Raw genomic sequence first — 230,686 nt, forward strand, 5'->3', positions numbered from 1 at the left:
AAAAAAATAAAATCCAAACATCTGTTGTTGGTTTTATTAAAGTATACGTGTCATTCTTTATTACTTAATTTGTAAATGCAGCGCGAACAAATATCTGTTTTTGATATGTTTAAGGTGGGTATTGGGCCGTCAAGCTCGCATACCCTTGGGCCCTGGCGTGCTGCACAGAAATTTGTGCAATTGTTGGAAAGCAAAAGCACACTTTCATTAGTCGACGGTATAAAAATATTGCTCTACGGCTCACTGGCAAAAACGGGTAAGGGCCACGGAACAGACATTGCCGTTTTACTCGGCCTGTGCGGTTTTGACCCGGTAACTTTCCCGGTTGATAAGATTGAAGAGGAGATCAACCAAATTGGCTCCGAACATACGCTCGTACTTGGCGGGAAAAGACAAATATCTTTTAATGTTGAAACAGACCTTTTGTTTCTTTATAACGAAAGCCTTCCCTTTCATCCTAACGCGGTAACTTTTCAGGCCTTGTTATCAGATGGTAAAGCTATTTCGCAAACTTATTATTCAATAGGTGGTGGGTTTGTGGTTACGGAAGGCGGGGAGGGAAACGCCAAACCGGAAGTGGATCTGCCCTTCCCGATAGATACGGCTGCCAACCTGCTTCACTGGTGTATTAAAACCGGACTGAAAATATCAGACGTAGTGATGGAAAACGAGCTGGCCTGGCGCAGCGAGAAGGAAACCCGCGATGGCGTGCTGGCAATTTTTAATGCTATGGCGGAGTGTATGTACCGTGGATGCCATACAGGCGGCTACTTGCCCGGGGGCCTTAATGTTGCCCGCCGCGCTGCCGAACTGAATAAACGCCTGATAGGTAACAAGACTTACGGCAATTATAAGGAATGGGTAAGCGCCATCAGAAAAACCGGCAATAGCTTTCATAGTATACTGGATTGGGTAAGTTGTTTTGCCCTGGCGGTTAACGAAGAAAACGCTTCTTTCGGTCGTGTAGTTACCGCGCCAACCAACGGGGCGGCGGGGGTGGTTCCGGCTGTGCTGCAATATTATATCGTTTTTTGTGATGGCTTTAATGATGATAATATTATAAAGTTTTTGCTTACCGCTTCAGAAATAGGCAGCATCTTCAAAAAAGGAGCCACTATATCAGCTGCTATGGGCGGTTGCCAGGCCGAAATAGGTGTATCGTCAGCAATGGCCGCGGCCGCGCTTACAGAGCGTTTAGGCGGATCGCAGCGGCAGGTATTAATGGCTGCCGAGATAGCCATGGAGCATCATTTAGGCATGACCTGCGACCCCATAGGCGGCTTGGTGCAGGTGCCCTGCATAGAGCGTAACACCATGGGCGCCATAAAGGCCATTACGGCATCGCAGCTGGCTTTGCAAAGCAACCCCGATAAGGCCAAAGTAAGTTTAGATGCCGTTGTTAAAACCATGTGGCAAACCGCGCAGGACATGAATGTTAAGTACAAAGAAACTTCTGATGGTGGCCTCGCCGTCAATATTCCGCTAAGCTTGCCCGAGTGTTAGGGGAACATGTTTTTATTTCTCTAAAGTTAATTCCTAAAAGTTTTAAGCGTCTATCTTCCGCTTTTTGCGCTTAAAAATGAACAAGATGGTTTGAAACTAATTGCTTTTAAAGTAAGTATAATTTCTGCTTACTAACTAAAAGTATTATGAGAAAACTGACATCCTTAATGATGGCTGTTGCAATAGCAGGTAGTATTGTATCATGCCGAAAAAGTACTCAGATCCCCCCAAATCCTCCGGAAACTGTAAATAAGGCAGCGCCTGATGGATTTAATTTTTCAAGTTCAAAAAATGTAACGGTTAATATCACGTTGCGTGATAACAACGACGGGCCACTTAAAGGCGTGGTGCTAAGCGTTTATGCAACGGATAATACCAGTGCTGATGCCGCTATTTTTAGAGGTGTTAGCGACGCTACGGGTAAAATTACCGCAACTATTAATGTTCCGGCATATTATACCAGGTTAATTGTTGATCCTGCCTATGTTGGCTTAATTCGCAATGTAACGGTCAGCTTGAATAACAATGCGGCTACGGCAGTTATAGGCGGCAAGGCTGGCTACAGCGGCGATGTAGTGCCCGATGCTATAAATGATGCACCTGTAGCACCTGCGTCAAATGGAGGCAGGCAGGTTAACGGCTTGCTGGGGATAGATTATGTTTACCCAACCGGTTACACAAGCGCTAACGCGTTTACCACACCAACCAACCAGGGTAAACCGGCTTACCTGGAAACTACGGCAGATGTAATAGACGCGTCTTTGCTCTCCTACGTTAATGCTTCGCTGCCAGAAAGCCAGACTGTTCCTAATCTTCACCCTGAATATTTAAGCAATAGTGCCACCAGGGTTATTAATATAACCGCCAGAGCCGATGTATGGATAACGTTTGTATCAGAAGGGGCCGGTTTTCAAAACACCTTAGGCTTTTATACTTACAAAACCGGATCGCCGCCAAGTTCTACCGGCGGAGGTACACTTTTGGGAGGTATTGATAAAATAACTTACATATTTCCTAACGCATCTGCCAACGGATCAGGCGGTGGTTTAAAATCGGGTGATAAAGTTAAAATAGGAACATTTGATGCAGGCACCACAATTGGCTTTGTTTTGATGCAGAACGCGTGGACAGGCAGTGGTGTAAATACACTTAGCACTAAATTTTTCACCCAGGACGAATTTAACCCTGAAAACACAGCGGCATTACGTAAGCATACTGTTATGCTGTACGATGATGTGCATAAATTGTACCTGTTAGGCTTTGAAGACCAAAACCGGCAAAACGGAGGATCAGATAATGATTTTAACGATCTGGTATTCTACGCTACATCAAACCCTATAACAGCCATTTCTAACTCGGGCGTTGCTGTAATTGATAATGGCGGCGACAGCGATGGCGATGGGGTTTTGGATGAATTGGATGCATTCCCTAACGATGGAACTAAGGCGTATATCAGCTATTATCCATCGGCAAGTAAAATGGCAACCCTGGCCTTTGAGGATAACTGGCCAAGCAAAGGCGATTATGACCTGAACGACCTTGTAGTTAATTATCGTTACGCGTTTACAAGCAACGCATCTAACCAGGTTGTTGAGTTAAAAGGAGAATATAAAGTAGCGGCAACAGGTGCATCGTTTAAAAATGGATTTGGGGTGCAATTGCCTGTGGCAGCGTCCGCCGTTACCGGGGTAACAGGGCAACTACAGTCAACCGCGCCTTACATTACTTTTGCTGCAAATGGGGTAGAAGCCGGGCAAAGCAAGGCGGTTATCATTCCGTTTGATAACCCGGACCTGCTGATCAAAAATCCCGACAATTCTTTCTTTGTAAACACACGTACAGATAAGGATAAGGTTACCAATGGCGGCACGGCCACTGTTGTTGTTAAGTTTGGAACACCGGTAGCCTCGTCAACCTTAACCGCTACAGCGTTTAACCCCTTCCTGATAAGTAATATGCGGCGCGGGTATGAAGCGCACTTGCCTGGATACGCACCAACAGACAAGGCAACAGCCAGCCTGTTAGGGCAAGGCGACGATAACTCTGTTGCGGCCCAGGGCAGGTACTACCAAACCAAAGAGAATTTGCCATGGGGCATTAGCTTTAGCGAGGGCTTTAGTTACCCTATAGAGGGTGCTAATATAAGTGCTACCTACCTGCATTTTAATGATTGGGCTGCATCTGGAGGTACAAGTTATACCGACTGGTACACCAGTACAGCTGCAGGATACCGCAATACCGGAAACATTTACAGTAAATAATTAGATAGTAGATAGATGAGGTTTTAAGCCGCCCTTGCAAAAGGGTGGCTTTTTTTATTGCGATAAGGCAGACCTTACCAGTGGTTCTAATCTTTCCATCCAAAGGCTATACATTTTAGCAGAGGGGTGCAAGCCATCGCCTGCAATCAGATCCGCATCTTGATTTGCTTTTCGGGATATATCAGTTATATCAAGATAGCTTACACCAGCTGCCAGCGTTATTTGCTTATTGATAGCGTTAAATTGGTCTATCTGAGCAGCAATCTGCGCTTTGTCAGATGATGCAGCATAAGGCGTAACGCTATAGTCGGGTATAGAGAGTACAAAAACCCGCTTGGGCTTATTGTCCGCAAATGATATAGCGGTATTGAGCAGTTTAGTGAAATTGTTGCTGTAAGTAGTAGCACTTACGCCCTGATATTGGTCATTTACACCTATAAGTAGGGTTACGACGTCAAATTTCTTATCAAGTACGCCACTGCCATCTATCGCATATATAAGGTTAGTTGTTGTCCAGCCCGTTGCGGCAATTATTGTCGGATCGCCTGTTTGTTCCCTGCCAAGCAAGCGTGTTAGCTGGTAAGGGAAAGATTGGTCAAGTGGTATAGATTGCCCCACAGTATACGAATCTCCCAGAGCCAGGTATTTAGCGGTAGGGTTTATATATAACCCATTAGGATCAATTGGATCGTCGAATTCACTTTTTTTAGCACATCCGCTTAAGGCTATAACTAATAATAGAAAAGAAAAAATTGTTTTCATAGCACCTCCCATATATTAAGTATACGAAAAGCATGCCACATTGGATGTTCGGCTACCTAAGGCTTTATTTCTTAAATAGCCGCAAGTCAAACTCAAATGCATCAATACTTTTTATGCGCACATTTTTAAAGTCGGGATGGCGGGGGTTGATAAGGTAGTTATGGTCGCCTGCGACTGTTGCCGATGGTACCTGCACCATTAAATGCTTGTTGCTTTTAATAAAGTTGTCGCCAATTAATTGAGTAATTTTTGTAAAAGGATTTGTGTGCCAGTTGGCAGGCAGATCCGCAATTTCTACCCGGGGGATGCTTGCTTTATCAGGTATCTCAATTACGGCCAGGTAATAATCAGTAGGTATAATGCCCATTGGCACGTGCACCGCTATTTCAACCACAGCTAATGCCCGCGATGCTGCCGTGTATAAAACCGGGATACCTTTGCTGTTCCAGCGCCCGCCGGTTTTCTCGGCCCCGTAACCCGATAGGTCATTAATATACGCTTGCTTGCTAAGCCGGTAAACAATCATGCAAATACGCCATGTTCAATACGCCCCAGTTCATCATAAATTAGGGTTATGCCGAAAGAGGTATCCAGCATATCTTTTGGCTTTACGCCACCTAAAGCTATGCTTTTGGTATCCATCCAGGTATAAAAATTATCGGCTACGCCAAAAACATCAATGCCTTTTTTATAGAGCAATTCAATTTGTAATATTTTTTCAGAGTAGATGGGATCAAAGGATTTTTTTTCCTTTTTATAACGCTGAATTGTGCGTTCAGAAAGATGCAGATACGATGACCACTCCTCAAAACCGAAATTGATTTGAGTAGAAAGCCTGGTAAAATAAGGATAGGGTACGCCCTCTCTAACCATATTGGCCAGATCAAAGGCGTCGTCATCGCCAATTGGATATTTTTTTACTTTGCTCATATCTTTTGACATCTGTCATCAAATTTACGACACTTGTCTAAAATAAGCAAGTATTATCAAAAAAAGTTTTATTAAACTTAAATTAGGCCAGCTGCATCTTAAATAGTTGAGCAATATGTTGCTGCAGCACTTGTTGCACCTCTTTCAGGTCAACCTGGCGGCCCAGTTCCTGCTGCATTGATGTTACCGCTTTGTCGTCTATTCCGCAGGGTACTATATTTTTAAAATAATCAAGCTGGCTGTTAACATTAAGCGCTAAACCGTGCATAGTTACCCAGCGGCTGCAACGCACTCCCATGGCACATATTTTACGGGCACGTTGGTTATCCGCATCAAACCACACGCCGGTGTAGCCGGGGTAACGGCCGGCAGTTAAACCATAATCTGCCAAAGTAAGTATTATGGCTTCTTCCAGCGTACGCAGATATAAATGTATGTCTGTAAAAAAATTATCCAGGTCCAATATAGGGTAACACACCAATTGCCCGGGTCCGTGGTAGGTTATGTCACCACCCCGGTTTATGGGGTAAAAGCTGGCATGCTTTTCTTCAAGGCCACTTTCATCAAGCAGCAGGTTTTCGGGTTTACCACTTTTACCCAAAGTATAAACATGCGGATGCTCGCAAAAAATAAGGTAGTTAGGCGTTATATCTAGGGTAGGGTCGCTGTCAGTTTTAGGTTCACGGTTGCGGATAGCAGTTTTTATGGCAATGGTATCAGCAAATGTAGCTTCCTGTTTATCCCAGGCCGCTTTGTAATCCATTAATCCCCAATCCTGCACTTCAACTTTTTTGTTCTGCATCACTCATCCCTTTACATATCCTATCATGTAGTCTTCGTATTGCAGATAGCCTACCGTATAATTAATATTAACGTTGCCTTTTTGCAACAGCGCTTCTACAAGCCCTTTGTCGGCCAACTTAAAAGGCTGTAATGAAATATCGTCGGCAAATGATACTTCTTTTTGTCCGTAGCATTTGTAAACAGCTTCTTTAGCGCACCAGCAAACATATAACTGTTCAATTTTATGTTTGTCATCAATAAAACCAAGCTCGGCGGGGCGCATAAATTTATGAGCAATGCGCTCCACTTTTTGCTTTATCTGTTCAACGTCAATACCAACAGGGCTTTTCCTGCTTATCATTACAGCAGCATAGTCAAAAGAGTGACTTAAAGATATATGATAGGGGAGCGTATAAAGATAGGGTTTGCCATGCTCATCTATCCGGCAATCAATATATTCTTCTGTGTTCAGCATCTTGCGCAGCAGAACGCGGGTACCCAGCCAGTGCAGGTGTCGCTTACCGCTACTTATACCCTCTACAAATGCCTTCTCTTCGTCGTTAAGCTGTAGTTGCTGATATAGTTCATCAGCTTGTTCTTCAATTTTCCAGAGTGCAAACTCAGTATCATCATCAATCCGTTGGCGGTATGCTATGGCCATAAAGTAAAATTGCAAAAAGCATGGCAAACTTATGTTAATTAATTCTAATTTTAACCCGCAATCATCCTTACCCCAATGATTTTATCAGACAAGCGCATTCTCGAAGAAATTGACAACGGAAACATTGTAATTGAACCTTTTAAACGGGAGTGCCTCGGTTCAAACTCCTACGATGTGCATTTAGGTAAGCATATGGCTACCTACCGTAACCGCGCGCTTGATGCCCGGTTACATAATGAGATAGACGCTTTTGAGATACCTAAAGAGGGCTTTGTTTTGCAGCCCAACACGCTTTATTTAGCGGTGACTGTTGAGTATACAGAGACCCATAAGCATATTCCGTTTTTAGAAGGAAAATCAAGCACAGGGCGTTTGGGTATTGATATACATGCTACGGCAGGTAAAGGCGATGTAGGCTTTTGCAATACATGGACACTTGAAATATCCTGCATGCAGCCGGTGCGTATTTATCCGGGCATGCCGATAGGGCAACTTATCTACTTTGTAGTGGATGGCGACGTTGAAACAAGTTACAGTCAGAAAATAAACGCCAAATACGTAAACCCTTCTACCCGGCCTGTTGAGAGCATGATGTGGAAGAATACGTTTTAATGCGGTTTTTTGGGGCTTTTTGAGTAAATTTGCTTCCTGCATGCCCACTCAAACACAAGAAGAAACCTTTACGCTGGAAGAACTGCTGGCCGGATTAAAAGAAATGCATCGTTTAATATTATGGAACGATGATTTTAACACCTTTGATCATGTAATACACTGCATGATGAAATACCTTGATTATACCGAAAGCCAGGCCGGCAAAATAGCATGGAAGGTACACAACGAGGGAAAATGCGCGGTGTTAGAAGGCTCTTTTACAGAAATGGAGATCTATAGAAAAATTTTACAGCAAGAAGGACTTACGGTTTCAGTGGATTAACCGGTACAACATACAGACATTATAAAAGAAGAGGCCGCATTAGCTATAATGCGGCCTCTTCTTTTATAATTTAATTTCCCTTTCTTATCTGCCGGAAGTTTTAGGTTTCTTCACACTAAAATGTGGTTTGCCTGCCGGATTAATTTCCGGAGCGCCAACCAGATCCATCGCGCAGCGGAAACCTACTTCGGCGCTGGCATCACCCTGGTCCATAAAACGGCGGGTAGCCGGGTTTAACCAGTAGGCCATATCATTCCACGAGCCGCCTTTGTATACTTTAGAGCGGTCATTAACCAAGGTGGTTACACCATATAAGCTGGCATTAACAGTATCTCTGAAACCGCGGGCATCCGCATTATAAGGCTTGCCTGCCAGTGGGTCTTTATTTACAAATGGAACTCCCTGCCCTTGTGTTGCAGCAGCAGGCCTGCCGGTAGCAGCAGCTACGTTAGCCAGGCTATCAGCACGTTGCGATGCTACAAGTTCTGCATAGCTCATTTTTTTCTGCGACTTTGCAGGGTCCTTTATAGGGCGGCCATATTTATCTTTGGCATATTGGCCGGTACTGGCGTTGGCCAGGCGTTTGTCGCTAAACTGGTTTCCTCTAAAAGGGTTAAATGCGTCAACATCTTCAAATGACATTTGGCGGTAGGTATCTTCAACCCACTCGTTAACATTACCTGCCATGTTGTATAAACCGAAATCATTGGGTTGATATGACCTTACAGGCGCAGTAATAAACGCTTTATCATTCAAATATCCGCCAACACCGGCGTTGTCGCCGTTGCCACGTTTAAAGTTGGCTAAAATTAAGCCACGGGTTGCTTTATCAGGCGAGCGTACGCCTAACCCATTCCATGGATAAACTTTACCGTCGTTTATATTTTCAAATTGTGTATTACCGTTAAGCGAAACAGCCGCGTACTCCCATTCTGCTTCGGTAGGCAGGCGGTAAGCGGGTTTTAAAATCCCATCTTCTACACGTACAGGCCTAACTTGTTTCTGATTGCTTCCTAATGGAGCATTTGGATCAGCTACAGGGTTTAAATTGGCAGGCATGCGTTTACCATCAACACCAACTCCCCTAACCTGGTTGTTAAGGTACAGGTCTGTATTAAACGTTGTTTTTTGCGCGTCGGGGTTATTAGCTAAAAGCTGGCGGTTCTTTTTGTCGCGTGGGTTCAATAAAATTCCGCGTTCCTGTAAAATAAACTCGTTAGTGCGGTCGGTACGCCATTGGCAATATTCCTGCGCTTGCTCCCACGTAACACCAACAACCGGATAATCCTGAAATGCCGGGTGACGCAGATAGTTGTTTACATAAGGCTCATTGTATGATAACTGCCTGCGCCAAACCAAAGTATCTGGCAGCGCATTATAGTAAAGTTCGTGGTCGCCGGGAAAAGAAGTTCTGATCCATGAAAGATAGTCCAACCAATCCTGGTTAGAAACTTCGGCCTCATCCATATAAAACGCGGGTATAGTTACCCTTCTGCGCACATTGTTATATTCAAATGTAATGTCCTGATCTGCGCTGCCGCCTAACACAAATGTACCACCTTCAATAGCAACAAGGCCAGGGCCCGGAGCAGGGTGGGTTTGGCGGAATCTTTGATATCCGAATTTTTTGTCGTTATAAGGAATACCCGTTTTATCAGATCGTTGTTTACTACAGCTGCTTGCTAACATTGCTAAACCCAACAGCGCTAAAGCAGTACGAGTAAAAGGTAATTTCATATTTTTACGAAGTATATATTACAGGGGAATAACTAATAATCTATATAAGGGGTAAATTTAATTATTTTAAAGTAAAAAACTAATCAAAAATTTTGCAACCCCTTATTACGTTTTTATATGTAATGGCTTTAACGCTATTTGCCCGCAAGATGTTGCAAATGTGCTATCAGAATAAAAAAAATCTTGTAGCTGATAGCATTTAATTCCATTATATTTATCCGTTAATTTAAATCTGTAGCGAATGAAGTTTTTTATAGGGGCGGTAGCCGTTTTATACATGCTGGCAATGTTGCCGGCAAGTGTAAGCGCTCAAACCAATACCGATGGCAGCGGTTTCGGCGCACTTCCAACCGCGGTACCTTTTTTAAATATTGCCCCTGACTCCCGCTCGGGCGCTATGGGCGAGGCAGGTGTAGCTATATCACCCGACGCCAATTCAAATTTTTGGAACCCCTCTAAACTGGCATTTATTGAAAATGATTTTGGTGTTGCCGCGTCATACAGCCCCTGGTTAAGGCGCCTGGTGCCCGATGTAAGTTTATCATACCTTAGTTTTGCACATAAGCTGGATGCAAGGAATGTTATAGGTGCTTCTGTACGATATTTTAACTTAGGCGCTATACAGTTAGTGGACAATAATCAGCTTAATCAGGGAACCTATCGCCCTAATGAATATTCAATTGATGCTTCTCTGGCGCGTAAGTTTGGCGATAATTTTTCGTTGGGTTTAACCATGCGTTTCATCCATTCAGATCTTTCAAATGCATCTTTCTCTACTGGAGCTACGCAGGGAATAAAGCCGGCTAACGCATTTGCTGCCGATGTATCTTTATTTTATAAAAAACCAATGGAACAGTTTGGTACAGATGGTATCTTCTCATTCGGTGCCAATATCTCTAACATAGGTACAAAGGTCAAATATTCAGAAGGCGGCCCGTCGTACTTTTTGCCTACCAACTTAAAATTAGGCGTTGCAGATACCTGGAACATTGACGATTACAGCCAGTTAACCGCAACGGTTGATTTTAACAAACTGCTTGTGCCAACACCCCCGCTGCGCGATGCTAATGGCTTTATTGTAGCCGGCCGCGATGATAATGTGTCGGTTTCGTCGGGTATCTTCGGCTCGTTTAGCGATGCGCCGGGTGGTTTTAAAGAGGAGTTGCGGGAAGTAAGCATATCATCAGGCCTGGAGTACTGGTACAATCAGCAATTTGCGTTAAGAGCCGGTTATTTTTATGAAAACCCGCAAAAAGGCGGCAGGCAGTACGCCACATTAGGTGTGGGCCTTAAGTATGATATTTACAGATTTGATTTTTCTTACCTGGCGGCCAACCAAAAAAACAGTCCGTTAGCCAATACGCTTAGAATATCGCTTGGAATTAGCTTTGGCAATAAGAAATAAATAGAATGGGGAAGATTCGTGTTGGATTTGGGTTTGATGTACACCAGCTAAAAGAAGAGCATCCTTTTATTTTAGGAGGCGTTAAATTAGAACACCACTCCGGTGCCTACGGACACTCAGATGCTGATGTGTTGCTGCATGCCATTTGCGATGCATTGCTGGGCGCGGCAAACCTGCGCGATATAGGCTTTCATTTCTCTAACACAGATAATCGCTGGAAGGGCATAAGCAGCTTGATACTGCTGCAGCACGTGCTTGAACTTTTAAAAGAAAAAGGCTGGGGTATAGGTAATATTGATGCCATGGTGTGTTTAGAGGCCCCCAAGATCAATCCGCATATTCCGCAAATGAAGAAGAATATTGCCTCAGCCGCAGGTATTGACGAAGATGATATCTCTATAAAAGCCACTACTAATGAAAGTATGGGTTTTATTGGCAGGCAAGAGGGTGTTGTGGCTTATGCTACCTGCCTGATAGAGCGAGTTTAGTTTCGTGATATCGTATGCGGATTATAAATCCCGACTTAAATGGCCCAATCTTTAATCTTCAACAACCCATCTTCTATAACCAATCTTCCCGCAACTACTCACCAGCCTTAACATTCCCTGTCCGTTTCAAATCGCCCCAGGCATTTAGTTCGCCTTTTAGCGCTTTACGGATGGCTTTGAATAGGATGTAGTACATTAACTGCCGCCATATAAAGCGTTGCGGAATAATATAGATCAGTTTACGGTAATCTTCCTTCTCCATCCTGAAAGCTATTATTGAAACAATAAAGTCTATCAAAACAAACAAGCCGTAATACGTTAATATTTTTTCGGGCTTATCGCCTAATAAGCCAAATATCATCATCAGGTCGGCAAGCGGAGAGAATAGCGGCAATATTATCTGGAAGATGAGAATGTTAGGCATCCCTACCATTCCGAACGATTTGAACTTTTTGTTGAATAACGCTTTTCGGTTTTTCCAGAAACTTTGTATCACGCCAAAACTCCATCTAAAGCGCTGTTTCAGCAAACCTTCCAATGTTTCGGGGGCTTCGGTATAGGCAACAGCCTCCGCGGCATTGCGTACTATATAGCCACATTTTAAAATCCGCATGGTAAGGTCGCAATCTTCAGCCAGCGTGTCTGACGTAAATCCGCCTGCTTCCTCTATGGCCGATTTTCTGAACGCGCCAATTGCACCCGGAATAACGGTAATGCTATTGATCAGATCAAAAGCGCGGCGGTCCATATTCTGCGCCGTTATATACTCAATAGCCTGCCATTTGGTTATAATGTTGTTCTCGTTACCCACCTTAACGGTTCCGGCTACGGCACCTATCTCATCATCGGTAAAATAGGTCATTAAATGATGCACGGCATCGTTTTTCAACTGCGTATCTGCATCAATACAAACCGTGAAATCATACCTGGCATGACTTATGCCAAAGTTTAATGCTGATGCCTTGCCACCATTAGGTTTGGTTAATATGGTAACCAACGGATGATTGCCATAAGCTTCATTAACTACCTTATAGGTATTGTCTGTTGATCCGTCATCAATAAAAATAATCTCAAAAACGGGATAATCAGTATTGAGCAGGCTATTTAAGCTTTTAACAGCGGTAACCTCTTCGTTGTAGGCAGGTACTATAATGCTAACAGGCACCTGTTCGGCATTGCTTTTTCTTTTGTGGCTCTTATTTTCAGCGTGTTGCCTCACCGCTAATATCCCAATCAGGGCAATGCGCCCAATAGCCAGGAATATGGCCGAAAGAAAAATATAAAACAAGAACCAGTTGCCAAAGAATAGTCCAAAAACAACCGCGTCGTAAAACCAGCCAATAATGCCGCTGTCGGCATCATCATGTATCGGCGGCATCAGTTCTTTTTTGGTTTTACCTAAAATGTCGGCAATGGTAGTAAATTCATACCCTTTTGATTTATAAAAACGAATGATCTCAGGCAGCGCCTGCACGGTAGCCTCGCGTGTGTCTCCGCCTGCGTCGTGCAGTAATATCATCGATCCCTTATCAAAGTCTTGCTTTGTACGGTCAATTATTTGTTGCGCTGTAACGCCTACTTCCCAATCGCGTGGGTCAATTGATTCGCCTATGGTTATATAATTTTGTTTGCGGCTTTCGGCAACCGGGATAACCTCATCCAACGTTTGTGGCTCGGCATCCGCATTAAATGGCGGGCGAAAAAGTATAGTGCTGTGACCGGTTACAGATTCAATTAATTTGCGGGTGGCGTTTAACTCCAGTATAACCCTGTCTAAACTAACTTTTGAAATATCCGGATGAAGGTAGGTGTGGTTGCCTATCTCATACCCCTCGTTATAAATGCGCTTAAAAAGGGGCATGTTTTTTTCAACCATGGCACCTACCACAAAAAACGAAGCGGGCACATTCTCCCTTTTCAAAATTTCTAAAATACGCGGAGTAAAGTCCGGGTCGGGGCCGTCATCAAATGTTAAAACTACTTTACCGGGCTTATAGCCATACTTTTTAATTACGTATTTGGTGGGTAATTTTATGTAAGCCTGGTCGGTAAAGGCATAATTCACCGTATCCATCTTAAGGTTTATTTTGCCTCTGGATGGGGTGGTTATAATTTCAAGCACCTCGCCGTTGCCGGTATAATCTATTTTATTATTGAGGGCTACATTATCTAACTGGCTAATATCAAAGCCGGTTTTTTTCAATGATGCCAATGCCAGATTCTTCTGAAAAAACTTCCACAAACGCGGGTCTTCTGCACCTAAGCGCCATAACGCAATGCCGGCGGTGCCCCAATCATCGGCCATGCGCATAATATTGAAATTAGCTGCAGCATCAACAAAATACACGGTATGTTGAAGGCTGTCCTGGCCGGTATAGGTATAGTGCAGATTAGCCGATAGGCGATCATAAATAACCTTGCTTTGGTACTGCTGTGCAATGCTCACTGCTGCCTGGTAGCCAATGGATGTGCCGAAACTGTTTTTAGGCCAGTCAACACCTCCTCCGGCAATGGTTAGTATTACCTTCTCGCTCGGCACTATCTCGCAAACCCGGTCTAACTGCTCTTCTACCCAGTGCTGATGTGATATATCGCCGGCATTACTCTCTTCGGTATGCTGATCTATCGCCATAACGAAAATATAATCATTAAAGCGCTGTAAATGCCTCAGATCATAGCGGTCATCATCCGGAATTACATTGTGTGTAACCAAAAAACCCAGGGGGTGAAGGGTGTTATAAAGATCTTCCTGAAAAGTGCGGTATGCACCATTGTTCCTGTCGGGCAGGTTATTAATATCAAGGTTTACACCGCGCAGGCTGTATTTTTTAAGCTGTTTTACAAGGCTGTTGATGAAAACTTTGCGTAGCGCCGCGTTTGATGTAATGCGAACAACATCCTTTACGTCAAAATCGCCGCGTACGTTGTCGTAATTAACGTAGTTGGATATAGAAACAACGATGGGCTTTTTGTATTTTTTGTTAATATGCAATAAGCCGGTATCAATACGCGCCTCTATGGTATCAGCGTCGGGTTTTATAAAAAATCCCTCAGACACCACCATATCTAACTGACTGATGTTTTCTTTTAAGGAGTTATAAGCCTGTGTTTCCCACTCGCGGTAAAATGCCGCGTTTATACGTTCTTTATTATTAGCGTGCTTAAGCTGACTGCGGCGTTTGGCTTCCAGCATTTCAAGCCGCCGCTTGTCTATTTTATAATCTTTATAACGGACTGATTTTTTTAGCGCCTCCAGGTCTTCGTCGCTGATGCGTTTGGGGGCAGGGTTAAGATTGGGGAGTTCTGGATAGCTTTGCGAGGTAACGGTTATGGCCGCAGCAATGGCTCCAATAACCAATACAACCAATATTACACGGCTTATCCATTTAAAACGATTCCATCTCTCGGGTGTGTCAGCCTGAAAAATTTGTTTATGCCGCATTAAGTTAAAGGATCAGATTAAAAAGATTAAATAAAAACCAACAGACAACCGAAGGATCTCACTTATTTTCAGGCTCAACGCCCGAAAAATCAACACCGCACTTGCAGTTGCCGCCACAGCTTTTTTTAGTGAAAACGTTTTTATATACCATTCTGCCAATGTAAAACAGGGCTCCGGCAAACAAAACAATTACTAATATGGTTTGAATATTCATTGCTGCAAAAATACTTAATAATTATATACGTGCTTGAATAATATACGAATGAAGCAGTGATATGTTGTATTGGAGGTTAATTTTACTTTGTGCTGAAGTTAAGTAACTTACTAAAAGCACCAAAAGCTTTTTAATACAGTAAATTAACCTTACCTTTGCGCCAAATTTTAAAGGCATTTCATGCAAAATATAAGAAACATTGCGATCATCGCACACGTTGACCACGGCAAAACTACTTTGGTTGATAAAATTCTGCACAGCTGTGCAATTTTCCGCGAAGGCCAGGAAACTGGTGAGCTTATACTTGACAATAATGATTTGGAGCGTGAGCGTGGTATCACCATTGTTTCAAAAAACGTATCTGTAGTATACAAGGGGACTAAAATTAACATTATTGATACTCCTGGTCACGCCGATTTTGGTGGTGAGGTTGAGCGTGTATTGAAAATGGCTGATGGCGTATTATTACTTTGCGACGCTTTTGAAGGTGCTATGCCGCAAACCCGTTTTGTAACTCAAAAGGCTTTGGCTTTAGGCTTAAAACCAATTGTGGTTGTAAATAAGGTTGATAAAGAGAACTGCCGCCCTGAAGAGGTTTATGAGCAAATTTTTGAATTATTCTTCAACCTTGATGCTACTGAAGATCAACTGGATTTCCCGGTAATTTACGGTTCATCAAAACAAGGTTGGATGAGCACAGATTACAAAAAACCAACCGAAGATATTTTCCCGTTGATGGATGCTATTATAGCAAACATCCAACCGCCGCCAATTAGCGAAGGTACTTTGCAAATGCAGATCACGTCTTTAGACTATTCTTCATTCGTAGGTCGTATCGCTATCGGTCGTGTAGCTCGTGGTGTTATCAAAGAGAACATGCCGGTATCATTGGTAAAACGCGATGGTACTATCCAAAAATCAAGGATAAAAGAACTATATACTTTTGAAGGCTTAGGTAAAGTTAAAGCTACCGAAGTTAGCGCGGGCGATATTTGTGCCGTTGTAGGTATTGATGGTTTTGATATTGGTGATACCATTGCCGATTTTGAAAAACCGGAGCAATTGGAAGTTATCCATATTGATGAGCCTACCATGAACATGTTGTTCACCATCAACACTTCGCCTTTCTTTGGTAAAGAGGGCAAGTTTGTAACATCACGTCACCTGCGCGACAGGTTGTACAAAGAGATGGAGAAAAACCTGGCGTTGAAAGTTGTAGAAACCGAGTCGCCTGATTCATACCTGGTATACGGTCGTGGTATTCTTCACTTATCCGTATTGATAGAGACCATGCGTCGCGAAGGATACGAGTTACAGGTAGGCCAGCCACAGGTTATTGTTAAAGAAATTAACGGTGTTAAATGTGAGCCGGTAGAGGTTTTAACTGTTGATGTACCGGGCGATGTTGCGGGTAAAGTAATTGAGTTGGTAACCCAACGCAAAGGCGACCTGTTAATAATGGAGCCTAAAGGCGACTTACAACACCTTGAGTTTGAAATACCTGCACGTGGTATCATCGGCTTGCGTAATAACGTATTAACCGCTACAGGTGGCGAGGCTATTATGGCTCACCGCTTTAAAGCATACGAGCCTTGGAAAGGCCAGATTCCGGGTCGTTCAAACGGTGTATTGGTATCAATGGATACCGGTAAAACAACCGCTTTCGCTATAGATAAATTACAAGATCGCGGTCGTTTTCACGTTGATCCGGGAGTTGATATTTACGAAGGGCAAGTATTAGGCGAGCATATACGCGATAACGATTTGGTTATTAACTTAACCAAAGGCAAGCAGTTAACCAACATGCGCGCATCTGGTAGCGATACCAACGTACGTATAGCACCTGCTATCAAATTTTCGTTAGAAGAATCAATGGAGTATATACAGGCCGATGAGTACATTGAGGTAACACCTCAAAGCATCCGCATGCGTAAAATATTCCTTAACGAGAACGAACGGAAAATAAACGCTAAGAAATTCCAGTCGTAACGTAAAAAAAAGAAAGATTGGTTATTGAAGATTCAAGATTGGTTGCATAGTGACATGCACAACTCTTTAATCTCTAATCTTCAATCTTATTGAAAAAATGATAAAAAGAAGCTCCTAACCGGGGCTTTTTTTATTTTATTTAAAATAAAACGCTGTATATTAGCACTGTTGATTAATACCCCTAATGTTAAAAAGGAATATTTTTTTTCTTTTAGTGCTGCTGTGTATTTGTTTTAGCGCCTGTAAAAAGGAGTTAAAGGCAGTTGCCGATACAGATATTTGCCTGCGCAACTCTACGTTATACTACCAGAAAAAATGGGCCGCCATTTATACCCGTATTGAAAATCAGGAAGCCGGCGCAAAAAAAACAACCATTATTCCCGCCTATGGTTATTTCAGCATTAACTTTAATGCTACCTATAAACTTTTTGGCGATACCGAGCCAACGGAGGGAAAGTGGATGGTTGATGATAACTGTAATTTTGTACTTAAGCCTTTAAAAGGTGTTCAACATAATTACCAGGTAAAAAAATTAACAGCCGATTCGTTGATTATTACGGAGCGCGTAGGTGCCATAACTACTACATTGCATTTTGCAACAGCCAGTTGCCCTAATATGAACAATTTGGAATACAGGTGGAATAATATTGAAACGCGCACAGTTGATTACGACGCTTCGGGAGTTAGCAACAGGCAGGTAACTTATCCATCAGGTTATATAAAATTTAATACTGACGCAGGTTACGAATTATTAAGCAACACAAGTACATTTAAAGGCACCTGGGGTATAGCACAGCCCGATTGCAACCTGGTATTAGATAAAGGAAAACGCTGGGAAAAATCATACATAGTAGAAAAATTAACGGCCGATTCGCTTAAGCTATGGTATAAAGATACCGTTGCAAAAACTAACTATCTGATAGTTTATAAAAAGCACTTTTAGCAGCACTTATTTTACAGTAGGTTAAGGTTAATGTTTTTATATTTACGTCAATAAAAACTAAGCTTATCATGAAAAAAATATTACTGGCTGTTGTTGTATTATATTTCGCTGCAGCATCCTCTTGTAAAAAAACCAGTCCGGTAGTTCAGCCCACTACAGATAGCTTAAAAGTGGGATTGATAGCATACTATCAGTTTAATAACAGTGGTGTTGATTCTTCAGGCAGAAAAAATGATGTATCATATTACGCGAACGTAACTGCAACTACTGACAGATTTGGGAAAGCAAACTCTGCCTTTTCATTTAATGGCACTTCAAGTTATTTGGTTGTTCCTGACAAACCCGAGTTGAGGTTAAACAACACCGATTTTAGTTTAAATGCCTGGGTAAACTTAAAAGAATACAGACCTTCTTTTGGTAATAATGTATTGAGCAAACACGTTACAGGAAATGATAATGGTTGGGCTTGGGGTGTTGCCGGGTTGGGGAGTATAACCACAGTAGGAATAGTAACCTTTGGTCCAGGTGGTAGCAGCGTTACAGAAAGGGGGACTAAAGCCGTTGGACTTAATCAGTGGCATATGATTACCAGCACTTATAAAGTTTTGACAAAAGAGTTTACCATTTATATAGATGGAGAATTGGATATTGTGATCAAGAATAATTTCCCCTCGCCAAATCCGGATATAAACGCGAACCTGTATATAGGTCGCGACGATCCATCAGCATCTTTCGATGGATATTTTGTTAATGGATCATTAGACGATATAAGAATTTACAACAGGCTATTAACTCCTGCTCAGGTTAAAACATTGTTTACCCATAAAAATTAATTGTTGATCTGTCATAATAGAATAAAGAAGTAAATTAGCCGGATGAAAGGTAACGATCGCCTGCAACCCTCTTTATTTCACCCGCGTTATGTGCATCTTACGCATTTACGTGATGCTACTTTAAAAACTATCCATCAACTAACGGCAGACAAAAAAGATCTGTTACTTGTTGATTTTGGTTGTGGCGATATGCCTTACCGTTCGGTTATTGAACCCCATGTGGGCAAATATTTAGGAGTAGATCTGGAGATGAACCCCAAAGCAGAGCATCACATTGATTTTGATAGCAAAACAACCCTGCCTGATAATTATGTCGACATTGTATTGTCTAACCAGGTATTGGAACATGTTGATTCACCTTCTGGTTACTTAATGGAAGCGCTGCGCATATTAAAACCGGGCGGCTCCATTATATTAACCACGCACGGTTATTGGTATTATCACCCAACCCCAAACGATTACTGGCGTTGGACGAGTGCCGGCTTACGTAAAACGGTTGAAGATTCAGGGTTTTCAGTGAAATCTTTTCATGGCATAATGGGCCTTGCGGCAAGCGGTTTGCAATTGTTGCAGGATGCTATCATCAACAAGTTGCCAAAGTTTTTGGTACCACCTTTTGCTTTTGTTATGCAGCTTAAAATAAGGCTGTTCAATAAAATGAACTCGCAGAAGCAACGCGATAGGGATGCTTCCTTATACGTAGTGATAGCTCAAAAGCCATCCGTTTAATGGAAGATCTTAACTTATGCATCATAAAGCCTAATAAGGACGCGTTTTCTGAAACCTTTATACAAGCACATATAGACAGGCTGCCGGGCAGCAAGAAAGTGCTTTACGGAGGCGCCTTCCCGGTTTATGATCATGAAGATAAGTTTTTGGTTAGATCTGTTTTTGGCTTAATAAGCTACCTGATACAAAAACGCTTATTTAAAAATCAGCAAATTGGTGTTAGAACGAAGGCACTAAGCAAATATTTAAGGCGCCAAAAGATTGATGTAGTACTTGCAGAGTATGGCATGGTTGGCGCGATGGTAACTGAGGCCTGCGAGTTAGCCAACGTGCCTTTGGTAGTTCATTTTCACGGGGCAGATGCGCATCATCAGGGAACGGTTAACAAGTACAAAGATTTGTACAGTAGCATGTTTAAATATGCAAGTACCGTAGTTGCCGTATCAGCAGAAATGGCGAAGACGTTAAAGGAGCTTGGTGCTCCGCCCGAAAAAGTGGTGCTGAACCCGTACGGGGTTGATACCTCGCTTTTTTCAATAGCGGATGTTAATGCATCTAAAGTTGATTTTTTATCAGTTGGGCGTTTTGTAGCGAAAAAGTCGCCTTTATCGGTAGTTGAAGCGTTTTTTATACTTTCAAAGAAGGTAACAGATGCCCGTTTGTGGATGGTGGGCGACGGTCCGCTGCTTTTACAAACAAAGGAATTGGCCGCGCAATTAAATCTATTAGACAGAATAACCTTTACCAGTGTGCTTTCAAAAAATGAGATACAAGCTTTAATGCAGCGTATGCGTTGCTTTGTTCAGCACTCCGTTACTGCTGCCGATGGCGATAAAGAAGGGACACCTAACACCATATTAGAAGCAGGAGCCTCGGGCCTTGCTATTGTTAGCACGCAACACGCCGGAATAAATGAAGCGGTAATAAATGGCGAAACGGGCTACCTGGTACCCGAGCATGACGTAAAAGGCATGGCGCAATTTATGACTAAAATTGCAGAAAATGTGCAGCTTGCCGCCGCCCTTGGCGCTAAAGAGGCCATGCACATTCGCAAAAATTATGAAATGAACGACAGGATAAATACATTAGCGGCCCTGCTTAGGCAGGCCATAAAAGAAAATAAGTACAATGTTGAGACAACTGGTTAGAAACACATTAAAGAAATTTGGGTATGATCTGGTAAAGCCAGATGAGCGGTTGATAAAGAACGGTCTGCCTGCCGATTTTGATAACGAGACTGTTGCAACTTACCAAAAGGTAAAAACCTATACCATGACTACACCCGAGCGGATAGCATCATTGTGTAACGCGGTAAATTACCTGGTTAAAAATAATATTGAAGGTGATTTTGTAGAGTGTGGCGTATGGCGCGGCGGCAGTACAATGGCGGCTATTGACACGCTGATGAAAGCGGGCGATACCAGCCGCAACGTGTATCTATACGATACTTTTGAAGGAATGTCTGAACCGACAGAGCACGACAAAGAACTAAGCGGAACCGCGGCTGATGTTTTGTTAGACAACAGCGTTAGAGAGGATGCTACCTCCGTTTGGTGCTACTCCGCTTTAGACGAAGTGCAGAAAAACGTGGGTACGCTTAAATATCCCACAGAAAAAGTACACTATGTAAAAGGCAAAGTGGAAGACACTATACCGCAAACCCTGCCCGGCAAGATAGCATTGTTGCGCCTGGATACCGACTGGTACGAAAGTACCAAACATGAATTGGAGCATCTTTACGCGTTACTGGTACCGGGCGGCGTTATAATTATAGATGATTATGGACATTGGGAGGGCGCTCGCAAAGCAGTTGACGAATATATTGCAAAACACAAATTACCGTTATTGCTAAACCGGATAGACTACACCGGGCGCATTGGTATAAAATATTAGTTTTACCTACATGGGTATAGTAAAAGCGCAGGCGTATAAAAATACCATTGTATCCTACGCGGGTATGGTGATAGCGTATGTTAATACGGTTTTGCTCTTCCCTTCTGTTTTTCAAAAATCAAGCAGCGAGTACGGGTTTTATAATCTGATCATCAGTGTGTCGGTACTGTACTCGTTGGTGGCTTCTATGGGTATTCCCAGCATCCTGGCTAAGTATTTTCCGTTTTATCGTACTGATGATAAGCTACATACCGGTTTTATGCACTGGTCGGCCATACTTTCTATAGGTGGCTTTTTAGCTGCTACCTGTTTATATGTGCTATTCAGGCCGCTTATCGTGTCGGCTTATATAGATGAATCGCCTCTGTTTATTGAGTATTATTATTGGTTGATACCACTCTCCCTGTTTGTGGTAGCATTCAATTACCTGGAAATGACGGGCCGTATTATTTACCAAACCATCTACTCAAATGTATTACAAAACGTGGTGCTGCGCTTGCTTACGTCGGCTTTTTTGGTGATGATAATTTTCAGGCTGATCAATTTTCAACAGTTTATATTGTTGTATATAGCAGCTAACGGAGTCATTTCGTTACTGTTGCTTATCAGCATAGCTGCAAGCGGCAAGTTTAGCTATAAAGCTACTGATTACCGTTTTAAAGGCATTAAACAGCGCGAAGTGATTCGTTTTGGTTTGTTCACGCTTTTATCAAGCGCGGTTTACGTATCGTTACAAAAGATAGATGTGCTTATGCTAACCTCAATGGCCGGCGAGGCGGAACAGGGCATTTACAGCTGGTATTTTAATATCGCCATCATTATTACTGTACCTGCGCAGGCACTCAGCCGTACTACTTATGCCATAGTAGCCGACTCGTGGAAATCAAATAATCTCACCAACATAGCCGAAGTTTATTACAAAACATCCATTGTTCAAATGGCTATAGGCGCGTTATTGTTTATCGGTGTTATTGTAAACCGAGAAAATTTATATGCATTGGTACGTAACCCGGAGTTTACTGACCCAAAGTATTTTAGTCTGTTTATTGTAATAGGTTTAGGCTTTATGGTTGATATAACAGGCGGCTTAAATACTTATATCATTTCAACATCGCATAAATACAGGTTGGTTACCCTGATGGTAGCTGTAGCCAGCGCCATTTGCATAGGTTTAAACTATTTGCTTATACCAACGTATGGGGGTATGGGTGCCGCGCTGGCTTATCTAATTAGCATGGGCGCGCTTAATTTTATAACCTGGTTTTATATTAAATACCGTTTTAAAATGCAGCCTTTTGGCTATAAGCACTTGTGGGTGATTATGATCTCCGCGATAAGTTTGGCCGCGGGTTATTATTTATGGCGAATGCCAAATCTTTTTCTGGATATTGCGGTACGCAGCGGCGTTACTGCAGCCTGTTATGGTTTGCTTACCTATTTGTTCAAAATATCGCCGGATATTAACGAAAAAGTAGACAAGACCTTAGCTTTGATAAAAAAGTAAACCCGGTACATGCAGTCCCTTGCCCCCATAGCGCTTTTTGTTTATAACCGGCCCGATCATACCCGCCGCACCATATCCTACCTGCAAAAAAATTTACTGGCAGATGAGTCCCGGCTTTTTATTTTCTCGGACGGTGCTAAAACCGCGGCCGATGAGGACATGGTTCGCGAAGTGCGCGACATGGCAGCACAGGTTACAGGTTTCAAATCTGTAAAACTCATCAGCAGGAAGCAAAACATGGGCCTGGCTAATTCCATTATTGATGGTGTTACGCAATTGGTTACCGAGTTCGGTAAGGTGATAGTTTTTGAGGATGATCTATTGTCTTCGCCCTATACTTTGCAGTATTTTAACGAGTCGCTTAAGCGATATAAAGAAGAAGAGAAAGTGATGCATATTGGGGCATATATGTTTCCTTTAAGTAATAAAGCCTTACCCGAAACTTTCTTTCATCGTATTGCTACCAGTTGGGGATGGGCCACCTGGGACAGGGCCTGGAAAAATTTTGAACCCGATATAGATCAACTGATAACACAATTTGACAGCCGGAAACGCTACCAGTTTTCTATTGAAGGCACCGGCAATTTCTGGAAACAGATGATGGAGTTTAAGGCGCGCAAAAATAACTCATGGGCCATACGCTGGTATGCCTCCATTTTTTTAAAAGGGGGTTTGGCGCTGCATCCCGCTCATTCGCTTATTCATAACATAGGGCATGATGGTACAGGCGTGCATTCTAACATTGAGCACATGTATGGCGTAAGCGTCGCTGATAAACCGGTTAAGCAATTTCCGAATGAAGTAAATGAAAACCTGAAGGCACATCTGGCCATCAGACATTTCCTAAAAAACCGTAAAGGAACTTTATTGCAACGCGGTTTGCGTTTAATGAAGCAGTGGAAGATAAAGCACGTTAAAAAATAGTAAAAAAAGGCAGCGGCCTGTGCGATTCCTTCCTTGGGGAAGGCGGAGGAAGGGGTTTAATGAACTTAATTCCTGGCGAAACCCCTACCCGCCACTACTCAGTCTGCCGCACCCTTCCCCAGGGAAGGAGTTTTTACGGCATACAATCTATGATAATCTTAATTTAGAGAGGACTCTCCGCCTTCACAACTATATAAGGCGACAACAATTTACTCTCTACCCTTATAACCTTACTGATCACTTTACCTGCGAACCACAACCCTTTAACAAAACCCTTGGTTAGCGCAGATTGATGCGCTTTGTTCTCCAACCAGATAGAGAAACCGCCGTGGTAATAGGCTTCTACATTTTTTAACCCTAAAGCCCGGCAATAATCGGCAAGCAGGGGTGGGTTCATGCTCTCGATATAGTGCTTATCGTAATTTTCACGGTCGAACTTGCGCTGCACCCAGCCATTCACCCCTGTAAAGTTAGGGAGCGTGATAAACAATGTTCCGCCGGGTTTCAAAAAAGAAAGATGCGTTTTGATGATACTTTTTGTATCGCTGAAATGCTCTATTAACCCAAATGAAAGCACCATATCATACTGCTCTACAGGAGTATAATTGAACAGGTCTGCTTCAATGATCTTTATATCGCTTTCGTCCAGACCATTCTTTTCAAGCAATTGCTTAACCAATCCTTCATGGATAAAATAATCCAGCAAAGTAGTTTCCATCTGCTGGTATTTTTTTAGGTAGATGGCATAATAACCCGGGAAGCCGCCCAACTCAATAGCGGTTTTAGCGTTTTTTTCTTTGATGATTTTGGCCAGTATATCGCCAAAAACATAGTCAGGTTTTATAGTAAAGATCAGGCCGATGCGTGATTCCCAGAATGATTTCCAGAATGAGCGGTCGGTTAAATTATTTTCCATTTATCAGATCAGCCCTTATTTAACAAAATGTAATGATTCTTTTTTCTCCAGTATTCTTGCGGGGTTGCCTACAACCGTGCAATCAGACGGCACACTTTTAGTAACTACAGACCCTGCGCCGATGATAACGTTATCACCTATCTCAATATCGCCGATGATAACAACGTTAGCGCCTACATCCACATTATTCCCTAAACGCGGGCAGCCGCTTAAACTGCCGTCGGCAAGCTTTTTATGGCCTATGGTGACGGAGTTACGCAACACGCAGTTATCACCTAAAACAACACCCTGGTTAACTACCAATGCATGGCCGTGGTATATTATTAAGCCTTTACCCGCTTTTAGTTTACGTGGTAGCTCAATTCCCCATAGCCAGTCGGCTACATAACGGTACCATAACAGGTAGGGGTAAAATATTACCTTGGCTATCATAGAACGGTTAATAAGCGAAGCCAGCCTGAATAAAAACAAAACCAGCTGCCCCTTAAAATTATTATGGTTGGCTTTGCGGTCCTGAAATAAGTAAGTAATGGCGTTCATTTAATTTGATTGTCATGCTGAACTTGTTTCAGCATCTCACACGTCGGCGACCAAATGTGGGATGCCGAAACAAGTTCGGCATGACTGTAATGTTATTTACTTACCAAAAGTAAAATTTTTCGCCGTAATATCAGCCTGGTCAAATAGCCTTAGCTTTTAGCTTTACGCTTAGTCTTTCAGCTTTTTGCTATACTTGTGCAAATGAAAGTTACCCTCATCAACACATCCGACGCCGGAGGCGGCGCGCCGGCCGCCTGCACGCGGTTGCTGCAAGCGTTGCGGTTGCAGGGTGTTGATGCAAGCTTATTGGTACAACATAAAAAAACCAACAACAGCGCCGTAACGGGTATTGTAAGAGATGCGGTAAGCAAGTTAAAGGCACAACTTACTTTTTTAGCCGAAAGAATTCCTTTTATACTGTTTCATGAAAGGGATAAAACCGTGCGTTTTGCGTTTTCTACTGCTAATGCCGGTACAAGTGTGGTGAACAATGCCTTAGTGAAAAATGCAGATATACTGCATCTGCACTGGACGAATTCGGGCTTTCTTTCTGTAGGCGATCTTAAAGAACTAATCGCCACCGGCAAACCCATTGTGTGGACACTGCATGATATGTGGACGTTTACCGGAGGCTGCCATTACTCAGGCACTTGCGAACGGTTTAAAAATGAGTGTGGAAATTGCCCTTTTTTGCGTGACGCAGGACAAAACGATTTATCGCATAAAGGCTGGTTGCGCAAAGCCGCCATGTATGCCGGTGCAAAAAACATAACTTTTGTGGCGTGTAGTAAGTGGCTGGCTGGGGTGGCGGGCACAAGTTCGCTTATTAATAAATTTCCTATTACAAATATTCCCAACCCGATAGATATTGATGTGTTTTCGCCCCGCGATATGCAAACCGAAAGGGAGAAACGCGGGATCAGGTCTGATGCAAAAATTATTCTTTTTGGCGCGGCTAATATTAACGATAAGCGCAAAGGAATACGCTACCTGGTAGAAGCTTTACAGCTTTTAAAACAAAGCAGCAAGAATACATCTAATGTTGAAGTAGTCATATTCGGTAAGAACAAACACTTTGATGTAACGCAGCTGCCGTTTACTGTACATCAGTTAAATATCATCACAGATGAAAATGAACTGGCCGGAGTTTATGGCATGGCAGATGTTTTTGTAACTACATCATTAGAAGACAATCTACCTAATATGGTAATGGAAGCCATGGCTTGCGGCACCCCGGTAGTTGCATTTAACACCGGCGGCGTACCCGAAATGTTAGATCACTTGCAAAATGGTTACCTGGCAGATCTGGCATCGGCGCAGGGTATTGCAGAAGGCATAACCCATATTCTTTATGAAGCGAAAACCGAAGAGTTATCCGCGAACGCGCGTCAAAAAGTGCTGAACAGTTATACTAATGAAAAAGTAGCCAAACAATATACCGAACTTTACCACGCTGTTTTAAACAATGAGTAACAAAGCCCAACCGGTACTTTCTGTTGTAACCGTTGTTTATAACAACGTGACCGACATTGAGCGCACTATGCTTTCGGTGTTAGATCAAACTTATGCGGCTATTGAATACATTGTTATTGATGGTGCATCAACCGATGGTACTTTACAGATAATTGAACTTTATAAGGGCAAACTGGCTAAACTCATCAGCGAAAAAGATAAAGGCATTTACGATGCCATGAACAAGGGCATAACTGCCGCTACAGGCGATTATATTATATTTATGAACTCTGGTGATGGGTTCTATTCAAATGATACGGTATCGCTTGTATTTGCCTCTGCAGATGATGCCGATATTTATTACGGTGAAACAGAAATGATGGATGCTGATGGTAATAGTCTTGGCCGCCGGCGGCATGCTGCGCCTGAAGCCTTTACCTGGAAGGACTTTAAATATGGCATGAGCATAAGTCACCAGGCTATTTATATTAAACGCGCGCTGGTTGAGCCGTATGACCCAAAATACGAGTTAAGCGCCGATATAGACTGGATATTGCGTGCCGCAAAAAAGGCTAAAAACATAGTGAACGTTAACACCTATGTGGCGCGGTATAAGGTAGGCGGCATGTCAAAACATAAACACAAGCAAAGCCTGCTGGAACGTTTTGATATTATGAAAAAATATTACGGGGTGCTGCCTACTGTGTTTAATCACGCTGTTATAGCGTTTAACCTGGGATGGTATTGGCTTAAAAACAGGCGCACTAACGACTAGTTAATTTTTTGGGGGGGGGCTCAGAGCCGCGTGACCCCTGTGAGCCCCTGTGAGCCCCCGTGAGCCCCCCCCTCAATATTAAAACCCGGCTCTTATCTTCGTTTGGGGCGTTTTACTGATTGCTGCGCGATAAAATACTATTTTGCCGCTGTTTGTGTCCGCAAAAAGCTCAATCCAGCCTCTGTGAGTCTGGCCGTTGATTATTAGTTCTAAGGGTAGATATCGATGGTCCTTGTCTTTCCATGAGCCTTCCCAATACGTTTGTGTGGCAGTGCTAACTTTTTGCATCAGGGTAAAGCCTAATACAGGATACCATTCATGATTGGGCAGGTCAGCGCGCGATATCTTATTGCCTTTTTGTAGATCAGGCGTAGTCTCGTTCGCCATATTAGTTGCGAGGTTGCAGGCTAAACCGTTGTAAACCATAAAAACGTCTGCGCTCTTGGTGTTTCCATCGTAGGCGCGCCGTTCCGTCATGAACAAGATATCAAATTTCCCGTTCTTGTCGAAATCAATGGATAGCGACTGGTCCATTGCTACGCTTTTGCCTGTCAGGTCAATATACGTCATCTCCGGATCAGTAAATGGCGGCTCGTCAGGTGCAGGGTTTACGGCGGATTTTTTGCAGCTTATAAATGCAAGTAAGCTTAATAATAGAAAGTACTTTTTTAACATGGTGTTTTAATCTTATTGCTAACTAAAAAAGTTAATCTGCAATAAGACGAAGGTGAACCATGCAGCGTTACAATAGGAGGAAGGTTTTTCTGTCAGATCAAAGTCGGATTTTTACTGTTGGCGTTGTGCTTTTAATATTATCAGGCCCGATACACCTGCAATAAGCGAAGCCAGCAAAATTCCATATTTGGCCTGATCTATCATTACCGCGTTATCAAAAGCAAGTGCAGATACGAATAATGACATGGTAAAGCCTATGCCGGCTAACAGCGCTACACCCGTTATATGCTTCCACGTAGCGCTCTGGGGTAAGGTGGTTAATCCGGTTTTTACCATTATCCATGTAAACAGTAGTACGCCAATAAATTTACCAAATACCAGGCCTGCTACAACGCCAATGCTCACGGGGTTGATAAGCAGTGAGAAAAAGTCGCCGCCAATAACAATACCTGCATTTGCCAACGCAAACAAAGGCATAATTATAAAAGCCACCCATGGATGAAGCGCGGTTTCAATTTTTTGCAGCGGCGTTTGAGCCGCAACACTTAAGGCTTTTATCTGCTCAATAGTTTCGTGCTGTTTGGGGGTAGTAAGCGAACTGCAATTAGGTATCTCCGCGTCGAATTCTACAGAGAGCGTGTTGAGACTGTCAGAATATTGTTTTTCGTTGATCTTGGTACGTGCCGGGATGGTAAACGCCACCAAAACACCCGCAATTGTTGGGTGCACACCTGATAACAGGAAGCAAACCCATACGCCAAACCCTATCAATAAGTAAAATGCTGAATTGCGTATACCAAGCATATTGCCAATGGCAAGAAGAGCTAAAAAGCCCATGCCGATAAACAACGGCAGCCAAACAATGCCTGAGCTGTAAAAGAATGCGATAACCAAAACCGCCCCCAGATCGTCGGCTACTGCGAGTGCAGAGAGAAATACTTTTATTGAGGCGGGAATATGTTTGCCTGCAACGGATAACAAGGCGAGTGCGAAAGCAATGTCTGTAGCCATAGGTATTCCCCAACCATGTTCGCCGGCAGTGCCGTAATTAAACGCGGTGTAAATAGCCGCCGGAACCAACATGCCCCCTAAGGCAGCTACCATCGGCAGGGCGGCCTTGCCCAGTGTGGATAATTCGCCGGCAATAAACTCGCGTTTCAGTTCCAGGCCAATCACAAAAAAGAAGATGGCCATTAAACCATCGTTTATCCATAAATGCAGCGGATGGCTTAATACCTTGTTATCAAAACCAAAGGAAAATTCAATATCCCATAAATGGTGATAACTTTCGCTAAAAGGTGAGTTGACCCAGATGAGCGCTATTATAACGGCCGCGAAAAGCACAATGCCGCTGGTATACTCTAAGTGAATAAAGCGGTTAACAGGATGGATCAACTTATCTATAGGCGACTTTCTCATCGGTTGCTAAAGATAAGCGTTTAAGCCCATACGGTAGCTAAAGCATAAATACTTTTAGTTCATAGTCGCCTATAGTATTCCAATCTTTCATGTGGTCTTTGAGCTTGTCATATAAAGCTTTTGGTGTAATGCTTGTGCCTTTTTTAGGCGGTGCAAGGGTTGCCGGGGGTATGGCTTGTTCGGTAACTTTGGTAGCGGTCCATACTACATTTTCGTGCGGGATAGCCAGCTTTAATATCATGCCGGGCAGGCCTGTAAATGATTCGGGGCCGCCGCTAAACCATATCTTGTCTGTATAAAAAGCTACCAGGTAAACCGAGTCGAGTATAATTCCATTGGCACGGCGGCAGGTAAATCCGGCAATCTCCTGTGTTTCCCCTGTTAATCGCCAGGTTATTTTGCGGGTACTGTCTTTCACTACAAACAGGTCACCGTAAATTTCTTTTTGTGCCACCAGGCTATTGGTGTTCATATCGGCATAAACCGTGTTTAATTGCATCCCCATAGGGTTATCATACAGGTTAACGTAGCTGGATGAAGATATGGGTACGGGGGTAAACAAACTTTTGTTGTCGCCAAATACCAGCTTGCTGTTAAACGTCATAAACTGCGGCACAGTTTTTTTATAGTCCTCTACTTCCAGAACGCGGTCTGGGTAAGGCGGGGTGCCCAATTCCTGTTTTGCTATAGCGTGCATATTCACCTTTTTTTCAAACTCTATAATGCCGCTGGTAACCATTCTGGCTCCCTGGGCTATAACCATATTGCTTATTAAAGTTATAAAGCCAATGATCGTTAAAATCTTTTTCATAGTATGATCAGTTTGCCGGGGTGTCATTCGTGCCAAATTTTGTAAAATCCCATGATAATGTTACCATAAAATACCTGCGTACGCCTGCGTAACTGGTTTGGTTAAAACCGGTTGCGGTTATGTCGCGGTAATTTTGGGTAATATTGAACAAGTTATTACCGGTTATAGCCAGCTTTAAGCTTTCATTTTTAAAAAATGCACGGTTAATATATGCGTTAACTAATGGCTGACTTACGGCTGGTGCATTTGGCACAGCGCCCTGATAGTAGTAATTCATATCAGCCCCTACCTGAAATTTGGCGGGCAAATAAAGTGAGAAATAAGCATACCCGTCAAAGCCGGCCGAGCTGTAGCTGTCTTGAGATTGCAGCGACTGGCTCACAAAATTGTAGCTTGGCCCGCCCGATATGGAGAAATAATACTTTTTAGCCTCGTCAGCGCCTATACGCACATTTGCACTATATCTGTTGTTTTTTGATTGATTGATAGCGCCGTTGCTGTAACTATAAGTGGTATTGGCGTTGGTTGAAAGATTAAAACCTGTATTAAACATCCCCATTTTGCGGTTCATGTTTGCGTATATTCTATAATTACCTGGCATTTTATCGGTTAGGTTTACATACTGAATAACAGATCTGCCAAATTTGTCAACGGTGATGTTTGATATAATGGGGTTGGCAATAAAGTTGTATGATGCATTTATATAGAACGATTTTCCTGTAATTTCCTGCGAAAAATTGTAGCCCGCGCTTATATTATGCCCGAATGACGGACCCAGGTTAGGATTACCCAGCGTAATGTTTGTTGGATCGGTGTTTATCCGGATGGGTTGTATTTGCTCAATAGTAGGTTGCGAGTTACTGCCGTTGTATTGGATAGATATGTATTGTGACGGCCCTAGTTTATGCTGAAACCGGGTTTGTGGCGACCAGTTAACAAAGCTTCGTTTATAAATGTTGCCGGTATATTGGTCTATCTGTTTAAAGTTAACGCCTGATGCGCGGGTACCAAAAGTAAGGGTGGTTTTGGTATCTGCACTTTTATAGCTGAATATGGCACCCAGCTGGTTCATTACCTGGTTAAACTTGTAACTGTTGCTGTATTCACTATCAAATGCGTCGTATTTACCGCTTATTGATCTGTTGAATGATGCGCGGTCAGACGAGCTATTGTTAAATCCTAAGCCATAGTTTAAACCTAAGGATAGTGTTTTTGACAGCGGCTCGTTATAGGTAACGTTACTGTTTAGCACAGAGCTTTCTATAGTTGTTGGTTTGTACTGGTCTATTTTACTATCAGTGGGTGCTTTATCCGGCGAAAAAATGAGAGAGTTAAACTGAAGTTTTGAGTTACTTTCATTATAGGTTTCGCTAACGTTCCATGAAAATACGCGGTTAGGCTTTTTAAACTTTTTTGAATATAAAAAGCTTGCGTTAAAGGCTTTTTGTGTGCCCGTTTCTGTTTGTGTCTGCGTTTCGCGGGTTAGCAACTTACCTGCCCCGTTTTCAATGATAGATAGGCCCGAGCTATTATTATCAATATCTTTGAAGGTGCCATCTACAGCGATTTTTAAGGATGTTGACGCATTTGGATTGCTTTGGAAAGTTAAATCGCCCCGCTGCCTGAAAGTGTGGCTATAACTGCTCCGGTCTGACGATTTATTCAATATTTTATCCGCAGGGTCAGTGATTTCAACAGAGGCCGGCAAATTTTGCTGCGTAAGTGTATTAGCGTTGTCTGTAAGCGCCAATACCCCTATTTTATAATTAGTGTTGATAGATTGCTTGCCATCGTTCAATTTGGTGTCAAAATGAACACCACCGGTTCTGGCAGATGGAAAACCGCGGCCATTGTAGTAAGAATTATCAATGTCGTCTCCGCTGCCAAAATAGGTACCCGTGCTACCGTCATCAAAAGTAACTGTGTTGGTTGATGCGGCACCCAGTTTCATGGCATCATCATCCCCCAAACCGTTAATGCCATTGTTAGCGGTTGTGCCATAAACAGAGAGTTTATAGTTGCCCTTAAATTTATTGGCCATGGCCTGGCCGTTGTAATAACCGCTATTACCAACACCGGCACTAACTTTACCAAACATGCCATTCTTTTTATCCTCCCTCAACTTTACATTTAGGGTTTTTACCTTAACGCCGTCGTCAATACCGGTGATACTGGCCTGGTCGCTTTTGCGGTCGTAAACCTGCATTTTGTCAACCATGTCTGCACGCAGGTTGCGCGTAACCAGTAAGGGGTCATCGCCGAAAAACTCTTCGCCGTCAACCAGAAATTTTTTTATCTGTTCGCCCATAAAGGTAACCTTGCCGTCTTTGTCCACTGTCATCCCGGGCACCTGTTTTAGCAGGTCTTCTACCTTGTCATTCGGTTGTATCACGTAGGCGCGTGCGTCAATAATGCTGGTATCGCCTTTTATTCTAAGTTCTATTGGCTTGCCCTTAATTTTAACTTCGTTTAATACACGCTCCCTTAGCAATAAATTTACGCTGCTAAAATTGTGTTCAGGGTTGGCAGCGTCTAACGTGAATTTTTCTGTATAGTCAGCATAGTCAGGATGGGTTATCCAAAGCGAAAAGTTGCCTGCAGGTAAACCTGTTATATTAAATGCGCCCTCGCCGTTGCTTCGGTCAAATTTTACTAAAATGGAATCTTTAGCATTGATAACGGTTACTGTAGCACGTATTTTTACTTTGTCAACCGTATCAACAACAACACCTTTTATGTTGTAGGGAGATTGAGCGGCGCAGGAAAAAACACATGCAAAAAACAGGACAATCGACGCAATTGCAATCTTCATTAATTTAGGTTTTATACAGGACTAATATAAAAACTAAAATTGTAGTAATTAATTTATTGTTGCCAAAAGTGCTTTTTTAGGTGCGAATACGTGTTTCAGCGAATCTCCAGCGCCCTGATTAATGATAGGAATAAAAATACAAAAAAGAACTGTATAGTATTAACTTTGATCAGGATCTGTAGTGAGTTCCTTTTTCTTCCTGCCGCTGCCTTTCAGCCTTTCGCCAATGTGCCGGGTAGGTATGTTGTCCCCTAATAATTTGCCCCAGGGTTTCAGTTCGTCTATGCGGTCGAAAATTATTTTTAGCACAGCTACAAAAGGGATAGACAAAAACATGCCCGAGATGCCCCACAGTTGATTACCCAGCAAAACAACAACGATTGACATTAAGGCGTTGATTTGAACTTTTGAGGATACAATGCGCGGTACCAATATGTTGTTATCAATAAATTGGATAACAATGTAGGCTATCACTACACCTAACTGCGTTGAATAACCATCTTTGGTAACGGTGGCCATCAGTACAGGCAGGGCTATGGCTATAATGCCGCCTAAATAAGGTATCAGGTTAAGTATAGCACCTATGCAGCCTATTAAAATGGCGTATTTAACACCCAGCAGCAACAGGGCCGCCGAGTTCATTACAGCTACAATTATCATCTCTATCAGCAAGCCTACTATGTAACTTTGTATGGCAACTTTGGTTTCGCTTAAAACTTCTGCCACCTTTGATGAGTTTTCTTCGGCAAAAACCTCGTATAAAAAATTAAGAATAAGCGTTTTGTATAACAGCAAAAAAAACACGTAAACCGGTAGCAAAAATATAATGCCCAAAGTGCCTATCAGCCCGCCCAGCGTTTTGCCAAGCATTGCCTGTCCGCCGCCCAAAGCGTCATTAAGCATTTGGTTCTGTTTGGCAACCGGGATGTTTAAAGTGGCCTGTACCCATTCTTTCAGATCATGCGTTATCACTGCAAATTTTTGCTTCAGCATAGGCAGCGAAGTACCAAACTGAACCATTTGCGACGACAGAAAATAAGCTACACCTGCTACTACTATTAAAGCCCCCAGCAAAGTTATACCTATTGACAAAGCTTTTGACATTTTATACCGCTGCAAACGATTGGCAACCGGGTTTAGCAATACCGCTATAAACGCCGCAAATGCAAGCGGTACTAAAATATCTGTTAGCGTTGCTAAAATATACACCAGCAACACCAACCCGAATAGCACCGCTGTGCTTTGGATGTAAAAAGGTTGATCTTTAATTTTTATAGCCATTTTTTTGAGAATCAGGGGTGAAGAACCAGGAGTTAAGAGCCAGGAGTTAAGACAACTTATCTTACTTCTTGTCTCTTGATTCTAATCTGAATATACACAAAAGGAAATTATATAAAATTTGTTTTGCAAGGCGCCAACCAAAGGTGCGCTATTTTTTAGGCCCGCGAAGCATGGCTGCATCAATCAAACCTTTACTGTTGAGTAGTTTGGCAATATAAGCTTCCCATTTTGCTTGCATGTATTTATCTTCTGAGTGATAAGTCTGCTCGTCGTATAGGTCCTGCATAACTTTCAGGGTGTGTAAATTGTCCTGGTTTATCCGGTCTATTGTGGTTTTAAATGTTGATGTATAGACGGCTTTGTTAAGCAACTGCAGGTACCGCCGGGCAAAAAGCTCGGCTATATTAAAATGAAGCTGCTCATGCCGAAGCAACTCAGGTGTTTGTTTTTCTTTTACAGACCATGATCTGGAAGTGTTAAGGTAGCTCCCGGTAGTGAATATAAAAATATACTTGTTGTTTTTTACCGTCCAGTTGTATTTAGAGAAGATCTCACAAAAGGTTGAGGCGTGGAATTTACTCGACGCGTCTGTTGGGCCCTTAAAGTCGCTCCATTTTAGCAGGCTATCTTTGTGCCAGAATAATTTGTGCTCATCCTGGGCAATCACTTTGGTGGTGAAGGCAACTGATAGCAGGAGCAGGGCAAAGCGGATAACTGGTGACATAAAGGATTTGCCCGAAAATAATTTAATAGCGGGGGTTTTGCAAATGATGGTTTTGAGCAACAAAAAAGCCCGCCTGATTTCTCAGGAAGGCTCTCATTAAAAACAACCGAAAAAGGTCTTTATTCAGGGAAATCTATTCCCTCAAACATTTTGTAATTATCAATATTGGTGGCCGGAGCGAAGAAACATACCACTTTCATTTCCACATCGCCGGTGTTCTTCAGCATATGTACTTTGCCCTGCTCAAACAAAATAGCCGAGCCTTCGCGCACCTCGCCAACTTCGCCTTCTATCATTACCTTGCCATTGCCTTTTACAATGTAGATCAGCTCCTCGCTTTGCGGATGCGAATGCGCGGGCCTTACCGCCTGACCAGGCAGAACGCGGATAACACAGCAAGACAAATGGTTGGCTTTAAGCGAATCTTCGCTGGCCAGCCAGCGCATAAATCTGCCCGGGTGCTCTATTTCGGGTACGTCGGCTTCGTTTATAATGGTCATATCAATTGCGTATTAAACTGTTTTTAAAGTGTTTAAAATGGTTTGGCTTAAAGCCGCGCCGTTCAGGTTGTAATGTGCTGCCAGCTCGGCATAAGTACCGGAGTGGATGTAGTGCAACCCGCCCAAGGTAGTTGTGTTTATGGCGATAAGCTGGCGGGTATTAATGCTGCTTTCCTGCTCAAACAATACTTTACGGAAATGCGACCACAGATAACCGTTATTCTGCTCCGCAATAAATACCGGCTTGCCAGAGCGGTAAAGCTCAACAATAGCTGAAGCGTCGATGGATGGCATGTCAACTACATTAACGGTTATGCCTTCTGCCTCCAGCTTTTGCGCTGCATCCAAAGCCTCATATACCCCGCGGCCAGAGCTAACTATAGTAGCCTCAGCATTGTCAGCATGCTTAACGTTGTACGCTTTGCCAAATTCAAAGGTAAAGTCGGCATCATAAATAGCGTTGGATGGCGCACGTAGTAAACGCAGGTAGATCATACCCTTATTGCCTTCCATTATCCATTTCAGAATACCTAATACCTGCTGCGGACAAGAAGCATTAATGATATTTAACTGTGCAACCTCGTTAAACAGCATCACATCATCATTACCCATGTGGGTAGCGCCGTTTGATTGTGTTTCCAGATCAGCAGCGGTTGCAACCATGGTGTAATCCAGCCCGTGTCCTTCTGATAGCCAGCCATCCGCCTCGGCAATAACCTCCAAACGTTCCTGGTGGCCAACTGCTATGCGGCGCATAACCTTCCAATCAAAGAAAGGGCAGAAAGTGCTTACCCAGGCGTTGCCGCCAAGTATAGCAAAGGCCTCGCCCAGCAGCATCATGTTAGATTCTGCTACACCGGCGTTCAGCGCGCGGTACTTGTCAACAAATCCAATTCCCGACTGTAATCCGCTGGTAGATGCGAGGTCAGAGTCAACAGAAAACACCCGCTCGTCCTGTGCGAAAGCTTTCATAGAAAGCTCTATCACTTTGTTGGCAGCGTAAGGTTTTCCTTTTTCCAATTTTGGCAATTGTGCCGCGTTGTATTTTATCTTTTTATCGCGTACGGGTGCCTTTTGGGTTTTAACAGGGGTATCTATATTTTCAATTTTATTGTGGCTAACCTTAAGCCCCATTTTTTGAGCATGTTTTAAAATGGTAAGTCTCACGTCAGCAAATTCTTCGTCGTTTAACTGATTAAAGAACTTAAAGAAATCCTGCTCGCGAGCCGCACGTTGGCTGGTCTGCAGTTGATCTTCCTGGTCTAAAATATCTGTGGCAATGGTAGCCTTGTGCGTATTCATATAGTCTGACAAGCCGCCATGACCTTTAGTTGTTTTGCAGATAATGACCGTAGGCCTGCCATCGCGTTCGCCATATTTAAACTCCTGTAAAGCAGTATAAACCGGCTGATATTTAGTAGCATCAACTTCAATTACTTTCCAGCCAAAGCTTGCAAAAGTGCCGCTTAAGCTGTTATGCGGAAAGTGCAGCGTGCTGGTTATATCCAGCTGCCCGCCGTTGTTGTCAACCAGTACACAAAGGTTATCCAGGCGTTTGGCTCCCGCGAACATTACGGTTTCCCAAACGGGGCCCTCCTGTAGCTCGCCATCTCCGGTTACGGTATAAACGTCAAACCGCGGCGAACGCTGGCCGGCAATGGCAAAGCCTTGTGCCACACCAACACCCTGCCCCATTGGGCCGGTAGCAACGTGTACGCCGGGCAGTACCGGACCGGGGTGTCCGTTCAGTATACTTTTAACGGAGCGCGAATTTTTTAATACCGCCTTGTCAAAATAACCCAGATCTGAATAGATCGATGCCAATGTAGCAACAGCATGGCCCTTGCTCAGCACAAACATATCCTGATCTGTAGCAGTAGGTTGCTCTACATTAACATCAATAATGCCGCCGTAAAACAGGCTAACCATAGGTATAGTTGCCGACGAAGCGCCACCAATGTGGATAGAGCTGTCAATAGCGTGCCTGCACTGGTACAGGTTTAGCAATCTTATATCAGAATCTTTAACCTGAAGCAGGTGGGTGATCCCTTTGTTTAGTAACGATTTTTTATCTTCTAAATAAATCAAAACAATACGTTTTAAATTTCAATAATCTGATTACATAATTGACCAGCCGCCGTCAACAAAATAGGCTGCGCCGGTTACAAACGATGCCTCGTCTGATGCCAGGAAATACATTACGTTGGCCACTTCTTCTGATGTTCCCATACGGCCGAAAACACTTTTTGATCCAAGGAAGGCTTCGGTGCCTGCAGGGTCAGGAGAATCATTTATAGAACCTCTCAGCAATGGAGTATCAATTGCGCCTGGCACCACGCAGTTAACGCGGATGTTCTTCTCAGCAAGGTCAAACGCCATGCTACGGGTTAGGGTATCAATAGCACCTTTTGATGAAGAATATGCAGCACGCTCACCCACGGTACGGTAACCTAATATTGAGCCGGTGTTTACAATGGCACCTTTGCCCTGTGCAAACATCATTGGGGCAAAAGCGTTGGTCATGTAATACATACCTTTCAGGTTGATGTCATATAAACGTGTCCAGTCGTCTTCGGTGCATTGTGTAATGCTGCCGCGAACTTCTAAGCCCGCGTTGTTGATCAACACATCGGCGCGGCCATATTGTTTTTTTGCAGCCTCGGCTGCTTTTTGTACTTCTTCTTTATTTGATATGTCGCAGTGGCAATAAATAGCATTAGTGCCTATAGCTTTTACCTTTTCAACCGCTATAGCGCCTTTTTCGTCATTGATGTCGCAGATAACGATATCATATCCCTTTCTGGCAAATTTTTCAGCAGCCGCAAGGCCCAATCCTGATGCTCCGCCGCTTACTATCATTACTTTGTTACTCATATTGGTTTAATTTAATTTGATCAAATACTAATAGATTACATTCCGTTTGGCTTGGTAGCTACCTTTATGGCTCCTTCTTTTCTGCCTTCAAATACATCCAGCGCTGTAGCAAAATCTTTAAGTGCAAAGCGATGCGTCATTAAAGGAGTAAGGTCTACACGGCCATTTACCAACAGATCAATAGCCTCCTGTGCAGTATTAGGGTTGGCGCGGTTGCCAATCAGTTCCACTTCGTCCAGTACTATCCTTTTTATAGGCAATGCCGGGTCAGCATGCGGAATACCGATCATTGATACTACACCACCTTTTGAAGCTGCCAAACAAGCCAAATGGATAGACTCGGCAGTACCTGCGCATTCCAACACAGCCGGAACACCCAGGCCATTGGTCAACGCTTTTATTTGCGCTAATACATCACCTTCTTTATAGCTGATAGGGATAGCACCCAGTTCTTCCGCTTTTTTCAAACGCTCGCCGCTGCCTACTGCTAATATTCTGCCGGCACCTAACGCTTTGGCGCAAAGTATAGCCATTAAGCCCTGCGGGCCGGTACCTAATATCAGTACATCATCACCCGGCTGTAAGCGCGAACGTTTAACGGTGTATAATGCAATACTCAACGGGTCAACACAAGCCGCATATTCCAGATCCATTGAATCAGGCACCTTGTAAATACTTTTTACTGACGTACGCATGTATTGGGCGTAAGCGCCCGGTGTATAGTGCCCGTATTGACGGTGACCGCGCTCTTCGTGCCCGTAGTTTAAGCAGTTGTTAAAACGGCCCTTCATACAGTTGGCGCAATAACCGCAACCGCAATGTGAAATACCACAAACACGATCGCCCTCTTTCCAGCCGAGGCTAAGCGCCTTAGGGCCTGATTGTACAATGGTGCCAGACCACTCATGGCCAGGTATAAACGGGTATCCTGTTGGCCAAAAGCCGGGGAAATCTCCGTTTATAATATGTGGGTCGGTACCGCAAATAAAAGTGGTATCCACCTTACAGATCACCTCATCGGCATCAGGCTGTGGTACAGGAACTGTTTGTATTTCGAAATCGCGAACGCCTTTTAATACAACAGCGTCCATCTGGTTAGGTAAACTCATAACTATTTGATATTACTTTCGGGAACTATAGCAACACCCCTGAACGGAGAGCCTGAGCCACCTTTAATTTTTAGCGGTAAACCAACAAACCAAAACTCGTGCGCAGGTATCATATCCACCTGGGCCAGGTTTTCGATATTTAAGATCTCTCTTTCGCGGCAAACAATGTGTGCAGGCTGTTCTTTAACAACCGCCACTTCGTTAAAGCTGTCAATACTCGGTGCGTCAGCGCCAATGCTTATGGCACCCAGATCGTTCAGGTACTCAATGGCGCTGCGGTCAACACCCGGATAATCGCGGATATAGCCAAAATTGTCGTTCCATTTTTTGTACCAGCCGGTGTAATACAACACTACGGATTGTGGCTTAATGGTAACACCGGTTTTTGCAATAGCTTCTTCAATATCAGCTTTGGTAATGTAGCTGCTTGGTTCTTTGTGCGAGAAATCAAACCAAACGCCGGGAGCCATAAACCATTCCAAAGGCAGTTCATTAACCGCGCGTGCATCAGGCTCATTCACCACGTGGTTGATCGCGTCAACGTGGGTGTTAGAGTGATCGCACATGGTAAAACCAACCACCTTATACGAGTAAGGCGGTTTGGTAAGGCCCATTTTCTGGGTTTCTTCGTGCGATAGGTGGTTCCATATCAGCGTACGCTGATGGCCGATAAATGTAGGGTCTGTAGTAGCAATAGTATGACTAAGGTCGGTTACAACACAGTCAATACCCATAAAGTTCATTTTTGTCTGCAACTTAAATGGCGGACAAAAGGCTTTCTTAAACATGTATAATTCCGGTTAATGTTTGTTAATAAATAATTATATGCCCCCTCTAAATCTCCCCCGGAAGGGGAGACTTTCCCTGCGCTCATATCCCATTATATATAGGAGACCTTTTAGTAAAAGTCTCCCCTTCCGGGGGAGATTTAGAGGGGGCTTTGTTTTAAAATTTCCTTGCCCACTCTTTTGGCCATCTTTCAATAACCACTTTTGTTTGGGTAAAGAACTCAATAGCATGGCGGCCCTGACCGTGCAGATCGCCAAAGAAACTTTCGTTCCAACCGCTAAAAGGGAACTGCGCCATTGGTGCAGCTACACCTATATTAATACCAATGTTACCTGCATTAGCCAGACTGCGGAATTTGCGTGCGTTGGCACCGCTGTTGGTAAACAAACAAGCCATGTTACCATAGTTATTACCATTGATAAAGTTTAAAGCATCGTCAACAGTATCTAATTGGATAAGGCTCATTACCGGGCCGAAAATCTCTGTTTTGATCACTTCGCCACCCAATGGCAAACCTTCCAGAATGGTTGGCAATACAAAGTTTCCTTTTTCAAAGCCTGTTATGCTGGCTTTACGGCCATCTAATAAAACTTTAGCGCCTTCGGCTTCGGCTTTACCAATGAGGTATTCAACACGAGATTTGCTTTCCGCGCTGATAACCGGGCCCATTTCGTTGGCTTCATCCAAACCATAGCCGGTTGTTCTTTTCTTAGCGGCTTCATATAAAGCCTCTTTAATATGACCGCTGTCTCCAACGGTAATAATGTTTGATGCCGCTAAACAACGTTGTCCGGCGCAACCGTAAACGCTGTCGGTAATTATCTGTACAGACATGTCAATATCTGCATCAGGTAAAACAACTACCGGGTTTTTGGCACCGCCCTGGGCTTGTACGCGCTTGCCGTTAGCGGCACCGCGACCATATACGTATTGCGCAATTTTTGATGAACCCACAAAGCTGATAGCTTTGACCAGTGGGTGATCCAAGAAAGCGTCAACAGTTTCTTTGCCGCCGTGTACCAGGCTGATAACTCCTTCCGGAAGACCGATCTGTTCTATCAGTTTAAACACCTTCATCATAGTTAACGGTACTTTCTCTGATGGTTTAAGAACGAAAGAGTTACCGCATGCAATAGCGTAAGGAAGGAACCAGAAAGGGATCATCCCCGGAAAGTTAAACGGAGCAATACAAGCACAAACACCTAAAGGCTGGCGTATCATAAACTCATCAACGCCACCGGCAATATTTTCTGAAAATTCACTCTGAATAAGCATCGGCGTACCGCAGGCAACCTCAACGTTCTCTATAGCGCGTTGTATCTCGCCGCGAGACTCGGCTAAAGATTTTCCGCACTCTAACGTAATGGTTCTGGCAATATCCTCTGCATTTTCTTCAAGCAATTGTTTTAGTTTATACAAAGGTTGCACTCTTCTCATCACCGGCACCTGGCTCCACTGCTTGTAGGCCTCGTGCGCGGCTTTTACCGCTGTATCAACGTCAGTTGCCGTACCAATTCCGTAAGGCACCTTTCCTAAAACTTCCTGTGTGGCAGGGTTTATAACATCGGTGGTGTTGGTTTCCTTACTGGTTACCCATTTGTTACTAATGTAATTGCTTAAAATTTCCATGTTTTGTTTTTAGATGATACATGGCCTGCTTAGCCGTGTAAGCAGAACCATGTATTTTTATTATTTAGTTTTTGATAGAATTTTAGATAGTTTTTCCGTCGAATTTGTAATTAAGTTTCGCCATAAAATCTCTTGAGATCTTAGCGGCCTCTAAAGGTGTATACGGTGGCTTAACCCTGTTATCATAATCCAGTTCAAACATTATCATACCTGCCATTTTTTTCTTTTTCTTCTCCAGCATATCTAAAATGGTTGCTAACTGCACCTTGCCTTCGCCAAGCGGAGAATAGCCCAGGTAACCATTATCGCCACCGGCAAAATCTTTCAGGTGAACGTGCTCAATCAGTTCCATAAAGTCTTTACAGATCTTTACCGGGTCGCCGCCACCTTTTTGGATCTGGCCCACATCAGGGCCAAATTTCATGTAGCGGGTATCCACATTTTCCATTATGAAGTAGATCTCCTCTTCTGTTTCAATAGGCGTACCTGTGTGCGGGTGCAACGCGGCAACCAAACCTTCTTCCTGTGCAACCTTACCATACATGTTCATCGAGTCTACAAGGTTCTTTTTATAGTTCTTGTAGTCGTAACCACGGCGGCTACCGCCGGCACAGTACTCAATTACCTTACCGCCGTTGGCTTTCAAAATTTTGCACCAGCGTCTCAATTTATCAGCCTCGGCCTGTGTTTTAGCAGGGTCAAGTACATCATGTGTACAAAAAGCTGATACAATTGGCACTTTGTATTGGGCAATTACCGCGGCAAGGCCGCCCGGTTTCTTTTCAAACTCTTCCATTACCTGGCCAAAGGTTTCAAAAGAATGATAACCTAATGATCCGATATCTTTCAATGATGCCTCCAGCACGTTGCCGCCGTATCCCCAAAGGATGAATGTTGAGCCTATCTCGAATTTGCGTTTTTTTGCTTCCGCAAATGCAAATCCGGGCGATGCAAGCGTCGCCGCACCGGCTATACCGGCTAATCGCATAAAGTCTCTGCGATTAAATGAATCTAAATTTTCCATGGTATTAAAATTTATTATACGCTACTTACCGAATGTTACTAACGCTGTGCCGCCTAACAATAACAAAGCGCCGCCAATTTTTGTATATGATATTGGATCGGCTTGTTCTGCAAACCATCCGTAGTGTGAAAAAACTAAACCCGATATTACCTGTGCAGATACCATTAATACGGTAGCGCGACCCGGCCCCAATATTGGGAAAGCATACGCTATACCAAATACAAGTGCCCCGCCCATTACACCAGCAGTAAGCAACCATTTTGGTACTTCGCCTAAGCGTGTAAATACAGCAGGTTCCCAATGCGTAAAGCCAATAATAATAGCGGTGCAGGCACCAATGGTCCAAAAAATAGCGTTGCCCATCTCCGCGTTTTTTAGAATAGAGCCTACCTTACCATTCATGGCAAGGTGCAGGGTTAGTACAAACCCGATAACAAGCATCAGAGCAATTAATGAAACTTTCATGTTCTCAAAATTTTAAATTAGGTTAATTGGTTTAATTGGTATTTATTGAAATTGGTTTTAAACTGGCACTCAAAATTGTCAATGCACACATCTTAACCACCTTACCCGCCCTTACAAACGTTTTGACTGTACTTTACAGCACAAGTTAAAATATAACGTAAAAAACTTTAAGCAATTGTTGGTTTACAGAACCCGCCGCAGTATGCCCACCATATTACGGCTGTTGTTCTATTTCAAATTTCACCTATTAAAGTAGAAATAATTTCCAACCAATTCGCAAAAAGTGATACTATAGTAACATATATTTGAAAAAAAGAATATCAATATTGTAGATTTTATATCTTTTGATGATGAAACCACACCTGCTGAAAGTTCCGCATAAACCAGAATCATCCTTTTCTATTTACCAGAACAAGGACAAAAACTTTTATAACCAATGGCATTTTCATCCGGAAATTGAGCTGATCTATATTCATAAAGGCAGAGGTACAAGGTTTATAGGTAATGATGTGCATCGCTTTGAACCTGACGAACTGTGCTTGTTTGGTGCTAACCTGGCCCACATGTGGCGATGCGACCCTGAATATTTTGTGGATGAATCAAAATTAAAGGCCGAAGTAACTGTAATTTATTTTCAGCATGATTTTTTAGGCGACAAGTTTTTTAATACGCCCGAACTAAAAAACATAGAGACGCTGCTTGAGAAAGCCAAACAGGGCATAAAAATAACAGGTAGCACAAAGGCGCAGGTTAAAACGCTGATAAATAAACTGACAGAAGCCAGTGGTTTAGAACGTATAATGACTTTGTTGAATATTCTGGAAAAAATAGCCACCAGCAAGGAACGCGAGTACATTAATACCATTTATCAGCCCGAAAAAATTGAATGGCAGGAAGCTGACAGGTTAAACAAGGTGTTCCAGTACATATCAGACAATTTTCAGAAAAAAATAACATTGGAAGAGATAGCATCGGTTGCCAACCTGAGCGCCAAGGCGTTTTGCCGCTATTTTAAATCAAAAACCCGTAAAACCCTGCAGGATTTTTTACTGGAAGTAAAGATAGCTCACGCTTGTAACCTGATATTAGAAAAAGACATGACTATTTACGAAGTATGTTATGACAGTGGGTTTAACAACTTATCCAACTTTAATCGCTACTTTAAAAAATTAATGAACAAAACCCCGCTCGAGTTTAAAAAAGAACATAACATGCTAAGGGAGGTGGGTTGATGAGAGCCACTTTATTTTAAAAAACGATAACCCCAAACAACTACACCTATAAGTTGTTATAGGTGTGCGCGTTGCTTGAACCATTTAATCAAATTGCAAACTTTCTGAACTGTATCCTTAATGTCTGAACATCATTCTAAAAATTCAGCGTTGCCTTTTCTGCGAAATGGTGGTGAAGCGGCAGAGCAGATAGCTACATTTAACTGGCATGCTAACGTATTGGGCGTGCCCCACACGTGGCCCCTGCAGTTGAAACAACAGACAGGCATCATGCTTAATACGCCGTCGCCGATGATGATTTGCTGGGGTAAGGACCTTATACAATTATACAACGACGCCTTCAGACCAATTTTAGGGCGGAACAAGCATCCGAAAGCCTTGGGCAGTCCCGTTTATGAAACCTATGCTGAAGCCTGGGATGTGCTTAAGCCTTTATTTGAAAAGGTGATGAACGGTGAGGCGGTGGCTTTTCAGGATTTTAAGCTAAAGTTAGACCGTAACGGTTACGAAGAGGACGTTTATTTCGATTTTTCCTACAGCCCCATAACCGACGAGGAAATGAATATCCATGGCGTGTTAGTGATATGTAATGAAACCACAAAAAAAGTTTTATCGCTGCAGGAAATCCACCAGACCAACAAAAAAATAACCAGTTCGAACGACGAACTGGTTACCAGCAATGAGCAGTTATCATCCAGTCAGAGCAATCTACGAAAGATAGTTTATGAGCTGGCAGAGAGCGAACATAGGGTACGCGCAATAGTTGAAAATGCACCTTTCCCTATAGGGGTATATATGGGTAGAGAGTTACGCATTGCCTTTGCCAACCAGGCTATTATTGATGTATTTGGCAAGGGTCAGAACGTAATAGGCCGGGAATACAGGGATCTTTTACCCGAACTGGCAGATCAGGCGATTTTTACCCAATTGGATAACGTATATACCAGCGGCAAGCCCTTTCACGCGCGTAATCAACAGGTAGACCTGGTGGTTGACGGGCAACCGCGAACCTATTATTTTAATTACAGTTTTACGGCTTTAACAGATCAGGAGGGAAAAATATACGGTGTAATGAATACGGCTGCTGATGTAACCGATGCGGTTTTAGCTAAACAGCAGGTAGAAGAGAGTTCTGACGAATTGGCCGCGCTTAACGAAGAACTTGCAGCATCTAACGAAGAATTGCAGGCAATTAATGACCAATTGGCCAACACCAATGATGAATTGAACGAGAGCAGGCAGCGGTTTGAAAAGGCCAATGAAGAACTTGCCGCAAGCGCGTCAAGGTTGCGTATGGCCATAGAGTCTACCAACCTGGGTACATGGGAGTATATCCCGCCAACCGGCGAATTATATTGGTCTAAGGAATTAAGGGATATTTATGGCATACCCGACGACGAGCCTGCTACTATTGAAACTTTTTCTGCCCACATTCATCCCGACGACTATGAGTGGGTACAAGAGCAGATAGCCGGCGCTATGCAACCTGACAGCGGAGGCAAATACGACCTGACGTATCGCATTATACGTTTTGATAACGAGCAAATGCGCTGGATAAAGGTTCAGGGAACGGTGTATTTTGATGAGACACAGGCTACGCGTTTCATAGGTACGGCATTTGACATTACCGAAATAAAGGAGGCCGAAGAGAAAACTGCTAAGCTGGCGGCAATTGTAGCGTCCTCAGATGACGCCATCGTGAGCAAAACCTTTGATAGCGTTATTACAAGCTGGAACACATCCGCCGAACGTATTTTTGGATTTACAGCCGAAGAAATGATAGGTGAAACAATTTATAAAATCATCCCACCCGATAGGTATGAAGAGGAGCCTATTATACTTGGCCGTTTAAAAGGCGGCGAAAGGGTGCAGCATTTTGAAACCAAGAGATTAACTAAAGATGGAAGGTTGATTGATGTTTCGGTAACCGTATCACCTGTGAAAGACGCGGAGGGAAACATTATCGGCTTGTCAAAAATAGCACGCGACATTACAGAAAGAAAGCTGGATGAAACCCGTAAAAATGATTTTATCGGGATGGTAAGCCATGAGTTGAAAACGCCGCTAACCTCGCTAAGCGCCATATTGCAGGTAGCAAAGGTTAAATTAAACGATACCGACGATACCTTCCTTTCGGGTGCTATGCAAAAAGCCAATCAGCAGGTAAGGCGCATGACCACGATGATCAATGGCTTTTTGAATATCTCACGGCTGGAATCCGGGAAAATATTGATAGAGAAGCAGCTGTTTGATTTACAGATGCTTATTCTGGATGTTGCCGACGAAATGAAGGTTGCCAACACCACCCATACAATTAACGTTGATGACTGCCGGGCGGTTGAAGTAAATGCAGATCAGGACAAGATCCAATCGGTAATATCCAACCTTATAAGTAACGCTATAAAGTACTCAGCAAACGGCACAAACATCAAAATAGCTTGCCAACGCGATGATAATGAAATTATTGTTAGCGTGCAGGATGAAGGCATAGGCATACACCCCGCTGATGCCGAGCGGATATTTGACCGTTATTACAGAGTGGAGAGCAACGATACCCGCCATATTTCGGGGTTTGGTATAGGGCTTTATCTGAGCGCCGAAATAATTGAGCGCCACGGGGGCCGGGTATGGCTGGAAAGCGAAGTAGGCAAGGGCTCTACCTTTTACTTCAGCTTGCCGTTATAAGGTACGTGTTTGTCTCGCGTGAAGGTGAGACAAAGTGGGACAAGTTGGGACAATATTTTGAATAAGTATTTGACTGTTAGTAGTTTGCAATTGTTGCGTGGGACAAAGTGAGACTACTTATTCGTCAGGAAAATTACGTTTAAATGTTGTTTAATCTGCTAATTTTCAATGTGTTGAGAAATGGCGATTTTTTGTCCCGCTTTTATGTAAATGTTATTCAGGATCACGCCCTCCGCAATTAGCAGCAAACATTGTGAGAAATGATGGGTTATTGGTATGGTACTAAGCATCTATAACCATGAAAAATCCTTTTAAAAAGAAAAGTAACACGCTGTTAATAGCAGGCATAGCCATTGGGGCCGCAGCAGCAAGTTTAGCCTATTTATTTTTAACCGAGAGCGGCACAGCAGTGCGGCAGCAATTAGCCGGGTATTTTGACCGGGATGTGGATGAGTCTGATGAGGATGAAGACCCGCAAGACTATCTGCACCACACGGCTAAAGCGCCAAAAACCGACCGTGAGGCACTGTTAAGGCACGAAGTGCTGCATAACAACGGTAACGCGCAATCCTGATAATATAATTGGTAGGGTAGGAGCATGAAAAGGATACTCTGGATCCTGGTATTCATTTGTATCATTGATTCCATGGGGTTTGGTATGATGATACCGTTAATATACTCCTATGGTAAACAGTTCGGTCTTACCAAAGCAAGTCTGGGCTGGCTTACTGCTACTTTCTCTATCGTGCAGTTTTTTGCTACGCCGCTGTTGGGTTCACTGTCAGATCGCGTTGGCAGAAAATGGTTGCTGGTTGGGTGCCTTATAGGTACGGCTATATCCTTTAGCTTATTCGGCCTGGCCGGGAGTTTACTGATGCTGTTTATTGCACGGGCACTTGACGGACTTACCGGCGGCGATATATCCGTTGCGCAAGCTATAGTAACAGACATTTCTTCAGAACAAAACCGGGCAAAATATTTTGGCATCCTGGGCTCGGCGTTTGGTATCGGAAGCGTAATAGGGCCGGGCGTGGGGGGCTTGTTAAGCAGTTTGGGGATGGCCGTTCCGTTTTTTGTTGCAGCAGCGCTTTCGCTTACAGGGGCGCTTTTAAGCATGATATTTTTAAAGGAGACAAACAGCGCTGCAAAAAAGCGTGTTAAAAAGAAGTCATTCGCGTTTAAATCACTAATTACGGTACTGAAGCAGCCTGTTATCGGCGCGGCAGTTTGTACCGGGTTTTTACTCACCACCGCGCAATTGGTTATGCTGATAGGTTTTCAGACCTTTTGTACCGACGCGCTTAAACTTACCCCCACACAGGTGGGTATTTTTTACGCGGGCTTTGGTGTAACCGGTATTCTTACGCAGCTTGCAGTTCCGTTTATCACCAGGTTAATACCCCGGCGTTCCATAATTTTGCTTATCTCGACAGTAATTTGTGTTGGGGCGATGGTCTTCACCGGCTTTGTAAACGCTGTAATACCGTTCGCCATAGGCATTGGTATTTATGGCTTGTTCAATGGTTTACGCAATCCAATGCTAAACGCCATTATAGCCGACGAAAGTAAAACCACTGAGCAGGGCGAAATAATGGGTATTAATCAGTCTTACACTTCGTTAGGCCAGGCTACCGGTCCAATTATAGCAGGATTGGCTTTGGGTATAACACAGTCGGCCGCGTTTTTTCTGGCAGCCATATTAATGTTGATAGCGGTGGGGGTAGGCATAAGGCTAAAAGTACAGGAAGCGGCAGCAAAATAATTAACAGATACAACGAGCAGGTTTAAAGATTTTGTAACACCGCGGAAAAATCAGCGTCTATTAACCAAATGCTGATCAGATCCTTTAAATGCCCGGTTGCCGTAATTGGCTTTTTACTACTCCGTATGGCTGCCTATGCTCAGTCTGCTGATACGCTTAAGACAGACACTGTCAAAACCCATAACAAAACTTTACAGGAAGTAAATATCATTGCCAAGCCTCCGCTTGTGCGCATGGAGCAGGGTAAAATGATAGTGGATGTTGCCGCCTCTGCCACCAATGTGGGCGCAACGGTTTTGGAGGTTTTAGAAAAATCGCCGGGCGTTACGGTAGACCGTAACGGCGGGATAGCCTTACAGGGTAAAACAGGCGTGCTGGTGCTGATAGATAATAAACCCACCTATCTTTCAGGGTCAGAGCTGAATAATTTATTAAGCAGCATGAACTCAGCACAGGTTGCCCAGATCGAGCTGATCACCAGTCCAACGGCGCGTTATGATGCCAGTGGGAACGCGGGTATAATCAACATCAAAACAAAAAAGACAAAAGAAAAAGGCTTTAACGGCAATTTTACTGTTGCCGGCGGGCATGGCGTTTATCCTAAAAACAACAACAGCCTGGTGCTTAACTACCGCACAGGCAAGGTAAACCTGTTTTTAAATTATAGCATGAACTATACCGAGTACCTTACAGATCTGTATGCATTACGAAAATACTTTGATGCGCAAAACAAAGTGGTTTCTCAACTGGATCAGCCGGGCTATTTTTCGGGGACGTTTTTAAACAACACGGTAAAAGCGGGGCTTGATTATAATCTATCGTCAAAAACTACTATAGGTGTGGTGCTGGGCGGCACAAAGGTTAAACGGCAGGGATTTAACAGATCTGTGGCCACCTGGTTAAGCCCGGCGGGTGTAACCGATTCGGCAATTTATACTGATAACAGCAGCGGCAGCCGTTTTAAAAATGGGTCTCTAAATTTAAATCTTCGTCATACCATTTCAGACCGTCAGGACGTGTCGGCAGATTTTGACTGGCTCGGCTATGATATTCAAAGCGATCAGGCTTTTGACAACCGGCGGTCGGGCGCGCAAGGTTACAGCCAGCAATCGCGCGGAAATATCCCTTCCACCATAAAAATTTTATCGGGGAAGGCAGACTATACGTACAGACTACCGAAGGATGCCACTTTGCAGGCGGGGTGGAAATCATCATCAACCCATACAGATAACCTGGCATTGTACCAGAATTTTAAGAACGGTAACTGGGTAGCCGATAATATTAAAAGCAATCACTTTTTATATAACGAGAGCATTCACGCGCTGTACGCGTCTATAGAAAAGAAATACAAAAAGATCAGCTTTCAGGCAGGGTTGCGTTATGAAAATACAGGATACAGCGGGCACCAGCTGGGCAACGCGGTACAAAAAGATTCCTCTTTTTCGCGTAATTACAACGGCTTGTTTCCAAGCGGATGTATTACCTACGCGGCTGATTCATTAAACAGTTTTACTATAAATGTAGGCAGGCGGATTGACAGGCCGAACTTTCAAAACCTTAATCCGTTTTATTTCATTATCAATAAATACACGTATCAAACAGGTAATCCCTTTTTGCTGCCACAATATACCTGGAACTTTGAGTTGAGCCACCAATACAAAAGCCTGTTAACCACTACTGTATCATACAGCAGCATTGACAATTATTTTTCGCAGTTGTTTTTAGCTGATAAGGAAAAAGGAATTTTATTGTATACCCAGGGCAACGTTGGCCATACTTACACCATTGGTGTTACCGAAACAGTTGTGGCATCGCCATTTAAGTGGTGGTCTGTTACGGCGCAGGCGGTTTATAACTACAAACAGTTGCGCGGCTTTAACGGCAATACCTATACAAGCGATATTAATCAACTAAGCATTAGCGCTAACAACCAGTTTACCATAGCAAAAATTTACACTGCCGAACTATCAGGCGCGTACACTACCCGTGCCCGTAATGATGTGCAGGAATTATTGTATCCTACCGGGCAGTTATCGGCCGGTATTGCGAGGCCGGTACTTAAAAAACGCGCCACGCTGCGCTTTACCGCACGCGATGTATTATATTCAAACATAATGCACGGGTTAACGCAGTTTCCTAACGCCGAGGAATATTTTAAAATGAAGCGCGACACGCGTGTAGTAACGTTGTCCTTTACCTACCGTTTTGGCAAGGCTTATAAAACTAACCGCCGCAGCGAAGGCAGCGCCGGGGATGAAGCGCAGCGGGTTGGGAATGGATAATGTACCGGCAATGTACCTGTTGACCAAATAGATTTTATTGCTATTTTTATAGTAGATATAAATTTAACGTTAGCTGCATTTTTAATGCCTATTAACCAACCTATTAATATAAACCTGGAGGCGTTAAGAGGATATGCAGCCATTTTTGTTGTTATAGGGCATTGGACACTTAACGGACAATATACCCCTATGCCTTTAGTGGTGTTCTCCCCTTCTCCTCATTTGTTTCTCCTGGTATTTTTTGTACTATCCGGATATGTAATTACCATTAGTAATAAGGGTATGGCTAACTATGCCCAGATAATTAATTATGTAAAGAAAAGACTGTTAAGGATATATCCCATCTATTTTTTAGCGCTGCTTGTCACGCTGATTATAGCCGGTTTTCACTACTCAGCTTCGGCTATTTTCTGGAACTTTGCAATGATGCAGGATCTGATCACTTCTCCGTTTGCTGAGAACGGGCCAACCTGGTCGCTGCATTTTGAGATGCTTTTTTACCTGTTATTTATACCGCTGATATTCTTCCGTTTAAATTTTATAGCGGTATTGGTGTTATCTATGCTGCTAGCGGTATGCAATTATTGTTTTCAATTACAGCTTTACCCACCCATTGTTTCTTTATACCTGTTAGGCTTTGCGTTTTGGATGGGTGGCGCTTGTATAGCTAAATATTTTACTGCAGAACAAGCAGAAGTTGACCACGCCAAACTGTTAAGCGCCCTTTTTTTTATATTGGCAACAGACCAAATGATAACCCGGTCGGGTTTGCCGGCTTTAAGAGATAGCGCCGGATTTTTGTTATTTAAACAACATTTGCCCGATACGCCACCGGGCATAGGGGGCATGGCCATTGTTTTGGGCTACCAGGACCTGGCGCTGCTACCGTATTGTCTGTATACCGTTTTGGTGTTTTCAGGGCGTAAGTTGAAGCATGAGGGTTGGTGGTTTACTTTGTTGTTGATGCCCTTGCTGTACAGCGTGTATGTGGCATTAACAGAACCCGCGCGTGAACACGCCATGGCGTTTGCTGCACCGGTAGGCTATCTGGGGTTAAGTTTAATATTCAGGTTCGTCAATTGGCCGGTTATTGAGGGGTTGGGCCGCGCGATGGTGCGTATAGGTGCCTGGCTGGGGAGTATATCTTATGGCATTTATATTATACATGCACCCTTGCTTTACCTGGTAGGGCGCATTAATATTGCAGGCAACCCTTTAATGGGATATTTAATAAAGTTGAGCTTGTTGTTTGCGTTAATAATTATGATGGCTTATTTGCTTGAAAAAGTCTTTCAGCTGCGGATCAGGAACCTCATCTCAGGCAAAATTAAGGCAAGCTAATTTAACCGCCAGCCTAAAACCATAAAGTATCCGCGCCGTTATTATAACAAAGCGTTATTAATGACCAACTATTTTTCCGGCACAAGTGGCCTGGTATTGCCCGTGCCTAATAAAACATATTACCCGCCGGAGTTTTCAGACAAAAGCAGGTTGAATTATTACGCGTCTTTGAATAATAGCATTGAGGTAAATTCCTCATTTTACAAAATACCGCTTGCCCGTACCGTAAACAAGTGGGCGCAGGAAGTTGGTGAAAATTTTAAGTTTACTTACAAGCTGTGGCGCGGAATAACCCACGAAAAGGGATTGATTTTTGATGTTGCGCGTGTTAATAGCTTTATGGCAGCTATTAATGCAGCAGGTAACAAAAAGGGTTGCCTACTTATCCAGTTGCCCCCGTCGGCAAAGGCAGGCCTCATGCCGCAATTGCAACATCTTGTTAACTGTGTTTTAGAGGCCGATGCCGACCGCGGCTGGCAGATAGCAATAGAAGTACGGCATGCGTCATGGTATACAGACCATCTGTTTGAGTTTGCCGAAAGCAATAAGATCAGTATTGTACTTCAGGATATTCCGGCCTCGGCTACGCCCTTGCATTATTACGATATAGCCGATACGGTTTACCTGCGCTTTCACGGACCGGGCGGGAAATATCGCGGCAGCTATCCTGACGATCTATTGTACGAATACGCCGGTTACATACGCGAATGGTTGGAAGAAGGTAAAACCGTTTATACCTATTTTAACAACACCATGGGCGATGCCGTGCGTAATCTGCAAACGTTAAATCTGATTGTTAACCAGGGTATTTAGCGCTTATTCTTTAGCCAGCGGCAAACTGAAATAAAAAGTAGACCCTTCGCCGGGTTCACTATCTACCCATATTTCTCCGTCATGGCGGTGGATGATCTCGGCGCTTAGGTACAAACCTATGCCAAAACCCGAAATGTGCCTTGTATTGCTGCTTTCCACACGGAAATAGCGTTCAAACACTTTTGCTTTGTCCTCGGTTGACAGGCCAATGCCTTCATCTTTAACACTTACGTGTACTTTGTCTCCTACCAGTTCGCACGTAATTTCTACTGATTTTCCTTTAGGCGAGTATTTAATAGCATTGCTGATGAGGTTGGTAACCACAGAGCCTATCTTGTCGGCGTCGGCATTAACCGTTACGCTATCGCATTGGTGTACCGTGATCTGGTGCGTAGAAACGGTTAGCGCTGTTTCTTTAACAACATCTTCAATCAGCCCGTGCAGATCAAACGCCTTCTTGTCTATTAACAGTTTTGCAGATTCAAGGCGCGATACATTCAGAAACCCGTTGATCATTTTGCTCATCCGCTTAACCTGTAAATTGGCTTTTTCCATTGCTCCGGCTAAAAACGGATCTTCGCTGTTTTTTAATTTGGAGTTGGCAACCTGCACTATAGCGGTAAGTGATGTTAGCGGGGTTTTTAGCTCATGGCTAACCATACCTATAAAATCGTTTTTGCGCTGGTCATCTTCTTTTTGCTCGGTTACATCATTGGTAATGCCGGCAAAATAAGTGTCTGAGCTATTAGTGACCTGCTGAAAAGTGCCAACGGAGCGCAGCCAGCGCTGTTTGCCATCATGAAAGCCTATTACCGGGAAGGTAAGATCGAATTTGGTGCCTTTTGTAAGTACTGCTTGTACCTTGTCATGTGCAATTTGCCGGTAATCTTCGCGTATCTGCCCTACAAGGTCTTCATAAGTAACGTTTTCATCACGCCCGAAACCATGCAACTCTTTTAAACGTGGTGAAGCATAAAATTCCAGTGTTTTGGTGTTCATGGAGTAAGTGCCCGAGTCGGAAGCTTCAATGGCTAAATGAAGTGCCGTCTCGCTTGTCTCCACTTTCTGCCGTGCTTCCAGCAATTGCTCATTTACCAGGGCCAGCTGGTTATTGGTGGCCGTTAGTTCTTCGTTAGATGCGGCCTGCTCCTCGTTAGTTGCGGCCATTTCTTCGTTGATGGCCTGTAATTCTTCTGAGCTTTTAGCCAGTTCCTCTTCTAATAATTTTCTTTCACTTACGTCGCGGGTAGTACCGGCAATGGCCTCCACTTCGCCATGCTCATTAAATACAGGTACCAGAATGTAATCATAAATGCGCCGGCCCAATGTAGCATGCGGAAAGGCAACCTCGCCGCGTAAAGGCCGTTTGGTAGCCACTATCTTGTCCGTTTCACGCTCGTGCATGGTAGCGTGCCATTCTTCGTAACCATGGTCTCTAAAGCCGTAACCAACTGCCGTATCCCAGGTTTTGCCCCACATGTTAAGCAGCGCTTTATTAACGTAGGTAAATTTATAATCCAGATCCCATACATACATCAGGTCGGGTGTTTCTGATGTAATGGTTTCGTAAATGCGCTTTTGCCGGTCGGCCTGTTCGCGGGCCTCACGCAATTGCTGCTGAACCGTCATCATGCCGGTCACATCAAATGCTATAGCCAATATTCCGTCAACGTGGTCGTTTTCATCCCGCCAGGGCTGATAGCTGAAGCTGAAGTAACGATCCTGTGTAGGCCCGCCTTCGTATTCAGCAATGGGCACCAGCAGTTCGTTCATTTCAAACGGCACGCCGGTTTTATAAACATTTACTATAATATCCTGCAAAGGTGTGCCCACAAGTTCGGGCATAGCCTCAAATATGGGGCGCCCCAATAAGGTACGCCCAGGCAGAAATTGCTGGTAAACCGGGTTAACCAACTCGTAAACAAGTTGAGGGCCGCGCAGGATGCAGATACCCGCGGGTGCCTGCATAAAGAAACTTTTAAACCTGTCTCGTTCGCGTCTAAAAGCCAGTTTTTCTGCAACTTCCTTTTCGCGTTCTGTAACCTGTTGTGTGTTTTCTAAAACCCAAACCGATACTTTGCTTACTTTACCCGCTTTATCTTTTACAGGCGAGTAAACAAAGGTTACAAAGATATTTTCTATATGGCCGTGTCGGGTAAGCGTTACCTCTACTTCATTTCCATAAAAAGGTTCGCCGGTTTTTATAACGTCGGCCATTGCCGGCTCGTGATAAGGCCTGGTTTCTGAGAATACCTCCCAATAGCGTTTGCCGAAAACTTCATCGTAGTGCTTTCCCGCAACCTGGAGGAATTTATCATTTACGATCTCCGTCACCAACGTGTCGGCGTTCAGTACACAAATGCCGATAGGCGCAGTTAGTATGGTTTTATGTAAGTCTTCTCCGTCGGCAAATACCATAGTAATATGACAGGTTTTAAAATCAACAACCAAAATAACTAAAAAACAATGTTTTTGTTTAAATTGAGCCTGCAGGTTGTCGGAATATTTACAACTTTAATGTTTGAGCAACGGCGATGCTTGAATCCGCTATTACATCTGCCAACAAAAAAACCCGCGATCGTGATTTTGCGGGTTCTTAAATATGGCCGGCGTGTAACCTACGCGTTCTTCAGCAAATAGCCTTTAAATCCTTCAAAATCCTTACCCAAGGCAACCGCTTGCTTACCTCTGGATTGTAAAGCCTTAACCTGCTCCGGAACTTCAACATGTGCCGCAACCTCGCCTTCGTAAACGTCAGGAAATTTGCATGGATGCGCAGTGGATAAAAATATGCCGGTTGCTTCATTATTAGCATCCTGCTGATAGTCTTTTAAGGCGCGCCAGGCAATTGCTGTATGCGGGCAGGCTACATATTTATAGCTATCGTAAATGCTTTGTATAGCGGTGCTGGTTTCCTCGTCGGTATAGCTGTAGCCTTTTATTAACGTTTTAAGCTTATCGGCATCATCTTTAAAAAGGTCGGCAATACGCACCCAGTTGCTGGGGTTGCCAACGTCCATCGCATTTGATAAGGTAGCTACCGAAGGTTTCGGCTCGTAAACGCCGGTTTTTAAATATTGCGGAACGGTATCATTAGCGTTGGTGGCCGCTATAAATCGCTCAACAGGTAAACCCATCTTCCAGGCTAATAAACCCGCCCCTAAGTTGCCAAAGTTGCCGCTTGGTACAGAGAATACCACCTTGCTTTTACCTTGTTTAAGCGCTTGTGCATAAGCGTTAAAGTAATAGAATGTCTGCGGTATTAAACGTGCAATGTTGATGGAGTTGGCTGATGTTAAGCGATATTTTTCATTTAGTTCAGCATCGGTAAACGCTTGTTTAACCAATGCCTGGCAATCATCAAAAGTACCGTCTATCTCCAACGCGCGAATGTTTTGGCCGTTGGTTGTTAACTGCAGTTCCTGTATGTCACTTACTTTTCCTTTAGGATAAAGTATGGTTACGCGCGTGTTGGGTACACCTAAAAAGCCTAAAGCTACAGCACCGCCGGTATCGCCTGATGTTGCCACCAAAACGTCCAGTTGTTTTTCGCCCGCTTTAAGGAAGTAGCTCATTATACGGCTCATAAAGCGCGCGCCAAAGTCTTTAAACGCTAATGATGGGCCATGGAAAAGCTCCAGCACATAAACTTTATCTTCCAGCTTTACAATTGGCGCGTAAAAGTTAATGGCATCGTAAATTATGGCTTTCAGATCGTCTGCCGGAATGTCATCACCTATCAGGTTATTAGCCACATGATAAGCAATTTCCGGTAGCGAATAACCATCCAGGTTATTTAAAAAGGTATCGCTTAAACGCGGAATAGACTCGGGCATGTAAAGCCCCTTATCCTGTGGCATGCTGTTAAACACTGCTTCTTTGAAGCTTACTCTTGATTCCGGGTTATTGGTACTGTATAATTTCATTTTTTTGATTTCGAATTTCGAATGTTCGATTTCGGATTTATTTTATTTTAATTTCGAATTTCGGATGTTCAATTTCGAATTTATTTTATTTTTTGTCATTGCGAGGTACGAAGCAATCGCGAACTTTTCTCCGTGCGATTGCTTCGTACCTCGCAATGACAGTTTTTTAACATTCACTCATTCACAACTCACTCAATCACTCATTATAAAACCCTTGGTCCGGCATCATTTATCGGCGATACATAGGCTTGCGAGCCAATTTTTATGCCGGTTAAATGCTTTTGTAATTTTTGAGTGATCTGCCTGGCTGTTTCTTCATCTTTTGTAAACGCGAACACTGAGGGCCCCGAGCCGGATATACCAAAGCTTACAGCACCGGTTTGCATAGCTATCTCGCGCATTTTGTAAAAATCAGGTATTAGCATAGAGCGTACCGGCTCAACCAATACATCGTGCATACTGCGCCCTATCAGGTCAATATCGCCCATAAATAAACCGCTTACCAAACCGGCAATATTGCCCCATTGGGTAACGGCATCCTTCATGTATATTTTATTGCGGATGATCTGCCTGGCCTCGCGGGTAGGTACATCAACATCAGGGAACACAATGGCGCAATACAAGCCTTTAGGATGCGGTAACCTTACCACATCAAGCGGCTCATAACTGCGGATCAATACAAAACCGCCAAACAAAGCCGGAGCTACGTTATCGGCATGGCCATGCCCGCAGGCCATTTCTTCGCCTTTTATGGCAAAGGGCAGGAGTTTTATAGGGTCGCTATCATCGCCTAAAAGAGTTTTAATTGCAAACAAACCTGCCACGGTACTTGCCGAGCTTGAGCCCAAACCACTGCCAATGGGCATTTTTTTGTGTAGCTCAATATCCAAACCTATATCAGCACGACCTATGCTTTGCAGGTAATGTTTAACGCTAACACTAACCGTATTTTTTTCCGGATTAAGCGGCAGCCTGCCATCATCGCCGGTAATTTTGCTGATGGTTATGCCGGGCTTGTCCGTAACGCGCATTATTACCTCATCGCCGGGTTCATTTACTGCAAAACCCAGTACATCAAAACCGCATACTACGTTGGCAACGGTGGCAGGGGCAAAAACTTGAACACTATCACCCACGCCCCCCCCGCCCCCTAAAGGGGGAGCTGATTTTGAGGCGGCTGTACTCTCTGTTATTTTATTATTCATATAAATATCAAACTATCCTCCCCCTTCAGGGGGTAGGGAGGCTATCAAACTATTGTTCCCCCTTTAGGGGGTTAGGGGGCTTACGCTCCCACATTTATCAGATCAGCAAACACACCGGCTGCCGTAACTTCTGCACCGGCACCCGGGCCCTTAACCACCAACGGACGTTCACGGTACCTATCGGTTGTAAAAGATATAATATTGTCGCTGCCGGATAGGGTAAAGAAAGGATGGTCTTCGCCAACCATTTCCAAATTGATTGCTGCTTTGCCGTTCTCTAATATGCCTATGTATCTTAAAACCTTGCCATTCTTTTCAGCTTCAGCTTTTAAGTTGGCAAAGTAGGCGTCTTCGGCTTTTAAGGCAGCATAAAAATCATCTACAGATGTAGCATCTAAACAAGCCTGCGGTAAAATGCTGCCTATTTTAACATCATTAGCTTCCAGGCTATAGCCTGCATCGCGGGCCAGGATCAGCATTTTGCGCATAAAGTCGGTGCCACGTAAGTCATCGCGCGGGTCAGGTTCGGTATAACCTTTTTCCTGTGCCAGTTTAACCACATCATGAAAACTTACATCACCCTTAAAATTATTAAAGATGAATGATATGGTGCCCGATAAGATAGCTTCAATACGTTGCACGCGGTCGCCACTGTTCATCAGATCTTTTAATGTACGGATGATAGGCAAGCCTGCACCCACATTGGTTTCGTAAAAGAAATCAACACCATGCTGGCGGGCCGCATCGCGGAATAATTTATATTGATTGTACGGACCGGAATTACCTATTTTATTACAGGTTACAATGGATATGGTAGATTTTAAAACATCACCGTAAAACGCTATAGGTTTAGGACTGGCGGTATTGTCAATAAACACGCAGTTAGGCAAATTCATGCTCTGCATTTTGGCAACAAAACCGGCCAGGTCGGCAGCGTCGTGCGATCTTTCCAGTGCTTCTTCCCATTCATTCAGGTCTATACCATCACTATTGAAAGCCATTTTACGGGTATTACTAATGCCCGCTATTTTAACCTGTATGCCATTGTTTTCTTTCAGGAAAGCAGCGTGAGCATTTAATTGATTGAACAGCGTTTTGCCAATGTTGCCGGTACCCAAACAAAATGCATGCAGGGTTTTGGTCAGCTCAACAAAGAAAGCATCGTGAACGGCGTTTAAGGCCTTGTTCAGATCGCTTGCTGATATGATAACCGATATATTGTATTCTGATGAACCTTGCGCTATGGCACGCACATTTACGCCATTGCGCCCCAACGAGCTGAACAACTTGCCCGATACCCCGGGGGTTTCCTTCATGTTCTCGCCTACAACGGCTAAAATGGCAAGGTCCTGCTCAATATCTATGTTCTCCAGTTTTTTGGCCATGAGTTCTAACTCAAATTCATGTTCAATAACTTTCAGCGCTCTTTCGGTATCACCCGGCGATACAGCGAATGTAATGCTGTGCTCTGATGATGATTGGGTGATCAGGATAACGTTGATCTGCTCGCGGGCCAACAAAGAGAACAAGCGGCCGCTAAAGCCCGATTTACCCACCATGCCACTACCCTGAACATTAAGTATGCTGATGTTATTGATAGAAGAGATGCCTTTTATAGCCAGGTTGGATGGCTTGCAGTCATGCCGTATAAAAGTTCCTTTAAACTCCGGTTCAAAAGTATTGCGGATAACAATTGGGATCCGTTTCATAAACGCCGGGATCATGGTGGGTGGATAGATCACCTTAGCGCCAAAGTAGGATAACTCCATAGCTTCGGTATAGGTCAGCTCAGGCAAGCTGAAAGCCTTTTTTACCATGCGCGGATCGGCAGTCATCATGCCGTTAACATCTGTCCAGATCTCAATTTCAGCCGCGTTTAGCGCTGCCGCGAAAATAGCGGCGGTATAATCGCTGCCGCCACGACCGAGGGTAGTTATCTGCCCCTGATCATTACCGGCAATAAAGCCGGTTACAAACAGCATGTTATCCTTATGCCCGTTATAAAAACCACGGATCACCTGATCTGTAATTTCACTTTGAACTCTGGCGTTACCAAAGCTGCTGTCGGTTTTTATCAGTTCAGACGCGTCAACATAAATAGCTTCAGGGAAGTACTGTGCAGCTATTTTGCTTATCATCATGGCAGAGCAACGCTCGCCATAGCTTAAAACAAGGTCGCGGGTTTTCGGGGTAAGTTCGCGCAGGGTAAGTACGCCCTGCAAAAGTTCTTCTAACTGATTGAAATTAAGTTTAAGGCGGGTTAAAGCAGGGTTTTGGTTCTGTATCTCCAAAAGCTCTTTTACCACATCAAAATGGCGACGCTCCAGTTCGGCAAGGCCGGCAACAAAATCTTTTCCGTCGGCAGCTTCTTCGGCCATTGAAAGCAGCAGATTGGTTACACCGCTCATGGCAGACAGTACCACAATGGGCTTTTTGCCTGTGGTTGTCACCTCGTTCTTTAAAATATCAATTAAAGTACTGATGCTCTGACCTGAACCTACGGATGTGCCGCCAAATTTTAAAACTTTCATTTAATTATTTTTTTTTCAATGGTAATGAAGCTGTCATGAGCGATTTTATTTTTTGTAGCTCTTGATGGTTTCATTTTTGTAATAGCTATTAAACAAAAACGCCTTCCCCGGTTTCCGGAGGAAGGCGCTCATGTGGTTTTTTCTTTATCTGGTTACACCATACGATTACCTTCCTCCGATATTGATGCCGGTGGTGGTAATGGTTGTTGTTATGGTGTTAATCTTTATCATTGTTTTATTGCGTGGGCAAATTAAAGGGTTAATTTTCTAATTAGCAATATTAAAGCGTTATTTTTTTAATTAAGTCTACAGACTTTGTATACCTTGCCCATGCGGAACATTCTTATACCGTTTAGCCAGGTAGCCGGTAGCAAGTGCGGGATCAATGTCAACCACCAATACTCCCGGTACGGTATAGGGCTGATGCGCCATATAACTGCCATCGGGCGCAATTACCGTACTGGCGGAATCTGGATAAGTAAAAGCATAGTTGGCGCTGGCAAAGTAAACCGCGTTTTCTATTGAACGCATCATCATGGCCTTTTCATAATACGGACTGTTTTTATCACCCCATTCGGTTGGTACTACACCGCTTTTATTGCTGCCCGAGCAATGCGGATGGAATACCACCTGTGCGCCGCGCCTTGCCGCCCACCTGGCCGTTTCGGGGTAGCGGAAACCTTCATGGCAGATAACTATGCCGAATTTAAGTCCGTTAATAAGGAAAATTTGTCTATCTGTGCCAGCCTGCCAGATATCGTCTTCGCTGGGGTCAAGTTGGTTTTTTGTTTGATAGCCTAACAGTTCGCCTGTTGGGGATATTACCTGCGCAACATTCAAATATGCACCATCAGCATACCAATCCATCGGCAGTATTATAGCGATATTGTTATCAGCGGCTATACCTTGCGCTGTTTCCAAAGCAAGTTGTAAAGTTTCGGGCGAGCACTTTTCTACATTAAACTCCTCGTAAGGGTAGCCGGGAAGGAATGATTCGGGAAAGCAAATGATCTCTGCTTGTTGTGCTGCAGCCTTTTGCGTCAGGTCTTTAAGCGAATCCAAACCATCACTTAAAGATTTTGGGAATGGGGGAGAAGCTAAGGCAATTTTCATGGCGGTGTGAGTATTTTGTTAGTAATGCATTTAAGACTTTGGCGTTTCGACTGTTAACTCCTTCCCTTGGGAAGGGTGCGGCTGTCTGTGAAGTGGCGGGAAGGGGTTAACAAAGCGGACTAAACCCCTCCCTGCACCCTCCCAAGGGAGGGAATCGCACAGCCCAATGCACCTTTTTTTCCATCGCTACTAGCAAAGCCGTTGTTTTAACTAAATATACGCACTGTTTTTAAATTTATACCTTTACACCTTTAAATGCAGGGATTAGTTACAAAATCAACCGGAAGCTGGTACCAGGTGCAAACACCTGATGGGGAGCGGTACAACTGCCGTATAAAAGGTATTTTCCGTACAAAAGGTATCCGTACAACCAACCCTATAGCTGTTGGCGATGTAGTTGATTTTGAAATTGAACCCGATCAGGAAACCGGTGTGATATCCCACCTGCACCCGCGTAAAAATTATATCATCCGCAAATCTGTTAATCTTTCTAAACAGGGGCATATACTGGCGGCCAATCTTGATCAGGCCTTGCTGATTGTTACGCTGGCATCGCCACGCACATCATTGGGTTTTATTGACCGTTTTTTAGTTACCGCCGAAGCTTATGATATTCCCGCCATGCTGGTATTTAACAAGCTTGATCTGTTTAGCGGCGAGGGGCTGGAAATACTGGCCGACTACAAAGCCATTTATGAAAACGTGGGCTACCCGTGTTTTGAGGTATCGGCAACAAAGGGAACCAATATTAACCACGTTCAGGATACTTTGAAAGACAAGGTAACTTTATTGTCCGGCCATTCCGGCGTAGGTAAATCGAGCTTAATTAACGCCTTATTACCTCAGCTTGATCTGCGCACCAATCAATTATCTGAATGGAGCGACAAAGGCACGCACACCACCACCTTTGCCGAAATGTTTGAGCTGCCACAGGGAGGATTTATTATTGATACCCCCGGCATACGGGAGTTAGGCATTATAGATATTGAACAAAACGAGTTAGGCCGCTTTTTCCCCGAAATGCGCGCCCGTATGCAGGATTGCCGCTTTAACAACTGCCGCCATATTAACGAGCCCGGCTGCGCGGTGTTGGACGCTTTGGAGAATGAAGAAATTGAGCTGTCGCGGTATGAGAGTTATCTGAGCATTTATAATGGGAATGATACAAGGGCGTAGAGGCTCGCCTGTCTTATTTAGATATAACTACTACTTTTATTGGCACTGCCGGAACATTTGAAAACTGCTGCTCTATACCATTCTTATAAAGCGCATACTCGTAACCCCCCTTACTAATTGTATAAATATCATCTTGATGTAGAACCGCATTTAAAAATTGTGAGTCATTTGCACTGGTTGAGTATTCGGCCCCGTTTTTCCAAATTGTAGCGTATTGATTATTGGATAGGCTTGACGGTCCAAATTTTGTTCCTACAATGTAAATGTCAGCGCCGTTAACAAATATATCTTTTGCACTCCCGCGCTTAGCAACAGGTACCACTGCGCCGTTTTTCCAATAAACTACTGTACCATCTTCGAAATTTATTCCTTCGTCGCCAGCTATGTATATATCGTTGCCGCTAACTGTGATTCCTGCTGCATAAGTTTTTAAATTGGGGTCAGCTGAATTCGTTAAGGAAGGCAATTCATTAATAACGCCATTTTTTATATAAATAGCTCTTCGTATGTCGCCTGTTATTTTTATACCAGACATATAAATATCGTCACCTAAAATAGCAATGTCCTCTATAGAAACAGGAGTTGATAAAGGTGGTATTAAGTTTGTTTTAATACCGTTTTTCCAGCAAACAGCGGCTTGGTCACCGCCAAGCACATACACATCAGTACCTTTTACTGCTATTGCTGTTGTAGACGGAAAATCTGCCGTGCTTTCTAAATCGACGCATATGCCATTTTTCCAATAACAAGCCCGTTGTTGACCATCATTTGTATACCTATAGCCTGATACATAAACATCATTGCCCTGAACAGCGATGTCGGTAGCTTTTATCCCCTTTTTCTCTAATAAATTGATGGATCCGTTTTTCCAATAAGCAGCTTCTGTTTGTAAACTACCCATAATGTGAGTAGCAGTATGCCCTGCTACATAAACATCAGCTTCTTTTTTTTCTTCAGGTTTATTGCCTGATTTTTTGCAAGAGCAAGCACCAATGGCGATAAAAAATAAAAGAATGGAAATTCTGAAATGCATATTTAAGGCTGGTTTGTTATGCAAACTTATAATTTTAGTTTAAAAAACCACATAAAATGCCGCGCTTAACCTAATACGCAATACAATTGGGCCACCTTTTGTTAAAAACTCAAAATTTACTCACAAAAACAAACTAATTAGCTAAAATTTAACCGTATAAACGCTAATATTAATAACTTTGCACACGTTTTTTAACATTAGCAAATGAAAAGAGATAAACTAATATTTAAGCTGTTAGACGAAGAGCAGCAACGCCAGGAAGAAGGTTTAGAACTGATAGCATCAGAAAACTTTGTTAGCTTACAGGTTATGGAAGCCGCAGGGTCTGTTGCTACCAACAAATATGCCGAAGGTCTTCCGGGTAAGCGCTACTATGGTGGTTGCCAGATAGTTGATGAGATTGAAACCATCGCTATTGAGCGTGCCAAGCAGCTTTTCAATGCCGAGTGGGTTAACGTGCAACCACACTCAGGCGCGCAGGCTAACGCTGCGGTTATGCTGGCCTGCCTGCAACCGGGCGATAAAATATTAGGATTTGACCTTTCACACGGTGGGCACTTAACGCACGGTTCGGGTGTAAATTTCTCGGGTAAATTATACGAGCCGCATTTTTACGGTGTAAAAAAAGAGACCGGTTATGTTGATTACGACCAGCTAAAGGAAGTAGCACTGCGCGAAAAACCTAAAATGATCATCTGCGGTGCTTCGGCCTACTCGCGCGATTGGGATTATGCTTTTATTCGTAAAGTAGCCGACGAGGTTGGCGCTTTGGTTTTGGCTGATATATCTCACCCTGCAGGCTTAATTGCCCGTGGTTTGTTGACAGACCCGCTGCCGCATTGCCATATTGTTAGCACAACAACCCACAAAACTTTGCGCGGCCCGCGTGGCGGCCTTATTATGATGGGTAAAGACTTTGAGAACCCATGGGGCCTTAAAACACCTAAAGGCGAGATCAGAATGATGTCTAACCTGTTAGATATGGCTGTGTTTCCTGGTACCCAAGGCGGTCCGTTGGAGCATATTATTGCTGCTAAAGCGGTAGCTTTTGCAGAGGCATTGTCTGACAGTTATTTGAAATACATAGTTCAGGTTAAAAAGAATGGCGCGGCTATTGCTGAAGCTTTTACAAGCAGAGGTTATGAGATCGTTTCGGGTGGTACAGATAATCATTTGGTGCTTATAGATCTGCGCAACAAGGGAGTAACCGGTAAGGCTGCAGAGAACGCGCTGGTTAAGGCAGATATCACCATCAACAAAAATATGGTGCCGTTTGATGATAAGTCGCCGTTTGTAACTTCGGGCATACGTATTGGCACAGCTGCCGTTACTACCCGTGGCATGAAAGAGAAACAAATGGAAGCTATTGTTGCCTTGGTTGACGAAGTAATAATGGACCCTGAAAACGAACTTTCTTTAAATAAAATACGTAAAAAGGTGCATAAGCTAACGGAGCAATTTCCGTTATATAGCGACAAGGGAAAAGAGTAATGATTAAGCAGCAGGAGATCCGGCCAGATATAGAAGCTAAGCGTTTAGCCGCGCTTAACTCCTATAATGTTATGGATTCCCTGCCTGAAAAGGAATACGACGCCATTACGCGCCTGGCATCCTATATATGCCAGGTGCCTATTGCGCTCATCACCCTGCTTGATGAAGAAAGGCAATGGTTCAAATCATCCATCGGGCTTGATATTGACCAAACCACCCGCGCAGATGCCTTCTGCAACTACACCATCCTTGATAATGATATATTAGAGGTAGATGATGCTACAACGGACGAAAGGTTTAAAAATAACCCCTTTGTTACCGGCAGCGCGCACATCCGGTTCTATGCAGGTGCCCCGCTTATTGACCCTGATGGCCATCGTCTGGGTTCTTTATGTGTAATTGATACTGTTCCGCATCAACTGAACGATCAGCAGCGGGATGCTTTACGCACACTTGCCGACGAGGTAATGTCACATTTAATGTTGCGTAAGCAGAAACAGGCATTAGAAGCATCGCTTGAGGCACACAAAGAATTTTATAATCTTTTTAACACCTCGCCAGAGATACATTACATAGCCGGAGCCGACTCAAACATCGAATTTATTAATGATGCCGTAACCACTATTTTAGGTTACACGCCCCAGCAAGCCCTGGGCCGTTCGTTATGGGAGTTTGTGGTTAGTAAAAACCGCGAGCAGTTTTTACCCCTTATTGAAATGGCGGTTGAAACAGGCCGTTCTTTTGAGTTAGAAACAGAAACGATCACTGCAACCGGCGAAGCTAAGTGGATAGGATGGTGCGCTATACATAAAGGGGGCAAATGGTACGCCAGCGGGCGCGATATCACCTATCAAAAACAACTAACAAAAGAGTTGGAGCAGCTATCGCTTGTAGCCAGTAATATGATAAATGGCTGCAGTATAAGCGATGCCAATGACAGTGTTGTATGGATAAATAATGCCTTTAGCAGTATAACCGGATATGATCTGGCCGATGTAGCGGGCAAGCGCCTTCGCGATGTTTTTGTGCCCGATGCCGGCAATACCACAAGCGTTAAGGATTATAACCAGAAGATACAGTCAAAAAAATCATACTCTGTACATGTAAACGCCACCCGCAAGGATGGCCAACAGATATGGTTGTCTGTTATTACATCAGTTATTTATGATAAGAAAGGCGATGTGGAAAAGTACATCCGCATAATTTCAGACATAACAGCGCGAAAGACTACACAGCAGGATCTGGAGATACTATCATTCGCTGCCCATAAATCGCCTACCGGTATGCTTACCCGCGACGCGGAAGGGCACGTTATGTGGATGAATGAAGCGGTAGAGAGGATAACCGGTTATACCCTCGCAGAAATGAAGGGTAAGAAGTTTGGCACTACATTGCTTGGGCCCGATACGGATATGAAGGTGTTTGAAGATGCCTTTAAGGCGTTTTATGAAAAACGGTCTTACGATGTTGAGATACTTATTTACCGCAAAGACGGAGCGCCCAGATGGGTGGCATTATCCAATAGCCCGCTGCTGAATGATGCCGGCGACGTTGAACGGCAGGTAGGTACAATGTCTGACATAACCGACCGTAAACACGCAGCCGATGAACTTAAACTACTATCGCTGGTGGCCAGCAGTACCAACAGCGGGGTGGTTATTAATAATCGTGCAGGGCAAATAGAGTGGGTAAATTCTGCTTTTGAGAAAATTACAGGCTATAACCTGAAAGACGTTGAGCAAAAATTTCTGGGTGACGTTTTGCAGGGCGAGCTTACCGATACAAACATTATACAAAGCGCCCGCGAGCTATCTAAAAACAAAAAATCATTTGAGGTTGATCTGCTGGCTTACCGTAAAGACCGCAAACCGATGTGGATCTCGGTCATCAACTCCATCATTTTGGATAAGAATGGCGAGATTGAGCGATATATAGAAGTAATTATTGATATAAGCGCCAAAAAGAAGGTGGAGCTGGAGTTGATAGCCGCTAAAGAAGAAGCCATGCAACTTAGCCGCGCTAAGGATATGTTTATATCTGTAATGAGTCATGAGATACGCACGCCACTCAACGCGGTTATCGGCATGTCGCACCTGTTGCAGGATGGTAGTCCGGATCCGATGCAAAAGGAAAATCTGGATATTCTGAAATTCTCCGCAGAGAATTTGATGCTGTTGATCAATGATGTGCTTGACTTTACCAAGATAGAAACGGGTAATATTGAGTTGGAAAGAACCAACGTTGACCTGCGCGACCTGGTGCATAGCATTACCGGATCTATGCAGTTTAAAACGCAGGAAAAACAGATAAGCCTTACAGAGAAAATAGATAAAAACATACCTGATACAGTTATAGGCGACAGAACGCGCTTATCGCAGATCTTGCTTAACCTGATAAGCAACGCGGTTAAATTTACCGATGCAGGAGGCGTTACCGTTGAGCTAAAAGTAATTGAGCAAAACGATAACGAGGCCCGTATTAGATTTGCCGTTACCGATACAGGAATTGGTATAGCAAATAACAAATTAAATACGATATTTGAGACGTTTAAACAAGCCGAAGCCGATACCACCCGTAAATACGGCGGCACAGGTTTGGGTTTGGCCATAAGCAAAAGGCTGATTGAATTGCACGATTCGCGCATTAACGTTGACAGCGACTTGGGTAAAGGCTCAACCTTTTGGTTTACAGTAACATTTAAAAAGGCAGATAGAAACGAATATAACAACATTGACGTGGAAACAGGTTTAAATATTAAGGTGCTGGTAGTTGATGATAACCAGATAAACCGCTTACTTATCAATAAAATATTGACAAAGTGGGGAGCCACAATTGACTTTGCCGAAAACGGGCTGCAAGCCGTTAACAAGGTGGAGACGAATAAAAATTATGATGTTGTTTTGATGGATATCCACATGCCCGAAATGGGCGGGTTGGAAGCTACGCAGGTAATACGCTCAAAAGCCGACCCTTATTTTAAACAATTGCCTATAATAGCGCTAACCGCATCTATGCTTACCAATCAAATGGGCCAAATAAACGAAGCGGGTATGAACGACTATATACTGAAGCCATTTGAACCCAAAACACTGTTTGAAAAATTGAGCAGGTATCAAAAGGGATAGTTGATTAGAGATTAGTTGATTAGTGATTGGTTTAAAATACCTTCTTTAATCGTGTTTATTTAACTACTTTCTCAACTTCGTCACGATAGTTTCTGCCTATCGGGATTTGATGCTCTCCAATAACTATTCTGTTTCGTTCAAGTATTTTGATAAAGGAGCGGCTTACCAGAAAAGATTTATGCACCCTTATAAAAAGATCCGGAGGGAACATTTCCTGTACCGTCTTTATCGATCCCTTTACCACTATTTTTTCATCTTTAGTATGGATGATGGCATAATCCTTTAAGCCCTGAACGTGTGTAATCCGTTCAAAATAAAGTTTGATCCTTTTTACGCCGCTTTTAACAAAAATAAATTCAGGGGCGGCTTCTTCAACCTCCAGTTGAGTATTCTGAGTTTTTAGCGAAATAAAATCTTTCACCTTACCCATCGCGGCTGAAAACCTTTTAAAAGATATAGGTTTTAACAAAAAATCAATTACCCCTAATTCAAAGCCCTCAAAAGCGTAGTCGCGGTAAGCAGTTGTAAAAATAGTCAGGGGCGGATCAGGCAGTTGTTTTAGTAGCTCTATTCCTGTCATCTCCGGCAATTCAATATCCAACATTAAAACATCTGCCTGGTTATTTTTCAGGTGGCGTAAGGCATCGCCAGCCTTGCTGAATAGCCAAACTGCATGTCCCTCCTCCAGTTTTGTTAAGTGGCCGGCAATAACTTCAAGCGCCAGCGGCTCATCATCAATAACCACAATTTTTAGCATAGTTCAACATTTAAAGCTTAAGCACCAACTTAGCCAAAAAGACGTTGCTTTTTTCGTTAAGTTCAAGTTGGTGCCTATCGGGATACAATAGTAACAGCCTCTTTTTTAAGTTATTTAAGCCTATGCCGCCCCTGTTCTCTTTGGTAATTGCCGGCGGTTTAGCGTTTTCTATAATTACTGTCAAAGTTGATCCAACAAGTTCAATGTCAACAGTCAGCCAGTTATCTTCTGTCTGCTTACTCATTCCATGTTTAAAGGCATTCTCTACCAGGGGTAACAAAAGCAGGGGGGCTATCTCATGCCCGCTTAATTCAGCATTTATATTTAATTGTATAGCAGCCGTCTCGCTAAACCGGAGGCGTTCCAATGAAATATAGTTATTCAGATAATTAACTTCCTTCTCCAGTGAAACCTTTTCATCTGTACTATCATAGAGCATGTATTCCATCATGTCTGACAGCTTTAAAACTACATCCGGCGCAAGCTCAGATTTTTTTAGGGTTAAAGCATACAGGTTATTCAATATGTTGAACAAAAAGTGCGGGTTAACCTGGGCGCGAAGGAACTCAATTTCCGCGTTCAGTTTCTCCAGGCTGATCCTTTGATTTTCTACCGTGATCTTTTGGATGATAAGCTGCTGTCCGTACCAATCTAAACTCAGTTTAATGGCAAGCATTACCCCGAGGTACCATAAGGTGGTAAAGAAATTATAAGATAAGGCCGCCATTAAACGTGAGGTAGGCATTGGGCCTATAACATAACCATACAGGTAAAAATCAAACAGACTTTGCGCTGCCAGATAGCCAATAACTGAAAGCAGCACCGCCAGGCAATAGGCACCGTATTTCTTTTTAAGCAGGTACTTAGGTAAAAAGTATTGCAGGTTAAGATAGGCTACCACCATAAGCAAAGAGATGCGAACGGTTACACAAGCCACAAAATAGGGCATGCTTGCTTTATAAATAAGATATCTTTTGTCGAAAATAAAGAAACCCGTAACCAACAGCCAATAGCCCAAATGGATCACATTGTTTCTCAATGAGCCCTTTCTGGCTGAATGTAACTGATTTAACGCTATGCCCGGGCCTTCCATTTCTTTCAGTTGGATGATCGTCTGTTAAAGGTATAGCTGTGCAACTCGTTCCCGGTGTATAACTGTCCGTCTTTGTTCTGTAGAAAAAGCACATTATGATCGCCAACAAACAGCAAAATGGCAGGGTCTGAAGTAGAAGGGCTGAGGCGATAAATAATAATATTAGGTTGTGATGGTGATCCTTTGATAATTGCCCAGTTGCCGTCGACCGCGTTTTGGCGCTTGTCTGTTCTTTCTATTGTAAATGTTGTTGGCGATAGCGTTGTTGGGTCTCTGCGGAGTGTGAGTTTCCACTTCAACTTAAAACAGTCTGCAGCTACATTAAAACCATTATCCCCGGCAATCTCCCAGCATGGCGTTCTGGCATCAAAAATAATAGTGGTCGCCTTATCCGTCGGCGCGAAGGCAGTGCTTACTAATGAGGTTAAAATGTTTGGTGATTTAACAATGCTCTCCCGGTTCAACGAGTAGCTGTAATCTCCTCCCCCTGATAACAACGTCCGCTCTTTAGAAAGTATTTGAAAAATATTTTCGTTTATTTTTAATAAGGAAATTGGGGTCGTCAACTTATCGCTCTGCAAGCGATAAACCATCCCGCTAACGTTTTCAATTTGCTCCGTTTGAATAACGTAACTGCCATGTAGGGTTCTTTTTTGGCCGCCATTAACAAACCCGGTAGTGTTGGGCTGCGATTGGCCAAAGTTCAGATCCAGATCAAATGTTTGTTTGCCTGCGCCCTCGTCTTTCAATACTATTTTCCATTTAATAAATTCGGCATCAGCGCCGGGCGTGATATTAAGTACCGACCCGATATACGAGTTACAAGGCGTGGAGCCAACCAGCGTTATACCCGGAGAAAAGGAACCCGCTTTGCATGCAGTTACCAAAAGCATGTTTCCTAAAAGGCTGATAAATAGAATAACGATCTTTTTCATGTTTGTTAAATTTACTGTTTTTTACAAAGCCAAAGGCTGAATGTAAAGGAACAAACCAAACCTTTACTTGAAAAATTAAGTAGACCAACTACCGGAATAATAGATAAAGATTGAGATCTAAGCCCAAATCAATAATTCAAAATTAAGTCTACTCCGCATAGGCAATGGTAGCGATACTTAATTTTACTCCTTCAATTTTAAGCAGCTCTATTCCGCAGGCTTCTAATGTTGAGCCGGTAGTAACGGTATCATCAACTAATAGGATGTGTTTGTTGATCAACTGACCGGGATTGCTCACTGCAAAAACTTCCTGCATGTTTTCAAACCTTGCAAAGCGCGATTTATGGGTTTGCGTGTCGGTATGCCTTATTCTTATCAGATTGTTTTCTAACATCTCCGCGTTCAACTTTTCTGCCAGACCTTCGCCAAAACAGGCACTTTGGTTGTAACCACGTTCTTTTAGCCTGCGTTTATGCAATGGTACCGGAATAATGTAGTCTATCTGTTTGAATGCCCCGCTTTTTAGTAATTGTTCGCCCGCTATTGCTCCCAGCACCTGGCCTATTTGCGGCATGTTTTTATACTTTAAATGATGCAGCAGGTTCTGCACTTTGCCGCCTTTGCTAAAAAAGTACATGGCATAAGCTGCTTCAATATTAAGCTTACCCCAAAACTGGCGCGCTACCACATTATCCGGCTGTAAATGAAAATTGGTGAAAGGTAAACTATAGCGGCAATCTGTGCAGATAACGTGCTCATTAGCCATCAAGGCCTCGCCGCAGGCGGGGCAAAGGTGCGGGAAGAGCAACGCGGAAAAATCTGCCAGATAGCGACTAAGCACATTCATGGCGTTAAGATAAGCGTTTGTTTTGATTGGCGAATTTGATTTTAAAAACAAGACGGGCCGTGCTGAAATAAATTCGGAATGGCGAATTTATGGCTATAAACTTAAGCGCTTTCCTTCTGCAAAAGCTTAATATCCTGCACCAGCATATCTATCTCTACAGCAAGCGAAGCATTATAAACCCCTCGTATCCTGCCTTTAGTATCAATCAGCACGACGTTTTCGGTATGTAAAAACTCGTCAGGCTTTTTGCCATAACCGCCCGCTTCATCAGCAAAATAGGCGCGGCGGGCAAGCGCGTAGGTTGCGTCCCTGTCGCCTGTAAGCAAAAGCCAGGTTTTATTATCAATGTGCCGGTCATTGGCATATTTTTTTAAGGCCGGCACATTATCCTTTAACGGTGTTACCGAATGCGAAAGGATAAGCACGTTTTCGTTGTTTTTAAATGCACTTTGCACTTTTTCTAAATTGTCCATCATGGCCGGGCAAACGTTTTTGCATGATGCAAAGAAGAAATTAGCCACATATATTTTACCCGCTGTGGTTGTATTAGTAACAGGCTCGCCAAGCTGATCTGTAAAATTAAAAGCCGGAATGGTGTGGATCTTATCATACCCCTCATCACCTGGCTGCAGCCATACCGGGGTAAAATCGGGTGTGTTATAAAATGGCAGGTTGTCCTGTTGTTGGCTGCAACCAATAAAGGCCATCAGGAATAAAACAAAACCAAGCAGTTTAGCACTCTTCATTTTTTATAGATATTCTTACAAAGCTTCCGTCCTATTAAACCATATTGGCGGTTATCCTTAACAACATAATTGGCCCTTACGGTACCATCATCCCACCACATTTGCTGCCGGCCTTGCTCGTGCCCGTTTTTATAATTAAATTCCCGGTAAAGCTTATTGTTGGTGAACCATTCCTTCGCCGCTCCCTCATGTTCATCATCAACAAAATGGTATTCAAATTTGGGGTTGCCATTGGGCCACCACCCTTTATGAATGCCCTGTTTTTCGCCTGATACAAAAAGCCGTTCCTGCTCGGGTTGTTGGTTTGCATACCAGGTTTTCATAATTCCCTCCATTTTACCGCCATAATAGGGAATCTCTTTGGCGCGGTTACCGTTATCAAAATTCTCAAACAACCAGCCTGTATAGGCCTGTTTTTTATAATATAAATAGCCGTTCATGTAAACCAGATCTGGGTCGGTTGTGGCAACCCACGTATCTGAAATGGCTTTTGGCTTTGTGCTGCTATAAAAGGTTAACCCTACAATGGCCGCCCAAAACAGCAACAACCATTTATTGAGAGACTGTACCTGCTGTTCCATAAAACTGATTTCCGTTAATATAGGGATCGGTAGCTGTGGTGTGATAGTGATAGATGCCTGCAGGATAATCTGCTGTAACAGCCACATGCCCGTGATATACATCCAGATCTGCATTGGTTACAGCTTTACCACCTTCATTAGGACCGTAAACCGGGAAGCCATCCAGCAGGAAGCCCATCAGTGCGTCCTTGCCTTTTTGCGCCGTAAGATAGTAGGGTTCAGCATGGTAATGATACATGCCCTGCTGTTGCGGGTGGCCGTAGTATTGATCAAAGCTATTGATCTCGCCCGTTAATGGCGACCCGCCTGCCGCGTACTGATTAAATATTGGTACACCGTTAACAGCCACGCCCATTGGCCCCATTGGCGTTGAGGTATGCGTAGCGGCTACGGTTGGGTTAAGCGGTATTTTAAACGTAACGGTAGATTCGGCAATTACGTTCGGGTTTTGGTTCCATAAAGAATTAGTGCCATTATAGGCCTCATATTGCGTTGCCGCCCACTTAGTGCCTTTATAGTATGGCGATTTATGATCTGGCAGGGTAGTGGTTTTAATCACAATGTAACTGCCGTCTTTGTAAACCTCTTTGGCGTTGTATATTTTCTTATAAACCGCAGGCACATCTGCACCGTAGGATGGGGTAATGCTGGTAGACGTTGTGCTGCCGTCGGTAGTGTCGGTAGTATTATCTTTTTTGCAGGATATTATCGCTATAAAAAATGCGCTAACACCTAATAACAGTAAAACAGGCTTGGTTCTCATAACAAAAGGAATTTATATCATTAGAAGCCTGTTGATATAAATTCCTTCGGGTGGATGAAATATTTTTAATTATTGCCCTGGTGGCGGCGGAAAGCCTTCTCCGGGCGGCGGGCCCTCACCGTTCGGTGGTCCCTGTCCTGGGGGCGGGCCTTGCCCGTCGCGGGGCGGCGGCATGCCGTTTGGCCCCATTCTGCCACGGGGCGGCCCTCCCATCATACGCAGCGCATCTTTTATAACGCCGTCAAATTTTTTCTGTTGTTGTGCATTAAGTATGCTTCTCAATTCCCTAAAATGGAGCAAAGTAGCTTTCTCTAACTGGGTTTGATTAAAGGCAATTTGTCCTTCCAGCCTGGTAGCCGTCGGGGTGTCTAAATCAGGTGTATTAATATAGTTAAAAAGCGAGTCGTGCAGTTTACGGTTGGCGTCATTTAAGGCGCGGGTGGTTGCAAAATGGCTTATCCGCATTTTTTCATACGCCTCGTCCTGTTCTTTAGTCAGACCGAGTTCTTTTTTCAGAAACTCATGCGCGCGTTGCGGCGGTCCGTTCTGCCCGGGGCCTTTGCCCCGCTGAAACCAGAAAACCGCTAAAAGCGCGCAGTTTACCAGCACCAGTACAATCACTATCGTTATTAATAATCTAACACTTTTCATAATGTGTATTTAATAATTTCCTGAACTACTGCTCAAGCCATATGCACTGGCAAAAGCGTCAACACCGGTAGCGGTTGATGCTGTGTCGGCACTTTTGTTGTTCAATACATAAAAGCTTACGCAGTTTATACCAACAAACATTAACAACACAACTGCCAGCCTTAGCAGCAGTTTGTTGTAGGCGGGTGATAAGCCATGCCTGCGGTTTTGCATACGTTGCCATGCCTTTGCCGCCAGGAAATCATTAGCGTCTACCTGCTGCAGGTTGTCCAGACTGTGTAAGGCTCTCTCGGCCAGTTGTTCAATTTCTTCCCTATTGTTCATAACGATGAATAATAATCTGTCAATAATTTTTTAAGGTTAGCCTTGGCGCGCATCAATAACGATTCAACCGCGCCTTCTTTTATTCCCATTACTTCAGCAATCTTTTGCTGACTCATATCCTGTACTTTTTGCAGTATAAATGCCGTTTTCTGATTTTCAGAAAGCTGATTTATAGCCCCGAATAATATTGCCGATCGCTCTTTATTTTCGGCCAATACACCGGGATGGGCAAAGTCGGCAGGCTCATGCAGCGGCGCATTATCCGGTCCGAAAAGGCTGGTTAAAAACCCCATTCTTTTTTTTCGGTTTTTATGCCGGGTAAAATCATGCGATTGCGTAATGCTAATGCGATAGATCCAGGTGCTAAGCTTACTTTGTTGTTTAAATTTGCCGATACTCTCAAAAACCTTTATAAAAACATCCTGCGTAACATCTTCAGCATCGTGCGTGTTTTGCACAAAGCCCAATACCGTGTTATACACCATTTTTTTATAGGTGTTAACCAGTAATTTAAAGGCATTTTCATCGCCTTTAATCAGGTAAGCAACTAGCTCTTGCTCCGTCAATGTTTAAATTTCTGCTGGGTTAGACGATGATTGAAATAATTTCCTTCGGTCTAATTTAGAGATTAGTTATTAAAGATTGAAGATTAGTTGATTGGAGATTGGTTGATTCGATTTAGTTTTAGCTTGGGTATTACTAGTAAACTAATCTCTAGTCTTCGATCAACTAACCCCATCCTTAATAGCCAGTTGTCCGCAAGCAGCATCAATATCTTTACCACGGCTGCGGCGCAGGTGGGTGTTTACGCCCTGTTTGCGCAGGTATTCGGCAAAGGCATCAACGCGGTCCTCGCCGGCGTTAATGTAGTCTGCAAAAGCAATGGGATTATATTCAATGATGTTTACTTTGCACGGCAAATGCTTGCAAAAGCGGGCCAGCTCTGCAGCATCCTGCAAGGTATCATTAACACCATCAAAAATTATATACTCGTAAGTTACGGGGTTTTTGGTTTTGGCGTAGTAGTATTTTAAAGCTTCGGCCAGAGCTTTTAATGAGTTTTGCTCATTAATGGGCATAATGGTATTTCGCTTTTCATCATTAGCGGCGTGTAAAGACAGGGCAAGGTTAAACTTTACGTTATCATCCCCCAGCTTCTTTATCATTTTAGCAATTCCGGCGGTTGAAACGGTAATACGTTTGGCCGCCATATTCAAACCTTCTTCAGAAGTAAGCTTTTCTATCGAGTCTAAAACATTTTTGTAGTTAAGCAAAGGCTCGCCCATGCCCATGTAAACAATGTTACTTAAAGGGATGCCATAATTTTCGCGCGCCTGTTTGTCTATCAACACCACCTGGTCGTAAATTTCGTCGGCGTTAAGGTTTCGCTTGCGCTCCATATATCCGGTTGCGCAAAATTTACAGGTAAGGCTACAACCCACTTGCGAGGATACGCAAGCAGTCATTCTCTCGGGCGTTGGTATTAAAACACCCTCAATTAAATGGTTATCGTGTAAAATGAAAGAATTTTTTATAGTTTTATCAGCACTAAACTGCGAATTATTGATCCGTACATTATTTATGGTGAATTTTTCTTCCAGTTTGGTACGAAGTTCTTTTGAAATATTGCTCATCTCGTCAAACGAAAAGCATGATTTTTTCCATAGCCATTCATATACCTGTTTAGCGCGAAAGCCTTTTTCGTTCATTTTCGAAAAATGCTTTTGCAGGCTTTCCAGGCTCAGGCTGCGGATATCTATCTTTTCTTTAACGCTGTTCACGCTGCAAAAATACAAAATTTAAAAAGGGTATTTTTAAATCAATTGGTTAAAAACAATTAACTTTTAATTATTGTTTTTAACTTTATTGTGCGGTAGTTAACGAGGTGCGTAAATGTTAAGTTACGATACATGAAAATTTTTAGAGCCGATTACGTTTTTCCTGTTAATGCCGATCCAATTAGAAACGGAGCAATTGTTGTAAGTGACGATGGTAAGATCATCTCAGTAGCAGAAGACATTCCACCTGATTACGCCAATATCCCCGTAGAACAACTTAGCGGTATTATTTGCCCCGGCTTTATAAACACGCATTGTCACGTAGAACTTTCTCATCTTAAAGGCAAAATAAACGATGGAGAAGGATTGATCTCGTTCATCCAGAATATACAGTTACACAGAAATTCTACCCAGCAGGAGATTGAAGACGCGGCCCTTGCTGCCGACCAGGCCATGTATGATAATGGCATTGTGGCCGTTGGCGATATATCAAACAGCGATGTTACAATTGGCTTAAAATCAAAAAGTAAGCTATACTACCATACCTTTGTTGAGGCTTTTGCGTTTGTACCCCAACAGGCGGATGAAGTATTTAATAAGGCACTAAGGCTGTTAAACCAATTCAAGCCACAGCCTTGTTCTATAACTCCGCATGCTCCATATTCCGTATCAAAAGAGTTGTTCAGGCTGCTTAAAAAATATTCAGACGGCAACAAAAATCTACTGAGTATTCATAACCAGGAATGCGAGGACGAAAACAAATTTTTTAGGTATAAGCTTGGCCAGTTTAATGATCTGTATGCTCATTTTGGTATTGATATTAGTTTTTTTAAACCGCAGGCGCGTAACTCTTTGCAATCTGTATTGCCGTTACTGTCAAGCAAGCAGGATATTTTACTGGTGCATAACACCTGTACTAACTTAAAGGATATTTATTTTATTAAGCGGTTTGAGCATAAAATACACTGGTGCTTTTGCCCCAACGCTAATATATATATTGAAGGTACGCTGCCTAAAATAGATCTGTTCATAGATCAGGGTTTTAACATTACGCTGGGTACTGATAGTCTGGCATCAAACTATAAACTTTGTATTTTAAGCGAAATGGCTACGCTGCAAAAGCATTTTCCATCTTTATCGTTAGACCGTTTACTGGAATGGGGCACAATTAATGGAGCCAAATTTTTAGGTATTGATAAAGAAAAGGGTACTATAGCATATGGCAAAACCCCCGGCCTTAACCTGATAACCGGTTTGGACAACCTTAAAATAACAGCTGAAACCAAGGTGAGGCGGTTGATATAGCCCCCTCTAAACGGCGAAGCCCTCATTGACACCCAAAAACAAACACCCGTCAATAATCTCCCCCGGAAGGGGAGACTTTTGATAGTTTTATTTAGTTTTGACTGAAATTAAAGTCCTCCCTACCGGGGAGGATTTAGGAGGGGCTTAATGAAACATCTAAACATAACCATAAAAGGCGTAGTGCAAGGCGTATCTTTTCGTGCAACGGCAAAAGCGGTGGCAGATCAGTTAGGCGTTCGCGGTATTGTGAAGAACCAACCGGATGGCAGCGTTTTTATAGAAGCCGAAGGCGACCCCGTTTTGCTGGATATGTTTTTAGATTTTTGTAAAGAAGGCCCGGAATACGGCCAGGTAGACTCCGTTGAAACTAATGAGGGCGAATTAAAAAACTATCGTAATTTTGAAGTATTAAAAAGAGGATTGTTTAAATAACATTACTCAATCCCGTTGTGCCGCATTTATTTCGGCATCCCACGCGGCGGTAAATGCGGATATGATGGGATGCTGAAACAAGTTCAGCATGACATAGGCTTAAATTACACATATTTCTATTGTCAACAGCTAAAAAATTTGCCAGTCAAACAGCTATTTATGGTTTAAGTACCATAGTTCAGCGTTTACTAAGTTCATTGCTCACGCCTCTTTTTACGTGGGCGTATTTACCCAAGGCATATAGCATATTTAGCACCATGTTTGCCTGGGCTTCTATTTTCCAGGCATTGCTGGCATTTGGCATGGAGACTACTTTTTTCAGATACCTTAATAAGTTTCCGGATAATAAAAAGCAGGTTTATAACAACGGGTTCTGGGTTATCTTCAGCGTGTCGGTTTTCTTTTTACTGTTAACCGTTCCATTTACTTACACCCTTGCCGGCCTTATAAAAATAGGTAAGGAAATCCCTCAAACAGAATTTGCGCTTTATATAAAGTACTTTATAGCCATACTTATATTAGATGCCTGGTGCGTTATACCCTTTGCTAAATTACGCGCCGATGGGCGCCCCATAAAATATGGCATTATCAAAATAGTTAACATCGTAATAACAGTATCGTTAAACGTAATATTCATTTTGGTGATACCTTACTGGCTAAAGCATCATTTTTTTGGATCGGAATGGATGGCGGGCTGGTACGTGCATGGTTGGGTTGCCTATGCCTTTCTCGCTAATCTGGTAGCAAGCGCTGTTACGCTTTTAATGCTTTTACCTGAGCTGTTGGAGTTGCAGTTAAAATTTGATAAGGTGATGTTTGGGCAGATGCTGGTTTACAGCGCACCTATCTTAATAGCCAACCTATCGTTTATTGTAAATGAGAATTTAGATAAGATATTGTTAGGTAAACTGCTGCCGCCTGATATAAGCGAGCGTGATTTAGGCATTTACTCCGGATGCGCAAGGCTATCCATTTTTGCCAGCCTTTTTAACCAGGCTTTCCGTATGGGTGCCGAGCCTTTCTTTTTTAGTCATGCAAAAAATAAAAACGCCGGTCAAACTTACGCGCGCATAATGGATTATTTTGTTATTGCCATGTGTATGATGTTTGTAGGCGTGGTAGCGAATATTGAAATTTTGAAATATTACGTTAACGACAAGGCTTACTGGGTGGGTTTGCCGGTGGTTCCACCACTACTGCTTGGTTACGTAAGCCTGGGTATCTACATGAATCTTTCAGTATGGTACAAACTATCAGATCAAACGAAGTATGGTTTATATATTTCTCTTATTGGGGCAATAGTTACGGTTATACTAAATGTTGTATTCATCCCAAAATACAGCTACATGGCATCTGCATGGGCATCTTTGACCGCTTATGGCAGCATGATGATAATGTCGTACATCTGGGGCCAGAAAAACTACCCTATCCCATACAATCTTAAAAAGAACCTTGCCTATATCATTTCGTCCATCATACTCGTTTATATATCGTTCTACGTTTTTAATCGTAACATTTTTATAGGCAATGGGCTGTTAATTGCGTTTGCATCAGTAGCTTTATACTTTGAATGGAAAAACTTAAAGTCTATTTTTATTAAATCATGACCATTCGTATTATAAACAAATCAAAAAACAGCTTACCGGCATACGAGACTTTACATGCGGCAGGTATGGACCTTCGCGCCAATCTTGAAACGTCCGTTTTGCTTAAGCCATTAGAGCGCAAACTGGTACCAACGGGTTTATTTATAGAACTGCCCGAAGGGTTTGAGGCGCAAATCCGTCCGCGCAGCGGCCTGGCCTATAAGCATGGCATAAGCATTGTAAACGCGCCCGGCACTATTGATGCTGATTACAGGGGCGAAATAGGTGTGCTGTTAGTTAATTTGTCAGATCAGGATTTTGAGATAAACCCCGGCGAGCGCATTGCGCAAATGGTTGTTGCAAAGCACGAAAGGGTAGACTGGCAGGAAGTGGAAACGCTTGCCGAAACCACAAGGGGCGCAGGAGGTTTTGGGCATACGGGTAAATAATTGATAATTAAAAAAATAGCAAATTGGGACGCGTGGCTTTGAATATATTTGGCATTATGGGCAAAAAACAGATCGGAATATTTGTGCTGCTGATGGTGTGTTGCGTGCCATTTAAAACGCTTAAAGCGCAAAGCTTGCACCCCGGAACACCAGGGGAAGGGGATGTTGAACAAATGTTTTACGCTGCGCTAAGCAAAAAAACAGTTGAAGACAATGCCGGTGCTGCCGCCGTTTTTACTAAAATATTAGAGATAGACCCCAATAACGATGCTTCGTTATATGAGTTAGCTAACATTAAAAAGCTGCAAAAAAAATATCCGGATGCCTTGCCGCTGCTTGAAAAAGCAGTAACAATAAAACCGGATAACAGCTGGTATTGGCTATCGCTGGCTGATGTTTATGAAAAGAATAACGACTTTCTTAAACTTGAAAACGTATTTACCCAGCTGATACGCCTTAATCCTGATAAACCCGATGTATATTTTGATAAGGCTAACGCTTTGTTTTTGCAGGGTAAATATGATGATGCCTTAAAAGTTTATGATGCCGTTGAGAAAATTACCGGCCCAAGCGACGACCTTACGTTAAACCGCCAAAAGGTATACCTTAAGCAGGGCAATCCGGATAAGGCAGCCGCTTCGTTGGAGGCATTGATCGCTGCCAGTCCCAACAACATAAGGTATTATCTTATGCTGGCTGATCTGTACAACTCTGTTAACCAGCCGGATAAAACGGCGAAAGTGTTGGAACGGGCTAAAAAGGTAGATCCTAATAACGGACTTATCCATTTAGGGCTGGCCGATATCTATCGCGATAAAAAGAATGTTGATGGCAGTTTTAGCGAATTGGAGCAGGCATTTTCTGTTCCTGAGCTAAGCATCGATCAAAAAATAAGGATCATAGCCGGGTACATTCCGCAATTTGCTGATCCGAATGCACGTGCAAGCGCGTTGGCCCTTTCAAAATTGCTGGTTACAAGCCATCCTGAAGATGCAAGGGCGCACGCCATATATGGTGATATACTTTTGCAGAATGATAAAGTAAGTGAAGCCAAAGCCAGCTATAAAAAGTCTATCGCAATTAACGATCAGGTTTACGAGGTACGCGAGCAATTGGTAAGAATTGCAATGGGCGAAAATGATCTGGCCACTGTAATTAAAGATGGTGAGGAGGCTTTATCTTTCTTCCCCAATCAGGCTGAAATGAATTATTTTGTTGGTTTAGCCTGGTTGCAAAAAAAGGATGCTAAAAAAGCCTTAACCTATTTAAAAAATGCGGCATCGCTGGAGTTGCAGGATAAGGAATTATTGTCGCAAACGTACTCGGCTTTGGGCGATTGTTACCATGAGTTGCTGAACAATAAATTGTCTGATGAGAGCTACGATAAATCATTACAGTACAACGCCGAAAACATTTATACGCTAAATAATTACGCCTATTATTTAGCCGTGCGCGGCGAAAACCTGATTAAAGCGGCTACAATGGCTAAGCATGCGGTTGAAGCGAAACCCAACGAGGCGTCGTTTGAAGATACCTATGCCTGGGTGCTTTTTAAGCAAAAAAAATACACTGAAGCAAAAACATGGATGGAAAAAGCTATGCTGCACAATAAAGATAAAAGTGCAACACAGGCAGAACATTACGGCGATATTTTGTTTAACATGGGTAATGCCGACGCCGCTTTACAGAGCTGGATAAAGGCAAAAGAATATGGCGGTAAATCGGCAGGGTTAGAGCGGAAAATTAATGAGAAGAAATATAGCGAATAAAATAGCGATAGTTTGCCTGGTGGCGGTAGTAGCCAGCGGATGTAAAGCGCGTAAAATGGTAAGTGCCCCTGTGGCAACAAATGCGCCGGTAGTGGTTGATAACTCAAAGGCAAACACCATAGCGGCCATAAAAAGCAGGCAACTTACGTTCAATACTTTTTCTGGCAAGGCAGACGCTGATCTTAATATTGATAATGATAATAAGAGTGTGTCTATGAATATCCGCATTGCTAAAGGCAAGCAGATATGGGTATCAGTGTCCATAAACATATTGGCAAGTATTGAAGTTGGGCGGGCCTTAATTACCCCCGATAGCATTAAGTTAATGAATAAGGTAGAAGGCGTTTATATAAAAAAGCCATTCAGTTATATCCATGCCTACACCGGCAAGCAGGTTAATTATACCACCGTCGAATCGCTGTTAACAGGCAATGCGGTACCTGAGTTGCTATCAATGGATGCTGACCTCCAAAAAACGGATAACAACATAACGCTGTCAGGTAAATTACAGCAGCTTTTATACAAAATGATCTTTAATCCGGATATGAAGGTTTCGCAATTGAATTTATCCGACAATGCACAACAGCAAGCTATGCAGGTTACAAACAGCAAGTTTGTATTGGTAGATGGGCGCACATTGCCATCGCAGATCAATATTGCTTCAACGCTCAAAGAGAAAAAAATATCAATTAACCTGGAGTATTCAAAGATTGACCTTGACCGCGTGCTTGACTATCCATTCAATATCCCCGAAAGCTATAAACCTGCCAATTAAATTTAATACTTTTGAAGGGATGAAATTTTTAAAAGTACTATTCTTTTTAATTTGTGTTGTAGCCACATTGAGCGTAAGCGCGCAAAGCAGCGAACAGCTTAAACGGGATAGGGACAGGCTTACAGATGAGTTAGAAAAACTTAACCGCGAATACAACGAGACCGTTAATAATAAAAAATCAACACTTAAGCAGCTTAATATATTAAGAGCACAGATCAATCTGCGCGAGAAAAAAATAGATAACATAAATGTTGAGGTAAGGAATCTGAACAGCGAGATTACCGAGAACACCAATGTTGTACATAGCCTGGAGCAACAGCTTAAACAGCTGCGCGAAGAGTATAAGGCGATGATCTTATTTGCCTACCATAATAAAAGCGGTTATAATAAAATGATGTTTGTTTTTGCCGCCAAAGACTTTAACCAGGCTTATAAGCGTTTAAAGTATTTACAGGAATTTGCCGCTTACAGAAAAAGACAAGCGGGGTATATTGAAGAAAAAGAAAAAGAGTTGTATGGCCGTATAGTGCAGTTAGATAAAACCAAGGAAGAAAAACGTAACATGCTCTTAGAGCAGCAGAAAGAAAAAGAAAACCTTGGCAAAGAGCGAAGCAATCAGCAAAAAGTAGCCAGTAGCTTAACAAAGCAGGAAAGCCAGCTGGTGGCGCAACGAAGAGAGTTGCAAAGAAAAATTGCAGCGGCAACACGCGAGATCATACGTAAAACCCTGGAGGAAGCACGCAAAAGAGAAGAAGCTGAAAGAGCCGCAGCTGCAGCCAGGGCAAAGGCTGCTAATAAAGACGCGCCTGCTCCGGCACCTGTGGCCCGTAAAACGGACAGTCAGGTGTTGAATGCTACACCCGAAGCCGCCGCGCTTTCAAGCAGCTTTTTGGGCAACCGGGGTAGGTTACCGTGGCCGGTTACCAATGGTATAATTACGCAAGGCTTTGGTACCAGCAAGATGGATGGAATTGTTGTAGACAACGATGGCGTTGACATTAGAACATCAAGCGCGGCTGCAGTAAGGGCTGTTTTTGAGGGACAGGTTAGAACAGTGCAGGATATTATGGGAGCCTACATGGTAGTTATTCAGCATGGCGAGTACTTTACTGTTTATTCAAATCTTCGGTCGGCAAGTGTGTCTGTAGGGCAGAAGGTAAGTACTAAGCAAACTTTAGGAACAGCGGCTACAGATGCTGCAACGGGCGAAACGGTAATTCAGTTTAAGTTGTATAAAGCGGGCGTTCAGGTTAACCCTGAACCGTGGCTGGCCAACAGATAGATAGTGTTTTATAAATTATTAATTGCATATATTTGTAACCTTAAATTAAAAAAAGAAGATGTTGAGCGGGGTATTGTTGTTTTTGGACATAGGGACCGGAGAACTGATGTTGATTCTGGGCGTAGCTTTGTTACTATTCGGTGGCGATAAACTGCCGGGCTTAGCGCGGGGCTTAGGTAAAGGCATACGCGATTTTAAAGATGCATCAGAAGGTGTAAAGCGCGAGATAAATAGCCAGATTGATAGTTTTGAAAACAAGAAGCGGGACGAGGACCGGAAGAAAACGACTACAGAAAAGGCAGCCGACGACTATGATGGCTATGACCCGAACCGGTTTATTGAAGAAAAATCTGCCGGCGATGAATATCTTGGCAATAGCATTCCTGTAAGCCAGGATCATGTAACAGCTACTGACCAGGTAGAATTTGAAGAAAACGTTGAGCACGATACAAGGTACAAACATGAGCAGCAACTGCCGGAAGATGAACCGGCTAACGCTCAGGCAAATAGTAAAAAGATATTTTAACAATTAAATAAAAAATAGAAATCATGGGAGGTTTAGGAACAGGAGAAATCCTTTTAATTCTTGCAGTTGTATTGTTGCTGTTTGGTGGCAGGAAAATACCTGAATTAATGAAAGGTTTGGGTAAAGGCGTAAGAGAATTTAAAAGCGCATCAAACGGGGAGAGCGAAACGACAGAAGACAAACCTAAAGCTTAAGGGCCAAGGTTACTCTGTTTATACGATGTTTATTAAATATAACTTATCTGTTGAAAATTTTATCTTTTTCAACGGATAAGTTTTTTATTTTAGGCCCCTATGATTAAATCTTACTCCTCTTTAGCCGAAATACAAAGTGGATTAAAAAACGGAACCATCACTGTAAAGGGGTTGGTTAAGGACTATTTGGTTAATATAAAAGCAAACGCGCATTTAAATGCCTTTAACGAGGTTTTTGAAGAAGAAGCGCTGCAAAACGCTGAACTGATTGACCAAAAATTAAAGCAGGAAACTGCCGGCCGTTTAGCCGGTATGGTTATAGCCCTTAAAGATAATATCTGCTACCAGGGGCACGAAGTTACCGCGTCGTCAAAAATTTTAGAAGGGTTTAAGTCTATCTACTCCTCAACGATAGTAGAGCGCCTGCTTAATGAGGATGCCATTATAATTGGCCGTACCAATTGTGATGAGTTTGCCATGGGCGCTTCTAACGAATCATCCTATTTTGGTATAGTAAAAAATCATGCCGACAATACCTGTGTACCGGGTGGTTCATCAGGCGGGGCAGCAGTAGCTGTTCAGGCTGATATGTGCCATGCGGCTATCGGTACAGATACAGGCGGATCAATAAGGCAGCCGGCAGCATTTTGCGGTCTGGTTGGTTTAAAACCCACTTATGGCCGTGTTTCGCGTTATGGTTTAATTGCCTATGGCTCATCATTTGATCAGGCCGGCCCTTTAACCCGTTCTGTTGAAGACGCGGCGCTGCTGTTAGAAGTAATGGCCGGTGCAGATGATTATGATAGCACAGCATCGCAAAAGCAGGTAGATGCTTATGGCACTAAACTCCAAAAATCTTCAGGAAAGAAAAAAATTGCTTACCTGCGCGAAGCGTTAACAAGTAACGGGGTGGATGAGGATGTAAAAGCGGTTTTAAAACAACACATAGAAAAATTACAGGCCGATGGGCACACCGTTACTCCGGTTGAGTTTGACTATCTGGATTACATAGTTCCTACCTACTATATCTTAACCATGGCCGAAGCATCATCTAACCTGGCACGGTTTGATGGTGTACACTACGGTTATCGCAGCAAAAACGCAACCGACCTGGTTTCTACCTACAAGCTTTCGCGGTCTGAGGGTTTTGGCAAGGAGGTTAAGCGCCGTATAATGCTGGGTACCTTTGTATTAAGCGCCGGATATTACGACGCCTACTACGCAAAAGCGCAAAAAGTACGCAGACTGATAAAAGAACGTACCGAAAGTATATTAAAGGACTTTGATTTTATATTGAGTCCAACCACGCCGGAGCCCGCTTTCAAGATAGGCCACATTAGCGATGACCCGCTGAAAAGTTACATGGCCGATATTTTTACTGTTCAGGCTTCGCTGGCGGGTGTGCCGGCCATATCGCTGCCCGTTGGAAATAACAGTAAGGGTTTACCCTTAGGTTTACAGTTGCTGGCCAACCAATTTAATGAGCAGGAGTTGTTAAATTTCTCCAAATATTTCGTTGAACTATAAATAATTTATACTTTAGTAAAATGTACGTACGCGTACATAGGCCATTAACCCCTAATGAGAGAAGATGAAGAGAGTATTTATTGTCGCTTTATGCCTTTTATCACAACAATTTACTAAAGCTGCCAACCTGCCTATTGACAGTACAATCAAAAATAAAACTGCTGTTCCTGCAAGCGCGATGCCTGTTAATGCCGCTGCATTAGTAGCTAACGAATTATTTTCAGTTAAAGCCCCGGCGCTGGATCCTACATCGTTTGCGGGTAAACTTGCCGCTATTCAAAAAGAAGTGCAATTGGATTATAATGAATATGTACAAGGCTACATAGACATTTATACCCGCCACAAAGACGAAATGAGCCATGTGTTGGGCTTATCTCAATACTACTTCCCCATCTACGAAAAGATCTTTCGCGAAGCGGGGATCCCCGAAGAAATAAAATACCTTTCTATAGTTGAGTCAAAGCTTGATCCCTTCGCGGTATCAAGAACCGGAGCCACCGGGCCATGGCAGTTTATGCCTGCCACCGCCAAGGCTTACGGCTTAGGTATGGATAATTATGTTGATGAGCGCCGCGACCCTGTTAAGGCATGCTATGCAGCAGCGGCTTACCTAAGAGATTCTTACATGGAGTTTGGCGATTGGCTTTTAGCGATTGCATCATACAATTGCGGTAAAAGTAATGTAGAGCGTGCCGTTGAAAAGGCAGGCGCTCTGGATTTTTGGGCCGTAAGACAGTATTTACCCACAGAAACGCGCAGTTATGTACCCGCTTTTATAGCCATCTCTTATGTTATGAATTATGCTAACGATCATGATATCGCGGTAAATCAGGCATCGGTATTGGGTACGACAGAAACCGTAATGATTGATAAATTTATTACATTGGGTAATGTTGCAAAGGCGATGGGAATGGAAGTTAAAGATCTGGCAGCACTTAATCCGTCGTATAAAAAGCAGTTGGTTAATGGTACACCTGAAAATCCCCGCTTGCTGGTAATTCCGCGTACTTTTGACGTTGATTACGCTGTTTTATACACCGCCCTGACCGATCCGAACGCTAACATACCCGTTCAACCAAAACGCATTATCCCGATTTTTGTACCGAAGCCTACAACGATTTCGCCTGCAGCTTTAACGGCGGCAAATGCCAATATTCACGTTGTAAAACCCGGCGAGAACCTGGTTGATGTGGCATCTACTTACGGTGTTGATATTGAAGATCTGAAAAAGTGGAACCACTTACGTGGTTATAGCTTAACTCCCGGCAGAAAATTGAAACTCGCGGTTGACGCCGTAATTGAACCAACCGTATCTGCTGATGCAGGAAGAAATGGTTAATTTGATGGTAAACGGGCAATGCCTTAAGCTTATTTAAATTTGTAGCCCGTATGTTACCGGGCTTTTTTAATATAAATGGCCCAAAAACACCTAAATTTGTGCCGAATAAATACTAATTATGGATACTCCAAACCGAAAGCAGGACGCGTTAAACTATCACTCAAAAGGCCGTCCCGGTAAAATACAAGTTATACCTACCAAACCTACCAATTCGCAGCGCGATTTAACTATGGCTTACTCGCCGGGCGTTGCTGAGCCTTGTTTAAGAATTGCAGAAAACGTAGACGATGTTTATAAATATACTGCCAAGGGTAACCTGGTAGGCGTTATAAGTAATGGTACCGCCGTTTTGGGCTTGGGTAATATCGGCCCCGAGGCCAGCAAACCCGTTATGGAGGGTAAGGGCCTGCTGTTTAAAATTTATGCCGATATAGATGTGTTTGACCTGGAGATAAACGCGACTACGGTTGATGAATTTGTAACCATAGTTAAAGCGCTTGAACCAACTTTTGGCGGGATCAATTTAGAAGATATAGGTGCACCGGCTTGTTTTGAAATAGAGCGCAGGCTTAAAGCCGAAATGAAGATCCCAGTAATGCACGATGATCAGCACGGTACCGCCATCATATCAGGCGCGGCGTTGTTAAATGCATGCGAAATACAGGGCAAAAAGCTGGATAAAATAAAAATGGTGGTGAACGGAGCGGGTGCCGCTGCGGTATCCTGCTCAAAAATATACCTTTCGTTAGGCGTTAAGCAAGAGAACCTGGTGATGTTTGACATCAACGGTTTAATAACACCTGATCGCCAGGATCTGGACGAAATGCGCCTGCAATTTGCTACTGAGCGTAAAGACATAAAAACATTAACGGATGCGCTAAAAGGTGCCGACGTATTGATTGGCCTATCTGCAGGAAACTGCGTAACACCTGATATGCTGAAGGGAATGGCCAAGAACCCCATCGTGTTCGCTATGGCTAACCCTGAGCCTGAAATAGCGTATGATCTGGCCATTAAAGCAAGAAAAGACATCATTATTGCCACCGGCCGTTCTGATTTCCCTAACCAGGTTAATAACGTTTTGGGTTTCCCATACATATTCAGGGGAGCACTGGATGTGCGTGCAAGCGCCATAAACGAAGAAATGAAGCTGGCTGCGGTACATGCCATAGCCAATATGGCAAAAAAATCAGTTCCGGAGGCGGTAAATCAGGCGTACAATGCCAGAAATTTAAAGTTTGGCCGCGATTATATCATCCCTAAGCCAATGGATCAGCGCCTGATAACTGAGGTATCTGCAGCTGTTGCCAAAGCGGCCATAGACTCTGGCGTGGCGCGTAAAACTATAACAGATTGGGACGCTTATACGGAGCAATTACGCTCAAGAATAGGGCCTGATGACAAGCTGTTGCGTAACATTACCAACCAGGCCAAGAGCAACCCTAAACGCGTTGTTTTTGCCGATGCGGATAATTATAAAATATTGCGCGCCGCCCAAATAGTTAAAGACGAAAAAATTGCCACCCCGATATTGTTGGGCGATGAAGCAAAGATAAAGGCGATAATAAAGCAGCACGATATGGATTTCGGCGATGTGAAGATCATCGATCCGCATTACGGTGCCGAAAATACCGAGAAATACGCCAATTACTTGTTTGAGCACCGCCAGCGCCGTGGCATTACGTTGTATGAGGCACGTAAATTATTATCAGACTATAATTATTATGGGGCCTGCATGGTTGAGTTTGGCGAAGCAGACGCGCTGATATCAGGCCTGAGCAAAAACTACGCAACTACCATAAAACCTGCGCTGCAGATAATTGGCGTTCAGAAAGGTGTGAGCCGCGTTGCCGGTATGTACTTAATGATAACACCTAAAGGCCCGGTATTTTTTGGTGATACTACCGTAAATGTTGATCCAACGGTTGAAGAACTGGTTGAAATAACTGTGCTGATAGAAAAATCGGTAAAGCAATTTAATATCAGTCCGAGGGTTGCTGTATTATCCTACTCTAACTTTGGCTCCAACGAAGGGCCTATCCCGGAGGGAACACGAGAGGTAGTACGCCGCCTGCATAAGCATCACCCCGATATGGTAGTTGATGGCGATATGCAAGCTAATTTTGCCCTGAACGCGGAAATGCTTGCGGATAACTTCCCTTTCTCTACCTTAAAAGGCAAAGCGGCAAATACCTTGATATTCCCTAATTTGGAGTCGGGCAATATTGCTTACAAACTATTGCAGGAAATTGGTGGCGCTGAAGCGGTTGGCCCGATATTATTAGGCTTAAAAAAATCGGTACACATATTACAACTGGGTAGCTCCGTGCGCGAAATTGTGAACATGGTTACCATTGCCGTTGTTGATGCGCAGGCAAAGGAACAAAATCAATAAAATAACATACACCCAATAAATCCTGCTGTCATTTCGATAGAGCATGGGCAGGATTGCGGGTGGCGCGAAAGAGAAATCTTTTCGAAGCAACTATCTGTTATGCATAGTCCGAAAAGATTTCTCCGTCGCGCTTCAGCACTTTCCCACCGCACCTCTCCATCGAAATGACAACACATTTGTAATTAAGAGCAACGGTTTGATAAGAAACCTGTAAATTTATCCGTCAGCAAAATCTATGTATAATTATATCGACGGTAAATTAGCTTTTAAAAGCCCTGCTTATGTGGTAATTGATGCCGGCGGCGTTGGTTATCACATCAATATATCTTTACATACCTACTCTTTATTAGGCACCCAGGAGCGGCAGAAGTTATACGTATGGCTGCATGTTAAGGAAGATGCCCATACCTTATACGGTTTTGCCGATGAAGGCGAACGCCGCCTGTTTTTACACCTGATCTCCATATCAGGCATAGGGCCCAATACGGCGCGGATGATGCTATCTTCAATAACCCCAACCGAGATCCAGACAGCTATAGTAAGCGGAAACGTTTCGCTTATACAGCGTATTAAAGGTATCGGTCCAAAATCCGCGCAGCGCGTTATATTGGAGCTGCAGGATAAACTGAAAAAAGAAGGTTCAGAAACCTTAAGCACGGCCCCGCTTACCCCATCAGTTAAAGATGAAGCACTGTCTGCTTTAGTAATGCTGGGCTTTGCCCGCAACGCTGCAGAAAAAGTGCTGGAGCAGCAAATGAATAAAATGGACGGCCCGATAACTGTAGAACACCTTATTAAAATTGCGTTAAAAAGTTTATAATTACCTTTAATTAAACTTTGGCCTTTGAGCGGGATTTTTACTGGTAGGTATGTTTTAGCATTGTTTATACTTTCCGTGTTCTGCGGTATAGGAAAAGCCATTGCCCAACAAAGCGTACTAAACAAAGCCGACTCGGTAGTTATTAAGGTTCCGTATAATTACAAGCCAACCAATGCCGGCCTTGCCAGAAAGGGCGTATTTGAACCCGACCCGCCCGGCCTTATCCGCACTATAGAATATGATGTTGCCACTAACCGCTATATAATGTATGAGCGTGTTGGTAATTTGTTGTACCGGCCACCCACCTACCTCACTTTTTCGGAATATTTAAAATTAAAACAGCAGGAAGAAAAACGAGGTTATTTCAAAAAGTTGGCGGATAATTATTCCACCCAATCGCAGCAGCCGGGCTTTTTGCCGCAGATAAAGGTACGCAGCCAAACTTTCGCCAAGATCTTCGGCAGTAATGTAATTGATATCCGTCCGCAGGGGTCGGCAGAGGCCATCATGTCCGGCCAGATCAATAACAACCAGAACCCGCTTTTTAACACCCGGCAGCGCAAACAGTTCAACTTTAATTTTGACCAGCGCATACAGCTTAACGTTACGGGCAATATTGGCGATAAACTAAAGATTGCTACCAATTACAATACCGACGCCCAGTTTCAGTTTGATAACCAGTTTAAGCTGGAGTACAAAGGCCACGCCGACGAGATTATACAGGAAATACAGGCCGGTACCGTGAGTATGCCACTCCCTACCACATTAATAACCGGTACACAAGCACTGTTTGGTATCCGTACCAAGTTAAAGTTTGGCAAGCTGGGGGTTACCAGCGTGTTCTCGCAGCAGCGTTCGCAATCGCGTACGTTAACTATCAGCAACGGCTCGCAGCAGGGCGAGATCAACATGGTAGCGTCAGACTACGAAGCGAATAAACACTATTTTCTGTCGCAGTATTTCCGCGATAATTATAACAAGTCGCTCGCTAATATTCCGCTCATCAGTTCCGGCATAAATATCACCCGTATTGAGGTTTGGGTAACCAACCGTACCAACACCACTACCGATTCGCGCGACGTATTGGGCTTGCTTGACCTTGGCGAGAACAAACCCTACACCACGCCGCTTATACAGGGCGGGGCGGGGTATTCGCCGCTGCCATCGGGTTTTTTAGGGCCAATTGCGGCACAGCAATCTAACTCATTATTGCAAAATTTACCTGCCGGAGCCCGCCAAACTAACGACCCCACCAATGCGCTGGCCAATTATTTTGCCGCTAACGGCGGTACAGATAACTATGCCAAACTTACCTATGCGCGCAAGCTAACCACCAAAGAATTTACGGTACAAACGCAGCTGGGTTATATATCGCTTAATTATCCTTTAAATAACGATGAAGTATTGGCGGTGGCGTTTCAGTACACCTACAACGGTGTGCAATATCAGGTAGGCGAATTCTCCACGGATATTCCGGTTGATCCGGCGCAGCCGAAAGTATTATACCTGAAGCTGTTAAAAAACACCCTGCTAAAAACCAAGCTTCCTACCTGGAAACTAATGATGAAAAACATCTACTCGCTTAACGCGTACCAGGTAAGCTCGCAAAACTTTAAGCTGCGCGTTGCCCGTTTGGATGATAAAACCAGCGTTGAAAAGCCGGTAATGGAAGAAGGGCAAAACACTACCGGAAAACTCTGGCTGCAACTTACCGGCCTGGATAACCTGAGCCAGCAGAATGAAAAACGACCGGATGGCTACTTTGATTTTTTAGAGGGCATTACCATTGATTCGCAAAACGGGCGTATTGTTTTTCCTGTATTAGAGCCATTCGGCTCGGACCTTGCCGCGCGCTTTAATCCCGGCGAAACTGATCTGATTAAAAGATACGTTTACCAGCAGTTGTATGATTCAACAAAAACGGTTGCGCAGCAATTCTTTCCGCAATTAAACAGGTACGCCGTAAAGGGCACCTATGCTTCGCAGGGTGGTGGAGGCACTTATCAGCTTAATGCTACTAATATCCCGCAAGGCTCGGTAGTTGTTTCGGCGGGTGCCACTAAGTTGGTTGAGGGGACTGATTATACTATTGATTATAATTCGGGGCGCCTTACCGTTATTAACGGCGCGTTGCTTTCCTCGGGCCAGCCTATCACCGTAAATTTGGAAAACAATGAGCTTTTCGGCGTTCAGCAGAAATCGCTGTATGGTACCCGGCTTGATTATCGTGTAAATAATAAGCTGGCGCTCGGCGGTACCATTATGCACCTTACCGAGCAGCCTATCTCGCAAAACGAGGCAGTCGGGGCAGAATCTATTTCAAACACCATATGGGGGCTTGACCTCAACTACAGCTCAGAGTCGCGGTTTTTAACGCGGATGGTTGATAAGCTGCCTTTTCTGCACACCAAAGCGCCATCATCAGTAAACTTTAGCGGCGAGTTTGCGCAGCTTTTGCCCGGCAGCCCCAGCGTGTTAAGCTACGCGGGTGCCCGCAACGGTACTTCTTATCTTGACGACTTTGAAAACAGCCAATCTATTATTGATGTAAAGGCCGCTAATGCCTGGCAGCTCTCGGGCACGCCGCGTTTGTTTCCGGAATCAAGCCTCTTTAATAATTTGGCGTATGGCTATAACCGCGCAAGGCTGGCCTTTTATAATATCGACCCTATATTTTACACTTCGAGCGCTATCCCCATTTCGCGGGCGCAGCTATCCAACCATTATGTAAGGCAGGTATTTCAAACAGAGGTGTTCCCGTACAAGCAATCGGTTACCGGGCAGCCGCTGGCTGTGGCAACTTTAGATATGGCTTTTTACCCAACCGTACGCGGCCCTTATAACTATAGTACAACAGGTATAAATCCTGACGGTAGCCTGCAAAACCCGCGGTCGCGCTGGGGGGGCATATACCGGGGCATACCTATTACCGATTTCCAGTCGCTTAACGTGCAGTACATAGAGTTTTGGGTGATGGACCCTTTTATTTACAAACCGGCATCGCAAGGTGGCGACCTTTATTTTAACCTGGGCAGTACATCAGAAGATGTACTGAAAGATGGCCGCAAAAGTTTGGAAAACGGCCTGCCCGTAAACGGCGATTACAGCACGGTTGACAATACCGTTTGGGGCCGGGTAACCCGCACCCAACCGGTTATAAATGCATTTGATAGCAACCCAACATCCCGGGCGCTGCAAGATGTGGGGCTGGATGGATTGAACAGCGCCGAGGAACGAAGCAACTTTGCCACTGTTATACAGCAAATACAGGGGCAGGTTAGCGGCCCCGCAGCGGCAGCTTTTAATAATGACCCATCGTCTGATGATTTTCAGTATTACCTGGGTTCCGGTCAGGATCAGGCAGGGGCGGGCATTCTGCAACGCTACAGCAGGTTTAACGGGAACGAGGGTAACTCAAAAACAGCTGAGCAATCGCAGGCGGAATTGGGTTTACCCACATCGGCCTCTACCTCACTGCCGGATGGTGAAGACATAGACCGTGACAATAACATGAGCCAGGACGACCAGTACTTTCAATACAAGGTATCTATGCGGCCTACTGACCTGGTGGTGGGCCAAAACTTTGTTAATGATAAACTGACATCGCAGGTTAAACTGGCCGACGGCACCACCCAGCCTGTTACCTGGTACCAGTTCCGTATTCCGGTTACATCCTATCAAACAACTGTTGGTGGCATACAGGATTTTAAGGCCATACGCTACATGCGTATGTTCATGACCAATTTTGCCGATACCGCAGTACTTCGTTTTGCATCAATGGAGCTGGTAAGGGGCGATTGGCGGGCCTTCAATACAGAAAATAACCCGGCTAATGTTATTGCCGATGTAGCCTTGAATAATCCACCGCTGGATAATTCTACCTATGCCGTGCAAACGGTAAACATTGAAGAGAACGGCAAGCGCGTACCTATTCCCTATGTAGTGCCGCCCGGTATACAGCGCCAGCGCGATTATAATAATTTGCAAATAAACACGCAGCTTAATGAGCAGTCGTTATCGCAAACGGTAACTAATCTAACGGATGGTTATTCAAGAGCATCATTTAAAACTTTTTATAATGACCTGCGCCGGTATAATCACCTGCAAATGTTTATCCATGCCGAGGCCGTGCCGCAGAGCACCCTGCGCGACGGCGAGTTAAGCGCCTTTATACGTTTGGGTACAGATTATCAGAATAATTATTACGAATACGAGATCCCGCTGATTGTAACACCATCAGGCGCCACCAATGCAAGCAGTATATGGCCCACAGAAAATGAACTGGATATTGACCTGAGCATATTAACAGATGCAAAACTGGCGCGTAATAATGCTAAGTATTTGGGCGTTCCGTGGCCCGTTAACCGTCCGTTTACCTATTCAAACGGTAAAAACAGGATAACCATAATGGGTGTGCCTGATCTGAGCCGCCTGCGCACTATTATGCTGGGTGTGCGCAATCCCTTAAAAGCAAACTCAGCACCTGGCGTTGATGATGGATTACCCAAAGCCGGTATAGTTTGGTTTGACGAGTTACGGCTTACCGATTTTGCAACCAAAAAAGGCTGGGCAGGAATGGTGCGCGCCGATGTTAAACTGGCTGACCTTGGCGATATTACATTTTCGGGCAGTAGATCAACAGCCGGGTTTGGCGCTTTAGACTCTAAGCTGCAGGATCGTTCATTAAATGATAACCAGGCTTATGATATTTCGGCCAGTATGGATATAGGCCGGTTTTTTCCTGAAAAATCAGGGATAAAAATACCGACGTACGTAAATCTTTCGTCGCAGGTAAGCACACCAATGTATGATCCCGGTCAGCCGGATATATTGCTAAGGCAATCATTAGACGCAGCTGCTACCGAGCAGAAGCGGGACTCGATAAAAACGGTATCCGAAGATTACACCAAGCGGCGCAGTATTAATTTTACCAATGTGCATAAAGAGCGTACCGATCCATCGGCATCTGTACATTTATGGGATATTGAAAATTTTAACGTTAGCTACGCGTTTACAGAATACCTGCACCGCGATTTTATAACAGAGAATAATGTTGAGCGCACCTATACGGGTGCTTTTGCCTATAATTACAGCAATCAGCCTAAATTCATAACTCCGCTGGCTAAGGTTATAAAAGCAAACCCATTGGCTATACTGCGAGATGTCAACTTTAGCCCCATGCCGTCGCGCCTTAACTTCAGCATGAACTTTAACAGGTTTTATGCCGAAAATACCTTGCGGAACATTGATAAGGATAACCCCACGCCCATCCCTACCAACTTTAACAAAAACTTTAATATTATACGTATTTACGGCATAGGCTGGAGCCTTACCAAATCATTAACCATGGATATTGATGCTACCAATTTATCGGTAGTTGACGAGCCTTACGGGCGTATAACCGGCTTAAAGCGCGATACACTTTGGGAGAATATAAAAAAGCTGGGCCGCACCACCAATTACAATCACAATTTAAACATCAACTATATTACACCTATAAACAAAATACCCGGGCTTGACTGGACAACAATGATTGTGCACTATACTACGCATTTTGACTGGCAGGCGCAGCCCTTGTTTGGCATTCGTGATCCGCAGCTTAACGTGGGCAACACCATACAGAACGCACGGACCATCCAGTTAACCCCATCGCTTGATTTTACACGGCTATACGGCAAATTTTCGGCTTATAGGGACAGGCAAAGGCCGGATTTTGAAGGTAAGGGTATAAGCAATTTCCTGATGGGGGCATTGTTCAGCATAAAAAATATGAGTGCCACGTATACCCGTACAGAAGGCACCTTTTTGCCGGGATACCTGCCGCAATCTAATATCTTCGGTCAGGATTTTACATATGATGCGCCGGGCCTGGGCTTTTTGTTAGGCAGCCAGGCCGACCTGCGCGAGAAGGCGATAGCGAATGGATGGTTATCAAAAAACACCCTGCAGAATCAGCTTTACTCGCGCACTTTTAACGAGGATCTGCGCCTTAAAGCAATGGTTGAACCCATCCGCGATCTGCGTATACAACTCTCGTCATCTAAATTTCAGAACCGTAACTATCAAACCAACTTTAGATATTCTGACGCGACCGGCGGGTTTGAAAACATGGCAGCAATAACATCCGGCGATTACAGTATTTCATTCCTTTCGTTGGCTACCGCGTTCTCATCACCATCGGGCATCGACAATGTTTCTAAACCATTTTTAAAATTTTTAGAGAACAGGGCCGCTATTTCACAACGGCTGGGTGCCGGCAATCCAAACTCTGCCGGAACAAACGCGGCCGGCTATGCGGATGGTTACGGCCCCAATGCGCAGAACGTGTTGGTGCCGGCGTTTTTAGCAGCAGTTACGGGTAAAGATCCATCGGGTGCCAATTTGAGTCAGTTTCCGTCCATACCTCTCCCTAACTGGCAAATTACCTACGGCGGTTTAAGCAGAGTACCATTTATACAAGAGATCTTTGATTCCTTTGATCTGCGCCACGGCTATCAGTCTACCTTTACGGTAAGCAGTTACAGCAGCCTGTTACAATACAAGGAAGCCGGCGGGCATGCTGTTTCTCGCGATGTTAATAATGATTTCTTACCGCGTTTCCAGTTTTCGCAAATAACCATATACGAGCAGTTTGTACCCCTGCTGGGTGCAGATATGCGTTTTAGAAACAATGTGACCGCCAATTTTGAATATAAGCAAAGCCGGATATTAAGCCTGAGCATGGCCAACAGCCAGTTAACGCAGCAGAACGAGAAAGTATTTATTTTTGGTATGGGTTATAAAACCCGCAACTTCAGGTTTCCCTTCGGTTTATTCAGAAATACCATCCTGAAAAACGACCTTAACTTTAAACTGGACTTTGCGCTGCGCGATAATAAAACTTTGATCTATCGTGCTGATGTGGAAGCTGCGCAGATCTCATCGGGAGCGCAGAACATAACTTACCGGCCATCTATTGATTATACCATAAGCCAGCGTTTTAACATGACGCTGTTTTATGATTCTAACTTAACCCGGCCATATACCTCGCAGTCATTCAATACCTCGTTTACCAACTTTGGGGTTAATTTGAAGTTGCTGTTGCAGTAGTATCAATTTTTGTCATTGCGAGTTACGAAGCAATCGCACGGAGAAAAGTCCGCATGCAAAGTTCGCGAGCTTGGGCTATTTACTTTTGACATTTAAGGTGCTGTAAACCTCGAGTAGTTTTGTTAAATCTTCATTTGAGTTGGCACTGCCAAATGCGTGTATCATACCGGCCCAACTTATCCCGGTTTTGCTTTTAGTTATTGTTTCTATCTTTTGTTTGCCATTGCAGTTGTATACCGACCATTTTTCGCTAATACCTAGTAGTGCACTACTAATAAAACTTGTTTTGCATGTGCTGCTTTCCGGGCCGAAACCACCACCTGCATTCCCAATATAAAAGCCGCCGCGAAAGGAGTTCATATCAGTAGTATCTACAGGTGAAAAATAATATACGGAGAAATCAATACCGCGACGTTCGATAATTTGATAGCCCTTTGGTAGTGCTATTTTATAATTAATGCCTTCTATTTCTTGTTCAACTAAATTTTTTTTAAGAGCACTATCCTCTCCATTTGTCAAGCCCGATTGATTGCAGGCCATTATTGCAAATAACGGAATAAGTAAAAATTGGATTGGTTTAAGAAGAAAATTCAAAGCCTTATAATTTAATTCCTTGTTCCCTTTCAGAATACCCTGCGGGGACGAAAAAACTCACGTAAAAAGTATACTAACATGTATACAACCAAAGGTTGTATTTGCTTTTTTTAACCGATTTTATCTAAATAACACAATAAGAAAAGTAGTTAATTTTATGGTTTACAGTGCTTTGTGATATGTGTGTATACAGCATGTAAATAAATGTATACCTGCATACGGCTACACCCTAATCCAAAATACTCAACAACTCATTCAACTCATTCACCTTGTCCGGCGAGCCTAAATGCTCGTATGAGCTGATGAGGTTGCGCAGTATGCGCCTGATAATATCAGTATTAGAGCAGGGTTCGTAAAACTGCTTATCAAAATTCAGGTTAAGCTGTTTCAGAAAATTATCAACGTCTCTGCGTCCAAAAATAAAGCCTTTGTTAAAGGCGTTAATGTAGAAAAGTACGCCGCCTTCCATCTCGCTTTGCTGGCTTTCGTCCATATAAGCCAGTATAAAATGCTGCGGCAGGTTAACGCCATACACCGGGATATCCAGCTTTTGCGCTATTATGGAGTAAATGCTGGCCAGTAGTATCTGGTTGCCTTTCTTAGTTTCAAGCACCTGGCTCAGGTAGCTGTTCTGCGGATCCTGGTGATTGGTGGTGTTGCCGCTAAAGCCATGCAAATGGTAAAACACATGGTTAATGAGTTTAACCTGCTCTACCGGGCTGGCTTCGTTCATCATCTGGATCCATATATCGCGTTTGATGGTTTCTATCTGGTTGATCAGCTTTTGCTCGTCCAGATCGGGATATTGATAGCGGTTAATTACCAGGATGCCCTGCAGCAGATCAAATGATCCACTTTGGTGCCAAAGCTTAAGGTCGGTTTTTAAAATACCGAACTGGATCTCGTGCACCAGGTTGGCAATACGTTCTTGTTGTATGGGGTCAAAAGCTTGTTCGAAAGCGCTTTCAAGATACCCGATAGCTTCGCTGCCGTACGACAACAATTTATCGTGTACGTGGTTATATATTTCCTGATCAGGGTCGTCAAGCAGGCGTATCAGGGATTTTACTTCTGTTTGATTTATCATCTATACTGCTAAAATACTAAGGTTTGTATAATTTTACAACATGTTCAATATAAGGTTCGGGTTTGACTACCTTTTATACCGTTTAAAAGCCAAAACCAGGCACGGCCTGCACTCGCCGTTTGTATACCGTTTGGTTGATAAAGTTATATACGATTATAATGTCAAAAAAGTATATGGCGAGGTTGAGGCTATTCGCAAGCAATTGCTGGCTGATGACAGGATGATCACAGTTACCGATCTGGGTGCGGGATCGCACGTTAACAACAATAAACAGAAGCGGGTAGGAGACATTGCCAAAAACGCGCTTAAACCGCCCCATTTGGCGCAGTTACTTTACCGCCTGGCTGCTGATGCCCAACCGGATAATATAATTGAGTTAGGCACCTGCCTAGGTACTACATCTGTATACCTGCAAAAAGCAGCACCCAACGCAAAGGTTTATACGCTTGAAGGCTGCGCGCAAACTGCAGGTATAGCAAAAGAGGGTTTTAAAAAGGCTAACACTGATAATATCCAATTGGTGGTAGGCAATTTTGATGATACCCTGCCGGATGTTATAGCTGGCCTGGATAAACTTGATTTTGTTTTTGTTGACGGAAACCACCGCAAAGGCGCAACATTAAAATACCTTGAATGGTGCCTGCCCAAAGTACACGAGGGTACCCTGTTAATTTTTGATGACATTTACTGGAGCGAAGGCATGAAAGAAGCCTGGGCCGAAATTAAGGCGCACCCACAGGTAACGGTAACGGTTGATCTTTTTTGGATAGGGCTGGTGTACTTTAGAAAAGGGCAGGTGAAGGAGGATTTTGTGATTAAATTTTAGTCGATAGTCCATAGACCATTGTCGATGGCTCAAGGTAGGTAAATTATCGATCAGTACTTGCTATCGACTATTGACCATCGACTGACTAAAACGCTTGCCCCAGCGCCACATACAACCCGCTTAAACGCTGCTCATTTACAGGTCTTTGGCCAATGCCATAATCCACCCTTATACTTAATCCTTTTTCTACGTCAAAGAAATAGCGCACGCCGCCACCCAAATTAGGTTTAAAAGCCGAAAAATTAAACGTATCCCTGTACACTTGGCCGGCTCCGCCAAAGCCCACCAAACCCAGTCTGTCGCTTAAGCGGTAGCGTAATTCTGCCTGGCCTGCTATCATATTGCGGTCGCGGAAACGGCCTGCATAATAACCACGCATCAGTTCGTCATTACCCATTTGCGGCAACAGGTAAAATGGCGATGCGCCACCTATTAAACTTTGCTCCTGCGCATTTAATGCTAAAATGAATTTGTTACTGAGTTTAAAAAACCCGGCAACCTCTACATTAAGAAAGCCTCCTGTATAATTGTTATTGCTGAATATGCCCCGTATGCCCTTAAACTGTGCCAGGAACATAACCCCTTTAGTTGTATAGGTATTATTGTCGCGCGAATCGTAAGTTAAACTTGGTCCTAAAAATACAATAGGCCCGCCATCCTTGTCCTCAATATTCGTCCCTGCATCAAATATGCCTCCGGCGGTTTTATTGTTGTATTGATAATAGTAAGCGCCGCCTAAAAAGCCAATGTACAGGTTACGTTTTACCTGTTTTTCGGCGGCTATATCCAGCCGGTATCTTTTCTCGTCCAGTAAGTCGGCGTTGGCTTTGCGGGTGTCGTTACCTATACCGTAAAAATTGGCCGGGAAGTTTATAAAATTTAGAGCAACGCTATAGTGATATTTGTTTTGCGGTAACCAGCGGCTTGTGCTTAATTGTAATCTGTTTTGCCCTTTTGTGGTAATGGTAGCGTATCCATAAACATTTGATACGCGTGTTTCGCGATGCAACGTATCGGTATAAAAAGAATATAAACCTGCGCCACCAACCTCAACACCCGTTTCGGGCGCGGTAGAAAGCACGGGTATCAATACAAAGCTGGGGCGTTTGCTGGTATCTTTTTCAAAATACATTTTGCGGATGAATTTCGGAATGATCCGCTGCGCATGGGCAGAATGAAAGCCTATGGTAATAATAACAACAGCAACTATGCTTGCGACTTTCTTCATATAAGGATATGCCGTTGCTAAGATAGCGTTTAGCGGGCGTATTATAGGTATGCAATTAAGCCGTTTAAGCATAAATGGAAAAGGGTAGCTAAACCTATAGCCACCCTTTAGTTATCATTTAGCCAGTTTAAAACTGATCGCTAATACTTAAACAATATAATTCCAACCATGCGTATCAGCAGTGTTACCGTAGCGGATGGCATCAATGGTTTTTAATACGCGTTGAGAGAATTCTCTTTCTTTCGGGTCAATCAGTGTATACTCCTCTCCGTTATGGCTGATAGAACCAACGGACGCGATAGTTGCCGCGGTACCTGCACCAAACGCATCGGTTAACTTGCCGTTTTTAGCGCCTTCCATAATTTCGGCAACAGATACTTTGCGCTCTTCAACCGGGTAGCCCCATTCTTTAGCTAAAGTAATAACAGTATCGCGCGTTACACCATCTAAAATGGTATCTCCTGCTACGGGGGTTATCAGTTTTCCGTCTAATACGAACATCGCGTTAGCAGCGCCCATTTCCTCTACATACTCATGGTTCTTAGCGTCGGTCCAAATTAATTGATCAAAACCTTCTTCGGCAGCTTTACGGGCAGGGTACATAGATACGCCGTAGTTGCCTGATGATTTTGCATAGCCCATACCACCTTCGGCAGCGCGGGTATAATGCGTTTCAATTTTTACGCGCAGTGTTTTTGAAAAATAGGCACCTACTGGGCAAGCCAAAACCATGTATTTGAACGTTTTTGATGGCGTTACCCCTAAAAAGCGGTCGGTAGCGAACATATAAGGCCTGATATATAAAGCGTGGTTAGCTTTTGTAGGTATCCAGTCGCGGTCAATATCCACTAAAGCCGCTATGCTCTGAATAAAAGTTTCTTCAGGCAAAGCAGGCATGCAAAGGCGGTCTGCAGATTTGTTAAAACGTATAGCGTTCTTATCCGGACGAAAAACAGAAACCTTGCCATCAGCATGTTTATATGCTTTCAATCCTTCAAAAAATGATTGACCGTAATGCAGTGATGAAATAGCCGGGCTGACCAGGATATCACCATAAGGAACAATTTGAAGGTCTTTCCATTCGCCATCGGCATAATCAGCCACAAACATGTGGTCAGAAAAAATTTGTCCGAAGGGTAGGTTTTCAAAATCCGTTTGTGCTAAACGGGAGTTACTTGTTTTGGTGATCTTAATATCCAGCGTCTCTGTCATGGCTTTTTCGATTAATATTGAGGTTGCAATTTACCTAAAAAGCAAGCTAATTGAAAGCGAACGGCTTATGAAAATTACTTTTTTATGATAAAGACAATGGAAATGACGAAATAGGGTACGAATTTTCCGGCACTCGCTCTAATTCAGAATATTTCTAAATAATATTAAGCAAAAGCGCGGCTTCGGGTTTATTGTTATATTTTGTAGATTCGCAGTTGTTCCTTTTTCCGCTGATTTTTTAGAAATATAAGGCAGAAAATGTGATTGTACTTATATTTTCTTCTCATTTTTAATAGACAATACTACCATGGCTTTTGATTTAGACATGATCAAACAGGTTTACAACAGGTACAGCACTCGTATAGCGGCTGCACGTACTGCTACAGGTAAGCCTTTAACATTGACCGAAAAAATATTATACGCTCACCTTAGCGAAGGCGATGCTTCAAAAGCATACACGCGTGGTGTAGATTATGTTGATTTTGCACCTGATCGTGTAGCCATGCAGGATGCTACGGCGCAAATGGCGCTTTTGCAGTTTATGCAGGCTGGCCGTCCGCAGGTTGCTGTGCCATCAACCGTACATTGCGATCACCTGATACAGGCTAAAGTTGGTGCTGATGCTGATTTAAGCACAGCTAAAGATGTTAACAAAGAGGTTTATGATTTCCTTTCTTCAGTGTCTGACAAATATGGTATTGGTTTCTGGAAAGCAGGAGCAGGTATTATACACCAGGTAGTATTAGAGAACTATGCCTTCCCGGGTGGTATGATGATAGGTACCGACTCGCACACACCTAATGCAGGTGGTTTGGGCATGGTTGCCATTGGTGTTGGTGGTGCCGATGCATGCGATGTAATGGCAGGCTTACCATGGGAGCTAAAATTCCCTAAACTGATAGGCGTAAAACTAACAGGTAAATTATCAGGCTGGACATCAGCTAAAGACGTTATATTAAAAGTTGCCGGTATATTAACCGTAAAAGGTGGTACAGGCGCTATAGTTGAATATTTTGGCGAAGGTGCCGAATCATTAAGTGCTACCGGTAAAGGAACCATTTGTAATATGGGTGCCGAGATTGGTGCAACTACATCAGTATTTGGTTATGACGAAAAAATAGCTACTTATCTGCGTGGTACCAAACGTGCCGAAATTGCTGATGCTGCAGACGCTGTTGCCGAGCACTTAACCGGCGATGCAGAGGTTTATGCTAACCCGGCCGCTTATTTTGACCAGGTTATTGAGATCAACCTGAGCGAACTGGAGCCGCACATTAACGGTCCGTTTACTCCGGATCTGGCCTGGCCTATTTCTAAATTTGCTACGGCGGTTAAAGAAAACAACTGGCCGGCTAAACTGGAAGTTGGTTTGATAGGATCTTGTACCAACTCATCGTATGAGGATATTACCCGTTCAGCATCATTAGCTAAACAGGCTATTGATAAAGGTTTATTGGCTAAAGCCGAGTTTACCATAACGCCAGGGTCTGAACTGGTGCGTTACACAGTAGAGCGCGATGGTTATTTAAATACATTTGAGCAGATGGGCGGCGTAGTACTGGCGAATGCATGCGGCCCGTGTATAGGGCAGTGGGCGCGTCACACGGATGATCCTACCCGCAAAAACTCTATCATTACTTCATTCAACCGTAACTTTGCCAAAAGGCAGGACGGGAACCCTAATACCCACGCTTTCGTAGCATCGCCAGAGATGGTTACCGCTATGGCTATTGCAGGTGATCTGACCTTTAACCCGCTTACTGATTACCTGACCAACGAAAAAGGCGAGCAGGTAAAATTAGATGAGCCACAAGGTATTGAAATGCCGATTAAAGGTTACGCTGTTGAAGATGCCGGTTACCAGGCTCCTGCCGAAGATGGCAGCCAGGTAACAGTTAAGGTTGATCCCTCATCCGCCCGTTTGCAGTTATTAGAGCCTTTTAAAGCATGGGAAGGCACAGACCTGATTGGTTTACGCCTGCTGATCAAAGCGAAAGGCAAATGTACTACTGACCATATTTCTATGGCTGGTCCGTGGTTAAAGTTCCGTGGTCACCTGGATAATATTAGTAATAACATGCTGATAGGGGCTATTAACTACTTTAATAATACTGCCGATAGCGTTAAGAACCAACTGACCGGCGAGTATGGCCCGGTACCTGCTACACAGCGTGATTATAAAGCACACAACATAGGCTCAATAGTAGTAGGCGATGAAAACTATGGCGAAGGTTCTTCACGCGAGCATGCCGCTATGGAACCGCGCCATTTAGGTGTACGTGTTATATTGGTAAAATCATTTGCCCGTATACACGAAACTAACCTGAAAAAACAAGGTATGCTGGGTATCACCTTTGCGGATACTGCCGACTACGAGAAAATTAAGGAAGATGATAAAATTGATGTTTTAGGTTTAACCAGCTTCGCGCCTAATAAGCAATTAACCGTTGTACTGCATCACCAGGATGGTACTACAGATCAGTTCGCTGTTAACCACACCTATAACGCTCAGCAAATTGAGTGGTTTAAAGCAGGTGGCGCGTTAAACATCATCAGGAAACAAATGGCTTAATTCTATTTCGGGTTTCGAATTTTCGATCCCGGATTTATTAAAGTTATAATTAGAGACGTAATATTTGCGTCTCTTTTTTTTGCGCCTCTTTTTCATATAAAAAGCTTTTGGCTTTATGCTTTTCGCATTCACCTCAAAAAAAGTATATTTGTTTAAACTGATTTTATTATGCTCAAAAAGATGCTTTTTATGGCGATGCTGTCGCCATTGGCTGTTTGTGCCCAAAGCAACACGGCTACAAATCCATTAATAACGCGCTCAAACGATCCTATCCATTTTGAAAAAGTGGACAGCACGGTTATTTACAACGCTGTAACAGAAGTTATTGTAGAGAGTAACGGGCTGGTTAAAGGCATTGTAGGTATACCCGCAGGCAAGCAAACTGTAGCAAATACGCTAAATAAATTAGATGATTTATACTACCGGCTTTCTGATGTAAGCGGTAAACTAAGCATCATTGGGGCAACTTACGAGAATGATAGAACCCGTAACGCCGCTACGGCTCAAGGAGATAGACTATCAGCCTATGCGGCCGAACTTACTTTGAATGTTAAGCTTTACAAAGCATTAAAGCGCTTCTCTACCAGCGCTGCTGCAAAAAAGCTGCGTGCCGATCAGAAAAAGTTTATTAAAGAAACCTTAACCTCTTTTGAAGTTAATGGTACCAACTTAAGCGATGCGGGCCGCGCCGCGCTTAAGAAAATAAACGATAAATTGATAACCCTGGGTAGCACTTTTGATAAAAACATTGCCGAATACAAGGACAGCGCTAAATTTACTGCCGCGCAAATTAAAGGGGTTCCGGATGCTATAAGCAAAGCCTGGAAACGCCCGGACGGAACTTACATGGTAATGCTGAATGGACCCAACGCCAACAACATTGCTAAATATGCTGATGATGAAAATACCCGGAAAACCATGTTGGTTAAAAACCTTAACCGCGCCTATCCTGCTAATGCAAAAATTCTGGATAGTTTGCTGTTGTACCGCCAGCAACTTGCAGATAAGCTGGGTTATAAAAGCTACGCATCTTACGCCCTGGTACAAAAAATGGCAGCCAAACCCGTTAATGTGTGGAATTTTCTTGACGATTTGCGTAACAAGTTAAGTCCGCACCTGCCCCAAACCATTGCAGAATTTGCGGCGCTTAAGCATCGCCTGCATCCTGAACAGAATAACGTAATTAATGCCTGGGATCTTTCCTACTACAACAAAAAGTTACTTGATGATAAGTTTAAATTGAATACTGATGAGCTGAAGCAATACTTTGAAATGAATAATACCATTAACGGTATGTTCGAGCTGTATCAAAAGCTATTTGGTTTTGATATACAAGAGGTTAAGGGCGTGCCGGTTTGGTACAGTAAAGTAAAAAGCTATGAGTTGTTGCTAAACGGCAGAAAGATGGGCACTTTTTTTCTTGATCTTTATCCAAGGGCTAACAAATACAACCATTTTGCCGCGTTCCCTATTTCAATGTACCAGGCTAAGGCGGGTTATGAGGTTTTACCTACGGCAGCTTTGGTGTGCAACTTTCCGGAAGCATCAGCGGGCGAACCATCGCTGCTTACCCATGGCGATGTAGAGACATTGTTTCATGAATTTGGGCATTTGATCCACTTCCTTTTGGCTCACCCTGCTATTTCTTCGCAGAACGCCTTTTCTGTTAAGGGCGATTTTGTTGAAGCGCCATCGCAGTTTCTGGAGAACTTTACCTGGAATTATGATTGTTTGAAGCTGTTTGCCAAGCACTATAAAACGGGCGCGGTTATGCCTAAAGAGCTATTTGATAAGTTAGACAAATCGCGCCTGTTAGGCATAAGTAATGCAGAAATGGCGCAGGTTTATTACAGCATAATAGATTTTACATATGAGGATCGCTATGCCGAGACAAAAAAGAAAGGAGCCTGGCAGGTATCAAAAGATCTGTACAGTATGATCCAATTGCCATTTGTAGAAGGCTCGCATTTTATTTATGGATTTAATCATCTTAGCAGTTATGGCGCTAACTATTATGGCTACTTGTGGTCAAAAGTTTACGCGCAGGATATGTTCTCGGTATTCGAGAAGAATGGGGTACTTAGTGCAGCTACAGGCGAAAAATACCGCAAACTGATATTAGAAAAAGGCGCTACGCAGGATGAGTTTATAATGTTGCAAAACTTTTTAGGCAGAAAACCCAACTCAAAAGCATTTTTAAAGTCGATAGGACTGTAAGGATATCGAATTTCGGATTTATTATTACCAGAGCCGTCTCATTTTGGGACGGCTTTTTTGGTTTGAATCTTAAAAATTGTGGATAGCATGGGTTAGCTGCTCATTAAACAACCCCAGATGATACCCATCCATCAGGCAGTGGTTAACTTCAACTGAGATTGGCAGCAATATGCGCCCATCACTTTTAAAAAATTTACCTAGGGTGATCTTCGGAATGCTTTCCATTTTGCTATTTACCCCACGCGGATGTGAAATAGAGGTAAAGGACACCCATGGCAGTACAGAAAAATGTATCACATCCTGCTCCTGGCTGCGGGGCTGGGTTTGCCGGGTCGCTAAAACCTCCTGCCGGGTATTCTCAGCTTTAAATTGAAAATCGGCAAAATCAGCAGTATGCTCGTACAGGCAAAAGCGAATGTTATTGTCCGGCAGCAACACTATGGCTCCGGCATGTATCACATCATATTGTACAACCTTGTTATCCAGTATGCGCAGTTTAAACTCATCCACCGCATTTGCGGCCTGTAAGCAGCAGTATTGTAATGCCAGGCTGACGGATAGGTTATTGATCTTGCATTTTTGATATACCGGCGTTATATCAACATTATTGCAAATGTTAAAAAAAGGCAGCTCAAAAGCAGAGAAATGCTTGTAAGTATCTAAGCGGCTCCAGTTCTGCAGGTCTATTTCCTTGTACATTCTCTATCTGCTATACATTGTCCATCGCAGATAAATTTCGATAAAAAAAATAGCTTAAAAAAATGGGGGGGGGCTCAGCGTTTATGTGAGCCCCTGTGAACCCCCGTGAGCCCTTCGATCTTTTGTATAGGTATTGCCGGCAGCCGTAAATGCAAACAGTCCCTTTTGCCGGGACTGTTTTGCATTGTGAGAGTAATTTTCGGGTTAGTTAGCTACATGTTCGGCAGCGGCCCTTGCTACCTTTCTCGGTATCCGGGTATGTTTGTTAATGGCATCAACCGCCGCGTCTTTGGCTATTGATTTGATCTTTTTCTTTAACCCTGAGCGTACATTGCTGCCGCTTTCGGTTAAAAACAAATAAGCAACTGCGCCTGCGGCTATACTTGCTACCGCTATGGTTGCTATAATGGCCGTGTTATTTTTCTTTTTGAATGGATTTTTCATGATACATTATATTTAACCTGACCCGCACGGAGTCAGTTATATAACAACAAGAAAACAGTATTGTTGACGCGGATTTTAAAAAGCTTGTTCCGCTTTTGTTCCGGAACAGGTGGAACACACCGGAACAGCTTATTTATTAATCGTTTGATAATTAATTATTTACTGTTTTTAGCGGAGCAAAAACGAAGTAACTTATAAGTCAGGAAAATTAGCTATAGAATTTGATTAAATAACTGATTATTAATTTCTTATAAAATATTAGAATTTTATTTCGTTATTAAAACAAAATAATGTTCCGGCATACAAACTACGCACGTTGATTAAACACATTTTATACTTTTGATAATAACACAATCGTTATAACCGGATGCGTAACAGAAATTTTATTTGGTTAATAAGTGTGCCAATAATGGCAGGCTTATTTTTTGCCTCTTTTACGCCTAAAAATGATATCGTTTTAAGCGACGAGCCAATCAAAATTACACCCGAAGGCTTTTACATTGCTTCGGTTGTGGATGAGCGCGCAGAGCAGGGAGCCATTGCAACGTTGGTAGTAAATACAAAAAATAATAAGCCCGAAACGGAGAAAGCAGATCTGCAGGGTGGCACCGCTATTGCATTAAGCCGCTTTATAAGCCGCAACCTTAATAAAGACACCTCTTTAAGGGCTGTACATATCAGCATTAAAGATTTTAAATTGACTGAATCTTTATTGCCCAACGGAGGTGTAGATGGACGGATACAGCTGAGCCTGAGTTTCGGCCAGCCCAAGGATTATGGTATACAACAACTGGTAGCCTACCAGGGAGGTTTGCATTACATCCGCCCGTTGGCCAATAACCAAATTGTTGAAGCACAATTAAGAGGTATAATAAAATCGGGATTGGTGTATTTTAACAACTGGATGCGCGTTAATATTAAGGACAACCCAAAACTTGCCAAAGCGGTCAGTTTTACCTTTACGGATTATAACGAACAACCCGAGGGAGACACTATTTATTATGCCGCGGCCAGGCCGCTTACCTGGAAAGATTTTCAATCAAAAATACGCCCACCCGGCCCGTTTAGTGCCGTAGTAATGCCCAACTTTGGTTATAATTTAACGCAGGAGGTAAATAACGGTGTTATTAACGTTTGCCTGGATCTGAAAACATACGTGGCAAAAAGTGATTGTTGGGTAGGTGGTAATAAAGATGTTTACGGACTGCTACACGAACAGCGCCATTTTGATATCGCCAAAATTATAACGCGGCAGTTCAGGCAAAAAATATTAGCCGCGCGTTTAACGCCCGATACTTACGAGGCATTCATCAGCATGCAGTACCTTGACTCTTATCGTGATATGAATGCTCTGCAAAAAGCTTACGATAAAGAAACACGTCACGGCGTTTTTGAGCAGCAGCAGGCGGAGTGGAATAAAAAGATAGACGCGATGTTAAAAGAATAAAATCCTGTCTGCTATATCCTCAATTAAATCCTACCGTTCTTCATTAGGCAACTGTTTGATCTCAATGTTCCTGAAATCTACCGGCTGGCCTTCGCTTTGTAACGCTATATAACCGCTGCTCAGTAGCTTTCCATCCTGCTTAATTTTAGGGTCATAACCGGTTACTATACCACCACCTATGGTAGGCTTTGAATATTTCAGTACCGTATCGCCATTAATAACGTGCGTTATCAGTTTGCTGCCTAAAACAATCAGTTCCGCTTTTACCCATTGGTCGCCGTCATAAGTTTTTGAGGTAGAGTTGATACAATGATCTGGCGATACCCTTCCATTATAAACAACATCTGTACCCGGTGAACACATATTGCCGGTTGGTCTTGATCGCCCATTACCCTGGCCGCCTATCAACTGCATTTCAATAGATATTGGCCAATCCTGGTCTTTTAACATCGTACGCGGATCCTGCGAGTGAAACATCATACCACTATTAAGCAATGTATAGCTTGGCGCACCCGGATGCTGTTTACCTACAAAACGGTACTCAAAACGCAAATGATAGTAAGAGAATGGTGTTTTATAATACAGGTGCCCAAACTGGTTGTTAAACTCTTTGTACTGATCGTAGCGGATTTGAACAACGCCATCTTCTATCCTGAAGGTATTACCAAAGTTGTCGCCCGTTTCGTGATGGTTGATCTTAACGGTCCAATCTTTAAAGTCTTTGCCATTAAAAAGCTTTGTCCAGCCTTTGTCGGCTTTGTTGCTGTTGATGTTTTTAGTGCCGCTGCAACCCAGCATAAGGCAGGCGGCTAAAATAAAGATGTAGCGCATTTGCATATTTTAATGGTTCCAGGTTTAAAACCTCTATTTCTGGCTATTCGCCCATTGCTCTCCCTCAGGTGATCGCCTCCATTTAAAGTAGCTTTCCAGTACTTTTAAAGATGATGCACTTGGCACCGGCCCGGTATGTGGTGTTTGGGCAAAGTACATTACATTATTACCACCGGCTGTGCTGTAGGCAGGCCACTTAGGCATACCGCTACCGTTAGGGTCGCCATATTTGGCAAAGTTGGTCCAGTAAGTGCCCATCGCATCCGAGATATCAGCATCCGTTTTTAAGGCCTGCGGGTTTGCAGTATTCAGCGTTCCGAATACATAGGCCACCTCTTGCCCGTGCGGAGATCCATTACCTTCTTTTGGTGAGCCAGCCGGATAATCAGGATGTTGATCAAAATAATAATAAAACACTTTTGATTTGCCACGAGTAGCCACCAAGTTTGCCCAGGCCCAGGTTTGCCAGCCAAAGGCTGCATCGCGGGCAAGGTCGCGGGCGGTTTTTTCTACTTTGCCATTTCCGGCAGGGTAAGCTTTAACCAGGTCGTCGGCAAATTTTCCATATCTTCCTTTAACGCCTGCTACGTACTCTTCTGCAGTTTTGGGCGGCGAGAAACTTAAACCCTCATCAGAATTATAACCCACCAATATGGGCGTTTCGTTATACTTCCCGGCCTCGTAAAGTTTGTACTGATCGTCAGGTATTATCTTTCCGTCAACAATGGGCCAGGCCAAACCGCGCACAGCGGGTAATTTGTCAGCTGCAACTTTGCGCAGATCGGCAATTGATGCAAAACCGGCACCTTTAACGTAGGCATCGCCGGCAGCTTCGGCATCTTTAAGGCGTTTCATGTTTTCGCCCGGGAAGGTTATTGCGCGTGATGGCCCGAAAGACCCGCCGCTTTCTGATATAGCACCTTGAAACAAGCCTTTTGCCAAGGGCGATGCGCACAACTGGCTTACAGCAATACCTCCCGCAGATTCGCCAAAGATGGTTACCTTATTAGGGTCGCCGCCAAAGGCTGCTATGTTTTTCTTTATCCATTGTAAGCCCGCAATCATATCCAGCATACCATAATTGCCAGATATTTTATCCGGATTTTCGGCGCTTAATTCAGGATGGGCTAAAAAACCCAATTGCCCAACGCGATAGGCTATTGATACCAATACCACGCCTTTTTTTGCCAGCTTTTCGCCGTTATAGTTCGTTTCAGAAGTAGCTCCTGCATTAAAACCGCCGCCATATATCCACACTAACACAGGTACCTTTTCGGTAGCTGATTTTGCGGGTGTCCATACATTCAGGTAAAGGCAATCTTCGCTTTTGCCAGATGGTATGTTACCCCCTTGAATGGGGCCGGCAGCAAATTGGTCTGCCGCGCGTACGCCCGTCCATTTGGCAGCGGGTTGCGGCGCTTTCCAGCGCAGGTTGCCAACCGGTGGGGCCGCAAATGGCACACCCTTATAAACGGAAAGATTACCTTCTATAGTTCCCTGCAAAGTGCCCTCTGCAACTTTTGTATTTGGAATTTGCGCGTACGAAAATGCTGCCGACAGTACCAGGGCAAGCAAAGAGGTGAAATGCTTCATGTGTGGTTTTTAATGGTTTATCAAAGCTAATTATTTTGTTAGTAAAGTTTAACGAATTTTAGTTTTTGTAACATTGCCTATCCAAAACCACCGTTATGAACCGCATTATTAAATTACTGATCCCGTGTTTATTTATTTACCTGTCTGCTTCTGCACAAAAAGACAAATGGATTGTGCTTTTTAATGGTAAGGATTTGCAGGGTTGGGATACCTATATGGGGCCACAATTAGGATTAAACAACGACCCCCAACATGTTTTTAGCGTGGTTAAGGACGGCAACGAGAATGTGATACGTGTAACAGGCGAAGGCTGGGGAGGCCTGTCAACTAAAAACGAATTTGAAAATTACCATGCGCAGCTACAGTTTAAATGGGGAACCCTTACATGGGGCAATAAAAAGGGAAAGAAAATGGATAGCGGTTTTCTTTACCACGCTGTAGGTGAGCATGGCATGGATGCTAAAGCATGGATGCGGTCGCAGGAGTTTCAGATAGAGCAAGGCAATACCGGCGATTACTGGGGCGTGGCCGGCGGCATACAAGATATACCGGTTACTAAACAGGGCGAAAATTACGTGTACGATGCCAATGGTACGCTAAACGCGTTCAGCGCCACCAGCGCTACGGGCCGCCACGGTACCAAGGGTGCTGATGCCGAAAAGCCAACCGGAGAATGGAACACCCTTGATCTGTATTGCTTTGGCGATACAAGCATCCATGTAGTTAACGGAAAAGTGGTGATGGTTTTATTTCATTCGCGCCAGGTTGATAATGGTGTAGAGAGTCCCCTTAAAAAAGGCAAAATACAACTCCAATCAGAAGGCGCGGAGGTTTTCTATAAAGGAATAAAGCTACAGCAGATAAGCGCAATACCTGCTGAGATTAAAAAGCAGGCAGGGCTAAAATAATCGCGCCGTTTTAAGCCTTTGCCCGATCAAGAAAATACTTTACTAATTGCTCCCACTCATCATCTAAAGACATATTTGGCCGCGTTTGCCTTGCTCTACTATACCAGTAATCAGCATTCCAAATATCGCCTTCTTTACGATGCAGATAGGCATGTACCCAGGCCGATTCCCGGTCCGTTTGGTCATCAACCTGTGCATGCGCTTTATGCCAGTTGCCTTTGCCATCAAACCAAAGACTTTTTAGTTGAACACACAGCCCGCTATCAGGTTGTTCTGATTTTAACGACGCTTTAAATTCGGCTAAAGTTTTCATGGCAGTGGGTTGGGTTATGTAGATGTTTCAGGTATTGTTACTTTACAAGGGTAACATGCCCGCTTAATTTACTGTTTTGTTTACTTTCTTCTAGTAAAAGCACGTAATAGTAAGCCGCAGCAGGCAAGGGGCGCCCATTGTTGCTGCCATCCCAGGGTTTAAAGTATCCTCTGGATTGAAAAACCAGCTGCCCGCCGCGACTGTAAATATTCATTAAGCAGTTAGGATAATAAGAAAGGTCGGGGATATCCCAGTTATCATTTATTCCATCGCCATTGGGGCTAAAAGCATTTATTATTTTTATGGCTAAAGGCGATTTGATAGTTACGGATAACGAACTGGTAAGCGGCACGGCGCAAATAACATTTGTGGTAATGGTGCAGCTTACCAAATCATGGTTTTTTAATGTGTTGCTTGTGTAGGTAGCGTTATTGGTACCTACATCTGTTCCGTTAACCTTCCATTGGTAGTCGGTAGTTGTGCCTGTATTTGTTGCTATCGCGTTAAAAGTAATAGGTATACCGGGGTAAACATTGTCGGCATCGGCTGTGATGCTAATGTTTGGCGCAGGGCCCGGTGGCGTAGTTACCGTTAATTGCTGATTTACCGCACTGGCAGGCCCATAAGTACTATTGCCTGCCTGGCTGGCAGTGATAGTAGTAATGCCTGCGCCAACAATATGAACAAGCCCCGCACTGTTAACCGTAGCAACGGATGGATTACTGCTGGTATAGGTAATGGTTAACCCGGCAGCATCTGTACTTGCCCCCGCCGAAAAATCAGCATCGCAAACTATTTTTGACGCGATGGCCGGGAAAGTGATCTGCTGGTTCTGCAGTATAGCTATGGTTGCAGCCGCAACGTTTGCGGGCCAGTAGTTGGCGTTGCCAACCTGTGTGGCAGTTATAACCGTAACGCCGGGCCCCACTATTTTTACTTTGCCACCCTGAATAATTGCCACGCTGGTATTGCTGCTGTTTTTGTATACAATGGGTGTTTCGTTATTTGTACTGGTGGCCTTAGGGTCTAAAAAACCATTTGCATCCATGGTCATTTCAGACTGCGGCGGGAATGTAATAATTGATTCCTGCAGCGTATGTGTAGAGTTTACCTCTATGCTTATTGTAGCGCTGCTGGTACTTATGCGATCTAATTTGCCAGGACTATCAGTGTAATGTATAAAAGCGGTAATTACATAATCTGTAAGTGGCCATGCCGAAGTTGGAGTTCCACTAATGATGCCTGTATTTTTTTCAAATACCAACCCCGGTGGCAGCGGTTTATTAATAACATATCCGCATGCCATTAATTTAATAAATCTATCATTGTTCTGATCAGCTATAAATATATTGCCTGCCGCGTCAAATGAAATATCTTGCGGGGCGTTAAGTTCCATGTCTAAAGTGCTGGTATTATCGTTGTCATAACCCGGAAAACCGGACCCTATTAAAACATTATAATTATTTTGAGGCGTTATTATAACTATCTGGTGCCTGCTTCTGTGAGCTGCGTAAATATTGCCATACTCGTCTACCTTTATTCCGCCACCGTTAAAATCTATATTGGCAAGTTGGGGCGGGCCGCCTATACCTGCAACAGTGCTTACTTCGCCATCCGGTGTTATTTTACGGATAGCGCCATTTTCTGACACATAGATATTTCGTTCTTCATCCGTAGCTAACCACCCCGGAAAATTAAATGTCGCCTCAGTAAGTGCGCCGTTAACATGCCCGGGGATACCTTTACCTGCCAGTGTGGTTACTATCCCATCGGCGGTAACTTTTCTAATGGCGTGATTTTGCATATCGGCTACGTAAAGGTTGCCCTCAACATCAAAAGCTAAACCGTAAGGTTGGTTAAAAGTAGCAGCGGTACCCGCACCGTCTGTAAAGCCTGCAACGCCGCTGCCTGCAAATACACTTACAGTACCATCGGTATTAATCTGGCTTATGGTGTGCCCCATATAGTCTGCAATAAATATACCGCCTGAAGGGCTTACAGCTATGCTGGTAGCTCCTGTTGGAGTATTCCAGATAGGTATTGGTGAATTAGGTCCTCCTCCACCGTTTACTGCATAATCATATCTGCGTATGATTTTATCACCGTAATTAACTCCATACAGAAGCCCTCCCGGTGTGGCGACCAATGATTTAATTTCAGAAGCATATCCGATCAACGTATAGGGAGTAAATCCGGTAGATGAAATTGGAGTACCTGAATTAGTAGGCTCTATTGGCGTTATAGGTGTATTAACAGTAAATAAGTGGGGCGTTGGGTAAGTAATATGAGGTGCGGGGGTAATGGTTATGGGCCCCGGCGGTATCTGAGAAAAAGCATGAGGCGCTAAAAAAAATAGAACATACACCAAAACATGCTTTACAACATTAACAACTACGGCTATTGGTTTTTTTAACGTCGGCATAGGCATTGATGTTCTCAAAATTAACATCTTTAGTGGTATGTACTACCTGATAATGTTAAAGTATAACTAATTATTTTAATTATAGTTTATGTTAAGTATGGTTAACCAGGTTTGCGAATGTCTGTTTGTCTTTTAAAACAGATGCCTCAAATATCGTACATCAGGCAACCTTTAAGGCATAATTTGCGTGATGATATTATAAAGCCAAAAGGTTTATAAATATCCACCAATGATTCCTGTATCTGTAGTTATAATTACGAAAAATGAAGCCGAGACCATCGAAAAAAGCATTAATGCCACAAAGCTGATAACCGATGATATTATAGTAATTGATAATGATAGTGCTGACGGTACCGCCGACATAGCGCTTGCAAATGGTTGCAGGGTTTATCAGAAAAGCTGGGGTGGCTATGGCGCCAATAAAAATAAGGGGAGTAACCTGGCTAAGTATAACTGGATATTAAGTATTGATGCGGATGAAGTGCCGGATGTTGAATTGGTGTTAGCCCTGCACGATCTGAAACTGGATGATGAACAGGTGGTATACGATATAAAATTCAGATCGTTCTTTGGTAAAAAACGCATACGTTTTGGCAACTGGGGCCGCGATCATCATATTCGCCTTTTCAATAAAAAACTAGTAAAATGGTCTGAACCTTTGGTGCACGAAACTTTGGTGCTGCCCACGCAAATTAAAGTAGCGCAACTTACCGGCAACATTAATCATTATTCAGTAAAAGACAGTTTTGAATGCGACAATAAGGCTGTTTATTATGCTAAATTAAGTGCGGCTAAACACTATCAAAATGGCAAGCGCGCCAGTTTTGCCAATATGTATTTATCGCCATTTTTTAACTTTTTTAGAAATTACGTATTGCTTTTAGGGTTTTTAGATGGCCGCGAAGGTTGGGTTATTGCCAAAACCATCTATAAAAACCGCTGGCTTAAATATCACTATCTAAACCAAATGGCGGGCAGCTACCATAAAGCCGAACATTTGGAACGTGACCTGGCGGTTGAATATTAGTTTTCATGAAGTCAAAGCTTATCCAAAATTTATCTGCAAACACCTTACAGTTGGTGTTTAACCAAGTGCTGGGCGTTGGCATATTCCTTTTATTATCGACATCATTAAGCAAAACAGATTTTGGCCGATTAAACCTTGCCCTGGCCATACTGCTGGCCATATTTAGCATATTATCAGTAGGCATGGATCAGTTGATAATAAAGAAAATTGCAGCGGGCGGGCATAAACAGCAAGTGCTTTCATTATACGTTTTCCATGTTTTATTTGCAGGAACGCTGTTTGCCCTGATGTTGTTAGCAGGCTGGTTAATTTTACCAACCGGAGCAATCTATAATTTGATATTGTTTATTGGGATAGGAAAGCTGCTGCTGTTTTTTTCAACCCCTTTTAAGCAGGTAACAAGCGGCCTTGAGCAGTTTAAGCTCCTGGCTTATATGCTGTTGGTGTCAAACGTGGTTAGGTTTGTTGGTTTGATAATTTTGCTTGCCTTACATAGCATAAGCCTGCGCTATTTGGTTGGTGTTTTTATTATTGGCGATGCATTGGAACTGCTTTTAACCATATATCTGTTTAAAAAAGCAAATGATACCATAGCCATTAAATGGTATAAAAGCGGCTATCTGGCATTGCTTCGCGAAGCGATACCGCAAAGCGGGGTTGTTATTATTACCGCCGCGTTGGCCCGGTTAGACTGGATCTTGATCGGTCTTTTTCTTTCGGCTACCCGGCTTGCAGAGTATAGCTTTGCTTACAAGATATTTGAAATGGCTACCCTGCCCTTGCTGGCTATTGCGCCATTGCTTATACCTCGCTTTACAAAAGTTTTCAGTAAAACGGATATCGACACTTCCGGGCTCCAACTACTATTAAAAGCAGAGTGTATTATTGCGGCGTTTATTGGTTTGCTGTTAAATATTTGCTGGGCGCCTGTTGTTGATGCTGTTACCGCAGGCAAATACGGAGCAGTTAACACCAACACTATTTTTATTTTAAGCCTGTGCATGCCGCTACTGTATGTGCAAAATTTTTTCTGGACAATATTCTTTGCACAAGGCCGGTTAAAAATGATCCTGCATTCGTTTATTATAACTTTAACAGTAAACGTTGTTGCTGATGTAATTCTGATCCCCCTATACCAAAATGAAGGGGCTGCGGCGGGGTTTTTATTATCATGTTCTGCACAGGTTATCTTCTTTCTCTACAAAAATAAATTACCTCAATTTAGCAATAGTTGGCAGCCGTTGGTAATGTGCACGCTTTGCGCTTTGGGCAGTGGCTATGTTGCAAAATTGCTTTTCCGAGGTGGGTGGCTTGCCTTGCCTGCCTGCATTGTTTTTTACATGCTCTTACTATTTATTACCGGCATTTTAAAGTTTAAGGACAAAGAGAAACTGAAGCTGGCTTTAGGCTAATATATCATTCAACACAGGCAACCAAGGCTTGTTAGGGGTCGTAATTGTTTTGAAACAGCATGTCTGTTAAAAAACCAGCCGAGTACCCGGGAATGTACAACAGTTTTAAAAAAATAGGCCTGAAAAAGGTACGCGCTTTTGCCGATTGGAAATTGCTGTTGCTATTGCTGCTTTTTTTAAATGTAAAACTGGCAATAAAAATACCCGCTATTATACTGGTATACCTGCTTGATGTTAATTTTAAGTTTGGTTTCAGCTTTAAAAACTCCCGCCTGCCGCTATTTTACCCGGTTATTATTGTTATTGGGCTCATAGCCGTTATCATTAACAAAGATTATAGCGCGCCTAACTACCCCCTTGTTTTAGGTATTGGTGTTCTGTTTTGGATGCTGTGCATTCTGGCTATTCACCAGGTAAAGTTATCGGTTGAGAAAAGCGAGGTTGCGGTTATTCATCAAACGCTGTTGATCTTTTTCATAGTAAATGCCGTTTTCTCGCTGTTCAACCTGGTGGCAATACTTGCCGAAATAGGCATAACCAACCCTTATACCTATCGCGGTCAGTATCAAAAATACTTTTTAAGCACCGGCGATTTTATAAAGGGGCTAACTTTTGATACTTCTACCAATAACGCCATCATCAGCGCTTTTGGGGTGATTTATTATTTTACGCTAAAAAAGCCTGTAATGCTGCTGGTGTGTATGGTGGTATTGCTTTTAACCGGAAGCAACTTTACTAACCTGGCGTTGTTGCTTATCCTGATACCGTTGCTTGTATTTAAAAGTAACCGCGACCAGAAAAGCCTTTTAATGGTTTGCGGGATGCTTTTTATTGTGTTTATGACGAAGATCTCGCCAGAGAACAACAAGTATGTTGTAGATACTTTTAAAAATATCGCCCACATAAAAAACCCACCTGCAAAACCTGATACGCTGCCCATACCCCTTACGCTACGTGCCGACAGTACGCTTGATCACGAAGAAAAACGGCAAAAGCTTGCTATGCTGTACCTGGATAGTCTGAGTGCCCAACAAACTGCCCCGGTCCGCCCGGCAGTTGCAAAAAAAGTTTTTACAACTGATGCCGGCCGGGTGTTTATACCGCAGCCCAGTATACATACGCCACCTTTTCAGGGCTTGAAAGTTACACCGGCGGGGCAAATACCGCTGGTAAAGTTTATTAGCGCGCATAAAAAAGAACTGCATCTGGCAGCGCAGGCAGAAGTTAATACCACCCTGCCCGGCAAATTACAAGGGCATTTGCAAACACTGCGCTTTTTCATACAGCATCCTGCTAAAATATTAACCGGCGACGGCATGGGCAACTTTTCATCAAAATTGGCTTTCAGAGCCAGTGGGATTGGTGTAACAGGTACTTATCCCGCCAAATACGTTTACATTGATCCTGATTTTAAGGCGAACCACCTTGACCTGTACCTGGAGTTTTTTAGTAAGCGCGGAGATTATCATTCGCTAACGCATAGTCCGTTCTCTGTGTACGACCAAATGCTGGGCGAGTATGGCCTGTTGGGGCTTGCCGCTTTGTTTGTCTTATACATCGCATTTTTTGCCCGGCATTACAAGCAGCTCACTTATGGTATCCCCATTATTGCGCTGGTATTAATTATATTTTTTATTGATTACTGGTTTGAGCAGCTATCGGTTTTGGTGCTGTTTGAACTGCTGCTTTTTTTAAATATAAAGGAAGGCCAAAAGCCGGTTGATTATGCAGACTGATCCTACCATAACCGTATTAATGCCCGCTTACAATGCCGGGTGCTACATAGCCGAAGCTATTCGATCGGTGTTAGCGCAAACTTACGCCGATTTTGAATTGGTAATTGTAAACGATGGTTCTACTGACGATACTTTAAACATCATTAATAGTTTTAACGACCCGCGTATCAGGGTAATTAACCAGAATAACTTGGGCGTGGCCGCGGCGCTTAACAACGGCTTAAAAAATGCACGCTCACCCTATATAGCCCGTTTTGACGCCGACGATATTTGCTACCCCGAACGACTGGAAAAACAGCTTTCTTTTTTAGAAATGAACGCTGGATATGTCTTAGTGGGCAGTGATGTTGAATATATCTCTGCCGGGGGCGATCATCTGTTCAATTTTGAGTGTATTGCGCATACGCACGAAGAAATCATCCGGAAAATGTACTTCTACTGCCCGTTTGTACACCCTGCGGTGATGTATAAAAAGGAGAGTATAATAAAGCTGGGGGGATATCCGGAGAACGCGCACAATTTTGAGGATTATTTGCTGTGGACCAACATTGCCAAAGCCGGAAAGCTATATAATTTACGCGAACCCCTTGTTAAATACAGGCTCAACCCGACATCAGTAACCATTGACGAAAAATGGCGCGGTAAAAGGTTTCGTAATTTAAAGAGGAACGCGGTATTGCGCGGGGCAATTACACCGGCCGAAGGTGAGGAACTGATGGCCATTATAAAAGACCAGGATACAAAGCAAATACGCGAAAGCGCTTACCATGCCTTATGCGGTAAAAAATTCCTTACCGATAATTATCAGCCACAAAGATCGCGCGGACATTTTAGTCGCGCTATTAAAATATTCCCCCAACGGCTGGATAATTACCTGCTGTATACTTTAAGCTTTTTACCACAAAGGCTGATCAATTTTATGCATAAACTAAGTCCAAACCGCTTGTAAGTATGAAGGTAGCCATTATAGCACGATCAACTTTATACAGCGTTCCGGGCGGCGATACGGTGCAGGCTGTGCAAACGGCCAGGCAATTAAATATGCTGGGAGTAAGCGCTACAATAAAGTTAAGCAATGAACATATAGTCTATACCCAGTACGATCTGCTGCATTTTTTTAATCTTATTCGCCCGGCAGATATACTTCATCACAGCGAACAAGCAGCCAAACCGTTTGTGGTGTCAACCATTTTGGTTGATTACAGCGAATACGACAAGTATTACAGAAAAGGTGTTGGAGCAATATTTAACTATTTATCAGGTAATACTATTGAGTATTTAAAAACAATGGCCCGTTGGGCACTCGGTCGCGATCACCTTGCGACGAAAGCATATATATGGAAGGGGCAGCGCAAAAGTATCATGACTATTTTAGCGCGAGCCAACCAGATATTGCCTAATTCTTTCTCAGAATGTCGCAGGGTGAACACGGCCTATCCTTCAAATGTCAGATATACCATTGTTCCTAATGGCATTGATCCTGAATTATTCAAATACAATCATGCTGTAAAAAAGGATGCAGAGCTGGTGCTTTGCGTGGCACGTATTGAAGGGATAAAAAATCAGTTAAACCTGATAAAGGCATTAAACGGAACCCGGTTTAAACTGATACTTATAGGTGCTTATAGCCCTAATCAAAAAGGCTATTATGATGAGTGCCGGGCTATTGCAGCACCCAATATCGTTTTCATAGATCATATTCAACAGGCGCAACTGCTTCAATATTACGCGCAAGCCAAGGTGCATATTTTACCCAGCTGGTTTGAAACTACCGGACTAAGTTCTGTTGAGGCCGCTGCGATGGGGTGCAATATTGTAATTACGGATAAAGGCGATACGCGCGAATATTTTGAAGACGCCGCGTTTTATTGCAACCCCGCTTCGCCGCAAAGCATTTTAGCCGAAGTGGAAAAGGCAAGCTCTGCAACTAATAATACCGCGCTGCGCGAAAAAATATTAGAAAAATATACCTGGCCGCAAGCCGCGAAACAAACGCTTAAAGCATATCAACTGGCATTACAATGAAATTAAGGATAGCGATTTTAGGAACAAGGGGCATCCCCAATTATTATGGTGGGTTTGAGCATATATCAGAATATGTATCTGAAGGGTTAGTTAAGCGTGGGCATAAGGTAACGGTTTATAATTCCCACAATCATCCTTACCAAAATGACGCATGGAACGGTGTTGAAATTAAGCATTGTTATGATCCCGAATACCTGATGGGAGCTGCCGGGCAGTTTGTTTATGATTTGAATTGCCTGATGGATGCCCGCAAGCAAAACTATGATGTTATTTTATTGATGGGTTACACCAGCAGTTCGGTGTGGGGAAGACTGTATCCTAAGCAAAGCACTATAATTACTAATATGGATGGCCTGGAGTGGAAACGCTCAAAATACAGTAAGCCTATTCAGCGCTTTTTAAAATACGCCGAGCGTTTGGCGGTTAAACACAGCCAGTATTATATTTCAGACTCGTCCATTATAAAAACCTATTTGGCTGATAAATATGACATTGACAGCCGGTATATTCCTTACGGAGCAGACCCCTTTTCGCTAAACGAGCGGGAGCAGATGAGCAAAAAGCAGGCGCTTAAAGAGGATTATTTTTTGCTGATGGCCCGCATGGAGCCTGAGAATAACATCGAGACTATTTTGCAGGGCTTTAACAGCAGCAACTCGCGCAAGCAATTTGTTGTGCTGGGCAATACCGAAAACCGCTTCGGAAAATTCATTACGCACAAATTTAAAAATGACAACCGTATAAAATTTAAAGGCGCTATTTACGATACGCCAAGTATCCGCGTATTACAAAATAACTCCTATCTCTATTTTCACGGGCACAGTGTAGGTGGTACCAATCCATCGCTGTTAGAGGCCATGGCCAGCGAGGCTTTAATCGCGGCGCACAATAATCCGTTCAACAGGTCGGTACTCAACGCCGATGCTTTTTACTTTTCTAATGAAGGTGATGTATGTAACCTGGTTGAAAACGTGCAGCGCCAAAACAACGAGCAGGCAATGGTAAACAACAATGCACATAAAATAAAACAGCATTTTAACTGGGATAACGTTGTGAACCAGTACGAGGAATTTGCTATAGAATGTTACCTGAAACATAACCATGACAGACCTGTTAAGACCCAACAATAGCCTTACCAACAGGATAAGTTATTGGCACCTACTGCTGCTGTTGGCCAGTTTGCCGTTTGATCGTTTTTTTAGCCATGTTATATTAATAAGTTTTGCATTGCACTTATTGATCCACCTGCATAAGCCGCTTTTTAAACCGCTTGATATTGTGCTTACTTCAGCGTTTTTTGTAACCTTAATAAGCACACTGTATACCACTAACCTGCCCGGCGCCTACAGCGAGCTGGCGCTTGATATACCCATACTCATCATCCCCATGTTGTTTTGTTTAGCAACAGTTGTTCTTAAACAATACCGGGATAAATTATTGCAGGGCTTTACCTGGGTTTGCGTAGCCACAGTTGTGTACTTATATGCCGATGCCATCAGGTTGATCAAATATTACCAGCTGCCTTATTCGGCTATATTTTCTGCGGCGTTTACCAATCATAACTTTTCGGCACCTATAGATATGCATGCTACCTTTTTCGCCATGCAAATTGCCATAGCGTTAGTTTATGTAATAGCTTATCTGATCAGAGAAAAATCAAAGTACGGCCTTTACATCCCATGCGCGTTGATATTAGTGGCAGGGTTGATGCAGCTATGTTCTAAATCTGTTTTTTTCGCTTTGCTGTTAATTGTAAACATTGCCATACCCTGTTTTTTGTTACAGCAAAAAAAACGCTGGCGATACATTGCCGCAACAGCAGCTATCTCAGTATTGCTTTTAGCTGTCGTTTTTTCCATCGGTACTTTGCGCACCCGTTACATTACTGATTTAAGTGCCGATCTTTCACACTCAGCAAGCGGGCAACTGCTTGACTCAAGAATGGCCCGCTGGAGCGTAGTAACTAATGTTATAAAACAAAGCCCGGTTTTTGGCCATGGCGCCGGAACGGAAACAGCCATATTGCACGAACAATTTTTTAAGCAAAAATATTACAGCTCGTTTTTGAAGAACCTGAATGCCCATAACCAATACCTCAGTTTTCTTTTCAAATCGGGCATCTGGGGTTTGCTGACCTATCTGGGCACTTTAGTGTATGGTTTTAATAAAGCCATAAAAAGAAAGGACCTGCTGTTTTTTACGTTTATGCTATTGGTTAGTCTTATATCATTATCAGAAAACCTGTTGGATGTGGATAAAGGCGTGTTTTTTTACGGGATTTTCTTTTCATTCTTTGCGTTTTCGGCAACTAAAAGCGACGACGCGTTTAAGCCTGTTTCTGTGTAATTTTTAAGCGGCAAGGCAACCAATTTAAGTATAGCCACGTCATTATTGCAGAACAGCAAATACTATTGATATCGTGATCATACAGATTAATCCGACGAAGCAGGTGCCAAAAATTAACGAAGATATATTAACTACACTCGCTTACTTTGATATGTTTAATTATCCGTTGGTCGCCGGTGAGATCAATCTGTTTTTACGCAACAAATACCAACAGAACGACTTTGATAATGCTTTAAGCGGATTGGTAAGCAACCGCCTGGTGTTTCAGTTTGGCATTTTCTATTCGCTCAAAAACGACCACGCCAATATTGAAAAACGCCGTAATGGCAATAAAAAGGCAGATGAACTGATAAAAGTTGCAGAGCGCGTTGGCAACTTACTTATTAAGTTTCCTTATGTAAGGGGTTTAGCTATTTCAGGGTCGTTATCTAAAAACTTTGCAGATGACCACTCAGATATCGACCTGTTTATAATAACATCTGCCAATCGCCTTTGGATAGCACGAACCTTAATGCATGCCTTTAAAAAGCTAACCTATCTTGTTAATAAGCAAGACTGTTTTTGCATGAACTATTATGTAGATGAGAAGCAAATGGAGATAGCCGAAAAAAATATTTATACCGCTATTGAAATTGTTACGCTTATTCCCCTGCAGGGTGATGCCATAATGGAAAAGTTTTATGCAACCAACAACTGGACGCACCAGTGGCTGCCCAATAAAATTATGCGGGTATCGTCTGCAAAACCTTTAAGATTTAACGCTTTAAAACAATCAATAGAAGCTGCGTTTAATAATCGCCTCGGCGATACTATTGACAACCTGCTAATGAAGATAACTGCTAAACGCTGGCTTAAAAAGACGCAGCTTAATAAGCTTAACGCGCATGGCGGCATTATGGCTATGGCAACGGGAAAGCATTACGCGAAGCCTGATCCGGAAAACTTTCAAACCCGCCTGCTTAGGCAATATGATGTTAAGATGTCGCATATTTTGCATCGCCCCGAGAGCAGCATGGCGCAATGATTACTTTTTTTGTAAGGTGATGATATAATAATCGCCTATAAATTTCCAGGGCCAGCTTGTTTTAAACTTATCCTCGGCTTTTTTTAGGAGGGTATAAATGCGCGGATATTTTTCTGCAAACCCCTCTATGTAAGATGGCGGCACCAGCGTACATAAACCCTCAACGCCCAGCAAGTCAAATTCAGCTTTAACGGCATTTATAACATGCGATGGGTTGTAATACCAGCAGGTAAACCAGGTACCCTCTACATGTGCTTTAACCCCGTATTTACTGAACCATCGCCGGGTAGCGGTTTTAAACTTTCCTTTAAAGATCAATAGCGATTCCCACAGGCAAAACTTTGGCAGTATAACTAAAGTTATAACGCCCCCTGGTTTTAACAATTGCGGCAGTGATGATAGAACTGTATCCAGTTCGCCAGTACAATTTAACCCCGCAAAGTTCGAGAAGATATGATCAAAAGGTCCCCTGTTCTTCAGCAAATGTAATTGGGTAAACGAGCAAAGCTCATTACTAACCAAATGTTCCATGTTACAGTATTTAACCTTTTGCTGCAATTGCTGCTGCATACCGGGCGATACATCTGTAGCATGGATATGGAAACCTTGCTCGGCAAAAAAAACGGCGTCATCGCCGGTACCGCTGTTTAGTTCCAGTATGTTTCCACCGGGTTTTAAATACCGTAAAACGTGGGTGCGTACGCGATCGCGTTTATACGCAACAATCGTATTGGCAGCATAAATACTATCAAACACACCAGACTGCGCCGTAAATGCCTTGGCAGCATAATACTCGTTGCCTCTGTCGACAATTGCTTCCATTATGCCTTTTCTAGTTGAGTTAACTTGATCCGTTCAAAAAACGTTGCTGGTGCATGGTACAAAACCGACAGCGCTTTTCTTAAAAGCTTGGCGTTAATACTTAAGGGATGCCTGATTAACGTTACCATACTGTTTTTTGCCAGGTGCTTATGATAGTTTTGATGTACGTATTTGTGCAATTGCTTGTAGTAGGATGGCGGAAAAGTATTGCGGAACATCAAGGCCATTTCATCAGAGTCTGTCCAATTGGTTTTGTTATGCAGATCAGCCTTTACCCTGTCATAAAAAACGGTGCCTGGTAACGGATAGGATACCGAGATCCCAATCTCAAAAGGGAGCAGCTTATTTATCATTTTTACTGTTTGGGCAATGTCGGCCTTATCTTCACCCGGATAACCAAATTGAATAAAGAATGAAGGCTTTATACCATTGTGTTTCATTGCCTGAGTAGCAACACTGATCTGCTCTACCGTGATACCCTTATCCATAGCATCCAAAACTTTTTGCGATCCGCTTTCGGCTCCTATCCAAACATTTTCGCAACCTGCCGCAGCCAACGCGGCAACAACATGCTCATCTGCTAAAAGGTCGGCGCGTGATTGGATCTTAAAGCGGATGGAAATATTCTCCTGTACAATCAATTGCGCAAATTCTATTATCCAGCCAGGTTTTAAACCAAAAATATCATCGCAAAACCAAATATGGTCCATTTTAAAAAGCGATGTAAGGAGCTTTATTTCCTGCACTACATTTTGCGGACTACGTGAATTATACCTACTGCCATAAATGGGTTTGGCGCACCAGTTGCACTTAAAAGGGCAGCCCCTTGTGGTACTCATGTTGATAGAAAAATAGCCCGCATTTTTCAGCCAGCTTTTGCGATACGGCTCTATATCTATCAGGTCCCAGGCGGGAAGGGGCAAACTGTCAAGATCCTTTAAAACAGGTCGCGCCGGTGTTTTGTAAGGCTGGCCGTTTTTTAAAAAAGCAAGGCCGGGTATTTCGGCGTAAGTACTTTCACCGTCTTTAATATTATCTATTAACTCCAACAGTGTATGTTCTGCTTCGCCTATAATCACAAAATCGGCACCCTCTTTCAAATATTCACCATATCGATCTGTCGAGTCAGAACTGGAAACAATTACCGTGCAGCCCTGTGCTTTCGCCAGTTTACACATGCTAAACGCAGCCTCGCGCATATTGGTAAGGCACATTTTTGTAAGGTAGTTAAAGCCATCATCATACAATACGAAAAACGCAGGAGCGCTATTGATCAAAGCCGCGTTGATCTCTTCGGGCTGATGGCAGAACATGCTATCAAATAATGATACATTGTACCCCTTTTCGCGCATTAAAGCAGCTGCATACAAGGTACCCAAAGGCGGGTACGGCTGTCCTAAGGCAAACTGCTTCGGGTCAAATCGTAAAAAATAGGAGTGGCTGAAAAGTATGTTGTGCATTTACAGGAGTTACGCTTTTAAAATGCTATGGGTTGCCTGCCCAGAGCTTTGACCATTATTTACTTTTAATGCGATAAATATTATATCCGTTTAAGTTGCCCTCCAAATGATACGATCGGGCTACAAGGCTATCAACATATTTCCGCAGATCAGTGCTTACGTATTTAACATATTCCGGAAACCGCGGTACCAATACAACATCGGGTTGGTTAGTTTCCATATCTGCAAAAAATCTTTTTTTGGCAAGCGCTGTTTGGGTAACATTGAAGTAGATGGTTGGCGATAACCTTTCTGAATATACCTGTACCTGCGCGCCAAAGCCAGCTACAAATACTTTTTGATTACGGGTTGTATTGGCTTTTATCCATAATCCTAATTGCTTGCTGCGGGATTCATCAGGCTGAGAAGATATATTTTCGGTTTTGGTATTATCCTTAACAAACAACTTTTTTAAATTAACTAACGGCTCCAGTAATTTGGGAAAGAAACAAACCCATACGATTAAGAAAGCCCGTGCAGCTGAAATGTTGTAAGTTTTTATAATATGCGTTACTGCAAACGCGCTGATAAGTGAAAAGGCAGGCAGCAAATCCTTAAGCTGTATCCTGGCATAGTTGCCGACTATATTTAAACCGATAAATTCAAGCAAGAGCCATAAAAGCAGCCAATCCAATTTTCGCTTTATAAACCAGTAGGCCAGCAAAAGGGGATAAAACAATACCATTTCTGAATAGAAGAACATACCGCATAGTTGTTCAAGCCGCCATAATAAGGAATGGTCTGTAGTGCTGCCCGTGCCGAAGTTATCTGTTAAGGCATAAGTAAAAACCTCGCCGAGGTTGATGCCTGCAATAACAAATAGTATGGCCAATAAACCCAAGCCTGCCAAAACCCCGGCACAAAAAACAACTGTATATTTTTTGTCCCGATGTAACGATGCGATAAACAATGTTATAATGCCAAATATGGCCGACAACCTAAATCCTAAACCAACAGCGGCCGGAAAGCCACTTAAAAATGCACCGGCATTGTTTTGCCGGGTAAGGAAAATATAAAAAGCGATTATGATAAATAGCACTTCGTATGTTTCGGTGTACGAAACATACTTGCCGTCGGCGCAATGCCACAGTACCGATAGGCCGTAAAATGAGATAGCCAGCATAGCAGCTTGCTTGCCTGCTATATGGTAAGCTATTTTATAGATGTAGTAAATGCCTGCGGATTGGCACAGCGTACCTAACACCCTCGGAAACCAATAATTAACGCCAAAAAACAGATCAGACAAACCAAATACTGCAAAAAACAAAGGCGATTTATTATCAACCCCGCCGCTATACGGAACAAGACCGTGCCTAAACCAATTGCGGCCAATATAATGCCACATGGCCTCGTCTGCAGACAGCGCGAAACCATTGGTAAGCAGGGTAATAAATAGTTGCAGCAGCGTAAGCAATACAATTATCTGAAGAACGCCCGGGCTCCAGTTTTTTATAGATTGCTTTAAGTTCATGCAGGGCTACAGTTGGGTAAGGGGCGATAAATTTAAAGTGCACACGCATTTAACACAGGTGGCATTGGTTGCCATATCCAATTGCTTTCTGAAGTTTATTGCAGGTTCACTGTTAAGAATATCTAAAAGCTGTGCATCGCGGATATTACCTATCGCATCGTGAAAGAAACATGGGCGAACACTCCCGTCTGCCTCAATAACTGTAGATACCCAAGGCGCGTTACATTTTTTAAAGGGAAATGGATTTAGGCCATAAAATGCCGCGTAATATTGATAGATGTCGTAGATTTTATGGATTGATTCGGCTATGTAGCCATTTTCAAAGTCATCTTTATTATACTCAAAAAGTTCTGCAATAACAGCCGATAATTCCGGCAACTCATCCAACCCAATCAATATTTCGTGCTGCCTGGGCTCGGCCCAAGCTGTTTGGCGGTTAAACGCATGGCTGCTTACATCGGCAGGCAAAAAACTTATTTGATCTACCCCAATAGTTTTTGCCGCCTGGATAATGGCCGGCCATTGCCTGAAATTAAGCCGATGGATAACCGTACGTGCGGTAACGCGATAATCGGGTTTTAATGCTTTTAAATATTGTACACCGTCTTTTAGCTTTTTAAATGCGTTGGGTATGGCGCGGATCTCATCATGCAGCGGTTCATCACCATCCAGCGAAACAATAAGATCATCTACCCACTTTATCAGTTGATCAGCATTCTGTTTGATGGATAAGCCGGTGGTTAACAAGCTTATTTTTATTCGCTGCTCTTTAAGTATCTGGCAAAGCCTGAAAAAATTGGGGTTTAAAAGCGCTTCTCCGCCTGATATAAGCACCCGCTGTGTTCCCAGTTTCTTTAGTGAGATAAGCAGGCCGGTAATGTCTTCTTCGGTAAGCTGTTTAAGGTTTTTATTATCCTTCCATATATCGCACATTACGCAGCGGCAATTGCAGGCGCTATGCGGCATTAATATAACAAGTGGCAACGCAGAGATTTTATCGCTTTGCAAAGTGCGATATCGCTGATAGGTGTTATATAATGATAACGTTGCCATGCTGTGTTTAAAAGCCCTGTATTTCGGGCTGGCGATATTTCCAGATCTTCTGCAGCAGCTTTATCTCATACGGATATTGGTACACATTAATTTTATACCGTATGGTTGATGCAGCCTTTATAGCGGCGCGCTTTAAGGCGTTTAATCTGATGTCGGTAATAGTGGGATAAACTCCGTTTAATACCGTTTCAAAGTTTCTTATTTTATCAATCATCTCCGGCGTTAGCCAGGGGGTAAGCGGGTTTTTGCGCAGATCAAAATTTTCCCAGGCAGGGCTTATCCAATCCTCCAAGGTTTGCGGAAACTTAAAGCCGCTTGCCAATACCTGTTTATACAGTTCAGACCCCTCTGTAGGTACAGGGCTGTAGGTATAAATAATGATCTCTGTTTTAGGGTTTACCGCCTTTACCTGTTTAATAAAATCTATCTCGAAATCAATTTGTGCCTGTACCAATTGCGGCGTAGGGGCGGGGGTGCCTAACACGAATGAATATTCGGGTACTATATCAAATTTCTTTAGTCGTTCAGCAAATTGGATGATCTGCTCGCCCGTTTGAGTGCCGCCTTTATCCATTTGCTCTAAAATGGCGTTGTTGCCGCTTTCGGCTCCAAAGAAAATGATCTTGCAACCTGCTTTACGAATGGCAGCTAACGACTCATCTTTAAACTTGCTCATGGTATCAATGCGGGCCATACCCCACCACGTCATGCCCTCGGGTTCAATCAGCTTTGCAAATTCTACCGCGCGTTTTTCGGATACAAAAAAGTTGTTGTCATGAAACTCAATGGCATCAGCGCCCCATTTATCCTTTATATATTTAACGTCTTTATACACATTCTGCGCCGATTTTGCCTTCCACCGTGCCTCGTAAATAGGAACAACCGCGCAAAACGAGCATGTAAAAGGACAGCCTATGCTGGAGTGGTAGGCCAGGGTTTTTTCGCCCAGATAGGTCTTTCCTAAAAACTTCGGTATCGGGTAAAACCGGTTTAGTTTATCATAGGGCAGGGGTGGCAATGTGTCCTGATCTATCAGGTCTTCTTTAGCTGTTTTAAATATGCGGCCATCGGTATTTTGATAAATAAGATTTTTGATGAACTCAAACGGTTCATTTTTTTCCAAGGCATCTATCAGCAACGGGAAAGCATTATCGCCGGGCCCGTTTATAATAAAATCAACATAACGGGAATATAAAACAGATTCGGAGTGATTGGATGGAAAGTATCCGCCCCAGATCATTTTGGTATAAGGGTACTTTTCTTTTATGGTTTTAGCCGCTGTAATGGCTTGTCGCAACTGCGGCCCGGGCATAACTGTAAACCCGAGGTATTTAAACTCGCCGCTATCAAGGTAGGTTTCTATCTTTTTTAGGGCGTTAGCTTCGCAATTACCATCCACAATTACCCAATCATATTTGCCCTCAACTGATGCGGCAATGTTTAATATAGAATTAGGTATACGATATTTCGCGTCGGAGCTTTTAGGATTGAACAAAAGTATTTTATTCATTTATAGTGATATTAAAAGCGGCAGGCCTGGCCCACCGCTTTCCCCTAAAAAATAGCTACGTCTCCCCATAAAATTATGAAGTGAACTCTAGTATTAACACTACGTATTGATATTGGCGACGGTTGCCTATATGGTAAATAATATGGCGTTGGCAACCTTAGGTATTTATAGGGCGTATTTACAAAAACGCTTTTATGATAACAGCCGTAAGAAGGATAATAGAGCAGCGCATTTTCCCCCTTCAGGAAAAAGACTCAGTGGAGGCGTATGATCTGTGGGCAGAGAGTTATGATACACAGCCAGGCAACCTGATGATGGATATGGATTCGGCAATATTCTCGCAGCTGTTAAGCGAAATAAATATCGCCGGTAAACAAATTGCCGATATGGGCTGCGGTACAGGCCGGCACTGGCCCCTTCTTTTCAGGCAGAAACCAGCAGATATAAGTGGCTTTGACGTTTCGCCGGGAATGCTTAAACAACTTCAGCTTAAATATCCATCGGCGCATGTTTATCAAATTAAAGACAATCTGTTTGCTGATATTCCGGATAGATCATATGATGTAATTGTATCAACACTTACCGTTGCTCATATAGAAGATATTGATGAGGCCCTGCACGCCTGGTGCCGTGTGCTAAAAACCAAAGGAGATATAATTATTACTGATTTTCACCCTAACGCATTGGCATTTGGCGGTAAGCGAACTTTCAAACATCATAATACCAGCATAGCAGTAAAAAACTTTGTACACTATATAAGCAATGTTGAAGATACCCTGAGCAGGCACGGATTAACGGTGGTAAACAAAATTGAACGCGAGGTTAATGAATCAGTAAAACATTATTATGAAGCGAAAAACGCGTTGCCGGTGTATGAGAAGTTTAAGGATTCGCGCATAATTTACGGCATACATTTACGGCGCGGGTATGATATTGAATAACGTCATCACCAGCTCAAGTAAAAAACCGGTAGCTATTAAGGTTACTGCGGGGACTTACGATGGTTTACAGTTGAATTTTGATAATGCAATACTCTTTCCCGGTCTGGTTAATTCTCATGATCATTTAGACTTTAACCTCTTCCCCCAATTGGGCAACCGCTTTTATAACAACTATACCGAGTGGGGCAACTACATCCATCAAAACTATAAAAGCGAAATAGCAGCCGTTTTAAAAGTACCGCTTGAGCTGCGCACGCAATGGGGCCTTTTTAAAAACCTGCTATGTGGCGTTACCACTGTGGTAAATCATGGCGCATATTTAAATATCTCCAATTCGCCAATTACCGTATTGCAAACCCAATGTATCCATTCGGTGCAGTTTGACAAGCTGTGGAAGCTTAAATTGAATAATCCTTTCAAAGCAAAGCAACAGGTTTTGGTGCATGTAGGCGAGGGTAAAGATGACGTTGCTAAGAGGGAAATTGATGAGCTTATCCGCTGGAATTTTTTGCGTAAACAGGTGGTAGGAGTACATGGCGTGGCAATGTCGGCAACACAGGCAAAAAAATTCAGGGCGTTGATCTGGTGCCCGCAGTCCAACTTTTTTTTACTAGACAAAACAGCTCCGGTTAATGAGTTAAAGGAACACACCAACTTACTTTTCGGTACTGATTCAACATTAACAAGCAACTGGAGTATATGGGATCATATCAATACAGCCCGCCAAACCCGGTTGCTTAATGATGAGGAACTTTATAATACTCTCAACCGCAATACAGCCCAAGTCTGGACACTGCAGAACGACGCGCACAGCTTAGTAGTTGCTAAAAATAAAGACCGCGGTAATTTCTATAACGCGTTTTACGCCCTCCGTCCCGAAGATATTTTATTGGTAATGCACAGGGGTAATATCAGGCTGTTTGATGAAGAGTTGCTTGGCCAGTTGACAGCGCTTGATATGGAAAAATTTAGCAAGGTTTATATTAACACAGCGTGTAAATATGTGGAAGGTAATTTAGCGGCGCTGGTAGCAGAAATTAAAGCGTGGTATCCGGAAGGCCAGTTTCCTGTAACTATATAATGTTGGGTGATGAAATTTGTATTTGCCAGCTACATTAAAACCGACCAATTTGATAACCCCGATGACTGGTTAAAACGTATAGCAATATACAGCGGCGTACTATCAGCATTAGCAAAAGATCATCAGGTGATCAGTATTGAGCAGATCAATTACCAGGGCGAGGTTGTTAAGCACAGTGTCAACTATAAATTCATCCGGTTTACTAAATGGGAATTAACGTTTCCTTTTAAATTGCACCATACCATAAGGCAGCTAAAGCCCGATGTGGTATTTATACATGGCCTCCACTTCCCCTTACAGGTAATGCAATTGAGGTTGTTTTTGGGCAAACGTGTAAAGATAATTGTACAACATCATGCAGAGCGCCCGTTTACCGGCATCAAAAAATATCTTCAGCGCGTTGCAGTTCCATTTGTTGATGCTTACCTGTTCGCTTCGCGCGAAATGGGATTTGATTGGATAAAAAGAGGCAACCTGGCATCACCCGAAAAGATACATGAAGTGATGGAGGTATCTTCCGTGTTTTATAAGATTGCCAGGGACCTTGGGATTGCCAAAACCGGAGTTACCGGAAAAGTGTTTTTATACGTAGGTAGATTGATTGCTTTAAAGGACCCGCTAACCATTGTAAAATCGTTTTTAAAGTTTGCGGTGATGTCTCCCGATGCCAGGTTATATATGATCTATCAGACCAATGATCTGTTGCCGCAGATCACCGCGTTGTTAAAAGATCACCCTCAGTCTGCCAGTATTGTATTGGTAGGTAAAGTGCCCCACAACGACCTTTTATATTGGTATAACAGTGCTGATTTTATTTTATCAGCCTCGTACTACGAAGGCAGCGGCACAACGGTATGCGAAGCTATGTCATGTGGTTGCGTGCCTGTTTTAAGCGATATCTTTTCTTTCAGGATGATGAGCAACAATGGCAGGTGCGGTTTTTTATTTGAGGCGGGTAATGAGTCGGCACTACTTTTAGCTTTAGCTCAAACCCAACAAGCCGATTTAGAAAAAATGAAGCATGCGGCCTCGGATTTTTTCCTGTCTCATTTGTCTTTTGAAGCCATTGCAAATAGGATAGCCACTATCAGCAGTACAATTTAAAAACCATTTCGGCTATATCATTTGCTGAGTAAGGTAAAACCGGCTCATGCACAAGGTTAGTCTCCTGCATCATTTCTTTAAGTAGTTGCAACATTTGTGCCTTGTCTGTTGCTATGTGCCAGTTTTTAATGGCAACATCCATTGGTTTTACAAAACTCACTACCTTGGTGCCTGCGTATAGTGCCTCCAGGCATACTGTACCAAATCCCTCATAATTAGCGGTATGTAAAAATATTTTTGCTCGTTGCATATGTGCCAGCACCTCTTTGTTTGATAGTCTGCCGGTTAGCGTTACGTTAGCTGTTATACCCAACTCCTTTATTAAATGTTTTAAATGCCCCATTTGCGCACCATCGCCGCAAATTGTAGCTTTTATGTTGGGAAAATCGGGCTTAAGCAGCGCGATAATTTCTAAAAACACATCGTATTGTTTCAGCGGTATTAATGAGCCTGCACCTAAAATATCAATATCCCTTTCGGCTGCGGATGGACTAAATAGACTTGTATCTATGCCTACAGGAACAAGCTGTCGTGGCAAAATGCCATAGTTTTTGGTAAACTCCCTTCTTATAAAATCAGACAAGGCAATTAATGATGCTCCCTGGGGTTTTATCCGGGCAACGTATTTATTTCCGGGTTTGGCATCCTGGCCTAATATCCATGAGTAGTGTTTAAAATGATGTTTTGCAGCGAACTTGCTGCCAAGCCACGAACACTTGCCCAACCAGAAACTAAGCGAGCCAATTATACAATACGTCTTGTTCAGCCTGAGCAAGGTAGCCCAAACCCTAAAGGTGGCAAATAGATTATGAACGCGCCCTTTATTAAGACCGCCAAAAGATATAACCTGCACCCCATGCCATTGATAGGTTTTAGAAAAAAACGGATATTGAAGAGCAAGCACAATAATGTTCAACTCGGGGTGCAATTGTTTTAATGCCCGCACAAATATCTGCCTGGGCGGCACACAGGTGCTGTCGTTTTCATCAGCCGGGAAACCGGGCGTTAGTATCACCAATGTTTTTGCCCGGTTATACTTCATCAAGTTTTAGTATTTTATTGCAGTGAGAAAGGCTGCTTTTGTTGTGGGTGATAAGTATGATCATTTTGCCTTGCTGTGCCTGTATATTCAATATCTGTAGCATCTCCGTTTCGGCAGCCTCATCCATTTCACTAAATGGTTCATCTAAAATCAGCAGGTCAAAATGGTTATATAGCGCGCGTGCAAACATTATGCGCTGCCGTTGCCCGCCGCTAATGTTTTTGCCGTCTTCGGTAATTAACTTATTTAACCCTTCCGGGTATTGCGCCAACATAGTATCCACGCCGCAGGCCGCATTAACTACTGATAGTTTAACAGCATCAAAGTCTCCATCAGTAAGTACAATATTTCTTAATACGGAATCATTTATAAAGAATGGCTGCTGCTTTACGTAAGATATTTGCGGCCAGTAACGTTGCCTTGACACATTTGTAGCGGTTTGGCCGTTTATGGCGATGGTACCCGCATCCTCCTGTAAAAATCCAAGCAATAAATTGATCAGCGTGGTTTTACCCAAACCAGATCTTCCGCTTATGCCCGCAAAATCTCCCGGCAAAATTTCCAGGTTCAGGTTATGGAGTAGTGCACGATGAGCATACTTAAAACTTACCTTTTCAAACTTAACCGACCGTATGTTTTGCGGAGCCGGGGCATTTGTTTTATCACTTTCAGTTGGTGCAGGCAGCAAGCCCGGTAATATAAAAGCGTACGTTTTTATCTGACTGAGGCTGTTCAATATTTTCACAACCCCGGGGATGATCTTATAGGCAGCAGCCATAAAAACACCCAGGCTAAGCAGATCAACAGCAGGCACATTGGTTGCCCATTTATTAACGGTCACCAGTATCATAAAACCTAAAATGGCAAATACTTCAATTGTTCTGGATGATAGCGCCTGCAAGGTTTGCTGTGTAGAGATATTACTATTTAACTTTTGCTGATAGCCGAGGTACCTGTCTGCAAAAAAGGCGTTCTTATTATAAATATTACTTTCAATAAAACTATTAAGAGCTTCCTGCAGGTATTGGATAACACGCAGGTGTGTTGTTTTAGCTGCCGTACGTATGTGTTTCAGTTTACGCTTAATGAAATATCCCAGGGCCACAACAGGCGGGAGCAGTAAGGCAAACAGCCAGGCAAAGAGCATGGGTTGATAGAGTAGGATAGCGATTACAGTAAAGCTTATCAACATGCTTTGGGTAATAACCTGTTGCACATTGGTTAATATATAACTGCTGAATTCTATGGGCTGGTGACTTATTTCGCGCACATAGGCAGAAGAATCTACCTGCGTAAACTTAAGGTGATCCTGCTTTAAATAACGCCACATGTTTTGTTGAGATAGGCGTGAAGCAACAGCGTAGAAAAGACGGTTTTGCCATTGCAGTATAAGATATCCTGCCCAATTTTTAAGGCTATACAATAAAAAGAACAATACTACCGGCAGCAAAGAATTCTTACTAAACTCAATGGGTAACACAATGTGCCGAACAGAACCTTTGCTGTAAAAATCTATAACTATAAGCAGCAGCGCCAGAAAAACAATATCAAGCAAGGTAATAGACAGATCAAGCACTACCAGAATGCTGGTTTGTATCTTCTCCCGCCGGGTTAGTATTGTTAGAAGAAGTAAAATATCAGATCTCAAAATTCAGTGGGTGATATAAGCTATGGTAAAATAAAGTGTATAGCCAATACGTGCTGATAATTGATTGGGTTGCTCTGATGTTAAATGAGAAGCTATCTCGATAAAAAAGCAAAAAGCCTCCAAGTTTCGTTGAAGGCTTTTGTAGCGGGGAGGCACGAAATGTCGAACTTTTTGGAGGATTTAAGACTGATAATGCTGTTTACTTCGAATGCGGCGGATTAATTGAATATTATATCTTTTAACTAATAGCGTGTTCTTCTTATTCACACAACTTCATATTTGCCTGTTTAAATGCTACCATAATTCGGGCGATCTATTGAACCATACCTGAAGAATCAGTTTTAAGGATTAAGATTTTTTGGCGGTCGGTTACTCCTCCGTAATAGTAAAGCCGGGCAGCATAACCCGCAACTATAAATCCCCCGTCTTTCTCAGCGAAGGCCGCCCTGCCGAAAACAAAGGGATAATCGCCTTGGTATGATTTCTGCCATGTAAGATTTGTACTACTGTCAAATTTATATAAGCCTAATGCAGTAGTTTGAATAGAACCACCAGGCACCAAAATGTAACCTGTAGCAATAATTCCGCCATCTTCCGTTTCGTCAACCCCAACTAAATTACCTCCTGGAACTGATTTATTCCATATTTCGGCACCAGTTGGACTGAGCTTTGTTATCCGACCGTCAGCAACATCGTTAAAGCCTACAACAATATAGTTTCCATCTTTGGTTCGGATTATCTTTCTGGCAAAATCATATTTTGTAGTTCCAAATGTTTTTTCGGTAATTATCTGGCCGTTATTTTCTAACCTCAAAAACCAATAATCGGACTTTCCGGAAGTTTCTTTGGTGCCAATAATCACTAACTGGTCAGATCGATCAATATTTATATCGAAGAAAAAATTTCTCTCGTAAGGCTTGAAAAGTTTCTCGAATAAGATGTTCCCAGACTGATCAAGTTTTGTTAGCACGGCTTCTTGTATTACACCTGTCCCAACAGGAAATGTGCCTCTTCCTCCAACAAGATATATATTACCCTTAGAGTCCTCAGCGACCGATTTAATCTCAGACGAAGCATCATTAATGTCGTAACTCGCAATTTTCTTATACCATATTTCATTTCCGTTGTAGTCAAGCTTTAGAACATGGTAGCGGCTCGCAATTATAAATCCATTAGATGATTCAATAATTTTAAAATCTTGTGAATCACCAATATTGTAATCATAGGATTTTTTCCATATCTCATTCCCTTGTTCGTCGAGCATCAATGCAAAAAGCCTATAACTATTACAATTAAAGCTTGACGAACCTGTAACAATATATTTGCCATTTCGGGTTTTAATCATAGTAGATACAAGACCAGGATGGTTGGCAACCGCACACCCATCCGGATAATCCAGCAACTTAGGGTATCTATAATATTTGAGTGTAGTGAAAGAAAAAGGCCTTATGTATTCATTGCCCTTAGTATCTATTGCTCTTATTTCACCATTGTAAGTTGTAAGGTCCTTAAGCTTGTTCAATGTATAACTCAGTGATTTTGTCTCCGCAATTAATAATTTCCCATCAAGATATATTGCATAGCTAACGGAGTCTTTATTAGGATCAATCGATTTAGACCAGCTGACAGTTGCTGAACTGTCGGATACATTTAAAACCGTAGCAGTAAATTCTCCTGGCGGTTTGTTGGTTTGTACTACCGGTACCGACGGATTAATAATCGGTTGTTTCTGCGGATCAATCTGTTCTTTTTTTGAACAGCAACACAAAAAAACACATAAGGTAAATAGAACAGTATATGCTAATTTATTCATAAAGGTGACTGTATATAAGATGTGGTATTAAATATAATTAAAATCATAAGAAATTTAACTATCTTCAACTTAAGATCAGGGAAACGTACCTGATTTTATTTTAAGTCCTCAAAAACTAAAATAGAAGATTTCTCCTTTAGTCCGGATTTATAATCTTAGACTACAACATCAGCAAATTTGCAATCTGCGAGGACAAAAGTATGGGGTGCCCCCAGGTGGTTCAGGCAAATCGGCTATGTTCTTTTCGGCTGGTGTAAACAAAAAAGCCTCAAGACTTACGACTTGAGGCTTTTTAATTGAACCAGTAGCGGGGAGCAGGATCGAACTGCCGACCTTAGGGTTATGAATCCTACGCTCTAACCATCTGAGCTACCCCGCCGGATTAATATTCCCGCTGATAATCACTATATTATAATTTAACTCATAATAAACTTTTTTCAGCTCTCAAACCTGTTAACGGTTTTGTTAACGGTTGCGCGCCTCTCGGTGCGTGGAGCGCAAAGGTAAGAAACACCACCGTTAAATTATAATATTTTTGATTTTTGTTCTAACTATAATCGCTGCAAGCGATTAAGGCGCAGATATGACTTCAACTGAAGTATTCGCCTTAAGATCTTCTTTAAGTGAAGACAAGTTCATGACAGGCAAATTGATAGCTTTTAATCCTGATAAAGCGGTAATAGAAGATATATATGCCCGTATATAGGGGAATATAATCGCTGGAGCATTTGTGTAAAAATAATTTGAAAGAGATTCAACAGAACGAACTAATTTAAATTCGAAGAATCCTAGCGCAGTGATTTTTATATCAAAGCTTTCATTACTATCTTTTATATAAACATTCAAAGTTAGCTTGAATACCTTATTTGTATCATCAATTGTGCCGGATGGATTAATACCAAAGTCAATCTTTCCTTGTTTGGTCGGTTTACGTGAAATACTAAATTCTTCGACTATAAATTGATCCAACTTAAAAGGCGAATTTTTTATCGTTCCCATTTTATGCAGCAATAGAGTAATCTAAATCTTTGTCGATAGTAGAATCAACATTGGGTATATGGAGCGTATATTCAGGAAATAGTTCAATCCTAGGTTTTTTGTAAAACTTCCCTTTTGCTATATGAACCAAATTTTCCTGCTCTATTTCTACTAAGTTACCAGTTGTGAAAAAAGACATGCGCTCATAAGGAAATTTAGAAATAAATTCTCTTTTAATTGAATACTCAATTTCACTAAAACCATCAGGGTTGTTTAGATATAACTCTGGAAGAACCTCTACAGTATGAAGATTGGAAAACCTATCAAATTGATAGGTACATTGAACAAATGGAAATTCTAATACTAATTGTTCAATTTTATTGATAACGAATTCTATAGATGTCATATCTTAAAATTTCTTTTTAATAAACTTAAAGTTTTATAGGCCAAATTTCGTGCCTGATCTCCTTGTTTGTCTATTATTGGTTGGTTTTTATAATCTGCCTTAACTCTCAAATCTTGTAAGTCACTAATCAGGGTATCGAAAGAGTTAGCTTCCAGAGCATTGCCAATTTCTTTTGAGATTGTGTTAAATAACCAGTTGTGTAGTCCCCCAGCAAGCTTACCGCCATCATAGCTTTCATCACTAATTTCTTTATTAGATTTGCCAAAATGAGTACTTAGTATATGGTACATGAACTGGACACAGCTGTAATAAGAACAATGTACGCTCGATGCAAAGAACGCTTCATTATTTAATTTGTTTGTGGCGTCAAAATTAGACTGTGATTTGTCGCTCCAGTGAGACATTTGCAAGATTGTGTCAAAGTTAAGTCGGTCAAATATAATTTTCTTTTTGAAGTCACTGACAAAAGTTTGACAATGTTAGATAATTTGTAATCATTTTAAATAAAAATACTGTCATTTTTTGTATTTTGTTAAAGCCTATAAACTGCTGAAATAAAGGTGTCTATAAAATGGACTTATTATTTTTGTTGAGTAGGTAATATATTTGAATAATTATTATCTTCAAAAAATCTAAAAAAGTGGAAGTAATTTGCCTCGAAGACGCAGCCTTTTACACGTTGATCGAAAAGGTTGTTGAACGAATTAAAGAAAAATCAACAATTGTAGAAGATAAATGGATATCCGGCATTGAAGCCATGAATATGCTACGGATTAAAAGCAAAACCACATTGCAGAAATTTCGTGACGAAGGCAAAATTCGTTATAGTCAAGATGGAAAAAATATATTGTACGACCGACAATCGATTTTAGATTATCTGGAAGATTTCACATACGATACTTTTTAATCATGTCAGAAGAACTAGACCCATCGCCTGAATACATCAAAGCCTTTAATAACGGTTATTTAATACAGAAACATGAACCGGAATTGATGAAGAAAATTCTGTCAGGCAATGAAACCAATGAAAAGCTAAAAGCATTGAAGGCAGGGCAGCAGCAGTATGAGCGGGAAAAATTGTTAAAAGAATTGGAAGAAGCTAGAAACAAGCAGAAAAACAATGACCGCGAACGTTAATAAACTCAATGCTTTATAATACGGAGGCCCAATCCGGTCATTGCCACCATATTAGGGGCATTAAATACATTAAATAAAACCATACTTATAAAAACCAGCTACAAAGCGTTTGAAGTATTTCGGTTTATTGAGTGGGTGCTACCCATGATACAAAGGAAGTTCATTAAGAATATTCTTCTGTACTTGCCAATTGGGATAGTAACGATCGACAAGAGCAGTGAAATTTTTATTATGGTGTCGTTCTAAGAGATGCACCATTTCGTGAACAATAATGTATTCGACACATGCCTCAGGTTTTTTAGCTAGCTCAATATTAAACCATAAGTGCCGACGCTCAATTGAGCAACTTCCCCATTTAGTTTTCATTTTTCTAATGCCGAAATCAGGTGGTTCTAATCCCATTTTTTTAGCATAATTAGATATAAGGTTGGTCAGTTTATTTCTGAGTTCCGTCCGATAGAATTTATAAAGCAAATCGTGCTTGTCTTCGGCATTGAACTGTTGAGGTACTTGCAGTTCAATTTTAGAATGGTGAGCAACAACCTTAGCTTTCGAGGCAGGTGTTACCTCTAGCAAATATCTTTTTCCAAATAGATAATGACTTTCTCTGGTGATATAGCTTTTGTGTGATTGACGATCTTGCTTAAGGATTTTACTACGTTCTTTTTTAATCCAAGAAAGCTTTGTCGCCGCATAAATCTTAACGGTGTCAAGGTCAATGTGCAGGGGCGCGCTCACGGTCACTTTGCCGTTTGGCGGATGAACACTTAGATGAACATTTTTGATGTCTTTAAAACTAACATCAATGTCAATATTGCTGATTTTGATCGTCTGCATTACCTATAATCTTCTTTATTGGCAGCTACAACATCATAGATTGCTTGTACCTTATCTTTACTTTGTACAATTGCGAAGATTGCTTGTTTCAGAAGATTACTTTTAGCCGTATTCTCCCGGAAACCATCTTGTTTGCTATATTTAATTGCATCATCACAAGCCAAGGCGAGCGACTCATCCGCAAGAATATGATATATGGCTACTTTTCCTTTGGTATTTAACGTCCTTGGAATATCACTGGCACTGCTATTTTTAACATCTCTTGCTAACACTGCCATCTTGCGCAAATATTCTTCATAATTGATCGCACCGCGTTTGCGTTCTTCAATCAGCTCCTGCAAAAGGGCACTCATTTTCTCAAAATATTTTGGATCGAGTAAGTAGCTTTCGATCAATTTGCTGCGAACATTGTTTTCAATAGTCTCAGCGACAGCTTCTTTATTTCCCTTGATGCCGTTAGGTAATCCCTCAATCGCTGCATTAATGTCTATCCCAAGAAGATCAAGCAGGGAGATGTCATCAAAAGGTGAAACCTTAACAGCATCATCAGCCTGAATATAGTGATCGATCAAGAAACGCATGTCCGCTTCATAAGCTTTTAGATCAAGCGTTTCCCCGCTCGCGATGCGTATAATTTCGCGCAGATGCAGATAAAAATCTAATCGATTTTCAAAACGCCGGATAGCAGCAGCATTATATCCCGCTGCCTCCATTTCCGGTTTCAAGCTGGTAAAGGCGCGTAAATAAGCCACGATAGATTTATAAAGTGCCATTCGTTTAGGCTCATTGGCTTTAAGTTCTTCCGGGATTTCAGTGTTGCCACAAAAATAATGGATGTACTGAAGGTCGTGCCCTGGACTTTCAACTCCGTCGCAAATTGCTTCTAAGGTTTCTAATGCCGTTTCCAATCTTTCACGAGCCATTTTAAGGCGGTCTTTCAAGACAATCTCTACTTCTTCTTTAGTAAAGGTTTCACTGTCCAGCTCACTCGTATAGAGATTAATGCTATCAGATACTTTGCCAAACAGCTCCATGTAATCAACAATATATCCGAAATCCTTATCATCGGTATCCAGCCTGTTAACACGACAAATTGCCTGAAAAAGCGTATGGTCTTGCATCTTCTTATCAATATAAATGTAGCTGCAAGGAGGAGCGTCAAAACCAGTAAGCAGCTTACTAACTACTATTAATAGCTTCATTCGAGCTGGTTCTTTGCGGAAACGGTCTTTCGTATCTATCTCGTAACTTTCGGTTTTGGTCTTATTCGCCTTTGGCGTGACGTTTTGTAGCAGCTTTTCGTAAGCTTTATATATGACTTCTTTCTCAGTATCTGTATCTGCGCCCGTGTCTTCTTTAGTGATATCGCTTGTATGAGGATTGTACGACGTAATAAGTCCTGTCTTAGACTTTAATTCCGTTTCCTGAAAAAGTGACCAATATTTGCAGGCCTCATAAATACTACCGGCAACTAAAATTGCATTACCCGTTTCTGCACTTAACCTGGGCTTGGTGCTGAAGTCAAAAAGGATATCCTGAACGATTTTTTCCATGCGACTTTTGCTGCTCAGCAGTCGCTGCATAGTGCCCCATTTCTTTTTGAGCTCATTTTTCTGAAAGTCATTTAAACCGCGTGTCTTCGCTTCGAACCATTCATCGACACGACTTTGGTTTGAAAGCTTTTGTTCTATATCCCGACCTTCGTACATTAAGTCTTTAACTACACCATCTTCAACAGCTTCATTAAACTTATAAGTGTGGATATAGCGTCCAAATATATCCATGGTCGTTTGTTTGTCTTGCTTGAGTAGGGGCGTACCAGTAAAACCCACAAAGACAGCATCAGACAATATCATCTTCATGGCTTCATTGAGCTTGCCACTTTGTGTACGGTGGCATTCGTCTACAAAGACAAATATTTCCCCTTGCGTTTGGACAGGATTTTCCCGAAGCTCTTTGATGAAATCATCAAAGTCTGTTTCACTTCGGTTACCAAATTTATGTACTAGGGAACAGATCAGCCTCGGTCTAGAACCAGTTAAAAAGTCAATAAGCTCCCGGCCCGAAGTTGTTCGCGCAATGTCTTTTTCTCCAACATCTTTGAACACACCTTCAATTTGTTGGTCAAGTTCTGTCCTATCAGTCAGGATAACAACGCGACTATTGGATATATTCTCTAAAGTCCATTTGGCAAGCATCACCATCATAAGACTTTTTCCACTGCCCTGTGTATGCCAAATAATACCACCTTCGCGGCGGCGAATAAACTCCCTTGCGGCTGTTAGCGCATGGTATTGATGAGGACGTGGAAGTTTTTTGACCCCTGCGTCATAAATTACAGCGTTATAGAGAATATCGAGTAAGCGCGACTTCTCACACACTTTTAACAGGTACTTGTCAAGTTTATAGCGGCTGTTATCCGCTTCGTCCTCCTTCCAAGAGAGATAATATTTTTCTGGCGTCTCAATAGCACCGTATCGTAGTCCCTGTGTATTATTACCTGCGAAAAGTACTTGCACGGTAGTATAAAACCAGTCATTAAATGTTTCTCTGCTGTTACTGATGCTCTGGCGGATACTTTCAGCTATATCAACCGTGCCGCGTTTAAGCTCCAATGTAGTAATAGCAATACCATTTATATAAAGCACAATGTCTGGGCGGCGGGTAGAGTTACCTCTAAGGGAAACTTCTTCAGCGATTCCAAATTCGTTGTTATTTGGATGTTGCCAGTCTATCAAATTGATGGTTTCAAATTGTTCCCCTAATTCAGGCCGAGCCTTTACGCCATAACGAAGTAAGCTGTAAAAATTTTTATTGCGATCATATAAGTTTCCAGAACTGGTATGTGCCAGTTGAAGTGTCTCGCTGATTGCCTTCTTAACTAGATGTTCATTGTATCCTTGCTTGCGGAGAAAGGCTTCTAAAAATTGTGTTTCAATGTTGCTGTTGCCCGCTCGTTCTTCCCAATTACCGTAATAGATATAATCAAGTTCATTTTGAAACAACTTAATGACACGATCCTGAGTAATACGTTCTATGGGGTTAATGGAGTTCATGCTGTAACTCTTTTGAGGATTTTTACTGTTTCTGATTTAGAGTGCTTCAATAAACGAATTTGTCCGGTAAGTAATCGCTGCATCATTCCTTGTTTGATTTGTTTGGCTTTGGAAAGTTGCATGCTTATTGTGTCTATTTCTGCATCGATGTCTGATAAAGCTGTGGCAATCTGTGATTGCTCAGATAAAGGCGGAAGATTTATTTCATAAGTTGAAATTTGAGGAGCGGTTAATTGTGGTACACCCGTACTCTCGCTAGCAAACGATAACTTACTATTTATAAATTCCGAAATAAACCTAATATCTAAATCGATTTTAGGTTTCAAACATAATAACCGTCCAATTGCTAAGAATTTTTCAAACCTTGCTACAGCATATCCGATAGTGCCTCTAGCAGTAACAGTGATACAATTCTCGTCCGAATTGTATTCACTCGAATAACAATATAGTCCTTTATTAAAGACGGAATTTGAATAAACCTCGTATTTAAATACGCCGCTGTAATTGTCGCTTCTAGGGTATTTAGCTAAATCTCCCCCTGCGGTTATATTAAATAATTCGCCCAATTTCTTGACCTCCCACCCATCTTTAGGTCGCAACAACTCTTGAATTATCCCTTTTTTAATTCGCCGCTTTTTTTGAAACAAAACCTCCAAGCTTTCGATCCATTTGTCTGTATTGCTTAGTACTTCAGCAATGGCTTTTTGTTCTAATAGTGGTGGAAATGGTAAATTAAAGTGTATGAAGTCTTTTTGATATAAATGGGTAATTGTTGATCCAGCAGTAATTTTGGCAAGAAAATTATCGAAGTAAAATGACATCAATACATAGTAGATATATTTGCTGCATATATCCTTCTGTGTAGGTCGGATAAGAAAAACTCCACTATTTAAAGTTGCTGGCTTAGGTAATTGCGATATAAATGCAACTTTTCCAATTGTGCCATCTTTAGTCACCAATATATCACCAGACTGTAGCTGAATGTTTGCATCTTGAACGTATCGTTGTTTCTGTACAAAAACTACATTATCCCAATCAATATATCCGTTCTTGAAATCTGTCCCAGTAACTAGGATATAATCTCCCGTTTTTAGATATTCCGATACGGTTAAACCCTGCCATCCGATTCTGGCTTTCAACGTGAAGTTATTGTTGAGATTAATAGTGTCCCAGCTTTCTGGTATCCAGCCAACTTCGGTCTGTTTAATATCTGCCTTCATATTAAAAACCCATAGTAGCCAAGTGTTGTTTTACTTTTTGTTCATAAAAATCCATTGCGAGCTCTAGTTCTGGCAACGGTCTGTCGTAACGTTCAGCCAGTTCCCTTACCCTGCGGCTAAGGGCTTGGCTAATTCGGTCTTGCAAGCTATGAAGAGCAATTTGCAAAGACGCTTCCCATTTTTCATGTACCACTATCTGACGAATAGTTTTTTCATCGAGTTTGGGGTATTGCGCTATTACTATCGTTTCCAGTGTTTCGGTAAGTTCTTTAACTTCTTTGATTGCTTTCACTGCTATACCCGCTAACTCTAAATATTCGTGAAGGACTGATAAATCTTCACCATTGGCTTTTTTATCTTTTGCTTTTGTGGCCAATAATCTTTTCACTTCAGCAGCATTTACCTTTTCCAGCTCGGAAAAAAGGCCATCTTCGCCGCACTGTTCACCTTCTATCTCATCCATACGCAACTTTGCAATATCTGCCGCTGTTTGTGCCTTATCTATTGCCTTTTTCTCTAGAGCAAAGAAATGTGCAATCATCAACTGTGGCGAGATCATACGACCTTCAATACCTTCTAATCCCTGTACGGTTTTATCTTTGCCAGTTTTACCATCCTTACCCTTTTTTCCTTTGATGATAATGCGTGAATACTCTTTTCCTGCCGCCCAACCATCCAACGATATACTATAGAAATCGTCCTGCATTGATTCCGCCCAGTAATTCATCAATTGCTGGTACATATCATAAGCATCTATCAGCGTATTATCTGCGAAATTTTTAAGTAATTCATCACTCATTTGTTGCAAAGCATCTTTAGGATGAAAGCCTTTCTTTAATGACTTCCAATGTTCTGCTTCCTTATGCAGCCAAGTGTCAAAACGCTTCTGCAATTTGACGTTAAATGCTATAAACTGGGGATGATTGAAAATAATATCACGAATGTCTGCGGCTGGTGACTGCAAGCTGAAATATCCAGTGCGTAACGGTTTAAATAACACTTCCTTTAATGCAGGATAAACCATCCAGTATTTGTTAAGCGCTTCTACATCAGCATCTGGGATTCCGCCTAACAGATGTCCAGCAATATCTTGAATATCTTCCGACTCCTGAGTATCGATGTATCTAGGAATATTCAGATTGTAATCGTTCTTTGCACCAGTAATTTCAGTTAAAGGAACAATACGGCTATATTTAGGTAATTCAAGCTGACCACTAAATACATCTGTTATCTTTCGGATGTCTTGCTCTCTCAAACGATTTTTCGGACCATCTTTTACAAAACCTTTGCTGGCATCCACCATAAAGATTCCTTTACGGCTTTGCGCGTGTTCTTTATCCAAGACGAGAATACATGCTGGAATACCGGTGCCGTAAAATAAATTTGCTGGTAAACCTATGATAGCTTTAATATATCCCTTTTGTATAATGCGCTTACGTATATCGCCCTCAGTATTACCCCTGAATAGAACACCATGTGGAAGTACCACTGCGGCTTTTCCAGTCGACTTAAGTGAGGCAATGATATGGAGCAAAAAGGCATAGTCACCATTTTTTTCTGGCGGCACCCCTAATTCAAAACGATGGAATTCATCATTGACGGTCGATAGCCCGTTACTCCAGCTTTTCAAAGAAAACGGCGGATTAGCAACAATGTAGTCAAACTTTTTTAAAGCATCGCCGGTTTTGAAAGCAGGCTTGGTAAGCGTGTTGTCAGCTACGATTTCCGCCGTCTCTGCATGATGGAGTATCATGTTCATTCGAGCTAAACCAGCGGTCGCGGTCTCCTTTTCCTGGCCATAAAGTTCAATGTTTTTGCCCGCTTCATTCATTACTTTTAGCAATAACGAACCGGAACCACATGTTGGATCATAGGCCGTTGTTTGAGTTGTAGCGTTGCGGCTGTTGATACCAATCACTTTTGCAATCACGCGGCTTACTTCGGAAGGAGTGTAGAACTGCCCTTTTGATTTGCCTGATTCAGTAGCAAAGTGACGCATAAGATATTCATAGGCATCGCCAAGAATATCGTCTCCTTCAGCATTATTGGTGCTGAAATTAAGTTTTGGATCATTAAAGATTAGAATAAGGTTACCAACCGTATCAATTAGGTCTTTGCCTTTACCCAATTTGTTCTCATCGTTAAAATCCGGGAAATCGCTTAAGCGGTTTGCTTCTTTAATCGGATTTAGGATCTTTTTGTTTATATCATCACCGATATTTGGAGTACCAATTAAGGCCACCATGTCATCAAAGCTGGCTCCTTGTGGTACCGTAATTGCACCGAATGGTTTGTCTCGATATTTATCCGAGATGTATTTGACGAATAACATCGTTAATACATAGTCTTTGTATTGCGAAGCATCCATGCCACCGCGAAGCTCATCGCACGAAGCCCAAAGAGAAGAATAAAGTTCGGATTTTTTTATAGCCATTTTCAGTCGTTACGCAAAAGTAATAGGAATGTTGGTATTAGTCGTCCTCTGATAGCACATATTTGAGCTGGTACGAAATATTAAGAAATAAGCCTGTATTAACTTAATTATAAGACGCCTTACTGAGTTTTTTGTTGACATTATGTTGGAAAGCAATAAAATTACAACATGATTTATCACTTACTTTCAAAGGGTAAGTTATTCTTTTCCAGCTGCCGCCTCAGACTTTGCCTTTCTTAATTGCGAATTTCCTATTGAATAGGATTAAATGTGGTCATAAGATACAAGGGAGCCATTTTCTCGTACAAAATAAATAGTGCAATTTCCTCAAGGGTTTATGAATTTTGCTGATTTCCTGCTGGGGTCGCCAGACCACACCACAACGATGCATAACGAAGCATAGAAAAACACGTTTCAGCCCTGTTTTTCTTGGGTTTTTGCCCCACTTGACAAATAGGAAAAAATACCTATACTATCTTAAAGCTGCCAAAAAAAGGGAGCCATTTAGGGAGACGTTTCACAGGCCGAAATTTTGTCTCCCTGTTATATCACATTCTCAAAAACACAACTTTTACAAAGGACATGAACAATGCCTCTTACCGATTTGCAATGCCTGAATGCAAAACCACAAGATACAAAATACAAACTGACAGATGCCGAAGGATTATTTCTAGTCGTCATGCCAAATAGCAAACGCTACTGGCATTTCAAGTACACCATACACAATACTGAAAGGGTAATCTCTTTTGGGCGATATCCCGTTATTTCTTTGTCCGAAGCTAGAGAAAAGCGGCTTGCAGCACAAAAGCAAATCAAGCTAGGTATTGATCCCCTGATTGTTCGTGAAAAGGAAAAACAATTAGCGGCCTTTAATGCTGCTAACACCTTTGAACCGATTGCAAGGGAATGGCATGAGCGGAATAAATACCAATGGGCCGACCGCCATGCCGCATGTGTTATGTTCAGATTGGAAAAATATCTTTTCGGGAAGCTGGGTAAGTTACCATTAGCAGAAATCAACGCTCAGTTTTTATTAAGTTGCTTAGAGACAATATCACCTGCAACAGCACGTCGATTGCTGCAATATTGCGGTCGGATATTTAGGTACGCTAATGTAACAGGCAGAATGCAAGGCGACCCAACGCTTGGTGTCGTTGAAATTTTACGAAGACCAAGAAAAGGTCACATGGCATCCATTGATATCGATGAGCTACCTGATTTCCTGAATTCAATTGAGGCAATTAGATTCAATGTTAGCCGACAAACCTACCTAGCAATGCGCCTGATATTGCTTGTTTTTGTGAGACACAAAGAGCTGCGTAAGGCTAAAAAGATAGAGTTCAATTTTGATACTGCTATTTGGACTATTCCGGCGGAGCGTATGAAAATGCGGCTTGAGCATTTAGTACCATTATCCCAACAAGCTATAAGTATCATTAAAGAATTATTTTCTCTAAACCCAAATAGCGAATACTTGCTGCCAAGTAATCATAATCGCAATAAAGCAATAAGCGAAAATGCCCTTTTAGACTTCGTTTATTTAGCGGGTTATAAAGGAAAGATGACTGTCCATGGTTGCCGGGCTTTAGCAATGGGTATTTGTCAGGAACGCCTAAAAATACCATTCATTGTCATCGACAGGCAATTGTCCCATGTACCTGAAAGCGAAGTGAGGAGAGCATATGACCGCGCAAAGTTTTGGGATGACCGAGTATCAATGATGCAGCGATATGCCGACTATATTGACGAAGTTTTACCTACACACCCAACCCAAAGGAGCCAAAATGGAACTCAAAGAACTAATCAACCGACTACAAACACTGCCATCACGGTTAACAGCTATGGATATTCAGCGCGAGTTGGGTATCAAAACGCAAGCTTTACGCAACCGTTGGAAGTCGGGCCATTTCCCGAAACCTCACAAGGACATCGGCAGCCGTATCAATCGCTGGTGGAGGGACGAGATAATATCTCATTACAGTAATTTGTCAGCGTAGTCTTTAAGCTGTTTTAACCATTATCAGGTCCTGCATTAGCGGGGCCTTTTTCATGCTTTCACTTTATCGGGCAGGCAGCAAGCATCGATACAAATTCGGTTTATTGTGGCCGTGTGCATTGTACTACGCATTCCTGTTAAAGAGAGAGACAATGGTTTTCATACAGGCGAATAGCCAAAGCGCTCTCGTCACCAACTAAAACTTTCCTCTGCCGCCCATTGCGGCATTCACTCGCCCATCCAAAATTTCAGCCGGTTTGTTCGCATTAACTCCGGCTGTTTATCCCCTGTAACCATTAACTCTCAACAGGAAAGGTAGAACAATGGAAAACACAACCACTCAAACAAAACATGAATTTAAAGTACCGAGACTTGACGTACATGACCTTGTGACAAACATCATCATAGAGCAACTTGAAAACGGCGTTATCCCTTGGGAAAAACCATTTTTAAGCCATGATAACAGCCTAAAACGCCTCCCTGTAAATTATACTACAGGTAAACAATACCGAGGTATCAACATCCTTTTGCTTTGGTGCGCCGCCATGAAACGAGGTCACGAAACCCAAGAATGGGCCAGCATGAAACAATGGAATGCCAAAGGCGAGAGCATACGCAAAGGCGAGAAAGGAAACCTCGTAGTTTACTACGATACTTTCGAGAAAGAGAAAGACGGCGAAGTTCAGAAAATCTCGTTCTTAAAAGCCTCTTACGTTTTTAATCGTTCTCAATTGAAAGGTTATACGCCGCCGGAATCAGTTGTAGATCAAATGTCCAAGGTTGAGCGTTTTGAAGCTATCGATAAATTCATTGCAAATACGAAAGCTGTTATTGAATATCATAGCGGTGGCGCTTACTACATGCCTCTGGAAGATAAAATCATGATGCCAAAGCCTGAGCAGTTTTTAGATACTGACCATTGCTCAGCTACCGAAAACTTCCATTCCGTTATGTTTCATGAATTGACACATTGGACAGGCGGTGAAAAACGTTTGCAGCGCATAAATCACAAAAAGTTCGGTGATAAAAATTATGCAATCGAAGAATTGGTTGCCGAGTTAGGTGCAGCTTTTCTATGTAATAGTTTTGGTATCAGCTCAGCCGAAAAAGGAAATCATGCAGCCTATATTGATAATTGGCTCAAAGTTCTCAAAGAGAACAATCGCTGCATAGTGACAGCAGCAAGCGAAGCGTCGAAAGCTGTTGAGTTTTTACATACGATGCAAACCGTTCCATTATAAAAATTTGAACTATCTCTACACGGCCCTGTTTTTACAGGGCCTTTTTTTATTTTTACAAAGGACAATAAATGAACATTACAGAAGTCAAGAAAATACCTCTTAATGTTATCGTTGAAAAACTCGGCGGTAGATATTCTCATACAGATCGAAAAGGTGACGACTGGTATTTTTCACCCTTCCGCCCCGATGAGAAAACGGCATCATTTAAAATTAACACCCAACGCAATAATTGGCATGATTTCGGCCTTTCAAACACGTTCGCACATCGCAAGCAAATAGGCGGAGGCGATGTGATAGACCTGTGGTGCGAATATCATTCTCTAGATCGAAGATTAGGAGTTAAAGAGGCCCTTGCACAGCTTTCGGGTTTCAATCATTTAGTCAGCGTTAACGCAACAAATAACAAGAGAGCTGAACGGCCAGTAAAAACCAAAGAGGAAGCACGATATAAAATTGTTTATCAGGCGGATAAGATAACGCATATAGGTTTAACCCAAGAATTGGTAAGGCGGCGTGTCTCTGTTGGATTGGCTAATCTTTATTTAAAGCAAGGGCAAATCCATGACACGGTAACAAACAAAAAATACTACGGCTTTTTATTTGAAAATGACAAAGGTGGTTTTGAAGTAAGCATCCCAAATCCGGCAAAGAATACTTCATTTAAAACCTGCATCGGCTCAAAAGCTACAACACGGATTCTAATTGGCGAGGATAGGAATTCGGCGGATGTATTTGAGGGGTTCTGGGATTTTCTATCATGGTTGCAAATGAAAGGGATTTTGCGCCCAATCAACCACAGCTATATTTTAAACTCTACATCGCTAGTAGGTGAGGCTTGCGAAAAAATATCAGCTTTTAACGATGTGGTTAAATATGCATTTCTATTCATGGATCATGACGATGCAGGCTATCATGCCACAGACGTTATTGCGAAAGAACTTGAACATAACAGTATTCAAGTTGCCAGTATGGCGCAATTCTATGACGGATTCAAAGACCTCAGCGATTTTAGTATGAAGTACAAACCAACTTAAATTTAATGGTTGATACGGGGCGGTGGATCGGCTCTCTTTTTGAAATAGTCAAACCACTCGATTGCCTTTCCACTGTCCCTGTCTTTTTGTTGTTGTGGCGTAAGTTTTACATTTTCAAAAAAGCTTTTGAAATAGGGTAGTTTTTGTATTTGTATTTTAAGATTGTCCGCAAATGTAATGATGTGTGGAAAGGTTGTTACTTCGTCGACTGTTAGTAACCGCCTACCGTAAGTCTGATAATTCAGTGATCTGTTATCGTCTCTTGTGTGTGGGTTATGGGAAACGGTCGTCGAAATTTTCTCCAAAGTAGCTTCACCTAATAACTTGCTTATATAGTCAGCAGTAAAATAGTCTTTTATCCCGAATGCTTGCAATACGGCAGCATTCCCAATAAATGTATTCAGACCATCATCTCCATAAATATCTTTTATTTGAGACAAGCTTTGCACAAATGCCCATAGCACGATATTCTGCCCTCTCGCAAAAGCGTAACCTTTTTGTATGTCTTTCATTTTTCCCAACACAGCAAATTCGTCTAGAATAAAGTTAACTCGCAAGCCAGGTTTCTCATTACATGCTTTTAGACACAAGCCAATTACAAGCCGTAACCATACGCCATGAGTGTCTAAGTACCTTTCAGGTATAACGATGTAAACGGTGCAGTTCGCACTTGTCAAATAATAAGGATCAAAATCATCTTTTGCTAATGATTGTCGCAATTGGGGGCTTTCAAATATTGTTGTGGCATTCTGAGCAGTTGACCTTATACTCGCCATTGTGTTTTCTGTTTTCTGGATACCGATAAGCTCTTCTGCCGCTATTGAAATTAGCTCATGCTCCGCTTTGTTGTTTTTAAGATCAAACAACAGCATTAACCAATCATCACCCGACAGTCGCAACATTTTATATAATGTCCAAAAGTTGTGATCTTCTTCCGGCATGGCCGTAACAATGTGCATAAGGAAGGTTTTTATCATGCTTCTTGCACGATCATTCCAAAAAGGGTCTTTTGCATCTGGTTTATCAGGGATTAGAAAATTTGCAATTTGTTCGCAATTATCCCTTAACTCGTGCATGTTTTTCTTCAAAAATGCAAATGGGTTGAAACCGGAACTTTGTATGCCATGAATTGCGCCAAGCTTTTTTTGTTCATCCCAAGGGTCTATAATATAAACCCGTTGACCGAATTCTTTTTGAAACCGGGCAGTAATAAAAGCATTCTCACCTTTAGGATCGGTTACAACATACGATCCGAATGGATTTACCAATAAAGACGGAATTATCAAATTCACCCCTTTTCCTTGACCCGAACCCGCTACGGTTAGCAGGTGACCGGATTTATTCCTCATATGCTGGTAACCAATGTACAATCCATGAGGCTCGGAATTACCCGTAGCTTTCATTTCTTCATAAGTGGCCCATCTTGCGGACCCATGATCAGTTTTTGGTCCGCTATTGGCATTATTTGCCTTGAATAAAACGTACCACAAAAACATTAACCCAAGCGAGATCACTATACAGAAAATCGTCCATGTAACGATACCTACCGTTAGCAAACCTACGCCAATTACACCTATCGGCATTTGAAGCGTTCTAAGCTGGTTAAAAAAGGTGTCGCTAATACCCAGTACGGCAGGTGAATGTTTCTGAAAACGGATAAAGGCCAATACAGCGCAAAGGGCAAGGAATAGAGATAGAAAGATCAATTGCGATTCATCGCGATTGATCCCCGCAATCATTAATAATAATGCAGCGGCACATAGTGCCCATTGAAACCCTTTTAGTTTTTCTTTGAATTCCATTAGCGAAATTGTGAAAGGTTAATTGTCCGAACAACCGAACATTTAAAGATAATTTTATTTTTTAATTAAGAATATCTCGCGTGTGTTTTTTCTTTTCATGGCATAAAAAGTTTGCTTTTCATTCCACGTTAATACAGCATTGCACATATCAGTACAGCGCACTCACTTGACTTTTGCCAGTACCTGTGATAGCTTTAGGGTAGTTGCAAGACATGGATTTGTAGCTACAAAACTTCGTTTTGATTAGCAACAAATCCGTCTTGTAAGGGGAACACATTTCCCCCTTAACCCTCTTTAAAAATGGATAGAGATTTGAAACGTACAAAGAAAAGTGGCGGTGAGAACCGCAGCACTGTTTTTCGTATGCGCCTAACGGATAAAGAAAAAGAGCAGATCCAAGCGCTGGCAAAACAGTACGGATTTCGCAATGTAAGCAAATATCTGAGAAGTCTTATTACAAACAACAAACCCTCTAGTTCAATTGATCGTCAAACCTTGCTTCTGCTAAACGCTGAACTTGGCAAGGAAGGGAGTAATCTAAATCAGATTGCCCGCGCTATTAACACACGCATGAAAACAGGAGAAAAAATAAATTTCAATCCCGACATATTAAATCAAACGCTTACAAGTATCCATGACCTTACCAGCCAACTATTAGAGTTATTAAAGAATGTTCGTATCAGGAAAAATTAGAGGAAATGCGCCGCAGCTTGCGGACTACCTGTTGGCAATGGGTGAGAACGAGCGCGTCTTTATTCTGGACGTAGACGGTAGAGCGCACCCTAATCCCGGACATTTAAAAGACACCCTTTACGGAATGGAATTGAATAGCGAGCTTACACGAAGTGCTAACAGCATTTATCATGCTGTAATCCGTCCCGATCCTGAAAGCCAAAAAGACCGCGCTCTTACGATGGAAGAGTGGCACAAGGCGGTAGAAATGCTTGCGGAAGAATTACCATTCCAACAGCAACGACGGGCAACGGTGCTGCATGAAAAGGACGGTTACTTCCATGCCCATGTTGTATTTGAACGATATGACCATGAAAAGGGCACGATGATCGACTACAAGCATAATTACAAGGCACACGACAGAGCAAGATTTAAGCTCGAAAGGGAGTTTGGCCACAAAATAACGCCTAATAAAAACCCTAATCGTGACCGCCATAAAAAATCACTGTCTGAAATATGGCAGCAAACCAAAACTGGTTCAGAATTTATTAAAGAGGCGAAAAGGTACGGTTACACAATTGCTAAAGGTACAACCAGACCATTTATGGTCATCGATGAACAAGGACGTTCATTTAATCTGGTAAAAATGTTGAAAGACGTAAAGACTAAAGATGTAAGAGAGCGCCTTGCAGATACCCAGTTAAAAAATGATAAATCAGCAATCAGGCAAACTCGCTTGGTCAATGACTTTAAGGCAAATAATGATAACAACACGAAACCATTAAACAATAAGCATATGTTTTTTGAAATTAACGAAGAGCAAAAACAGGAAAGAGACATTTTTGAAGCTTTAGGACGTAAGCATCTTAAGGAAATGGAAGAACGCCATTTCAAAAAAGCAAAAAAATATGGATCGTTCGATAAAATTCCGTCCGATCTATTACAGGAAATGAAAGATGAACGAGATGCATGGCAGGACAAGTGGGGTAAGAAAGGTGAGCAATCCGAAAAATTGCACTTACGCCACGATCAAGATATTGATGATGAATTGAATGAAATGTATCGAGATGATTTGAGGGGCGAATTTGCTAAAAACGAGGGTCAAATTCTAAATTCTGATTTCAACAAAAAAGAAGCAAAAAAGTCGTGGGATATTACTGATGTCGATTTAACTGAGCATCGAGATGATCGCCGTGCTTTTCTTAAAGAAATGCATGACGCTCAAAACCGAAAACAAAAAGGCTTGGAAATTTAGTTCGGCAATGTTAAATCCAAAGGCCAGAATGGTCCTCTAAGTTCAGGCAACACTTGACGATTAAGGGGTTTATAATCGCTTGGTAAATCTAATCCTAATTCATCGCAGACTACTTTTTTAAGGAAGTTATCAATAAGTTCCCAGTCATAGCCTACTATATGGCGCTGAACCTTTAGTTCAATTGTATTCTTAATAAGTTGCCTTATGAAGCGCTCTGTCATATAGGGAACCGTATGAGGATTATAATGTTCACCACCATAATGAATTAGTATTTTTCTTGCAAGATGCCCAAATCTCGGAATAGAACCTTCCCACTTAAGGAACATTTCGTCGCGTAGTTCAGAGCCATACAGCCATTTTGAAGGATCGTTAATTCTTGCAAGAAATTGTCCTGCTGTTTCGCTTTCAAGTGTTTTACGCTTTGGTTCTCCGGCTAAATCCCAAAAATTAACACTTTCATCTTTATAAGTCGTGATCGTATTACTCAGTTTATCTATGGGCAAAGGGGCTGCCAACTCGGCAAAAGTCACTGCTTCATTTTTAGCTAATCCGTACTCTGGCTCTGAGATTTTAATTTTGACTTCAGCTGGATTTAGGCCCGCTAATTCAAAGAAATTAACAGTGCCGTCGGTGCCGGGTTTTATTTCAAAGTCATCCATAAAGTAACTCCTTAAATTTCGATAACTTTAACATATTATAAACCTTAACTCAACAACAAAATGACCACTGAGGAAGAAGCTCAACTAGTTAACAAATATGGTCGGGATATTGTCGATCTCGGCTATGGGGATTTTCAAGAATACATCAATAAACGCAAAAAAGCATTTGATGACCTTACTAATGAAAAAATCAAGCAGGACATTAACTATGCCCAGTATAATAAGGATTTCAAGGACAATAAAAAATGGCCTTATGACGAGCATTTGAAGAGCCATAACGCAAAATGGGATGCCGAAGAAATAACGATCGCCGAAAATCATGGTTATATGCCACCTGAGAAAGACAAGGAAACTTTAAAAAAGGAAGCATTCGCTGAATTCAAAAAGCAATTTGATGGCTTAGAAAAAGGATTAAACAAGGATAACCCACTAAAAGAAACATTTGAAGATTTCAAAAAAAACTTTGAAAAAGGCGACGATCTTAAAAAGAAAATTGATGACCTAAGAAAAGAAAAATCGGAGGCCGAAAAGAGCGCCAGCAAGCAAGACGGAGAGCCAAGCAAAAAAGAAAAAGATTTTGCGGCCTTTAAGGAAAATCTGAAATCCGTGACTGGTCGAAACCCAACTATAGAAGATAGTTAATTAATAAAAGCCCCATTGCTCTCGCAGCACGGGGCTTTCAACCTAAACCTTATCACAATGTAAGTTTGGAACTTACAAGTTGCGAAGGTAAGCGTTTATGGCCATATATTGTAAGTGGAAGGGTCAGTATACGTTTTGTAACCTGTCCTTGAAATCGTTACCTTTCCTGTTTTCGCATCGGTGGGTATTTTTACGTTAATGGTTGAACCGTTAACAGCTAATGGCTGCACCGCTTTTGAACCACCGAATGAAACTCCTATATCGGCAACATTTGCACCACTGTAATTGCCTGTTATCGAAATTGTAGTTCCAATTTTTCCAGAATTAGGCAAGATCGTATAATACCACGCCGTTGGTAGTAGTGTAAATCTCAGGCTATTATCACTGGCAAATATTAGATTTCTTGTTGCCCCGCCGTTTGAGGTTGCGCTAAGAGAACCCGATTGCGCATTAACTGGAACAACTGCAAGCATTTCTGTAGATGTCACCTTAAAAGGCCGTACCCAAGCGACATCACCGAAATAGATCGCCATATCGCTTGTATTAGTAAATTTAGCGCCTGTAAATTTGATCGTGTCACCCACACCCGCAGATTTTGGTGAATAATCCCGCACGGACATATCCAGTGTAAAATTCCCCGGCCCTGTCACAGACTTTCCTTCTACGGTCACCGTTATTTTTCCATCGTTAGCGTCTCGTGGTACGGGCACCTGCATCGTCAGTGTTGATGAACTAAGATAAGAAGGTTGCACAGGTGCACTACCGCCAACGGATATACCGATAAATTCTTCTACGTTACCAAAACCCGCTCCAGAAATAGTGATCACATCGCCGATTGATCCATGAGTTGTATAGCTGCCAATCTCTAACGGGAAATAGACAGGAGCCGGTGGCAACAATTTAAAATCCTTGGTGCTTGTTACTGTGTTTCCGCCGCGCGATACCTTAATTTTACCGTTGGTACTGTAAATACTCGTTGCGACCACTATTGAAGTTGGCGACACGGAAACAGGCTTGAATCCTCCTGTTTCGCCAAAAGATACACTCACAAGGGAAACGTCTGATCCGAATCCGCTGCCAGTTATAGTAACATTTTCAAAAGGTCGTGCTAATTTGGGGCTAAAATCAGTTATCGTTAGAGTAGTTCTTTCTGCAACCGTAAACACCTCGGAACTTACAGTTGATTTGCCTTTAACGGTAACTTTCACTGATCCGGTAGTTGCATCATCTGGTACTTTTAAAATGATAACACTGTTTGCAACAGAAGTAGGCACTATATCTGCTGAGTTCCCTATTCTTATTTGAACAGCATTCGCATCATTTCCAAATTCATTACCGGAGATAGATATAGTTTCGCCTTTAAATGTGGTTAGCGGTGAAATGGCGTCAATTCTTGGCGTTGGCCCATCATCTTTTTTCTTGCAACTTGAAATGATCATTGATAGCGCAAGCATTGTTAATAAAATATAGCGTTTCATAAAATAGCTTTGATATGGTATCGATTTATTTACTTTGAATGTTGCCTTGGTTATTCCGCTTAAAGGTTAGAAATTCAAAAGCGATCCATATCGCCAAGAAAACGGCAACGCATTGATTGACGAATATCCAATCACGGTTATCGAAAGGGATTTTCTGAAATGGATTGAAAACCAATGCTAATAAAATATAGATGATACCATCCGTTTTCTTAGCGTTTTTTAAGCATGAGTAAGCCAACCATCCGAATAAAACACAGGAACAAAAACGGATAAACTGATACCGATGGTAAACTTCATTAATGGAAGTGGCGAAAAGCGTTGCCGCAATGACAATTTTAATTGCCAGGGCTTGTAGAAGTAATCTGTTCATAAAAGGGTTAAAGTTTTTGTCTTTAGCCCCTTTAAGACGGTTTAAAATAAACAGCGTGGGGCCTCACTAGCTACCACGCTCGTCGAAAAGCGTACACAACAAATGATATAACCCCACGCGTGACGTGGCAGTAACTCATACTCGTTGTGTTTTGCTGAAGAAGTTTCGACGATTCGGTAGCTAAAACGAGTGCGCTATTGCATTAAAATATTGAGTCTAAGTTAGACACAATATTTTATGAAACAAAGCGTGAAATCAACCAATTACAAAAAGTTGTGGCTTCAATTTTTTAAAAAGCAATTCGCTCGTTTAAAAATTGCCGCTGCGTTTTCGTTGCTTACGTCCTTCGGCAAGTGTTAGTCTTCAGGGTGAAAAATTGCAAATAATGCATAATCTTAATTTATAAGAATATAATCCTTTATAGGACTATATTGACAATAACAGGCAAAATCTGATAAACCTCTCATCATGTCCTGCATCATTGTCCAACCCAAAGAACTAAATAAAAGCGTTTTAAGCGTTAAGGTGCAGGACATCCCAATCCTAAGCAGTAAAGTGGCGGCAGGGTTTCCTTCACCCGCAGACGACCATTTAGACAATGCTCTAAATCTCAACGATCTTTTAGTTAAGCATCCGGCAGCGACTTTCTTAGTTAGAGCGACCGGAAAATCTATGGAAGGTGTCGGGATATTCAACAACGATATACTAATTGTAGATCGTTCGGTTAACCCGGTGCATGGAAGCGTTGTAATTGCAGCAATTGACGGCGAGTGTTTAGTTAAAACCTTTTGCCAAGAAAAGAAAAAAAACTGGCTCCAATCGGCGAACCCTAATTTTCCGCTGATTTTATTAGAAGAAAGCAACTCTGTAGAAATTTGGGGAGTGGTGACTGGTGTTGTTAGGCAACATGGGAGTAATGGCCGTGTTTGCCTTAATTGACGGAAATAATTTTTACGCTTCATGTGAAAGGGTATTCAATCCAAGCCTGAATAATGTTCCAATAGTGGTACTGTCAAATAATGATGGGTGTGTAATTGCAAGAAGCAATGAAGCTAAATCATTCGGAATTAAAATGGGCGCACCTTATCATGAAATGAAACAATTGATTATTGATAACGGCGTAAAGGCGTTTTCCAGTAACTACACGCTTTACGGTGATATGAGCGCCCGAATGATGGAAACGCTAAGTAGTTTTTCCCCAGATATTGAAGTTTATTCAATTGATGAATGTTTTTTAGGGTTGAAAGGATTTTCTAATTTTGAACTAACTTCTTACGGTCAGACCATTAGACAGACAGTTAAACAGCATATTGGCATTCCCTGTTGCATAGGCATTGCACCCACCAAAACCCTTGCGAAAGTCGCAAATAGATACGCTAAGAAAAATCCTGAAACGCAAGGAGTAATGCTGTTAGTTGATGAAGATATAAGAATGTTTGTCTTGCAACGAACAGAAGTCGAAGACATTTGGGGAATAGGCCGACAGTACCGAGAAAAGCTTAAAGCAAAAAATATCAATACGGCCTATCAACTTTCAAAAATGCCACAAGATTGGGCTAAGACACATTTAGGCGGGGTAGTCGGTGAGCGGTTAGTTTTGGAGCTAAACGGCTACTCCTGTATCGATCTTGAAACAATACAAGAGCCTAAGAAAAATATCGCGGCTACACGAGCGTTTGGCAAAGTCGTTACGGAAGAAAGAGACATTAGCGAAGCATTATCCTATCATATTAGTAGAGCGACTGAAAAATTGCGAGATCAAAAGAGCGTAGCTAAAATCGTCACCTTCTTTTTTCACAGCAACCCATTCAGCAAGGTTTATCCGTTTTTTAAAGTTTGGCGATCAATTGAACTACCGACAGCCAGCAGTGATCCGTGTAAATTCAATAATGCTGTGCAGGCAATGCTAAAGAAATGCTTTAAACAAGGTGTACGCTATCACAAATGCGGTGTTATACTACAGGAAATTAACCCGGCTTTAAACGTCCAATCAGACCTGTTTTCAAACCTTGATACCGATAAATCAAAATCTTTATTGGCAACAGTCGACAAATTAAACAAACGTTTTGGACGTGGTGTTATGAAGTTTGCAAGTAGCGGAATGGAAAAATCTTGGATGACACAGGCGAATTTGATATCTGGCCATTACACTACTAACTGGCAGGACTTACTGAAAGTAAAAACGGGATAAATGTATAATTTAAAAATGCTAATATATTTAGTAATGCGCGAGAGATTTCTAACTTTGCTCCACACAACAAAACTAATGGTAGCGCGCACAAAGAGGAATTTCGGGGAAATTGACAAAAGAGATTTTATAGCGGAGATAAAGAAATGTCGCGATGAATGTATAAAAGTTTGTTCCAAAGCACCAATAGAAAGTGACAGTTATAAAGCAGCGTCAAGTTTGGTAAGTGACGTTGACAAAGCTATTGAAGTATTGACTGGTGATCTTAAATTTTTTCATCTCAAACCCCATTCAACAAAATAGCCCCCGTGAAACAGACGAGGGCTATAATTGTCAGTAAACTATTTCAAAAGCCTACAATAGCTTCAATGGCTGCATCAGCCTTGTTTGTAGAAAAATTAGATTGATAGCCCATTGTGGTAAGCAAGCTTTCGTGACGGTAAAGCCTTTGTAATACTTTGGGATGTATTTCTTTTTCTTCTGCACGTTGAGCAAAGCTATGACGTGCCTTGTGCGGTGAGGCATTTTTATTAATAGCTAGTTGCTCCATAATTTCTTTCATGTGCTTGCCGATTATTCGGGTTACAGAGTTAACTCGTTGCCTCACCAAATAACGATTATCAAGATTGGTCAATTTCTTTAGGTAAGGAAACACAAGATAGTGCGCAGGTTGATCTTCTTTATATTCTTCAAGAATTGCCGAAACTGCAGGGGGAATTGGTAATGATCCCGGTTCCCCATTTTTCGACATCACGTAATAGAAACGTCCATTTTTAAAATCCGACCATTTCAGAAGCAGCGCATCCGTAATACGCATTCCGGCAAACATATAGCAAATGAGCCAAATATTGCGGCTGTGGTGCAAATGAGATTGTTGCGCTGAGAATTTAGCTTGTTTTAGTTGGCTTATCTCACTTTCGGTTAGGCCAATTTTTTCGGTCTTGCCAAACTTAATTACAATCTTGTTCTTGCCGCCGAATGGATAGGTTTCATTATCAATCAATCCGGCAGTTTTGGCGCGATTATACATTGTGCGTATAACTATGAGATGGTTGGTTACAGTACGTTCACTAAGCGGAACATGACCTTCCTTGTTCTTATTGCGACCAGTGCGCAGGAATATCGTATAGCGGCGAAGGAAATCGACAGTTATTTGAGGGAATGTTATTTGTTCCCCTGCAAATTCGTAAAAGCGTTTCAGTTTGCTTGTATCTGTTTTACATACGTCATAATTGCCTAAGCTTTTTTGTTCTTGAAGATAATTATCTGCTACTTCTTTAAACAAAGGAAGCTTTGGCGGGAGCGGAGCCACTTGCACGGGCTTTGGCTTAATCGCATTAACTACATCTTCAGCTGTATAGCGTTTTTTGCCCGTTTCAAACTCAAGAATTTTGTCATTAATTTCAGCAAGTTTCTTAGACAGGAAATTAGTCAACCGCATGTGTTGCGGATGCGCTTTTTTTACTTGCTGTTTGGGTGCATCCCATAACTCACGTGACGCGAGAGCGTTGCCTTCAAACAAATAAGCTGGAATGCCATTTTGTGAAACTTTAATCCCGATGGGATAGTTGCCGTTCTTGTCTTTACGGCTCCATGTAATGATTTTTGCGGTTGCCATGTGGAAACATTTTTAAGTAAATAAAATTTGTTTCCACGCCCCGTTCAAAGGTCGCGTTTTGTTAACGGTTTTGTTAACGGTTTGACTGGATTAATCTGTGGATTGATGGTGTTTGGTGGTGATTGAGAATAGTGATAAACACCATTTCTATACATTTGAGGCCACTTCGATTCAAAATCTACAAGATTATGAATCCTACGCTCTAACCATCTGAGCTACCCCGCCGTATTTATAGGAGCAATAAAGGGCCTCCTAAAAAAGGTTTGCAAATATAGCAGAAATTCGTTTCCTTTAGAAAAAATGTTAACATTGTGGCGTGCAATCAGGGCCATCAATTATAAACCCCTATGTCTGAAAAGAAAAAATTCTCTATTGAGTACGAGATAAAGTCGTCGCCACGCATATTATATACTTTTTTGGTTGAACCTAATGGCCTGGCCCAATGGTTTGCTGATGATGTTAATATTCGCGAGCAGATCTACACATTTACCTGGGATGGTGAACAGCAAAAAGCCAAGCTGGTAAATGCCCGAGAAAATAAAGTGGTGAGATTTAAATGGTTAGACGACGAGCCGCATTGTTATTTTGAAATGGAGATAGTTCAGGATGAGTTAACAAATGATGTTGCCCTTGCTGTTACAGACTTTTCTACCGATGAAGCTATGAGCGAAAGAAAATTGATATGGGATAATCAGATTCAGTACCTTGTAAGCGTTTTAGGTGCATAAGGGCTAATTTCCCTAACTTTGCGCTTGTGAAAAAAATACACCTCTTACTGCTCAAATCTTTTGTAAGGCCTTTCCTGGTTACTTTTTTGATCGTAATGTTTATGTTGCTGATGTTATTTCTGTGGAAATACATTGACGACATGATAGGCAAAGGTTTTCAATGGTATGTTATATTAGAGCTGATGGCCTATGCTTCGGCCACCAACGTACAAATGGCGTTGCCCCTGTCTGTTCTGCTTTCTTCTATCATGACTTATGGCAGCCTGGGCGAAAACTACGAGTTGGTAGCTATCAAATCGGCCGGCATTTCTCTTACCCGCGCCATGTTTCCCATGTTTGTGCTGGTTTGTGGTTTAAGTATAGGTGCTTTCTTTTTCTCTGATTATATGCTGCCCGTTGCCAGTTTAAAGTACTACCGCTTGCTGTATGATGTACGCGAGCAAAAATCGGCTAACTTTTTACCCGAGGGGGTTTTTAGCAATAGTTTTGCTAACAATACTATTCGCGTACAGAAAAAAGACCCTGATGGCCAGACGCTTTACGGGCTCACTATTTATTCAAAAGATCCGCTTAAAAACACCTCTTTTATGGTGATGGCCAAACAGGGTAAAATGTATCGCACTTTTGATAATAAATATTTGATAATTGAACTAAAGGACGGGATACGTTATGAAGAGAACGCCGGTTCGGGCACCGGTGTGTATATACCCAGAAGAGTTTTTATAAGGCAACGATTTAAGTCTACAACACAAAAGCTTGACCTTAGCGGAATTGCTTCCATGAAAGCCACAGATGAGAGCTCCTTTAAAAACGGTTTGCAAATGATGAACATGCGCATGCTGGGTGACACGATACGCGTTCTTAATAAAAATTTGGACAGCATCCGTATGGCCAATTTTCAACTGATGAGTCCGTTTATTAAGTATTTTGCTGTGCCTGCCAGGCCCGACAGTGCAAAAATAAAGGCAGTGGCTTATAAGCCCAACTGGTATAAGGCTTTGCCCATAACAGATAAGCAGCAGGCCCTGATAACTGCCCGGCAAGAAGTAAACTCTGTAAAAGAGCAATACAAAATAAGGATGGGCGCTTTTGACAACATAAAGTTAAGTGAGCACGGCGCCCAGGTTGAGTATTATAAAAAGTTTACCCTATCTGCAGCCTGCCTGGCACTGTTTCTTATTGGCGCACCGCTTGGGGCCATTATCCGCAAAGGTGGCTTAGGCCTGCCTGTGGTAGTATCGGTAGTATTCTTTCTTATTTATTACATAATATCAACCATTGGCGAAAAAGCCGTTAAAGCCGGAGACGCGTCGCCTTTTATAGGTATGTGGATAAGCATTATCATCCTTACGCCTATTGGTATCTTTCTATCGTACAAAGCAGCTAATGATTCGGTTATTTTTGATGCCGATTCTTATAAAAAGTATTTTGCTAACCTTTTAGCTAAAATAAAACCACTTTTCAGCAAAAAAGCGGCGGCGTGATCAATTGCGCCGGTAGCTTGATATTATTTACAAACCGCCGACGTTTATTTTTTTTATATGCGTTAACTTTGTTAGTGCGGCGTTCGTATTCAAACAAAAGCCGTTAATTTTATAAAATGCTTAATACCATTCCAGAAGCTATTGAAGCTATAAAAGCCGGTAAAACCATTATTGTGGTTGATGATGAGGATAGGGAAAATGAAGGTGACTTTTTAACTGCCGCACGTAACGCCACTCCGGAGACTGTAAATTTTATGATCCGCTATGGCCGGGGCCTGGTTTGCGCGCCCATAACGCAGCAACGTGCCACCGAACTGGAATTGGAACCCATGGTAAGCCACAATACAACTTCGCACGAAACCAATTTTACCGTATCAGTTGATTTGCTGGAAGGCTGTACTACAGGTATATCTGCCTCTGACAGGTCAAAGACGATAATTGCTTTGATTGATGCTGACACAAAACCTGCCGATTTAGGAAGACCCGGGCATATTTTTCCGCTGATAGCAAAAAACGGGGGGGTACTGCGTCGCTCCGGCCATACCGAAGCAGCGGTAGACCTGGCTGTTATGGCTGGCTTTGAGCCTGCCGGGGTTATATGCGAGATAATGAGCGAAAGCGGCGACATGGCCCGGCTGCCCGAATTGAAGGAAATGGCTAAAGAGCTTGACCTGAAGATAATTTCTATTAAAGACCTGATTGCTTATCGCCTGGATACAGAAACGCTGATTAAAAAGGAGGTATCTGTTAAGTTGCCAACCCAATGGGGCGAATTTGAAATGACGGCTTACACACAGGTTAATACAGGCGATAATCACATTGCTTTAACAAAGGGAACCTGGGAGCCTGGTGAACCTATTTTGGTACGTGTGCATAGCTCATGTGTTACAGGCGATATCTTTGGATCATGCCGCTGCGATTGCGGGCCGCAATTGCATGCCGCTATGGAGATGATAGATAAAGAAGGTAAAGGCGCAATTGTTTACATGAACCAGGAAGGGCGCGGTATTGGGCTGGTAAATAAATTGAAAGCCTATAATTTGCAGGAAAACGGTTTTGACACCGTGGAAGCCAATATAAAGCTGGGTTTTAAAATGGACCAGCGCGATTACGGGGTTGGTGCACAAATACTACGCAGCCTGGGTATATCAAAAATGAGGCTGATGAGTAATAACCCTAAAAAACGGGCCGGACTTATTGGTTACGGACTTGAGGTGGTTGAGAATGTACCCATTGAAATAGCTCCAAATCCGCATAACGAAGCTTATTTACGCACTAAACGTGATAAAATGGATCACGCTATTTTACGCAATCACTAATCTTCTTCTTCTTTCGGTTTAACATACGGCCCGCCTGATGGAGGGTCGGGTGTAGGCAGCGTTCCGGGTGTTGGCACTATGGGTACGCTCTGGTCAAGCGGAATTAACCTGCGGTTGCGGCGGCGGTTACCGCTTCTGAACATGTTTCTAAAAAAAGCACCAAAGTTGTCAAAATCCTGCTGATACACTAAACCTATGCCGTTAACATATTGTACGGTTAGCTGATCGGCAGCGTTTATGGTGTTAGTATTAAGCACACGGTAGGAATAGCGGGCCGTTAAGTTACCATCTGGCCGAATACGGTATAGCGCTTCAAAATCCTTCGTCAACTTATTAAAATCAGAACTAAGCAGGCTATTGTTGTTTAACGAGGTGTTGTTACCGCTATTATTGAATAAGCTTCCGTTAAATATCAACCGCTCATTCATAAATTTAAGAGATGCACTTGCGTCGCTTGGCGACTTTATGTTAAGGTCAAACCCTTTAATATTTGATTGTGATATCAGATTGTTCAGCTTATTAAACGCAAACTCGGTTAGCGCGCTGTAAGCGGTATTAACAACCTGGTTGCCAAAGTCGCTACCGGTACCCGGCGCAAAAACGCGCCGAACTATTACGCTAAGGGCCTGCTGGCTGCGGTTATTGTTGTCGGCCAAATAGGTGGCTACATCTTCCTTTATTTGCGGATCTGTAGGGAAATTAAAATCAAAATCAATATTTGGTTTTAACAGTGATTTTGTGATGATCAAATTTGCCTGTACCAATACCTGCTGATTCCCCCTTGGCGATTGTAAACCCGCGGCAGTATATAACGGCGAGACTGGTGTTCGCACTTCGTACACGGCTTTTAAATTAATTTCGGCGTTGGCCGGATTGCCGGTCCAGCGTATGTTACCGCCCTGGTTAACCACAAAGTTTTTGCTGATAAAGTTTTTTGCCGTGAACTCAAATTTACCAGATGTGATGTTAAAATCGCCGAACATTTCAAAATCGCCCAGGCTATTTATTTTAAGCGTAAGGTTACGCGCTGTTCCGTTACCCTGCAGTACACCGTAATCCGTTGTAATTACAACGGTGCTTTTCTCGTCAACGTTTAACACCATGTTTAGCGTAACACCGTTAAAGCTTTTCTTTTTATCAACTTCAACAGCGGTTGTATCCTTATGGCTAACAAACTTTATAAAATCGTACTCGCTTACGGTAGAGGACGCGTTTAACGGGAGGTTAAATACCGTACCGGCTTGTGTGGTAGCATTTATATCAATGCTCATATTGTCCACCGGACCCTTAAAGCTGAAATCGCCTGTTGCAAAGGCTTTACCAAAGTATATATGATTGTCTTTGAACGCGGTGTTAAGCGCCATTAAGTTTCTTGCTTCCAGGTTAACATCAATTATAGGATTGCCTGGATCTGCAAGGCTAACGCTGCCTGTTGCAACACCTGTGCCCCCAATTGTATCTTTCAAAGTCAGTTTTTGGATCTCTATAACGCTGTTTTTTACAGTTACCTTATCATTTAAAATAAATGGTGTTTTAAGGTAATTGACTGTTAAACCCATATCGTTAAATTCAACATCGCCATTAAGCTGTGGCTTTTTGGGCGTTCCGGTAAGTTTAAGATTGGTAGAAAGCGAACCTTTTATGTTTGATACCAGATCCTTTATAAAAGGTTCAAAAATGATGGCCTTTGTTTTGTCCATCTTTACATCAAAATCAAACTCATCGTCTTCGCCGGCCTTTATAAAATAGGTGCCGTCTACATCAAAAGTTTTTAAACCGTTTGATGTTATTTCCATATTAACGGCCGCCTTTTGCTTCTCGTTATCCAGATTGGATACGATTGATACGTCGCCTATCTGTGTGTTGTTCATTTTAAGCGAGTCGATCTTTAATTTAGCGTCTATACCCGGCGATTTAAGGATAGAAGATAGCTCTACATTGCCGTTGAGCAAGCCATGTAGTTCGATGTCTGACGTCCGGGTAAGCTGACTAAAAGTACCCATGCTAAATTGCTCAAATACAACATTCAGCTTATCCTTTGTAGACGGAGAAATTAATCCATCCACCTTTACTTTTTGTTGCCCGTTAGATAACTCGAAACCCGACACCTGCGCTTTACCATCCAGAAAACGTACCCTAACCGCTTCCTCAACGTGCCATTTTTGGTTCTCCAATATGACATCCGATGGGAGTATCTCTAATTTAGCTAAGGTATCGCGGCCAAAAGCCACGCGGCCATAAAGGTCCAACTGGTTGGTGGCGTTTTTGTCTGCAAGTTTTATGTTAAACTTTAAACTGTCATTATTCAGAAAATTGGTTACGTCCACATCTTTCAGGTAAAGCTTATCAGTAAGGTCTATTCGGCTCATGGATATGTTCAAACTCATAAATTGATCCAGCGTGGATTCATCCAGAATGAAGTCGTGAAAAACCATGTCGCCATACTTAATGGTTTTAATAAAACCATTAATAGTAGCTGTTTTGTCCTCAGAATTAAATTTACCTAAAAACGTTCCCCGCTCGGGTATTTTCAAATCCGGCAGGAATATAGCTGTAAGCGGATCAAGGTTTTTGATGGAAAGATTAAACTCAAAGTTTTGCGGCTTAGGCTCAACAATTGTGGTTTGTAGCGATGGAATGTATTTTTTTACAATGGTTTTAAAATAGGATGGAAGCGTGGCCAGATCGTAATTTCCTTTTATACTGCCGTCTAACGCGTCAGACCGGAAATTAATTGAGCGCACGTCACCGGTGCCCACAGCCGCAATGTATATAGAATCAAGTAGGTAATTATTGCGCGGATCAACAATCCGGATAGGCGAAAACAAGGCTTCGCCCTGCATATTTTTCAGGTTGTTACCGGTTATTTTTGTTTTTATTTGAGCGCTTATTGTAATGGTGTCACCCATCAATTTGAGCTTGTTTAAATGAGCATCGGTTATCAGTGCCGAGAAATCATACTCAGGCAAAGCAGATTTTAGGTTTACGCTCCCATCTGCATCCAATTTTACATTAGTGTCGTTTATAGTGAGCTTGCCGCTAATTTTTTGGTCAATAAAACTGCCGTTTACGGCAACGTTATGATAGTCATATCCTTTAAAGTTGATATGCGCGATTTTTGCGGTTACTTTTTCATTAAGTGTTTCCAACTTATCACCACTTCCCTGAACGTTCGCGTTAAATGTAGCGCGTCCCAGGTCTGCCTGGTCTAATAAAGTGCCCAGGTCAAAATCGTAAGCATTTATTTTTCCGCTGTAACTTGGATTACCATTTTTATCAATTTTGAGGTTGATATCCGGGTCAAACCTTCCCAGTTTAGTTTTAAAGCTACCGTAAGCAACAAAGTTATTTTGCAGCCCGGTAAATCTGCCTTTGAAATTGATGTTGCCAAATTTTGCCAGAATATCCGGCGCTTTAGTTTTATTGTTGCCGGTAAAACCTGCAATAACCTGGTCAAGGTCTTTTTTATTGGTAGCTATCTGATCAAAATCAAGCTCCATAAAAGTTTTATCAAAGTCGGGTAAGCCCTTTAGGCTAAAATCGCCTTTAATGTAAGTGGCCTGGCCTGTAGTAACCAACAGTTTCTTTGCGCGCAGATCATTCATTTTGCCCTGGATGTGGCCATCAACGCCTAATTCAAACTTCATTTTTTCCAGATCGGCAAAGTAGGCGATATCCTTCGATGATATATGCGACGATTTAAAGCGGCCTTCCATGCGCACCTTGTTCTCAAAGTCTTTCATATCATCAAACGTTTTAAAACGCATGCGCAGATAGTCTTTGATAGTAGAGTTAGGTGTTTTAAGCAACATATGGTCTACCAGTATCTGGTTAGAATCAACCGTGGCGTCGGTAGTGAAGTTTTTTATGCTGAAGCCACTCTTTTCTTTAAGGGTAAGGTTACGTACCTGGGCTTTGAACAAGTGGTTGTAAACATCCATATTATTTACAACCGTACTAAAATTGAGTACGTCAATATCGTCAAAGTTCATCCCCCTGGCGGCTTCCTTTTTCAGGGTATTTTTGTATCTGAAACGGAAGTTATTGACAGCTATTTTCTGGAAGATCAGCGTCCAGGGTTTGCTTTTAGTGACCGGGGTAGTTTTGGTAGTATCTTTTGAGGCGAGGCTATCAACAATAAACTTGAAGTTGGTTTTATTGCCTGCAAGATTTTTTAGATAAAAAGAACCATTATCTAATTGGATAAGCTTAAGGTCTATTTTCTTGTTTTGTATGCTTGAGAAAACCGAGAATCCGTTAAGCTCTACTGTAAGTTTGGGCGTGCGGATAAGGGTGTCTTTTTGCTTATCCAGCACATAAAAATCTTCCAGCACAACAGATGTAAAAGGTTTTATATAAATACTCTTTATATCAACCGTAGTACCCAGCTTTTTTGAAAGATAGTGAGTAACCTTTTTAGCTGCCCAGGTTTGCACAGGCTGATACTGAAATACCAATAGCAAAATGCTCAGCATTAAAAACAGGAGCAGAACAATGCCGAGGGCTATTTTGAGTACTTTTTTAATAACTTTGCAGTTTAAACAATGAGCGAATGAGTGATTTAGTGAATGTTAAACAGTATTTAATGAATATAGTTTAACCAGATTCGCAATCACTAAATCACTAATTCAATCCTTCAAAAATAAATAAGTGCCTGTAATATTAGCCATAGAGTCTTCTTGCGATGATACCTCGGCAGCCGTATGTGTTGACGGTGCTGTGTTGAGCAATGTAATTGCCAACCAGGCCATACACGAAGCTTACGGAGGTGTTGTCCCAGAGCTTGCCTCAAGGGTTCATCAGCAAAACATAGTTCCGGCTGTACAACAAGCGTTATTAAACGCAAAAGTAAACAAAAATGATATTGATGCTGTAGCTTTTACACGCGGGCCGGGTTTATTAGGGTCTTTATTGGTTGGCGTGTCATTCGCCAAGGCTTTCGCGCTGGCAAATAACCTCCCGCTTATTGAAATTAACCACATGCAGGCGCATGTTCTGGCCCATTTTATTGCCGATAAAAAGCCGTCATTCCCTTTTTTGTGCCTTACTGTATCAGGGGGGCATACGCAAATAGTTTTGGTAAAAGACTATTTTAATATGGAAGTAATTGGCCAAACGCTTGATGACGCGGCAGGCGAGGCCATGGATAAAACCAGTAAAATTTTGGGCCTGCCATATCCCGGCGGACCATTGATTGATAAATACGCGCGTTTAGGTAATGCAGACAGGTTTAAGTTCCCCGAACCGCAGATACCAGGTTTTGATTACAGTTTTAGCGGCTTAAAAACATCCATACTTTATTTTATCCGCGATAATGTTGCCGCTAACCCCAATTTTATACAGGATAATTTAAATGATATTTGCGCATCTGTTGAAAAGCGCATTGTAACCATACTGCTTAATAAGTTTGAAAAGGCAGCGCGGCAATATGGCATAAAGGACGTAGCTTTGGCGGGTGGTGTATCGGCTAATACCGGTTTGCGGCTTGGGCTGCAGCAATTGGCAGAAAAGAATGGATGGAACTATTTTATACCTGCTATGCAGTATTGTACTGACAATGCCGGTATGATAGCCATAGCAGGGTACCATAAATATTTAAAAGGAGACTTTGCCGGGCAGGATATAGCGCCGCTGGCGAGGATGCCTCTTTAGCTTAATGAGTGATTGAGTGAGTTTTGAATGAGTGAATGTTCATTTCAATCGCAATAATAATTTAATCACTAATTCACTCAATTACTAATTCACTCAATCTAATGTCCGCTCCATCATTAATCTTCTACGGAATATTTGTAATCCCGCTTATCGTGTTTTTGATATGGCTTTTAAAGCAGGATAAACGCAAAGGCTGGATAGGCCTAATTGCACTTGCAGTTACCGTTATAGGCGCACTTTTGTGGATGGCTAAGAACGGTTTATTTGCATAGGTTTTATTAAGTGTATAAGCAGCGCATAAAGCCTTTTATTCGGTTTTATTCCACTGCCAGCCGGGCTGCCCGGAAAAACGGCGATCCGAAAATTTAATGGCTAAAACTTTGCCCTGCACGTCGTGAATGATATCTGCAACAACAAGCGTGTTTTCCAGGTAGAACTTATTTTTAGCGTAAGGCATTAATTGTAAGGGCTGCGCGCCTTGCGGTTCATAATAAAGTTTACCGTTCCTCAAATTAAACTGTTTTTTATTTCCGGTGTCATCTGCATATGTACCGGCAAAGGCTTGCAAAGCTTGTTCTGATAATTGCATGCTTTGCGCCGGGTAAGGTTGCGCCAGGGCAATTGCGGCCAGTTCCTGCGCTGTCGCGTCGGCATAGCTGCGCTGGTTCAGAAAAACACCTACATAAATATGCTCGTCTATTAAATACAAAGATTCTGTACTGAAGCCAACTATCAAGCCGCCATGCTCAGCAATTGGATGTCCCTGCACATCACCACCAGCATCCCAGCCATACCCGTATTTAGAAAATTGGCCATCCGCCAGTTTATAAGGTTTCCATGCTTTTGCCAGCGTTTCTTTTTTTATCACACGGCCATTAGCTAATGCCTCGTACCAGGCCATAATGTCTTTGGTGTTACTAATAAGACCACCCGCACCACCTGCATTCCCCTCATAAAGTTCGCCTTTAGAAAAATGGCCATCCGCTCTTTTTATGTATCCTGAGATCCGGCCCGGAACGGCTACATCGCCAGCCATTGCATAGGTATGTTTTAAACCCAGCGGATCAATGATGTATTTTACTAAATTAACGGCCATAGACTCGCCGGTAATCCTCTCTATAATATAGCCGAGTATTTCAAATTCAATGTTAGCGTAAAATGTTTTTGTACCTGGCTGAAATGCCAGCGGACGGATCATTGCAGTGTCTATTCTTGCGGCAAGCGGCAGCCCGCCCTTTCCCCGCAGATCCGAAATTCCCGAACTATGGGTCAGCAGGTTTTCAATTGTTATGTTTTGCCATATCAACGGACAATGATCAATATCTTTGCTCAGATGATCTGTTACAGAGAGTTTACCTTGCTCCGCTAATTGCAGTATACGTACCGCGGTAAACTGTTTAGTTTGCGAACCGATGTTGAAAAGCATATCAGCTTGCATTTTAACATGCTCTTCTACATCGCTCATACCAAAAGCCCTTTGATATAAAATACTTCCGTTTTGAGCAATTAGTACAACGCCTCCCGGCTCGTCGGCTTTATAGCGTGTGTCAATTAAGTCATCAAATGCAGCTTTCATATTAGCGGTAAGTTGCTGCGCTTTAGTGGTGTTAGCAAACAGCAGGGCTAATAATAGGAAGATGTATCTTAGTTTCATGTTAAGGTTTTAGTGGACGTACTAAACTGTCTTTTAAGATTTTTACCGGTTTTAAGCTTTTTACGGGCTTGCCCGCGCCATTTTTTAATAATTTTACTGGTTTCAGGTTTTTTGAAAATCTGAAAGACGTATCGCCGGGATAGCCAATCCGCTTTGAGTTTTTTAAACTCAGGCTGAAACTATCCTTCATAACTTTAACGGGTTTTAAGCTTTTAAACGTCCGGCCTAAACTGTCTTTAAAGACTTTAGCGGGTTTTAAGCTTTTAAATGTCAGACCCAGACTATCTTTGAGACCTTTAACAGGCTTTAAGCTTTTGAATGTCCAGCCTAAACTGTCTTTAAAGACTTTAACGGGCTTTAAACTTTTAAACGTCCGCCCCAAACTGTCTTTGAAAACTTTAACAGGTTTTATGCTTTTAAATGTAAACGTTCGGCCTAAACTGTCTTTGAAGACTTTAACAGGCTTTAAGCTTTTGAAAAGTCCGATCGATGTGTCGGTTGAATACCTATTAAGTCTTGGATTTTTATTATTTACAGCCGCGTCATACCACTCAGCCATTGTGGGTAACTGATTTTTGTTTGTAATACTTTTTACTGTCTTGTTAATCTTGTGCTTTTTTTTGTTAACGGTAGTGTCCTTAACCGCAGGTGCTATAACTGACAATACGGGACCCCCTTTAATAGGTTTATTGTGTTTGTTAACCAATGGCTCGGTCTGTGCCAGGTTGGCCTGCCTGCTTTGATAAACGGCTAGCGTAGTTGCGGCACCACCGCATGTTGCAATGCTTATCCATAACCACAGCATTTTTTTTGATAGCAGCCACCCTTTGCCAAAAAGTACAACTGATAACAGGCCTATCGGCATCGCCAATTGAAGGGCTTGTTCCATTTTTTTCCAGTCGGCAACGCTATTGCCGTTTACCGGTAACTCATCAAACTTGTTAAGTAAGTGCGGTCTTAGCAACATTTGTTCTTTCATGATCCCTACTATTTTTTATTAGCTCTTGACGTAAAGTTTTTTTGGCGGATGAGAGATGCCAGCGCGAGGTGCTTTCGGTTATGTTCAGCATAGCCGCTATCTCGGCATGGTCAAAGCCATCCACTTCATATAAATTAAATACAGCCTGACTGGCGGGCGGTAACTCCCGTATGTAACGCAGCAGATCTGCTGCATATAAATTATTCAGGGCATCCGGCGAAATGGGCATCACATTATCAGTTTCTGTAATGTCATCATGATATTGAAAGCGCATTTCGCTACGCTGCAGATCAATACAGCAGCGTATCATAATAGCCGCTACCCAATTCTCTAAATTTCCCTTCTCGTTATGGTAGGTTTTAATATTGGTAAATACTTTCAGAAAGCCGGCGTTAAGCGCTTCCGGAACCAGGTCATCTACCCGCAGATAACGCATACAAAGTCGCCACATACGCTGATAAAACAGCAGGTACAATTGTTGCTGCGCTTTACGTTTATTAGCTACACAGCCGGCAATAACTACTGAAAGTTCTTTATCGTTCATAAAACCCTTAAGTAATTACAAATACGTGGCGGTAATTTAAAACGCTGGGTAGAAAAGTAAATTTTTATTTGAAGTTAGTCTGAACTAAGATTTTTAAGATCTAAGGATGATTGGATTTTTGTTTTATCCATTCGTTTTTATCAAAAATATGGGTATTAATCGTTTATGTTCTTAATTACTTTCAAGGTAATCCTTAAATCCTACAAATCCTGGTTCAGACGGCTAAACGTATACCCTTCCTTACTCCACACCTCCATTGCTCTTGGCAATACATACTCCAACCTGTCAAAAGCTTTCAGGCTGTCATGAAAAACAATAATAGAACCCGGGCGGGTATGCTTCAAAACGTTTTGCAGGCATTTTGCAGGACTAAGGTTTACATCAAAGTCGCCGCTTAATACATCCCACATAATGATTTGCAGGTTAGGACTGCGTTTTTTTAAAAGTTTTATCTGCGAGCGTTTAATACGGCCATAAGGCGGCCTGAATAGTTGGGTGTGCAGTAATTCGTCGGCTTTTAAAAAATTGCTAACATAAACCTCATCTTTTGTATCCCAGCCTTTTAGATGGTTAAAAGTGTGGTTTCCAATAGCGTGCCCTGCCGCTTTTACCTTTTCAAAAATATCCGTATGTTTATTGGCGTTATCGCCAATACAAAAAAAAGTGGCCTTTGCCTTATATTGTTCTAAAATATTTAAAACAAATGGTGTAACAATTGGTATGGGGCCATCGTCAAAGGTGAGATAAATGGTACGGTTGCGTTTGTCGTTATCCCAAATTAGTTGGGGATAAATTTTTTTAAGCAACCATGGTGTTTTAACCAGATACATATTCAAAACAAGAGAGTTATGTACAAAAGATAGCAGACGAAAAGCGTTTACGGCCCAAATCTAATTATCTAAGGTATAACATCTCAATTATTTGTACATAATAACCCATATGAAGCAAAATACATCAGTATTAAAACGGGCGGGCTTAATAGTTACGTTGTTACTGGCCGCAAGTTTTACTGTTAAAGCGCAGGAGAGAATAACATTGCAGGCGGCCGTTGACCGTATGTTGGCTAACAACCTAAACATAAAACAAGCCCTGGTTAGCGAGGCTTTAAGCGATGCTGATCTGCAGCAATCAAAATACAACCAGTTGCCAAGCTTAAGCGCTTTTACATCAACAGGCTATAATTTTGGGCGTAGCTTAATTACCGGTACCTCCGATTATTTATCCTCAACATCCCAAAGTGTAAATACTAACGCGCAAATGTCGCTTACCCTGTTTCAGGGTGGCCAGTTGCGTAACCAGATCATTCAAAACAGGTTAACTGTTGATGTTAATAAAAGTAACACGTCTAAAATTAAAAATGATCTGATATTAAACGTGGTAACCACTTACCTGCAGATATTAATAAACCAAGACCTGGTAACAGCCGCTACACAGCAATTAGATATTGGCAACCAAACTTTGCAGCGCTCACAAATTAGCTTTGATGCAGGCCGGCAAACACTGGCAGATCTGTCTCAAGCAAAAGCGCAGGTAGCAACTGCCAACTATAATTTAATTAATGCTCAAAATCAGCTTAATATTTCTGTTTTGGTATTGAAACAGTATATGGAAATGAACCCTAATACTGCTATCACTGTTGAAAAACCAGACATTAGCCGCTTAACAAATGTGCAAACCGTTTTTGATGCCAACCAGGTGGTAATGCGTGCATTAGATATTAACCCTGATATTAAACTTGCCGAGGCGCGTGAGAAAACGTTTGCACAATCAATTAAAATAGCCCAGGGAACTTTTTATCCAACCTTAAGCTTATCAGGTGGCGTTGGTTCAACTTATAACAACAGGTTTAAAAGATTTTTAAATAACACAGCGGTTGATTATCAATTTTTTGATCAGATAAGAGACAACTTCAACCAATCAATCAGCCTAAGTTTAAATATACCCATATTTAACCGTTTTAACGCGCATACTAACGTTAAGAAAGCCAAGTTAAATTTTCAGAATGCTCAGTTAAATACCCAATTGGCTAAAAATAATCTTAGCAAAATAATTATACAGGCGGTGCTTGACTTGAACGCTGCCGATAAGCAATTTCAATCTGCAACGCAAACATTTCAAGCTAATCGCGATGCGTTGAACGTTACACAGCAACGCTATGATGTAGGCTTGGTTAACTCTCTAGATTATAATACAGCAGTAACCAACTACAACAAATCGCAAAATGATATGATACAGGCGCAATACTCTGTTATATTCAGAAGCAAAATAATTGACTATTACTTAGGAAACACCATAACTCTTTAAAATAAAAAATCCTGCACATCATGGGAAAAACTACAAAATATATTCTGATAGGTTTAGGCATCGTAGTGGTGCTGCTTGTTGTTGGTAAAGCGACGGGCGTAATAGGAAAAGAACCAAAAACCAAAGTCGCTACAGAAAAAGCCGCTAACCGCGAGATCAACGAGACCGTATCAGCAAGTGGCAAAATAATGCCGCACGTTGAAGTAAAAATTAGCCCGGAAGTTTCTGGTGAGGTAGTTGAACTGCCTATTAAAGAAGGCGACGTAGTTAAAAAGGGCCAGTTATTGATCCGTATTCGTCCGGACATTTTGCAATCAGGTTATAACAGGGCAGTTGCATCGTTAAACTCACAAAAAGCAAACGTGGCAAACTCCAGCCAGCAACAAAAGCAGGCCGAAGCAACTTACAACAACCAGGCTGCAAATTATAAACGCAGCAAGGAGCTTTTTGAAAAGAAAGTACTTACCGCTGCCGAGTTTGATCAGGCTAAAGCTACTTATGAAAGCGCGGTTGCCGGTTTAGAAGCCGCTAAGCAGTCTGTTATTGCAACGCGCTTCGGTATGGAGCAATCTGCCGCAAGTGTTAAAGAAGCAAGCGACAACCTTTTAAAAACAACTATTTACTCTCCTGTTGACGGGGTGGTTTCAAAACTTTCAGTTGAAATAGGCGAACGCGTTTTGGGTACTGCACAATTTGCCGGTACCGAAATAATGACCATATCCAACCTTAACGAGATGGATGTGAATGTGGATGTAAACGAAAATGATATTAACCGTATAACTTTAGGCGATACTTCTATTATACAGGTTGACGCGTTTTCTGGCAAAAAATTTAAAGGCACAGTTTCAGAGATCGGTAGTTCTGCAAATGTGGTAGGTACCACTGCCGATCAGGTTACTAACTTTACTGTTAAAGTACGGATAGATCCTAAATCGTACACAGATATGTTGAATGCAAAGGCTGATAACCCGTCGCCTTTCCGCCCGGGACTTACCGCTACTGTTGATATTCAAACTAACCATACCAAGGCACTATCTGTACCGATACAAGCCGTAACCACCCGCGACGACAAAAAGGACGAGGCCGGCCCTAAAAAGGATGATAACGCTGAAGAAAAAACTACGGCCAGTGCTGCTCCTGCAAAAGAGTATGTATTTATTTACGAGGCTCCGGGCAAGGTAAAACAGGTGCTGGTAACTACCGGTATACAGGACGATACCTATGTGCAGATATTGTCAGGCCTTAAAGAGGGCGACGAGGTGGTTTCGGCCCCGTATCCGGCCATTTCAAAAACGTTGAAAGACGGAGCGTTGGTTGAGAAAGTTGACAAGAGTAAGCTATTTACCAAAGAGGGTAAAGAATAACGTAAACTAATAATATTATAACCAAGGCCGATCCGAAAGGGTTGGCCTTTTTTGTTGCTGAATATCGGACACTGATATTGAATAATTTTAAAATCGTGTTTCACGTCATCATTTGATGTTTATGAATTCGGTGTTCGATATTTAAATATTTCGTGATTGTGGTATAACCGAAAACAAGAAGAGCTCCTGATGGGCAGGAGCTCTTTCTAAACCAATTATAAACCAATTATATGAAGAGAATTTTTAATCTTATTTTAATTAAATAACATTATACAAACGCTGTACCAAAAATAAAATTGTGTATTTATTACACGTTATTAAAATGTTACATGTGCTAAAAAATGTACATATAAAAAGCGCCTCAGGACCTCCTGAAGCGCTTTTTATACTTAAAGAAATAAAGTATTAAATTGTGTGCAGTGCGTTGCCTGTATAGTACAATATAATGATAGCTATCCCCGCTGCAATACGATACCAGCCAAATAGTTTAAATCCCTTCCGCTCTAAAAATGTGATAAATGATTTTATGGCTAGCAATGCTACTATAAACGCTATCAGGCTGCCTATCAGCAGAAACTTAATGTCCTGATACATATCAGCCTGGGCAATGTTACCATGTTTATAAAAATCATACAGATCTTTTACCGTAGCGCCAAACATTGTCGGCACTGCTAAAAAGAAGGAAAACTCGGCAGCGGCCGTCCTGCTTAATTTTTGCGACATCCCACCTATAATTGATGATGCCGAACGCGACACACCAGGTATCATAGCCAGGCATTGAAAGAAACCAATTTTAAGTGCGGTAAGGTAGCTAATGTCTTCCTCATCTTTAACAGTTGGGTTCTTAAACCAGTCATCAACAAAAAGTAACACAACACCACCGGCAACCAGTGCTATACCAACTACCAGGGGGTTTTCAAGCAGTTCGTTTATCTTGCTTTTAAACAGCAAACCAAATATTACAGCCGGAATAACACCTACTACCAGTTTAATGTAGAAATTAAAAGAGCGGAAAAAGCGTTTAAAATAAAGTACCACTACTGATAGTATGGCACCTAACTGAATAACTATCTCAAACAGTTTAACAAATTCATCTTTACCTATGCCCATCAATGCACTTGCTACTACCATGTGCCCGGTTGATGATACCGGCAAAAATTCTGTAAGGCCCTCAATAATGGCCAATACAATAACATGAAATATATTCATTTTGAGATAATGTTAGATTGAGATACTGTTATTGCTTACCCTATTAAGAATCAGATTTTTTCAGGATAGCATAAAATCCTATGCCGAAACCGGCTAAAACCACCACAGGGGCTACAACTATTTTGGTACTGCTATAAATATCTGTAGTACCCGCCATCAGGAAAAAACCTAAGGTAACCACAGCTATGCTGATAACGAACCAAAGGTAATTGGTTTTACCGAAAATAAATTTAACAGGGTTGCCCGCATTATCAGCCTGTGTTTTTTGTGCACTCTTCGCCATTTATTTAATTATTGAATTATTGATTGAGTGAATTATTGATTATGAAAACTAAGTCTTTCACTCCTGTTTTTTTATTTAAAGGGTTGTTTGTAAGTAACCTTTTACCTATCTGTATAGATCGTATATTTTTAAACGTAGAAACTTATTTACTGCCAGATAAGTGCTTAATGCTGATATAAATACCCCTAAACCCAGCACTACCAAAAACACAACGCCAAATTCCAGGTTGTTTTGCAATATCACCAGATCGGGTATCTGCAGGTTAGCCAGATACAGGGTGCCTATTAATATAATTACAGCTATCAAGCCACCTAATATGCCGTGCCATATACCATAAAGTATAAATGGCTTGCGGATAAAATTTTTAGTAGCACCAACCAACTGCATTGATTTAATTAAAAACCTTTGCGAATAAATAGCCAACCTGATGGTGTTGTTGATAAGCGCTACCGATACCACAACAAAAATACTTGCAAAAGCCAGTATAACCAGGCTTATAGCAGTCAGGTTTTGGTTCATTTGATCAACCAGCGATTGTTGGTATTTCACCTCTTTTACAAAAGGGTTTTTTGCCAGCTGAGTTTTTAACTTTGCTATTTGCTGGTTGTTGGCATAGTCTGCGTTAAGATAAACATCTAATGATTGCGATAGCGGATTGTAGCCTAAAAATTTAACAAAATCCTCGCCCAAGTCTTTTTGAAGATTGCGTGCAGCCAGTTCTTTACTTACGTAAATAGCTTGTTTTACCGCCGGGTTGGCATCCAGCTGGGTTTGCAATTGCCTTACGTCTGCCTCGTGCGCGGCCTCGTCAACATAAATATTAAGTACGATATTCTCTTTTACATAACGCGAAAGGTTATTGGCATGCACCAATATTAACCCTAATAAACCTACCATAAGCAGTACCATTGATATGCCAAAAACGGTTGAAATATAAATGGTTTTGGTTTTCTTAGCCGATTCGCTTACTTCAAATTCTTCCATACTTGCGTGTTTGTTGTGCTAAATTAAGAATACGCGCTTAAAGGTAAAACTTTATAAGTTAATTAAACAGATAAGGCCTGTATATTAACATTATTTAACGCAGTTAAACAATACTAAAGGCCTGGTGTTTATTTTAAGGTGAAGCGGTAAGTAATTACTCAGTCACTAATTCACTCAATCACTAATTCAAATAATTGATATGACCAAGCCCGCTAATTCAACAGACAAACCATCACCAGCAGATACGCCTACAGACAGGCCGCATGACGAGGGGCAGAAAAGTAAAGTAAAGAAAGAGGATAAAGTTTACAACGCCGACGAACCGCATGGTGGCGACGTTGCCCAAAAACGAGAAAAGGAGGAGCAACCAGTGCATTCGGTTAACTCCTCCCAAAAATAATCAGTTAAATTAGTATAAAGAACGATTTATAAGAGACTGGGATTTAATGATTCTACTTAAGTTTTAAAGCAATCTTTCCGTCTTCTATTCCTTCGATGTTCTTGTCGCTAAAAATATCTTTGCTGGTTTCGCCCATTAATTTCAACAGGTTATCAGTTGATTCTTTGTGCATAACTTCAATAGTTGATGCAGTTGAGTTAAACTTCATTTTGGTTTCGGTTACAGTACCGCAAGCCTGAATAGCTTCGTTGAATTTTTTAAGCGTTGCATAATCAATTCCGGTAACAGTTACAGTGGTAACTTTAATACCTGCAGGCAATGCTGTTGCAGCATTAGCTACTGCTGTATTGGCCAATTGTGTAGCCGCTGCTGCTGCTGCCGCCGCTGCCGCTTCAGCTTCTTTTTTCTTTTTGCCGCCAAATAAGCCTTTCAGTTGGTTAACAGCACCGGCCGCTTGTCCAACAGCGCCTGCAGCGTTGCCTACACTACCTGCGGCACCTGATACGCCGCTGGCAGCGCCATTTGCAGCATTAGTACCTGAAGCGATTGCGCCTAAAAGGCCTTGCGCCATTAATGATGAGCAGCTTAGCATTATTGCAGCTGCGATTAAAGTAATACGTGTTTTCATGATTCCCTTGGTTTTTTACGTTATTATTAGTTTTAATTGTTGATGCTAATAACTCTGCAACTTTTAAAGGCCCCTAACCGCACTAATTCTTCAAATCAAAAATAACAGAGATGTTTTTTGAATGATGCCTCAATTTTTCCCGGCGATCAGACAATTCAAAACTACCGCGGTAACAAAGAGTAATCAATAACGCATTTGTAGTATTCTGATGTGGGGGTGTCTTGAAAAAGAAAAGCCCTTCTCTTTTTCAAGAAGGGCTCATTTTTAGTTTTCATAAATTTTTGTCATTTCGACGGAGCAAAGGGGGGGCAGCGCCAAGGGGTGACCGAGAAATCCTTTCGAAGCAAAAACGGCATTTGTATCTTCGAAAAGATTTCTCCGTCGCGACCTGCTCATCTCGTGCCGTTCGTCGAAAAGGGGGTTGCCTCAATGTAACGTTAATCAGACTTTTACTGAAACCGACTTTTGAGCGCGGCAAGTTTCATCGCCATATCTATTTCCGGCTCGGACTGTTTCTTTTTTGCGGGTGAATGCTGATGGGGCCGATTTTGCTGTTGTGGTTTTGCAAAGCGGTCTTTTTGCGGCTCGTCTGTTTTCATAGATAGCGATATTCGCTTGCGTGCTACGTCAACCTCGGTAACGGTAACCTCCACCTGCTGGTGCACTTTTAACACCTCGTTAGGGTCCTTAACAAATCGGTTAGCTATCTGGCTAAGATGTACCAGGCCATCCTGATGCACGCCAATATCCACAAAAGCGCCAAAGTTGGTTATATTTGTTACTATGCCCGGCAGCTTCATACCGGTCTTCAAATCGGTTATACTATTTACACCTTCGGTAAAGCTAAAGGCCTCAAACTGCTCGCGCGGGTCGCGGCCGGGTTTAGCCAGCTCTGCCATAATATCATTAAGCGTAGGCAAGCCAACCGTGTCTGTAATATATTTTTGCAGGGGGATACTTTTGCGCAGCTTTTCATCGCGCATCAATTCCCTTACAGAGCAACCTTTATCTTTTGCCATTTCGGCAACCAACTGATATCGTTCAGGGTGTACGGCACTTGTATCAAGAGGGTTTTCTGCATTGCGGATGCGTAAAAACCCTGCAGCCTGTTCAAAAGCTTTATCACCCAGGCGGGGCACTTTTTTTAGCTGTTCGCGATGCGTGAACGCGCCGTTAACATCGCGGTAGGCAACAATATTTTGCGCCAGTTGAGGCCCCAAACCCGATACGTAGGATAATATCTGTTTAGACGCGGTATTTAGCTCAACACCAACAGCGTTTACGCAACTTATCACGGTATCATCTAACGATGCCTGTAATTTGGTTTGGTCAACATCGTGCTGGTACTGGCCAACGCCGATGGATTTGGGGTCAATTTTAACTAACTCGGCCAGCGGGTCCATCAGCCTGCGACCGATAGATACGGCGCCCCGGACCGTAACATCCTTATCCGGAAACTCCTCGCGGGCTACATCTGAGGCGGAATAGATAGAAGCACCGCTTTCATTTACCATAACTATTGCCACATCAGGCAAATTGAGCTGACGGATAAATAATTCCGTTTCCCTGCCGGCAGTACCGTTGCCAATGGCAATAGCTTCAATTTTATAAGTTTCAAAAAGATGGGTAACGGTTTTCTGCGCTTCTTTGGTCTGAAAGGCACCGGTATGCGGAAATATGGCATTGTATTCCAACAGCTTTCCCTGCTCATCCAGGCATACTACTTTGCAACCCGTACGAAAGCCAGGGTCAATGGCCATCATCCGTTTCTGGCCGAGTGGCGCGGCTAACAAAAGCTGACGGGCATTTTCTGCAAACACCCGTATGGCTTCCTCGTCAGCACGTTTTTTGGTAAGCAGGCGCACTTCTGTTTCCATGGACGGGCGCAGCAAGCGCTTGTACCCGTCGTAAATAGCCAAACGTACCTGTTCTGCGGCATCGTTTTGAGCGGTTATAAAAGCTTTTTCCAATAGTGCTATTGCCTCGTCTTCCGGCGGTAAGGTATCTAAAAACAAGATCTCTTCTTTTTCGCCGCGGCGCATAGCCAATATGCGGTGAGATGGAGCCGACTTAACCGGCTCTTCCCACTCAAAATAGTCTTTATATTTTATTCCGGCCTCTTCCTTACCCGGAGCAACGCGACTTTTAAATACACCTTTTTCCAGGAAAAGCTCACGCAATTTGGCTCTTATTTCGGCGTTTTCGCTTATGTGCTCGGCAATAATATCGCGCGCGCCGGCCAGCGCATCTTCGGCATTGGTAACACCTTTTTCTTCGGATATGTATTTTTCTGCTTCGGCAGCCACATCAAATTTATTTTGCGCCAGCAGGGCGTCAGCCAGCGGTTGCAAGCCTTTCTCGCGGGCAGTTGTAGCTCGGGTTTTGCGTTTTGGGCGATAGGGTAGGTAGATATCCTCCAGCAGCACCATGGTTTCGGCTGCCTTTATTTGTTCTTCAAGTTCGGGCGTTAATTTGCCCATTTCGGTTAACGAGTTCAGTATCACTTCGCGGCGCTTATCCAGTTCGCGTAATTGCTGTATGCGGTCGCGTATGCCGGCTACTTGTACTTCATCCAAACTGCCGGTAAGTTCTTTACGGTAGCGGGAAATGAAGGGAACAGTTGCGCCCTCGTCCAGTAACCCAACAGTGGCAACAACCTGCTTTTCGACAACAGAAAATTCAGTAGCTAATTTTTTATAATGATCAATCATAATTCAATAAATCGGACTGCGAAAATCGGTTTATAAAAAACAATTGCCAAGGGATGTGGAAAGTTTACGTGTAAGTATTGGCGATTAAATTAGAGATTACTCGGAGGGGGGGCTCAGGTGTTATGTGAACCCCCAAGAACCCCTGTGAGCCCCCGTGAGCCCCCCTAGGTATAGCGCGAGTCTCAGCGCGCAGATGAAGAGCGATATCCTGACTTGTGCTTGAATGGTCCAAAGCACAAGTCAGCCCGCCACACATTCAACCCGCTAAGACTTGTGCTATAATGGGGAATCGCTTCATTGCCGATTAACTAATCTCTAATCACCAATCAACTAATCCTCTTTTTTGCCAAATTCTTTTCCACCCTAAACTTTACTATTCTTTCAATCAAATTAAGCGGCAATGGTCTATCCAGAGCAAATTGTAAAGTGCCTTTGCCGGCTTCGTATTGGGCGGTTTCCTCTTTAAAGGCTTCTATACCCATAGGCGCAGGGTAAAAGCCTATGTGTTTTTTATATCCCCCAAAATGCACCAGGTTACCGTTTAATATAAAGGTGGGTATGCCATATTTAATAGCTTCGGTAGCATTGGGCGCGGCTGCATGAATGGTATTACGGATTTTTTGGAGTAACACCTGCACATCATCCGGAAAAGAGGTGATGTATTCATCAATGGTTGTATAATTCTTCATCGTAACTAAAATTGATGATCCGAATTTACAGGCATTTCTTGGCTTTAGCGGGGGTTGAAAACGACAAGATCAGGGGGTGTTTCTCCTCCTGATCTTGCAATTTATTTAATAATGGTCTTAGTTTTCTAACGGCGAGAAAACCTCCAGTAGTATGTTCCATTTATGCGCTGCATCAATTTCCCAAATGCGCACATAATAATAATGGTTAACCATGTTGCCCTTTTTAATAGTGGCCTTGCCGAAGCTGTAAGCCAGGTCACCGCTGGTTGACCGTCCTGCTCCGCTGGTTTCTGCAGAGATACTGATGGCATTGTTATTTATAAACTTTAATATCTTGTCAGTACCCGTCATCGGTTCAAACCCCGGGAAATAGTACCTGCCTTCCGGGCTTAAAAACTCCTTATAAGCCGCCATTTCTGATTTGGTTAGCGAAATATTGAAGGTCTTATCGGTATTTATTATAATAGTTTTTGAGGCAAACGGATCTGCCGATTCCTTAACTGTTTTAGCTTCGCTGTCTTTAAAATCAGTTAACTGCTTTTCTACCGGCTCAGGGTGCTGTATACCCAGGTATATCAACAACTTTAATTTGTTACTGGCATCTGTTCTCCATACAGAAACGTAATCACCATAGATCTTGTCGTCTTCTGATTTGCCGTTTTGAAAGGTGTAAGGCCCGGCAGTAAAAGCCAGGTCGCCATTTGCAGATATGCGCGCAAATTTAGGTTCTTGCTTTGCAGTGCCAGGTTGTTTTTGCAGGCTCGAATAGAAACTGGTCATTTTAACCGGACTGGGCTTAAAAACAAAACCTTCCGGGTCTGCAACACCTAAAAACGCGTCTTTGATACCCTTGGCTGCAACTACTTTATTAAAATTAGTTTCGGCATCTATCACTTTACTCACTTTGGCAGTTTGGGCCAATGCAAGCGCTGAATAGCAAAAAATTGAGGTAGCCAGTAATATTTTTTTCATGTTTTTTGTTTTGATGATATTATTGCGGTTAAACAAGCATGTTAGCCTTTTGTTGTATAATTTGTTGATAACGTAATTTTATCAATTAAATTTTACTCCAGTTGGTACCTTCTTTACTGTCTTTTAACTGGAAGCCAATTTTTTGTAATCCGTCTCTTATTTTGTCAGAGGTAGCATAATCTTTATTTGATTTAGCTTCGTTTCGCAACGTAACTACCAGATCAAGCACTTTGGGCAGGTCATCATTAGCTGCCTGTTCATTTTTAAGGCCTAAAATGTCAAACACAAAAGTATTCATTAAACTTTTAAGCAGATCCAAATTCGCCTTATCAATTTTAAGCTTCCCGTCTCGCACAGAGTTGATAATACGTGCGCCTTCAAATAGTTCGGCAATTAAAACCGGACTGTTAAAATCATCATTCATAGCGTTATAGCACCTATCCAGCAATGGAGCTATCTCTACCTCTGATGAAGACGATTCCTTCAGCGTATCCAGCAATGACAGCGCATTCATCAAACGCTTAAATCCTTTTTCTGATGCCTCCATAGCATCATTACCAAAATCTAATGTACTACGGTAATGTGCCTGCAGCATAAAAAAGCGCACCGTCATGGGGCTATACGCCTTATTAAGTATGGAGTTATTGCCACTAAAAAGTTCGTGCGGCAAAAAGCTGTTACCTAATGATTTTGACATTTTTTGCCCGTTTACCGTAAGCATATTGGTATGGATCCAATAACGCGCGGGGTTTTTACCGCAGCAGGCCACGTTTTGCGCAATCTCATTGGTATGATGCGTTGGCGCGAGATCTATACCGCCGCCGTGGATATCAAATTGTTCGCCCAGGTACTTATTGCTCATGGCAGAACACTCCAGGTGCCAGCCCGGAAAACCATTACCCCATGGCGATGGCCACTGCATCAAATGTTCGGGTTTGGCCTTTATCCATAAGGCAAAGTCAAGCTTACCATGCTTTTCATCCTGCCCGCCTAAATCGCGGGTATTGGTAAGCAGGTCCTCCAGTTTGCGGCCGTTCAATATGCCGTAATCCTGGGTTTGGTTATATTTTTCAACGTCAAAGTATATGGTGCCGTTCACTTCGTACGCGTACCCTTTGGCCATTATTGCTTTAACCAATTCAATCTGTTCAATTATATGGCCGGTAGCGGTAGGTTCTATACTTGGCGGTAAGGTGTTAAGTATCTGCATTACCTCATGAAAGCCAACGCTGTACTTTTGCACTATTTCCATAGGCTCTAACTGAGCCAGCTTTGCCTTTTTTGATATTTTGTCTTCGCCCTCATCGCCTGCGTCACCTTCCAGGTGGCCGGCATCTGTAATATTGCGCACGTAGCGCACCTTGTACCCAAGGTGATTCAGGTATCTGAATATCAGATCAAACGAAACGTAGGTGCGGCAATTGCCCATGTGAGCATCACTGTAAACCGTGGGGCCGCATACATACATGCCAACGTGTGGCGCTGCAATGGGTTTAAATTCTTCTTTTTTGCGTGTTAGGGTATTGTAAACAAGCACATTTTGCTCCATGAGACAAACTTACGATTTTTAGGTTAGTTGTTTGGCTTATTAGATGGTTAGTTGATTAGGTGAATATTGATCAATTGTAAAATTTGAACCCCACTCCAACCAACGTCAATCAACCACTCACTTTAAAGCCAGATCAGCATATACCGGATAGTGGTCTGAGAAGTTTTGTTTTATGATATCATAGTTTAACACATCAAACTGGTTGCTCGCCATTATATAATCAATTTGATAGTTTGGGAAATCGCCGTTATAGGTGCGCCCCAGCCCGAAACCTTTTTCGCGGAAGCTGTTTTTTATTCCCTTTTCCATTTGGTTTACCGCGAATGAGGAAGGCGTATCATTAAAATCGCCCGAGATAATATAAGGATAGGGGCAAGCTAAAGCGTGTTGTTTTACCAGCATTACCTGGCCGGCCCGGTTTAAAAAAGCGCGTTTAAGTTTTATGGCCAGCCGTTTGGTTGATGAGATATCTGCCTTGCCGCTTTTGGTAACTGTGTCTATATACAGATAGTCTTTTTGCTCAAAAAGAAAGGATTGTAAATGAACGCTATAAAACCGAAAGATATCCTTTCCCTTTTTTATATCTGCATATATGCACTGTACGCCTGAATTAGGTGAAGCAACGGTAACAGTGCCCTTAGCAATTATTGGATAACGCGAAAAAATTGCCACTCCCATTATTTCACTTTCGGTTTCAATACTACCCTCAATATGCCGGTACGTTGTGCCAATTAAACCGCTTATGGAATCTTTCATCGCATAAACCCCTTTTTTTCGCGAAAAATATTCCTGTACACCGATAACATCGGGCTTTACATTGCGCATTAGCTGCAAAATACCATGGCGGGTACTGTCGTCGTCATTTTCGCCGTACTTTTTAAAATTACGCGCGTTATAAGTTAGCACCCGGACATTGGCTGCTGAATTTTCAGGGGCTTTACTCCAAAGGGAAAATCCTACGTTATTGTGCAGCGCGTTCCATCCTAATAAAATGGTAATTATTGATACCAGGGCAAGTTTGCTCCGCGCTATAAGCCAATACGCTATAAATATTACGTTTAGCAATAACAAAGGCGGATAGGCGATACCAAAAAATGCCACGGGCCAAAATTTACGCGGATCAACTACCGGTGCCAGGTAAGAAACAAGCAAAGCCAGGGCAAAGCAGCAGTTGATAAAGAGCAGCAGCCTGGTAAAAAAAGAAAGTTTTTGGTTAGATTTCTTCTTCATGTTTGCTGGCGCGAAAAAGGACCTCTTTCTCGTGCTTGTTTAGGCTGTCGTACCCGGTTTTTGATATTTTATCTAATACAGCGTCTACCTCGTCCTGGCGGGGTATTGCCGTTAAGTTTCTATCGTGGTTGGTTGATACCACCTTGAGTTTTGATTTTCTCTTAAATATTCCACTTATGTTGGTTATCCAGTCGTTACCGCGCTGCAGTTGCTTTATGTAAATAAAGCCTATTAAAGCGCCGCCTAAATGGGCTATCTGCCCGCCGGCATTAGGGCCGGTGGCGGTCAAAAAACCCACAACCACATAAAAAATGGCTATCCATTTTATTTTAACCGGACCGATTATAATCAAATTGATGCTGTAATCAGGAGCAACAGTTGCCGCGGCAACCACCACCGCCATTATACTTGCCGATGCACCAACAACATGACTGATCTGCTTTGCATATGTAAAAAGCGGAAGTAAATTAAAAGCTATAACAAATAATACACCGCCTGCAAGGCCACCTAAAAGATATAGGCCAATGGTTCGTTTTTTACCTAAAAACTCCTCAAATATTTGGCCGAACCAATACAGAAACAGCATGTTAAACAGGATGTGTAGCACGCCGGCATGCATAAACATGTAGGTAACAGGCGTCCAAAAGCGGATAAGCAACTCATGAAGATTTGACGGGAGCGAAAGATATTCATCAGCATATGCAGAAATGTATTCGGTTTTATTGAACCAGCTTTCAAATTTTCCGGATACGTTAATAACTAAAAATACGGCAACGTTTATCCCGATAAGCATAAACAGCTTACTCTGTGATACAGCAACTTTATATTTTATGTTATCCCAAAAGGTCATAGTTCCGCGTAATATCAATAACCATAATTGCCCGGGCCCTGTAAGCGCCACAGCTTTATTAGTATAAAACCTAAAACGGCGCCGCCTAAGTGGGCAAAGTGCGCAACGTTATCGCCATTAAATTGCCCCACCCCAAGTGTTAATTCTATAATGATATAAACAGGTATAATATACTTTGCTTTTACAGGTACGGGGATGAACATGATCATGAGTTCCGCGTTAGGATATAACATGCCGAAAGCTACTAACACGCCAAATATGGCACCGGATGCACCAACCATACTAGATTTATTGATATCGGTTGCTTTTTGAAGCGCTTCAAGAGATTGAACTGCCAACGAATCTGTTGTAATAAAAGCGCCCGTGTAATGGTAGAACTCAATTGCCTGAACAAGCCATTGCCCAAGCAGCCCCCCTATGCCGCATATAAAATAAAACATGATGAACCGTTTTGACCCCATGTTATACTCAATGATATTACCGAAAGAGTAAAGCGCGAACATGTTAAAAATGATGTGCCACTCGTCGCCATGTAAAAACATGTAAGTTATGGGTTGCCACTTCTTGAAGAGTGGTGAGCCAAAATAATGAGCTGATCCTAAATTGTAGATTGTGTTAACTAATGCAGGGTTGAACAACCAGTACGGCAAAAAGCAGATAATATTAATGATCAGAAGGTTTTTTACTACCGGCGGTATATTGGCGAATGGAGATTGCATAATTAATATAAAATGCGGTTATTTTTCAAACCGCTCTAATAATTCAGTTAAGGTAAAAGTACTAATAACAGGCTTACTGTTAAGGGCAATGTTAGGTAATTGGCAGGCAAATAATTGGTCTGTCATTAAATTCATCTCTTCTAACGATAGCTTAGTACCTGCTTTTATGGCCGCGTTACGCGCCAGCGCCCGTGCCAGGTTATCCCGTTTATCCAACTTTAAAATACTCAGGTTGTTTTTAAAACCTTCTAATAAATGTTCCAGCAGTTGGTGCCCATCGGCATTGTTTAAATCGGCAGGTACACCTTCAACCACAACGGTGTTTTTACCAAACTCGCGTATGTCAAAACCAAGTGCGCGAATATCCGGCAAAAGCTCTTTCAATAACTCAAAATCGGCACCGTTTAGTGTAAGCGATTGCGGAAACAGGCTTTGCTGACTAACACCCGAATGGTTTTGCAACTGCTGCAAAAAACGTTCATATAAAATTCGCTCGTGTGCGGCCTGCTGGTCTATCAGCATAAAGCCCGATTTGATAGGCGATATAATAAACCGGTTATGGATCTGGAAAAACTGACGCTCGCTGGTTTTGCTTACTTCCTGCTCATCAACGGCTATGGTTTTTTCTATATGTATTTCCTGCTGTGTGGATGTATCGCGTTTACTTATCTCGTACAAAGTATCCCAATTTTGCGGAATAGATGCACTGCGATGGGTATCGCGTTGATAAGATGGAGAGGTTAATGGCCGCTCTGTACTTCTTTCAACAAAGGGGTTAAAGTTAGGGTCAAACTTAATAGAGGGTGCTATTATCTCCTCAAAAGGTTTGGGGGTTATCAAATGCTCAATACTGTTCTCCTGGTCAAAATCTAAACTTGGCGTAATATTATAGCGCCCCAATGAGCGCTTAACTGCCGAGCGGATAATGGCATAAATAGCTTTCTCGTCCTGGTATTTTATTTCTGTTTTGGTTGGGTGTACGTTGATATCAATTTTTGAAGGATCAATATCAATAAACAAAACATACAACGGGAAAGACTCATCAGGCAATAACTCCTCAAAAGCAGTTAAAACAGCATGGTTAAGGTAAGCATCCTTTATAAAGCGGTTGTTTACAAAAAAGAACTGTTCGCCGCGGGTTTTGCGGGCAAATTCGGGTTTGCCTACAAAGCCGTTCAGTTTTATAATGGTGGTATCTTCCTCAACAGGCACCAAACGCTGGTTGTAATTATTTCCTAACAGGTGTACAATGCGCTGCTTTAACGTAACGGCGGGTAAGTGGTAAACCTCCTGCCCATCATGGTGCAGAGTAAAGAATACTTCGGGATGCGCCAGGGCCACACGCTGAAACTCGTCAATAATATGCCGCATTTCTACCGGGTTGCTTTTTAAAAAGTTACGGCGGGCGGGGATATTATAAAACAGGTTTTTAACGGATATGGAAGTGCCGGGCGTTGCGGAGCAGGCCTCCTGTTTTAAAACTTCTGATGCTTCAATAAACAGCTGCGTTCCCAACTCATCCTCATGGCGGCGGGTTTTCAGCTCAACCTGGGCAATAGCGGCTATAGAGGCCAGCGCCTCGCCACGGAAACCCATGGTACGGATGGCGAACAGATCATCAGCTTTTTTTATTTTGGATGTGGCATGGCGCTCAAAACTCATGCGCGCGTCTGTACCGCTCATGCCGCAACCGTTATCAATCACCTGTATCAATGATTTTCCGGCATCCTTAACAATTAGCTGAATTTTATCGGCACCGGCATCAATGGCGTTCTCTATCAGTTCTTTTACGGCAGATGCGGGCCTTTGCACCACCTCGCCGGCGGCTATCTGGTTGGCAACGGAATCCGGTAAAAGCTGAATTATATCTGACATGTAATGGTTTTCCCTCTATTTCTTTTCGATGCTAAATTAGTTATTTGATTGCATAACTTTACAGTTTGGGTAGCTGTTGTTACACACACTATTTATGAATAACTCAAATTCTTCAGCGCAGTACTTTGATAAAATTACTGAACTCCTGAACCTAATAAAGAGCAAAGTAAGCGAAGAAACCGATGTGGTCTGGAGTCGTTATGCAACTCCTCAACATTTGTCTGACGATCTTAATGAAAAAATTGCCAAGCTAAAATTAAACGATCACCAGGTTTTGAACGATCTGTGCATATTATTTGGTCCAACTAGCTCTTTTCAAGAAATTTCCATTTCCAACGGCTGGGGCGATGAGTTTTTGGAAATTGCAGAAAAATTTGATCTTCTGCATGAAAAGCTTAAATGAGTTCAATAACTCATTTCTTACTTTTTAACCAACTTTATTTGCCGGTACTTGTATATAGATATATTTACCGAAATGTAGCCCATCCGCGATGAAAAAACTATGGCCCCTGTTATTGCTTTTAGCAACAGCCTGTAAAAAGAAGGATTTTAATGCCGACCTGTTGATAAAGAACGCCGTGGTTTACACAGTTGACAGCGCCTTTACCGTAGCTGATGCATTTGTTGTAAACGGCGGCAAAATAGTTGCGGTAGGAAAAGCTGCCGATCTGGAAGAGGAATACCATGCCCGCCAGGTTTTAGATGTGCAAGGGAAAGCTGTATACCCCGGTTTTATTGACGCGCACAGCCATTTTTACGATTACGGCTTAGGTTTGCAGCAGGTAAATTTAAAAGGGATTTCCAGCTGGCGCACTGTTACAGATTCTGTACAGGCATTTGCGCGCAGCAACCCCGATGGCTGGGTTTTAGGCAGCGGCTGGGATCAGAACCTGTGGCCCGGCAAAAAATTTCCGGATAAAGCATTGCTGGATTCGCTTTTTCCTATGCGACCGGTTTTACTATCGCGGATTGACGGGCACGCGGCCATTGCCAATCAGGCAGCTTTAACCATTGCAGGTATATCACCCGGGCAAAAAATAATAGGTGGCGAAATAGAAGTGGTAAATGGTAAGCTTACCGGCGTTTTGCTTGACAATGCTGTTGGTATTGTTACCCGTAAAATACCCGCTGCGGACGAGGAAGCCATGCAGGCAGCCTTATTAAGCGCGCAGCAAAACTGCCTGGCGGTAGGTTTAACAACCGTTGATGATGCCGGGTTACCCTATACCATGGTAAACACCATTACCCAACTTCAAAAAAAAGGCGACTTGAAAATGCGCATGTATATTATGCTGGCAGACAGGCAGGAAAACTACAATTACCTTTTTAAAAACGGTATAGTTAAATCCCCGCGCCTTAGCGTGCGGGCCATAAAGATGTACGCTGATGGCGCGTTGGGCTCGCGGGGAGCTTGTTTGTTGCAGCCTTATGCTGATCAAAAAGATTGGAAGGGATTTTTGCTCAGCAATCCGCAGCACTTCCAGCAGATTGCTGAAAGACTGGCTAAAACAGATATTCAGCTTAATACCCATGCTATTGGCGACTCGGCCAACCGGGTAATACTTAAAATTTACGCCGGGGTATTAAAAGGAAAGAATGATAAACGCTGGCGTATTGAACATGCGCAGATAATAGCGCCGGAGGATTTGCATTACTTTGGCGATTATAGTATTATTCCTTCGGTGCAACCCACGCATGCCACGTCTGACATGTATTGGGCCGGCCGGCGTTTGGGAGAAGACCGGCTAAAAACGGCCTATGCTTACAAGGAGCTTTTAAAGCAAAACGGATGGATGCCGCTGGGTACCGATTTTCCTGTTGAGAATATTAACCCTATTTATACATTTTATGCTGCGGTTGTGCGTAAAGATCTGAAGGGCTATCCGCAAAACGGATTTCAGCCCGAAAATGCGATAACACGTAACGAAGCGTTAAAGGGTATGACCATATGGGCCGCCAAAGCCAATTTTGAAGAAAAGGAGAAAGGCAGTATTGAAGCCGGCAAGTATGCCGATTTTGTTATATTAGACGCAGATATTATGCGCATAAGCGCCAGCCAATTGCCCTATACAAAAGTTTTAAAAAGCTTTATCAACGGAGAGAAAGTGTATGAGAAAAAATAGGCCTTTCGGCTTAACTATAATTATATCAGCGTTTATATTATTTAATTCGGCCTGCGCGCAAAATCCCTATTCGGGCCAGGCTTATGTGGCAGAACAACGCCAGGTGCAAGCTTCAACAGTATTGCTCAATAATCAGAAAGATATTATCCCGCTAAAAGATCTCGCCAAAAAAAAGATGGCCAGTATACGTTTCTCTAACGCGTTCGCGGCAGGTTTTGATAGCCTGCTTAATAATTACGCCAAAGTAGAAACCTTTAACGGAACGGATTATCTGGGCGCTAAAAGCATGGAAGACCTTTCGCGGGATGTTAAATTGTACAATACGCTGATAGTACAGCTAACCGAAGCCGATATTGCTAATACCAGGATCATAGATTTTATAAAAGCCAATCAAAAGTTAAAAAATATAGTTGTGGCGTATTTTGGCAGGGGTACGCAATTGGTTAATCTGAATGACTTTAACGGCCCCATTATTTGTGCCGAACGTATAACACCGGTATCGTCAAACTTTGTGGCGCAGGCTATATTTGGCGGTATTGCCATCACCCAAAAACTAACAGCGGCATACACGCAGCAGTTAACACCGGGTATGGGTTTTACTACAAAGCAAATCCGCTTGCAATACACTGTTCCCGAGGAAGTAGGCATCCGCACAGAAAACCTTGCCGACATTGATAAAATAGCCCGCGAAGCCATTGCCCAGCACGCTACACCCGGCTGTGTGGTGCTGGTAGCTAAGGATGGCAAAGTGATATTTAATAAAGCCTACGGCTTTCATACTTATGAACCCGTAGTGCAAAACAAGGTAACTGATATTTTCGATCTTGCCTCTATGACCAAGATATCGGCCACAACCATTGAGGCTATGAAACTGGTGGATGAGGGTAAACTGGACATAAACGCCACTATTGCAGATTATCTGCCGGAGGCTAAGAACACGCCCGTTAAGGATGTAAAGATCTGGGAGATATTGACCCACCAGGCAGGTTTTATTGCTGATATACCCACGTTTGAGGTTGTTAAACCGCAGGAGCATAGTGTTGACTCGTCTGCAGCTTATCCTACCAAAGTGAACGAGAAGTACTACCTTATTAAAGACTACTTTAAAAATGTAATGTGGCCCAAAATGCTGCGCGGCCCTTTAAAAACACGCGGGCAGTATGTTTACAGCGATGTTGGCATGTGCGTTTTACAGCAAATAATAGAAAATATTACAGCTACCAATGAAGCAGAATATACTCAAAAGCAGTTTTACGCGCCATTGGGCATGCAAACCGCCGGATTTTTACCGCTGTACCGTTTCAGCGCCGATAGAATACCGCCAACAGAGGTAGACCGTAAATACAGAAAAGCTACCCTAAAAGGTTACGTGCACGACCCTACCGCTGCCCTAATGGGCGGTGTAGCCGGGCATGCAGGCTTATTTGCCGATGCTATTGATATTGCAACCCTTTACCAAATGCTGCTTAACGGCGGTACTTATGGCGGCGAAGAATATATAAAGCCCGCTACTGTAAAACAGTTTACAGCCAAATATTCTAATGTAAGCAGGCGGGGTTTAGGTTTTGACCGCTGGGACCCGGCGACTGATAAAAAGTACCCCTCTGAATTTGCATCCGACCAAACTTTTGGGCATACCGGTTTTACGGGCACCTGCATTTGGGTAGATCCGAAATACAATCTGGTTTATGTGTTTCTTTCTAACCGTGTTTACCCTGATCTAAGCAGCAAGTTAACCAGCCTGAGCATAAGGCCCCGCATACAGGATGTTGTTTATCAGGCGATTGAGAAGGGGATGGAGTAGGTTTTTCTAATTTAGTTGATAGTAACAATATTACATCCGCTTAACACTTATGTTGTAAATTGCTGTTAAACTTGCATCAACATTCAAACACGTATAAATGAAGATCGGAATAGTTTGCTATCCAACCTTTGGCGGTAGCGGCGTTGTTGCAACAGAGCTGGGAAAAGCTTTGGCTGATAACGGGCACCAGGTACATTTTATCACTTATAACCAGCCAGCCCGTTTAGATTTTTTTTCCGAGAACCTGTTCTATCACGAAGTATCGGTAGCCAATTACCCCTTGTTTGATTATGCACCTTATGAGGTAGCGCTTGCCAGCAGGTTGGTTGATGTGGTACGTTTTGAAAAGTTAGACGTTTTACACGTGCATTATGCTATACCGCATGCTTCGGCGGCGTTTATGGCGAAGCAGATCTTGCTAACTTATGGTATTTATATACCTGTTGTAACCACTTTACACGGTACTGATATCACCCTGGTGGGTAAAGACAGAACTTACAAACCTGTGGTTACCTTCTCTATTAATAAATCTGACGGTGTGACCGCCGTATCAGAAAATTTAAAGAAAGATACCTTTGAGTTTTTTGACATAGAGAATGATATAAAGGTAATACCCAATTTTATTGATCTTACCCGTTTCAGCCTGAAGCCTAAAGATCACTTTAAGAAAGCTATTGCGCCAAATGGCGAGAAGATCCTTATCCACACCTCCAACTTCCGTAAGGTAAAACGTACAGAGGATGTGGTGCGCATATTTGCCAAGATCCGCGAGAAGATCCCATCAAAACTATTGATGGTAGGCGATGGCGGCGAACGCTCTGCTTGCGAACAGTTGTGCCGCGACCTTGGCGTTAGCGAAGATACCCGCTTTTTAGGCAAGCAGGATGCTATTGAAGAGATCCTGTCTGTGTCTGATCTGTTCCTGATGCCATCGCAATCAGAGAGTTTTGGCCTTGCTGCTTTAGAGGCTATGGCCTGTAAAGTGCCTGTTATAAGCTCTAACACAGGTGGTCTGCCCGAGTTAAATGTGGAAGGTGTTACCGGATTTTTAAAGGATGTAGGAGATGTTGACGGCATGGCGGAAAAGTCTATCTATATTTTAGAAAATGATGAGCGTTTAGAGGCTTTTAAAGAGGCCGCGCTTGCACGTGCAAAAGAATTTGAGCTATCTAAAATATTGCCGCTTTACGAAAACTATTATACTGAGGTGATAGAGAAAAGCTTGTCGGCAAAGGCTTAATTTATGCTTTCGGGGGTGTAGCCGTATACAGTATACCACGCTGTTAATGTTGGTATACACTTTATATGTAATTGGCTGTAAATTAATAAATTAGCTATTTTGTTTATGATTTTATTAAGCTGAAAAATGGCTAAAAACGCTAATTACAACCTGCGGTTGTATACACTTGCGCACTAATAATCATCTGCTTTTTACCAAGATGATCCACACTTTTAACTCATCCAACTATAAAGCAATCTGCGAAGAACTTGCGCAAAAAGATGCTCAGTTAAAGCATATCATTCAAACTTACGGCTACCCGCCTATGTGGAGCCGCCCCAATACATTTGAATCATTAGTGCATATTATCCTGGAGCAGCAGGTATCGCTTGCTTCGGCGTTATCGGCCTTAAATAAACTGCGCGACTATGTACAGCAAATAACACCCGCACGGGTTTTGCTGCTTACAGATGAGGAGTTTAGGGCCTGCTATTGCAGCAGGCAAAAAACAGCTTATATTAAATATTTGGCAGAAACTATTGTAAGCGGACAGATAGATCTTGATGCTTTTGAGGCCCTGCCTGATAATGAAATAAGAGTGAGCTTAACATCATTAAAAGGCATAGGTAACTGGACGGTTGATGTTTACCTGATGTTTGTATTACAGCGTGCAGATCTGTTTCCGGTTGGCGATTTGGCAGCTGTTAACGCTTTAAAGCGGGTAAAAGGCTTGCCGGCACAAGCATCGCGAGATGAGCTGGTTAATGTGGCAGCACAATGGTCTCCTTTCCGTACCGTAGCTACTATGATGCTGTGGCATTATTACTTGTCTGCCCCGCGAAAGGCTTAGTATTGTATCTTTGTAAATAAGCGAAGCGCATTTATATGTAGCTATAATTAACGGCTATGACCATAGAAACCCTTCAAGAGATCTGCTACTCACTTCCCGGCGTAACGCAGGATATAAAATTTGACGATCACCTGTGCTTTAACATAGGCGGAAAAACCTTTCTGTTTACCCACCCTGATGGTGTACCGCCATCAGCATCATTTAAAGTACTTGCCGAAGATTTTGAAGAAATAATAGCCAAAGACGGCCTGGAACCACAGCCTTATGTTGCCAGATATAAATGGGTGCTGGCTAAAGATATTTCAAGTTTAAATAAGAAAGATTGGGAACACTATATCAAACAATCATACAAACTGATAGCCGCAAAACTACCAGCAAAGCTTAAGAAAGAGTTAGGGTTGTAATGTAAGATGTTCGAAAGAAGGGTTTGTCATCCTGAGCGATAGCAAAGGATCTTATACGCTTGCCAATCTTGCGGCCTGTCCCCGCGTCACCTATCAGTTTTACAAGATTCTTCGCTACGCTCAGAATGACAGAGGAGGCTGTTTAAGACTCTTGATTCTATCTCACTCAAACACCACCGTTTTATTATTATAAACAAAAACGCGGTCCTCAAACACCAGTTTAAGCGCTCTGGCTAAAACAGAGGTTTCTATTTCTTTTCCGGCGTTTACCATATCGGGTACTGTAAAAGAGTGGTTAACCGGGATAGTTTGCTGCGCGATGATAGGGCCTTCATCCAGTTCATTAGATACAAAGTGAGCGGTAGCGCCAATTAGTTTTACACCGCGCTCATAGGCCTTACGGTAGGGGTTGGCACCTATAAACGCAGGCAAAAAGGAGTGGTGGATATTAATTACCCGCATAGGGTATTCAGCCACAAAGGCGGGCGATAAGATGCGCATAAATTTGGCCAGCACCAGGTAATCGGGTGCGTAAGGTTGTATCAATGCCTCTATTTGCTTTTCAAATTCATCCTTGCTCTTTTCTTCGTGCGAGACGTGGTAAAACTGTATACCAAACCTTTCGCAAACATCGCGCAGATCATCATGATTGCCTATAACACATTGCACGGTAGCGCCCAGCGTGTTAAAGAAATTACGTATCAGTATATCGGCAAGGCAATGGTATTCTTTGGTAACCAATACCGCTATTTTTTTATGGGGGATGGGGTTGATATGAATAGTAGCATCCGTAGGAAGTACGGATTTTAATTGATGCTCCAGTTGTATGGGATCAATGATCTCCTCCACCTCCAGCCGCATAAAAAACAGGTTCTCAGCTTTATCAACATACTCGCGCATGGATATAATGTTGAGTTGCTGTTTTGATACTACCGAAGATATGGCTGCCACCAACCCAACCTGGTCGGCGCATTGAATTACAATTATCATAATAAACTGTTACAAATACACAGCGCTAAGGTATAAACTAAGCCAGTAATTTTATAACAAGCCTGGCGCTTACTTTTGACGCGGCACCATGTGCTTAATCCTGGTATAAATTTGTTTGCAAGGTAACGCTATTCTTTGTGGCACTGTAAAGCGCCAGGCTAAAATATGGAAGAACGAATCTATCGCCAAACCAAAGTACAGATGAGCCTTTTGAATAAGCCAGGGCGGCTATTTTTTTCTTTGATAATTTATACATTTTTGCCCACTTACCTGTATTGAGGTCTAGCACGGCGTAAGCACAGGCATTTGAGGCTATGCCATTTTTGGTATTGGCCAATATATTCAACTCATTTTTTCTAACATGGAAGGAGATGGTGGGGTTATCAACGCCATGAAATGCGTTGGTTGGCAACACCTGACTAAATTTAAGGTTTAAATTTTCATCATAGCCATTCAAAACCATTGAGCTGGTTGCGTAAATAGTTCCATACCTGGAGGTTTGATGCCAATTAGGTGCAGCTGCCACAACTATCTTTCCGTTTACTTCTTCTAAATACTGAATAGTCATCCCTCCGGCAAGCCCAAAGTCAACATCGTCAAGGTCTTTATTTAAAGGTTGAAAGTTTTTCTTCCAGGCATTTAAATTCGCCTTATCAAAAGCTTGCGTAACAAAGTTTTTTTGATTGGTGGAAAAATTTAATCTGCCAATCCCCAGTTCATTAAAACCCTTTTCATTGCTATAGATGAGGCCAAAATTAAGTATGTTCTTGTTTTCGGATGGCCTTAAAAACAAGCTGTTGGCAACAATACTGTTTCGTCCGGGTTTGAAATCTACAGGCACGGCCAGAAAATTTGAAGGTTTGGTTTGTCCGGCATCATATTTATAAATTTCCATACTTGGGCCGTTAAACCAACCAATAAACACGTCCTGGTTTTTACTTACAGTAAGCGATAGAAATATACCGTTTGTTAAAACCGGCCTAAGCGTGTTTATAGTGTCCAGCTTTTCGGTGTATGAAATGATCCTCAGATCGGCTGTTTGGTTCCACTCGTTAGCAATGGCGCTACCCGACTTGAACATTTCAGCAAACATGCCGATGTTTTCTTTTCGCGTTGTGGTTCTTACCGCAAGTTTAAAGAAATCACCATCGCCAGTAAATAGCTGGGGCTGCTGTACAAATTCACTTGTTGCATGATACACCACCTTGCTGGTGGTTATCTTTCCCGTAGCGGGATCTACCACGTATGCGGTATAATTTATATCGCCTGCGGCTCTTGATTTATTAGCGAGCGATGTAAGCACCAATATTTTGCTTTTGAATTTCTTCATCCACAGATTATCGCCGGCTACCGGTATTTTCCACACCTGCTGCATTTTGTCATCCACACCAACAACATCATATTTATCATCATCTGTTTGTAATGCCAAAACATTTAAATGCTCGTCAACCACCATAGCAGTTGAGTTATTTATTTTTTTTGCAAAATCTTCAACTACAGGAGGGGCTTTATCTTGAGCAGCTGCCGGACGACATAAGATCAAAAACGCTGAGAAGAAAAATAGAAGTTTCATGATAAGGTTACGGTGGTTTTATAAGTGAAAATAATAAAAGCCGAAGTATTTATTAAGCATCGGCTTTTAAATTATTAACATAAACAATTGCTATTTTAATCCCTTAATAAACCCTACTACACTGGTAACAAACTCGGGCTTTAAGGGCAGGTCGGGTTTATTATAGGTAGCCAGGTTTTGCTGCCTGTCTTCGGGCGCTTCTTTTAAAACATGGTTCATGCCGGGTATTATGGCCAATGTAGCATTCTTGGTTTTTAGTTTCTCCGCGTTTGATACATTTATCTGCAGATCAGTAGTGCCTTGAACTATAAGGGTGGGGATCTTCAACTTTTTTATCTCTCTTTGCGGGTCAAAACGGCACCAGCTCATTAAAAACAGCTGTATGCTGGGGCGGATAATAAAATATAGCTGCGGGTCAACCTTTTTTTGAGGCCTGCCCATCTTTAGCGAATCCATAATTTTATTCAATCCGTCCGACAGGTATGATGGCTGTGATTTCATTTGCTCCTTTAATACCTTCTCGCCTGGCTCGCCGGCACCGGCTACCGAAATAAACGCGTTAACATTTCCTTCGCTTGATCCGCTGGCCAGTATACCCACCAGCGAACCCTCGCTATGGCCCAGTACTATAACCTTTGAAAAGCGGCTATCGGCTTTTAGTAAATTAATAAAGCCAATGGCATCATCAGTATAATCGTCAAAACGCAGGTTGTCTTCTTTTTGATTGCCTACACTTTGCCCAACCATGCGTTTATCATAACGTAAAGAAGCTATGCCATTTTTAGCTAACGACTCTGCTATCTGCTTATAAGTATTGGTATTAATGTTGGCCTGAGGGCTGTTGCCATTGCGATCTACAGTTCCTGATCCGGGAATGATCAATACCACAGGCATCTTTCCTGATGTATTAGCCGGTACCGCAACCGTTCCGGATATTGTGCCGCTTAGTGTCTTCAATAAAATTGGCGACTCTGAGAGAGCAGGATCAGTACTCGCCATTGAAGCAGCCTGCTGCTGATAGGGGCTTAATAGCAAACCAATAAATTCGTTGTTGTTATTTAACGAAATGTTTAATGAAAAAACACCGTTTTTAAATGTGGCTTTATAAACGGCAAGCGGTTCGCTGTAAGTAGAAAATTCTACTTTGGTTAAATCTCCTAATTGTGTTTTTAACTGGGTTGTAGTTTGTTTAAACTGAGCGGGTGGTAATTGCCCCTTCATGGCTGCGCTAAAGCGCGCAGAAATACTATCCGGGAGGTTTTGATTATAAAATTTTTCAAAAAGCGCTACTGCTGCTTTGTATTTTGCCGGCTCGGACTGCGCAAATAACATGGCCGGAAAAAAAATACTTAGTATAACAATGCTAAATCTTTTCATTAATATGGGATGAAATTGAAGACTGATTATTTTCAAGCCGAAAATTAGTAAAAAAGTGCATACAATTTGAAATTCATTGTGCATTTTTACCCGTACCTGTGTTTTACTCAACATCTTAATAAAGCCTAACCAACATTAAAACAGCAAAGGCCGTATAAGGTGTAATAATAAATTTACTATTGCTCAATAACTTCAATATAGATTACTACATATATTGTGGAATAAGAGGCGCTGTTAAAATAGCCGCGCTTGTTATTGTAACGTTTGTTTTTGTTGCGCAATGTTATGCTCAAAACAAAACACCGGTTATAAAGGGCAGGGTTTTTATTGAGAACAAAGTACTTGCGGAAGCATCAACAGTTATTTTATTAGCGGCAGATTCATCCATCGTCACCTCAACCGCCAGCGACGAGCAGGGAGCATATAATTTTGTTGTTAACCCGGGCGTTTACCTCATCCTGGCTTCGCAGATAGGCTATAATCAATCAATTTCAGGGCCCTACACAGTTGCCCAGGAAGGTGATATCAATGTCAGGGATATCTCACTTATAAAATCTGTTCCCGTACTAAAAGAAGTATCAATAACCGCAAGGAAAGCTTATGTAGAAACAAGGCCGGGACGTGTGGTACTTAACGTTCAGAACAGTATTGTTGCTGAAGGCGTATCCGTTTACGATCTGCTTCGCCAGGCACCCGGCGTGCAGGCGGGCAGTCAGGGCAGTTTAAGTATTATAGGCAGGCAAAATGCTATGATATTGGTTGACGGGAAGCCGCTCAACGTAAGCGGCGAAAACCTGACAGCCTTGTTAGAAAGTATGCAAAGCAGCAACGTGCAGCAAATTGAACTGTTGAGCAATCCGTCTGCACGGTATGAAGCCGGTGGCGCAGGGGTGATCAATATCATGTTAAAAAAAGGTAGTAATGCCGGTACAAACGGAACTTTTTCTATAGGTGGGGGATACGGTAAGTTTTATAAAGCTAACACAGGTATTACATTTAATAACCGCATGGGCAATGTCAATATTTTTGGCAATTACAATTATGTGGCCAACAAAACCTTTAAAACTTTTACTACCGATAGGGTAATTGATTACCAGGGAACTACAAGTAACTATGATTCGCGCTACTACACTACCCGGGAAAGTTTTAACCACAGTTTCCGACTGGGTTCAGACTTTTTTCTGTCTCCCAACCATACCCTTGGTTTTTTAGTTAGCGGAACGATCAACAACAGTGATTACTTAAAAGATAACGAACTGCGCATTTCCAATAGTGGCCGGTTTGATTCAACCATTGTTACTATGGCCAGCCTGAAACGTAACCTGGCTACCCTTAATTACGAAGCTAACTATAGTGGTAAACTTGACACGCTTGGGCAAACGCTTTCAGGATATGTAAGTTACAATCACTTTGATAGGCGGTCAGACGAATATATCAGCAATAGCTTTACCAAAGCGTCCGGCGAAGTTTACCGGCCTGCTTTGTGGCAGCAAAATCTTTCGCCCGCCATGATCAATATCTGGGCTGCTAAGGCAGATTACCTAAAACCACTATCAAAAAATACGCGGTTTGAAACAGGCTTAAAGTATAGCCGGGTGCGTAGTGATAACGACCTGATATTTGGCCCAAAGCGTAATGGTGTTTATACGGTAGACCCTAACTTTAGCAGTAATTTTATTTATACAGAAAATGTTAATGCCGCTTACGCGAATTTGTCGTCCTCCACGGGCAAATGGAAAATAAACGGGGGATTGCGGGTTGAGCAAACAATAGCGCACGGTAGTTCGGCAAGCGACAGGATCAGTTTTGAAAAAAATTACGTCGACTTTTTTCCGCAGGTGCAGCTGCAATACAACCACAACGCTAAAAATTACTTTACGCTTAGTTTTAACCGAAGTATTTACAGGCCCTTGTATGAAGAAATAAATCCTTTCCTGTACTATGTTGATCTATATGACTATCGCGCCGGTAACCCGCAATTGTTGCCATCCTACACCAACACTGTTGAGTTAGCGCATAGCTACAAGTCTACAATTGTAACCAGTTTGTATGCTACGGTTACCGATAACTTTTACAATTTTACCGCCTATGAGCAGAATAGTGAGAGTAAAGTGAATATTACCACCAAGAAGAACTTTGGAAGAATGGCCGCTTATGGTATCAAGTTTTTTACCCCCTTACAATTCACCTCATGGTGGACCGCTACGCTTTCTGTTGATGCTTCTTATCAGCGTATACAGGCTTACCCCCAGAATGGAAGTCTGAATAAAGGAACGCAAGACGTAATTGTATTTAATAATCATAGCTTCAAAATAGGTAGTGGTTTTGCTGCCAACTTAAATATTTGGTATGAGTCTCCTACGTTTTACGGATTCAGCCGATTTAAGGCAAATAGCAGATTTGACGCAGGCATCAGCAAAACAGTATTCAAAAACCAGGGCACCTTCAGGTTAAGTGCAATGGATCTTTTCAGAACCCTGCGCGACCGTGCATACACCAATTATCAAAACATTAACCTATCAATAATAAACCGGGAGGAAGGGCGCGTTATTAATTTTGGCTTTAGTTACCGTTTTGGTAACAGGCAGCTTAAAAATGCCAATACGCACAAGCTGGGCAATGAGGACGAACAGCGCAGAACCGGAAGCGTGGCAGGTTCAACCAATTGAACCAATTTGTACATTTGCCGCATATAATTTGATATGGGTTACCCAAGTTTACAGGCATGTATAGCCGATCTGGAAAAAAATGGTCATCTCGTCCGCATAAAGCAGGAAGTTGATCCGCATTTGCAAATGGCCGCCATACACCTTAGAGTGTACCAAAATGGCGGGCCGGCTATTTTGTTTGAGAAGCTGAAGGGTAGTAAGTTCCCCGCGGTATCCAATCTGTTTGGCACCCTTGAGCGATCAAAGTTTATCTTCCGCGATTCGCTAGATAAAGTTAAAAAGCTGGTAGAACTAAAAAACGACCCTATCAATGCTATTAAGCATCCCCTGCAAAATGCTAATGTAGCTTTAACGGCTTTATCGGCCCTGCCAAAAAAACTAAACAAAAGCTACCTCAATAACTTTGAACGTTGCCGCATCAGCGATCTGCCGCAAATATTGAACTGGCCAAAAGATGGCGGCCCTTTTGTTACCATGCCGCAAGTGTATACAGAAGATATTGATAAGCCCGGCGTTATGAACGCCAATCTGGGTATGTACCGTATTCAACTGGCCGGTAATGATTATATATTGAATGAAGAAATTGGCTTACACTATCAGCTGCACAGGGGTATAGGGGTACATCAAACCAAGGCGAATGCGAAAGGGCTGCCGCTAAAAGTGAGCATATTTATAGGTGGCCCGGCATCGCATCCGGTAGCGGCGGTTATGCCCCTGCCCGAGGGCCTGTCAGAAATGACTTTTGCCGGGGCGCTGGGTAACCGCCGTTTCAGGTATTTGTATGATGATGAAGGTTTTTGTATCTCTGCAGATGCCGACTTTGTGATAACCGGCACAGTGATGCCGCACCAGAATAAACCCGAGGGTCCCTTTGGCGATCACCTGGGATATTACAGCCTTACACATCCTTTTCCGTTAATGAAGGTGCACAATGTGTATCATCGCAAGGATGCCGTATGGTCCTTTACTGTAGTGGGGCGCCCGCCGCAGGAAGATACCAGCTTTGGGGCTTTGATACATGAGATTGCCGGCTCGGCGCTGCCGCAGGAGATACCGGGCTTAAAAGCAGTAAACGCGGTTGATGCAGCAGGCGTACACCCGCTTTTGTTTGCTATAGGCAGCGAACGGTATACGCCTTACCTTAAAGAGCGCCGTCCCCAGGAGATCTTGACCATTGCCAATCATATATTAGGCAAGAACCAGTTAAGCCTGGCTAAGTACCTGTTCATTGCCGCGCACGAGGACGACCCTGAATTGGATGTGCACCATATTGCCGCGTTTTTAACCCACATACTGCAGCGCGTTGACCTCACCCGCGACCTGCACTTTTATACCAAAACCACCATTGATACCCTGGACTACAGCGGTAGCGGCCTAAACGCAGGCAGTAAGGTGGCTGTTACCGTTGCCGGTGATGTTAAGCGTGAACTGTGGGCCCAAATGCCCGCCGGTTTTACCCTGCCACCTCCCTTTGTTAACAGCCAAATGGTAATGCCGGGTGTACTGGCGCTGGAGGTTCCGGCCAATATACGTACCAGCGATATGCCGCTGATGCTGGAGATACTGCAGGAACACCTGGGCGAAACTGACCTGAGTGGCCTGCCGCTTATTGTACTTTGCGATGATGCCGCCTTTACCGCTGCCAACATCAACAACTTTGTATGGGTAACCTTTACCCGCAGCAACCCATCGCATGATATTTATGGGATAAACGAGTTTGTTGAGCACAAGCATTGGGGCTGCTATGGCCCGATGATAATTGACGCGCGCATAAAACCGCACCATGCGCCGGTGTTGCTGAAAGACCCCGAGGTGGAGAAACTGGTGGATAAAATGGGCGAGCCCGGCGGTGAGTTACACGGCGTAATTTAGCCATTTTTGTCCCACGCGTGTGTGGGACAAAGTGAGACAGCGTGGGACAGAATTTTCTGTAATTATTTGACTGTGAGTGGTTTGATTTTTTTTATGGGACAAAGTGAGACAACTTATTCGTCAGGAAAATTAGCTGTGTAATTGAGGTAAATGATTGATTGTCAATTAAATGAAAATTATACTTTTTTTGTCCCACATAAAGCCGACCCGTCCTAAGAGTTTACACCCGGGCCGGTTCAAACAACTCTATAAAATTACCTGATGGATCCATCAATAAAATCTGCGATCCGCCAGGACCCGTTATTATTTCGTTGCGAAAATTTAGTCCCTTTCCTTTTAGCTTTTGCACTTCAGCATTAATGTCTGAAACGATTATTTGAAAACGGTTCCATCCGCCCGGAACAGGCGTGGTTCCATCAGGCATTGCTCTTCCGGCAGAACTGGTTGGTCCGCTTAACAATAAACGCAAATTGCCAAGCGCTACATCGGCAAAGGCGGGAGCAAAATTGTTAAGCAACGTAAAGCCTAAATATCCGGTATAAAAAGCAACCGACTCGTCAACATTTTTTACCATGTAGCGTACATCCACCCGGGTGGGTATTTCATTGCTAATATTTCCCATTTTCGTTATTCTTTTTTAAAACTCTGGCGCTTAATATCATGCCAACTAAACAGAATATTGTAGCAACAATAGCTCCGGCTTTGCCGCTGCCTGATCCAAAAACTGCCCCCGCCGTAATGATAAAGTGCAGTATGCTTAACACCAGGCCAATAGCCCCAAGTGCCAGCGCGGATGTTGCCGTAGCACGAACGTTACTATTACCCTTATTCGAGCCGATTTTAGCCCGCCATGCCAAAAAAAGACAAACCAGGCCTAAAAAAACGCCGATGAGTGATCTTGCGCGCCCGGCAGTAACGCCGGATACATATGCGGTATTGCTGTTGGTTGAACTCATAGCCGGACATACTATTAATACAGATGCTGTAACCAGGCAAACCAATAAAAGCCATTTAAAATGCTTGCTCATAAAATTAAATTTATTGACAAAACAACACCATAATTGATCTATAAAATTGGAAAAAAACGACGTCTTATTTTAATTCCACGGTTCCTCTGTCGCTTGCGGCAATGGTACCGGGTCTAAAATATTCCTTGGGATTATAGCCCGAAAATTGTTGAAAGTCATGTATAAAATGCGATTGGTCATAATAGCCATGTTCAAAGGCAATTTTGCCGAGGGGCTTATCGCAAAAGGAAGTGTCCAATAAAGAATTAAACCGGGTAATTCTTAAAAATAGTTTGGGGCTGAAGCCTGAAAACTCTTTGAATTTTCTTTCAAATTGCCTTAGCGATAAGTAGCTATTTTGGGCAAAGGCTTTAACACTCTTTAAATTATTGCGATCTGACATCAAATTTATCGTACACAACAACGAAGTGTATTCCATACGGGCATTTTTTAGGCGTGATGCCAAAAAATTGCATACCAACTTTATCCGTTCCTGATTATTTGCAGCCATCATTATTTGCTCTTCCAAAGCTTCGCCAGCCTTTCCGCAAATGCTACGGATATCGGCAGTTTGGTCGGTCAGCTCGTTTGCTGGTATACCGAATAATTGCGGAAATGCATGGGAGTACAAGTAAAAGCCGAATACGCCAAACTTTCCTTGCGCGCTTACCTTGCTGTAAGTTTGGGTTTGCCCGTATATCCCGGGAGTCAGGATCTTTTCGGCGCTACGGGCAACATTGTATTTAAACTGTCCCTTGTAACAAAAAATAAATTCGGGCGAAGGGTAAGCGAAAGCATTGTGAACAAATGGCGCGTTTACAGAAGCAACTCCCTCCGTGAACCAAAAGAACCGCACATAGTCTGACAAATGCGACGTTGGTTTTATCATTCCATAATCGGTTATTAAGCTTGACATCAAACGATAATAATATTCCCTTTATGAAATGTATAATTACATCCCATGAATTAAAAATACAAAATTATATGTTACCTGATTGACTGTTATACGCTGAATGCTGCAATAGGCAGAGCGCGGATGTTAGTGTCGCCTCCATATGTTAAGATAACCCTTAAAGCATAGATTTCAGTCTGTTGGGTATCATTTTTAAGCTACCACAAATACCGCTGATGGTAAAAAACCTTAATCAATATGTGTTTAATATGGAATATATATTCAAATAAATTATAGTTATTTGATTGTTAAACCTGTTTAAATCCGGCAACACCCGTTGCACAAAATTTATATGATCATTAAAAAATCGAACGTATTACTTATAGTATGCGCCTTTATATGTGTAGCTATAGTTGGTATAATATCATGCAATAGCGGTACCCAAAGTACCGGGGATAGGAAGGCGGCAATTGCTGAGTATATGGCTAACGGCAAGGCGTTGTCAAAACAGTATTGCCAATCATGCCATATGTATCCCGAACCCGGTTTATTAAATCAGGATAAGTGGCTCGTTGTATTACCTGAAATGGGTTTACGCCTGGGTATTAAGCAGCATAAAGAGCAGGATTATACTAATACTATTGATCCGAGTGATTTTACACCGCCATCTGCCGCGGCAATGAGTGCCGTGGAATGGCAAAACATATTAAATTATTATCTTTCAAAAGCACCGATAAATTTACCCGAACAAAAAAGAAACATTGCTATTGACAGGCAATTACCCTTTTTCAAAGTTCAAAAACCGGCATCAATTTTTAATGGGAAACAGGTATTAAGCAGCTTTGTTAAAATTGACAATACGGTTAATCCGGCCAGAGTATTTGTAGCCAATGCACAGGCCCATAAATTGTATTTATTAACCCCCCAGTTAAAAATTGTAGATTCTGTTGAAACGGAGGGGCCGGTAGTTGATATGTTGTTTAATAACAACCAAATATTTGTTACTACTATAGGAAAAACACTAGGTGCAAACGCTGATAAAATTGGAACGGTTACAGAGTTGTCCATCAATAACGGCAAAATTATTTCGGGCAAAGTGCCACTATTTAATAATCTGGCCCGGCCCGTACAATTACTAACAGCCGATTTGAATAATGACAACAAGCAAGATTACCTGATATGTGAATTTGGTAATATGAACGGCGAATTAGTATGGATGGAAAATAAAGGGCCGGGCAACTTTATTAAACACGTGATCAGCAGCAGGCCCGGTGCAACAAAAGCTTATTTCGACTATCGTAAAAACCCATTAGCACCTGATATTTGGGTATTGTTTGCGCAGGCAAGGGAAGGGATCTATCATTTTATTAATAATGGTAAAGGCTCATTTACAGAAAAACAGGTGCTGGGCTTTCCGCCTATATATGGTTCATCATCTTTTGATATGGTTGATATGGATAACGATGGCGATAAGGATATTATTTACACCTGTGGCGATAATGGCAACGCCAGCCTTTCTTTAAAACCATACCATGGTTTGTATATATATTTAAATGACGGACGCGATAACTTTAAGCAACGTTATTTTTATCCTGTAAACGGCTGTTATAAGGCCATTGCAAAAGATTTTGATGGCGATAACAAAATTGATATTGCTACCGTAAGCCTGTTTACTGATGCTGCACAACCTGCAGAAGGATTTGTTTATTTTAAAAACACAGGCAATTTAACTTTTAAACCATATGCGTTACCGCCCAAGGTGCGTTTTGAACGCGCTGTAACTATGGATGCCGGAGATATTGATGCCGATGGCAAAACCGACCTTATAATTGGCAATAATTATTTTGAGAACGGGCCTTTTGGTTATTATAACGTAACCGAACCATTATTTTTTACTTTAAAAAATACCGCAAAGAATAAATAGAATTCTCCCCTACTGGTCGAAGTTTAGCGCAGCGTAACTTCGACCTAAAATGTTTTAAGCTTTCAGCTTAAGCAGCAAACGGCACTCGCAAGCAGGATGCTTGCTGTATTTTAGGTCGAAGCTGAAAGCTTCAACCAGTATGGGTATTTACATAACAAGACGTTAATATCCCGCCGTTTGCCCTTTTAAATAACCGTTTGTGTTGCTTTTGTAATAAATAACCGAAACCCGGGTCAGCAATTCGTATAAAACGGTTTGAATGTCAGCACCCGGCGAACGCGCGTAAACCGTTCTTTTGCCGCCGTTGCCTGTAGCAATATCAAATGTGAATGAAGTGCCGTCAATAGCGACTGCATTTTTGGCGCGAGCAGGCCGCTCCAATTCTTCGTTGCTGGATGATAAAACCTGGTCCACGATCTTTTTTAAAGCTGCATCGTTGGTTTCAACGGTATCGCTCAGTAAACCTCTGTATCTTCTACCAAAGTAGTGGCTCTCTAAAAAAACGCCCTTTTTAAATATCGGGTTACTGGCGGTAGTATCCCTCAAAAAAAATAAACTGGCTTGTATGTTATAAACGAGTTTGATTTCGCGTTTATCTTTAAAAATATCTATACGTACGCGTGCATTGGTAGGGCTAAAAATATAAGATATTGATACTGCCGCGGCGCTATCGGCCATCTGTACTGACTTTGCAGTACCGGCTGTTGCCACTAATAAGCTAAATGCAATTAAAAAGCAGGTGTTTTTAAAGAAATGCATAACAAGATAAGGTAATTAGTAATAAAGCTACGTGATATTTTTTAAGGCGTTTGTAAATTGTTGCTTACGTTAGCTCTTGTTCGGGCCGGGGCTACAATAGGTAACCTCTCCTGGGCATTTATCGCTTGCTGATAATGGCTTATTTCTGTAACAATGTATTTGTTTAATATCCTACCGCGCGTAAACGCACTTTGGGATATTTATCGCGGTAAATGTCAATGCATTTTTGAAGCAGTTGATATAGCTGCGTGTCGTGATCCGGCATAGGGCTGTGTGATGAGATGCGCTTTGTTCCGGCAGGAGTTGTGATCTCAACTTTAACATGGTGGCCATCCAAAACAGGGGCCATGTCATTCATGGTTAGCCGCTCCCGGCTGTCTAAATTAACTACCCGGGCAATCGCATCTTTCAATACAATATCTGCAGTTGCTATCGTATCAACACGTTTTACACTGTTTCTCAAACTTATTGCTATATAAGGCGAAATAAAGTAGGAGGTTTTGGGTTGAATTTCTTTGTGCGCAGGGTCTTGAAGATACGCGTTGCGGAAAACGCTGTCAACAACAGTGTAGGCAATTTTAAACTTATCGTTCTTTGCCGCAATAGCTATAATTAAGGGTGTAGGTAATATTTGTCCAACTGCATCAACAGTAATTTTTACAGTAGTATCTGCAACAGAGCAACGCGCCGTTGCTTTCGTGCTTAGCACCGCGAGGCAAAATGTAAATAGCAATAAAGATTTTTTTAGATAAGGCATTATAATTAGCGGTTAATAGTTACTTAAAGGTAAGGAATATGCTTTTAAGCATTTGTAAATTGTTGTTTACGTTCACCTGTACCACACTAACCAATAGTTAAATTTTAAATTCCTGGTAGCGTATTTGTCCATCGCGATAGGGCTGCCGGTGCCTTTCTTTTACTTATAATATAAGCTTCTTCTACCACTCAGGCTTACTCGCGCTAACCTCCTTATACTTAGCTTGCTAACATAATTAGCAGATGTCTGCCTGATGCCAAATCAACCCAAAGTGGGAGAAAAAATCACTTAAATAGTGTTGAAAACTTTTTGGTGGGAAAAAGTGTTTAAAAGTGGGAAAAGTAATTTACTTTTACGTTACAATAATTGCCAAAGTGTAACTATGCCAAATTTTTTGGGCGAATTTGATTGTAAACTGGATGCCAAAGGACGCATGATGATCCCTGTTGGCCTCAAAAAACAGCTTCCCGAAGCTGTCGCTGAGGGCCTTGTGATTAATCGTGGCTTTGAAAAGCACCTGGTGATCTATACCCGGAAAGAGTGGGATAAAACGGTTGAGGACCTGCAGGAACTTAATCAATACGAGGAAAAGAGCCGCAAATTTAGAAGATATTTTATGCGCGGCGCTTCTGAAATGCCATTGGACGGTGCCGGGCGCGTTTTGCTGCCAAAGTCGCTGATGGAATATGCAGGTATTGAAGTAAATGGCGAAGTGGTGCTTTCGTGTCAGTTAAATACAATTGAGCTTTGGGCCAAGGATGCTTATGATGCCGAATTGGATAACGAGCCCGAGAACTTTGCCAGGTTGGCCGAGGAGGTAAAGGGTGGTGCTAAAATAAGGAGGATAGATGAGTAATTACCATACCCCCGTTATGTTACAGGAGTGCATTGAGGCGATGAATATTCGCCCTGATGGCACCTACGTGGATGTGACTTTTGGTGGTGGTGGTCACTCGCGCGAGATTATGAAGCATTTAGGCAAAGGCGGCAGATTGCTGGCTTTTGATCAGGATGCCGACGCGCAGCAGAATGCTATAGCCGACGAACGTTTTGAACTGGTTGATCAGAATTTTAGGTTTTTAAAAAACTTTTGCCGTTTGCATGGTGCTACCCCGGTGGATGGGATACTGGCAGACCTGGGGGTTTCATCCTATCAGTTTGACCAGGCCGAGCGCGGATTTTCCATCCGCTTTGATGCTGAGCTGGATATGCGGATGAACCAGGCATCAGACCTGAGCGCCAAAGAGGTGGTTAACACTTATGCCGAGGCTGATCTGCATAGGATCTTTGGTATATACGGCGAGATACAAAATGCAAAATCGCTGGCCAAAACGATAGTAACGGCACGGCTAAATACGCCGCTTAATACGGTGGCCGATCTAAAAAATGCGATAGCGGGTTTAATACCGCGCGGTAAGGAAAATAAATACCTGGCGCAGGTTTTTCAGGCGCTGCGCATAGAGGTTAACCAGGAACTGGAAGCACTGAAGGATTTTTTGATCCAGAGCGCAGATGTGCTGGTATCAGGCGGCAGGCTGGTGGTAATGTCATACCACTCGTTAGAAGACCGGCTGGTGAAGAACTTCATCGCCAAAGGCAAATTTAGCGGCGAGGTGGTAAAGGACCTTTATGGAAATGACCAAAAACCGTTTGATGCGGTAAGCAGAGGCGCTATAACAGCATCAGACGAAGAGATAAAAAATAATAACAGGGCACGGAGCGCTAAATTAAGAATAGCGGTAAAAAAATGACCAATCGTTTACGTACCGAAATTGAACCGGAAGAAGAAGTAACTGTAGAAAAAAAATCTGCGGAGCTGCCGGATAATGTTGTGATGAAATTTTTTACCAATGGTTTCATCACCACTGATGATGCTACCCGTGCATTGCCTTTTATTTTGTTCATTGCCTTTTTAGGGATGATATATATAGGCAACAGGCACCTGGCCGAAAAGAATATCCGCAAAATAGATAAGCTGAATAAAGAGGTTAAAGAACTGAGCTGGGGTTATAAAGTAGCCAAGGCAGATATGGCATTTAAAAGCACGCTTAATGAGGTTGCGCAACGCACCGATACTTTGGGCCTGAAAGAATCCATATCGCCGCCGCAAAAAATAGTGTTAAAGGGGGATGTGCAATGAGTATCAGAACCAATATACTTTTACGTGTATACATAGCTTTCGGGCTTATTGTATTGCTGTCGTTGGCGGTAATAGGTCAGCTATACAACCTGCAATATGCGCAAGGCGAAAAATGGCGCAATATGGCCAGTAAATCGTCAACCCGGTACGAAACGATTGAAGCGATAAGAGGGAATATTTATTCTGTTGATGGCAGCCTGCTTGCTACCTCGGTGCCTGAGTATGAGCTGCACATGGATATGCTGGCAGGTAAAATTGAAGAAGACGAGGTGTTTTACGGCAAGGTAGATTCTTTGGCTGCTGCCTTATCTCAATTATATCCTGATAAAACCACCCGCGACTATTCGCGCCTGCTGCGCGAGGCGCGCAAGGAAAAGCTGCGTTACCAGCTCATCCGCCGCAGGGTTACCTTTAACGAGCTGAAAGCCATACGCAAGTTCCCGATCTTTAATTTAGGCAAATTTGGCGGCGGCTTAATAGTTGAGCAAAAGAACAAGCGCATACTTCCGTTTAAATCCCTGGCGGCACGTACCATCGGTTATAAAAATGAGAACGTAGCCAACGGTGTGGGTTTGGAAGGCGCGTTCACTAAATACATTAGTGGCGAGAATGGTAAACGCTTAATGCAGCGTATTGCAGGGGGTGTTTACGTGCCCGTTAATGATGAAGACGATGAAGAGCAGGCAAAAGACGGAGCTGATATTATATCCACTATCGACGTTAACTACCAGGACCTGGCGCAGAAAGTTTTAAAAAAACAACTGGATAGCATACAGGCCGATTTTGGTACCGTTGTTTTAATGGAAGTTGCTACCGGCGAGATCCGCGCCATTGCCAACTTTACCCGCACACCCGAAGGCGAGTATAAAGAGAAGATGAACTATGCCATTGCTGCAGCGGCCGAGCCGGGTTCTACCTTCAAGCTGGCATCATACATGGCCATGATAGACGACCATAAAATTGATACCGGCAGCACTATTGATGCGGCGCATGGTACTTTTCAGGTAATGAATCCGCGTAATGGCAGGGTAGCTTTGAAGATAAGGGATACAGAAGATCACGGTGGGATGATAAGTGCCAAACGCGCGCTGGAAGAATCATCAAACATAGCCGTGGCACGCTTTGTAAATAAAGCTTATGGCGATAACCCGCAGGCGTTTATTGACAAGCTGTACAGTTTCCACTTGAATGAACCTAACGGGTTACAGATACATGGCGAAGGCAAGCCGCGGGTAAAGAACACCCGCTCTGAAGATTGGAACAAGATCCAATCGCTTTGGCAAATAGCTTACGGCTACGAGTCGAAGTTAACGCCTTTGCAAATGCTTACGTTCTATAATTCGGTTGCCAATAATGGTAAGCTGATATCGCCATTATTTGTGCGCGAGATCCGCCGCATGGGCAACACGGTTGAACGTTTCCAGTCGCGGGTTATTAACCCTAAAGTTTGTTCAGACGAGACACTGGCCAAAGTACGTGGCATGCTGGAGGGTGTGGTTTTAGAAGGTACCGGTAAGCTCATCATCAAAAATAAACTATACAGTGTAGCGGGTAAGACAGGTACTGCTCAGATAGCCAATGGTAGCTCAGGCTACGGCGAAAAAAGCAGTCACCAGGCTTCATTCTGTGGATATTTCCCGGCCGATAAGCCAAAGTATTCTATGATAGTGGTTATCAGTAACCCGCGCGTTGGTTCGCATTTGGCGGCTTGGGTAGCTGGTCCGGTGTTCCGCAAAATAGCCGACAGGGTGTACGCAAATGATCTGGGTATTAACCAGCAGCCTGCCGCGGTAAAATTTGTGGGCAATACTAATTTGCCAAAGGTTAAACAGGGCAACGCCAAGGCTTTAAAACTGGTTCACGAAAAATTGGGCTTAAAGCCGCTGTATGCCTCAGCCAGTGCCGGGATAGACACCAGCGCGGGTATATCATTTGAGGATGTTAAATATAGAACAGGCACGGTTCCGGCTGTTGCAGGCATGGGCTTAAGTGATGCCTTATATACGTTGGGTAACGCGGGTTATAAGGCTGTGGTACGCGGAAGCGGTGCCGTTGCCAGCCAGTCTATCCCTGCCGGAAATGTATTGCGTAAAGGATCAAAAATATTTATTGAGCTGAGATGAAGTACCTGAGCGACATAATAAAGGGTGTTCCGTTTACCGAACTGCAAGGCAGCGCCGATGTTGAGATCAGCGCCGTTGTGTTTGATTCGCGTAAGGTGGTGCCCGGTTGCTTATTTGTCGCGGTAAAAGGTACTGTTGTTGATGGCCATGAATATATTGACCAAGCCATACAGCAAGGCGCGGCGGCAATTATTTGCGAAGATCTGCCTGCGCACACCGCTACCGAAGTTGACTTTTTAATGGTTGCCGATTCGGCAAAAGTGTTAGGGACAGTAGCCGCTAACTTTTATGATAATGCTTCGGATAAGTTAAAACTGGTTGGGGTAACAGGTACCAATGGTAAAACCACTGTAGCTACGTTATTATATCAGTTGTTCCGCGAGTTAGGTTATAAATGCGGCTTGCTGTCAACAGTAGAAAACCAGATAAACGGAAAAGTTATACCATCAACACATACCACGCCCGATCCGGTAGCACTGAACAGCTTACTAAATGATATGGTGGAGCAGGGCTGCGATTACTGCTTTATGGAAGTTAGCTCGCACGCTGTCGCGCAGCACCGTATTGAGGGTTTAAGTTTTGCAGGCGGCATTTTTACCAATTTAACGCATGACCATCTGGATTATCATAAAACATTTGATAACTACCTGAAGGCTAAGAAAGCTTTTTTTGATGGCTTGCCTAAAGACGCCTTCGCGCTTACCAATATTGATGACAGGAACGGCAACGTTATGCTGCAAAACACCAAAGCGCACAAAAAAAGCTACGGACTAAAAAACATGGCCGATTACCGCGCCAAAATATTAGAAAATCAGTTTGGCGGTTTGTTGCTGCTGATAGATGGCGAGGAAGTATGGTTCAGAATGGTGGGCAGCTTTAATGCTTATAACCTGCTCGCGGTTTACACCACCGCTATGTTATTAGAGCAGGATAAAGCCAAAGTGCTAACCGCGCTGAGTAAGCTAAGCGGTGCCGAAGGAAGATTTGATTACATAGTTGCGCCCAACAAAATAATAGGCATTGTTGATTACGCCCACACGCCTGATGCGGTGCAGAATGTGCTAAGCACCATACACGACATACGCAAAGGAAACGAAAAGGTGATAACCGTTATTGGCTGCGGTGGCGACAGGGATAAAACCAAGCGCCCTGTAATGGCAAAAGTAGCCTGTGAGTGGAGTGATAAGGTGATACTAACATCAGATAACCCACGCAAGGAAGATCCGGCAGTTATTATAAAGGAAATGGAAGCGGGCGTTGATGCAGCCTTCAAACGGTCGACGCTGAGTATAGCCGACCGTCGCGAAGCTATAAAAACCGCATGCATGCTGGCACAACCCGGCGATATTGTTTTATTAGCCGGCAAAGGACACGAAAAATACCAGGAAATAAACGGAGTGAAAAATCACTTTGATGATAAAGAGGAGTTATTGAACCAATTTAAATTAATGAATTAATAAGAACGCGTCATTGCGAGGAACGAAGCAATCTCTACATGATAGGTATGGGGGGAGTTTAATTCAAGGGGTGTATCATCTCGCAAATTGCAACGACAAGAACATAAAGCCGAATGCTATACTATCTATTTACATATCTGTACGATAACTATCATATTCCGGGGACGGGGGTGTTTCAGTATATCACGTTTCGTATGGCAATGGCTGTTATTACTTCGCTGTTGATAACTACGGTGTATGGGCGCAGACTGATAGATTATTTGCGCTTTAAACAAGTAGGCGAAACGGTGCGTAATCTGGGGCTGGAAGGGCAAATGCAAAAGCAGGGCACACCAACAATGGGCGGGCTCATCATCATTGCAGGTATCCTCATCCCTACACTGCTGTTTGCCAGGTTAACCAATGTATACATAATACTAATGCTGGTTACTACTATTTGGCTGGGCGCGATAGGGTTTTTGGATGATTATATTAAAGTATTTAAAAAGAACAAGGAAGGCTTAGCCGGCAGGTTTAAAATAACCGGACAAGTTGGGTTGGCGCTTATAGTAGGCTTTACCATGTATAACAACCCTAACGTTGTTGCAAGGCAGGGTGTTAAGCCGCCTATACAGTATGATGCGCCTGTTGGTTACCGTATGGTTAACGGCAAGGCTGTTTACTACCAGGATGTGAAATCAGTAAAAACTACTTTGCCTTTTATAAAAAACAATGAGTTTGATTACGGCAAGGTAGTTAAATTTTTAGGCGGCGATTATGAGCGTTATACGTTGCTGATATTTATGCTCGCCGTTATAATAATAATAACAGCTATATCCAATGGTGCCAATATAACAGATGGTATTGACGGGCTGGCTACAGGCACATCAGCCATAATGGGTTTTACGCTGGCCATACTGGCCTACGTATCGGGTAACGTGGTTTGGTCAGATTATCTCAACATAATGTACATACCTCACACCGGCGAACTGGTAATTTTTGCCGGAGCCTTTGTTGGGGCCTGCGTAGGGTTTTTATGGTATAACACCTACCCTGCCCAGGTTTTTATGGGCGATACCGGCAGCTTAACCATAGGCGGTATTATAGCGGTATTTGCCATTTTAATACGTAAGGAATTGCTGCTGCCGGTACTGGCGGGCATATTCCTGGTTGAAAATTTATCGGTTATGATGCAGGTAGGATGGTTTAAATACACTAAAAAGAAATATGGCGAGGGCAGGAGGATATTCCTGATGTCGCCGCTGCATCATCATTACCAGAAAAAGGGTTTCCACGAATCAAAGATCGTAACGCGGTTTTGGATCATCGGGATAATGCTGGCGATAATAACTGTAATAACGTTGAAGCTTCGCTAATGCGAGGTCCATGGTCCATAGTCGATGGTCCATGGTAGAGAGATTAACAAAAGGAACTATGGTCCATCGACCATGGTCTATGGACCAAAAAGAATGAACGAAAACAAAAACATACCACCACAAAAGCTCCCCCTTCAGGGGGCGGGGGGGGCACTTGTTGTCCTTGGTGCCGGCGAAAGCGGGGTGGGTGCGGCATACCTTGCGCAACAGCAGGGCTATGATGTTTTTGTGTCTGACTTTGGTGCCATAGCACCGCATTATAAAGAGCAGCTGCAAGGCTGGGGTATCCGTTTCGAAGAGAATCAGCATACCGAGGCGGAGATACTGAAGGCGGTGGAAGTGATAAAAAGTCCTGGGATACCTGATAAGGCTCCCATTATCAAAAAAATAAAAGAAAAGGGCATACGGGTTATATCCGAGATAGAGTTTGCGGGCAGATATACTGATGCAAAAATAATAGGCATAACAGGCTCAAACGGAAAAACCACAACTACCAGTCTTACTTACTTCATCCTTAAAAACGCGGGATTGAATGTGGGTTTGGCGGGCAACATAGGCAAAAGCTTTGCCTATCAGGTGGCTACAGAAAAGTTTGATACCTACGTGCTTGAGCTAAGCAGCTTTATGCTGGATGATATGTATCAGTTTAAAGCAGATATAGCAGTACTGTTAAATATCACACCCGACCATTTGGACAGGTATGACTATAAGCTGGAGAACTACGCTGCATCGAAGTTCCGCATCACGCAAAATCAAACTGCCAATGATGTATTTATTTATTGTGCGGATGATGAAGAAACGTTAAAAGGGATGGATGGGAAAACCTTTAACGCGCAGCAGCTGCCTTTCTCTATAAAAAAAAAACTTACGCCGGGAGCATACCTCAGCGGCGACAAAATTATTATACAAACCAATCAACAACCTTTTGAGATGACCATTACAGAACTGGCCCTGCAAGGCAAGCACAACATTTATAATTCTATGGCATCAGGTATTGTTGCCCGCGTGCTTGATCTGCGCAATGACTCGATACGCGAGAGTATGGCGCAATTCAAAAACATTGAGCACCGGCTGGAGTTTGTTGCCAAAATATCGGGCATCAGCTTTATAAACGACTCAAAAGCTACCAATGTTAACTCCACCTGGTATGCTTTAGAGAGCATGACCAGCGATGTTGTGCTGATATTGGGTGGTGTTGATAAGGGAAATGATTACAGCATGCTGCGCGACCTGGTGAAGCAAAAGGTAAAGGCCATTGTGTGTTTAGGTAAGGATAACCAGCGCATACATGATGCCTTTGAGGATGATGTTGATGTTATTGTAAATACTACATCAGCACAAGAAGCCGCTACCGTAGCGTATCACCTGGCAACAAAAGGCGATACCGTATTACTATCGCCGGCATGCGCCAGTTTTGATCTGTTTAAAAATTACGAGGATAGAGGCGCGCAGTTTAAAGAAGCGGTGAAGGAGTTGTAGAATAGTCCATGGTCCATAGTCAATGGTCCATGGTGAATTAAGAAAACTAACTATGGACTATGGTCCATGGTCTATGGACAATAAAAATGAACCAGATAGTAAACAACTTAAAAGGAGACAGGTGGATATGGCTTATTGTCATACTGCTTTCGCTTATTTCATTGTTATCGGTGTATAGCGCTATTGGGTCATTGGCGTACAAGCGCGGGGTGGGTGCAGAGTCTATATTAATTAAGCACCTGGCCATTATGATTGGCGGATTAGTGCTGATGTACATTTCGCACAAGCTGGATTACCGTTATTACGCGGGTATTAGCAAGTTGTTGATGTTCATTACTATCCCACTATTGTTATACACGCTGGTTTTTGGCGCAAAGCTGAACGAAGCCAGCAGGTGGATAGCCATACCCGGAACAGGTTTAAGCTTCCAAACATCAGATATGGCCAAGCTGGCCCTGATAACTTACCTGGCAAGGGTGCTATCGCGCAAGCAGGAAAATATAAAGGATGTAAAAAACTCTTTTATCCCTATCATCAGTTCGGTGTGTTTGGTGTTTGTATTAATAGCGCCGGCCAACTTATCTACCGGCTTAATGCTGTTTGGCGTGAGTATACTGTTGCTGATTATTGGCCGCATAAGCATTAAGCAAATAGCGGTAGTATGTGGTGCCGGACTGGTGCTGTTGGTTATAATGTTAGCAACCGGGGTTGGCGGCAGAAGTGGTACGCACTCGTCAAGGATAGATGTTTTCCTTCATCCCGAAAAGGCTGATCCGGCTAAAACGTTCCAGTCAGACCATGCAAAAATTGCTATTGCAAGCGGTGGTTTTTTTGGTAAGGGCCCCGGCAAAAGCAGCGAGGTAAATTACCTGCCGGAGGCTTATTCGGATGAGATCTATGCCATAATTGTTGAGGAATACGGCATGTTCGGCGGTATTGTATTGGTGGGTATATACCTGTTTTTACTTTATCGCTGTATAAAAATAGTAACACGCGCGCCAAAAGCTTTCGGGGCTTTGCTGGCGGCAGGCTTAAGCTTTAGCCTAACCATACAAGCCTTTGCCAACATGGCGGTGGCCGTTGGCCTGGGGCCGGTTACGGGTGTTCCGCTACCATTTGTAAGCATGGGTGGCACATCTATGCTGTTTACCAGTATAGCCTTTGGTATTATACTATCGGTAAGCAGGGATATTGATGAACCTAAGGGTGCAGAAGAGGAAATAAGTTCGGGAAATAAGATAGTGGTAGGGCAAATTAGCCCCCTAACCCCCTGAAGGGGGAACTATGGTTTGATACCGGATTTTGGAATTTCGATTTCGGATTTGGTAAAGAAAAAGAGTAAAGTTTAAACGACGCGGTAAAAGAGAAATAATGAAAGAGCAAGGCCAGCAACCCAATCAAAAGCTCCCCCTTCAGGGGGCGGGGGGGGCACGCGTTATCATTAGCGGCGGTGGTACAGGGGGGCATATCTTCCCGGCTATTGCTATTGCCAATGCTTTGAAAAAAATGGATCCTGCTACCGAGATATTATTTGTTGGGGCCAGCGGTCGTATGGAGATGGAGAAAGTACCTGCAGCCGGTTATCGCATTATAGGTTTAGAGATACAGGGTATACAACGGGGTTCAATAGTAAAGAACCTGATGTTCCCGGTAAAGCTGGTAAAGAGTGTATTTAAGGCTTTGCAAATAATCAGGGATTTTAAGCCTGATGCCTGCGTTGGAGTGGGTGGATATGCATCGGGACCTTTATTGTACGCGGCTTCAATAAAAGAAATACCTTATTTAATACAGGAGCAAAACTCATACGCGGGTAAAACCAATAAATGGCTGGGTAAAAAGGCGCGTAAAATATGTGTTGCTTTTGATGGGATGGACAAGTTTTTTCCCGGTGCTGATATTATAAAAACGGGTAACCCCATACGGCGCGAGTCGGTTGATATTGCGGGTAAGCAACGCGAGGCGTTGGAGAGCTTTAAGCTATCAGCAACCAAAAAAACCATACTGGTTACAGGTGGTAGTTTAGGTGCCCGTACTTTGAATAATAGTATAAAAGCAGGGTTAGATCAGTTAATAGCGGCTGATGTACAGGTGATATGGCAAACAGGCAAATTTTATTATAAAAACCTGATAGCCGAATTGGGCGAGAACTATCACCCTAATGTGTGCATTAGAGAATTTGTAAACAGAATGGACCTGGCTTATGCCGCTGCTGATGTAATAATATCGCGCGCGGGTGCCGGCACCATAGCCGAATTATGTGTAATTAAAAAACCGGTTATCCTGGTGCCTTCGCCTAACGTGGCAGAGGATCATCAAACAAAAAACGCTTTAGCACTGGTGCAGGAACATGCTGCTGTTTTTATAGCCGACCGCGACGCGGAAGCCAAACTGGTTGACAAAGCAATTGCGCTTTTAAATGATAGACACGAACAAAAAATATTAGGCGACAACATTGGTAAGCTGGCCATGCCAAATGCTGATGAGGTTATCGCTAAAGAGGTTATCCAAATAACAATTAACAATTAATCCGGCTCTCCTCTGTAAAAGGAGGAGAGCTTTTTAAGAACATGGAACTACAAAACGTACAAAGGGTGTATCTGGTAGGCATAGGCGGCATAGGCATGAGTGGCCTGGCGCGCTATTTCCATAAATTGGGTTGTGTTGTTTATGGATACGATAAGACGCCTACTGACCTGACCGATCAGCTGCATCACGAAGGGATACAGGCAACTTTTGATGATAACAGCGAATGCATACCCAAAAGCTTCCGCGATTTTGACGAAGGCACACTGATAATTTATACTCCTGCCATACCCGCAGACTCAGCCATACTTAACTTCTTTAAAAATAAAGGCTTTACCCTATACAAGCGTTCGCAGGTGTTGGGGTTGATCAGCAAAGGCAAATACACTATAGCTGTTGCAGGCACGCATGGCAAAACTACTACATCAAGCATGGTGGCGCATATACTTAAAGATTCGGGCAAAGACTGCTCGGCGTTTTTAGGCGGTATCTCGTCCAATTACCAAACCAACGTGTTGTTTGGCGATAACGATATTGTTGTGGTTGAAGCGGATGAGTACGACAGGTCTTTCCTTACGCTGCATCCTGATGTTGCCATTATAACATCCATGGATGCCGATCACCTGGATATCTATGGCGATCACGGCCGGTTAACAGAATCTTTCCAACTGTTTGCATCGCAGCTAAAACAGGGCGGTACGCTTATTCATTATAAAGGCCTGCCCCTGGATGGCGGACTAACTTATAGTATTGACAGCAATGCCGATGCCCGCGCCGTAAACATTCGCGTGGAAGATGGCGATTTTTATTTCGATTTTAACAACGCCGCCATCAGCATAAATAACATAAAGCTGGGCATAGCAGGTTTGCATAACATAGCTAATGCTACCGCTGCTATTGAAGCCGCTTTATTGGTAGGCGTACAAGCTGATGATATAAAGAAAGCTTTAGAAAGCTTCCGCGGGGTTAAGCGCCGGTTTGAATACATTATAAAAAACGACCAACATATTTTTATTGACGATTATGCGCATCATCCCGAAGAGTTGAAGGCGGCAATATCATCAGTAAAGCGCTTGTATCCCGGTAAAAAACTCACAACAATTTTTCAACCGCATTTATTTACCCGCACCCGCGATTTTGCCGATGGCTTTGCCGAAGCATTGGATATGAGCGACGAGCTGTTGATGCTGGATATTTACCCGGCCCGCGAGCTGCCCATTGAAGGCGTAAATTCTGATATGATAATGCAGCGTATGCAAAGCCAAAGCAAGCATAAATACAGCATGCAGGAGGCCGTTGAAAAAATCAGAAAAGAACAACCTGAACTATTGCTTACAGTAGGAGCAGGCGATATTGATACACTGGTACAACCATTAAAACAGGCATTACAGCATGTGGAATAAAAGACTATGGCGCAACATTTTTATAGGATTTGCCTGGCTGGTTAGCCTGGGCGGCCTGGTTGTGCTCATGAGTTTTATCGGGATCAAAAAATCGGGCGTGGTTTGCAAGTCTGTAAAGGTTTACATTCCGGGTAGCCAGCTTTTTATTGACAAGCAGGAGGTTGACCATATTTTGCAATCGGGTAATTTTTTGCTGGTGGGGTTAAGGATGGAGAACATCAAAATGCACGATTTGGAGAACAGCCTTAGGGCCAACCCCTTTATTGAATACGCAAAGGTGTATGGCGATATGGATGGCACATTGGTTATAGAAATAAGTCAGCGGCAGCCTATTTTACGTATGCTTAACCGTTTTGACCAGGACTTTTACATAGATCAGCACGGACTTAAACTGCCTTTGTCGCCCAACTTTACAGCCAGGGTGCTGGCAGTTAACGGATTTATAGAAGAACCCTTTGGCGGCCGGGTTGACACCCTGCGCACCCAGATAGCGCGCGACGTTTTTAAGACGGTTAGTTTCATCCATAGCGACACGCTTTGGGACGCGCAGATAGCTCAGATCTACGTAAATGCCAACCAGGAAATTGAGCTGATACCCCGTGTGGGCAGCCAGCGCATATTACTGGGCAACGCCGACTCGTTGGATGTGAAGTTTAAAAACCTGCTTGGTTTTTACAAACAGGCCCTGCCAACAATGGGTTGGGAGGCATACAAAACAATTAATATAAAATACACCAATCAGGTAATTGGTATAAAAAATACAAAGGCCGATTCGCTCAGGTTAGCAACACCAGCGCCTGCAGATTCGGCCACATTAGCTAAAGATACATCTCAAATAATGCATTAATATGGATAAAAGTTCAACTCAGGAAAAAAGTTCGCCTATTGTGGTAGGGTTAGACATTGGGACTACCAAAATATGCGCAATTGTTGGTCGCCGAAGCAAGAACGGAAAAATAGAAGTGTTGGGTGTCGGCAAAGCCGAATCTGCGGGGGTAACGCGCGGTGTGGTGTCCAACATTGATAAAACGGTTCAGGGCATAGGGCAGGCGGTTGACATTGCAGGCACACAATCAAACGTAGAGATACGGGTGGTAAACGTGGGCATTGCAGGGCAGCATATAAAAAGCTTGCAGCACAGGGGGCTCATAACCCGCCGCGATCTTCAGTCGGAAATAGGCCGCAAGGATATAGACAAGCTGGTGGAGGATATGTATAACCTGGTTATGCCTCCGGGCGAGGAGATCATCCATGTATTGCCGCAGGAGTTTACTGTTGATGGCGAGCCGGGTATAAAAGATCCTATCGGTATGGCAGGGGTACGTTTGGAGGCCAATTTTCATATCATTTCGGGCCAGGTCACAGCAATAAAAAATATCGTTAAGTGTGTTAACAAAGCAAGCCTGGAGAGCCAGGAACTGATACTTGAGCCGCTGGCATCGTCAGAGTCGGTTTTAAGCGATGAAGAAAAAGAAGCCGGT

The 230,686-nt window shown here is 42.7% G+C and carries 191 protein-coding genes and 1 tRNA gene (1 of these 192 running past the window's edge); 95 read left to right on the top strand and 97 right to left on the bottom strand.

Annotated features, from left to right (window positions below; all coding sequences use genetic code 11):
* Positions 1-75 precede the first annotated feature (75 nt).
* Complete coding sequence (locus ACFQZS_RS10115) at positions 76-1,503, top strand: L-serine ammonia-lyase (protein WP_377099811.1); 1,428 nt, start codon at positions 76-78, stop codon at positions 1,501-1,503.
* 146 nt (positions 1,504-1,649) lie between these two features.
* The gene (locus tag ACFQZS_RS10120; protein ID WP_377099813.1) at positions 1,650-3,764 is read left to right on the top strand and encodes an LruC domain-containing protein; all 2,115 of its coding nucleotides are present in this window, start codon (positions 1,650-1,652) and stop codon (positions 3,762-3,764) included.
* A 54-nt stretch (positions 3,765-3,818) separates the two neighbouring features.
* Here the strand turns inward: ACFQZS_RS10120 and ACFQZS_RS10125 are convergent, their stop codons facing one another.
* The 5 genes from ACFQZS_RS10125 to ACFQZS_RS10145 all read right to left on the bottom strand — a co-directional run bounded on the left by ACFQZS_RS10125 (position 3,819) and on the right by ACFQZS_RS10145 (position 6,900).
* Positions 3,819-4,526 carry an SGNH/GDSL hydrolase family protein gene (locus ACFQZS_RS10125; RefSeq protein WP_377099815.1) on the bottom strand — a complete coding sequence of 236 codons (708 nt, stop codon included), beginning with the start codon at positions 4,524-4,526 and terminating at the stop codon, positions 3,819-3,821.
* Between the two features lie 64 nt (positions 4,527-4,590).
* Positions 4,591-5,052, bottom strand: coding sequence for an RES family NAD+ phosphorylase (locus ACFQZS_RS10130; RefSeq protein WP_377099817.1), 462 nt, complete (start codon positions 5,050-5,052; stop codon positions 4,591-4,593).
* A complete protein-coding gene (gene parS, locus ACFQZS_RS10135) occupies positions 5,049-5,456 on the bottom strand; it encodes a type II RES/Xre toxin-antitoxin system antitoxin (RefSeq protein WP_377099818.1) in 408 nt (135 codons plus the stop codon). The genes ACFQZS_RS10130 and parS overlap by 4 nt, the downstream gene beginning before the upstream one ends.
* Positions 5,457-5,538: 82 nt before the next feature.
* Positions 5,539-6,258, bottom strand: a complete 720-nt coding sequence (gene lipB, locus ACFQZS_RS10140) for a lipoyl(octanoyl) transferase LipB (protein WP_377099820.1) — start codon at positions 6,256-6,258, stop codon at positions 5,539-5,541.
* A gap of 3 nt (positions 6,259-6,261) precedes the next feature.
* Positions 6,262-6,900: a 4'-phosphopantetheinyl transferase family protein gene (locus tag ACFQZS_RS10145; RefSeq protein ID WP_377099822.1), complete on the bottom strand. Its 639-nt coding sequence runs from the start codon at positions 6,898-6,900 to the stop codon at positions 6,262-6,264.
* 75 nt (positions 6,901-6,975) lie between these two features.
* Here ACFQZS_RS10145 and dcd point away from each other — a divergent pair, with 75 nt between their 5' ends.
* Together dcd and ACFQZS_RS10155 are read left to right on the top strand one after the other, a co-directional pair.
* On the top strand, positions 6,976-7,512 hold the full coding sequence (gene dcd, locus ACFQZS_RS10150; RefSeq protein WP_377099824.1) for a dCTP deaminase: 537 nt from the start codon (positions 6,976-6,978) through the stop codon (positions 7,510-7,512).
* Positions 7,513-7,552: 40 nt separating this feature from the next.
* A complete protein-coding gene (locus ACFQZS_RS10155) occupies positions 7,553-7,834 on the top strand; it encodes an ATP-dependent Clp protease adaptor ClpS (RefSeq protein ID WP_377099826.1) in 282 nt (93 codons plus the stop codon).
* Positions 7,835-7,918: 84 nt separating this feature from the next.
* Here the strand turns inward: ACFQZS_RS10155 and ACFQZS_RS10160 are convergent, their stop codons facing one another.
* Positions 7,919-9,571 carry an SUMF1/EgtB/PvdO family nonheme iron enzyme gene (locus tag ACFQZS_RS10160; protein ID WP_377099828.1) on the bottom strand — a complete coding sequence of 551 codons (1,653 nt, stop codon included), beginning with the start codon at positions 9,569-9,571 and terminating at the stop codon, positions 7,919-7,921.
* Positions 9,572-9,812: 241 nt separating this feature from the next.
* Here ACFQZS_RS10160 and porV point away from each other — a divergent pair, with 241 nt between their 5' ends.
* Positions 9,813-10,976, top strand: a complete 1,164-nt coding sequence (gene porV / locus ACFQZS_RS10165) for a type IX secretion system outer membrane channel protein PorV (protein WP_377099830.1) — start codon at positions 9,813-9,815, stop codon at positions 10,974-10,976.
* 5 nt (positions 10,977-10,981) lie between these two features.
* Entirely contained in the window at positions 10,982-11,464 is a 483-nt protein-coding gene (gene ispF, locus ACFQZS_RS10170) for a 2-C-methyl-D-erythritol 2,4-cyclodiphosphate synthase (protein WP_377099832.1), read from the top strand.
* 94 nt (positions 11,465-11,558) lie between these two features.
* Here the strand turns inward: ispF and ACFQZS_RS10175 are convergent, their stop codons facing one another.
* Positions 11,559-14,906 (bottom strand): glycosyltransferase, encoded by a 3,348-nt coding sequence (locus tag ACFQZS_RS10175; protein ID WP_377099834.1) that lies wholly within the window; start codon positions 14,904-14,906, stop codon positions 11,559-11,561.
* Between the two features lie 58 nt (positions 14,907-14,964).
* Positions 14,965-15,120, bottom strand: coding sequence for a FeoB-associated Cys-rich membrane protein (locus ACFQZS_RS10180; RefSeq protein ID WP_377099836.1), 156 nt, complete (start codon positions 15,118-15,120; stop codon positions 14,965-14,967).
* A 180-nt stretch (positions 15,121-15,300) separates the two neighbouring features.
* Here ACFQZS_RS10180 and typA point away from each other — a divergent pair, with 180 nt between their 5' ends.
* From typA to ACFQZS_RS10220, 8 genes are all read left to right on the top strand, one after another.
* Positions 15,301-17,109 carry a translational GTPase TypA gene (gene typA, locus ACFQZS_RS10185; protein WP_377099838.1) on the top strand — a complete coding sequence of 603 codons (1,809 nt, stop codon included), beginning with the start codon at positions 15,301-15,303 and terminating at the stop codon, positions 17,107-17,109.
* A gap of 184 nt (positions 17,110-17,293) precedes the next feature.
* Complete coding sequence (locus ACFQZS_RS10190) at positions 17,294-18,052, top strand: hypothetical protein (protein WP_377099840.1); 759 nt, start codon at positions 17,294-17,296, stop codon at positions 18,050-18,052.
* A 68-nt stretch (positions 18,053-18,120) separates the two neighbouring features.
* Positions 18,121-18,885: a LamG domain-containing protein gene (locus ACFQZS_RS10195; RefSeq protein ID WP_377099842.1), complete on the top strand. Its 765-nt coding sequence runs from the start codon at positions 18,121-18,123 to the stop codon at positions 18,883-18,885.
* Between the two features lie 42 nt (positions 18,886-18,927).
* Positions 18,928-19,614 carry a class I SAM-dependent methyltransferase gene (locus ACFQZS_RS10200; RefSeq protein ID WP_377099844.1) on the top strand — a complete coding sequence of 229 codons (687 nt, stop codon included), beginning with the start codon at positions 18,928-18,930 and terminating at the stop codon, positions 19,612-19,614.
* Positions 19,614-20,762, top strand: a complete 1,149-nt coding sequence (locus ACFQZS_RS10205; RefSeq protein WP_377099846.1) for a glycosyltransferase — start codon at positions 19,614-19,616, stop codon at positions 20,760-20,762. The genes ACFQZS_RS10200 and ACFQZS_RS10205 overlap by 1 nt, the downstream gene beginning before the upstream one ends.
* Entirely contained in the window at positions 20,743-21,507 is a 765-nt protein-coding gene (locus ACFQZS_RS10210; protein ID WP_377099848.1) for a TylF/MycF/NovP-related O-methyltransferase, read from the top strand. Before ACFQZS_RS10205 ends, ACFQZS_RS10210 begins: the two co-directional genes overlap by 20 nt.
* Before the next feature lie 10 nt (positions 21,508-21,517).
* Positions 21,518-23,011 carry a polysaccharide biosynthesis C-terminal domain-containing protein gene (locus tag ACFQZS_RS10215; RefSeq protein WP_377099850.1) on the top strand — a complete coding sequence of 498 codons (1,494 nt, stop codon included), beginning with the start codon at positions 21,518-21,520 and terminating at the stop codon, positions 23,009-23,011.
* Between the two features lie 9 nt (positions 23,012-23,020).
* On the top strand, positions 23,021-23,935 hold the full coding sequence (locus ACFQZS_RS10220) for a sugar transferase (RefSeq protein ID WP_377099852.1): 915 nt from the start codon (positions 23,021-23,023) through the stop codon (positions 23,933-23,935).
* A 163-nt stretch (positions 23,936-24,098) separates the two neighbouring features.
* On the opposite strand, the gene ACFQZS_RS10225 is transcribed toward ACFQZS_RS10220, so the two are convergent.
* Positions 24,099-24,851: a class I SAM-dependent methyltransferase gene (locus ACFQZS_RS10225; protein ID WP_377099854.1), complete on the bottom strand. Its 753-nt coding sequence runs from the start codon at positions 24,849-24,851 to the stop codon at positions 24,099-24,101.
* Positions 24,852-24,866: 15 nt separating this feature from the next.
* Entirely contained in the window at positions 24,867-25,391 is a 525-nt protein-coding gene (locus ACFQZS_RS10230) for a serine acetyltransferase (protein ID WP_377099855.1), read from the bottom strand.
* A 201-nt stretch (positions 25,392-25,592) separates the two neighbouring features.
* Between ACFQZS_RS10230 and ACFQZS_RS10235 the strand changes: the two genes are divergently transcribed.
* Both ACFQZS_RS10235 and ACFQZS_RS10240 read left to right on the top strand, forming a co-directional pair.
* Complete coding sequence (locus ACFQZS_RS10235; protein ID WP_377099857.1) at positions 25,593-26,864, top strand: glycosyltransferase family 4 protein; 1,272 nt, start codon at positions 25,593-25,595, stop codon at positions 26,862-26,864.
* Positions 26,857-27,618, top strand: coding sequence for a glycosyltransferase family 2 protein (locus ACFQZS_RS10240; protein WP_377099859.1), 762 nt, complete (start codon positions 26,857-26,859; stop codon positions 27,616-27,618). The genes ACFQZS_RS10235 and ACFQZS_RS10240 overlap by 8 nt, the downstream gene beginning before the upstream one ends.
* Before the next feature lie 78 nt (positions 27,619-27,696).
* Here the strand turns inward: ACFQZS_RS10240 and ACFQZS_RS10245 are convergent, their stop codons facing one another.
* The 14 genes from ACFQZS_RS10245 to ACFQZS_RS10310 form a co-directional block, all read right to left on the bottom strand.
* Positions 27,697-28,293 carry a hypothetical protein gene (locus tag ACFQZS_RS10245; protein ID WP_377099861.1) on the bottom strand — a complete coding sequence of 199 codons (597 nt, stop codon included), beginning with the start codon at positions 28,291-28,293 and terminating at the stop codon, positions 27,697-27,699.
* Positions 28,294-28,404: 111 nt separating this feature from the next.
* Positions 28,405-29,712, bottom strand: coding sequence for a Na+/H+ antiporter NhaA (gene nhaA, locus ACFQZS_RS10250; RefSeq protein WP_377099863.1), 1,308 nt, complete (start codon positions 29,710-29,712; stop codon positions 28,405-28,407).
* 37 nt (positions 29,713-29,749) lie between these two features.
* Positions 29,750-30,523, bottom strand: a complete 774-nt coding sequence (locus ACFQZS_RS10255; protein WP_377099865.1) for a GLPGLI family protein — start codon at positions 30,521-30,523, stop codon at positions 29,750-29,752.
* A gap of 7 nt (positions 30,524-30,530) precedes the next feature.
* Complete coding sequence (locus ACFQZS_RS10260; protein ID WP_377099866.1) at positions 30,531-33,335, bottom strand: outer membrane beta-barrel protein; 2,805 nt, start codon at positions 33,333-33,335, stop codon at positions 30,531-30,533.
* A gap of 159 nt (positions 33,336-33,494) precedes the next feature.
* Entirely contained in the window at positions 33,495-34,616 is a 1,122-nt protein-coding gene (locus tag ACFQZS_RS10265) for an AI-2E family transporter (protein WP_377099868.1), read from the bottom strand.
* A gap of 148 nt (positions 34,617-34,764) precedes the next feature.
* Positions 34,765-35,340, bottom strand: a complete 576-nt coding sequence (locus ACFQZS_RS10270; protein WP_377099870.1) for a DUF922 domain-containing protein — start codon at positions 35,338-35,340, stop codon at positions 34,765-34,767.
* Positions 35,341-35,459: 119 nt separating this feature from the next.
* Positions 35,460-35,840 carry a cupin domain-containing protein gene (locus ACFQZS_RS10275; protein WP_377099872.1) on the bottom strand — a complete coding sequence of 127 codons (381 nt, stop codon included), beginning with the start codon at positions 35,838-35,840 and terminating at the stop codon, positions 35,460-35,462.
* 12 nt (positions 35,841-35,852) lie between these two features.
* Positions 35,853-37,928, bottom strand: coding sequence for a transketolase C-terminal domain-containing protein (locus tag ACFQZS_RS10280; protein ID WP_377099874.1), 2,076 nt, complete (start codon positions 37,926-37,928; stop codon positions 35,853-35,855).
* A 30-nt stretch (positions 37,929-37,958) separates the two neighbouring features.
* Positions 37,959-38,714, bottom strand: coding sequence for an SDR family NAD(P)-dependent oxidoreductase (locus ACFQZS_RS10285; RefSeq protein ID WP_377099876.1), 756 nt, complete (start codon positions 38,712-38,714; stop codon positions 37,959-37,961).
* Positions 38,715-38,749: 35 nt separating this feature from the next.
* Entirely contained in the window at positions 38,750-39,823 is a 1,074-nt protein-coding gene (locus ACFQZS_RS10290) for a zinc-dependent alcohol dehydrogenase (RefSeq protein ID WP_377099878.1), read from the bottom strand.
* Between the two features lie 2 nt (positions 39,824-39,825).
* The gene (locus tag ACFQZS_RS10295; RefSeq protein WP_377099880.1) at positions 39,826-40,611 is read right to left on the bottom strand and encodes a cyclase family protein; all 786 of its coding nucleotides are present in this window, start codon (positions 40,609-40,611) and stop codon (positions 39,826-39,828) included.
* 157 nt (positions 40,612-40,768) lie between these two features.
* Positions 40,769-42,241, bottom strand: coding sequence for a CoA-acylating methylmalonate-semialdehyde dehydrogenase (locus tag ACFQZS_RS10300; protein ID WP_377099882.1), 1,473 nt, complete (start codon positions 42,239-42,241; stop codon positions 40,769-40,771).
* A gap of 82 nt (positions 42,242-42,323) precedes the next feature.
* Positions 42,324-43,265, bottom strand: a complete 942-nt coding sequence (locus ACFQZS_RS10305; protein WP_377099884.1) for a sugar phosphate isomerase/epimerase family protein — start codon at positions 43,263-43,265, stop codon at positions 42,324-42,326.
* Between the two features lie 21 nt (positions 43,266-43,286).
* Positions 43,287-43,730 carry a DMT family transporter gene (locus tag ACFQZS_RS10310; protein WP_377099886.1) on the bottom strand — a complete coding sequence of 148 codons (444 nt, stop codon included), beginning with the start codon at positions 43,728-43,730 and terminating at the stop codon, positions 43,287-43,289.
* A gap of 350 nt (positions 43,731-44,080) precedes the next feature.
* Between ACFQZS_RS10310 and ACFQZS_RS10315 the strand changes: the two genes are divergently transcribed.
* From ACFQZS_RS10315 to ACFQZS_RS10345, 7 genes are all read left to right on the top strand, one after another.
* Positions 44,081-44,962: an AraC family transcriptional regulator gene (locus tag ACFQZS_RS10315; protein WP_377099887.1), complete on the top strand. Its 882-nt coding sequence runs from the start codon at positions 44,081-44,083 to the stop codon at positions 44,960-44,962.
* Between the two features lie 120 nt (positions 44,963-45,082).
* A complete protein-coding gene (locus tag ACFQZS_RS10320; protein WP_377099888.1) occupies positions 45,083-47,647 on the top strand; it encodes a PAS domain S-box protein in 2,565 nt (854 codons plus the stop codon).
* Between the two features lie 298 nt (positions 47,648-47,945).
* Positions 47,946-48,221, top strand: coding sequence for a hypothetical protein (locus tag ACFQZS_RS10325; RefSeq protein ID WP_377099890.1), 276 nt, complete (start codon positions 47,946-47,948; stop codon positions 48,219-48,221).
* 24 nt (positions 48,222-48,245) lie between these two features.
* Positions 48,246-49,409: an MFS transporter gene (locus ACFQZS_RS10330; RefSeq protein WP_377099891.1), complete on the top strand. Its 1,164-nt coding sequence runs from the start codon at positions 48,246-48,248 to the stop codon at positions 49,407-49,409.
* 68 nt (positions 49,410-49,477) lie between these two features.
* Positions 49,478-51,691, top strand: coding sequence for an outer membrane beta-barrel protein (locus ACFQZS_RS10335; RefSeq protein WP_377099892.1), 2,214 nt, complete (start codon positions 49,478-49,480; stop codon positions 51,689-51,691).
* An 84-nt stretch (positions 51,692-51,775) separates the two neighbouring features.
* A complete protein-coding gene (locus ACFQZS_RS10340) occupies positions 51,776-53,032 on the top strand; it encodes an acyltransferase family protein (RefSeq protein ID WP_377099893.1) in 1,257 nt (418 codons plus the stop codon).
* A 60-nt stretch (positions 53,033-53,092) separates the two neighbouring features.
* On the top strand, positions 53,093-53,845 hold the full coding sequence (locus ACFQZS_RS10345) for a DUF72 domain-containing protein (RefSeq protein WP_377099895.1): 753 nt from the start codon (positions 53,093-53,095) through the stop codon (positions 53,843-53,845).
* Between the two features lie 3 nt (positions 53,846-53,848).
* Here the strand turns inward: ACFQZS_RS10345 and ACFQZS_RS10350 are convergent, their stop codons facing one another.
* From ACFQZS_RS10350 to ACFQZS_RS10370, 5 genes are all read right to left on the bottom strand, one after another.
* The gene (locus ACFQZS_RS10350) at positions 53,849-56,263 is read right to left on the bottom strand and encodes a PAS domain-containing protein (protein ID WP_377099897.1); all 2,415 of its coding nucleotides are present in this window, start codon (positions 56,261-56,263) and stop codon (positions 53,849-53,851) included.
* 200 nt (positions 56,264-56,463) lie between these two features.
* Complete coding sequence (thrC, locus tag ACFQZS_RS10355; protein ID WP_377099899.1) at positions 56,464-57,771, bottom strand: threonine synthase; 1,308 nt, start codon at positions 57,769-57,771, stop codon at positions 56,464-56,466.
* Positions 57,772-57,974: 203 nt separating this feature from the next.
* The gene (locus ACFQZS_RS10360; protein ID WP_377099901.1) at positions 57,975-58,976 is read right to left on the bottom strand and encodes a homoserine kinase; all 1,002 of its coding nucleotides are present in this window, start codon (positions 58,974-58,976) and stop codon (positions 57,975-57,977) included.
* A gap of 80 nt (positions 58,977-59,056) precedes the next feature.
* Positions 59,057-61,507 carry a bifunctional aspartate kinase/homoserine dehydrogenase I gene (thrA, locus tag ACFQZS_RS10365; RefSeq protein WP_377099903.1) on the bottom strand — a complete coding sequence of 817 codons (2,451 nt, stop codon included), beginning with the start codon at positions 61,505-61,507 and terminating at the stop codon, positions 59,057-59,059.
* A 306-nt stretch (positions 61,508-61,813) separates the two neighbouring features.
* Positions 61,814-62,620, bottom strand: coding sequence for a carbon-nitrogen hydrolase family protein (locus ACFQZS_RS10370; RefSeq protein WP_377099905.1), 807 nt, complete (start codon positions 62,618-62,620; stop codon positions 61,814-61,816).
* A gap of 255 nt (positions 62,621-62,875) precedes the next feature.
* Between ACFQZS_RS10370 and rsgA the strand changes: the two genes are divergently transcribed.
* On the top strand, positions 62,876-63,796 hold the full coding sequence (gene rsgA, locus ACFQZS_RS10375) for a ribosome small subunit-dependent GTPase A (RefSeq protein ID WP_377099907.1): 921 nt from the start codon (positions 62,876-62,878) through the stop codon (positions 63,794-63,796).
* 13 nt (positions 63,797-63,809) lie between these two features.
* Here the strand turns inward: rsgA and ACFQZS_RS10380 are convergent, their stop codons facing one another.
* Positions 63,810-64,829, bottom strand: a complete 1,020-nt coding sequence (locus ACFQZS_RS10380; RefSeq protein WP_377099909.1) for a hypothetical protein — start codon at positions 64,827-64,829, stop codon at positions 63,810-63,812.
* Positions 64,830-65,033: 204 nt separating this feature from the next.
* On the opposite strand from ACFQZS_RS10380, the gene ACFQZS_RS10385 reads away from it, so the two are divergent.
* Together ACFQZS_RS10385 and ACFQZS_RS10390 are read left to right on the top strand one after the other, a co-directional pair.
* Positions 65,034-66,320 carry a serine hydroxymethyltransferase gene (locus ACFQZS_RS10385; RefSeq protein WP_377099911.1) on the top strand — a complete coding sequence of 429 codons (1,287 nt, stop codon included), beginning with the start codon at positions 65,034-65,036 and terminating at the stop codon, positions 66,318-66,320.
* Positions 66,320-69,445, top strand: a complete 3,126-nt coding sequence (locus tag ACFQZS_RS10390) for a PAS domain S-box protein (RefSeq protein WP_377099913.1) — start codon at positions 66,320-66,322, stop codon at positions 69,443-69,445. Before ACFQZS_RS10385 ends, ACFQZS_RS10390 begins: the two co-directional genes overlap by 1 nt.
* 55 nt (positions 69,446-69,500) lie before the next feature.
* Here ACFQZS_RS10390 and ACFQZS_RS10395 read toward each other — a convergent pair whose 3' ends face one another.
* The 11 genes from ACFQZS_RS10395 to rlmN form a co-directional block, all read right to left on the bottom strand.
* Positions 69,501-70,202: a LytR/AlgR family response regulator transcription factor gene (locus tag ACFQZS_RS10395; RefSeq protein WP_377099915.1), complete on the bottom strand. Its 702-nt coding sequence runs from the start codon at positions 70,200-70,202 to the stop codon at positions 69,501-69,503.
* Between the two features lie 10 nt (positions 70,203-70,212).
* On the bottom strand, positions 70,213-71,295 hold the full coding sequence (locus ACFQZS_RS10400) for a sensor histidine kinase (protein WP_377099917.1): 1,083 nt from the start codon (positions 71,293-71,295) through the stop codon (positions 70,213-70,215).
* Positions 71,296-71,300: 5 nt separating this feature from the next.
* Positions 71,301-72,230 carry a hypothetical protein gene (locus tag ACFQZS_RS10405; protein WP_377099919.1) on the bottom strand — a complete coding sequence of 310 codons (930 nt, stop codon included), beginning with the start codon at positions 72,228-72,230 and terminating at the stop codon, positions 71,301-71,303.
* Between the two features lie 148 nt (positions 72,231-72,378).
* Positions 72,379-73,077: a ComF family protein gene (locus tag ACFQZS_RS10410; RefSeq protein WP_377099921.1), complete on the bottom strand. Its 699-nt coding sequence runs from the start codon at positions 73,075-73,077 to the stop codon at positions 72,379-72,381.
* A 101-nt stretch (positions 73,078-73,178) separates the two neighbouring features.
* A complete protein-coding gene (locus tag ACFQZS_RS10415; RefSeq protein ID WP_377099923.1) occupies positions 73,179-73,823 on the bottom strand; it encodes an SCO family protein in 645 nt (214 codons plus the stop codon).
* A complete protein-coding gene (locus tag ACFQZS_RS10420; RefSeq protein WP_377099925.1) occupies positions 73,820-74,404 on the bottom strand; it encodes a toxin-antitoxin system YwqK family antitoxin in 585 nt (194 codons plus the stop codon). The genes ACFQZS_RS10415 and ACFQZS_RS10420 overlap by 4 nt, the downstream gene beginning before the upstream one ends.
* Positions 74,376-75,167 carry a YHYH protein gene (locus tag ACFQZS_RS10425; RefSeq protein WP_377099927.1) on the bottom strand — a complete coding sequence of 264 codons (792 nt, stop codon included), beginning with the start codon at positions 75,165-75,167 and terminating at the stop codon, positions 74,376-74,378. Before ACFQZS_RS10425 ends, ACFQZS_RS10420 begins: the two co-directional genes overlap by 29 nt.
* Before the next feature lie 69 nt (positions 75,168-75,236).
* Positions 75,237-75,818 carry a Spy/CpxP family protein refolding chaperone gene (locus ACFQZS_RS10430; RefSeq protein ID WP_377099929.1) on the bottom strand — a complete coding sequence of 194 codons (582 nt, stop codon included), beginning with the start codon at positions 75,816-75,818 and terminating at the stop codon, positions 75,237-75,239.
* Positions 75,819-75,827: 9 nt separating this feature from the next.
* Positions 75,828-76,142, bottom strand: a complete 315-nt coding sequence (locus ACFQZS_RS10435; RefSeq protein ID WP_377099931.1) for a hypothetical protein — start codon at positions 76,140-76,142, stop codon at positions 75,828-75,830.
* Entirely contained in the window at positions 76,139-76,708 is a 570-nt protein-coding gene (locus ACFQZS_RS10440) for an RNA polymerase sigma factor (protein ID WP_377099932.1), read from the bottom strand. Before ACFQZS_RS10440 ends, ACFQZS_RS10435 begins: the two co-directional genes overlap by 4 nt.
* A 159-nt stretch (positions 76,709-76,867) precedes the next feature.
* Positions 76,868-77,923, bottom strand: a complete 1,056-nt coding sequence (gene rlmN, locus ACFQZS_RS10445) for a 23S rRNA (adenine(2503)-C(2))-methyltransferase RlmN (RefSeq protein ID WP_377099934.1) — start codon at positions 77,921-77,923, stop codon at positions 76,868-76,870.
* Positions 77,924-78,052: 129 nt separating this feature from the next.
* On the opposite strand from rlmN, the gene ACFQZS_RS10450 reads away from it, so the two are divergent.
* From ACFQZS_RS10450 to sov, 14 genes are all read left to right on the top strand, one after another.
* The gene (locus ACFQZS_RS10450; RefSeq protein ID WP_377099936.1) at positions 78,053-79,225 is read left to right on the top strand and encodes an amidohydrolase family protein; all 1,173 of its coding nucleotides are present in this window, start codon (positions 78,053-78,055) and stop codon (positions 79,223-79,225) included.
* A 147-nt stretch (positions 79,226-79,372) separates the two neighbouring features.
* Positions 79,373-79,657 (top strand): acylphosphatase, encoded by a 285-nt coding sequence (locus tag ACFQZS_RS10455; protein WP_377099938.1) that lies wholly within the window; start codon positions 79,373-79,375, stop codon positions 79,655-79,657.
* 119 nt (positions 79,658-79,776) lie between these two features.
* A complete protein-coding gene (locus tag ACFQZS_RS10460) occupies positions 79,777-81,264 on the top strand; it encodes an oligosaccharide flippase family protein (RefSeq protein ID WP_377099940.1) in 1,488 nt (495 codons plus the stop codon).
* The gene (gene dut / locus ACFQZS_RS10465) at positions 81,261-81,692 is read left to right on the top strand and encodes a dUTP diphosphatase (protein WP_377099942.1); all 432 of its coding nucleotides are present in this window, start codon (positions 81,261-81,263) and stop codon (positions 81,690-81,692) included. Before ACFQZS_RS10460 ends, dut begins: the two co-directional genes overlap by 4 nt.
* A gap of 56 nt (positions 81,693-81,748) precedes the next feature.
* Positions 81,749-83,461, top strand: coding sequence for a tetratricopeptide repeat protein (locus ACFQZS_RS10470; protein ID WP_377099944.1), 1,713 nt, complete (start codon positions 81,749-81,751; stop codon positions 83,459-83,461).
* A complete protein-coding gene (locus ACFQZS_RS10475) occupies positions 83,439-84,236 on the top strand; it encodes a DUF4292 domain-containing protein (protein ID WP_377099946.1) in 798 nt (265 codons plus the stop codon). Before ACFQZS_RS10470 ends, ACFQZS_RS10475 begins: the two co-directional genes overlap by 23 nt.
* A gap of 19 nt (positions 84,237-84,255) precedes the next feature.
* The gene (locus tag ACFQZS_RS10480) at positions 84,256-85,518 is read left to right on the top strand and encodes a murein hydrolase activator EnvC family protein (protein ID WP_377099948.1); all 1,263 of its coding nucleotides are present in this window, start codon (positions 84,256-84,258) and stop codon (positions 85,516-85,518) included.
* Positions 85,519-85,600: 82 nt separating this feature from the next.
* Positions 85,601-86,044, top strand: a complete 444-nt coding sequence (locus ACFQZS_RS10485; protein WP_377099950.1) for a Sec-independent protein translocase subunit TatA/TatB — start codon at positions 85,601-85,603, stop codon at positions 86,042-86,044.
* A 23-nt stretch (positions 86,045-86,067) separates the two neighbouring features.
* Entirely contained in the window at positions 86,068-86,238 is a 171-nt protein-coding gene (gene tatA / locus ACFQZS_RS10490; protein ID WP_377099952.1) for a twin-arginine translocase TatA/TatE family subunit, read from the top strand.
* 99 nt (positions 86,239-86,337) lie between these two features.
* Positions 86,338-87,765, top strand: a complete 1,428-nt coding sequence (gene gatA / locus ACFQZS_RS10495) for an Asp-tRNA(Asn)/Glu-tRNA(Gln) amidotransferase subunit GatA (protein ID WP_377099954.1) — start codon at positions 86,338-86,340, stop codon at positions 87,763-87,765.
* Positions 87,766-87,829: 64 nt separating this feature from the next.
* Entirely contained in the window at positions 87,830-89,104 is a 1,275-nt protein-coding gene (locus ACFQZS_RS10500) for a lytic transglycosylase domain-containing protein (protein WP_377099956.1), read from the top strand.
* A gap of 118 nt (positions 89,105-89,222) precedes the next feature.
* Entirely contained in the window at positions 89,223-91,499 is a 2,277-nt protein-coding gene (locus tag ACFQZS_RS10505; RefSeq protein WP_377099958.1) for an NADP-dependent malic enzyme, read from the top strand.
* Positions 91,500-91,734: 235 nt separating this feature from the next.
* A complete protein-coding gene (gene ruvA / locus ACFQZS_RS10510; RefSeq protein WP_377099960.1) occupies positions 91,735-92,319 on the top strand; it encodes a Holliday junction branch migration protein RuvA in 585 nt (194 codons plus the stop codon).
* A gap of 24 nt (positions 92,320-92,343) precedes the next feature.
* Positions 92,344-99,408 (top strand): T9SS outer membrane translocon Sov/SprA, encoded by a 7,065-nt coding sequence (sov, locus tag ACFQZS_RS10515; RefSeq protein ID WP_377099962.1) that lies wholly within the window; start codon positions 92,344-92,346, stop codon positions 99,406-99,408.
* A 75-nt stretch (positions 99,409-99,483) separates the two neighbouring features.
* On the opposite strand, the gene ACFQZS_RS10520 is transcribed toward sov, so the two are convergent.
* Both ACFQZS_RS10520 and ACFQZS_RS10525 read right to left on the bottom strand, forming a co-directional pair.
* On the bottom strand, positions 99,484-100,002 hold the full coding sequence (locus ACFQZS_RS10520; RefSeq protein WP_377099964.1) for a hypothetical protein: 519 nt from the start codon (positions 100,000-100,002) through the stop codon (positions 99,484-99,486).
* 229 nt (positions 100,003-100,231) lie between these two features.
* Complete coding sequence (locus ACFQZS_RS10525; RefSeq protein ID WP_377099966.1) at positions 100,232-101,089, bottom strand: transglutaminase-like domain-containing protein; 858 nt, start codon at positions 101,087-101,089, stop codon at positions 100,232-100,234.
* Between the two features lie 40 nt (positions 101,090-101,129).
* Between ACFQZS_RS10525 and ACFQZS_RS10530 the strand changes: the two genes are divergently transcribed.
* Positions 101,130-101,915 carry an O-methyltransferase gene (locus tag ACFQZS_RS10530; protein WP_377099968.1) on the top strand — a complete coding sequence of 262 codons (786 nt, stop codon included), beginning with the start codon at positions 101,130-101,132 and terminating at the stop codon, positions 101,913-101,915.
* 85 nt (positions 101,916-102,000) lie between these two features.
* Here the strand turns inward: ACFQZS_RS10530 and ACFQZS_RS10535 are convergent, their stop codons facing one another.
* Together ACFQZS_RS10535 and ACFQZS_RS10540 are read right to left on the bottom strand one after the other, a co-directional pair.
* Positions 102,001-103,143 carry a polymerase gene (locus tag ACFQZS_RS10535; RefSeq protein WP_377099970.1) on the bottom strand — a complete coding sequence of 381 codons (1,143 nt, stop codon included), beginning with the start codon at positions 103,141-103,143 and terminating at the stop codon, positions 102,001-102,003.
* Positions 103,144-103,290: 147 nt separating this feature from the next.
* A complete protein-coding gene (locus ACFQZS_RS10540) occupies positions 103,291-104,355 on the bottom strand; it encodes a branched-chain amino acid aminotransferase (protein ID WP_377099972.1) in 1,065 nt (354 codons plus the stop codon).
* A gap of 307 nt (positions 104,356-104,662) precedes the next feature.
* Here ACFQZS_RS10540 and ACFQZS_RS10545 point away from each other — a divergent pair, with 307 nt between their 5' ends.
* Together ACFQZS_RS10545 and ACFQZS_RS10550 are read left to right on the top strand one after the other, a co-directional pair.
* The gene (locus ACFQZS_RS10545) at positions 104,663-106,927 is read left to right on the top strand and encodes an aconitate hydratase (RefSeq protein ID WP_377099974.1); all 2,265 of its coding nucleotides are present in this window, start codon (positions 104,663-104,665) and stop codon (positions 106,925-106,927) included.
* Positions 106,928-107,095: 168 nt separating this feature from the next.
* Complete coding sequence (locus tag ACFQZS_RS10550) at positions 107,096-109,144, top strand: M3 family metallopeptidase (protein WP_377099976.1); 2,049 nt, start codon at positions 107,096-107,098, stop codon at positions 109,142-109,144.
* A gap of 69 nt (positions 109,145-109,213) precedes the next feature.
* Here ACFQZS_RS10550 and ACFQZS_RS10555 read toward each other — a convergent pair whose 3' ends face one another.
* Positions 109,214-109,843, bottom strand: a complete 630-nt coding sequence (locus tag ACFQZS_RS10555; protein WP_377099978.1) for a CatA-like O-acetyltransferase — start codon at positions 109,841-109,843, stop codon at positions 109,214-109,216.
* 204 nt (positions 109,844-110,047) lie between these two features.
* The gene (locus ACFQZS_RS10560; RefSeq protein WP_377099980.1) at positions 110,048-110,287 is read right to left on the bottom strand and encodes a hypothetical protein; all 240 of its coding nucleotides are present in this window, start codon (positions 110,285-110,287) and stop codon (positions 110,048-110,050) included.
* A gap of 409 nt (positions 110,288-110,696) precedes the next feature.
* Between ACFQZS_RS10560 and ACFQZS_RS10565 the strand changes: the two genes are divergently transcribed.
* The gene (locus ACFQZS_RS10565; RefSeq protein ID WP_377099982.1) at positions 110,697-111,734 is read left to right on the top strand and encodes a DUF922 domain-containing protein; all 1,038 of its coding nucleotides are present in this window, start codon (positions 110,697-110,699) and stop codon (positions 111,732-111,734) included.
* A gap of 30 nt (positions 111,735-111,764) precedes the next feature.
* Here the strand turns inward: ACFQZS_RS10565 and ACFQZS_RS10570 are convergent, their stop codons facing one another.
* Together ACFQZS_RS10570 and ACFQZS_RS10575 are read right to left on the bottom strand one after the other, a co-directional pair.
* The gene (locus ACFQZS_RS10570; protein ID WP_377099984.1) at positions 111,765-112,565 is read right to left on the bottom strand and encodes a 3-keto-disaccharide hydrolase; all 801 of its coding nucleotides are present in this window, start codon (positions 112,563-112,565) and stop codon (positions 111,765-111,767) included.
* A gap of 33 nt (positions 112,566-112,598) precedes the next feature.
* Positions 112,599-114,158 carry a carboxylesterase/lipase family protein gene (locus tag ACFQZS_RS10575; protein WP_377099986.1) on the bottom strand — a complete coding sequence of 520 codons (1,560 nt, stop codon included), beginning with the start codon at positions 114,156-114,158 and terminating at the stop codon, positions 112,599-112,601.
* A 95-nt stretch (positions 114,159-114,253) separates the two neighbouring features.
* On the opposite strand from ACFQZS_RS10575, the gene ACFQZS_RS10580 reads away from it, so the two are divergent.
* Complete coding sequence (locus tag ACFQZS_RS10580) at positions 114,254-115,066, top strand: 3-keto-disaccharide hydrolase (protein ID WP_377099988.1); 813 nt, start codon at positions 114,254-114,256, stop codon at positions 115,064-115,066.
* 10 nt (positions 115,067-115,076) lie between these two features.
* Here ACFQZS_RS10580 and ACFQZS_RS10585 read toward each other — a convergent pair whose 3' ends face one another.
* Positions 115,077-115,379 carry a hypothetical protein gene (locus ACFQZS_RS10585; protein WP_377099990.1) on the bottom strand — a complete coding sequence of 101 codons (303 nt, stop codon included), beginning with the start codon at positions 115,377-115,379 and terminating at the stop codon, positions 115,077-115,079.
* Positions 115,380-115,416: 37 nt separating this feature from the next.
* The gene (locus tag ACFQZS_RS10590; protein ID WP_377099991.1) at positions 115,417-117,801 is read right to left on the bottom strand and encodes a T9SS type B sorting domain-containing protein; all 2,385 of its coding nucleotides are present in this window, start codon (positions 117,799-117,801) and stop codon (positions 115,417-115,419) included.
* Positions 117,802-118,030: 229 nt separating this feature from the next.
* Here ACFQZS_RS10590 and ACFQZS_RS10595 point away from each other — a divergent pair, with 229 nt between their 5' ends.
* The 8 genes from ACFQZS_RS10595 (at position 118,031) to ACFQZS_RS10630 (ending at position 127,371) form a co-directional block, all read left to right on the top strand.
* The gene (locus tag ACFQZS_RS10595; protein ID WP_377099993.1) at positions 118,031-118,828 is read left to right on the top strand and encodes a glycosyltransferase family 2 protein; all 798 of its coding nucleotides are present in this window, start codon (positions 118,031-118,033) and stop codon (positions 118,826-118,828) included.
* A 5-nt stretch (positions 118,829-118,833) separates the two neighbouring features.
* Positions 118,834-120,240, top strand: coding sequence for an oligosaccharide flippase family protein (locus ACFQZS_RS10600; protein WP_377099995.1), 1,407 nt, complete (start codon positions 118,834-118,836; stop codon positions 120,238-120,240).
* Positions 120,241-120,299: 59 nt separating this feature from the next.
* Complete coding sequence (locus ACFQZS_RS10605; RefSeq protein ID WP_377099996.1) at positions 120,300-121,976, top strand: hypothetical protein; 1,677 nt, start codon at positions 120,300-120,302, stop codon at positions 121,974-121,976.
* Complete coding sequence (locus tag ACFQZS_RS10610; RefSeq protein WP_377099998.1) at positions 121,966-122,925, top strand: glycosyltransferase; 960 nt, start codon at positions 121,966-121,968, stop codon at positions 122,923-122,925. Before ACFQZS_RS10605 ends, ACFQZS_RS10610 begins: the two co-directional genes overlap by 11 nt.
* Positions 122,926-122,927: 2 nt before the next feature.
* Positions 122,928-124,001 carry a glycosyltransferase family 4 protein gene (locus ACFQZS_RS10615; RefSeq protein ID WP_377100000.1) on the top strand — a complete coding sequence of 358 codons (1,074 nt, stop codon included), beginning with the start codon at positions 122,928-122,930 and terminating at the stop codon, positions 123,999-124,001.
* A complete protein-coding gene (locus ACFQZS_RS10620) occupies positions 123,998-125,131 on the top strand; it encodes a DUF1972 domain-containing protein (RefSeq protein WP_377100002.1) in 1,134 nt (377 codons plus the stop codon). Before ACFQZS_RS10615 ends, ACFQZS_RS10620 begins: the two co-directional genes overlap by 4 nt.
* Positions 125,103-126,347 carry an O-antigen ligase family protein gene (locus ACFQZS_RS10625; RefSeq protein ID WP_377100003.1) on the top strand — a complete coding sequence of 415 codons (1,245 nt, stop codon included), beginning with the start codon at positions 125,103-125,105 and terminating at the stop codon, positions 126,345-126,347. The genes ACFQZS_RS10620 and ACFQZS_RS10625 overlap by 29 nt, the downstream gene beginning before the upstream one ends.
* 73 nt (positions 126,348-126,420) lie before the next feature.
* Positions 126,421-127,371: a hypothetical protein gene (locus ACFQZS_RS10630; RefSeq protein ID WP_377100005.1), complete on the top strand. Its 951-nt coding sequence runs from the start codon at positions 126,421-126,423 to the stop codon at positions 127,369-127,371.
* Here ACFQZS_RS10630 and ACFQZS_RS10635 read toward each other — a convergent pair whose 3' ends face one another.
* The 5 genes from ACFQZS_RS10635 to ACFQZS_RS10655 are packed head-to-tail and all read right to left on the bottom strand — an operon-like array spanning position 127,372 to position 133,726.
* Positions 127,372-128,193, bottom strand: a complete 822-nt coding sequence (locus ACFQZS_RS10635) for a methyltransferase domain-containing protein (protein ID WP_377100006.1) — start codon at positions 128,191-128,193, stop codon at positions 127,372-127,374.
* Complete coding sequence (locus ACFQZS_RS10640; protein WP_377100008.1) at positions 128,193-129,653, bottom strand: B12-binding domain-containing radical SAM protein; 1,461 nt, start codon at positions 129,651-129,653, stop codon at positions 128,193-128,195. Before ACFQZS_RS10640 ends, ACFQZS_RS10635 begins: the two co-directional genes overlap by 1 nt.
* Before the next feature lie 55 nt (positions 129,654-129,708).
* The gene (locus tag ACFQZS_RS10645; protein WP_377100010.1) at positions 129,709-131,163 is read right to left on the bottom strand and encodes an ArnT family glycosyltransferase; all 1,455 of its coding nucleotides are present in this window, start codon (positions 131,161-131,163) and stop codon (positions 129,709-129,711) included.
* 6 nt (positions 131,164-131,169) lie between these two features.
* Positions 131,170-132,216 carry a radical SAM protein gene (locus tag ACFQZS_RS10650; protein ID WP_377100012.1) on the bottom strand — a complete coding sequence of 349 codons (1,047 nt, stop codon included), beginning with the start codon at positions 132,214-132,216 and terminating at the stop codon, positions 131,170-131,172.
* A 7-nt stretch (positions 132,217-132,223) separates the two neighbouring features.
* Positions 132,224-133,726 (bottom strand): B12-binding domain-containing radical SAM protein, encoded by a 1,503-nt coding sequence (locus tag ACFQZS_RS10655; protein WP_377100015.1) that lies wholly within the window; start codon positions 133,724-133,726, stop codon positions 132,224-132,226.
* A 194-nt stretch (positions 133,727-133,920) separates the two neighbouring features.
* On the opposite strand from ACFQZS_RS10655, the gene ACFQZS_RS10660 reads away from it, so the two are divergent.
* From ACFQZS_RS10660 to ACFQZS_RS10670, 3 genes are read left to right on the top strand one after another with little or no spacing between them, the layout of a single operon-like run.
* Positions 133,921-134,667, top strand: a complete 747-nt coding sequence (locus ACFQZS_RS10660; RefSeq protein ID WP_377100017.1) for a class I SAM-dependent methyltransferase — start codon at positions 133,921-133,923, stop codon at positions 134,665-134,667.
* Entirely contained in the window at positions 134,654-135,748 is a 1,095-nt protein-coding gene (locus tag ACFQZS_RS10665) for a hypothetical protein (protein WP_377100019.1), read from the top strand. The genes ACFQZS_RS10660 and ACFQZS_RS10665 overlap by 14 nt, the downstream gene beginning before the upstream one ends.
* A 9-nt stretch (positions 135,749-135,757) precedes the next feature.
* Positions 135,758-136,852, top strand: coding sequence for a glycosyltransferase family 4 protein (locus ACFQZS_RS10670; RefSeq protein WP_377100021.1), 1,095 nt, complete (start codon positions 135,758-135,760; stop codon positions 136,850-136,852).
* On the opposite strand, the gene ACFQZS_RS10675 is transcribed toward ACFQZS_RS10670, so the two are convergent.
* The 7 genes from ACFQZS_RS10675 to ACFQZS_RS10705 form a co-directional block, all read right to left on the bottom strand.
* Positions 136,836-137,894: a glycosyltransferase gene (locus ACFQZS_RS10675; RefSeq protein ID WP_377100023.1), complete on the bottom strand. Its 1,059-nt coding sequence runs from the start codon at positions 137,892-137,894 to the stop codon at positions 136,836-136,838. The genes ACFQZS_RS10670 and ACFQZS_RS10675 overlap by 17 nt on opposite strands.
* Complete coding sequence (locus tag ACFQZS_RS10680) at positions 137,884-139,542, bottom strand: ATP-binding cassette domain-containing protein (protein WP_377100025.1); 1,659 nt, start codon at positions 139,540-139,542, stop codon at positions 137,884-137,886. The genes ACFQZS_RS10675 and ACFQZS_RS10680 overlap by 11 nt, the downstream gene beginning before the upstream one ends.
* A 313-nt stretch (positions 139,543-139,855) precedes the next feature.
* A complete protein-coding gene (locus tag ACFQZS_RS10685) occupies positions 139,856-141,355 on the bottom strand; it encodes a fibronectin type III domain-containing protein (RefSeq protein ID WP_377100027.1) in 1,500 nt (499 codons plus the stop codon).
* 305 nt (positions 141,356-141,660) lie between these two features.
* Positions 141,661-141,734: transfer RNA gene (locus tag ACFQZS_RS10690), tRNA-Met, on the bottom strand.
* Positions 141,735-141,925: 191 nt separating this feature from the next.
* Positions 141,926-142,354, bottom strand: a complete 429-nt coding sequence (locus tag ACFQZS_RS10695; protein WP_377100029.1) for a protein-export chaperone SecB — start codon at positions 142,352-142,354, stop codon at positions 141,926-141,928.
* A 1-nt stretch (position 142,355) separates the two neighbouring features.
* Complete coding sequence (locus tag ACFQZS_RS10700; RefSeq protein ID WP_377100031.1) at positions 142,356-142,739, bottom strand: hypothetical protein; 384 nt, start codon at positions 142,737-142,739, stop codon at positions 142,356-142,358.
* Complete coding sequence (locus tag ACFQZS_RS10705) at positions 142,736-143,029, bottom strand: hypothetical protein (protein ID WP_377100032.1); 294 nt, start codon at positions 143,027-143,029, stop codon at positions 142,736-142,738. The genes ACFQZS_RS10700 and ACFQZS_RS10705 overlap by 4 nt, the downstream gene beginning before the upstream one ends.
* Positions 143,030-143,379: 350 nt before the next feature.
* Between ACFQZS_RS10705 and ACFQZS_RS10710 the strand changes: the two genes are divergently transcribed.
* The gene (locus tag ACFQZS_RS10710) at positions 143,380-143,646 is read left to right on the top strand and encodes a helix-turn-helix domain-containing protein (protein WP_377100034.1); all 267 of its coding nucleotides are present in this window, start codon (positions 143,380-143,382) and stop codon (positions 143,644-143,646) included.
* 2 nt (positions 143,647-143,648) lie between these two features.
* Entirely contained in the window at positions 143,649-143,876 is a 228-nt protein-coding gene (locus ACFQZS_RS10715) for a hypothetical protein (protein WP_377100035.1), read from the top strand.
* Between the two features lie 138 nt (positions 143,877-144,014).
* Here ACFQZS_RS10715 and ACFQZS_RS10720 read toward each other — a convergent pair whose 3' ends face one another.
* From ACFQZS_RS10720 to ACFQZS_RS10735, 4 genes are read right to left on the bottom strand one after another with little or no spacing between them, the layout of a single operon-like run.
* Entirely contained in the window at positions 144,015-144,713 is a 699-nt protein-coding gene (locus ACFQZS_RS10720) for a M48 family metallopeptidase (RefSeq protein WP_377100037.1), read from the bottom strand.
* Entirely contained in the window at positions 144,713-147,769 is a 3,057-nt protein-coding gene (locus ACFQZS_RS10725; RefSeq protein WP_377100039.1) for a type I restriction endonuclease subunit R, read from the bottom strand. The genes ACFQZS_RS10720 and ACFQZS_RS10725 overlap by 1 nt, the downstream gene beginning before the upstream one ends.
* On the bottom strand, positions 147,766-148,989 hold the full coding sequence (locus ACFQZS_RS10730) for a restriction endonuclease subunit S (protein ID WP_377100041.1): 1,224 nt from the start codon (positions 148,987-148,989) through the stop codon (positions 147,766-147,768). Before ACFQZS_RS10730 ends, ACFQZS_RS10725 begins: the two co-directional genes overlap by 4 nt.
* A 1-nt stretch (position 148,990) precedes the next feature.
* The gene (locus tag ACFQZS_RS10735) at positions 148,991-151,423 is read right to left on the bottom strand and encodes a type I restriction-modification system subunit M (RefSeq protein ID WP_377100042.1); all 2,433 of its coding nucleotides are present in this window, start codon (positions 151,421-151,423) and stop codon (positions 148,991-148,993) included.
* Between the two features lie 589 nt (positions 151,424-152,012).
* Here ACFQZS_RS10735 and ACFQZS_RS10740 point away from each other — a divergent pair.
* From ACFQZS_RS10740 to ACFQZS_RS10750, 3 genes are all read left to right on the top strand, one after another.
* Complete coding sequence (locus tag ACFQZS_RS10740; RefSeq protein WP_377100044.1) at positions 152,013-153,407, top strand: tyrosine-type recombinase/integrase; 1,395 nt, start codon at positions 152,013-152,015, stop codon at positions 153,405-153,407.
* 335 nt (positions 153,408-153,742) lie between these two features.
* Positions 153,743-154,660: an ArdC family protein gene (locus ACFQZS_RS10745; protein ID WP_377100046.1), complete on the top strand. Its 918-nt coding sequence runs from the start codon at positions 153,743-153,745 to the stop codon at positions 154,658-154,660.
* A 68-nt stretch (positions 154,661-154,728) separates the two neighbouring features.
* Positions 154,729-155,694, top strand: coding sequence for a toprim domain-containing protein (locus tag ACFQZS_RS10750; RefSeq protein ID WP_377100048.1), 966 nt, complete (start codon positions 154,729-154,731; stop codon positions 155,692-155,694).
* Between the two features lie 2 nt (positions 155,695-155,696).
* Here the strand turns inward: ACFQZS_RS10750 and ACFQZS_RS10755 are convergent, their stop codons facing one another.
* Positions 155,697-157,496 carry a type IV secretory system conjugative DNA transfer family protein gene (locus tag ACFQZS_RS10755; protein WP_377100049.1) on the bottom strand — a complete coding sequence of 600 codons (1,800 nt, stop codon included), beginning with the start codon at positions 157,494-157,496 and terminating at the stop codon, positions 155,697-155,699.
* 300 nt (positions 157,497-157,796) lie between these two features.
* Here ACFQZS_RS10755 and ACFQZS_RS10760 point away from each other — a divergent pair, with 300 nt between their 5' ends.
* Positions 157,797-158,189, top strand: coding sequence for a plasmid mobilization protein (locus ACFQZS_RS10760; protein ID WP_377100051.1), 393 nt, complete (start codon positions 157,797-157,799; stop codon positions 158,187-158,189).
* Complete coding sequence (locus ACFQZS_RS10765) at positions 158,167-159,423, top strand: relaxase/mobilization nuclease domain-containing protein (protein WP_377100053.1); 1,257 nt, start codon at positions 158,167-158,169, stop codon at positions 159,421-159,423. Before ACFQZS_RS10760 ends, ACFQZS_RS10765 begins: the two co-directional genes overlap by 23 nt.
* Here ACFQZS_RS10765 and ACFQZS_RS10770 read toward each other — a convergent pair.
* On the bottom strand, positions 159,420-160,082 hold the full coding sequence (locus tag ACFQZS_RS10770; protein WP_377100056.1) for a hypothetical protein: 663 nt from the start codon (positions 160,080-160,082) through the stop codon (positions 159,420-159,422). The genes ACFQZS_RS10765 and ACFQZS_RS10770 overlap by 4 nt on opposite strands.
* 60 nt (positions 160,083-160,142) lie before the next feature.
* Between ACFQZS_RS10770 and ACFQZS_RS10775 the strand changes: the two genes are divergently transcribed.
* Positions 160,143-160,724, top strand: a complete 582-nt coding sequence (locus ACFQZS_RS10775) for a hypothetical protein (RefSeq protein WP_377100058.1) — start codon at positions 160,143-160,145, stop codon at positions 160,722-160,724.
* A 95-nt stretch (positions 160,725-160,819) separates the two neighbouring features.
* Here the strand turns inward: ACFQZS_RS10775 and ACFQZS_RS10780 are convergent, their stop codons facing one another.
* Both ACFQZS_RS10780 and ACFQZS_RS10785 read right to left on the bottom strand, forming a co-directional pair.
* On the bottom strand, positions 160,820-162,202 hold the full coding sequence (locus ACFQZS_RS10780; protein WP_377100060.1) for an IPT/TIG domain-containing protein: 1,383 nt from the start codon (positions 162,200-162,202) through the stop codon (positions 160,820-160,822).
* 25 nt (positions 162,203-162,227) lie between these two features.
* Positions 162,228-162,572, bottom strand: a complete 345-nt coding sequence (locus ACFQZS_RS10785) for a DUF6804 family protein (RefSeq protein WP_377100062.1) — start codon at positions 162,570-162,572, stop codon at positions 162,228-162,230.
* A gap of 468 nt (positions 162,573-163,040) precedes the next feature.
* On the opposite strand from ACFQZS_RS10785, the gene ACFQZS_RS10790 reads away from it, so the two are divergent.
* The gene (locus ACFQZS_RS10790; RefSeq protein WP_377100064.1) at positions 163,041-163,511 is read left to right on the top strand and encodes a LexA family protein; all 471 of its coding nucleotides are present in this window, start codon (positions 163,041-163,043) and stop codon (positions 163,509-163,511) included.
* Positions 163,480-164,763, top strand: a complete 1,284-nt coding sequence (locus tag ACFQZS_RS10795; RefSeq protein WP_377100066.1) for a Y-family DNA polymerase — start codon at positions 163,480-163,482, stop codon at positions 164,761-164,763. The genes ACFQZS_RS10790 and ACFQZS_RS10795 overlap by 32 nt, the downstream gene beginning before the upstream one ends.
* A 343-nt stretch (positions 164,764-165,106) precedes the next feature.
* Here ACFQZS_RS10795 and ACFQZS_RS10800 read toward each other — a convergent pair whose 3' ends face one another.
* Entirely contained in the window at positions 165,107-166,378 is a 1,272-nt protein-coding gene (locus ACFQZS_RS10800; RefSeq protein WP_377100067.1) for a tyrosine-type recombinase/integrase, read from the bottom strand.
* A 347-nt stretch (positions 166,379-166,725) separates the two neighbouring features.
* Here ACFQZS_RS10800 and ACFQZS_RS10805 point away from each other — a divergent pair, with 347 nt between their 5' ends.
* From ACFQZS_RS10805 to ACFQZS_RS10815, 3 genes are all read left to right on the top strand, one after another.
* A complete protein-coding gene (locus tag ACFQZS_RS10805) occupies positions 166,726-167,106 on the top strand; it encodes an START-like domain-containing protein (protein ID WP_377100069.1) in 381 nt (126 codons plus the stop codon).
* A gap of 26 nt (positions 167,107-167,132) precedes the next feature.
* Complete coding sequence (locus ACFQZS_RS10810; RefSeq protein ID WP_377100071.1) at positions 167,133-168,590, top strand: LptF/LptG family permease; 1,458 nt, start codon at positions 167,133-167,135, stop codon at positions 168,588-168,590.
* A 116-nt stretch (positions 168,591-168,706) separates the two neighbouring features.
* Positions 168,707-169,909 carry a bifunctional 3,4-dihydroxy-2-butanone-4-phosphate synthase/GTP cyclohydrolase II gene (locus tag ACFQZS_RS10815; RefSeq protein ID WP_377100073.1) on the top strand — a complete coding sequence of 401 codons (1,203 nt, stop codon included), beginning with the start codon at positions 168,707-168,709 and terminating at the stop codon, positions 169,907-169,909.
* Here ACFQZS_RS10815 and ACFQZS_RS10820 read toward each other — a convergent pair.
* Complete coding sequence (locus ACFQZS_RS10820; RefSeq protein ID WP_377100075.1) at positions 169,906-174,384, bottom strand: translocation/assembly module TamB domain-containing protein; 4,479 nt, start codon at positions 174,382-174,384, stop codon at positions 169,906-169,908. The two genes, ACFQZS_RS10815 and ACFQZS_RS10820, sit on opposite strands and share 4 nt — an antisense overlap.
* A gap of 175 nt (positions 174,385-174,559) precedes the next feature.
* Here ACFQZS_RS10820 and tsaD point away from each other — a divergent pair, with 175 nt between their 5' ends.
* Both tsaD and ACFQZS_RS10830 read left to right on the top strand, forming a co-directional pair.
* On the top strand, positions 174,560-175,561 hold the full coding sequence (gene tsaD, locus ACFQZS_RS10825) for a tRNA (adenosine(37)-N6)-threonylcarbamoyltransferase complex transferase subunit TsaD (protein WP_377100077.1): 1,002 nt from the start codon (positions 174,560-174,562) through the stop codon (positions 175,559-175,561).
* Positions 175,562-175,662: 101 nt separating this feature from the next.
* Positions 175,663-175,833, top strand: coding sequence for a hypothetical protein (locus tag ACFQZS_RS10830; protein WP_377100078.1), 171 nt, complete (start codon positions 175,663-175,665; stop codon positions 175,831-175,833).
* Positions 175,834-175,868: 35 nt separating this feature from the next.
* Here ACFQZS_RS10830 and ACFQZS_RS10835 read toward each other — a convergent pair whose 3' ends face one another.
* The 4 genes from ACFQZS_RS10835 to ACFQZS_RS10850 form a co-directional block, all read right to left on the bottom strand.
* The gene (locus tag ACFQZS_RS10835) at positions 175,869-177,215 is read right to left on the bottom strand and encodes a serine hydrolase domain-containing protein (RefSeq protein ID WP_377100080.1); all 1,347 of its coding nucleotides are present in this window, start codon (positions 177,213-177,215) and stop codon (positions 175,869-175,871) included.
* Position 177,216: 1 nt separating this feature from the next.
* On the bottom strand, positions 177,217-178,194 hold the full coding sequence (locus ACFQZS_RS10840; RefSeq protein WP_377100082.1) for a hypothetical protein: 978 nt from the start codon (positions 178,192-178,194) through the stop codon (positions 177,217-177,219).
* Positions 178,157-178,738, bottom strand: coding sequence for an RNA polymerase sigma factor (locus tag ACFQZS_RS10845; protein WP_377100084.1), 582 nt, complete (start codon positions 178,736-178,738; stop codon positions 178,157-178,159). The genes ACFQZS_RS10840 and ACFQZS_RS10845 overlap by 38 nt, the downstream gene beginning before the upstream one ends.
* A 200-nt stretch (positions 178,739-178,938) precedes the next feature.
* A complete protein-coding gene (locus tag ACFQZS_RS10850; RefSeq protein WP_377100567.1) occupies positions 178,939-179,568 on the bottom strand; it encodes a polysaccharide deacetylase family protein in 630 nt (209 codons plus the stop codon).
* 109 nt (positions 179,569-179,677) lie between these two features.
* Here ACFQZS_RS10850 and ACFQZS_RS10855 point away from each other — a divergent pair, with 109 nt between their 5' ends.
* A complete protein-coding gene (locus tag ACFQZS_RS10855) occupies positions 179,678-181,042 on the top strand; it encodes a TolC family protein (protein WP_377100086.1) in 1,365 nt (454 codons plus the stop codon).
* Between the two features lie 20 nt (positions 181,043-181,062).
* A complete protein-coding gene (locus tag ACFQZS_RS10860) occupies positions 181,063-182,406 on the top strand; it encodes an efflux RND transporter periplasmic adaptor subunit (protein ID WP_377100088.1) in 1,344 nt (447 codons plus the stop codon).
* A gap of 405 nt (positions 182,407-182,811) precedes the next feature.
* On the opposite strand, the gene ACFQZS_RS10865 is transcribed toward ACFQZS_RS10860, so the two are convergent.
* The 3 genes from ACFQZS_RS10865 to ACFQZS_RS10875 all read right to left on the bottom strand — a co-directional run bounded on the left by ACFQZS_RS10865 (position 182,812) and on the right by ACFQZS_RS10875 (position 184,882).
* Positions 182,812-183,615: an undecaprenyl-diphosphate phosphatase gene (locus tag ACFQZS_RS10865; protein ID WP_377100090.1), complete on the bottom strand. Its 804-nt coding sequence runs from the start codon at positions 183,613-183,615 to the stop codon at positions 182,812-182,814.
* 43 nt (positions 183,616-183,658) lie between these two features.
* Positions 183,659-183,898 (bottom strand): DUF3098 domain-containing protein, encoded by a 240-nt coding sequence (locus ACFQZS_RS10870; RefSeq protein WP_377100091.1) that lies wholly within the window; start codon positions 183,896-183,898, stop codon positions 183,659-183,661.
* A gap of 105 nt (positions 183,899-184,003) precedes the next feature.
* Complete coding sequence (locus ACFQZS_RS10875) at positions 184,004-184,882, bottom strand: cell division protein FtsX (protein WP_377100093.1); 879 nt, start codon at positions 184,880-184,882, stop codon at positions 184,004-184,006.
* Positions 184,883-185,081: 199 nt separating this feature from the next.
* On the opposite strand from ACFQZS_RS10875, the gene ACFQZS_RS10880 reads away from it, so the two are divergent.
* Positions 185,082-185,282, top strand: coding sequence for a hypothetical protein (locus ACFQZS_RS10880; protein ID WP_377100095.1), 201 nt, complete (start codon positions 185,082-185,084; stop codon positions 185,280-185,282).
* Positions 185,283-185,334: 52 nt separating this feature from the next.
* On the opposite strand, the gene ACFQZS_RS10885 is transcribed toward ACFQZS_RS10880, so the two are convergent.
* From ACFQZS_RS10885 to mutL, 9 genes are all read right to left on the bottom strand, one after another.
* Positions 185,335-185,910 (bottom strand): hypothetical protein, encoded by a 576-nt coding sequence (locus ACFQZS_RS10885; protein WP_377100097.1) that lies wholly within the window; start codon positions 185,908-185,910, stop codon positions 185,335-185,337.
* A 449-nt stretch (positions 185,911-186,359) separates the two neighbouring features.
* Positions 186,360-188,621 carry a Tex family protein gene (locus ACFQZS_RS10890; RefSeq protein WP_377100099.1) on the bottom strand — a complete coding sequence of 754 codons (2,262 nt, stop codon included), beginning with the start codon at positions 188,619-188,621 and terminating at the stop codon, positions 186,360-186,362.
* A gap of 326 nt (positions 188,622-188,947) precedes the next feature.
* Positions 188,948-189,310 (bottom strand): iron chaperone, encoded by a 363-nt coding sequence (locus tag ACFQZS_RS10895; protein ID WP_377100100.1) that lies wholly within the window; start codon positions 189,308-189,310, stop codon positions 188,948-188,950.
* 117 nt (positions 189,311-189,427) lie between these two features.
* Positions 189,428-190,282, bottom strand: coding sequence for a DUF4440 domain-containing protein (locus ACFQZS_RS10900; RefSeq protein ID WP_377100102.1), 855 nt, complete (start codon positions 190,280-190,282; stop codon positions 189,428-189,430).
* Between the two features lie 85 nt (positions 190,283-190,367).
* Positions 190,368-191,831: a cysteine--tRNA ligase gene (gene cysS, locus ACFQZS_RS10905; protein ID WP_377100104.1), complete on the bottom strand. Its 1,464-nt coding sequence runs from the start codon at positions 191,829-191,831 to the stop codon at positions 190,368-190,370.
* Positions 191,832-191,948: 117 nt separating this feature from the next.
* The gene (locus tag ACFQZS_RS10910; RefSeq protein ID WP_377100105.1) at positions 191,949-193,061 is read right to left on the bottom strand and encodes an endonuclease/exonuclease/phosphatase family protein; all 1,113 of its coding nucleotides are present in this window, start codon (positions 193,059-193,061) and stop codon (positions 191,949-191,951) included.
* Positions 193,045-193,854 (bottom strand): rhomboid family intramembrane serine protease, encoded by an 810-nt coding sequence (locus tag ACFQZS_RS10915; RefSeq protein ID WP_377100107.1) that lies wholly within the window; start codon positions 193,852-193,854, stop codon positions 193,045-193,047. Before ACFQZS_RS10915 ends, ACFQZS_RS10910 begins: the two co-directional genes overlap by 17 nt.
* Positions 193,855-193,925: 71 nt before the next feature.
* Positions 193,926-194,630 carry a rhomboid family intramembrane serine protease gene (locus ACFQZS_RS10920; RefSeq protein WP_377100109.1) on the bottom strand — a complete coding sequence of 235 codons (705 nt, stop codon included), beginning with the start codon at positions 194,628-194,630 and terminating at the stop codon, positions 193,926-193,928.
* Positions 194,631-194,648: 18 nt separating this feature from the next.
* Positions 194,649-196,505: a DNA mismatch repair endonuclease MutL gene (mutL, locus tag ACFQZS_RS10925; protein WP_377100111.1), complete on the bottom strand. Its 1,857-nt coding sequence runs from the start codon at positions 196,503-196,505 to the stop codon at positions 194,649-194,651.
* Positions 196,506-196,599: 94 nt separating this feature from the next.
* On the opposite strand from mutL, the gene ACFQZS_RS10930 reads away from it, so the two are divergent.
* The 6 genes from ACFQZS_RS10930 to ACFQZS_RS10955 all read left to right on the top strand — a co-directional run bounded on the left by ACFQZS_RS10930 (position 196,600) and on the right by ACFQZS_RS10955 (position 202,905).
* Positions 196,600-196,908, top strand: coding sequence for a hypothetical protein (locus ACFQZS_RS10930; protein WP_377100113.1), 309 nt, complete (start codon positions 196,600-196,602; stop codon positions 196,906-196,908).
* Positions 196,909-196,996: 88 nt separating this feature from the next.
* Entirely contained in the window at positions 196,997-198,628 is a 1,632-nt protein-coding gene (locus ACFQZS_RS10935) for an amidohydrolase (protein ID WP_377100115.1), read from the top strand.
* The gene (locus ACFQZS_RS10940) at positions 198,615-200,432 is read left to right on the top strand and encodes a serine hydrolase domain-containing protein (RefSeq protein ID WP_377100117.1); all 1,818 of its coding nucleotides are present in this window, start codon (positions 198,615-198,617) and stop codon (positions 200,430-200,432) included. The genes ACFQZS_RS10935 and ACFQZS_RS10940 overlap by 14 nt, the downstream gene beginning before the upstream one ends.
* A 97-nt stretch (positions 200,433-200,529) precedes the next feature.
* Entirely contained in the window at positions 200,530-201,672 is a 1,143-nt protein-coding gene (gene bshA / locus ACFQZS_RS10945; protein ID WP_377100119.1) for an N-acetyl-alpha-D-glucosaminyl L-malate synthase BshA, read from the top strand.
* A 199-nt stretch (positions 201,673-201,871) separates the two neighbouring features.
* A complete protein-coding gene (locus ACFQZS_RS10950; RefSeq protein WP_377100121.1) occupies positions 201,872-202,501 on the top strand; it encodes a DNA-3-methyladenine glycosylase family protein in 630 nt (209 codons plus the stop codon).
* Positions 202,502-202,557: 56 nt separating this feature from the next.
* Positions 202,558-202,905, top strand: a complete 348-nt coding sequence (locus ACFQZS_RS10955; protein ID WP_377100123.1) for an MmcQ/YjbR family DNA-binding protein — start codon at positions 202,558-202,560, stop codon at positions 202,903-202,905.
* Positions 202,906-203,067: 162 nt separating this feature from the next.
* On the opposite strand, the gene purU is transcribed toward ACFQZS_RS10955, so the two are convergent.
* The 3 genes from purU to ACFQZS_RS10970 all read right to left on the bottom strand — a co-directional run bounded on the left by purU (position 203,068) and on the right by ACFQZS_RS10970 (position 206,845).
* Positions 203,068-203,895 (bottom strand): formyltetrahydrofolate deformylase, encoded by an 828-nt coding sequence (purU, locus tag ACFQZS_RS10960; protein ID WP_377100124.1) that lies wholly within the window; start codon positions 203,893-203,895, stop codon positions 203,068-203,070.
* Positions 203,896-203,989: 94 nt separating this feature from the next.
* Positions 203,990-205,468 (bottom strand): hypothetical protein, encoded by a 1,479-nt coding sequence (locus ACFQZS_RS10965; protein WP_377100126.1) that lies wholly within the window; start codon positions 205,466-205,468, stop codon positions 203,990-203,992.
* Positions 205,469-205,558: 90 nt separating this feature from the next.
* The gene (locus tag ACFQZS_RS10970; protein WP_377100128.1) at positions 205,559-206,845 is read right to left on the bottom strand and encodes a serine aminopeptidase domain-containing protein; all 1,287 of its coding nucleotides are present in this window, start codon (positions 206,843-206,845) and stop codon (positions 205,559-205,561) included.
* Positions 206,846-207,024: 179 nt separating this feature from the next.
* On the opposite strand from ACFQZS_RS10970, the gene ACFQZS_RS10975 reads away from it, so the two are divergent.
* Together ACFQZS_RS10975 and ACFQZS_RS10980 are read left to right on the top strand one after the other, a co-directional pair.
* Positions 207,025-209,514: an outer membrane beta-barrel protein gene (locus ACFQZS_RS10975; RefSeq protein ID WP_377100130.1), complete on the top strand. Its 2,490-nt coding sequence runs from the start codon at positions 207,025-207,027 to the stop codon at positions 209,512-209,514.
* 33 nt (positions 209,515-209,547) lie between these two features.
* Positions 209,548-211,386, top strand: coding sequence for a UbiD family decarboxylase (locus ACFQZS_RS10980; RefSeq protein ID WP_377100132.1), 1,839 nt, complete (start codon positions 209,548-209,550; stop codon positions 211,384-211,386).
* 220 nt (positions 211,387-211,606) lie between these two features.
* Here the strand turns inward: ACFQZS_RS10980 and ACFQZS_RS10985 are convergent, their stop codons facing one another.
* The 3 genes from ACFQZS_RS10985 to ACFQZS_RS10995 form a co-directional block, all read right to left on the bottom strand.
* Complete coding sequence (locus ACFQZS_RS10985) at positions 211,607-212,008, bottom strand: VOC family protein (RefSeq protein WP_377100133.1); 402 nt, start codon at positions 212,006-212,008, stop codon at positions 211,607-211,609.
* A complete protein-coding gene (locus ACFQZS_RS10990; protein WP_377100135.1) occupies positions 211,995-212,414 on the bottom strand; it encodes a DUF6223 family protein in 420 nt (139 codons plus the stop codon). Before ACFQZS_RS10990 ends, ACFQZS_RS10985 begins: the two co-directional genes overlap by 14 nt.
* A 64-nt stretch (positions 212,415-212,478) precedes the next feature.
* Entirely contained in the window at positions 212,479-213,309 is an 831-nt protein-coding gene (locus tag ACFQZS_RS10995) for a DUF6597 domain-containing transcriptional factor (protein ID WP_377100137.1), read from the bottom strand.
* Positions 213,310-213,637: 328 nt separating this feature from the next.
* On the opposite strand from ACFQZS_RS10995, the gene ACFQZS_RS11000 reads away from it, so the two are divergent.
* Positions 213,638-215,209, top strand: coding sequence for an FG-GAP repeat domain-containing protein (locus tag ACFQZS_RS11000; RefSeq protein ID WP_377100138.1), 1,572 nt, complete (start codon positions 213,638-213,640; stop codon positions 215,207-215,209).
* Between the two features lie 162 nt (positions 215,210-215,371).
* Here ACFQZS_RS11000 and ACFQZS_RS11005 read toward each other — a convergent pair whose 3' ends face one another.
* Positions 215,372-215,968 carry a hypothetical protein gene (locus tag ACFQZS_RS11005; protein WP_377100140.1) on the bottom strand — a complete coding sequence of 199 codons (597 nt, stop codon included), beginning with the start codon at positions 215,966-215,968 and terminating at the stop codon, positions 215,372-215,374.
* A gap of 163 nt (positions 215,969-216,131) precedes the next feature.
* A complete protein-coding gene (locus ACFQZS_RS11010; RefSeq protein WP_377100142.1) occupies positions 216,132-216,725 on the bottom strand; it encodes a hypothetical protein in 594 nt (197 codons plus the stop codon).
* A 382-nt stretch (positions 216,726-217,107) separates the two neighbouring features.
* On the opposite strand from ACFQZS_RS11010, the gene mraZ reads away from it, so the two are divergent.
* From mraZ to ftsA, 12 genes are all read left to right on the top strand, one after another.
* Complete coding sequence (mraZ, locus tag ACFQZS_RS11015; RefSeq protein ID WP_377100144.1) at positions 217,108-217,581, top strand: division/cell wall cluster transcriptional repressor MraZ; 474 nt, start codon at positions 217,108-217,110, stop codon at positions 217,579-217,581.
* A complete protein-coding gene (rsmH, locus tag ACFQZS_RS11020; RefSeq protein ID WP_377100146.1) occupies positions 217,574-218,476 on the top strand; it encodes a 16S rRNA (cytosine(1402)-N(4))-methyltransferase RsmH in 903 nt (300 codons plus the stop codon). The genes mraZ and rsmH overlap by 8 nt, the downstream gene beginning before the upstream one ends.
* Positions 218,473-218,865 (top strand): FtsL-like putative cell division protein, encoded by a 393-nt coding sequence (locus tag ACFQZS_RS11025; RefSeq protein ID WP_377100147.1) that lies wholly within the window; start codon positions 218,473-218,475, stop codon positions 218,863-218,865. The genes rsmH and ACFQZS_RS11025 overlap by 4 nt, the downstream gene beginning before the upstream one ends.
* The gene (locus ACFQZS_RS11030) at positions 218,862-220,988 is read left to right on the top strand and encodes a penicillin-binding protein (protein WP_377100148.1); all 2,127 of its coding nucleotides are present in this window, start codon (positions 218,862-218,864) and stop codon (positions 220,986-220,988) included. The genes ACFQZS_RS11025 and ACFQZS_RS11030 overlap by 4 nt, the downstream gene beginning before the upstream one ends.
* Positions 220,985-222,445: a UDP-N-acetylmuramoyl-L-alanyl-D-glutamate--2,6-diaminopimelate ligase gene (locus ACFQZS_RS11035; protein ID WP_377100149.1), complete on the top strand. Its 1,461-nt coding sequence runs from the start codon at positions 220,985-220,987 to the stop codon at positions 222,443-222,445. Before ACFQZS_RS11030 ends, ACFQZS_RS11035 begins: the two co-directional genes overlap by 4 nt.
* Positions 222,446-222,558: 113 nt before the next feature.
* A complete protein-coding gene (gene mraY / locus ACFQZS_RS11040; RefSeq protein WP_377100151.1) occupies positions 222,559-223,800 on the top strand; it encodes a phospho-N-acetylmuramoyl-pentapeptide-transferase in 1,242 nt (413 codons plus the stop codon).
* 93 nt (positions 223,801-223,893) lie between these two features.
* Positions 223,894-225,279 carry a UDP-N-acetylmuramoyl-L-alanine--D-glutamate ligase gene (gene murD / locus ACFQZS_RS11045; protein ID WP_377100153.1) on the top strand — a complete coding sequence of 462 codons (1,386 nt, stop codon included), beginning with the start codon at positions 223,894-223,896 and terminating at the stop codon, positions 225,277-225,279.
* 86 nt (positions 225,280-225,365) lie between these two features.
* Entirely contained in the window at positions 225,366-226,553 is a 1,188-nt protein-coding gene (locus tag ACFQZS_RS11050; protein WP_377100155.1) for an FtsW/RodA/SpoVE family cell cycle protein, read from the top strand.
* Positions 226,554-226,650: 97 nt separating this feature from the next.
* The gene (gene murG / locus ACFQZS_RS11055) at positions 226,651-227,805 is read left to right on the top strand and encodes an undecaprenyldiphospho-muramoylpentapeptide beta-N-acetylglucosaminyltransferase (RefSeq protein WP_377100157.1); all 1,155 of its coding nucleotides are present in this window, start codon (positions 226,651-226,653) and stop codon (positions 227,803-227,805) included.
* 41 nt (positions 227,806-227,846) lie between these two features.
* Positions 227,847-229,205 (top strand): UDP-N-acetylmuramate--L-alanine ligase, encoded by a 1,359-nt coding sequence (gene murC / locus ACFQZS_RS11060; RefSeq protein ID WP_377100159.1) that lies wholly within the window; start codon positions 227,847-227,849, stop codon positions 229,203-229,205.
* The gene (locus ACFQZS_RS11065; protein ID WP_377100160.1) at positions 229,195-230,052 is read left to right on the top strand and encodes a cell division protein FtsQ/DivIB; all 858 of its coding nucleotides are present in this window, start codon (positions 229,195-229,197) and stop codon (positions 230,050-230,052) included. Before murC ends, ACFQZS_RS11065 begins: the two co-directional genes overlap by 11 nt.
* Before the next feature lies 1 nt (position 230,053).
* Positions 230,054-230,686, top strand: the 5' end (the start) of a protein-coding gene (ftsA, locus tag ACFQZS_RS11070; RefSeq protein WP_377100161.1) for a cell division protein FtsA. 711 nt of this gene lie beyond the right edge of the window; only the first 633 of its 1,344 coding nucleotides appear in the window; its start codon is at positions 230,054-230,056; its stop codon lies beyond the right edge, outside the window.

This window comes from Mucilaginibacter calamicampi (genome assembly GCF_042676765.1).
GTDB classification, from domain to species: Bacteria; Bacteroidota; Bacteroidia; order Sphingobacteriales; family Sphingobacteriaceae; genus Mucilaginibacter; species Mucilaginibacter calamicampi.

Coding starts and splice junctions, on each gene's coding strand:
- ACFQZS_RS10115 (WP_377099811.1), top strand. CDS start 76: ATGCAGCGCGAACAAATATCTGTTTTTGATATGTTTAAGGTGGGTATT.
- ACFQZS_RS10120 (WP_377099813.1), top strand. CDS start 1,650: ATGAGAAAACTGACATCCTTAATGATGGCTGTTGCAATAGCAGGTAGT.
- ACFQZS_RS10125 (WP_377099815.1), bottom strand. CDS start 4,526: ATGAAAACAATTTTTTCTTTTCTATTATTAGTTATAGCCTTAAGCGGA.
- ACFQZS_RS10130 (WP_377099817.1), bottom strand. CDS start 5,052: ATGATTGTTTACCGGCTTAGCAAGCAAGCGTATATTAATGACCTATCG.
- parS (WP_377099818.1), bottom strand. CDS start 5,456: ATGAGCAAAGTAAAAAAATATCCAATTGGCGATGACGACGCCTTTGAT.
- lipB (WP_377099820.1), bottom strand. CDS start 6,258: ATGCAGAACAAAAAAGTTGAAGTGCAGGATTGGGGATTAATGGATTAC.
- ACFQZS_RS10145 (WP_377099822.1), bottom strand. CDS start 6,900: ATGGCCATAGCATACCGCCAACGGATTGATGATGATACTGAGTTTGCA.
- dcd (WP_377099824.1), top strand. CDS start 6,976: ATGATTTTATCAGACAAGCGCATTCTCGAAGAAATTGACAACGGAAAC.
- ACFQZS_RS10155 (WP_377099826.1), top strand. CDS start 7,553: ATGCCCACTCAAACACAAGAAGAAACCTTTACGCTGGAAGAACTGCTG.
- ACFQZS_RS10160 (WP_377099828.1), bottom strand. CDS start 9,571: ATGAAATTACCTTTTACTCGTACTGCTTTAGCGCTGTTGGGTTTAGCA.
- porV (WP_377099830.1), top strand. CDS start 9,813: ATGAAGTTTTTTATAGGGGCGGTAGCCGTTTTATACATGCTGGCAATG.
- ispF (WP_377099832.1), top strand. CDS start 10,982: ATGGGGAAGATTCGTGTTGGATTTGGGTTTGATGTACACCAGCTAAAA.
- ACFQZS_RS10175 (WP_377099834.1), bottom strand. CDS start 14,906: ATGCGGCATAAACAAATTTTTCAGGCTGACACACCCGAGAGATGGAAT.
- ACFQZS_RS10180 (WP_377099836.1), bottom strand. CDS start 15,120: ATGAATATTCAAACCATATTAGTAATTGTTTTGTTTGCCGGAGCCCTG.
- typA (WP_377099838.1), top strand. CDS start 15,301: ATGCAAAATATAAGAAACATTGCGATCATCGCACACGTTGACCACGGC.
- ACFQZS_RS10190 (WP_377099840.1), top strand. CDS start 17,294: ATGTTAAAAAGGAATATTTTTTTTCTTTTAGTGCTGCTGTGTATTTGT.
- ACFQZS_RS10195 (WP_377099842.1), top strand. CDS start 18,121: ATGAAAAAAATATTACTGGCTGTTGTTGTATTATATTTCGCTGCAGCA.
- ACFQZS_RS10200 (WP_377099844.1), top strand. CDS start 18,928: ATGAAAGGTAACGATCGCCTGCAACCCTCTTTATTTCACCCGCGTTAT.
- ACFQZS_RS10205 (WP_377099846.1), top strand. CDS start 19,614: ATGGAAGATCTTAACTTATGCATCATAAAGCCTAATAAGGACGCGTTT.
- ACFQZS_RS10210 (WP_377099848.1), top strand. CDS start 20,743: ATGTTGAGACAACTGGTTAGAAACACATTAAAGAAATTTGGGTATGAT.
- ACFQZS_RS10215 (WP_377099850.1), top strand. CDS start 21,518: ATGGGTATAGTAAAAGCGCAGGCGTATAAAAATACCATTGTATCCTAC.
- ACFQZS_RS10220 (WP_377099852.1), top strand. CDS start 23,021: ATGCAGTCCCTTGCCCCCATAGCGCTTTTTGTTTATAACCGGCCCGAT.
- ACFQZS_RS10225 (WP_377099854.1), bottom strand. CDS start 24,851: ATGGAAAATAATTTAACCGACCGCTCATTCTGGAAATCATTCTGGGAA.
- ACFQZS_RS10230 (WP_377099855.1), bottom strand. CDS start 25,391: ATGAACGCCATTACTTACTTATTTCAGGACCGCAAAGCCAACCATAAT.
- ACFQZS_RS10235 (WP_377099857.1), top strand. CDS start 25,593: ATGAAAGTTACCCTCATCAACACATCCGACGCCGGAGGCGGCGCGCCG.
- ACFQZS_RS10240 (WP_377099859.1), top strand. CDS start 26,857: ATGAGTAACAAAGCCCAACCGGTACTTTCTGTTGTAACCGTTGTTTAT.
- ACFQZS_RS10245 (WP_377099861.1), bottom strand. CDS start 28,293: ATGTTAAAAAAGTACTTTCTATTATTAAGCTTACTTGCATTTATAAGC.
- nhaA (WP_377099863.1), bottom strand. CDS start 29,712: ATGAGAAAGTCGCCTATAGATAAGTTGATCCATCCTGTTAACCGCTTT.
- ACFQZS_RS10255 (WP_377099865.1), bottom strand. CDS start 30,523: ATGAAAAAGATTTTAACGATCATTGGCTTTATAACTTTAATAAGCAAT.
- ACFQZS_RS10260 (WP_377099866.1), bottom strand. CDS start 33,335: ATGAAGATTGCAATTGCGTCGATTGTCCTGTTTTTTGCATGTGTTTTT.
- ACFQZS_RS10265 (WP_377099868.1), bottom strand. CDS start 34,616: ATGGCTATAAAAATTAAAGATCAACCTTTTTACATCCAAAGCACAGCG.
- ACFQZS_RS10270 (WP_377099870.1), bottom strand. CDS start 35,340: ATGTCACCAGTTATCCGCTTTGCCCTGCTCCTGCTATCAGTTGCCTTC.
- ACFQZS_RS10275 (WP_377099872.1), bottom strand. CDS start 35,840: ATGACCATTATAAACGAAGCCGACGTACCCGAAATAGAGCACCCGGGC.
- ACFQZS_RS10285 (WP_377099876.1), bottom strand. CDS start 38,714: ATGAGTAACAAAGTAATGATAGTAAGCGGCGGAGCATCAGGATTGGGC.
- ACFQZS_RS10290 (WP_377099878.1), bottom strand. CDS start 39,823: ATGAGTTTACCTAACCAGATGGACGCTGTTGTATTAAAAGGCGTTCGC.
- ACFQZS_RS10295 (WP_377099880.1), bottom strand. CDS start 40,611: ATGTTTAAGAAAGCCTTTTGTCCGCCATTTAAGTTGCAGACAAAAATG.
- ACFQZS_RS10300 (WP_377099882.1), bottom strand. CDS start 42,241: ATGGAAATTTTAAGCAATTACATTAGTAACAAATGGGTAACCAGTAAG.
- ACFQZS_RS10305 (WP_377099884.1), bottom strand. CDS start 43,265: ATGGAAAATTTAGATTCATTTAATCGCAGAGACTTTATGCGATTAGCC.
- ACFQZS_RS10310 (WP_377099886.1), bottom strand. CDS start 43,730: ATGAAAGTTTCATTAATTGCTCTGATGCTTGTTATCGGGTTTGTACTA.
- ACFQZS_RS10315 (WP_377099887.1), top strand. CDS start 44,081: ATGAAACCACACCTGCTGAAAGTTCCGCATAAACCAGAATCATCCTTT.
- ACFQZS_RS10320 (WP_377099888.1), top strand. CDS start 45,083: ATGTCTGAACATCATTCTAAAAATTCAGCGTTGCCTTTTCTGCGAAAT.
- ACFQZS_RS10325 (WP_377099890.1), top strand. CDS start 47,946: ATGAAAAATCCTTTTAAAAAGAAAAGTAACACGCTGTTAATAGCAGGC.
- ACFQZS_RS10330 (WP_377099891.1), top strand. CDS start 48,246: ATGAAAAGGATACTCTGGATCCTGGTATTCATTTGTATCATTGATTCC.
- ACFQZS_RS10335 (WP_377099892.1), top strand. CDS start 49,478: ATGCTGATCAGATCCTTTAAATGCCCGGTTGCCGTAATTGGCTTTTTA.
- ACFQZS_RS10340 (WP_377099893.1), top strand. CDS start 51,776: ATGCCTATTAACCAACCTATTAATATAAACCTGGAGGCGTTAAGAGGA.
- ACFQZS_RS10345 (WP_377099895.1), top strand. CDS start 53,093: ATGACCAACTATTTTTCCGGCACAAGTGGCCTGGTATTGCCCGTGCCT.
- ACFQZS_RS10350 (WP_377099897.1), bottom strand. CDS start 56,263: ATGGTATTTGCCGACGGAGAAGACTTACATAAAACCATACTAACTGCG.
- thrC (WP_377099899.1), bottom strand. CDS start 57,771: ATGAAATTATACAGTACCAATAACCCGGAATCAAGAGTAAGCTTCAAA.
- ACFQZS_RS10360 (WP_377099901.1), bottom strand. CDS start 58,976: ATGAATAATAAAATAACAGAGAGTACAGCCGCCTCAAAATCAGCTCCC.
- thrA (WP_377099903.1), bottom strand. CDS start 61,507: ATGAAAGTTTTAAAATTTGGCGGCACATCCGTAGGTTCAGGTCAGAGC.
- ACFQZS_RS10370 (WP_377099905.1), bottom strand. CDS start 62,620: ATGAAAATTGCCTTAGCTTCTCCCCCATTCCCAAAATCTTTAAGTGAT.
- rsgA (WP_377099907.1), top strand. CDS start 62,876: ATGCAGGGATTAGTTACAAAATCAACCGGAAGCTGGTACCAGGTGCAA.
- ACFQZS_RS10380 (WP_377099909.1), bottom strand. CDS start 64,829: ATGCATTTCAGAATTTCCATTCTTTTATTTTTTATCGCCATTGGTGCT.
- ACFQZS_RS10385 (WP_377099911.1), top strand. CDS start 65,034: ATGAAAAGAGATAAACTAATATTTAAGCTGTTAGACGAAGAGCAGCAA.
- ACFQZS_RS10390 (WP_377099913.1), top strand. CDS start 66,320: ATGATTAAGCAGCAGGAGATCCGGCCAGATATAGAAGCTAAGCGTTTA.
- ACFQZS_RS10395 (WP_377099915.1), bottom strand. CDS start 70,202: ATGCTAAAAATTGTGGTTATTGATGATGAGCCGCTGGCGCTTGAAGTT.
- ACFQZS_RS10400 (WP_377099917.1), bottom strand. CDS start 71,295: ATGGAAGGCCCGGGCATAGCGTTAAATCAGTTACATTCAGCCAGAAAG.
- ACFQZS_RS10405 (WP_377099919.1), bottom strand. CDS start 72,230: ATGAAAAAGATCGTTATTCTATTTATCAGCCTTTTAGGAAACATGCTT.
- ACFQZS_RS10410 (WP_377099921.1), bottom strand. CDS start 73,077: ATGAATGTGCTTAGTCGCTATCTGGCAGATTTTTCCGCGTTGCTCTTC.
- ACFQZS_RS10415 (WP_377099923.1), bottom strand. CDS start 73,823: ATGAAGAGTGCTAAACTGCTTGGTTTTGTTTTATTCCTGATGGCCTTT.
- ACFQZS_RS10420 (WP_377099925.1), bottom strand. CDS start 74,404: ATGGAACAGCAGGTACAGTCTCTCAATAAATGGTTGTTGCTGTTTTGG.
- ACFQZS_RS10425 (WP_377099927.1), bottom strand. CDS start 75,167: ATGAGAACCAAGCCTGTTTTACTGTTATTAGGTGTTAGCGCATTTTTT.
- ACFQZS_RS10430 (WP_377099929.1), bottom strand. CDS start 75,818: ATGAAAAGTGTTAGATTATTAATAACGATAGTGATTGTACTGGTGCTG.
- ACFQZS_RS10435 (WP_377099931.1), bottom strand. CDS start 76,142: ATGAACAATAGGGAAGAAATTGAACAACTGGCCGAGAGAGCCTTACAC.
- ACFQZS_RS10450 (WP_377099936.1), top strand. CDS start 78,053: ATGAAAATTTTTAGAGCCGATTACGTTTTTCCTGTTAATGCCGATCCA.
- ACFQZS_RS10455 (WP_377099938.1), top strand. CDS start 79,373: ATGAAACATCTAAACATAACCATAAAAGGCGTAGTGCAAGGCGTATCT.
- dut (WP_377099942.1), top strand. CDS start 81,261: ATGACCATTCGTATTATAAACAAATCAAAAAACAGCTTACCGGCATAC.
- ACFQZS_RS10470 (WP_377099944.1), top strand. CDS start 81,749: ATGGGCAAAAAACAGATCGGAATATTTGTGCTGCTGATGGTGTGTTGC.
- ACFQZS_RS10475 (WP_377099946.1), top strand. CDS start 83,439: ATGAGAAGAAATATAGCGAATAAAATAGCGATAGTTTGCCTGGTGGCG.
- ACFQZS_RS10480 (WP_377099948.1), top strand. CDS start 84,256: ATGAAATTTTTAAAAGTACTATTCTTTTTAATTTGTGTTGTAGCCACA.
- tatA (WP_377099952.1), top strand. CDS start 86,068: ATGGGAGGTTTAGGAACAGGAGAAATCCTTTTAATTCTTGCAGTTGTA.
- gatA (WP_377099954.1), top strand. CDS start 86,338: ATGATTAAATCTTACTCCTCTTTAGCCGAAATACAAAGTGGATTAAAA.
- ACFQZS_RS10500 (WP_377099956.1), top strand. CDS start 87,830: ATGAAGAGAGTATTTATTGTCGCTTTATGCCTTTTATCACAACAATTT.
- ACFQZS_RS10505 (WP_377099958.1), top strand. CDS start 89,223: ATGGATACTCCAAACCGAAAGCAGGACGCGTTAAACTATCACTCAAAA.
- ruvA (WP_377099960.1), top strand. CDS start 91,735: ATGTATAATTATATCGACGGTAAATTAGCTTTTAAAAGCCCTGCTTAT.
- ACFQZS_RS10525 (WP_377099966.1), bottom strand. CDS start 101,089: ATGATAAATCAAACAGAAGTAAAATCCCTGATACGCCTGCTTGACGAC.
- ACFQZS_RS10530 (WP_377099968.1), top strand. CDS start 101,130: ATGTTCAATATAAGGTTCGGGTTTGACTACCTTTTATACCGTTTAAAA.
- ACFQZS_RS10535 (WP_377099970.1), bottom strand. CDS start 103,143: ATGAAGAAAGTCGCAAGCATAGTTGCTGTTGTTATTATTACCATAGGC.
- ACFQZS_RS10540 (WP_377099972.1), bottom strand. CDS start 104,355: ATGACAGAGACGCTGGATATTAAGATCACCAAAACAAGTAACTCCCGT.
- ACFQZS_RS10545 (WP_377099974.1), top strand. CDS start 104,663: ATGGCTTTTGATTTAGACATGATCAAACAGGTTTACAACAGGTACAGC.
- ACFQZS_RS10550 (WP_377099976.1), top strand. CDS start 107,096: ATGCTCAAAAAGATGCTTTTTATGGCGATGCTGTCGCCATTGGCTGTT.
- ACFQZS_RS10555 (WP_377099978.1), bottom strand. CDS start 109,843: ATGTACAAGGAAATAGACCTGCAGAACTGGAGCCGCTTAGATACTTAC.
- ACFQZS_RS10560 (WP_377099980.1), bottom strand. CDS start 110,287: ATGAAAAATCCATTCAAAAAGAAAAATAACACGGCCATTATAGCAACC.
- ACFQZS_RS10565 (WP_377099982.1), top strand. CDS start 110,697: ATGGCAGGCTTATTTTTTGCCTCTTTTACGCCTAAAAATGATATCGTT.
- ACFQZS_RS10570 (WP_377099984.1), bottom strand. CDS start 112,565: ATGCGCTACATCTTTATTTTAGCCGCCTGCCTTATGCTGGGTTGCAGC.
- ACFQZS_RS10575 (WP_377099986.1), bottom strand. CDS start 114,158: ATGAAGCATTTCACCTCTTTGCTTGCCCTGGTACTGTCGGCAGCATTT.
- ACFQZS_RS10580 (WP_377099988.1), top strand. CDS start 114,254: ATGAACCGCATTATTAAATTACTGATCCCGTGTTTATTTATTTACCTG.
- ACFQZS_RS10585 (WP_377099990.1), bottom strand. CDS start 115,379: ATGAAAACTTTAGCCGAATTTAAAGCGTCGTTAAAATCAGAACAACCT.
- ACFQZS_RS10590 (WP_377099991.1), bottom strand. CDS start 117,801: ATGCCGACGTTAAAAAAACCAATAGCCGTAGTTGTTAATGTTGTAAAG.
- ACFQZS_RS10595 (WP_377099993.1), top strand. CDS start 118,031: ATGATTCCTGTATCTGTAGTTATAATTACGAAAAATGAAGCCGAGACC.
- ACFQZS_RS10600 (WP_377099995.1), top strand. CDS start 118,834: ATGAAGTCAAAGCTTATCCAAAATTTATCTGCAAACACCTTACAGTTG.
- ACFQZS_RS10605 (WP_377099996.1), top strand. CDS start 120,300: ATGTCTGTTAAAAAACCAGCCGAGTACCCGGGAATGTACAACAGTTTT.
- ACFQZS_RS10610 (WP_377099998.1), top strand. CDS start 121,966: ATGCAGACTGATCCTACCATAACCGTATTAATGCCCGCTTACAATGCC.
- ACFQZS_RS10615 (WP_377100000.1), top strand. CDS start 122,928: ATGAAGGTAGCCATTATAGCACGATCAACTTTATACAGCGTTCCGGGC.
- ACFQZS_RS10620 (WP_377100002.1), top strand. CDS start 123,998: ATGAAATTAAGGATAGCGATTTTAGGAACAAGGGGCATCCCCAATTAT.
- ACFQZS_RS10625 (WP_377100003.1), top strand. CDS start 125,103: ATGACAGACCTGTTAAGACCCAACAATAGCCTTACCAACAGGATAAGT.
- ACFQZS_RS10635 (WP_377100006.1), bottom strand. CDS start 128,193: ATGGAAGCAATTGTCGACAGAGGCAACGAGTATTATGCTGCCAAGGCA.
- ACFQZS_RS10640 (WP_377100008.1), bottom strand. CDS start 129,653: ATGCACAACATACTTTTCAGCCACTCCTATTTTTTACGATTTGACCCG.
- ACFQZS_RS10645 (WP_377100010.1), bottom strand. CDS start 131,163: ATGAACTTAAAGCAATCTATAAAAAACTGGAGCCCGGGCGTTCTTCAG.
- ACFQZS_RS10650 (WP_377100012.1), bottom strand. CDS start 132,216: ATGGCAACGTTATCATTATATAACACCTATCAGCGATATCGCACTTTG.
- ACFQZS_RS10655 (WP_377100015.1), bottom strand. CDS start 133,726: ATGAATAAAATACTTTTGTTCAATCCTAAAAGCTCCGACGCGAAATAT.
- ACFQZS_RS10660 (WP_377100017.1), top strand. CDS start 133,921: ATGATAACAGCCGTAAGAAGGATAATAGAGCAGCGCATTTTCCCCCTT.
- ACFQZS_RS10665 (WP_377100019.1), top strand. CDS start 134,654: ATGATATTGAATAACGTCATCACCAGCTCAAGTAAAAAACCGGTAGCT.
- ACFQZS_RS10670 (WP_377100021.1), top strand. CDS start 135,758: ATGAAATTTGTATTTGCCAGCTACATTAAAACCGACCAATTTGATAAC.
- ACFQZS_RS10675 (WP_377100023.1), bottom strand. CDS start 137,894: ATGAAGTATAACCGGGCAAAAACATTGGTGATACTAACGCCCGGTTTC.
- ACFQZS_RS10685 (WP_377100027.1), bottom strand. CDS start 141,355: ATGAATAAATTAGCATATACTGTTCTATTTACCTTATGTGTTTTTTTG.
- ACFQZS_RS10695 (WP_377100029.1), bottom strand. CDS start 142,354: ATGGGAACGATAAAAAATTCGCCTTTTAAGTTGGATCAATTTATAGTC.
- ACFQZS_RS10700 (WP_377100031.1), bottom strand. CDS start 142,739: ATGACATCTATAGAATTCGTTATCAATAAAATTGAACAATTAGTATTA.
- ACFQZS_RS10705 (WP_377100032.1), bottom strand. CDS start 143,029: ATGTACCATATACTAAGTACTCATTTTGGCAAATCTAATAAAGAAATT.
- ACFQZS_RS10715 (WP_377100035.1), top strand. CDS start 143,649: ATGTCAGAAGAACTAGACCCATCGCCTGAATACATCAAAGCCTTTAAT.
- ACFQZS_RS10720 (WP_377100037.1), bottom strand. CDS start 144,713: ATGCAGACGATCAAAATCAGCAATATTGACATTGATGTTAGTTTTAAA.
- ACFQZS_RS10725 (WP_377100039.1), bottom strand. CDS start 147,769: ATGAACTCCATTAACCCCATAGAACGTATTACTCAGGATCGTGTCATT.
- ACFQZS_RS10730 (WP_377100041.1), bottom strand. CDS start 148,989: ATGAAGGCAGATATTAAACAGACCGAAGTTGGCTGGATACCAGAAAGC.
- ACFQZS_RS10735 (WP_377100042.1), bottom strand. CDS start 151,423: ATGGCTATAAAAAAATCCGAACTTTATTCTTCTCTTTGGGCTTCGTGC.
- ACFQZS_RS10740 (WP_377100044.1), top strand. CDS start 152,013: ATGCCTCTTACCGATTTGCAATGCCTGAATGCAAAACCACAAGATACA.
- ACFQZS_RS10745 (WP_377100046.1), top strand. CDS start 153,743: ATGGAAAACACAACCACTCAAACAAAACATGAATTTAAAGTACCGAGA.
- ACFQZS_RS10750 (WP_377100048.1), top strand. CDS start 154,729: ATGAACATTACAGAAGTCAAGAAAATACCTCTTAATGTTATCGTTGAA.
- ACFQZS_RS10755 (WP_377100049.1), bottom strand. CDS start 157,496: ATGGAATTCAAAGAAAAACTAAAAGGGTTTCAATGGGCACTATGTGCC.
- ACFQZS_RS10760 (WP_377100051.1), top strand. CDS start 157,797: ATGGATAGAGATTTGAAACGTACAAAGAAAAGTGGCGGTGAGAACCGC.
- ACFQZS_RS10765 (WP_377100053.1), top strand. CDS start 158,167: ATGTTCGTATCAGGAAAAATTAGAGGAAATGCGCCGCAGCTTGCGGAC.
- ACFQZS_RS10770 (WP_377100056.1), bottom strand. CDS start 160,082: ATGGATGACTTTGAAATAAAACCCGGCACCGACGGCACTGTTAATTTC.
- ACFQZS_RS10775 (WP_377100058.1), top strand. CDS start 160,143: ATGACCACTGAGGAAGAAGCTCAACTAGTTAACAAATATGGTCGGGAT.
- ACFQZS_RS10780 (WP_377100060.1), bottom strand. CDS start 162,202: ATGAAACGCTATATTTTATTAACAATGCTTGCGCTATCAATGATCATT.
- ACFQZS_RS10785 (WP_377100062.1), bottom strand. CDS start 162,572: ATGAACAGATTACTTCTACAAGCCCTGGCAATTAAAATTGTCATTGCG.
- ACFQZS_RS10790 (WP_377100064.1), top strand. CDS start 163,041: ATGTCCTGCATCATTGTCCAACCCAAAGAACTAAATAAAAGCGTTTTA.
- ACFQZS_RS10795 (WP_377100066.1), top strand. CDS start 163,480: ATGGGAGTAATGGCCGTGTTTGCCTTAATTGACGGAAATAATTTTTAC.
- ACFQZS_RS10800 (WP_377100067.1), bottom strand. CDS start 166,378: ATGGCAACCGCAAAAATCATTACATGGAGCCGTAAAGACAAGAACGGC.
- ACFQZS_RS10805 (WP_377100069.1), top strand. CDS start 166,726: ATGTCTGAAAAGAAAAAATTCTCTATTGAGTACGAGATAAAGTCGTCG.
- ACFQZS_RS10815 (WP_377100073.1), top strand. CDS start 168,707: ATGCTTAATACCATTCCAGAAGCTATTGAAGCTATAAAAGCCGGTAAA.
- ACFQZS_RS10820 (WP_377100075.1), bottom strand. CDS start 174,384: ATGCTGAGCATTTTGCTATTGGTATTTCAGTATCAGCCTGTGCAAACC.
- ACFQZS_RS10830 (WP_377100078.1), top strand. CDS start 175,663: ATGTCCGCTCCATCATTAATCTTCTACGGAATATTTGTAATCCCGCTT.
- ACFQZS_RS10835 (WP_377100080.1), bottom strand. CDS start 177,215: ATGAAACTAAGATACATCTTCCTATTATTAGCCCTGCTGTTTGCTAAC.
- ACFQZS_RS10840 (WP_377100082.1), bottom strand. CDS start 178,194: ATGAAAGAACAAATGTTGCTAAGACCGCACTTACTTAACAAGTTTGAT.
- ACFQZS_RS10845 (WP_377100084.1), bottom strand. CDS start 178,738: ATGAACGATAAAGAACTTTCAGTAGTTATTGCCGGCTGTGTAGCTAAT.
- ACFQZS_RS10850 (WP_377100567.1), bottom strand. CDS start 179,568: ATGTATCTGGTTAAAACACCATGGTTGCTTAAAAAAATTTATCCCCAA.
- ACFQZS_RS10855 (WP_377100086.1), top strand. CDS start 179,678: ATGAAGCAAAATACATCAGTATTAAAACGGGCGGGCTTAATAGTTACG.
- ACFQZS_RS10860 (WP_377100088.1), top strand. CDS start 181,063: ATGGGAAAAACTACAAAATATATTCTGATAGGTTTAGGCATCGTAGTG.
- ACFQZS_RS10865 (WP_377100090.1), bottom strand. CDS start 183,615: ATGAATATATTTCATGTTATTGTATTGGCCATTATTGAGGGCCTTACA.
- ACFQZS_RS10870 (WP_377100091.1), bottom strand. CDS start 183,898: ATGGCGAAGAGTGCACAAAAAACACAGGCTGATAATGCGGGCAACCCT.
- ACFQZS_RS10875 (WP_377100093.1), bottom strand. CDS start 184,882: ATGGAAGAATTTGAAGTAAGCGAATCGGCTAAGAAAACCAAAACCATT.
- ACFQZS_RS10880 (WP_377100095.1), top strand. CDS start 185,082: ATGACCAAGCCCGCTAATTCAACAGACAAACCATCACCAGCAGATACG.
- ACFQZS_RS10885 (WP_377100097.1), bottom strand. CDS start 185,910: ATGAAAACACGTATTACTTTAATCGCAGCTGCAATAATGCTAAGCTGC.
- ACFQZS_RS10890 (WP_377100099.1), bottom strand. CDS start 188,621: ATGATTGATCATTATAAAAAATTAGCTACTGAATTTTCTGTTGTCGAA.
- ACFQZS_RS10895 (WP_377100100.1), bottom strand. CDS start 189,310: ATGAAGAATTATACAACCATTGATGAATACATCACCTCTTTTCCGGAT.
- ACFQZS_RS10900 (WP_377100102.1), bottom strand. CDS start 190,282: ATGAAAAAAATATTACTGGCTACCTCAATTTTTTGCTATTCAGCGCTT.
- cysS (WP_377100104.1), bottom strand. CDS start 191,831: ATGGAGCAAAATGTGCTTGTTTACAATACCCTAACACGCAAAAAAGAA.
- ACFQZS_RS10910 (WP_377100105.1), bottom strand. CDS start 193,061: ATGAAGAAGAAATCTAACCAAAAACTTTCTTTTTTTACCAGGCTGCTG.
- ACFQZS_RS10915 (WP_377100107.1), bottom strand. CDS start 193,854: ATGCTTATCGGGATAAACGTTGCCGTATTTTTAGTTATTAACGTATCC.
- ACFQZS_RS10920 (WP_377100109.1), bottom strand. CDS start 194,630: ATGCAATCTCCATTCGCCAATATACCGCCGGTAGTAAAAAACCTTCTG.
- mutL (WP_377100111.1), bottom strand. CDS start 196,505: ATGTCAGATATAATTCAGCTTTTACCGGATTCCGTTGCCAACCAGATA.
- ACFQZS_RS10930 (WP_377100113.1), top strand. CDS start 196,600: ATGAATAACTCAAATTCTTCAGCGCAGTACTTTGATAAAATTACTGAA.
- ACFQZS_RS10935 (WP_377100115.1), top strand. CDS start 196,997: ATGAAAAAACTATGGCCCCTGTTATTGCTTTTAGCAACAGCCTGTAAA.
- ACFQZS_RS10940 (WP_377100117.1), top strand. CDS start 198,615: ATGAGAAAAAATAGGCCTTTCGGCTTAACTATAATTATATCAGCGTTT.
- bshA (WP_377100119.1), top strand. CDS start 200,530: ATGAAGATCGGAATAGTTTGCTATCCAACCTTTGGCGGTAGCGGCGTT.
- ACFQZS_RS10950 (WP_377100121.1), top strand. CDS start 201,872: ATGATCCACACTTTTAACTCATCCAACTATAAAGCAATCTGCGAAGAA.
- ACFQZS_RS10955 (WP_377100123.1), top strand. CDS start 202,558: ATGACCATAGAAACCCTTCAAGAGATCTGCTACTCACTTCCCGGCGTA.
- purU (WP_377100124.1), bottom strand. CDS start 203,895: ATGATAATTGTAATTCAATGCGCCGACCAGGTTGGGTTGGTGGCAGCC.
- ACFQZS_RS10965 (WP_377100126.1), bottom strand. CDS start 205,468: ATGAAACTTCTATTTTTCTTCTCAGCGTTTTTGATCTTATGTCGTCCG.
- ACFQZS_RS10970 (WP_377100128.1), bottom strand. CDS start 206,845: ATGAAAAGATTTAGCATTGTTATACTAAGTATTTTTTTTCCGGCCATG.
- ACFQZS_RS10980 (WP_377100132.1), top strand. CDS start 209,548: ATGGGTTACCCAAGTTTACAGGCATGTATAGCCGATCTGGAAAAAAAT.
- ACFQZS_RS10985 (WP_377100133.1), bottom strand. CDS start 212,008: ATGGGAAATATTAGCAATGAAATACCCACCCGGGTGGATGTACGCTAC.
- ACFQZS_RS10990 (WP_377100135.1), bottom strand. CDS start 212,414: ATGAGCAAGCATTTTAAATGGCTTTTATTGGTTTGCCTGGTTACAGCA.
- ACFQZS_RS10995 (WP_377100137.1), bottom strand. CDS start 213,309: ATGTCAAGCTTAATAACCGATTATGGAATGATAAAACCAACGTCGCAT.
- ACFQZS_RS11000 (WP_377100138.1), top strand. CDS start 213,638: ATGATCATTAAAAAATCGAACGTATTACTTATAGTATGCGCCTTTATA.
- ACFQZS_RS11005 (WP_377100140.1), bottom strand. CDS start 215,968: ATGCATTTCTTTAAAAACACCTGCTTTTTAATTGCATTTAGCTTATTA.
- ACFQZS_RS11010 (WP_377100142.1), bottom strand. CDS start 216,725: ATGCCTTATCTAAAAAAATCTTTATTGCTATTTACATTTTGCCTCGCG.
- mraZ (WP_377100144.1), top strand. CDS start 217,108: ATGCCAAATTTTTTGGGCGAATTTGATTGTAAACTGGATGCCAAAGGA.
- rsmH (WP_377100146.1), top strand. CDS start 217,574: ATGAGTAATTACCATACCCCCGTTATGTTACAGGAGTGCATTGAGGCG.
- ACFQZS_RS11025 (WP_377100147.1), top strand. CDS start 218,473: ATGACCAATCGTTTACGTACCGAAATTGAACCGGAAGAAGAAGTAACT.
- ACFQZS_RS11030 (WP_377100148.1), top strand. CDS start 218,862: ATGAGTATCAGAACCAATATACTTTTACGTGTATACATAGCTTTCGGG.
- ACFQZS_RS11035 (WP_377100149.1), top strand. CDS start 220,985: ATGAAGTACCTGAGCGACATAATAAAGGGTGTTCCGTTTACCGAACTG.
- mraY (WP_377100151.1), top strand. CDS start 222,559: ATGCTATACTATCTATTTACATATCTGTACGATAACTATCATATTCCG.
- murD (WP_377100153.1), top strand. CDS start 223,894: ATGAACGAAAACAAAAACATACCACCACAAAAGCTCCCCCTTCAGGGG.
- ACFQZS_RS11050 (WP_377100155.1), top strand. CDS start 225,366: ATGAACCAGATAGTAAACAACTTAAAAGGAGACAGGTGGATATGGCTT.
- murG (WP_377100157.1), top strand. CDS start 226,651: ATGAAAGAGCAAGGCCAGCAACCCAATCAAAAGCTCCCCCTTCAGGGG.
- murC (WP_377100159.1), top strand. CDS start 227,847: ATGGAACTACAAAACGTACAAAGGGTGTATCTGGTAGGCATAGGCGGC.
- ACFQZS_RS11065 (WP_377100160.1), top strand. CDS start 229,195: ATGTGGAATAAAAGACTATGGCGCAACATTTTTATAGGATTTGCCTGG.